This window comes from Acidovorax sp. 107 (genome assembly GCF_003058055.1).
Lineage (GTDB): Bacteria > Pseudomonadota > Gammaproteobacteria > Burkholderiales > Burkholderiaceae_C > Acidovorax.
Window position 1 is genome coordinate 1687134 of sequence record NZ_QBTZ01000001.1, and the last position, 227253, is coordinate 1914386.

The window sequence follows — 227253 nt, forward strand, 5'->3', positions numbered from 1 at the left end:
TCGCCAGCATGCGCAGCCGCCCACCGGCCCATTTGAAGCCGGGCACGCTGGTGCGGTTTTCGATCGGGCTGGAGGCCGTGGAGGATCTGCGGCGCGATCTGCAGCAGGCGATGGAGCGCGCTTTCCCGCCAGCCTGAGTCCGGCGGGGCGCGAATGCGTCGTTGTCCGCTGGCGTTGGAACCCGGGCGTGCATGAGCGGAACGCGGGCGGGATACGGGCTTTCCTCAGTGGCGCTGCGGCGGCGCCGGGCTTAGTGTGGCGGCATGACCGTGACATCGTCCAAGCCCGCCCCTGATGCGCCGAGCGCGCCCGGTTCTTCAGAGTCCCAACACGCCGAGGCCATTGCCAGCCGCGTGAAGGCCCAGACCGCGCAGCCTGTACAACTGCAACCCTTGCGCTTGGCCGACCCATTCCGGTGGTTGCGGCGCGGCTTGGAGGACGTGCGCGCTGCGCCCGGCATCGCTGCGTTCTACGGCGTGTGCTTCTGGATCATGGCCGTAGTGCTGGGCTGGGTATTCCGCACGCGGCCCGAATACACCATGTCGCTGGCCAGCGGCTGTCTGCTGGTGGGCCCGTTTCTGGCCATGGGGCTGTATGACACCAGCCGCCGGCGCGAAGCGGGCCTCCAACCCCAGCTCAGCGAGTCACTCACCTGCTGGGACAGCCACATGGGCAGCATGGGCATGCTGGTGCTGGTGCTGGTGGTGCTGGAGCTGCTATGGGGCCGTGCGTCGCTGGTGGTGTTTGCGGTGTTCTTCAATACGGGCATGCCGTCGACTACCGGCGTGCTTCAGGCAGTGTTCAACCCGCAAAACTGGAGTTTTGTGGCGGTGTACATGGTGGTGGGCGGCGTGTTTGCGGGGCTGGTGTTTTCGACCTCGGTGGTATCCATCCCCATGATCCTGGACCGTGACACCGACGCGCTGACTGCGGGTATCACCAGCATGCGGGTGGTGATCGAAAACACCGGGGTGATGCTGTTGTGGGGAGCATTGATCACCCTCATCGTGGCCGCCTCGCTGTGGTTCTGGGGCGTAGGCCTGGTGCTGGCGGGGCCCGTGCTGGGCTTTGGCAGCTGGCATGCGTACCGGGCGTCCGTCATCCCGCTGCAGCGCCCCCCGGCGGGGGCCTGAAAGCCCCGTGCTGTTACAGTGGGTCTCAACTTCAGGAAGCTACTACCTTGGCAACACCCAACTACGGATACGAAAAACGCCAGCGCGAACTCGCCAAAAAACAAAAAAAGGAAGAGAAGCTGAGGGCCAAAACACAGCGCAGGCCGAACGATCCGCAAGGGGATGACCAGCCCGCTGACGACCAGCCAGCGGGCGATGCAGGTGATCCCGGGCAGCCCTCCGCAGGCGCCTGAGTTCTTGGCTGCGTTTTAGCGCAGCAACTTTTTCAGCTCTGGCCACACGTTGGCCAGCATCTGCGGATGCGCTTCGGCGCGGGGGTGGATGCGGTCAGGCTGGAACAGGCGCGTCGGGTCCGGCCCGTCCGCTACCCCTTTCAAGAAAAACGGCACCGCCGCTGCCTTGTGGGCCTGCGCCACGGTGGTGAACAGGCCCGCAAACTTGTTGGCGTAGTCGGTGCCATAGTTGGGCGGCACCTGCATGCCCACCAGCAAAACCTTGGCTCCGGCCTTTTGCGCCGTCTGGGTCATCCAGGTCAGGTTCTCCTCGGTGTTCTTGAGCGGCAGGCCGCGCAGGGCGTCGTTGCCGCCCAGCTCGATCACTACGTGCGTGGGCTTGTGCTGGGCCAGCAACGCCGCCAAGCGCGAGCGGCCGCCCGAGGTGGTCTCGCCGCTCACGCTGGCATTGACCACGGTGGCCGTGACCTTGTCTTGAGCCAACTGCTTTTCCAGCAGCGCCACCCAGCCCGTGCCGCGCGCCAGGCCGTATTCGGCGCTGAGCGAATCTCCCAGCACCAGGATCACCGGCGTGCGTCCGGCTGCCACCGCCTTGGTGGCGGCTTGCGCGAAGGCCGTGGGCGCACAAAGCCCCACCAACGCGCCGATCGATGCGCTCAGGATAAAGTGGCGCCGTTGCTGCAGATTGCGAATCAAAGTAAAGAGCCTTTCATGTCCGAACCCTCCCCACTGCCCAAGACACCGCTAGCCACCCCCATCATTGCCGTGGAGCATGTGTTCAAGTCGGTGACGGATTCCACCGGAACCCTCGACATTCTGCGGGATATCGATTTCCGCCTGGCTGCCAGGGAAACAGCGGCCATCGTTGGTGCCTCGGGCTCGGGCAAAAGCACGCTGCTGTCCATCATCGCGGGGCTTGATACGCCCACCCGCGGCACGGTGCGGCTGGACGGCCATGACCTGTTCGCCATCGACGAAGACGCGCGGGCCGCGCTGCGTGCCCAGAAGGTGGGCTTTGTGTTCCAGAGCTTCCAGCTCATGGGCAACCTGACGGCGCTGGAGAACGTGATGCTGCCGCTGGAGCTGGCCGACCGCCGCGATGCGCGCAAAGCCGCCACCGAGATGCTGGCACGCGTGGGGCTGGGCCAGCGCCTGTCGCACTACCCCAAGGTGCTGTCGGGCGGCGAGCAGCAGCGCGTGGCCCTGGCCCGGGCGTTTGTGGTCCAACCCGCCGTGCTGCTGGCGGACGAACCCACGGGCAGCCTGGACTTCGCGACGGGCGAAACCATCATGAAGCTCATGTTCGAGCTGAACCGTGAGTTGGGCACGACCCTGGTGCTGGTGACCCACGACCGCGCGATTGCTGCGCAGTGCGAGCGGCGCATCACCATCGACGCAGGGCGCGTGGTGTAAGGGGTTAGCGGGATTATTTGAGCTTTTTAGACCGCAGGCGCTAGTGGAGCATACGCAAGCAGCTATGAAATTGATAGTGCTCTGAGGGAGGGTGTCGCGCCCAGCGGATAATCCCCCCATGTCCAGCCCCAAAGTTCTCTTCGGCTTTCACGCCGTGGGCGTGCGTCTGAAGACCGCGCCGAAATCCATCATCGAGATTTACTACGAAGCCACGCGGCGCGATGCGCGCATGCGCCAGTTTCTCGACCGTGCCCGCGAGGCCGGTGCCCGCCTTATTGAAGCCGACAGCGTGCGCATTGCCAAGCTGGCTGGCAGCCACGGCCACCAGGGCGTGGCCGCGCGGGTAGAGCCCGTGAAGGTAGCCACCTCGCTGGATGAGCTGCTGGAGGATCTGGAAGCCGCTGGCATCGAGCAGCCCCTGCTGCTGGTGCTGGACGGCGTCACCGACCCGCACAACCTCGGCGCCTGCCTGCGAGTGGCTGATGGAGCGGGCGCGCATGCCGTTATCGCCCCAAAGGACCACGCTGTGGGCATCAACGCCACCGTGGCCAAGGTGGCCAGCGGCGCGGCCGAGACCATGCCGTACTTCATGGTCACCAACCTGGCGCGCACCCTGAACGAACTGAAGGAGCGCAACATCTGGTGCATCGGCACCAGCGACGATGCGCCCAAGACCATCTACCAGGTGGACCTGAAAGGCCCCGTGGCCTTGGTGCTGGGCGCCGAGGGCGACGGCATGCGCCAGCTCACGCGCAAGACCTGCGACGAGCTGGTCAGCATCCCCATGAAGGGCGCGGTCGAAAGCCTGAACGTCTCGGTGGCCAGCGGCGTGTGCCTGTACGAAGCGCTGCGCCAGAGGACTTGATCCTCGGCCCTTTGGTTACTTTGGCGCCACAGCCGAAAGCACCATGCTGGACACCGTGAAAGCCTGGGTCCGGCAAAGCCAGCGCATCGCCGTGTTGACGGGCGCCGGGGTCAGCGCCGAGTCGGGCGTGCCCACCTTCCGCGATGCGCAGACGGGGTACTGGGCACAGTTCCGCCCCGAAGACATGGCGACCGAATCAGGCTTTCGCGCCCACCCGCAGCGCGTGTGGGACTGGTACCAGTACCGGCGCGACCTGCTGGCCAGCGTGTCGCCCAACGCCGGGCATCTGGCGCTGGCGGACTTTCAGCGCCGCCACCCCGACCGTATCACCCTCATCACCCAGAACGTGGATGGCCTGCACCAGCGCGCGGGCAGCACTGGCGTGCTCTGCCTGCACGGCGACATCTTCCAGGACCGCTGGCTCGACACCCCGCGCAACTGCTGCGTCATCGACCATGCAGTGGCCGGCCACCCGCCGCACTGCGACCGCTGCGGCAACCTGGTGCGCCCGGGCGTGGTGTGGTTTGGGGAGTCCTTGCCGCTGGCGACATTGGAAGCCGCCGAGCAGGCGGCCACCCAGTGCGACCTGATGCTGGTGGTGGGCACGGCCGGTGCGGTGTACCCCGCCGCGGGCCTGGCCCACCAAGCACGGGCCGCCGGTGCCAGGGTGGTGGTGCTCAACCCCGCGCCCAGTGCGCTGGACGAGGTAGCGCAGGGGGTGCTGTGCGGCACGGCGGCGACGGTGCTGCCGCAATTGCTGGGCGAATGAGGCCGGGCAGGGCATAAGTGCGCTCGGGGGCGCACGAGTAATCACCAAGGGTGTCGCCTGGAAGACCCACGAGGCTCGGTAGAAACCCTGGTTTGTGGTGCTCAAGGTGCCTGTTGTCGCCCAGCGGACAGGCGCGAAGGCGCGGTGGCCGGTAGCCTGCCCCACCTTTGTTTTATCCGCCTTCCACACCATCATGAGCCGTCGCCACTTTCTTTTGCGTGCCACCCAGGCCGTTGCCGCCACTGGTCTTCCCGCATGGGCCCACACCGCGATGGCGGCCGAAGAGGCCCTGACCGCTCGCTCCGTCACCCTCGGCTGCTCCATTGCCCTGACGGGCCCGCTGGGGCAGGCAGGTATCGAGCAGGTGGCGGGCATGAAGGCCGCGTTTGCCGAGGTGAATGCCGCCGGTGGCGTGTTAGGCCGCGAGATCCGCATGGAGGTCAAGGACGACGGCTACGTGGCTGCGCGCACCCTCAAGAACGTGACCGAGATGGTGGAGGCGCAGTCGGTGTTCGCACTGATCTCGCCGCTGGGCACAGCCAACACCGCGTCCATCCTGCCGCTGATTGAGTCCAAGGGCATCCCTACCGTGGGCCCGGTGACGGGCGCCACATCGCTGCGTGCAGCGGCCAACAAGCACGTGTTCTTCCTGCGTCCCAGCTACCGCGAAGAAACCCAGCGCCTGGTCAAGCAGATCGTGGACATGGGCCTCAAGCGCATTGCGGTGGTGTACCTGGACAACCCGTTTGGCAAAGAGGTGCTCAAGGACATGTCCGCCGCGCTGGACGAGATCAAGGTCGAGCGCGGTGGCGAGTTTGCGCTGGCCGTAGACGGCAAGAACGGCGCCGAGCTGGCCGACAAGGTGGCGGCCGAGCGCCCGGGCGCCGTGCTGCTGGCCACCACGGGTACGGCCAATACCGCGTTTGTGCAGGCCTTCCGTGCCAAGGCGCAGGGTGTGCCGCTGGCCGGCTTGTCCGTCACGGTGATCTCGTCGGAGCTGCCCAAGCTGGCGGCCTCCACGCGCGGCTTGGCGCTGGTTCAGGTGTTCCCCGATGCCAATTCGCAAAAATCGGTGGCGGTGCGCAAGTTCCAGGCCACGATGAAGGCCACGGGCGGGGACCCGGCGTTCCTGAACAGCAACAGCGCGCTGGAGGGCTGGCTCAACGCACAGATCATGATCGAAGGCCTGAAGAACGCGGGCAAGGAGCCCACACGCGAGCGCCTGCGCGCCGGGCTGATGGCCATCCGGTCGCTGTCGTTTGGCGACTTTAACGTGGGCTTTGGCAACAAGGCACCTTACATCGGCTCGGATGCCATCTACCTGGCGATCTACGCAGAAAACGGCCGCCGGATCAGTTGATGCGCTGACAGGACGCCGAGTGAGCAGCAAAACCGGCAGACCCTAACCAAAAAGGCCAGCGCATGCGCTGGCCTTTTTTGATATTCGCACCGGAGAGTGCGATGCCGTGCCCAAGGGCTTTGAACAGGGTACTTAGACCAGCCCCAGCGCCCCCAGCAATGCGCCCGCGCCCAGCATCCATAGCAGGTGCAGCTTGGTGCGCCAGACCAGTACCGTGGCCACGGCGGTCAGCAGCCACAGGGGCCAGTCGGTGGTCCATTCGCCATGGGCGCGGGCCAGCACCCAGGACGTGGCCACCAGCAGGCCGATCACGACCGGGGCCATGCCTTGCTTGAACGCGCGCACCCCGCGCCGCTCTCGGTTGCGGTGGCCCCAGCGTGTGGCCGTCCAGGTCAGCAGGCTGCTGGGCAGCATCACGCCCAGCATACACACCGCCATGCCCAGGGCGCCCAGCAGCCAGCCGGTCACGCCCGGGCCGCCGGCGTTGATGCCTACGTTCCAGCCCAGCAGGGCAATGAACAGCACGTTCGGGCCCGGTGCCGCCTGGGCGATGGCGATGGAGGCGTTGAACTGCGGGTCGGTCAGCCACGCCTGGCGCTCGACCAGGAACCGGTGCATGTCGGGCGCGGTGGCAATGGCGCCGCCCACGGCGAGCAGCGACAGCGACAGGTAGTACAGAAAGAGGTTGAGCCAATCGCCGGGGCTCAGGGCCATCAGCGGTGCAGTGAGGGGGGCTGCGGTGCTCATGGTGCGAGCCTTCTCCAGGTCAGCAGGCAGGCGGCCCCGCCGATGACTGGCAGGATCCAGAACAGTGGCCAGCGCAGCCAGGCCATGGCCACGATGGTCAGCCCGGTGATGGCCAGGCACAGGGGACGGCCCAGCGGGTGGTTGCGGATGGAGGCAAACAGCTTGATGCCCACCCCGGCAATCAGGCCCGCCGCCACGGCCCCCATCCCACGCAGCGCCCCGGCCACGGCCGGTTGGGCAGAGAACTGTGCATACACCACCGCCAGTGCCAGCACCAGCATGAGCGGAAAGGTCAGCATGCCCGCCAGCGCCGCAAACGCGCCGCGCAGGCCGAAGTAGCGGTCACCGATCATGATGCTGAGGTTGACCACGTTGGGGCCCGGCATGATCTGCGCCACGGCCCAGTCCTCGACGAACTCCTCGTTCGTCATCCAGCGCTTTTTCTCCACCAGCTCGCGCTGCACCACCGCCAGCACCCCTCCAAAGCCCTGCAGCGCCAGCCAGGTGAAAGACCAGAACAGATCGGCCGGATTGCGGGGCTGCGGGCGCGCAGGCGTTTCGATGTTGGGGGGCGAGGCTGTGGCGGGTGCCATGGGTGAAAAATTGAGTGAAAAGTGGCTGATGCGCCAGTGATTCATGCCTTCATAGCTATCATTGTGATAGCTATCCAGTGATGCGGTGGCCCCCGCGATGTTACGCGCGCGCCAGGCGGTACGCTGGTGCCGGGGCGTCGCCATCGGGCAAGCCTGGGGCGGTCAATGGTGCATGCGCGTACGGTGGTCTGCCGCTATGCTGCCGGGTGGTATGCCTGAGAGCGTGCATCACTTCACAAAGAGACAAGGACACCCCATGAAACTCATTCGCTACGGCCAGCCTGGCGCAGAACGCCCCGGCCTGGTGGACGCCCAGGGCACGCTGCGCGACCTGTCCATGCTGCTGCCAGACATTGGCCCCGCACAGCTCAACCCCCGCACCTTGTCAGCGCTGGCCGCCATCGATGCCAGCCGCTTGCCCGCGGTGTATGGCTCGCCCCGTCTGGGCAGCCCGGTGGGGGGGGTGGGCAAGATCGTGTGCGTGGGCCTGAACTATGCCGACCACGCCAAGGAAGCGGGCATGCAGCCACCCGCCGAGCCGGTCTTGTTCATGAAGGCCGTGACCGCGCTGACCGGCCCCAACGACGATGTACGCATCCCGCCTGGCGCCACTAAGACCGACTGGGAGGTGGAGCTGGGCATCGTCATCGGCACCCGCGCCCGCCATGTGGCCGAGGTCGATGCCTTGAGCCACGTCGCCGGTTATGTACTGGCCAACGATGTGTCCGAACGCGCCTGGCAGATCGAGCGCGGCGGCCAGTGGGACAAGGGCAAGAGCTACGACACCTTCGCGCCCATCGGCCCCTGGCTGGTCACAGCCGACGAGGTGGCCGACCCCCACGCCATCGACCTGTGGCTAGAGGTGAACGGCCAGCGCGTGCAAAACGGCAGCACGCGCAATTTCATTTTTGGTGTGCCCACTGTGGTGTCTTACATCAGCCAGTTCCTGACCCTGGAGCCGGGTGATCTCATCCTGACCGGCACCCCTGCAGGCGTGGGCCTGGGGCAGAAGCCCACACCGTGGTTCCTGAAGACCGGTGACGTGATGCGGCTGGGCGCCACGGGGCTGGGCGAGCAGGTACAAAAATGCGTGGGTGGCTGAGGGGCGGGTGAGAGGCTGAGGAGCTACAGCGGGGCACTGCGCGCAGCAGTGATGCTGCACGGATGTGCAACGGCGGCACGACCAGCCTGACCCGCTGCTTCTCAGCGGGTCAGTCCAGCCGGCCCTTGAGCGCATGCCCCATGTTGCGCCAGCCGGCCTGTTCTCGGTACTTGACTTTGAAGGTCTTGAGGTCCGCCTGGCTTTCATACTTCACCCGGAAGATGCTGAAGGTGGCCTGGGATTCGTATTCCACAAAACACCAGACCGCGTCGCCTTCGGCCTGCTCTGCGTGGGGCATCTCATACCAGCACAGGTCGGCCTGGCTCTCATAAGGCACTTCAAACACCTTTGCGCCGGCTTTGTGGGCCTGCGTTGCCACCAGAATTTTTGCCATGCGCAATCTCCTGTGAGGGGGACAACCGACGGTCGGCACCTTATTGGGCCGAACTCCGCCATGCTGCGCAGCGGTAGATACCCACCCCACTGCGCGGCATGCGGGGCAAGACGCAAACGCAAAACGCAAAATACAAAACGCAGCGATGGCCGTGGCTGCCGCGAGGGCCCGCGACGCAGCAGGGAGGTTATTCTCGGCCACTAGGACGCCCGCTGCCGCTCTCGTGCTGGGCGGTGGCTCTCCCGCCCGCTTGCCCCTACGCTGCCAGTCGGCTCCATTGCATAAGGACCTGCCTATGAACTCCGCCACGCGCCGCCTGCACCTGGAGGGCCACCGTACCGACCGCATTGGCTGGCTGCGTGCCGCCGTGCTGGGCGCCAACGATGGTATCGTTTCCACCGCCAGCTTGGTGGTGGGCGTGGCGGCTGCGCAGTCGAGCCAGTCCACCATCGTGATGACGGCGGTGGCCGGGCTCGTGGCGGGTGCCATGTCAATGGCTGCGGGCGAGTACGTGTCCGTGCACTCGCAGGCCGACACCGAAAAGGCCGACCTCGATCGCGAGCGCGCCGAGCTGGCTGCCGACCCCGCCGCCGAGTTGCGTGAGCTGACAGCCATCTACGTGGGCCGGGGCCTTACCCCCGAACTCGCCCAGCAGGTGTCGCAGCAGCTCATGGCGCACGACGCCCTGGGCGCCCATGCGCGGGACGAGCTGCATGTGTCCACCGCCCTGGCAGCGCGCCCGGTGCAGGCCGCCATCACATCGGCCGCCGCCTTCGCTGTCGGGGCCGCGTTGCCGCTGGCTGTGGCGGCTGTGGCGCCTGCAGGCAGCCTGCTGTATTGGGTAGCGGGCACTGCGTTGGTCTTTTTGGCGCTGCTGGGAGCGGTGGCGGCCCGCACAGGGGGCGCGGGCATGGCAGTGGGTGCCTGGCGCGTGACCTTCTGGGGCGCATTGGCCATGGCCATCACGGCGGGCGTGGGAGCGTGGTTCGGTGCGCCTGTGTGAGGACCACCAACTGGCCCCACAAACCGGTGGCCGTGCGGTCACCCCTTGCGCGAAAATTTGAATCAAATCGACCTGTAGCGCCGGTAATAACTACTCGGCCAGCTATCAAAATAAGAGTATTTCGATATCAGCCCATGGCACGGTGACCGGGGAGCTGGCCCAGCACCGTCATACCGGCCAGTCGTTGCCGTACGGTGGCTTGCACGGCCGGTGGCGCGTCGTGCAGCAGCGCCGGCCAGTCGGCATGGGCCTGTTTCACCACATCGCGCAGCAGCGCCAGGTGCCGGGGCACCCGCAGCAGCCCGGCGGATTTCATCAGGCCTTCCATGTCGTCCCAGGTCAGTGCCCGCAGGGTTTTGTCGATGGCGCGGTTCACCGCGTATTGCTGGTCGGGCGCGCCTTCAAAAAACGCGGCCACGCACACGGGGTCATACACCGGGGCCAGCTGCGGCACACGGCCGTCGGGGTAGACCAGGGCCCAGTTCTTCAGGTGCGCGTCGGTGTTGCCCATCAGGATGAACGCCACCATGCGCGCCAGAAACTCGCGCGTGTCCTGCACCGGTTGGCGGCTCAGGCGGTTGAGCACGCGCAGCATGGTGGCCCAGTCCTGCAGCACGCCTTTGCCGTGCGACTTGCCGTATTTCTGGCGGGGCGTGTAGCCCAGCACCTGATTGAACTCCTCCATATGCACGCGGGCGCCGCCGGGCAGGTGGTCAAAGCGCTGCACGGCCAGGATGTCGTTGAATGGGACGGCGTCGGGCAGGTCGGCCTCGGCGCGGGTGATGACGCGCACATCGGCACAGTGCAGGCCCAGTGCCTTGCACAGCTGGTAGCCCGTGTACTCGTTGGCGACCAGATCGGGGTGTGCGGTGGTGGGCAGCTTCAGGATCACGCTGCCCGCCGCGCCCTGGCGGTGCACGGTGTAGCGGCGGCCGTCCTGCACCGCGCTGAACTTGGTCACCACGCCGGGTAGCGAGGCGGCGTCTTCCACCGGGAACTCCACAAACCCCGGCTCCAGCACGTCGAGCCCCTGGGTGGTGTGCCAGTAGCGCACCACGTCCGGGATGCCATCCTGCGCGGGCACGGGCTCCACCTCCAGTGCGCCCATCAGGTCGTGGCCTGCAGCGGCCAGCAGCTCGAACTCGTCGTCGGGGCTGCAGCCGCGCTCGCGCGCAAGCCGCTCGCGGTTGTGGCCCTCGGGCAGCAGGTTCTGAAAGTACACCGGCCAGCGCCCATCGGTGCGCACCAGCCGCGCATCGCGCGCCGACGCCAGGATCTGCTGCGTGGCCGCCTCGTCCGCGCCCTGGTAGCTGAGCGACAGCGTGGGGCGCTGCGGGTTGCGGATGTAGCCCTCGTCAAACGACACCCGCAGGATGTCGCCGTACTGCGAGAGGTAGCCAATGGCCTCACGACGGCTTGCTGTCGCGCCTGACGCGCCCGCGCTGCCGTCCGCCTGCGGGGGGCGGTGCAGGTACAGGCGCAGGTAGCGGATGGAAGTGCTCATGGGGCTTGGGCCAGGCAGTGCGGTGGGGTGTCGCCAGGGTCAGCGGCGCAGGCTGTCCACGACCGAGGGGGGCGCATCCACCCCTTCGGGCTGGCCCAGAAACTTGCCGCCGGACTGAATGAACGCCTCCAGGCTAGGACGCAGGCTGCTGGGCACGGCAATGATGTCCATGCCGAGCACCCGCGCCATTTCGGCCAGGGTGGAATAACGGGGGTCCAGATCGCCGCCCTCGGTGCGCTGCACGGTCATGCGGGAGAGGCCTGCGTGCTCGGCCAGCCGGGCCTGGGTCATCTGGTGGGCTTTGCGGGCGGCTGCGAGGGTGGGAATAAGATCGGTTGGCATGAGTCTATTTATACTCTTTAATTGATTAAAGAGTAGATAAATATACAAAATATCTGCACCATAGTCGGCTTAGGGCTAAGCCAATGGAGGCAATACCTCGCTGCGCTCTGCGCAAAACCGCTGCGCTTCCTGCACCAGCCACTCCCGCACCAGCTCCATCGCCGGGCTAGGGTGGGTGGTGGTCACAAACGAATACGCCGCGCGCGATGGCACGCTGTGCCCCAGCAGCGGCACCAGGCGCCCGGCCTTCACGTCCTGCAGCACCAGCGCGGCGCGGCCCATGGCAATGCCCTGGCCGGCCAATGCGGCGCCCAGGGCCAGTTGCGACAGGTTGAACTGCTGGCCGCCCGCCCAGGGCGGGGGCGGGGTGCCCCTTTGCGCAAACCAGTGTTGCCATTCCTCATAGGTGTCGGCGCCGTCCCAGGCGCTGCCGTCGTGCAGCAACCAGTCGCCGTGCAGATCCTCGGGCGTGGTAACGGGCGGGTGCCGGGCCAGGAACTCGGGGCTGGCCACCGGGATGAGCCATTCGTCCAGAAACACGGTGGCGTTCAGGTCGCGGTAGCCGCCCAGGTCAAAGCGCACGGCGGCCTCCACGCCGTCGCGCACCATGCGGGTGCGGTCCAGCGTGTGGAACTCGCCAAACACGCGCAGCCCGGTGTGCGGGTGCTGGCGAAAGAAGTCGCCCAGCCGGGGCGTGAGCCAGCTCATGGCGAACGAGGGCGAGCAGCTCAGCGTGGCGGTGGCGGCCTCGGCCGGCTGGCGCATCTGGGCCAGGGTGCTTTCGATGGCGTCAAAACTCTCGCGCAGTACCACGGCCAGCCATTTGCCCTCGGGCGTGGGCACCAGCGCGCGCGGGGCGCGCAAGAAGAGGGGGCGGCGCAGCCAGTCTTCGAGCTGCTTGACCTGCTGGCTCACCGCCCCCTGGGTGATGCACAGCTCGGCCGCCGCCTTGGTAAAGCTGCCGTGGCGCGCCGCTGCATCAAAACTGCGCAGCCAGGCGAGCAAGGAAGGGGAGAGGCGAATGTCCATTATTAATACTAATACTTTGCTCAATATAAATGGCTTGTGACAGGCGCGTGACGGGCGAAGAATGTGGGCAAGACATACCGAGATGAATGCGCCATGACACTTGCCGAACCTTCAACCACTGTGGATGCCCTGCTGGCCACTCGCCTGCGCAACGCCCAGCCTGCCCTGTGGAGCAATCCGGCCCGGCAGGCACGGCCCGCCGCGGCGCTGCCCGCACTAGGGAGAACCATTAGTCTGGATGATACGAAAGCGGCGGCTGAGCGTCTGGCACGTTTTTCAGGACTGCTGGCGGATGTGTTCCCCGAGCTGGCCGCAACAGGTGGTGTGGTGGAGTCCCCCCTGCTGCCCGCCGCCGCGCTGCAGCCCGCATTGGGCATGGCCGAGGGGCAAGGCCGACTGTTCATCAAGGCCGACCACAGCCTGCCCGTCGCCGGCTCCATCAAGGCCCGGGGTGGCATGCACGAGGTGCTGGAGTTTGCGGAGAAACTGGCGCTGCAGCATGGGCTGGTGGAGCCGGGTGGTGACTACCGCGCGCTGGCCACGCCGCGGGCGCGCGAGGTGCTGGGCCGCTACCAGGTGGCGGTGGGCTCCACGGGCAATCTGGGCATGAGTATTGGCGTGGTGGCGTCGGCCCTGGGCTTTCAGGCCACGGTGCACATGTCGGCCGATGCCAAGGAATGGAAGAAAGACCGCTTGCGCCAGCGGGGTGTGCAGGTGGTGGAGCACGCGGGCGACTACGAGCGTGCCGTGGCCGCTGGGCGTGCCGAGGCGGCCAGTAACCCGCTGTGCCACTTTGTGGACGACGAGCAATCCTTCTCGCTGCTGCTGGGCTACAGCGCAGCGGCGCTGCACCTGCAAAAGCAGCTGGTGGAGCAGGGCGTGGCGGTGGATGCCGAGCACCCGCTCATCGTTTACCTGCCCTGCGGCGTGGGCGGTGCGCCCGCAGGCATCACCTTTGGCCTGCGGCAGGTGCTGGGGCCGCATGTGCGCTGCTTTTTTGCCGAGCCGGTGCAGTCGCCGTGCTTCATGGTGCAAATGATGGCCGATGCAACGCAAGGTGTGGGGCAGCATCCCTCGGTGTACGACTGGGGCCTGACCAATCGCACCGAGGCCGACGGCCTGGCCGTGCCGCGTGCATCGCTGCTGGCGGCCGAGCTGATGCGGCCGCTGCTGTCGGGCGTGTTCACTGTCGCTGACGACAACTTGTTCGCGCACTTGGTGCGGGTGCTGGACGCCTTGGGCGAGCGCATCGAGCCCTCGGCCGCCGCAGGCTTCAGCGGCCCGGCGATGTTGACCGGCACTACGGCAGGGCAGGCCTGGCTGCGCAGCACGGGTATCGACGCCGTGCTGCACCAGGCCACCCACCTGGTGTGGACCACGGGCGGCCTGCTGGTGCCCGATGTGCAGTACCAGGGCTTTGTGCAGCGCGGGCGGGCCGTGCTGGCTGCGCAGGCCTGATTGCTGAGCACCTTCTTCTCTCATTTTTCTTTTCACTTTTTTCTGGAGCCATGCCATGAACCGCAAGCAACTGCTTTTGTCTGCCGCCGTCTGTGCCGCCCTGGGGGCCACTGCATGGGCCCCGGCCATGGCGCAGGAGGCCGCCTTCCCCTCTAAGCCGATCACGCTGGTGATTCCGTTCCCGCCCGGTGGCGCCACCGACGTGCTGGGCCGCCTGATTGGCAAAAAGCTGGGTGACAAACTGGGCCAGAGCGTGGTGATCGACAACCGCGCGGGGGCAGGCACGGTGATTGGCGCGACGTCGGTGGCGCGGGCAGCGCCCGATGGCTACACGCTGCTGATGAGTTCGGGCACTACCTTCACCGTCAACCCCGCCGTGCGCGCCAAGCTGCCGTACGACCCGGTCAAGAGCTTTGAGCCCATCGGCATCACGGGCCGCACGGGGTTGATCTTGCTCGCCAACAAGGATGTGCCTGCCAACGACCTGAAGCAGTTTGTGGCCCTGGTGAAGGCGGCTCCCGACAAGTATTCGTATGGCTCGTTCGGCACGGGCACCACGTCGCAGTTTGCGGGCGAGATGTTCTTCCGCGCGGCGGGTCTGAAGATTCAGCATGTGCCCTACAAGGGCAGTGCGCCCGCCATGACCGACCTGCTCGGCGGGCAGATTCCGTTCACTGTCGATACCGTGTCGGCCGCGCTGCCGCAGCTCAAGGACGGCAAGATCAAGGCCGTTGCGGTGACGTCTGGCAAGCGCTCGGCCCTGTTGCCCAAGGTGCCCACGTTGGCAGAGAGCGGCTACCCGGGCCTGGAGATGGACACCTGGCTGGCCATGGTGGCGCCGCGTGGCCTGCCACCGGCCGTGAAGTCGCGGCTGGAACTGGCGCTGGCCCAGGTGGTGTCAGACCCCGAGACGCGTGACAAGATGATCGCGGTGGGGTTCGAGCCGTCCTATGCTTCGTCCAAGGTGTTGGCCGAGCTGATTGACAAGGAGTTGCCGCTGATGCGCGCCATTGCACAGCGTGCCGCCATCACTGCAGACTGAGCCCGTGTGACCAGAACAAGGAGACAAGCCCGAGATGACCACCACAAACCCCCAAGCCCTGGTTGAGCTGACGGCCAACGAACTGCGCCACCGCATTGGCACGCGCGAGATTTCGCCGGTGGAACTGCTCGACGCCTGCATTGCCCGCATCGAGGCCGTGAACCCGCATGTGAATGCCGTCACCGCCACCTGCTACGACCGCGCCCGCACCGAGGCCAAGGCGGCCGAGCAGGCGGTGCTGCGCGGCGAGCCGCTAGGCCTGCTGCATGGCCTGCCCATGGGCGTGAAGGACCTGGAGGCCACGGCGGGCTTGCTGACCACCTACGGATCGCAGATCTACCGCGAGCACATTCCGGCCGAGGACAACGTGCTGGTGGCGCGCCTGCGCGCAGCGGGCGCCATCGTCACGGGCAAGACCAATATCCCCGAGATGGGCGCCGGCGCCAATTCGCGCAACACGGTGTGGGGCGCCACGGGCAATCCGTTCAACCCGAACCTGAACGCCGGGGGCTCGTCGGGCGGCTCGGCCGCTGCGCTGGCGTGCGACATGCTGCCGGTGTGCACGGGCTCGGACACGGGTGGGTCGCTGCGCATTCCGGCGTCCATTTGTGGCGTGGTGGGTTTCAGGCCATCGCCCGGCGTGGTGCCCAGCTCGCGCAAGCTGCTGGGCTGGACGCCTATTTCGGTGGTGGGCCCCATGGGCCGCACGGTGGAAGAAGCCTGCCTGCAGCTGGCTGCATCGGCGGGCATGTCCGCAGGTGATCCGCTGAGCTACCCGCTGGACCCGATGAGTTTCCTCCTGCCCGAATCGGTGGACCTGAGCCGCCTGCGCGTGGCCTACACCGAGGACTTTGGCGCCTGCGCAGTGGACAACGGTATCCGCGCCGTGTTTCGCAACAAGGTGCAGGCCATGAAGCACCTGTTTGCCCGTTGCGATGCCATCGATATCGACCTGGGCGATGTGCACCGCTGCTTTGATGTGCTGCGTGCCGAGGCCTTTGTGGCCAGCACGCGCGAGGCCTACGAGCGCGACCCCGCCAGCCTGGGCCCCAACACCCGCGCCAACTACGAAATGGGCGCCGCCATGACGCTGCTGGACAGCGCCTGGGCGCAGGCCGAGCAGACACGCATCCTGGCGCGGTTCCAGAAGCTGTACGAGGACTACGACATCATCCTCGCGCCCACCACACCCGTGTCGCCGTTCGCCTGGACCGAGCTGTTCGCCAGCCATATCAACGGCGAGCCGCAGGCCAACTACTACCGATGGCTGGCGCTGACCTATGTGACCACACTCACCACCCACCCGGCGCTGAGCCTGCCGTGCGGGCTGGACGACGCTGGCATGCCGTTTGGCCTGCAGATCGTGGGCCGTTTCCGCGCCGACCGGCACACGCTGGGCGTGGGGCATGCGCTGGAGCAGGCGTTCAAGGGCATTGCAGGGCTGGCACGGCCCCGGCCCGACATCGCCAAGCTGACGCAGACGCGCGCCGTACCTGCGCTGACCTCCATCGTGACCTTGGCACCAGACCCCCGCGACGCCCGCACCCTGCCGCGTGACGACCGTGCGGCATCGGCCGCGCAGGTGTCAGCCGTTTGAAAAGGAGTCACCGACCATGCAAACCGTAGACACCATCGTGATTGGCGCGGGCATTGCCGGGGCCTCCGTGGCTTGGCAACTGGTGCAGCCCGGCACCGCAGGGCAGGGCGCCAGCGTGCTGCTGCTGGAGCGTGAATCGCAGCCGGGCTACCACACCACCGGCCGCTCGGCCGCGCTCTACATGGCGACCTATGGCACGCCCAACATCCAGGCGCTGACCCGGGCCAGCCGCGCGTTTTACGATGCGCCGCCGCCTGAGTTTGGCGCAGACCCCATCCTCTCGCCCCGGGGCGTGGTCTACGTGGCCGGGCCGGACCAACTGGACTTGCTGAAGCAGACCTACGAGGAAGCGCATGCCACCTCGCCCAATGTGCAATGGGTGGGGCGGGCCGAGCTGCTGGCGATGCTGCCTTGCCTGAAGCCCGAGGCCGTCGCCGCAGGCATGAGCGAGCCTGAGGCGGCCGACATTGATGTGAACGCCCTGCACCAGGGCTACCTGCGCGGCCTGCGCCAGCGCGGCGGCCAGGTGCTGACCCACGCTGAGGTGACGGCTGTGCGCCGCGAAGGCACTGTGTGGCAGGTGACGCTGGCCGACGGGCGGGTGTTTGCCGCCCCCACCATCGTCAACGCTGCGGGCGCCTGGGCCGATGTGGTGGCGGGCCTGGCGGGTGTGGCGCCCATCGGGCTGGAGCCGCGTCGGCGCACGGCGTTCACCTTCCCCGTGCCAGAGGACATGGACGCCACCCACTGGCCTGCCGTGGTGGGCGTCGACGAGAGCTTTTACTTCAAGCCCGATGCGGGCCAGTTGCTGGGTTCTCCCGCCAATGCCGACCCGACCCATCCACACGATGTGGTGCCTGAAGAGCTGGACGTGGCCACCGGGATCTATCACATCGAGGAAATGACCCGCTTTCAGATCCGCCGCCCGTCGCACACCTGGGCCGGTCTGCGCTCGTTCGTGCCGGATGGCGACATGGTGATCGGTTGGGACAACCATGTGCCCGGCTTCTTCTGGCTAGCCGGGCAGGGCGGGTATGGGATTCAGAGCGCGGCGGGCGCCTCGTTGCTGGCGCGGCAGCTGTTGCGGGGTGAGCCGCTGGCCGAAGAGTTGGTGCGCGAGGGCTTGGAGGTGGAAGGGCTGTCGCCGGCGCGTTTGCGCTGAACTACCGGCGGGGCAGGCGGCCCCGGGCCTTCAGGCGAAGGTGTTGACGTTGGTGCCCAGCGTGCCGCTGGTGGCCAGCGCAGGCTGGGGCATGGACTGCTGCATGGCGTCGATGAGGGTACTGGCCGACACGGCCTGCATGTCGAGCGCCTTTTTCAGCACCACCATGTTCAAGGCGTCCGACGTCTTGGCGCTGGCCAGGTTGGTAGCGGTGTTGACGATGCTGTTGGTCAGGGCGACGTCCATGGTGACTCCTTGGGGCAATGGAGGATTATCGGCACGGCTGCGCGAGGCTTGAGCGCTGTTACATGTGCAGCTATTCCTGGTTGAGACGTTTGCTAGTCCAGTGCGGGGACCCCGAGGGCGGGGCAGGCGGCCAGGTCGGAGACACGGGTATGGGGCAGCTGGCGGGCCGCGTCACGCAAGGCGGTGCGCAGGCCTTCCTCCAAGGTGGGGTGATAGAACGGCATGCCGAGCAGGTCATGCACCGGCAGTTGCTGCTGCACCGCCAGGGCCAGCAGGTGGGCCAGGTGCTCGCCATCGGGGGCATACAGTTCGGCGCCCAGCAGGCGGCCACTGCCATGGTCTGCATACACGCACAGGCGCCCGTGGTTGCGCTGGGCGGTGCGGGCGCGGCCTTGCGTTGCGTAGCTGGCGGTGCCCGTGATGGTGTGGTGTGGGTCCATGTCGGCCACGCGCGGCCCCACGATGGCGATGTTGGGGTCGGTAAAAACGATGGACAACAAGGTGCGGCGCCGGAAGCGCGTGGGGGCGATGGCCAGGGCGTTCATGCCCGCGATATGGCCTTCGTCGGCGGCCTCGTGCAGCAGCGGGGTGTGGGTATTGGCGTCGCCGGCCAGAAACACTGGCAAATTGTCTATTTGCTGGGTTTGCGGGTCTACCGTGGGCAATCCACGCCGGTCCAGAGGCACGCCCAGCGTCTCCAGGCCCAGGTCCTCGACATTGGGCACCCGGCCCATCGCGGCAATGACCTGATCCACGACCACACGGTTGTTGCCGCTGGAGACTTCGATGCCGCCAGGCACTTCGCGCAGTTGCGCTTCGGCTCCCATGTGCAGCACCATGTTCTGCTTCAGCAGCGCCGCCAGTTCGGTGTTGAGCTCCGGTTCGCTCAGGCCCGCCAGCGTGTGCCCTGTGGTGAAGGCGGCCACCTGCAAACCCAGCCGGGCAAGGGCTTGCGAAATCTCCGCACCAATCGGGCCCATGCCGATCACAGCAATGCGCGGGCCCAGGCTGGGCTGCTCGAACAGCGTGTCGGTGGTGAGCATGCGGTCGCCAAACGCCAGCCATTCGTCTGGCACGCGTGGGCGTGACCCGGTGGCGATGATGATGCTGCGAGTCGCGTAGGCCGTGCCGTCGATGTCCACCGAATTCGGCCCCAGCAGTGTTGCGCGCCCTGACATTTGGGCCTTGCCCAGCCCGCTGGTGGCTTGGAGGGCGCCCGCCACAAAGTCGTCGCGCAGGGCGCGCACGCGCTGCAGAACGGCGGGCAGGTCGGCGGCCAATGCGCTGGCGCCCCGCAGGCCAAATTCTTCGAAGGTGTGCCGGCGGTGAAAGGCATTGGCCGCCTCGATCAACGCCTTGGACGGCATGCAGCCCACGCGGGCGCAGGTGGTGCCCCAGGGGCCTTCGTTGACGATGAGGTAGCGGTCGGTGCGCTTGCGCACTTCACGCAGGGCGGCCAGGCCCGCTGTGCCTGCGCCGATGATGATGGTGTCGAGCGGTTGGCTCATGAGGCGCCCTCAGAGTCTGAAAACCCGCAGTGTGAAGTGCGAACCGCCGCTCCGTTGTAGGCGCACAAGCCGTTTTTTGAGGCTGGGTTGGGTGCAGGCTTGCCTTGGGGCCGGGCCCTGAATGCCTTCAGGGCCAAGGTACGGAGGGCAGTCAGGCCTCGGGTTCCGTCCAGCCCACGCGGCCTTGCCCGTGGTCGTTGATGCGCTGTACAAAAGGATCGGCCTGCGTCTGGGGCAGGCGCAGTTGCAGGCTGACCAGGGTGCCATGTTGCACGGCCACCAGTTCGGCGCCTGCTGCCTCGATCTCACGGCGTAGCAACCCCTCCAGTGCATAGGGCACCAGGCATTGCAGCGTGGTCATGCGCTGCAGTGTGACCTTGGGGGCGGTGAGCAGTGCCTGGGCAATGGTGTCGGTGTAGGCACGCACCAGGCCACCCGCGCCGAGCTTGACCCCGCCAAAGTAGCGCACCACCGTGGCCAGCACGCCTTCCAGGTCTTGGTGGCGTAGCACGTCCAGCATAGGGCGGCCGGCGGTGCCGCCAGGCTCGCCGTCGTCCACGGCGGCCGATTGGCCCCCGGCCAGCAGGGCCCAGCAGATGTGGGCGCCGCCGGGGTGCTGCTTCCACAGCGCGTCCACCGCGGCCTGCGCGCTGGCGCGGTCGGCCATGGGTTGTACGCAGCCGATGAAACGGCTTTTCTTGATGAGGAGTTCACTGTGCGCGGGCGCAGCCAGGGTCTGAGGCATGGGGCGGAGAGTGTAAGGCGGCGCCCGTTCAAGTCGGCCCACGGCCGACCGTGAAGAAACTCACAGACTTTGCCTTGGACGGCGGTTGAACACCACGAACGCCGCCCGGAACGTGCGTTCTGTCACACACGCAATGGGCATGCGTTCCTACACTGCGGGCTTGTTGCTGTGGCCTACGCTGTTGCTATGCATTTGAAAGCACCCCGGCCTGCAGAAAAAGGAACCGCCATGTTTGCCCACCCATTTTCCGCCCCCTTGTCTTCTACCCTTGGCGGCCACCTGTTTGGCCGTTTCACGGCTTCTTCGGCCCCCGTGTCCTCCTGCGGTGGCGCAGGGGCGTCGGTGGCGGATGCTGCAGCGGCCAGTCTCGCGGCGGACGAAGGAGATGACGGCGCACCAGACCTTGCGCAGCGCGTGCGCGAAGTGGGTGAGTGGTAAAAGGGCAACCAGCCACCGATTGCAGGCTCGGCGCTGGGGCGACCTCGGTCTGCGGGGGGGCCGCCTCCCGCCTCAGGGCGAGCAGGTACGGCTCACGTCAAAGCTTCAGCTCCCAGGTCTCGCTCACCAACTGTTGGCCAAATCCTTCGTAGGGCTCGGTCTTGACCAGTTCAAAACCTCGCTGCGCATAGATGCCCCGCGCAGCCGTGAGGCAACTGTTGGTCCACAGCACCATTTTTTTGTAACCTTTTGCACGCGCAAAGGCAATGCATTCGTCGGTCAGCCGTGCGCCCAGGCCCAAGCCCCGGGCCTTGGGGCTGAGGATCAGCATGCGCAATTGGGCGGTGGTGGCGGACTTGCGCACCACGAACACCGAGCCCACGCGCTCGCCATCGAGTTCCGCGATCCAGGCTTTCTCCCAGGCGGGTTGGAACTTGCGCAGGAACTGCGCGGCGATGTCCGCCACCAGGGCCTCAAAGCGGCTGTCCCAGCCGTATTCGCGCCAGTAGATCTCGCCATGCTGCTGTACCACCCAGCCGATATCGCCGGGCAGCGGGTCGCGCAACACGGCAACGCGGGTGCCCTCTGCTGGGTTCGGGGTAGGGGACAGCAGGGTTTCAATCCGCTCCATGGCATCCACCACCTCCTGCCGCCGTGCGGGGGGCAGGGGGGCCAGCAGGGCGGCGGCTTCGTCGCGCGAGCGCTGTTGCAGCGGCTCGAACGCTGCGCGCCCGGCGGCGGTGAGCGTGACCAGGCTCTGCCGCGCGTCCTGCGGGCTGGCGCGGCGCTCGATCCAGCCCGCCTGCTCAAAGCGCCGCAATATCCGGCTGATGTACCCGCCGTCCAGCCCCAGCTCGCGCGCGAGTTCGCTGGCCACGGGGGCTTCGCGATGGGCCAGCTCGTAGAGCACGCGCACATCGGTCAGCGACAGCTTGCTGCCCAGGTACGGGTCCAGCACACCAATGCGGCGGGTGATGAAGCGGTTGAACCGCCGCACCGCCTTGACGGCACTGGCGGGCACAGGGGCCGCAGGTGCGGGCGGCTGAGAAGAGTCACGGGATACCGTCATAAGTGCCTTTGTCATGAAATTGATTGACTTTGGCAAGTATATGCGTGGTGGGAGTCAAGACCTCCTTGGTGCAGGGGCAAGGCAGGCACAGCGACAAAAACGGCCTGCCGCCGTAAAATCGCGGGTTACCCACCACAGCCGCGCCCCACGATGCCCCGTTAAACCATGGGGTGGCCGCCCTCCCACTGCATGAACGCCCCCGTTGACGTCTCCTTTTTTGCGCGCGCCGCAAAGCCCTTGACCAGTTACCGTCCGTACTGGGCCAAGCGCTTTGGTACGGCTCCGTTCCTGCCCATGAGCCGTGCGGAGATGGAGAAACTGGGCTGGGACAGCTGCGACATCATCCTGGTCACGGGCGATGCCTACATCGACCATCCGAGCTTCGGCATGGCCGTGATCGGCCGCACGCTGGAGGCCCAGGGCTTTCGTGTCGGCATCATCGCGCAGCCTGACTGGCAGAGCGCCGAACCCTTCAAGGTGCTGGGCAAGCCCAACCTGTTTTGGGGCGTGACGGCGGGCAACATGGATTCGATGATCAACCGGTACACCGCCGACCGGAAGATCCGCAGCGACGACGCCTACACCCCCGGCGACATTGGCGGCAAGCGCCCTGACCGCGCAGCCATCGTCTACAGCCAGCGCTGCCGCGAGGCCCATAAGGACGTGCCCATCGTCCTGGGCGGCATCGAAGGCAGCCTGCGCCGCATCGCTCACTACGACTACTGGAGCGACAAGGTGCGCCGCAGCATCGTGGTGGACAGCAAGTGCGACCTCCTGCTGTACGGCAATGCCGAGCGGGCGCTGGTGGAGGTGGCCCACCGCATTGCAGCGCGTGAGCCGGTAGAAAAAATCACCGACGTGCGCGGCACGGCCTTTGTGCGGCGGCCCGACGACGAAAGTGGCAAGGGCTGGTTCGAGATCGATTCGACCACCGTGGACGAGCCCGGCCCGGTGGAAGCGCACATCAACCCCTACATGACGACCAGCGAGCAGGCTGCAGCCCAAGGCAGCAGCTGCAGCAAGGAGGAGGGTGGTGCTACTGATTCTGTAGCAGTCGGCGCACAATCCACTGGCGCTACCGATCAAAATAGCCCCAATCCAACCATCCAGGCGATCCAGTTCGTCGCCAACCCTGCGCTCAAGACCAGGCTCAAGGTGCCTCCGCGCGAGAAGACGGTGATCCGCTTGCCCAGCTATGAGCAGGTGAAAAGCGACCCCGTGCTCTACGCCCACGCCAACCGTGTGATGCACCTGGAAACCAACCCCGGCAACGCGCGCGCCATGGTGCAGGCGCACGGCGAGGGCGTGACGGCGCGCGACGTGTGGCTCAACCCGCCCCCCATCCCGCTCACCACGGCCGAGATGGACCACGTGTTTGACCTGCCTTACGCACGCGGCCCGCACCCCAGCTATGCCGATGAGAACGGCAGCCACGACCATGGCACCAAGATCCCTGCGTGGGAGATGATCCGCTTCTCGATCAACATCATGCGGGGCTGCTTTGGCGGCTGCACGTTCTGCTCCATCACCGAGCACGAAGGCCGCATCATCCAGAGCCGCAGCGAAGACTCGATCATTCAGGAGATCGAGGACATCCGCGACAAGGTCAAGGGCTTCACCGGCACCATCAGCGACCTGGGTGGCCCCACGGCCAACATGTACCGCCTGGGCTGCCGCAGCCCAGAGATCGAAGCCGCCTGCCGCAAGCCCAGCTGCGTTTTCCCCGGCATTTGCCAGAACCTCACCACCGACCACGGCCCGCTGATCAAGATCTATCGCCGTGGCCGCGCGCTCAAGGGCATCAAGAAGATCCTGATCGGCTCGGGCCTGCGCTACGACCTGGCCGTGAAATCGCCCGAGTACGTGAAGGAGCTGGTGCAGCACCACGTGGGCGGCTACCTCAAGATCGCGCCCGAGCACACCGAGCAGGGGCCGCTGTCCAAGATGATGAAGCCGGGCATCGGTAACTACGACCGCTTCAAGCAGATGTTCGAGAAGTTCAGCGAAGAGGCGGGCAAGAAGCAGTTCCTGATCCCGTACTTCATCGCCGCGCACCCGGGCACCAGCGACGAGGACATGATGAACCTCGCGATCTGGCTCAAGAAGAATGGCTTCCGTGCCGACCAAGTGCAGACCTTCTACCCGAGCCCCATGGCCTCGGCGACGGCCATGTACCACTCGGGCCGCAACCCGCTCACCAAGGTGCGCCGCCAGATGCGCGACGAAGCCGAGGAGTCGGTGGACATCGTGCGCGGTGAAAAGCGCCGACGCCTGCACAAGGCCTTCCTGCGCTACCACGACCCCAACAACTGGCCGCTGCTGCGCGAGGCGCTCAAGGCCATGGGCCGGGCGGACCTGATCGGCAACGGCAAGCACCACCTGATCCCGACCTTCCAACCCCTGACGGACGGTGGCTACCAAAGCGCGCGGCGCAAGAACTCCACGCCTACGGGGGTGAAGAGCGCCACCGCAGCAGCGCCCGCCAACTCCACCAAGCCGGGTCAACCGCAAAAGGGCCGCATTCTGACCCAGCACACCGGCTTGCCGCCGCGCGTCACGGGCAGCGCCAAGCCGTCAGCACGCAAGCCGCGCTGATAGCAGGCCGCAGCCCTGTGCCCTCTTGGTGGGGGCCCGAGGCTGAGGGTGGCGACGCGTGGCAAGCCACTCCTGGAGTGCGTCTAGGCCTGTCGCCAATCACGGCAGGCGCGCGGCTTCACCCACAGTACGTTAGCCCGTTCTCAGCCCTCCGCTGCGTGGGTGCCCACCACCACCGATTGCGGGCCGTCGCCAGCGGGCTGCGTGATCAGATCCTCAATGATGAAGGTGCGGTAATAAAAGGCCGTGACTGCACCCTCGGGCGCAATGGCATTCACCAGGGTGTCGATCTCGTCCTTGTCGGCCATGGCGATCAGCATGCCGTGGTGGCCGGTTCCCGCCAGGTCGGCAATGCGCCGCACCATGTCCCCTTCGGCCCCCACAGAGGGCAATGGCGCATCTGCCGTGCCCAGTGTGTGCACGATCTCTTGCAGGATGACGTCGGGGCTGGCGTAGGCGATGTCGCCCTGGTGGCCAGCGGCCTGCAGCGCAAGGGCGGCCTGGCGTGTGCAGTCCTCGTCGGGGAACAGTGCAAACACCTGGCCGGTGGGGTAGAAAACGCCGCCCATGTTGGTCATAGTGGAATCAAGAACGAGGGGTTTCATGGGCTTCTCCCGAGGTGTTTCAGACCTTCGGGATTGAAACCTGGGCACGCTGGTGCGCGGTGTAGGTCAGCGGGCCATTCGCGCGTCAGCCTGCCTTGCCGTGTCGATTGGTGGTAGCCTGCCGTGCAGGCCCATAGTGCCTGTAGCGTCCATTTTTCATGGACTGATTGCTATCAAATTGATAACAATGTCAAATGTTGCTACCGCAGCCATCCGCCCAGCCAGGCCCCCAGTGCGGCGCAGTGCATCACGACCGTCATCCAGTACACCGCGCGGAACTCCGCCTTGCGGGACTTGTGCCGCAGCCGCTGCTGGGCAAACCACGCGCCCGGCCAGCCGCCTGCCAAGCCCAGCAGGTGCAGGTGGCTTTCCTTGGTGCGCCACCGGCCGTTCTGCGCGGCGCTTTTGTCGATGGCGTAGATCACGAAGGTGAGGAGGTTGATGGCAAGGGCGGCACCTATCACCCACCCCGGGAGACGACCGGCCCAGACACCCCAGGCCAGCAGCGCCGCCCAGCCGAGCATGAGGATGTGTATCAGCATCGATCCGGCGGCGGGCGCGGCGCTGGTCGCCGCAGGCCGTCGGCGGCGCGAGGCCTGTGGCTGCCTCGTCCCCTGCGCCGGTGCGCGCCGCGTCGGTGGCACCGATGCGGGCTGCGCCGGAGTCGGCGGACGGGGTTGAAAGGCCCCTGCGGCACGGGCTGCAGGCTGCACCGCCATGGCCCGGGGCCCTTTGCCGCCCACATGGATTTCTTCGTACACCACGGCAAGTCCCTCGCGCGGTGCTGCGCTGCCCCGGTAGTCGCGCACATGAAAGAACACATCGGCAGATGTGTCTGGGCTGCGTATGAAACCGAACGCGCGGGCGGCATCCCAGCGGATAACGGTGCCTTGTTTCTGCATCGAAAGAAAAAGGCGTTCAGGCCAGGGTGTGCAGAGGGATGTCCTGCGCGACGGCCAGCGCATCAAGCTGCGCCCGGGTCTGGCTGCGCAAGAACGCCGCCACGGCGGCGTGGGTGGCGGGGGCGCGCAGCACCTGCGGGTCGCCCGTGGCAGGCAGGCCGGCGGCGACACACAGGCTGGCGGCAAAGTGCGGCTCCAGCGCGGCCACTGCCACACGTCCATCGGCGCAGGGGTAGATGCGGTAGCCCGCGTGGTGGCCGCCCACGTCGCCGTCGGGGGTGGTCAGGCCCCAGTCCCGCGGCTGGGCCAGCCAGGCGGCGGCGTCGGCCAGCGCCACTTCGATGCACACGCCGCCGCCGGTGTGGGCACGCTCCAGCAGGGCCTGCAGCACGGCCTCGCTGGCCATCAGGGCGCCGCCCATGTCGGCGTAGAGCGTGGGCGGCATGTCGGTGCCCGTCACCAGGCCAGCGTCGGCCAGGTAGGTGAGGTCGTGGCCGGGCTCCTCGGCCCGCTCTGCCGCTGCGCCCACGATGCGCACCAGCGACAGGTGCGGATAGCGAGCCCGCAGCGCATCCCAGGAGAGGCCCAGCTTGGCCAGTGCCGAGGGGCGGAAGGAGGTGATCAGCACATCGGTGCGGGCCAGTTCGTCATGCAGCGTGGCCTGACCTTCGGGCGTCTTGAGGTGGGCGTGCACCACCCGCACGCCCTGGTGCAGCGTGGCATAGGCTGCGGGGCTGTAGATGCCCATGGGGTCGGCGCTGGGGTAGCCCGCTGGCGGTGGCGGCTCGAGCTTGGTGCATTCAGCCCCCATGCGCGCGCAGCGCATCAGGGCGGCAGGGCCCGGCAGGTTGAGCGCGAGGCTCAGGACGCGGACATTGCGCAGGGGCTGGGGCAGGGCGGTCGTCATGGCGTGGGTTGTCTCGGTGTCGTGGTTTTGAATGGAAGGCGTGGCGCCGGAACTTCGTGGCGCGCACGGGCTCACTTCCTGCGTTATACATAATTTGTTACGCTCCCTGACCCATGCAACGCAGAACCTCTTTGGCCGCCATCACCGGCCTGGCCGCCTTTCCGGGAGCTTTCGTGACCTCATCCCTGAGCAGCGCCGCCACGGCGCCCGCGCTGAAGGCGCTCAAGCCCTCGCCCCGCATGCCCGTGCTGTTCGTGGGCCACGGCAGCCCGATGAACGCCATCGAGGACAACGCCTGGCGCCGCAGCTGGCAGGCCGTGGGCGCAGAGCTGGCCGCGCGCGCGGTGCAGCCACAACTCATCCTTTGCGTGTCGGCCCACTGGCTCACGCGCGGTGGCTGGCAGCTGACCGGCATGGCCAACCCCAAGACGATCCACGACTTTGGCGGCTTCCCGCAAGCGCTGTTCGACCAGCAGTACCCCGCGCCCGGTGCGCCGCAGGTGGCGCGCAGCCTGGCCGCCGAACTGAAATCGCCCGCCACCGGAGCGGCCCTGGGGGTGGACGAGGGCGAGTGGGGTCTGGACCACGGTACCTGGTCGGTGCTCAAGCCCATGTTTCCCCAGGCGCAGATCCCGGTGATGCAGCTGAGCATGGACTACAGCCGCGCCCCGGCCGAACACTATGCGCTGGGTCAGCAGCTCAAAGGCCTGCGGGAGCGTGGCGTGCTCATCGTGGGCAGCGGCAACATCGTGCACAACCTGCGTGTCACGCGCCGTGGCACAGCCGCCAACGAGGCGTACGACTGGGCCACCGAGTTCGACACGGTGGTGCAGGAGCAGATCAAGAAGGGTCAGTTGGGTGCCTTGCAGGACTTCCAGAAGCTGGGTGCCGTGGCCCAACAGGCGCATCCCACGCACGAGCACTATCTGCCGCTTCTGTATGCGGCGGGGGCGGTGCTGCCCACCGAAATGCCACGTTTCTTCAACACAGGCTACCAGTCGGCATCGATCTCGATGCGGTCGGTGCTGTGGGGGTGATGGGTATCTGCCATTTACAACAGGTTGTTGTAAGAAGGCGCTTCTTTTTTGATAGCTGTCAGCGCATGTTTGTCTAGCGCTTGAGGCCAAAAACACCTGAAAACCATCGACCGCAGCGATCAGGCGGCCATCAGGCCGTGACGTGACCCGCCTGGATCGTCAGCCACGGCCAGCGTTCGCGGTAGCTCTGTGCCTTGGCTTCGAACAGTGGCAGATGCGGGCAGGCCGGGTTGGGTCGCATCAGCCCGGCATACAGTTCTTCCAGCCCGTAGGGTGCGTACAGCGTAGGTCCTTCGATGCCTGGGTCGGCGGCAGGCTGCAGGCCCACGCAGGTGCAGGGCACCAGAAAGCGCTCGATGCCATTGCGGGCCGATGTGAGGGGCGCATAGGGGTAGCCAAACCAGCGTTCGTACCAGAGGTGCACCCGGGCCTGGTTCTTGGCTTCGACGGTGATCGGCAGGTCGGCAAAGAGGGCCGTGACCCGGTCTTGCTCAGCCTGTTCGGCGGCTTCGGACAGGTCCGAGGCGTCGAAATAGAACAGGTCGTAGTCCCTGATGTTTGCCGTGGGCGCCAAGCCGGAGTGCAGGTTCCACACGGTCTGGAACAGGCATCCCGCCACCAACCAGGCGTCCGGCAGGCCCAGAAGTGGCAAACGCCCCAGAAGGGCCGCGTTGTGCGGGTTCTGGAGCGTTTCGCTCAAGAACCGGCGCCTCAGCGCCGCTTCTTCAGTCAGCTCAGATGACCTTGGCAATGGCTTGGCAGACGTAGTCGATGTTCTTGCTGTTGAGCGCTGCCACGCACATGCGGCCGGTGTCGGTGCCGTACACGCCAAACTCGCTGCGCAGGCGCACCATTTGGTCCTTGGACAGGCCCGAGTAGCTGAACATGCCGATCTGGGTGGTGATGAAGGACATGTCCTTGCTCACGCCAGCAGCCCTCAGGCCATCGACCAGCTTCTGGCGCATGGCCTTGATGCGCACGCGCATTTCGCCCAGTTCCTTTTCCCACAGGGCGCGCAGCTCGGGGTTGCCCAGCACGGCGGCCACGATGGCGCCACCGTGGGTGGGTGGGTTGGAGTAGTTGGTGCGGATGGCGATCTTGAGCTGGCTCAGCACGCGGTCGGTTTCTTCCTTGGTGCTGCCGACCACGCTCAGGGCGCCCACGCGCTCGCCGTAGAGGCTGAAGCTCTTGGAGAAGCTGGTGGAGACAAAGATGTTCAGGCCAGCGGCCACGAACTTGGCGATCACGGCGCCGTCTTCGGCGATGCCGTAGCCAAAGCCTTGGTAGGCCATGTCCAGGAAGGCGGTGAGGTTGCGTTCCTTCACCACGGCAATCACTTGTTCCCACTGAGCGGGAGTGATGTCGTAGCCGGTGGGGTTGTGGCAGCAGGCGTGCAGCAACACGATGGTGCCGGCAGCAGCGGCCTTCAGCTTAGCCAGCATGCCGTCGAAGTTGATGCCGCCCAGGCCGCCGTTGGCGCTCTGGTCAAAGTAGGGGTAGGTATCGACGGGGAAGCCGGCGTTGGTGAACAGCGCGCGGTGGTTTTCCCAGCTGGGGTCGGAGATCAGCACGGTGGCGTTGGGGCTGATCTTCTTGAGGAAGTCGGCGCCGATCTTCAGGCCGCCAGTGCCGCCGATGGCTTGCACGGTGGCCACGCGGCCGCTCTTGACCACGTCGGAGTCAGCGCCAAAAACGAGGCCCTTCACCGCAGCGTCGTAGGCGGCGATACCGTCGATGGGCAGATAGCCGCGGGCGGTGGGCTTTTCCATCATGGTCTTTTCAGCGGCCTGCACGCATTGCAGAAGGGGCAGCTTGCCGTTGTCGTCGAAATAAACACCTACGCCCAAGTTGACCTTGTTGGGGTTGGTGTCGGCGTTGAATTGCTCGTTGAGTCCCAGGATGGGGTCGCGGGGGGCCATTTCGACGGCGGTGAACAGAGACATGAAAATCCTTGAAAGGTTGTCAGTAGCGAAGAATCCGGGCGTGGTGTACTGTGCCGGGTTAAGCCGATTTTAACGGCCCGCCCATCCCACTCGTTGACCGCCCCCATGCCGGATCTCACAGAAGTCATAACTGAAAAGCAAGACGGCGAGTTCGTCAGCTTCCCCCATTCCCCGTTTGAACTGTTCCAGCCTTACCCGCCTGCGGGCGACCAGCCCGAGGCCATCAACAAGTTGGTGGAGGGGCTGAATGACGGCGAGACCTTCCAGACGTTGCTGGGTGTGACGGGCTCGGGCAAGACCTTCACCATGGCCAATGTGATCGCACGCATGGGCCGCCCAGCCATCGTGTTCGCGCCCAACAAGACGCTGGCTGCACAGCTGTACAGCGAGTTCCGCGAGTTCTTCCCCAAGAACGCCGTCGAATACTTCGTGAGCTACTACGACTACTACCAGCCAGAGGCTTATGTGCCCCAGCGGGATCTGTTCATCGAGAAGGACAGCGCGATCAACGAGCACATCGAGCAGATGCGCCTGAGTTGCACCAAGAGCCTGATGGAACGGCAAGACGTGGTCATCGTGGCCACCGTGTCCGCCATCTACGGCATTGGCGAGCCTGAGAGCTACCACCGCATGGTGATGACGCTGCGCACCGGCGACAAGCTGGGCCAGCGGGATGTGATCGCGCAGCTGATCCGCATGCAGTACCAGCGCAACGAGGCAGATTTCAGCCGGGGCAAGTTCCGCGTGCGGGGCGACACCATCGATGTGTTCCCCGCCGAACACTCGGAGCTGGCCATCCGCATCGAGCTGTTTGATGACGAGATCGAGAGCCTGCAGCTGTTCGACCCCCTCACGGGGCGCGTCAAGCAGAAGATTCCGCGCTTTACCGTGTACCCCAGCAGCCACTACGTCACGCCGCGCGACAAGGTGCTGGCGGCGGTGGAGACCATCAAGATCGAACTGGCCGAGCGCCTGAAGCAGCTGGTGGCCGACGGCAAGCTGGTAGAGGCCCAGCGGCTGGAGCAGCGCACGCGGTTCGATCTGGAGATGCTCAGCGAGGTGGGGCACTGCAAGGGCATCGAGAACTACACGCGCCACCTGTCGGGCTCGGCGCCGGGCGACCCGCCCAGCACGCTGACCGACTACATGCCGAAGAACTCGCTGATGTTCCTGGACGAGAGCCACCAGATGATCGGGCAGCTCAGCGCCATGTACAACGGCGACCGAGCGCGCAAGACCACGCTGGTGGAGTATGGATTTCGCCTGCCCTCTGCCCTGGACAACCGGCCGCTCAAATTCGAAGAGTTCGAACAGCGCATGCGGCAGGTGATCTTTGTATCGGCCACACCCGCCGACTATGAAAAGACCCATTCAGGCCAGGTGGTGGACCAGGTGGTGCGCCCGACCGGATTGGTGGACCCCGTGGTAGAGGTGCGACCTGCCACCCATCAGGTGGATGATGTGCTGCAAGAAATACGCATTCGCGTTGAAAAGCATGAACGCGTACTCATTACCACCTTGACGAAGCGCATGGCGGAGCAGTTGACCGACTATCTGACGGACAACGGCGTGAAGGTGCGCTACTTGCATAGCGATGTAGATACCGTGGAGCGGGTGGAGATCATCCGTGACCTGCGCCTGGGGGCTTTCGATGTGCTGGTGGGCATCAACTTACTGCGCGAAGGGCTCGACATCCCTGAGGTGTCGCTCGTGGCCATCCTGGACGCGGACAAGGAGGGCTTTCTGCGCGCCGAGCGCAGCCTGATCCAAACCATAGGCCGCGCCGCGCGCAACCTGAACGGCCAGGCCATTCTGTACGCCGACCGAATGACGGATTCGATGAAAAAGGCCATGGGCGAGACGGAACGTCGGCGCATCAAGCAGATCGCATACAACGAGGCCCACGGAATCACACCGCGCAGCATTGTCAAGCGGGTACGAGACCTGATTGACGGGGTTTACAGCGAAAAGGCCGGCAAAGATGCCGAGCGGCTGGAACAGGAAGCCCTGCGGCGCGCCCAGGTGGAGGACATGTCCGAGAAGGACGTGGCGCGTGAGATCAAACGCCTGGAAAAGCTCATGCTGGAACATGCGCGCAATCTGGAGTTCGAGCAGGCAGCGCGGGTGCGTGACCAGTTGACACGGCTCAAGGACCAGGCGTTTGGCGCGCATGGCAGCGATTCAGTGGCCTTGTGACACAAGGGCGGGAGGACAGTGTGATGAAAAATTACTATCACGTCGATTAATAACCAGTTGGTTTTTTAACCCGACAGAATCGATAGGGATTTGTGTTATACTCACACAAAATACTCAACAAAACAGCCCAGCGATGAAGGGCTCCGTGGCAGACAACTGTTCGGAGTAAGGGGCGGAGACGGTGCCTCGCTGACAAACAGTCAGCGCTGGCGGTTTCTTCAACGAACAAGCCTTAGCACAAGGAGCTTGCGATGCGTCTCACAACCAAAGGCCGTTTTGCGGTCACCGCCATGATTGACCTGGCCCTGCGCCAGAACAACGGCCCCGTCACGCTGGCTGCCATCAGCCAGCGCCAGCAGATTTCGCTTTCGTACCTGGAGCAACTCTTTGGCAAGCTGCGCCGCCACGAGCTGGTGGAGTCCACCCGCGGTCCCGGCGGCGGCTACACCCTGGCCCGCAAGGCCGGTGACATTACCGTGGCGGACATCATTGTGTCGGTGGACGAGCCCATCGACGCCACGCAATGCGGTGGCAAGGAAAACTGCCTGGGTGAAGCTGGCCGCTGCATGACGCACGAGCTGTGGGCCTCGCTCAACCAGCGCATGGTTGAGTTCCTGGATTCGGTCACGCTGCAAAAGCTCGTCGACGAGCAGCTCGCCAAGGGTGTGCAGATCGAGGACAAGCCGGTGGTGCGCCGTGCCATCTCCACGACCCCGGTGGTCAAGCCCATTCGCGTGAATGCTCCGAACTCGGTGTTTGCGCTGGGTAACGTCTTCGCCAAATCCTGATCTACGTTGCGTGGTGCTGACCCTGGGGTCAGCGCTGCCCTGACCGCGTTGTAATCGTTTTCTTGTTTGTTCTGCCTCTTCTGTTTGCCAGCCAGAACCTTTTACTGAGCCAGCCATGGACATGACCCCGCACTTCCCCATCTATCTCGACTATGGCGCCACCACGCCGGTAGACCCCCGCGTGGTGGACGCCATGATCCCGTGGTTGCGTGAGCACTTCGGCAATCCGGCATCGCGTAGCCACGCATGGGGCTGGGAGGCCGAAGAGGCGGTGGAAAAAGCGCGTGTGCAGGTGGCTGACCTGATCGGTGCCGACCCCCGCGAAATCGTCTGGACCAGTGGTGCGACCGAGTCCATCAACCTGGCTTTGAAGGGCGCTGCGCATTTCTACAAAGGCAAGGGCAAGCACCTCATCACGCTCAAGACCGAGCACAAGGCCGTGCTGGACACCATGCGCGAGCTGGAGCGCCAAGGCTTTGAAGCCACCTACCTCGATGTGCAGGAAGACGGCTTGGTCAACATGGATGCCCTGAAGGCCGCCATCCGCCCCGACACCGTGCTGATCAGCATCCTGTTCGTGAACAACGAAATTGGTGTGATCCAGGACATCCCCGCCATCGGCGCGCTGTGCCGCGAAAAGGGCATCCTGCTGCATGTGGATGCCGCACAGGCCACCGGCCGTGTCGAGATTGACATGAATGTTTTGCCCATCGACCTGATGAGCATGACCGCCCACAAGACCTATGGCCCCAAGGGCATTGGTGCTCTGTATGTGCGCCGCAAGCCCCGCGTGCGCCTGGAAGCCCAGATGCACGGTGGCGGCCATGAACGCGGCATGCGTTCGGGCACCTTGCCCACGCACCAGATCGTGGGCATGGGCGAGGCCTTCCGCATCGCCAAGGAAGAAATGGCCGAGAGCAACGCCAAGGCCAAGGCACTGCAGCAGCGCCTGCTGGACGGCCTCAAGGACATCGAACAGGTCTACATCAACGGCAGTCTGGAGCGCCGTGTGCCGCAGAACCTGAACATGAGTTTCAACTTCGTCGAAGGCGAATCGCTCATCATGGGCATCAAGGGCCTGGCGGTGTCGTCGGGTTCGGCCTGTACCTCTGCCAGCCTGGAGCCCAGCTATGTGCTGCGCGCGTTGGGCCGCAGTGACGAGCTGGCGCACAGCAGCCTGCGCATGACCATCGGCCGTTTCACGACCGAAGAAGAGATCGACTACGCCATCTCCACCATCCGCGAGAATGTGGCCCGCCTGCGCGAGCTGAGCCCGCTTTGGGAGATGTACAAGGACGGCATCGACATCAGCACCATCCAGTGGGCTGCTCACTGATTCCGCACAAATTCTGGACGTATTGAAGAGGTACACATCATGGCTTACTCAGACAAAGTGGTTGACCATTACGAAAACCCCCGCAACGTGGGTTCGTTCGACAAGGGCGACGATTCAGTGGGCACCGGCATGGTGGGCGCGCCCGCCTGCGGCGACGTGATGAAGCTGCAGATCAAGGTGAACCCCGAAACCGGCGTGATCGAAGACGCTCGCTTCAAGACCTACGGCTGTGGCTCGGCCATTGCCTCGTCGTCGCTGGTGACCGAGTGGGTCAAGGGCAAGACGCTGGATGAAGCCGCAGCGCTCAAGAACAGCGAGATTGCCGAAGAACTGGCTTTGCCGCCGGTCAAGATCCACTGTTCCATCCTGGCCGAAGACGCCATCAAGGCTGCTGTGCTCGACTACAAGACCAAGCACGCCACCACGGCCACTGCCGCCTGATTGTTTGACAGATAGATCGAGAGACATGGCCATTACGCTGACAGAAGCTGCAGCCCGGCACGTCAACCGGTACCTTGCCCGCCGTGGCAAGGGGTTGGGCGTGCGTCTGGGGGTCAAGACGACCGGCTGCTCGGGGCTTGCCTACAAGCTGGAGTATGTGGACACGAGTGAGCCCGAAGACATCGTGTTTGAGAACCACGGCGTCAAGGTGCTCATCGACCCCAAGAGCCTGGCCTACATTGACGGCACAGAGCTGGACTTCGTGCGTGAAGGCCTGAACGAAGGCTTCAAGTTCAATAACCCCAACGAGCGGGACCGCTGCGGTTGTGGGGAGAGCTTCCGCGTCTGAGCGCCCTTCGTTGATGTCACACCAAACCGCCAACGCGTTCTGTGCTGGCGGTTTTTTCTTGGACTTCCTTCTCGCCACTGCGAATGAACCTGCAATCTGACGACTTCGAACTGTTTGGCCTGGAACGCCGCTTTGCGCAGGAGCGCAGCGCTATCGATGCGCGCTGGAAAGAGCTGCAGCGCGAAGCCCACCCCGACAAGTTCGCTGCGCAAGGCGCCGCGGCGCAGCGCGTGGCCATGCAGTGGTCCGTGCGCATCAATGAAGCCTACCAGCGCCTGAAGGATCCGATGTGCCGTGCGGCCTACTTGTGCGAACTGCACGGTGCGCCCATCCGTGCCGAAGACAATACCGCCATGCCCGCTGCCTTTCTGATGCAGCAAATGGAGTGGCGTGAAGCGCTGGAAGACGCCCGTGCCGACAGCGCGCTGGACGTGCTGGATGATGAGGTAGAGCAAGCCCGCCGTGCCGCCCTGGCGCAGTGCGAGCAACTCATCGACCAGCAGCAGGACTATGCGGGCGCAGCCCGTCAGGTCAGAGCCCTCATGTTCATTGCGCGATTTGCCGACGACATTGAGCGTCGCCGCGAGCAACTGGGACAATAGGGCGGTTTTGCATTCCCCTGGACCCCCTCGCGTGCTGATGCGATGGCGGGCTCCACCACGTAGAGATCCGAAATTCCATGGCGCTTCTGCAGATTTCCGAACCCGGCCAGTCCCCCGACCCGCACCAACGGCGCATCGCGGTGGGCATTGACCTGGGCACCACCCACTCTCTGGTCGCTGCTGTGCGCAATGGCGTGTCCGAATGCCTCCCCGATGCCCAAGGCCGGGTGCTGCTGCCCTCGGTGGTGCGCTATCTGGCCAACGGTGGGCGTCAGATCGGGTATGACGCCGTGGCAGCGCAAGCCCAGGATGCTCGCAACACCATCGCCTCGGCCAAACGCTTCATGGGGCGCGGCCTCAAAGACGTGACGGAAGCGGGCAAGCTGCCTTACGACTTTGTGGCCGCTGCCGATGGCGGCGTGGGCGGTATGGTCAGCCTCGCCACGGTGGATGGCAACAAGTCGCCCGTCGAGATCAGTGCCGAGATTCTGGCCACGTTGCGCTACCGGGCCGAAGACACCTTCAACGACGATCTCTATGGCGCGGTGATCACCGTGCCTGCGTACTTTGACGACGCTCAGCGCCAGGCCACCAAGGACGCGGCCAAGCTTGCCGGCATCAACTTGCTGCGTCTGATCAACGAGCCCACGGCCGCCGCGATTGCCTATGGCCTGGACAACGCCAGCGAGGGCGTCTACGCCGTCTATGACCTGGGTGGGGGCACGTTCGATATTTCCATCCTGCGCTTGACGCAAGGTGTGTTCGAGGTCATTGCCACGGGCGGCGACTCAGCTCTCGGGGGCGACGACTACGACGCAGCGCTGGCGGACTGGGTGCTGCAGCAGGTAGGGCAACAGGCGGTCACGCCGGCCGACAAGTCTGCTGTGCGCATGGCGGCGCGCGCCTGCAAAGAGGCGCTGACTGCTACTGATTTGGTAGCGTTCAAGGCAGAATTGTCTGGCGCTTCAGTGCAATTTGACGTGACACGCTCGGATTTTGATGCGGTGACCGCTGATTTGACGGCCCGCTCCATGGCGGCCGTGCGCCGCGCTCTGCGCGACGCGCATCTGGCGCGCGACGAAGTGCAGGGTGTGGTCATGGTGGGTGGCTCCACCCGCATGCCGCAGGTGCAACGGGCCGTGGCAGAGTTCTTTGGCAAGGAACCGTTGACCAATCTGAACCCGGACGAAGTGGTGGCCCTAGGGGCCGCCATCCAGGCCAACCAGCTGGCGGGTAACAACACGGCGGGCGACCTGCTGCTGCTGGATGTGATTCCGCTGTCCCTGGGCATCGAAACCATGGGGGGGCTGGTGGAGCGGATCGTCGCGCGCAACGAGACCATCCCCACCGCCAAGGCGCAGGACTTCACCACCTACAAGGACGGACAGACTGCGCTTGCCATCCATGTGGTGCAAGGCGAGCGTGATCTGGTGCAGGACTGCCGCAGCCTGGCTCGCTTTGAGTTGCGCGGCATTCCCCCCATGGCGGCAGGTGCTGCGCGCATCCGTGTGACCTTCACCGTCGATGCCGATGGCTTGCTCAGCGTGGCCGCGAAGGAGCAGGGCAGTGGGGTAGAAGCGCGCATTGACGTGAAGCCATCGTATGGCCTCACGGACTACCAGATCGCGCGCATGCTGCAGGACGGCTTTGCTACGGCCGCGCAGGACATGAAAGCCCGCGCCGTGGTCGAGGCCCGCGTGGACGCGGACCGCATGCTGATTGCCACGCAAAGTGCACTGGATGCGGATGGTGACGTGCTGAGCCCCAAGGAGCGGGCCGCCATCGACGCCCTGATGGTGGCCCTTCGCCACCAGCGCGACAGCGACGATGCAGCTGCTATCGAGGCAGCCACGGAAGCCCTGGCCAAGGGCACCGAGGCGTTCGCAGCCCAGCGCATGAACCGCGGTATCCAGCAGGCCCTGGCCGGCAAGAACGTCGCAAGCCTGTGATGCGCCCCTGCGCATCCCTCTGAACAAGAAGAAAACACCCCATGCCCGTCATCAAGATCCTTCCCCATCCCGAATACTGCCCCGCAGGCACCGAAATCACGGCGCCTGCAGGCACCTCGATCTGTGAAGCCCTGCTGGACAACCACATCAACATCGAGCACGCCTGCGACATGAGCTGCGCGTGCACCACCTGCCACGTCATCGTGCGCCAGGGGTTGAATTCGCTGAATGCGGCAGAAGAAGAGGAAGAAGACCTGCTGGACCGTGCCTGGGGCCTGGAGCCGCAGTCACGCCTGTCGTGCCAGGCCATCCTGGCGCAGACCGATCTGGTCGTCGAAATTCCGAAGTACACGATCAACCACGCCAAGGAAAACCACTGATGTCCCGGCAAATTGTTCTGGACACGGAGACCACCGGCCTTTCGGCCGAGGGGGGGGACCGCATCATTGAACTGGGTTGTGTGGAGCTGCTCCACCGCAAGCTCACGGGCAACAACCTGCACCTGTACTTCAACCCTGGCCGCGACAGCCATGAAGACGCGCTCAAGGTGCACGGCATCAGCAACGAGTTCCTGAAGGACAAGCCCAAGTTTGCGGACGTGGTGGACGACATCCTGCAGTACCTGCAGGGCGCCGAGATCATCATCCACAACGCAGCATTCGACGTGGGCTTCCTCAACAAGGAGCTGGAGCTGGTGGGGCGCCCGGCGTTTGGCACCTATGTGCAAAGCGTGACCGACACGCTGGCCATGGCCAAGGAGATGTACCCGGGCAAGCGCAATTCGCTGGACGCCCTGTGCGACCGCCTGGGCGTGGACAACTCGGGCCGTACGCTGCACGGCGCTTTGCTCGACGCCGAGCTGCTGGCCGACGTGTACATCAACCTCACACGCGGGCAGGATGCCTTGCTGATTGCCGATGATGGCCATGATGGCGCCGACGGCGTGAAGGTGGCCGCCATCGATTTGCGTGGCCTTGCGCTGCCCGTGCTGCGGGCGAGCGAGCAGGAGCAGGCGGCGCATGCCGAGGTGCTCACGCAGATTGACAAGGCCAGCGGTGGCAAAACAATTTGGCGGACTCTCCAATCGGCCTAAAAAGCTGTGCCATAATAGAAGGCTGTCGCAGCGACAAGGGTGATTAGCTCAGCGGTAGAGCACTGCCTTCACACGGCAGGGGTCACATGTTCGATCCATGTATCACCCACCATGTTGCTGACAGACTTTTCGCAGCGGTATCTTTCTCCAAGGTGCTTGCGACGGGTGATTAGCTCAGCGGTAGAGCACTGCCTTCACACGGCAGGGGTCACATGTTCGATCCATGTATCACCCACCAATTTGAAAACCCCTGCAGGTTCCTGACCTGCAGGGGTTTTTTCTTGGCCTGCCCACCTCCCCGCAAGCTGCAAAAGTGCGGCCTCCATCCGCCAGAGCTGCGTACAACGCAGGGTTGCGCGTTACATTGGTCGCCCGTACCTGCAGTGCAGCATCCATGATCACCTTCCACAATCCCTCGCACCAGGGGCATGCGCCCGTCCATGAATTCTTCCGAGGCGAACGCGTGCCTTGTTTTGAAAAGCCCGAACGCGTGGACTATGTGGAAGACGCACTGCGCACACGCGGCCACGCCATGATGGCGCCCGACGTGGACTGCAGTGCGGTGCTGGCGCAGGTGCACGCACAACGCTACCTGGCCTTTTTGCAGACCGCCTGGCAGCAGTGGCTGGCGCTGGACCCGGCCAACGCGTTGCTGCAACCCTTTCCATCCGTGTGGCCGGTGCGCACGCTGCGCAGCGACGTGGAGCCAGACAACTTCGTTGCGCGCCTGGGCCTGTATTCGATGGACAACGGTACACCCATGGCAGCGGGTACTTGGGCTGCCGCCAAGGCAGGGGCCGACGCGGCTGCCAGCGCGGCGGCTCGCGTTGCGCAAGGGGCGCGTGCCGCGTTTTGCTGCACTCGCCCACCGGGGCACCATGCGGGCCCGGACTTCATGGGGGGCTATTGTTTTTTGAATAATGCCGCCGTGGCCGCGCAAACCCTGCGCGATCAGGGCGCCCAGCGTGTGGCGCTGCTGGACGTGGACTACCACCATGGCAACGGCACGCAGAGCATCTTCTATGGCCGCAGCGATGTGCTGTTCATCAGCATGCATGGTGACCCGCGCACGGAGTACCCGTTCTACTTGGGCCACGCTGACGAAACGGGGCAGGGGGCTGGCACAGGCTTCAACCTGAACCTGCCCCTGCCTGCGGGCACCAGCGCGGCGACCTGGTTTGATGCGCTGGAGAAAGCCTGCCTGCGCATCGCAGAGTACCGGGCCGACGCGCTCGTGATATCCCTCGGGCTGGATGCCTTTGAGGGCGATCCCATTTCGCGGTTTGCACTGGCCTCGTCAGATTTCACCCGGCTGGGCGAGCGGTTGGCGCGGCTGGGTCTGCCCACGGTGTTTGTGCTGGAGGGCGGCTACGCGGCGGCCGAGCTGGGCACCAATGCCGTCAATGTGCTGGATGGTTTTGAGCAGGTTTGACGCGGTTGTCAGCCGGGGGCGCACGGAGATACACAGATGATCGATAAGGTGGATTGCGTGGTGGTGGGCGCGGGCGTGGTGGGCCTGGCTGTGGCCCGCGCGCTGGCGCTGCAAGGGCGGGAGGTCATGGTGCTGGAGGCTGCGGACGCCATCGGCACCGGCACCAGTTCGCGCAATAGCGAGGTGATTCACGCGGGGCTGTACTACCCCGCAGGGTCGCTCAAGGCCCGTTTGTGTGTGCGGGGTAAGGAACTGCTCTACGCCTACTGCGCGGCGCGCGGCGTGCCCCATCGCCGTTGCGGCAAGCTGTTGGTGGCAACCTCTGCCGCCCAACTGGACAGCCTGGAAGGCATCCAGGCGCGTGCCCGTGCCAACGGAGTGCTGGACCTGCAACGCCTGAGCCGTGAAGACGCCTTGGCGCTGGAGCCCGCCCTGGCCTGCGTGGGCGCCCTGCATTCCCCTAGCACCGGCATCGTTGATAGCCATGTGCTCATGCTGGCACTGCAAGGTGATCTGGAACACGCGGGCGGCCTTGTGGCACTGAATTCGCCGCTGGCGCTAGCATCTATTGGTCTGGATGCTATTGATTTGGAAGCGACGGACGGCACTCGCATCCGCGCGCGCACGGTGGTCAATGCCGCTGGGTTGAACGCCCCCGCATTGGCTGCGCGATTTGCTGGGCTGGCCCCGCAGCATGTGCCCACTGCCCACTACGCCAAGGGCAACTATTTCACTTTGACGGGCAGGGCGCCTTTCAGCCGGCTGATTTACCCGGTGCCAGAGGCTGCCGGCCTAGGGGTACACCTCACGCTTGACCTGGGCGGCCAGGCCAAGTTTGGCCCGGACGTGCAATGGGTGGACTCGCCCGACGATCTGCTGGTGGACCCAGCGCGTGGCGATGCCTTTTATGCCGAGGTGCGCAAATACTGGCCTGCCTTGCAGAACGGTGCATTGGCGCCCGGTTACGCGGGCATGCGCCCCAAGATCCACGGGCCGGACGCGCCGGCTGCCGACTTTGTCATCCAGGGGCCCGCTGTCCACGGCGTGGCAGGGCTCGTCAACCTGTTCGGCATCGAGTCGCCGGGCTTGACGAGTGCTCTCGCGATTGGTGAGCATGTGGCCGCGCTGGTTTGATCTGCGGCAAGCCATTTGCAATCTGTAACCTCTTGCGTCCCCGTCCTACGAGGGGTTTCTGGACAGATGGCTAAGATGAAGTTCAGCCCCGTCGCTCGCGTGCGGGTTCCCTATTATTTTTGGCATTACACAGAAAGGCTTGTATGACTGCTTCTGACACCACGACCACCCAGGGCGAACTGGAAAAGCTGGTTTCCGATCTGCGGGGCCTGCTGGCCAACAAGGACCTAGATGCGGTTCCCGAAATCAAGCTGCTGCGCCAGCGCCTGGACGATGGCATGCACAACGTGCGTGAATCCGCTGTGCGCGCCGCCCAAGACGCCGCCCGCCAGGCCAAGGAAGCCGCACTGGCCGCCGACCGCTACGCCCATGACGAACCGTGGCGTGTGGCAGGTGCCGCGCTGGCGGTGGGCGCATTGGTCGGGTTTCTGCTTGCACGCCGCTGATTGCCGCAGTAGCCCCATGACAGCACGCCACGAAGGCAAACACACATGAACTGGCTCTCGCTGCTGGGGCTGGAGGGGCTAGCCGCCCGTTGGCGCGCTAACCTCATCGAGGGCGCGATTGCCGCCGAAGACCGCATGGACTTGGCCCGCCTGGAGTGGGCCGACCTCAAGCAGCGCCTGCAGCAACTGCTGGTGCTGACCATTGTGGTGGCTGGGCTCACAGTGGTGGCCTTGATCATGGTGTCACTGGCAGTGCTGGTGCACTTTTGGGACTCCCCGCAGCGCACCCTGGTCGCCTGGCTGGTCGCTGGTGTGTGGGCTGTGGGCTGGGCGGCAGCTGTGGTGTCGTTGGTATCGGTGGCGCAGCGCGCTGGCAGCGGGTTCTCCCTGACGCGGCGTGAGCTCGCGCAGGATTGGCGAGAGATCAAGGAGCGCTTGTGACAGCAGCACATCCAACAACCCATGCGCCGCAGCCTGCGTCGGCAGCATGGCCGGCACCCACGCCACAGCAGCAGCGTGTGCTAGACCGCATCGAGTTGCAGCGCGAGCGGTTGCGGGCTCGCCGCGTGGCCCGGGTTCAGGCCCGGGCGCTGGCTGAGCAGGCCGGGGGTGCTGCGGGCGGTGCCGATGCGTCGCTGGCACTGCGCGCCGCCGGGTTTGCCCGCGAACATCCACTGGCCGTGGCGGCCATGGCCGGTGTCGCTCTGGTGGCTGGCCCGCGCAGGCTGATCCGATGGGCGGGCATCGCTCTGCCGATGCTGATGCGTCTGCGGCGCTGACGGCCACGACTAGGTGACAGAGACCTGGGTCCTGTTGCTCATCCATCGCCAAAAACGAAACGGAGCCCTGTTGCCAGAGGCTCCGTTTTTTTATGGTGCTGCGTTCGGACGGGCGTTAACCCAAAGGCTCAAAGAGTTCAGCGCAGGGCCTTGATGGCCTTGGCAGCCTTCACGACCAATGCAGGGCCTTCGTAAATCAGGCCGGTGTAGATCTGCACGACATCGGCCCCCGCGCGAATTTTGCTCACCGCGTCATCAGCGCTCATGACCCCGCCCACGCCAATGATCGGGTACCCGGCGCCAAGGGCTGCGCGCAGTTGCCGAATCACCTGGTTGCTGGCCTCCAGCACAGGCGCACCGCTCAGCCCGCCAGTCTCCGCGGCGTGGCGCATGCCCTGCACCGCTGCACGGCTGATGGTGGTGTTGGTGGCGATGACACCGTCCATGCCATGGCGTTGCAAGGTGGCGGCGATGACCGCCACCTGGGCTTCGTCAAGGTCAGGGGCAATCTTCACAAAGACCGGCACGCGCCGCTGGTGCTGAGTGGCCAGCGCCTCACGCCGCTCGGCGATTGCACCCAGCAGGGCATCGAGGGCTGCATCGCTTTGCAGCGCGCGCAGGTTCTGCGTGTTGGGCGAGCTGATGTTGACCGTTACATAGTCGGCATGCGGGTACACGCCTTCGAGGCAGGTCAGGTAGTCGCTGGTGGCGTTCTCGATGGGCGTGGTGGCGTTCTTGCCGATGTTCAGGCCCAGCAGCATGGGGCGCTGGCGATTCTGTGAGCGAAATTGCGCCTGCTGCACGTTGCGCAAGAAGGCCTCCAGACCTTCGTTGTTGAAGCCCAGGCGGTTGATCAGGGCGCGGGCTTCGGGCAGGCGGAACATGCGCGGCTTGGGGTTGCCTGGCTGCGCCTTGGGGGTTACGGTGCCTACTTCCACAAAACCAAAACCCATGGCGCCCAGCGCGTCAATGCAGCGCGCATTCTTGTCCAGGCCAGCGGCCATGCCTACGCGGTTGGGAAACGTGAGCCCCGCCAGAGTGACGGGGTCGCTCACGGTTTCATTGCACCAGGCCCATTGCAGAGGCGTGCGCTGCCCGCGCGCCAGCATGTCCATGGTGAGTTCGTGGGCGGCCTCGGCATCCATGCCGAAGAGAAAGGGGCGGGTGAGGGCGTAAGGGATCAGGGACATGGGGGGATAATTCAGGATTACCACCGATTTTCTCCCATGACGACCACCACTCCCCTGACCCAAGACGAACTCAAGACCCTGGTAGGCCAAGCCGCGCTGCAATACGTGGTGCCTGGCGAGATTGTGGGGGTGGGCACCGGCTCCACCGTGAACAAGTTCATTGACGCCCTGGCGGGCATGAAGGACCAGATCAAGGGCGCGGTGTCCAGCTCGGTCGCCAGCACCGAACGTCTGAAGGCGCTGGGCATTGCCGTGTTCGATGCCAACGAAGTGCCATCGCTCTCGGTCTATATCGACGGCGCGGATGAGATCGACGGCCAGGGCCACATGGTCAAGGGCGGCGGCGCTGCACTGACCCGCGAGAAGATCGTGGCGGCGCTGGCTGGGCGTTTTGTGTGCATTGCCGATGAGTCCAAGCTGGTGAAAGCCCTGGGCCAGTTTCCGTTGCCGGTGGAAGTGATTCCGATGGCTGCCAATCACATTGCGCGACGTTTTGCGGCCATGGGCGGACAGGCCAGCCTGCGGCTCAAGGATGGACAGCCGCTGGTGACCGACAACGGCCAGCACATTCTGGACGTGAAGGGCCTGTCCATCACTGATCCACTGGCATTCGAGTCAGAGATCAACCAATGGCCGGGTGTGGTGACCGTGGGTGTGTTTGCCCACCAGAAGGCATCCGTATGCCTGCTGGGCACGGCGCAGGGCGTGAAGACGATTACCTATTGATGACGGAATGACATTGGTTGGGACAACCCGCCAACTGTTTCCTACCTGTTGATGGGAGCCAATGCAAAAAGGGCCTGTGAAGGCCCCTTTTGTTTGGTGAATGGATTGGGCGGCTGCCCGGAAGCGGCAGCTACTGCATCACGATGTCAGAACCGGATGCCAGCCGGATTGCTAGGCGTCGGACCATCCTTGACTGGTGGAGGGGGGACTGGCCGTGCAGGCTCTTTCGGTTCTGCGGCGGGTGCAGCCTCCACCGGCTTGGCCGCAACCAGTGGCGCAGGTGCTGGTTGGCGGTAGTTGCCGGGCAACTGGGATTGCTTGGGGTAACCTGCCGCGTCGAGGTACTGGACCCATTCGGCGTCTGAAAAGCCCACCAGTTGCTGCCCGCCGATGGTGCCAAAAGGCAGACTCGTACTGCCACTCAGGCGTTGCAGCGCGGCGATGTCCTCATTGCTGGCCACGGTGCGCTCGGTATAGGGCACGCCGCGTGACGTGAGCAGGTTGCGCAAGCTTCCGCAAGGCGCGCAATCGCTGCCGGTGTAGATGGTCACAGGGTACCGGTTGGCAATCTGCCGTAGCTCATAGGGCAACGCTCCATTGGCTGTGGCAGGGCTTGCTGGCGCTGCACTGCTGCGCACTGGTGGGGCACTGGCCTCAGCGGGGGGGCGGTCCGAAAAAGTCACCTTGCCGTCGGGCCCGACAATGCGATAGACGCCTTGGGCCTGCGCACCCACACAAGCCAGGGCCATCAGCAAGGAGGCAGCGGCAGGGGCGAACGTAGTACGGGACATGCGGGTTCTCCTCATTCTTGTGGACTGTGACTCTCGTGGGGCAATCTGCTATTCGCTATTCGCTATTCGCAGTTAGGCGGGCATTTCTTCCGCCATGCCCTGGTGGCGCAGCAAGGCATCCAGGCTGGGCTCCCGGCCGCGGAAGGCCTTGAAGGACTCCATGGCGGGGCGGCTGCCGCCCGCTTCCAGAATGGTCTCGCGGTAGCGCCGCCCGGTTTCGGTGCTGGGCAGCCCGTCGCTGCCGGCAGTTTCTTCAAAGGCGGCGTAGGCGTCGGCGCTGAGCACCTCGGCCCACTTGTAGCTGTAGTATCCGGCCGCGTAGCCGCCTGCAAAGATGTGGCTGAACGTGTGAGCCGTGCGGCTGAAGGGAGGCGGTTGCAGTACGGCCACTTCCTGACGCACCTGGGTCAGCAGGGGCATGAAATCCTGAGCCGGGTCGTGCTCGGTGTGCAGCAGCATGTCAAACAGTGCAAACTCGATCTGGCGCAGGGTCTGCATGCCGCTCTGAAAGTTCTTGGCCGCGATCATCTTGTCGAACAGCGCGCGTGGCAGCGGCTCGCCGGTGTCGACATGGGCCGTCATGTGCTTGAGCACGTCCCATTCCCAGCAGAAGTTTTCCATGAACTGGCTGGGCAGCTCCACGGCGTCCCATTCCACACCGCCGATCCCGGAGACATCGCGTTCGTTCACCTGGGTGAGCATGTGGTGCAGTCCATGGCCAAATTCATGGAACAGCGTGATCACATCGTCATGCGTCAGCAGCGGCGGCTTGCCATCCACACCGTCTGCAAAGTTGCAGACCAGGTGAGCGATGGGCGTTTGCAACACGCCTGTATCGGGGCGCTGCCAGCGGGTACGCACGTCGTCCATCCAGGCACCACCTCGCTTGCCGGTGCGCGCAGGCTGGTCGAGGTAGAACTGGCCTACCAGTTGACCGTTGCGCTCGATGCGATAGAACTCCACGGCCGGGTGCCACACGGGGGCCGAGTCGCGGCGGATGGACACTTCAAACAGTGTCTCGATGATCTTGAACAGGCCTGCAAGAACCTTGGGCGCCGTGAAGTAGGCCTTGAGTTCCTGTTCGCCGAAGGCGTAGCGGGCTTCCTTGAGCTTTTCAGAAATGTAGGGCCAGTCCCAAGGCTGCGGGTCGCCCAGGCCCAATTGTTCTGCAGCAAAGAGGCGCAGGTCGGCCACGTCCTTTTCGGCATAGGGGCGGGCGCGGCGCGCCAGGTCACGCAGGAAGCGAATGACCTCGGCAGGCGACTTTGCCATCTTGGGCACTACCGACACTTCGCCAAAATTGGCATAGCCCAGCAACTGGGCTTCTTCGCGGCGCAGGGCCAGAATTTCGCCGATCAGCGCCGTGTTGTCGAACTTCAGGCCGTCGCCCACGGCCTGGTCCGAGGCGCGGGTGGCATAGGCACGGTACATCGTGGCGCGCAGGTCGCTGCGGGTGGCAAACTGCATCACCGGCAGGTAGCAAGGCATCTTCAGCGTGAGCTTGTAGCCTGGTTTGCCTTCTGCCTGCGCGGCGGCCAGCGCCGCCTGTTGCACATCGGCAGGCACGCCGTCCAGCTCTCCGGCGGTGGCGTAGTAGGCAAAGGCGTCGGTGGCGTCCAGCGCGTTTTCGCTGAACTTCTGGCTCAGCTCGGCCTGACGTTCCTGAATCTGGGCAAACCGGTCTTTGGCTGCGCCGGTCAACTCGGCGCCACTGAGAACGAAATTGCGCACGGCATTGAGATGCGCCTGACGCTGCTCGGGCGTGAGCGTGGCGGGGTCGATGGCCTTGTACTTGGCGTACAGGCGTTCGTCAGCACCCAGGCGGGTCCAGAACTCGGTCACGCGGGGCAGGGCGGCGTTGTAGGCAGCGCGCAGTTCAGGGGTGTCTGCCACGCTGTTGAGGTGGCTGACGGCTCCCCAGGCACGCCCCAGTTGCTCGGTGGCCACGTCCAGCACCTTGGCAATGGCGTCCCAGCGGGCAGGAAAGTCGGGCGCCGTGACGGTCTCCAGGGCCTGGTTGGCACGCTCCAGCAGCACATCGACCGCAGGGGCTACGTCCTGGGGGGTGATGCGGTCAAAGGCGGGGAGGTCGGAGAAGTCGAGGAGGGCGTTGCTCATGCGGGGTTAGATGGCGCCGGGCGGCGCAGGTTCAAGTTGCAAAGCGGCTGGCGTCTTCCCCGGGCGCGTTCAGCGCGCGGCGGCCCGCTCGGCGGCTTCGAGGGTGTTCACCAACAGCATGGTAATGGTCATGGGGCCAACCCCGCCAGGCACGGGGGTGATCCAGCCCGCGACCTCTTTGACGCCGTCAAAGTCCACGTCGCCGCAGAGCTTGCCGTCGGCCTTGCGGTTGATGCCCACGTCGATCACGATGGCGCCTGGCTTGACCATGTCGGCTGTGAGTGTGTTGGCACGGCCCACCGCTGCCACCACGATGTCGGCCTGTCGGGTGTGGTAACCCAAGTCAGGCGTGCCGCTGTGGGTGACCGTGACGGTGGCGTTGGCCTGCAGCAGCAGCAGGGCCATGGGCTTGCCCACGGTGTTGCTGCGGCCGATCACCACGGCGTGCTTGCCCTTGATCGATTGACCCGTGGACTCGATGAGCTTCATGCTGCCGTAAGGCGTGCAGGGCCGGAAACCCTCCAGCCCAGCCATGAGTTCACCGGCTGACAATACCGAGTAGCCATCCACGTCCTTGGAGGTGGCGATGGCCTCGATGACCTTGTGCGGGTCGATGTGTTTGGGCAGGGGCATCTGCACCAGGATGCCGTGCACTGCGGGGTCGGCGTTGAGGGCCTCGATGCGCGCCAGCAGTGCGGCTTCGCTCAGGTCGGCGTCGTACTTCTCAAAGATGGAGCGCACGCCGCTGTCTTCGCAGGCCTTGACCTTGTTGCGCACATAGACGGCGGAGGCTGGGTCTTCGCCCACCAGAATCACCGCCAGCCCCGGCTGGTGGCCGCGGGCGGTGAGGGCGGCGGCGCGTTGCGCCACCTCGCTGCGAAGTTGGCGGGAAAGTGCGTTGCCGTCGATGAGTTGGGCTGTCATGTCAGAAAATACGAGTCAAAATGGCTGATAGCGCTAGTGAAATATGCGCTGGTAGCTATCAAAATTAGAGCGATCAACCCTTGGGCGCGTTCTGGCCCAGAGCGATCTTGAGCAGGTCGGCCACGGTGTTGGCGCTGAGCTTTTCCATGATGTTGGCGCGGTGCGCTTCCACCGTCTTGATGCTGATACCCAGATCGTCGGCGATCTGCTTGTTCAGGCGCCCGGCCACGATGCGTTCGAGCACCTGGGCCTCGCGGCTGGTGAGCTTGGACAGCAGCGCATCGCGGCTGGCGGCCTGCTGGTAGCCGGCAAAGGCTTCTCGTGCGTGGTCCAGCATGCGTTCGACCAGGCCAACGAGTTCTTCTTCGTCAAAAGGCTTCTGGATGAAGTCCAGCGCGCCCTTCTTCATGGTGTTCACGGCCATGGGCACGTCGCCGTGGCCGGTGATGAAGACGATGGGCAGGGGCGATTTGCGCTCGATGAGGCGGTCCTGCAGCTCCAGGCCGGTCATGCCGCCCATGCGGATGTCGACGATCAGGCAGGCGACTTCGCGCGGGTCGTAGCGTGAGAGAAAGGTCTCGGCCGAATCAAAGCAACGTACCCGGTAGTCCTTGCCTTCCAGCAGCCACTGCAGGGAGTCGCGAACTGCTTCGTCGTCGTCCACAACGTAAACAGTGCCTTTTTTCGGAATCAAGCTCATGCAACAGTCCTTGGGTTTTGTTCGTTTGCTACAGAATTTGTAGTGGCATCAGCAGGCTTGGCGAGCGGCAGCCAGAAGGAGAACCTGCAGCCTGTGACCTCTGGGCCATTGTAGAGGTTCTCCGCCTGCATCCGGCCCTGGTGGGACTCGACGATGCTGCGGCACAGATTGAGGCCCATGCCCATGCCTTCCTGCTTGGTGGAGAAGAAGGCCTCGAACAGGCGCTCCAGCACTTCAGGGGCCAGGCCCTTGCCGGTGTCCTGCACCGAGAACTCGACGACCTGGCGGTCATCGATCTGCTTGGGCACCACGCGCAGCTCCACGCTGCGGTTGGCGGCGGGGCGGTCGGCATGCTGGATGGCTTCGGCGCCGTTCTTCATCAGGTTGACGAGCACCTGCTCGATCAGGATGGTGTCGGCCATCACCTGGGGCAGGCGCGCGGCCACATAGTGCGTCAGGCGCACGTTGTGGCGGCGCAGTTCGATGTCGGCCAGCTCGACGGCCTCGTTCACCATGGAATGCACATCGGCCAGCGTGCGGTTGGGCTCGCTCTTTTTCACAAACGACCGGATGCGCTGGATGATCTGGCCCGCGCGCTGCGCCTGGTGGGCCGTTTTTTGCAGGGCCGTGAGCAGGGCTTCCTCGGTGAGCTGGCCGCTCTGGATGCGCGAGACCATGCCGCTGCAGTAGTTGTTGATGGCCGTGAGTGGCTGGTTGAGTTCGTGCGCCACGCTCGACGCCATCTCGCCCATGGTGATCAGGCGGCTCACCGACTGCGCGCGCTCGGCCTGCCGTTGGGCCTGTTCTTCGGCCAAGCGGCGGGGGGTGATGTCGGTGGCAATCACCATCTGCGCAAGGCGGCCGTCCACCCAGTTCAGGTAGCGCGAACGCACTTCCAGCCACTTGCCCAGATCGGGCAGGTAGATTTCGGCGTTTTCGCTGCGGGCGCTGGTCAGGGTGTCGGTGGGTAGGCCCATGAGGCCGTCCTCATCGTCCATGCCGCTTTGCTCCTTGCCCGCAACCGGCACCACACCCGCCTGCGCCACCAGTTGCAGGTGCCCGCCGGTTTGCGACCCGAACCACTGGCGGTACAGCTTGTTGGCGAACAGGAGTTCTTCGCTGCCCAGCGGGGCCACTGACACCGACGCATCGAGCGACTCCAGCACGATGGTGAAGCGCTCGTGTGAGGCCGACAGCTGTTCACGGATGCGGTTGGGCTCGGTGATGTCGGTCATCGACGTCATCCAGCCCGTCTGCTGGCCGTGGGCGTCGATCAGGGGAGACACATACAGGCGGGCGTCGAACAGCGTGCCGCTCTTGCGCTTGACGCGCACCTGAAAACCGCCCGCCATGGTGTTGCCGCGCAGTTCGTCGCGCAGCTTGGCCTGCAGCGTCTCGTGGTCGGCGTCGGGCCAGTAGGGAAAGGGCGCCTTCAGACCCACCAACTCTTCGGCGCTCCAGCCGGTCATCTGGCAGAAGGCAGCGTTGACGTAGCTGATGCGCCCCTCCAAATCCAGGGCGCGCATGCCGGTGAGGATGGAGTTCTCCATTGCCCGGCGAAAGTTGGTCTCGGCCACCAGCGCCTCCTGCGTCCGCATGCGGCGACGGGTGTGACGCCAGGTGGCAATCAGCATCCAGGCGGTCATCGCGCTCAGGGTGCCCACCAGCCAGAACAGGCCACTGCCCACCACGCCCAGCGAAGTGCGGTAGGCCTGCGCGCGCAGCACCAGGCCATTGCCGACGGGAGAGACCGGCACCTCGTACTCGTTGGCCTTGGGTGTCCAAGGCAGCAACTGCGTGGCCTTGTTGCGCGGGCCCAGTGGTGTGCCCGCCAGCACCTGGTTCTTGCTGTCGAGCAGCGTCACCGCATAGCGCGCCAGCACCTCGGTCGGGGTGCCGTAGCGCAGCAGGCTGTCGATGGAGTATTCGCCCAACACCACGCCGCTGAACTTGCCCTGGTTGTTGAGGGGTACCTGCAACTGCAGCAGGGGGGTTGCATCGCCCGAGGTGGCGGCTGGCTGCGCATACACCGGTTGCTGCAGGTCCCGCGCCAGGCCAAAGGTGTCGGCCGTTTCGCCGGACTTGAGCACCTCGCCCGCAATGCGCAGCTCGCCACTGGCCAGCGTGGGGGCCGCCTGGCTGGCGCGGATGCGCCGGCGGTCGTCGATCCAGGTGATGGCCTGCAGCTCGGGGTACTGGCTGATCAGGGCCTCAGCACGGCTGATGAACTCGGCGCGGCCCAGGTCCTGGTTGGACACATCGCGCGCGATGCGCATGAGCTGCTCCTGCCGCTCCAGCAGCCGCAGACGCACGCGCTGTTGGGCATATTCCACATCGCGCCGCAGGGCTTCTTGCTCGCGCTCGGCTTCCTCGGCGCGCAGGTACCAGAACGCCGCAACGATCGCGGCCAGAAACATCAGCACCGCGGCCAGCGGGGCGAGGGCGGCAAAACGGTCTTGCCGGGTGGGCGACAAACCGCGCCACCACTTGCGCCACCAGCGTATCGGCGCAGCCACGGGCGCGGCCGTGGGGGAGGGGGCGGTGGGCATCGAATCCATGCCTGAAGTGTAGAGGAGCCCCGGCAGCGCCCCTGTCTCTCGGCGAATGTGCGTTTGCAGCAAATTATTGCAATATGAAATGAATAGGCACCATTTGAAATTGAAGAAAAATATGCGAAACTAGAGCCAACGTACTAAATTGCTGCCACACCTACAGGAGACAAAGCATGTCAGCTCAGCCCGACCCTCAGGCCGGTTTCGGCATCGGTTCCGACACCGACCAGCAAGAAACCCGTGAATGGATGGACGCGCTGTCCGCCGTGATCGACAAGGAGGGCCCGGAGCGCGCCCACTTCCTGCTGGAACAGCTTCTTGAACACGCCCGCCAGAGCAGCATCGATCTGCCGTTCTCTGCCAACACGGGTTACGTCAACACCATCGAACCCGAGAAAGAGGCGCACTGCCCCGGCAACATCGCCATCGAAAAGCGCCTGCGCGCTTACATGCGCTGGAACGCCATGGCCATGGTCGTGCGCGCCAATCGCCTGAACCCTGCCGACGGCGGTGACCTGGGCGGCCACATTGGCTCGTTCGCCTCGGTGGCCAGCATGTTTGGCGCGGGCTTCAATCACTTCTGGCATGCAGCCAGCGAAGACCACGGCGGCGATCTGCTCTACATCCAGGGCCACAGCGCGCCCGGCATCTACGCCCGCGCCTACCTCGAAGGCCGCCTGAGCGAAGAACAACTCGACAGCTTCCGCCAGGAAGTGGACGGCAAGGGCCTGTCCAGCTACCCACACCCCAAGCTGATGCCCGAGTTCTGGCAGTTCCCCACGGTGTCCATGGGCCTGGGCCCGCTGATGGCCATCTACCAGGCGCGCTTCCTCAAGTACCTGCATGCCCGTGGCATCGCCAACACCGAAAACCGCAAGGTCTGGGTGTTCTGCGGCGACGGCGAGATGGACGAGCCCGAATCGCTGGGCGCCATCGGCCTGGCCGCGCGCGAGAACTTGGACAACCTGGTGTTCGTCATCAACTGCAACCTGCAGCGCCTGGACGGCCCGGTGCGTGGCAACGGCAAGATCGTGCAAGAGCTTGAAGGTGAGTTCCGTGGCGCAGGCTGGAACGTGATCAAGCTGCTGTGGGGCAATGGCTGGGACGAGTTGCTGCGCCGCGACAAGAGCGGCAAGCTCAAGCAGCTGATGATGGAAACGCTGGACGGCGATTACCAGGCCATGAAGGCCAACGACGGCGCCTTTGTGCGCAAGAATTTCTTCGGCAAATACCCCGAGACGCTCAAGCTCGTCGAGCACATGACCGACGAAGAGGTGTTCGAGCTGCGCCGCGGCGGCCACGAGCCCGCCAAGGTGTACGCCGCCTTCCATGCGGCCAACGAGCACAAGAACCAGCCCAGCGTGCTGCTGGTCAAGACCGTCAAGGGCTACGGCATGGGCAAGGCCGGTGAAGGCAAGAACACCGTGCACCAGACCAAGAAGCTGTCGGACGAAGACATCAAGTACATCCGCGACCGCTTCAATATCCCGATCCCGGACAGCCAGCTGGCCGATATTCCGTACTACAAGCCGGCCGACGACACACCGGAAATGCAGTACCTGCACGAGCGCCGCAAGGCCTTGGGTGGCTATCTGCCCAAGCGCCGTCCCAAGGCCGAAGAGCACTTCACCGTGCCCGCCATCGAAACCTTCAAGGCCATCCTGGAGCCCACGGCCGAAGGCCGCGAAATCTCCACCACGCAAGCCTACGTGCGCTTCATCACGCAACTGCTGCGCGACCAGGCTCTGGGCCCTCGCGTGGTGCCCATCCTGGTGGACGAGGCCCGTACCTTTGGTATGGAAGGCCTGTTCCGCCAGATCGGCATCTACAACCCCAAGGGCCAGCTCTACACACCGGTCGACCGCGACCAGGTGATGTACTACAAGGAAGATAAGGCCGGCCAGATCCTGCAGGAAGGCATCAACGAAGCCGGCGGCATGGCCAGCTGGATCGCTGCGGCCACCAGCTACAGCACCAACAACCGCATCATGGTGCCGTTCTACGTGTACTACTCGATGTTCGGCTTCCAGCGCATTGGCGATCTGGCCTGGGCAGCGGGCGATATGCAGGCGCGCGGCTTCTTGCTGGGCGGCACATCGGGCCGCACCACGCTGAACGGCGAAGGCCTGCAGCACGAAGATGGTCACAGCCACATCCTGGCCAACACCATCCCCAACTGCGTGAGCTATGACCCCACCTTTGCCCACGAAGTCGCAGTGATCATGCACCGCGGCCTCAAGCGCATGGTCGAGCAGCAAGAGAACGTTTTCTACTACATCACGCTGCTCAACGAGAACTACAGCATGCCGGGCCTCACGGCGGGTACCGAAGAGCAGATCATCAAGGGCATGTACCTGTGCAAGCCCGGTGCCGAGGGTGACAAGCGCGTGCAGCTGCTGGGCTCGGGCACCATCCTGCGCGAGTCGCTGGCTGCTCAAACCCTGCTGGCCGCCGACTGGGGCGTGCAGGCCGACGTGTGGAGCTGCCCCAGCTTCAACGAACTCACCCGCGAAGGCCAGGACGCCGACCGCTGGAACCTGCTGCACCCGCTGGAGACACCGCGCGTGCCGTTCGTGGCGCAGCAACTGGGCACCAGCACCGGCCCCGTGGTCGCATCCACCGACTACATGAAGGCCTATGCCGAGCAGATCCGCCCCTTCATGCCCAAGGGCCGCAACTACAAGGTGCTGGGCACCGACGGCTTTGGCCGCAGTGACTTCCGCAGCAAGCTGCGCGAGCACTTCGAGGTGAACCGCCACTACATTGTTGTGGCCGCCCTCAAGGCGCTGAGCGAAGACGGCGTGCTGCCTGCCGCCAAGGTGGCAGAGGCCATTGCCAAGTACAACATCCAGGCCGACAAGATCAACCCGCTCTACGCATAAACCGAACGGAGACAGAACAATGGCATTGGTCAACATTCAAGTCCCGGACATCGGGGACTTTGACGAAGTGGGCGTGATCGAGTTGCTGGTCAAGGTGGGTGACACCGTGAAGGCCGAGCAGTCGCTCATCACGGTCGAATCCGACAAGGCATCGATGGAGATCCCGTCCAGCCACGCGGGCGTGGTCAAGGAACTCAAGATTGCGCTGGGCGACAAGGTCAAGCAAGGCTCGGTGATTGCTGTGGTGGAGTCTGCTGACGCGGGCGCTGCATCAGCCCCGGCGGCTGCACCGGCCCCTGCAGCTGCTGCTCCCGCTTCCGCCCCCGCCCCAGTGGCAGCACCTGCACCGGCTCCTGCAAATGTGGCCCCTGCGGCTGCAGGCCCCGTCGAAGTGCGCGTGCCCGACATTGGCGACTTCAAGGACGTCGCCGTCATCGAGATGTTGGTCAAGGTGGGTGACACCATCAAGGTCGAGCAATCGCTGTTCACCGTCGAGTCCGACAAGGCGTCGATGGAGATCCCATCGCCCGCAGCCGGCGTGCTCAAGGAGCTCAAGGTCAAGATTGGCGACACGGTCAACATCGGTGACCTGGTCGCCATGCTGGAAGGCACGGCGGCTGCACCTGCGCCCGCTGCCGCTCCTGCGCCCGCTGCCGCTCCTGCGCCCGCTGCCGCTCCTGCACCTGTTGCGGCCGCTGCGCCCGTGGCTGCCTCTGTGGCGGCTGCCGCAGCTCCCGTCGCTGCCACGGCCTCCGTGGCCGTACCCGCCCACCAGCCCGGCACCCCCACGGCAGGCCTGCCCCATGCATCGCCCTCCGTGCGCAAGTTTGCCCGCGAACTGGGTGTGCCCATCGACGAAGTCAAGGGCACCGGCCCCAAGGGCCGCATCACCCAGGACGACGTGGCCGCCTTCACCAAGCAGGTGATGGCTGGCGCGGTGCAGACCAAGGCCCAGGCCGCCAAGGCGCCTGCTGCGGCATCCGGCGGCTCCGGCGTGGGTCTGGACCTGCTGCCCTGGCCCAAGGTGGACTTCACCAAGTTCGGCCCGGTGGAGCGCAAGGACCTCTCGCGCATCAAGAAGATCAGCGGTGCCAACCTGCACCGCAACTGGGTCGTCATTCCGCACGTCACCAACCACGACGACGCGGACATCACCGACCTCGAAGCCTTCCGTGTGCAGTTCAACAAGGAGAACGAGAAGAGTGGCGTCAAGGTCACCATGCTCGCCTTCATGATCAAGGCCGCCGTGGCCGCGCTCAAGAAGTTCCCCGAGTTCAACAGCTCGCTCGACGGCGATCAGCTGGTGATGAAGAACTACTTCCACATCGGCTTTGCGGCCGACACGCCCAACGGCCTCGTGGTGCCCGTCATCCGCGACGCCGACAAGAAGGGCATCGTCCAGATCTCGCAAGAGATGGGCGACCTGGCCAAGAAGGCCCGCGACGGAAAGCTCGGCCCGGCCGACATGACGGGCGGTTGCTTCTCCATCAGCTCGCTGGGCGGCATTGGTGGCCGTTACTTCACGCCCATCATCAACGCGCCGGAAGTCGCCATCATGGGCGTGTGCAAGAGCAGCCTGGAGCCCAAGTGGGACGGCAAGCAGTTCGCCCCGCGCCTGATGCTGCCCCTGAGCCTGAGCTGGGACCACCGCGTGATCGACGGTGCCGCCGCAGCACGCTTCAACGTGTACTTTGCCTCGCTGCTGGCGGACTTCCGTCGCATCGTGATGTAACGCGAGGGCAACACACATGGCAATCATCGACATCAAGGTGCCCGACATTGGCGACTTCGCCGAAGTGGCCATCATCGAAGTGCTGGTCAAGCCCGGCGACACCATCAAGGCGGAGCAGAGCCTGATCACCGTGGAGTCCGACAAGGCCTCCATGGAGATCCCCTCCAGCCACGCCGGCGTGGTCAAGGAGCTCAAGGTCAAGCTCGGCGACAAGATCGCCGAAGGCTCGGTAGTGCTGACGCTGGAAACGTCGGATGCGGCCGCCGCACCGGTGCCTGCTGCTCCCGCTCCCGCAGCAGCATCTTCAGAATCAAAACCGGCTGCAGTGCCCGCTGCGCAATCGTCAGCAGCTCCTAAAATAGAAGCATCCAGCTTTGCTGGCACGGCCGACCTGGACTGCGACGTGCTCGTGCTCGGCGGCGGCCCTGGCGGCTACAGCGCCGCCTTCCGCGCGGCCGACCTGGGCCTCAAGGTCGTCATCGTCGAGCGCTACGCCACCCTGGGCGGCGTGTGCCTGAATGTGGGCTGCATCCCTTCCAAGGCGCTGCTGCATGTCGCCGCCGTCATGGACGAGGTCAGCCACATGGCCGACCTGGGCGTGGACTTTGGCGCGCCCGCCGTCAACATCGACAAGCTGCGCGGCCACAAAGAGAAAGTCATCGGCAAGTTGACTGGCGGCTTGGCCGCCATGGCCAAGATGCGCAAGGTGACCACCGTGCGCGGCTACGGTGCCTTTGTCGGCGCCAACCACCTCGAAGTGGAAGAAACCACCGGCACTGGCCAGGAGAAAACGGGCACGAAGAAGGTCATCGCCTTCAAGAAAGCCATCATCGCCGCCGGCAGCCAGGCCGTGCGACTGCCTTTCATGCCCAACGATCCGCGCGTGGTGGATTCCACTGGCGCCCTGGCGCTCAAGGAAGTCCCCAAGCGCATGCTGATTCTGGGCGGCGGCATCATCGGCCTGGAAATGGGCACTGTCTACAGCACGCTGGGCGCACGCCTCGATGTGGTCGAGATGATGGACGGCCTGATGCAAGGCGCTGACCGCGACCTTGTCAAGATCTGGCAAAAGATGAACGCCAAGCGCTTCGACAACATCATGTTGAAGACGAAAACCGTGGGTGCCGAGGCAACGCCTGAAGGCATCAAGGTCACGTTCGCGCCAGCGGAAGAGGGCGGCACCACCCCCGAGCCGCAGGTGTATGACCTGGTCCTCCAGGCCGTGGGCCGCACGCCCAACGGCAAGAAGATCGCTGCCGAGAAGGCCGGCGTGGCCGTCACGGACCGCGGCTTCATCAACGTCGATATCCAGATGCGCACCAACGTGCCGCACATCTTCGCCATCGGCGACATCGTGGGCCAACCCATGCTGGCGCACAAGGCGGTGCATGAGGCGCACGTGGCGGCAGAAGTCATCGCGGGCGAATTGCAGGGCAACAAGGAACTGGCAGCAGCCGCCTTCAACGCCCGCGTGATCCCCAGCGTGGCCTACACCGACCCCGAAGTGGCTTGGGTGGGCCTCACCGAAGACCAGGCCAAGGCCCAGGGCATCAAGGTCAAGAAGGGGCTGTTCCCCTGGACCGCCTCCGGCCGCGCCATCGCCAACGGCCGCGACGAAGGCGTGACCAAGCTGCTGTTCGACGACTCGCCCGAAGCCCATGGCCACGGCAAGATCCTGGGCGGCGGCATGGTCGGCACGCATGCGGGCGACATGATCGGCGAGATTGCGCTGGCCATCGAGATGGGTGCCGACGCCGTGGACATCGGCAAAACCATCCACCCGCATCCCACGCTGGGCGAGAGCATTGGCATGGCGGCGGAGATTGCCCACGGCAGTTGCACCGACGTGCCACCGCAGCGCAAGTAACGCAGCCATCGACAGGAGCCCGGCAACACGGTCTGGAGAAGCGCCATGGCAGTCGTCAAGAAGTTTCCCAAAGCCCCCGCCCACCCCGAGCGGGTGTGCTGGGGTTGCAACCTCTACTGCCCGGCCAAAGACATGCGCTGCGGCAATGGTTCGGACCGAACGCAGCACCCGGCGGAACTGTTTGGCGACGACTGGGACCAGTGGGGGCTGGACGCAGAAGAGGCCCAGACTGTGGCTGAGCCCGCACCCGAGTCAGCAAAGCCCTGAGAACCGCCCGCGCATACCCTATGCCAGTGCTCCAGAAGCCGTACGGTTGTGCAGACCGTGCGGCTTTTACTTTTTGCTCTGGCGCCTGGGATCGGTGGGGCCAACATAGCCAAGGCGCCGTGGGCCCTGGTGGCGGTGCGGAGATGCACGCCTCTTGGCATTGCATCAAAACGGCCGGGGTAAAAAGTGGTGGAAAATATAGGGTTAGCTGCCGCTGTGCTACGAGGGGCAGCACATCCGCCCGGCTTTCCACTTTTTTGCTCCCTTGAGCCTGTCCATGCAAGACGTTCAAAACTCCAAGATCTCTGTCGAGAAGATCGGCGGCACTTCCATGACCGCCTTTGGCGATGTGCTGCGCCACATCGTGCTGCACGACCCCAAGCGCATTAACGGCCGGATCTACGTGGTGTCCGCCTACTCGGGCGTGACGAACCAGCTGCTGGAACACAAGAAGACGGGCGAGCGCGGCATCTACGCGCTGTTTGCCGAAGGCAAGGGTTACCAAGATGCGCTGACCAACCTGGCAGCCAGCCTGAAAAAGATCAACGCCGGCTATGCCGATCTGCGCTTGCCATTGGACGTGGCCGATGCCTTCATCGACCAGCGCATTGCCCAGGCCCGTGAATACCTGAACGCCATGCAGCACGTGCTGGCCAGCGGCTATCTCAGCCGCAAGGACGTGTTGCTCGCGGCGCGTGAAGTGCTGGCCTCGATTGGCGAATCGCACAGCGCGTTCAACTCGGTCGAAATCCTCAAGGCCAACGGCGTCAACGCCATCTTGATGGACCTGGCCGGCTTTGACGATAACGAAGCCTGGACCATTGACGAGCGCATCGCCAACAGCTTCAAGGGCATCGACCTCTCCGACATGGTGGTGGTGGCCACGGGTTACACCAAGGGCACCGAAGGCATCATGCGCGAATTTGACCGGGGCTACTCCGAGGTCACCTTCAGCAAGATCGCCGTGGAAGTGCGCCCCGCCGAGGCCGTGATCCACAAGGAATTCCACCTGTCGTCTGCCGACCCCAACCTGGTGGGCCTGGAAAACGCCATCGTGGTGGGCGCCACCAACTACGACGTGGCCGACCAGCTGGCCGACGTGGGCATGGAAGCCATTCACCCCAAGGCTGCGAAGCCGATGGAACTGGCAGGCATCCCGATCCGCCTGAAGAACACCTTTGAGCCCGACCACCCCGGTACGCTGATCACCAAGGATTTTGTGGGCGAACGCGCGCGCGTGGAGATCGTTACGGGCACCGACAAGGTCACGCTGATCGAGATCCACGACCCCAGCATGGTGGGCACCGTGGGCTTTGATGCGGGCCTGATGAACGTGTTCTGCAAGCACGATGTGAGCTACATCCTCAAGGCGACCAACGCCAACTCCATCGCGCATCTGGTGTGGGATAACCAGGTCACACCCGAGCTGGTGGCCGAGCTGCAGAAGGACTATCAGGTCGTGACGATCAAGCCCAGCGCGATCGTATGCACCATCGGCTCCAACATCGGCATCCCTGGCGTGCTGGCCAAGGCCGCGCAGGCGCTGGCCGATGCGCGGGTCAACGTGAACTGCGTGTCCCAGACCCTGCGCCAGGTGAACATGCAGTTCGTGATCGAACGCGAGGACTACAAGACCGCGATCAAGGCGCTGAACATGGCGCTGTGTGTGAACTCGGGGACCCCGGTTCCGCGCGTGTGATGGGATGGCGGTGGGCGTGCCTGCCGCATTGCTTTTCCCTCAGGCCTTCGCGCAAGGCCTGCTCAGTAGCCCGCCATGTGCGGGCTTTTTATCGCCTGGATATTTCCGTCAGCCCGCGCCCAGCAGTCTTTCGAAAAGGTCCGTTCCGCCCATCTGTCCCCCCTTGAGCATCAGCTCCAGCCCGTGGCGCAAAGGGTCTGTGCTGTGGGCGCGGCTCAGCGTGACCCCGGGGCAGACCGTGGTTTGGTACGACAGCCCCCACAGCTGCAGCGCCTGCACAGCGTGGCTGGAGGTGTCGCCCCCCGCAATGCCAATGCGCCCCAGCGGCGTACCGTTGTCGGCCTGCGCCTGCACCACGCGGGCGACCAGGGCCGCACTGGCGGGGGCGACGGCCGCTGAAGCGCCACTGGACGGAGCAGAAGCGCCGTCCGTGGGACCTGTGTAGGCCAGCACGTGATGGCCCTGCTGCAGCCCGGCGCATATCGCGTGTTGGGTGGCCTGGGCGTAGTCGGTGTCGTGGGTCAGCCGGTGCGCGTCCACCGGGATGCGCTGATAGGACGTTGCGGCCTGGACCTGGGCCGCTGTGATGGGTGACAGGCTGCCCGCCCAGGCGAACACAGGGCCAGGCGATGGTGCCAAGGCAGGGGCGGGTTGGCTGGTCTGGGTGCCCCAGCACGCGATCAGCGCCTGGGCCACGGAGCTGGGCCCCACAGCGAGCAAGCGGGCGCGCTGGGCTTGTTGCCACAGCAGGCGCCCCACGCTGGCCAGCTGGTCTGCACTGGTCAGGTCCAGCAGCGTAGGCACGAATGGAGTGTCGGGCACCTCGGGCACAGCGGTCGCGCCATGGCCCAGCAGGGTGTTCATAGAGCTGGGCAAGGTGTCTGCTTCGTACAGCGGGTAGTGCAGTGCCGTGATGCCTTGCAAACCTTGTTGCGCCAGATGCACCCGTAAGTCGGCCTCGGCCATGGGTGTCACCGGGTGCCGGTGCATCGTCGGGTGCCGGTCAATGCGGTAGACGGCCCCACCTGTGCCGGCTGCGGCAAACAGGTTGCTGAATGCGCAGTACCTGCCCAGGCTGGGCTGGCCGCCGAGGATGGGTACCCAGCGGTTCTCCACGCTGGGGTGCAGCGTCTGGATGGCGCAGGCAATGTTGCCCACATGGGGTGCACTGTCGAAGGTGGAGCACACCTTGTAGTGCAACACGGTGGGCGCGATCTGCCTGAAAAAGCGGCCCACGGGGGCCAGCTCTGCGCGCATGGCTTCGGGCGGCATGGCGCGCGCGGCGCCTGCAATGCCCACGGCGTCCAGCGGACCGGCGGCGGTCAAAGCTTCTGCGCTGGGCACGCCCATGAACAGCATGGACCGCAGGCCCGCCTGGGCCAGCACGGCCAACGTGTCCGTGGCGCCCGTGAAGTCGTCGCCGTACCAGCCAAACCGGGGAGCTGTGGTGGACATGGTTCAGTGCTTCTTGCCAAAGAAGTCGATGGCGTGGCGCAGTTCAACGGCATGTTCCGCGCGCTGGGCCAGCGTTTCGCCGTTCTGCACTGCGTCCCAGGCCTGCTGCAGGCTGGCCACGCCAGCGGCCGCGCCATCGGGGTGGGCCAGGATGCCGCCGCCGGACATGAACAGCAGGTCGTTGCTGTGCACGCTGTCCCAGGTGGCGGGCACCGTGCCGGCCCACTGGCCGTTGGAGAACGCGGGCAGCACGCGGTCGTCCAGGCCTTCGCACAGCGGGGCCAGGGTGTCGTGCGCGGACTCGATCACTTCCTCATCGGTCTGCGAGAACTTGCCTTGCAGGCCGTGTACATGCATGTGGTCCACGCCCGCCAGGCGCCACAGCGTCTGCCAGGCGTTGAACGAAAAGCCCAGCAACGGGTGGCGCGACAGGGCGCCGTAGCCGTTGCGGTGGCCGTGCAGGGCCAGCGGGGTGTGGCGGCGCAGCGTCTGCACGGCGGAGTAGCCGCACCAGTTCAGGCTGACCATCACACAGCTGCCACCCTCGGCGGCAATCAGGTCTGCATGGCGGCGCATGGCATCGGTCTCGTCGGTGATGTTGAACGCCACCATGACGAGCTTGCCGGTCTTGTCCTGGTGGGCGCGCACACGGCGCATCACGGATTTCACGCGGTCGGTCAGCGGGGCGTGCACCGGGTTGGCGCACACCTCGTCATCCTTGATGAAGTCCACCCCAGCGGCGCACAGGCGGCCCGCCAGTTCACCGGTTTCTTCTGCCGATAAACCCACGTTGGGTTTGATGATGGTGCCGATGAGCGGGCGGCCCTGCACGCCGGTCAGCGCGCGTGTGCCTGCAATACCTTGGCGGGGCAGGTCAAACTGCTCGCGGTAGGCGCGCGGCAGCTTCATCGACTCCAGTCGCAAGCCGGTGACCTCGCCCAGGTCGAACAGGTTGCCCGACACCGTGGCGGCCAGCGTCGGCAGGTTGGGGCCGATGTTGCCGCTGGGGAAGCTCACGCGCAGCCGGGCGCGCTGCCAGGTCTGTGGTGTGCCGAACATGCCGCGCCGCTGCATCCAGCCATTGGGCAGCGACGGCGCGGGCGCCACGTCCAGCAGCTCGATGGATTCGACCGTGGCGCGGGCGCGTTCGCGCAGCGCATCGGTCTCGCCCTCCACCCGGGTGAAGGTGCCACACGATTGCTCGCCCGCCAGCACCTCGGCCACGTGGGCGGGGTCCAGCGGGGTTTCGATCAGGTAGGTGGCTTCAAAGCGGTCTGGGAACATGGGCACAGTGCACTATGGTTTTGATAGCTGCTAGCGATTTAAAGATAAGCACTAGAGGGCTATTTGGCTTGAAATCAGATCTTGGAGAGGTCCGGGAAAGGACGTACCGGGTCGGTCTTGCCGTCCCAGGTTTCCGACTCGGCGCGGATCAGGTCGAACATGCGGCCTTTGGGGCCAGCCACTTCCGACAACTCGATCACCGTACCGGGGTGGTATTCGGTGTCGAAGTAGACGAAGCGGCCTTTCTCGCCCACCTCGCCACTCATCACCGCCTTGAAGCCCTGGGCTGTCAGGCGCGCCAGGTCGGCGTCGTAGTCGCTGGTCCAGTAGGCCACGTGCTGCAGCCCGGTGCGCCCGGCCTGCAAAAAGTCGCGGTACATCGATGGCACGTCGTTGCGGGTCTGGATCAGCTCGACCTGCACGTAGCCCGAGTTGGCCAGCGCCACCGAGTTGTGCGGCTCGTGCGACTCGCCCCGGTAGACGTAGTTCTTGATTGGAACCTTGGGGTTGTAGAACCAGGGGCCGACGCCCAGGGTCTTGCTCCAGTAGTCCATGGCGGCTTCGATGTCGTGGACCACATAGCCCAACTGGCGGATGGCGCCGAAATGACGGCTCATAAGAATTCCTTTGGTGGTGATAGGTCGGGGCAGGGCAGCGCTGAACGGGGGCATTGCCCACCGCCCGTCACTCGCCTTTGCCTACGGTGCAGCGCTTACTTGGCGCCGTCGATGATTTCCTTGGGGATCGGCACGCCCGCGTACTTCAGGTGGATGTCGTTGAGCTTGCCGTTGGTCAGGTTGGTCTTGATCCAGCCGTTGACGGCCTTCATCAGCTCGGGTTGGCCCTTGCGCATGGCCATGCCCAGCTGGTAGGACTGCAGGATGAACTTGGTCTCGAACTCGCGGGCGGGGTTCTTCTTGGCAATGGCCGCGATGATGGGCGGCGTGATGGCCACGATGTCGGCCTGGCCCGTGGCGGCGGCAGTGATGGAGGCGGATTCGTCGTCAAAGCGCACCACCTTGGCCTGCGGCGCGCGCTCGGTCACGATCTTGTCCTGTGGGCCGCCGCGCGTCACGGCCACCGTCTTGCCGGCCAGGTCGTCGATGCTGGTGAGTTTGAGGCTCTTGGGCGCGCCCACGGCCGCCTGGATGGCGCCGTAGGGCATGGAGAAGTCCACGGCCTTCTGGCGCTCGGGCGTGATGGAGAGCGACGAGATGATCAGATCCACCTTGTTCGACAGCAGGTTGGGGATGCGCGCGGAGTTAGTGGTGTTCACGATCTCCAGCGTCAGCCCCAGGTCCTTGGCCAGCAACTCGGCCGCTTCCACGTCCGAGCCCACGGGCTTCATCTTCTCGTCCACATAGCCATAAAACGGCGCGCCAAAGTCAATGCCCACGCGCAGTTTGCCGGCGGACTTGATCTCGGCCAGGTCTGCCATGGCGGGCAGGCACAGGGCGGCTGCGGCGGTGGCGAGCAGGGCGCGGCGCAGGATGCAGGTGCGGGAAGCGGTCATGTGAAATGTCTCCTGGTGGTTTTTGGCAAGGGAATCAAAAAAGGAACGGATCACAGCCCGTGCGACAGAAAGTCGCGCAGCTCGGCCGTTTGCGGGTTCTTCAGCATGTCGCCGGGGCCGGTCTCCCAGACCTTGCCCTCGTGCATGTAGATCACGGTGTCGGCCACGCGCGCGGCGAATTCCATTTCGTGGGTGACCAGCACCATGGTCATGCCGCCCTGGGCCAGCGATTCGATGACGCGCAGTACCTCGCCGGTGAGCTGCGGGTCCAGCGCCGAGGTCACTTCGTCGAACAGCATGACCTGCGGCTCCATCGCCAGCGACCGGGCAATGGCCACGCGCTGCTGCTGGCCGCCCGAAAGCTGCTCGGGGTAGGCCTGGGCCTTGTCGGCCAGGCCCACCTGCTGCAGTGTGCGTGCGGCAATGGCACGCGCCTGGGCGGCGGGCAGGTTCTTGACGGCCTTGGGCGCCAGCGTGATGTTCTGTTCCACCGTGAGGTGCGGGAACAGGTTGTAGCTCTGGAACACGATGCCCACGTCCTGGCGCAGCTGGCGCAGGTCGATGGCCGGGTCGTGCACCGCGTGGCCGCACACGTGGATGGCTCCGCTGTCGATGATCTCCAGCCGGTCGATGCAGCGCAGCGCCGTGCTTTTGCCCGAGCCGCTCTTGCCAATGATGGCCACGACCTGGCCTTTGGGAATGGCGAACGACACGCCCTTGAGCACCTGGTTGCTGCCAAAGCTCTTGTGCACATCCTTCAGCTCAACGACGGTGTGCGCAGGCGAAGCCACTGACTGGGAGGGTTGCACGGCAGCGTCTCGGGCGAGGTTCATGGTGTCTTCTCGTTTCATGCGGTGGTCACAGAAGGGGTGGCTGTGCCACGGTTTCCAAACTGCTGGCGCTGCTCCAGCTTGCGGCTCCAGACCGACAGCGGGTAGCACATCGCGAAGTACACGATGGCAATCAGCAGGTACACGGTGAACGGCTGGAAGATGGAGTTGTTGATGAGCTGCCCGGCACGCACCAGCTCGATGAACCCCACGATGGACGCGAGCGATGTGTTCTTGACGATCTGCACCATGAAGCCCACCGTGGGTGGCGTGGCAATGCGCACCGCCTGGGGCAGCACCACCAGCCGCATGCGCTGGGTGCGCGACAGGGCCAGGCATTCAGCCGCCTCCCACTGCGTGCGCGGCACCGATTCGATGCAGCCGCGCCAGATCTCGCCCAGGTAGGCGCTGACGTAAACAACCATCGCGATGCTGGCGGCCACGATGGCGGGCAGCTCCAGCCCCATGATGGACAGCCCGAAGTAGCACAGGAACAGCACCACCAGCAACGGCGTGCCCTGGATGATCTGGATCCACGCAATCGTGGCCCAGCGCACCGCCTTGATGGGGCTGACGCGGCACAGCGCAATCACGCCCCCGGCCAGTCCGCCGCCCACAAAGGCGATCAGCGACAGGCCGATAGTCCACAGCGCGCCGAACAGCAGGTACTGCAGGTGGTAGGCATTCAGTCCACCGTCGATCATTTGGCGCTCCTCAGTTTGCGTTGGCGCGTGAACACGATCTGACCAAACAGCCACAGCCCGGCGCGCATTAGCAGCGACAGCACCAGGTAGGCCACGGCGACCAGGATGTAGGCCTCGAAAGGGCGGAAGGTTTCAGACTGCACGCGGGCCGCGATGGCCGTAAGCTCCTCCACCGAGATCTGCGAGGTGATGGACGAGGCCAGCATCAGCAGCACGAACTGGCTGGTGAGCGTGGGGTAGACCTTCTCCATGGCCGGGCGCAGCACCACATGCCAGTACACCTGCCGCCGCGTCAGGCCCAGGCATTCGGCGGCCTCGATCTGGCCCTTGTGGATGGAGTCCATGCCGGCGCGCATGATTTCGCAGGTGTAGGCCGCCACGTTGATCACCAGCGTCAGCAATGCCGCCGCAAACGCAGGTACCTTCCAGCCCAGGCTGGCGAGGCCAAAGAACACTAGGAACACCTGCACTAGCAGCGGCGTGTTGCGCAGCACCTCCACATAGGCGCCACAGGCCCTGGCCACCCAGCGGGTGTGGCCGCGCCGGCCAATCGCCAGCAGTGTGCCGCCCACAAAACCGATGACCGTGGCCGGGAAGGAAAGCAGGATGGTCATCCAGGCCCCTTCCAGAAACTGGGGCCAGCTGGCCAGCACGCTGGCAAAGTCGAATTCGTATTGCATGGAGCCGCAGCAGCGATCTAGCCCAGGCGGGCGGTGCAGGGCGAGCGTCGGCGGAAGGAAGAAGGGCTATCAGGCATGGACTTGTCTCCTGTGCAGTCGGTCTGTGCCGCCGCAATCTAGGGTTTGTACTGATCGAATTTGATGCCTTTCGGCACCGAAGCTGCAGTGATACTATCCGCAGAATCCATCAAATACCAGCAGATGCAATGATGGATTTTGATTGATTTTTATGTCCAAACACCCCCGCATCCCCGATATCGCTCAGTTGTCTGGTGTCTCTACCGCCACGGTGGACCGGGTGCTCAACCAGCGTGCGGGCGTACGCAGTGCCACCGTGCAGCGCGTGATGCAGGCGGCCATCAGCCTGGGGTATTTGCCGCAGGCAGAGGCGCACGCCACGCTGCAGGCCCAGCCGCAGCCCCTGCGCCTGATGGTGCTGATCCCCGAGGGCAGCAACCGCTTTTTGCAAATGCTGGGCGATGTGATCGGCTACGCGCAGGAACACTGGGCACCGTTCAACGTGCGCTGTCAGGCGGCCTACATCGAGAGCTTCAACCCCGAAGCCCTGGCCCGCGCGCTGCTGCACCACGGCAAGCGCTGCGACGGTATTGCCTTCATGGCGCTGGAGCACCCCGTGGTGCGCGAGGCCGTGGCCCAACTGGCCGAACAGGGTGTGCCCACCGTCACGCTGATCTCGGACCTGTCGAGTTCGCGCCGGGCGGCCTATGTGGGCCTGGACAACCGCGCCGCAGGCCGCACCGCGGGCTACCTCATTGCCCGCTTCATGGGCCCGCTGGCGCACAGCCGCAACGCGCGTGTGGCGATGATCGTGGGCTCGCTGCGCTACCGTGCGCACGAGGAGCGCGAGGCAGGCTTTCTGCACCTGTTTGAAGAGCAGTTTCCGCTGGTGCAGGTGGTGGGCGTGCGCGAGGGCCAGGACGACGCCGAGCGCAACTACCAGCAGGCGCGCAGCCTGCTGGAGCAGCACCCGGACCTGGCTGGCATCTACAACATCGGCGGCGGCGCCGAAGGCATCGGCCGCGCCCTCAAGGAGGCTGGGCTGGAGCACAAGGTGGTCTTCATCGGCCACGGCCTCACGCCGGACACCCGCGCGCTGCTGATCGACGGCACCATGGATGCGGTCATCACCCAGAACCCGCTCGGCGCGGTGATGAACTGCGTGCGCATCTTTGCCAACCTGCGGGACGGGCGGGACGCCACGAGCGGTGTGGAGGCCACCCGCAGCCAGGTCATCTTTCGGGAAAACTTGCCCTAGCAAGTCAGTCCGGCAGACGACTGGCCTACATCGCAGGCTTAGCGGCCTTCGGCAAGGGTGTGGGTGCGCTGCGGCGCCCGATCAGCATCACCCCCGCGAGCACCAGCGCCGCACCACCCATCTGCCACCAGGTCAACGGCTCATCCAGCAGCCAGACTCCAAAGAAGATCGTCAGGATAGGGCCCAGCGTGCCGATCAGTGCCGTCTTGGAGGCGCCAATGCGGCGGATAGCGGCCGAGGTCATGAACACCGGCAACACGGTGGAGAACACGGCCATGCCCAGCGCATGCAGGTAGACCGGCGCGGGCTGCACCAGCGCACCCGCAGGTTGCGACACCACAAAATGCAGCAGCGTGGCGCCCGTGGAGACCAGCATGGCCAGCGCCGTAAAGCGTGCCGCGCCCATGCGGCGTATGGCAGGCTCGCTGCCCGCCTGGTAGAACGCATACGACACGGCCGAGCCAAACACAAACCCTGCGCCCACCAACACGGCGTGCGAATCGCCCGCCACATGCAGGTCGTGCGCAAAGGCCAGGCCAATGCCTGCGTAGGACAACAACAGCGCACTCAACTCGCGCCGGGAGGCCCGCTTGCCCATGAACAGCACGCCGATCACGATGGTGAGCGTGGGGTAGGTGAAAAGGATCAACCGCTCCAGGCTGGCGGTGATGTACTGCAGGCCGATGAAGTCGAGAATGCTCGCGCCGTAGTAGCCCAGCAGGCCCAGCGCCACGATGGCCAGCCAGTCGCGCCCGGTCAGCGGAGCCAGGTTGCGGCTGGCGCGCCAACCCACCCAGGCGAACACGGGCACCGAAAACGCCATGCGCAGGCACAGCAGGGTGACGGAATCCACCGGCACGGCCTGGGGTACGGCATAGGCCAGTTTCACAAAGATGGCTTTGAAGGAGAAGCCCAGCGCTGCGAGGATGGCAAGGGCAAGGCCGAGGCGTTCGGAGGACCAGTTTTTCCAGGGCATGTATCGGGTTAGCACATTTCGTACGGTTATGCCGAACGATTTGCGTACTTTGTATCGGGAAGGCTGGCATCCTGCCTCTGAATGCTGCAAGGCACAATTGCTGATCCAGCAACCGTGCGTTCGTGACTGACGAACGCCAGGGGCCCGCTTTGAACTACGACCTCACCGACCTGCGCCTGTTTGTCGCCATTGCCGAAGAGCGCAACCTCACGCGCGGCGCCGCGCGTGCGTATCTGGCGCCGTCGTCGGCCAGCCACCGGCTGCGGCGGCTGGAGGAGGCGCTGAACACCTCGCTGTTCGAGCGCCAGACGCGGGGCGTGGCGCTGACCCGCGCGGGCGATGCCCTGCTGCGCAACGCCCGCCAGGTGCTGGCCAGCATCGAGCAGATGCATGCCAACCTCTCGCCATTTGCCACCGGCATTCGCGGCCATGTGAGCCTGTGGGCCAACACGCATGCCACCCACACCTTTTTGCCGGATGACCTGGCGGGCTTTCTCAAGCGGCACCCCCAGGTCAGCGTGAGCCTGGAAGAGCGCACCAGCGCCGAAATTGTGGTGGCCGTGGCCAACGGCGAGATCGAGGTGGGCGTGCTGGCAGACAGCGGCACAGGCGCTGGGGTCGAGCTGTCGCCGTACCGGCAGGACCGCCTGGTGCTCATCGTGCCCGCAGGCCATGCACTGGCAGGGCGCGGCCGTGTGGGGTTTGCCGAGGTGCTGGACCAGGCTTTTGTGATGCTGCACGCGGGCTCGGCCATCCACACCTTCACGACCAATGCCGCCGCCGCGCTGGGGCGGCACCTGGACGTGCGCATTCAGGTGCGGAGTTTTGAAGCCGTGTGCCGCATGGTGGGCGCGGGCGTTGGCATTGGCCTGGTGCCCCGGGGCGCGGCCCTGCAGGTGGCGGGCCTGAGCGAGCCGCCGGTGCTGGTGGAGCTGGACGAGCCTTGGGCGCAGCGCGACTTGCAAATCTGCGTGCGCAAGGGCGCGGTGCTGACGGGCTTTGCCGCAGCTCTGGTCGAGCACCTGCGCCAGGGCGGTGGCGCCGCTGCTGCCTGATTGCCTGATCAGCCTGCAGCGATCTCCACCTTGGCGCCGCCGGCCTGCAGCTTTTTGCGCAGCGCCTGCGGCGTGGCGGCGGGCACCACCAGCGCGGCCAGTTCGCGCAAGGGGGCCACGCTGAACGGGGATGCCGTGCCCAGCTTGTCAATTGAGGCCAGCACCACCGTTTCTGCCGCCCGCTGGTGCAGGGCGCGCTTGACGGCGGCTTCCTCAAAGTCTCCCGTGGTCAGGCCGGCCTCGGCATGCACGCCGGTCACACCCATCAGGTACAGGTCGGCCCGCAGCTGGGCGGCGGCCTCGACCACGCTGGCACCCACATTCACCATCGAGTGGCGGAACAAACGCCCCCCCAGCATCAGCACCTCCACCTGCGTGTGCCCAGCCAGCGCCACCGCCACGGTGGGGCTGTGCGTGACCACGGTGGCGCGCAAGTCCAGCGGCAGGTGCTGCACCACCTGCAATGACGTGGTGCCCCCGTCCAGGATCACCACCTGGCCGGGCAACACCAGCGCGGCCCCGGCGCGGCCCAGGGCGCGTTTGTCTTCGGGCGCGAGTTGTTCGCGCGCCTGCAGATTGCCCACAGCGGCCGGGGCGGGCAGGGCGCCGCCGTGCACACGCTGCAGGCGGCCCTCGGCGGCCAGCTCGCGCAGGTCACGCCGCACGGTGTCTTCCGAGATACCCAGCTCTTCGCTGAAGGCCTTGGCCACGATCTGGCCGTCCTGCTGAAGTCGAGCGAGCAGGAGCTGTTTGCGTTGGGTGGTCAGCATGAAGGGTTACGTCCAGTGATTGCACGAATTTTCGTGTTTGTGCATGATATTGCGTAAATCAACGTTGTCAAAAATATGCACAAATCACCAGACCGCACCGCGTCAGCGTTGGCGCCTGCCGTAAGTTGCCACCCAAGCCAGTCCGAAGGGAGCCTTGCATGAGCCGCCCCGTGCCCGATGTCCCCGTCGCCGAGCTGAACGCCCGCACCGAGCATGTGAAGCTGCTGGAGGTGCAGGTGCTCTCCGACAACTGGTATGTGCTGCGCAAGGTCACCTGCTCACTGCGCCGGCGCGACGGCCAATGGCAGACGATGAGCCGCGAGGCCTATGACCGGGGCAACGGCGCCGCGCTGCTGTTGTTCGACCCGCGCCGCAGCACCGTGGTGCTGACGCGCCAGTTCCGGCTGCCCGCCTTTCTCAATGGTTGCGCTGACGGTTTGCTGATCGAGACCTGCGCAGGCCTGCTTGACGGCGACGACCCCGAAACCTGCATCCGCCGCGAGGCCGAGGAAGAAACCGGCTACCGCGTGCGCCAGCCGCGCAAGGTGTTCGAGGCGTACATGAGCCCGGGCTCGGTGACGGAGAAGCTGCACCTCTTCGTGGCCGAATACGAGCCCGGCGACCGCATCCGCAGCGGCGGCGGCCTAGAGGGAGAGGGCGAAGACATCGAGGTGATCGATATGCCGCTGGCCGACGCCCTGGCGGGCATTGCCAACGGCACGATACAGGACGGCAAGACCATCATGCTGCTGCAGCATGTGGCCTTGGGGTTGCTGGGCCACGCCGGCTAAAGGCCTGCGTTACCGGCTCAAGGCCGCACCAGCCGCAGTGGCTCGCCCACGCGCGCCTTCACCACGTCGTCGCGGTGGAAGGGCAGGGTATGCCAGCGCTTGGCCGAGAACTCGCGCATCTGGTCGTTGGCGTGGGGCGATGCGGGGTTGGTGGACTGGCCGTAGGTCAGGATGGCCTGGGCCACCGGGCCCTTGGCGTCGAAGGTCACGGTCTGCACATAGCTGGTGCCGTAGTCGATGCGCAGACCCGCCTTGTTGATGGGCGCGGGCTCTTGGCGGCCCAGGTTGTTGAGCACGCCTTCAAACTCCTCGCCGCCGTGCAGCGCAATCGCTTCTTCGGTGATGGCGGGGCGTTGCACGCTGCCCAGCGTGGCGTCGAGCGTGTAGCCGCTGGTGCGGATGGCCTTGACGGCGCCGTCCAGCGCCTCCCACACCTTGGCAGCGGTGGTGGCGTCGTCCATCTTCAGGCCTGCCGGGGTGGCCACGGGTTGCGCAGGGTCGAAGGGCACGCGGTGCACGCCGGGGATGTTGCGCGCGGTGCGCCAGAACTCGCGGAACACATGGGCGCCGCGGGCATCGACGTTGTTGCGGCGGTCCCAGCCTTTGAGGGCCGTGCAGCCGTCGCGGGATTCGGCCGTGGGGGCCTTGTCGCACGCAGCCAGCAGGTCGGGTACTACCACTTGGGCCATGAAGTTGCGGTTCTCGAACAACTGGCCCTGGATGGCCTGCAGCGTGACCTTGCCCCGGCTGAGCATTTCAGGAATCTCGGCCAGACCGGCGCGGGTGCGTGGCCGGGTCAGGCTGGCGTCGCCCACCAGGGGCGAGATGCCCTCAAACTTCTGGCCGGGGTGGGTGTAGACAAAGCTGTCGTTGCTGTTGTGCACCCAGTCTGTGCGGAAGGCCACCGGCATGCGGCCGATGGGGATGAGTCCTGGCACGGGCGATGCGTTGTCGCGGCGCCAGTCGCAGTCGGCGCGTGATCCGTTCAGCACCACCAAGCCGGCTGCGGCGCGCAGTGCGGCGGCGGGCTGGCTGGGGGCGCAACGGGCGAGCTGGGCGGCGTCCACGTCGGGCACCACGCTCACGTCGGCATACATGGCCTGGCCGCTGCGGTCGGCCGCCAGCGTGTTCACCCAGGGCAGGCCCAGGTTGGCGTGGGCCTTGTGCAGGTCTTGCACCGAGCGTGCACGCGCAAAGGCCAGGGCCGCGTCCATCATGCGGGTGTTGCCGGTGTTGGCGTCGCGCAGGGCGTAGGCGGTCTTGGCGTTCCAGGTCAGGCCCGCGCGGGGCACCACCACCAGCGGGCCCCAGCGGGTGGACCACACGGTGTGCTCCCGCGTCTGCAGCTTGCCGTCCGGGCCGGGGATCTGGGTGTTGACCTTGCGGGCGGTCATCTTCTCGGGCTTGCCGTCCACCAGGTAGGTGGTGGGGTCGCCTTCGGCCAGAGTGACTTCGTAAAAGGTGAAACGCTTGCCGGTGGACACCGTGTGAGACCAGGCCACGTCTTTGTTGAAGCCGATGGAGACCATGGGGTAGGTGCCGATGCCCACGCCCATCACGTCCATCTGGCCGGGCATGGTGAGGTGCATTTCATAGAAGCGATTGGGGCCGCTCCACGGGAAGTGCGGGTTGCCCAGCAGCATGCCGCTGCCGTTGGCCGTCACGTCCTTGCCAAAGGCCCAGGCGTTGGAGCCCAGGGGCGAATCGAGCAGGCCCACATCGCGCAGCGCCTGGGCGGCATCGGCCAGGTTCACGTCAGCAGCGGGTGCCTGCGCCGCCTTGGCGGCGGGCGGCTGGGCGCCCAGCATGCCGTCGGCCAGCGCGGCGATGCCAGCCTGCACGGCCACCACTTCGGCCATGCGGCGGTACTGGGCCATGGTCATGGGTTGCACCCAGGGCTTGCCCCGGCAGGCCTCGGGCAGCGTGGCGGCGTTGTCGACCAGGAATCGGTTGTAGCCCGCCACATAGCCGCGCGCCAGGGCTTGCGTTTCGGCACTGGTCTTGGCCCAGGCGCGCTCCAGCATGGCGTCGTCCATGTGGGCGGCCATGAACAGGTCGATCTGCGCGTTGGGGATATAGCGGCGGCCCAGCAGCCCGATGGTCTGTGCGCCAAAGGTGCTGCTGCGCTGGCCCCGCGCGGTCACAAGCTGGTCAGCAGTCATGCAGACGTTGTCTTGCGCGTAGGCGTACGCCACGCCGTAGGCCAGCGATTCGGCGTCGTTCGCGGTGATGTGCGGAATGCCGTAGGTGGTGCGCTCAATGGTCACGCTGCGGTCTGTGCCTGCAGCGCCTGGCTGGCCGGCGCAGCCCGCCAGGAAGAGGGCGGTGCAGGCCGCTGCCAGGGTGGTCAGGGCCATCGAGAGGCCGCGATGGGTTGAGGGTTCGTGCATGGGTTTGTGTCTCCGTTTGTGTGGGCCCGCAACGCAGAGCAATGGCTGCGGGGTGCTGTCGTCGCACGTTCATGCTACTGCCCAGTAACACTGCAAAGAGGTGGTGGTCTGGCCACGAATGGTGGCAATATCGCCACCATGCCCCTTGCCAAAACTGCCCCGCCGTCTTGCCTGAACGTAGGCATCCTCTGGGGGCACGGCAGCATTGCCAGTACCGCCGCCGCTGCGGTGGACGCTCTGCGCGCCATGAACATGCTGGCGGCGATGCGCCCAGGGGGCGCGCAGCCCGTGGTGCGCTGGTTGTGGCTGCAGATGCCGCAGGAGCGCGATGCCGCCCCGCCGCCGGTGCCCGGCGCAGACGTGGGCCCAGAGGTGCTGGATGTGGTCGTCATCCCCGGCTGGCTGGTCCCCACCGGGCCGCAGTTGCGCGAGATCAGTCAACGCTATAGCCAGCACTTTGGCGCCATGCTGCGGGGCCACCTGCAGCGGGGCGGGCTGGTGGCAGCGCTGTTCAACGGGTCCAGCCTGCTGGCGCACTGTGGCCTGCTGGCGGGGCGCAAGGCGGCGTTGCCCTGGGTGTTTGCGCCGTCCATCGTGCTGCAGTCCAGTGAGAGCGGCGCCAAGACGGTCGATGTGGCTGAAGTGATCTGGCAGCGGGAGCGAACCTGGCAGCGCGATGGCGCCCTATGGACCACGGCCTCGCTGCAAGACACCCTGGCGGCCATGCTGGACTTGCTGGCCCAGACACCGGCGGCCGAGCTGGCGCAGGCCGCATCGCACGCGCTGCTGTTCGATCCCCAGCGCCAGCTGACCGCCACCACCGCCATGGAGACCCCCACGGGCCACCCCCTGGCTGCGGGCGCGCTGGAGCAGGCGCGGCGCTGGCTACAGGACCACCGCAACGAACCCTACAGCCTGCAGGCTACGGCCCGCGCCGCCGCCACCAGCCCGCGCACCTTGCTGCGCTGGTTTGCCCAGGTGCATGGCGAAACACCACAGGACTACCTGCACCGGCTGCGCATTGCCCAGGCCCAGGCGCTGCTGCAGACCACCTACCTCACAGTGGACGATGTGGCGCAGCAATGCGGCTACAACGACACGGGAAGTTTCCGCAAGGTGTTCACCCGCGTGGCGGGGGTGACGCCAGGGGCCTACCGTCAGCGCTTCAAGCTGCGCACGTCGCGCAAGCAGTGGCTGGGGCGGCAGGGGCTGTCTGGCGACGACGGGCCGGTGTAGGCAGGCCGATGGCATTCGCTGTCGCTGGTGGGTGTTTGCGCCAGCGCCGGCGGCGATAATGCTGCGTTGCTATTGAATCAATAGCTGCTCAGGCATGATTTACTAGCGCTTGGTGCTGTTTTGATTCTCAAACTGTTTTTTGTTGTCATTCTTCTCCATGCAAGCCCTGCTCGACGCCATTGCCGCCATGCCCCTGCCCACCGACGCCCAGCGCGTCTTCCACGGCCGGGGTGGGCTGTTTCCGGGCTGCGAGCAGTGGGTGCTGGACGCGTACCCGCCGGTGCTGGTGCTGACGAGCTTTGCCCCAGTCAGCGACGCCGAACTGGAGATCATCGGCGCGGCGCTGCAGGCACGCTGGTCGCAGATTGCGCCCGAAGGCCAGCCGCTGAACTGGGTCTTCCAGCACCGGGGCGAGGCCCTGCGCATTGAGGGCCGCAGCGAAACGCGCCTGATGGCCGGCGCCGTACCTGACCCCCATGTGGTCACCGAAGCGGGCGTGCGCTACCGCGTGCATGTGCTGCGTGGCCAGAACCACGGCCTGTTCCTGGACATGGCCGCAGGCCGCCGCTGGGTGCATGACTACGCCGCCGCGCGCAGCCAGGACCGCTACGGCCTCAAGGTGCTGAACCTGTTTGCCTACACCTGCGCGTTTTCGGTGGTGGCGCTGCAGGCGGGCGCCAAACAGGTGGTCAATGTGGACATGAGCCATGGCGCCATCGGCATCGGGCAGCAGAACCACCAGCTCAACGGCATCACCTCGGGTGCCACCTTCCTGCCGCACGACATCTTCAGCAGCTGGGGCAAGATCAACCGCAGCGGCCCGTATGGCCTGGTCATCGTGGACCCGCCCAGCTACCAGAAAGGCAGCTTTGTCGCCACCAAGGACTACGCCCGCCTGATGCGCCGCCTGCCCGACCTGCTGGCCCCCGGCGGCCAAGCACTGCTGTGCCTCAATGCGCCCGAGCTGGGCCTGGCCTTTTTGCAGGACCAGATGCAGGAGCTGGCGCCAGAACTGCGGTTTGTGGAGCGTGTGGCCAATCCGGCTGTGTTTGCCGATGTGGATCCGCAGCGCGCGCTGAAGGTGCTGGTGTACCAGGCGCCTGAACTGGCGGCGACAGCCTAAAACACCCCCATCCCCAGCCCCGCCGCCATCGCCTCACCCAGTGCGCGGCAGCGCTCCAGGTCGGCCGGTGCAATCTGCTTGGGGGCCAGGATGGCCTCGGGCGTTTGTGCGTGGGTGCAGACGATCAGTGGGTCTGCCACAGGCCGCAGGCGCCAGCCGGTGGCGATGCGTGCGATCTGGCGGGCGGCGTTGGTGCCGTCGCTGCCAGCGCAGACCAGGCTGGCATAGGGGCGGCCATTGATCTGGTCGAGTGCGCCGTAGTAGGTGCGGTCAAAAAAGTCCTTGAGCAGGCCGCTGACAGCCGCCAGGTTTTCGGGCGTGGCAAACAGATAGCCGTCCGCTGCCAACACATCGGCGGCATGGGCCTCAGGGGCGGTCAGGAGCCGTACGGTCACCCCGCTGTCAGCCGCTGCCGCGCCAGCGCAGGCCGCGTCCACCATCTGGTGGGTACCGCCGGTGAGCGAGTGGTAAACGATCAGCAGGTTTTTGGCAGTGTGCATGGTGCCAGCATAGACGGGTGTGTAGACGCGGCGGGTGCCTGCGGGCGTTGCGTCCCGGGGGCATGCGGGTTTTCCCAGCGCCGGTGTGTGCGAATACGCTGCTGAGACCTGGGTTCGCTGCCAGAATGGGGCCCTTTGCAGCACGCACCGTCCGCATCCATGCGCTTGATTTCCTCTGTGTCCCGTTGGCTGCAGACCACACGTTCTCGGCTGACCCTGCTGTTTGGTGGCACGGCGGTGGCCACGGGCCTGGCGGTGGGTCTGTTGGCTGACGAACTGTTGACCCGACAGCTCACGGACCTCAGCGGGCAGTCGCTCATGAACTCCAGCCAGCCCATTGCGTTGGCGCTGGCCCAGGGCATGCAAGAGCGCGAACGCGAAATTTCTCTGCTGAGCCACCTGCCCATGCTGACCCAGGGCTCAGGCTACAACCCGCAATTGCAGGCCCACCTGGAGCAGATCCGGCAGTCCTACCCGTTCTATTCATGGATCGGCGTGACCGACACCCAGGGCGTGGTGGAGGTGGCCACGGGCAATCTGCTGCAGGGCCAGGATGTGTCCCAGCGGCCCTGGTTTAGTGCGGGCCGCCAGGGGCCTTATGTGGGCGACGCGCACGACGCGGTGCTGCTGGACAAGCTGCTGCGCGCGCCAGGCAGTCCGGTGCCTTTGCGTTTCATGGACTATGCGTCGCCCGTGCGCGGGCAGGACTCTGCGCTCAAGGGCGTGGTTGCCGCGCATGTGAACTGGGCGTGGGTACAGGACATCATCCACCGCGCAAGTCCGGCCGCACCTTTGTCCAACGGCCTGGAGGTCATGCTGGTCAACAAGGACGGCGTCATCAACACCGAGGGCGCGGTCGAGCAGCCCCGCGCAGCCTTGCCCATCCTGCCTGAGCCGGGCGCGTTCCGCGTGATGTCCTGGGGCGACACGTCCAGGCAGGCTTACCTCACGGCCGTGGTGTCGGTGCGCGCCCAGACCGCCACCGACCTGGGCTGGTTGCTCGTTACGCGGCAGCCGCTGGAGATGGCCTTGCAGCCCATCAACCGCCTGCACACCCTGCTGGCGCTGTTGTTGGGTCTGATGGCGGCGTTGCTGGCCGGGCTGGCCTACGGGGTGGCCCGGCGCTTCAGCCAGCCGGTGGAGCGCCTGGCCGAGGCCGCGCGCCAGGTGCAGGCCACCGGACAGGTTGCCGCGCTCGACTTCGAGATGAAAACGGTGGAGTTTCAGCACCTGCGCTCGGCGCTGCAGAACATGGCGCAGGGCCTGCTGGAAGGCCGTGCGGCACTGCAAAGCGCCAACGCCGAGTTGGAGCAGCGCGTAGCCGAACGCACCGTGGCCCTGCACCAAAGCGAGCAGCGGTATCTGTCGATCCTGGAGGACCAGACCGAGATCATTTGCCGGTTTGACGCCAGCAACCGCATGACCTTTGTGAACGAGGCGTTCTGCCGGCTGTTCCACCTGCGCCGCGACGAGGTGGAGGGCCAGGTGTGGGCACCCATCGTGCACCCCGACGATCTGCCCCTGGTCACGCAGGCGCTGCAGGGCGTCAGCCCTGCGCAGCCGCTGGCGGTGGTGGAAAACCGCGTCGTGACGGGCGACGGAACCATCCGCTGGTGCCAGTTCAGCAACCGCGCCTTGTTCGACGACAACGGCCAACTGATGGAGTGGCAGTCGGTGGGGCGCGATGTCACCGAGCGCCGCCAGCTCGAAGCCGAGCTGGCGCAGGCCTCCGAGCAGTTTCAGGACCTGTACGACCATGCGCCTTGCGGGTACTACGCGCTGGACGGCCAAGGCAAATATGTGCACCTGAACCTGCTCACCTTGCAGTGGCTGGGCATGCCGCGCGAAGAAGTGATCGGCAAGCTGGGCCCGGCGGATTTCTTTGACGAGGAAGGCCGGGCGCAGTTTGTGGCGAATTTCCCGACCTTTTTGCGGACCGGGAAGATCGGGCCGCTGGAGTTCAACCTGTGCGGCCGTGGCCGCGGGCCGCGGCGGGTGAGCGTGTCGTCCACCGCCATCCTCAACGCGCAGGGCGAGTACGTGATGAGCCGCTCCATCATGTACGACGTGAGCGAGCTGCATGCCGCACGCCAGCAGCTGCACACCCTGAACCTGGAGCAGCACGCGATGCTGGACAACGACCTGATCGGCATCGCCAAGGTCAAGGACCGCGTCATTGTCTGGCGCAACCCGGCGCTGGAGCGCATCTTTGGCTACGCGCCCGGCGCCCTGCAGGGCCGTACGACCGAAGAGAGGTTTGTGGACCGCGAGGACTTCCTGACCTTTGGCCGCGACGCCTATGCGGTGGTGGCCTCGGGCCAGCACTACCGGCAGCAGCGCCGCATGCGCCGGGTGACGGGCGAGGAGGTGTGGATCGACGTCAACGGCGTGATGCTCGGGGCCGAGGGGGAGTCCCTGTGGCTCATGCAGGACATCACGGCCATGAGGCAGTACCAGGAGCAGGTGGAGCACATTGCCTTCCACGACAGCCTGACCGGCCTACCCAACCGGCTGCTGCTGGCCGACCGGCTGGCCCAGGCCTTTGCGCTGTGCGACCGTACCCATACCCAGGCGGCGGTGTGCTATCTCGACCTCAACGGCTTCAAGCCCATCAACGACCGCTATGGCCACGATATGGGCGACGAGGTGCTCAAGATCACTGGCCGCCGCTTGCTGGAGCAGGTGCGTGGCAACGACACGGCGGCCCGCATCGGGGGGGACGAGTTTGTGCTGGTGCTCACCGCCGTAAAGGACCCGGCCGAGGTGAGCGTGGCGCTGCAGCGGGTGATGGCAGCCATCGAGCAACCCATCGACCTGGGCGGAGGCCGCGTGGTGAGTGTGTCGGCCGCGGTCGGCACCGCCCTTTATCCCCGCGATGGCACTACGACGTTCGGTCTGCTGCGTGCAGCCGACCAGGCCATGTACGCCGACAAGGGGCATGTGTCGGCCGAGCGCAGCCTGTGATTGCCTTTTTGTGCAACCGCGGGCCCGATGCGTGGATGGGCGTCAGCCGCCCGACATCAGCACCTCGGTGATATAGGCCCACTCTGACGCCTCTACCGGCGTGATGGACAGGCGGCTGCCCTTTTGCAGCACCCGCATGTCCGCCAGTGTCGGCTGGGCGCGCAGCTCGGCCAAGCTGATCAGCCGCGTCTTGCGCACGGCCTGCACGTCCAGCAACAGCCAGCGAGGGTTGTCTGCCGGGGACTTGGGGTCGTGGTAGGGCGATGCAGGGTCGAACTGCGTGGGGTCGGCGCGGGTGCCGCTGGCCACGCGGGCCAGGCCGGCAATGCCAGGCTCGGGGCAGCTGGAGTGGTAGAACAGCACGCCGTCCCCCACCTGCATTCCATCGCGCATGAAGTTGCGGGCCTGGTAGTTGCGCACGCCGGTCCAGGGCACGGTGGCTTGGGGCGCGACCAGGGCGTCGTCGATGGAGCACTCGTCGGGCTCGGACTTCATGAGCCAAAACCGTGCTGGTTGGTCTGCGGCGGGCGAAGGGTGGGTGGGGTGTGGAGCGGAGGCCATGGGCGCATTCTGTCCAAGATGCAGCGGCTGGTGGTGGGCAGCCTGCGCCACGCAGGATGCTCATCGTTTGCTATGTTGTTAATAGCTATTAAGGCATATTCAACCTGCGCTTGCGGCCAAAAGTACCCCAAATCACCCTGTACATGCTGAAATTGGCCCTCCATCTGTGCTGGCAGATGGCACAACCCGGTTACGTTATCTCGCCGGTCTCCAGCCTGGATTGCCCTGTTATCTGCCCATGAAACGACCTTCTTCACCCTCCACTACTCGGGGCGCACGTAACCCGGCTGCCCGCACCGGCAAGCGCGCAGGTGGCTGGCTGCTGGGCCTGTTTGCCCTGCCATTTGCGGCTGTGGGCGTGGGCATGCTGCTGCTCAGCGTGCTGCCCACGCTGTACGACTGGGCACGCGTGCAATGGTGGCAGCCCGTGCCCGCCACGCTGGTGACGGCACGCCTGGAGACCAGCCGCAGCAGCAAATCCAGCTCCTACACCGTCAAGGCCAGCTACCGCTATCAGGTGGCGGGGCGTGAATACCAGGGGGATCGCGTGGCGATCAGTGGCGGTGGCGACAACGTGGGCGATTTTCAGGAAGCGCTGGGTGCGCGGCTGGAGCAGGCGCTGCGCGATGGCGCGCCCGTACAGGTGTGGGTCAGTCCGACCGACCCTGCGCAAGCAGTCATCGACCGCAGTCTGCGGCCCGGTCTGCTCGCCCTGAAGATGGTGTTTGTGGTGGTGTTTGGTGGCGTGGGTGTGGGGCTGCTGGTGCATGTGCTGCGACCGGCCCGTGCCGCGCAGGGCCTTGTGGGCAGCAACGGCCAGCCGCTGACCGCCGGGATGCCCGGGCGGGTGGAGCGCATACCTGGCGGGGTGACCATGTACTTTCCGGCCGGACGTTGGTGGGGACTCAAGCTGGCGCTGGCATTGTTTGGTGCGGTTTTTCTGGCCGTGGGCGCGTTGGTGCCTTGGGAGCAGGAGGCATCAGCAGATGTGGCGCCGTGGCTGTTGCGCCTGGTATTCGGCGGTGTGGGCGGCATGGTACTGCTTGGCAGTTTCTACGCCCTGGCCAACAGCCTGCGTGTGCGACTGGACCACAACGGCCTGCGTACCGAGCGGCGCCTGCTGGGCCTGATGCTGCAGTGGCACCAAGTGCCCGGCCCCGAAATCGCCCGGCTGCGTGTGGTGGAGAGCTACGCGGTCCAGAGCAACAGCCGCCGCGAGGTCTACTTCCGCATCGTGGCCGAGCTGTGCAGCGGCAAGAAGATCACCGTGGCCCAGGATCTGCAGGGTCGAAAAGACGCAGACCGGATGCTCGCGGCCATCGGCAGCGCCACGGGCTACCCCGTTCGCTGACCTCCATACAAAGGCCATGCAAACGCTGGCCGCGCTGCGTGCACCGCTGGCGTGTCACAGCTTGGGCTTGTTGTCCTTCATGGCGTCCAGTGCCTTTTTCCGAGCGGCTTCTTCCTCATTGTTTTTCTTTTCCAGGACGTCGTAGCGTACCTTGTGGTCAACGATTTGAATGGCCGACCCGACGATCATGTCAGAGGCGTGGTGGCGATTCAGTTTGACATTCAGCTGAATTCCGCATTTGGATTCAAAACCTCCTGGCACGGCCAAGTTGATACCGTCGCCTTTCAGCCGGGACAAATCGGTGCGTGGGGTGGTTACGTTGCCACCGGCCCCAAAGGGGCACATACCAATGGAAGCCTTGTGGGGCATCAAGGCATAATTTCTGTCATATGCCCACAGCAGGGACTGTTCATCGGGCGTAATTTCAGAGGGGGCGCCATACTTCTGCTTCAAAGCAGAAAGAAAAGTCGCTTTGGGAATATAGTCCCCTTCCGGGTATTTTTGTGCACGCCCCAGAAACCATATTTTCCCTGAGTCATCCTGCAGCGCGATCATGTGGTCGTTCACGTTGTTATTCTTGTTTTCGGCAATTCCCTGAATGCCGACCACCTTGCCCTCGCGTGTCTTGATTTCACTGAATTTATAGTCGGCATTCACCTTTTCCATCAACGGTTTTTGCGTGGCCAGCAGTGCCCCGATCTTGACGCCTCCAATGTCTGGAAGCGGTTGTGCAAAAACAGAGGATGCCGCAATGGCAAGGCTTGAAATAATGGTGGTTTTAAGAAATTGCATGGCAAATAAGACGTTGATTTGTATTTAATGCAGGCAGTGTGGATAAAAACGTGCCCGCACATATTGCGTCACCCTGGCCAGAGCTCTCTTGCCTCCAGAGGGCGCACGCATCTTATCGGTGTCTTGTTGCCGGTGGGGAGCACGCAATTTTTAATTTGTTTCAAATAATTTCTTTGGTGTATTTGTGTATTAATTGCCCGCCCTCGTGATTTTCTAACGGGTCGGCTAGGACGGGTTGTGCATTTCTTCGCAAGGAAATCGACTTCCGCGATGAAGCCGTAGGCGCATGGGAGCCGACAGTAGGCCGCTCTCCGGTTTCAGCCCGCCTTGCGAAATGTGAGGTTGATGCGCAGCGCTCCCGTCATCGCATGGGTGGCCTCGGCCAGCGGCCGCACGCCATGAAAACGCAGCCGCGCCGGGCCTCCCCATACCACTACGTCGCCGTGCCACAGGCCCACACGCCGGGCCTTGTCGGCACGCTCTGATCCACCCCACAGGAAGATGGCCGGGATACCGAGGGACACGGACACGATGGGGTGGTCGTAGTTACCCTCATCACGGTCCTGGTGCAGTGACAGCCGCGTGCCGCACTCGTATCGGTTGATGAGGCAGGCGTCGGGCGCAAAACCGGGGTAGCCCGCCGCCTCGGCAGCGTCGTGGGCGAGTTGGCGAAACACCGCAGGCATGGAAGGCCAGGGCAAGCCGGTGGTCGGGTCGGTGGAGCCATAGCGGTAGCCGCCGCGGTCGCTGATCCAGCCCAGCGCGCCGCTGTTGGTCATGGCCACCGACATGCGCTGCCCGCCGGGGGTGATCAGGTGCCTGAAGGGGGCCTGGGCCGTGACGGCATCCACGGCCTGCAGCAGTGCGGCTGCCTGAGGCAAGGCAAGGCCCCGCAGCACCACAGCGCACTCGGGGGCCTGGGGTGTGGCGGGCAGGTCGTCAAACAGGCCGAGGGTCATCGCTACCTATTCAGCGTCATGAAAGATGATGCCCACTGTGTGCCGCTGGCCCGATCGGACGCGGCTTACCCCATGGCGCAGGTTCACGCGGTAGGTGCCGCGCGTGCCCTGCACGGGGCGGTGGTGCACGGCAAACACCACGGCGTCGCCGCGCGAAAGTGGCACCACCTCGGCCCGCGACTGCATGCGCGGGCGCTGTTCGGTCAGCACGAACTCGCCGCCGGTGAAGTCGCGCCCCGGCTCCGACAGCAGGATGGCCACCTGCAGCGGAAACACATGCTCGCCGTACAGATCCTGGTGCAGGCAGTTGTAGTCGCCCGGCCCGTACTGCAGCAGCAGCGGGGTGGGGCGCACCTGGCCGGCGGCGTGGCAACGGGCGATGAAGTCGGCATGCTGCGCGGGGTAGCGCACGTCGATGCCCATCGCGGCGTTCCATTGGTTGGCGATGGGGGCCAGATGCGGGTACAGCGCCTTGCGCAGACCCGCTACCCGATCAGGCAGCGGGTAGCTGAAGTACCGGTATTCACCCTGGCCAAAGCCGTGGCGTTGCATGACCACGCGGCTGCGAAAGGTGCCCTCCGGCGCGTGCCCGTACAGCCGGGTCAGCACGGCGCATTCGGTGGCGTCCAGCAGTTGGGGCAGCACGGCATTGCCCTGCTGGTGCAGGGCTTCGGTGGTGCTTTGCCAGTCGATAGCGGCTGCGCGTTGCTGCCACACGCCGTCCGCTGGCGTGCCGGATGTTGAAAGAGTTGAAAGAGCCGCCAAGCTCATGCCACCTTCTCCGCCGGCAGCGGGGCCGCCTCTACGTCGGACTCGCGCGCCAGCAGGGCGCGTTTGCGCTCCACGCCCCAGCGGTAGCCCGACAGCGCGCCATCGCTCTTCACCACCCGGTGGCACGGGATGGCCACTGCCAGCCCATTGGCCGCGCAGGCCTGGGCCACGGCCCGCACAGCCTTGGGGCTGCCGATGCGCTGCGCCACCTCGGCGTAGCTGGCCGTTTGTCCGGCCGGGATGGCCTGCAGCACCCGCCACACCCGCTGCTGGAACGCGGTGCCGCGCACATCCAGCGGCAGGTTCAGCCCCAGGCCGGGCGCTTCGACAAACGCCACCACCTGCGCCACCAGGGCTTCAAACGCGGCGTCGCCGCCGATCAGGCGGGCCTGCGCAAACCGGTCCTGCAGCTCGCGCAGCAGGGCATCGGGGTCGTCGCCCAGCAAGATCGCGCAGATGCCCCGGTCGCTTTGCGCCACCAAAATGGCGCCCAGCGAACATTGGCCGATGGCAAAGCGGATGTCTTGCGACGCACCCCGCGCACGGTACTGGCTGGGCCGCATGCCCAGCACCTGGGCCGACTGTTCGTAAAACCGGCTGCTGGACTGATAGCCTGCGCCATAGATGGCGTCCGTCACCGAGTCCGTGGTCGGGCTGTCGAGCGCACTGCGCAGCCGCTGCGCACGCTGGGCCACCGCATAGGCCTTGGGGGTGAGGCCCGTGGCCTGCTTGAAGATGCGGTGCAGGTGCGAGGCGCTCAGGCCCACGCGCGCTGCCAGTGCATCGAGCGTGGGGGCATCACCGGGCGCGGCGCTTTCGATGATGCGGCAGGCCTCGGTCACCAATGCCGCGTGGTGCGACAGCGCGGTGGTCTGGCGCGGCTTGCAGCGCTGGCAGGGGCGGAACCCGGCGCGCTCCGCATCGTCGCAACTGGCATGGAACAGCACGTTCTCCGGCCGGGGTGTGCGCGACGCGCAGCTGGGGCGGCAGTACACGCCCGTGGTCTGCACCGAGTACCAGAACGTTCCATCGGCCCCAGTGCTGCGCGCCAACACCGCCGCCCAGCGCGGGTCGGCCTGGGTGGCGGCGGCCTGCGAGGTTTTGGTGTTGGGGCGGTGGCGGGTGGGCATGGGGGCGCTGCGGGGTAGAAGGGTGGACACGTTCATCATGGTGCACGGCTCACTAGGTGGGTTGCAATGCCATGCACTCTAGGGACGGAGGCCGTGGGGCGCACTCCGAAGCTTGCTTTTGAATTCTGCGCTTTTGCGCAAGGCTCTTTGCACGCACCAGATTGCTCATTTATTGATAGCTGCCAGCGCATGATTTACCTGCGCCACAGAGCAAAAATACCCAAAATTACGTTTCAGGTGGCTGCAGCGGCCGGGGCCGCCGTTTGCCTGTGCCGCCCCAGCGCAGCGCGTCTTCGCCGGGGATGCCCAGCGGGTTGTTGGCGGGTTCGCTCAGGGGTGCGAGCAGGGCGTGTAGATCGGCCTCGCTGAATTTGACCGCGCCCTCGGCATCGTGCCCCAGAACGCCCTGGGCCAGCGCGGCTTTGCGGGCCTGCAGCTCCAGCATGCGCTCCTCGATGCTGCCTTCCACCACCAGCTTGTAGACGAACACGGGCTGGTCTTGCCCGATGCGGTGGGCGCGGGCGGTGGCCTGTTCTTCGACGGCGGGGTTCCACCACGGGTCGAGGTGGATCACGGTGTCGGCGGCTGTGAGGTTCAGGCCCAGGCCACCGGCCTTGAGGCTTACCAGCAGGATGGCGGCGCTTACGTCGCCCTGCGCCTGGAACTTCCGCACCACCGCGCCGCGCTGGCGGGGCGGCGTCTGGCCTGTGAGGGTGAGGTAGGGCAGGGCCAGGGTGTCGAGCAGCTCAGCCGCCAGCGCCAGCATTTCGGTGAATTGCGAGAACACCAGCACGCGGCGGCCTTCATCGACCAGGGCGGGCAGCAGGTCGGCCAGCAGTTCGAGCTTGGCGCGCTCCATGGTGTGAGCCGTTTTCGTGGTTCCTTTTACGAGTCGCGGATCACAGCAGACCTGGCGCAGCTTGAGCAACGCGTCCAGGATGGCGATTTGCGAGCCTTCAAAACCCTGGCGCTCCAGTGCACGGCGCACCTGTTTGTCGGCGGTGGTGCGCACGGCCTCGTACAGCTCACGCTGCTTGCCTTGCAGCTGCACGCGCAAGGTGGTTTCGGTGCGCGGCGGCAGTTCGGTGGCCACGTCCTGCTTGCGGCGGCGCAGGATGAAGGGGCGCACGCGCTGCGACAGCAGCTGGGCACGCAGGGTTTCGCCGTTTTCTTCGATGGGCTTGCGCCAGCGGGCGTTGAAGCTGCGCACATCACCCAGAAAGCCGGGCATCAAAAAGTCAAACTGCGCCCACAGCTCGCCCAGGTGGTTCTCCAGCGGCGTGCCCGTCAGGCACAGCAGGTGCGGTGCCTGCAGCTTGCGCAGGGCGCGGGCGCTGCGGCTGCCGGCGTTCTTCACCATCTGGGCTTCGTCCAGGATCAGCAGGTGAAAGGGCTGCGCGGCCAGTGCCTCCACATCACGCCACAGCAGCGGGTAGGTGGTCAGCACCAGGTCATGGTCGGCGATGTGCAGGTAGCGTTTGCCGCGGTCCGCGCCATGCAGGGCCAGCACGCGCAGGCTGGGCGCCATGCGCGCGGCCTCGGCCTGCCAGTTGAAGAGCAGCGAGGTGGGTAGCACCACCAGCGCCGGGCGCTTCAGCCGCCCGGCCTCCTTTTCGGTCAGCACGTGGGCCAGCGCCTGTGCGGTTTTGCCCAGGCCCATGTCGTCGGCCAGGATGCCGCCCAAGCCCTGGGCGCGCAGGTATTGCAGCCAGGCCAAGCCTTCGAGCTGGTACGGGCGCAGTTGTACCTGCAGCCCCTGCGGCGCGGCTACGGGCTGGGGCGTGCCGATGCGGCGCAGGCGCTTGGCGAGTTGTACCAGGCCCGCATCGCCCTGCAATTGCCAATCGTTGTTCCACCCGTTCACCGTGCCCACGCGGTGCGCCTGCACCAGCCCGGCGCGCAGGGCCTCGATGCGGCGGGCCTCCCACGCGCCCAGGCGCAGTGGGTCGCCATCCTTGAGTTGTCTGCGGGTGGGGTCGGTCAGCAAGTCCACCATGGCGCCCACGATGGCTTTGAGCGGCCCGGCGGGCGCCTCTATGCGCTTGCCGCCGGGCGCACGCAGCGAAATGATGGCGATGTCATCGATGGCGACCATCTGCCGCGCATTGAGCCAGCGGGCGTCGCGGCGCAGCAGGTCGGCCAGCATGGGGGCCAGGTCCAGCGTCTGCCCGTCGATCTCGATGCCCAGGCTGAGCAGCCAGGCGCCCTCGCGCTCGGGCAGCATGAGCTTTTGCACCGGGCGCTCGCGCGGGGCCAGGGGGCCGTCCACTTCCTTGCCCAGCATCTCGCCGGTGTCGGGGGCGATCAGCAGCTTCCAGCGCAACACGGGCACGCTTTCGTGCGCAAAGCCGGGGTGCACGACGACGCTCCAGCCTTCGGCGCGCAGCTGGGGCACCACATCGGCCCAGAAGTCGCCAAAGTGCGCCTCCTGCGGCAGCGTCCACACGGGGCCCAGCGTAGCGGCGGCTGCGCGGTGGCGCCACTGCAGGCTTTTGGGGTCCACGGGGGTCAGGCCCAGGTCCCACACGCGGTCCATGGCATCGGCCTCGGCGGCCAGGTTGCGCTGCATGCGCACCACCGGGCCACCGGTGTCGAACAGGTCTTGCACGGGGGACGGGCGTGCGTTGAGGATGGAGGTGGGAGCGGGCGTCTGCCAAGTGGCGCCACCATCGGTGCGATAGGTCCAGTCGATCTGTACCAGCGTCACGCTGTCACCACGCGGGCCCAGCTTGCCCTGGGGCGCCATGCCCAGCAGGCCGTCGCCCCGGCCCAAGGTCATGAGGGTGATGCGCGGGCGAAACTGGCCGGGGACGACGCCATCGGGTGTGTCGGGCGCCGCGCCGTGGCCCGGCCGGTGCCCGCCATCGCCCCGCAGCTGGGCCATGACCTGCGAGGCCTCGGCATCGGTCAGTGGGGGCAGCTGCTGCAGGGCGGCACTGTCAGCCCGGTTGCGCAGTGCCTGGGCCCATTGCGCGACCACATGGGCCCGGCCTGCGGGGGGCATTGGTGGAACGGGTGACGGCGGCAGGCTGGGCATGGGCTGGCATTGTGCCCATGCCCTGAGCGTGGTTGGACGCTAAGCGCTGCGTTGGGTGCCCAGCGCCAGCGCAAACAGCTCGTTACGAAAGTGGATGCCCAAGCGGCTGAATGCGCGGTTGCGGTAGGTTTTGACGGTGGGCAGGCTCAGGCCCAGGTCGCAGGCAATGCCCTCTTGCGTCATGCCTTGCAGCAGGCGGGCGCACACGTCCAGCTCGCGCTCGGTCAGCCCCGCGTGAGCGCGCAGCAGGCGTTCGCGCAGCGCTGGCAGGCTGTGGGACAGCCCGGGGGCTGTGGCCTGTGGCGGGGGCTGCAGCGCGGGTTGCAGCACGCCGGTGCGCTGGGCCAGGGCGATGTGCTTGCGGGTCAGCGCCAGCAGCACCGGGGCCATGCCCTCAAAGTCGCTGATCTGCCGGTCCTGAAACGGCTTTTGGTGCTGGTGGCGGTAGAAGTTGACGGCAAAGACCGAGCCATCGCTCTCGTGTTCCACCACCGACACCCGCTCGGCGACGCCATGGGCTTCGTACACGCGGGCGCGGTGCTCAGCGTCCACCTCGGGCGCGGTCAGGTGGCACAACTGGGTGGGCGCTTCGGTGGGGGCGGCATCGTCCAGCGAGCGGCCCCAGGTGCGGTCGGTGCGGTAGGGGCCCGACAGGTACGCCCACCAGCAGTCCTGCGTGGTGTCTGGAATGCCGTAACTGGCCGACATGAACAAGGTCGGCTTGCAATGGCGCCCGGTGCGGTACACCGACCACGACGCTGCGGGCAGCACGGGTGCCAGCTCCTGCAGCATGCCGCAGGCAAACCCGTCGTCGCCCAGCTGGTGAACCATGGCGCCCAAGGCCGAGCCCGTGAGGTTGGGCGGGGGCGCGATGCCGCCGCCCGAGGTGCTTGCAGGGAGCCAGTGCCTCATGGGTTGCGCGGGGTGTGCCGGGTGGGCGTTGTCATGGCTGTCATCTTCAGGGATGACAGGGGTCAAGCACCACGGGATTTACGCTAGGTGCAACCCGAGCCAGGCCGGGTACACGCCGCCCGGCATGTGCCAGCCCCTTGCCAGACACCCGAAAGATGGAGCCCATGACCGAACCCGTGCCCTTTGTGGAACCCCGTTTGCGATTTTTTGCCGACCTGCGTGTGGAGGTGGGCGCGCCCCAGGAGGTAGGCCGCACCGTGCACGGCCTGCGCCGGCTCATCCCCATCCTGGGTGGGAAGGCCCTGGGCGACGGCTGGCAGGCCAGGGTGATGCCTGGCGGGGCGGATTTTCAGCTCATCGTGAGCGACACCCTGGCCGAGCTGGACGCGCGCTACACGCTGGAGGCCGACGGCGGGGACCTGATCTATGTGCAAAACCGCGCCGTGCGGTCTGGCCCGCCCGAGTTGATGGCCCGCTTGGTGCGTGGCGAGGTGGTGGACCCCGCGCAGATCTACTTTCGCTGCAGCCCCCAGTTCGAGACAGCGTCTCCCGCGCTGCGCTGGATCGGGGAGCGTATGTTCACCGGCACGGGCGCGCGGTTTCCCGATGCCGTGGCCATGCGGTTCTGGGAGCTGATGTAGCCGCACCGCAGTCCCGTATTTCTTTTTTTGATGACCGACAGCACACAACAACACCCTGGAGACCTTGTCATGACCTCTTTTTCCACGTTCACCCGCACCTTGTCCTGTGGACTCTCCCGTCGCCACGCCTTGCGCAGTGTCTGCCTGGCAGCCACGGTGGTGGCGGGCCTGGCCCCTGCCACCGGCGCCCTGGCGCAGACGGCGGGCTACCCCAATAAGCCGGTGCGCATCATCGTGGGCTTTCCAGCAGGCACGGGGCCGGACATCGTCGCGCGGCTGCTGGCGCAGAAGCTGTCTGAAGGCTGGGGCAACCTGGGCGTGATCGTGGACAACAAGCCCGGCGCCGGTGGCCTGATCGCTGCGACCGAGGCCGCACGTGCCACGCCCGATGGCTACACGCTGATGCTGGGCGAAACCGGCCAGCTCAGCATTGCGCCCAGCAGCTACAACAAGCTGCCGTACGACCCGCAAAAGGACTTTGCGCCTGTGAGCCAGGTGGTCACCGCCGACTTTGCGTTGCTGGTCAACCCGCAAAAGGTGCCCTCGCGCAATGTGAAGGACTTTGTGACCTGGACCCAGCAGCAAAAGGGCCTGTTCCTGGCCACCTTTGGCGCGGGTACACCCGGTCACTTCGGTGCCTTCATGTTTGGCGAGGCCGTGAAGCTCAAGCCCGAACCGGTGCATTACAAGAACACCACCGATGCACTGGGCGGCCTGTTCAGCGGTGACGTGCAGGGCGTGTTTGCCAGCGTGGGCCTGGCCGCGCCCAACGTGAAGGCCGGCAAGCTGGTGGCGCTGGGCACCACAGGCGGTACCCGGTCCAACGCACTGCCCGATGTGCCCACCATCAAGGAGCAGGGCTACCCCAGCCTGGAGTTCAACTCCTGGTTTGGCATCGTGGCCCCGGCCAAGACGCCCCCCGAGATCGTCGCCAAGCTGAGCGCCGACATCATCAAGGCCGTGCAGTCGCCCGAGGGCAAGGCCAAGATGGAAGAGGCCGGCTTCCGCGTGACGGGCACCAACCGCGAAGAGTTCGCCCGCATCATCGCGGCCGACACGGTGACCTGGGGCAAGGCCGTGGCCGCCACGGGCTTCAAGGCCGACTGAGTCGGCACTGCCTCGTTATTGCCGGGCGCTACGCATTCCGCTCGCAGGGCGGCGCCAGGCGATAGGGGCAACGCCCTTCAATTTCCAAAAAATCCGCGCACCTCTCTCAGCGACGCCCTGACGGCCGTCGCCGGGCGATCCTGCGCCAATGGTTCACCCCCACAAGACCGATTCACCGAGGAGACCACCATGCCATCCCTGTCATTGGACACCCCCATCGCGCAACGCGTTGCGCTGCCCGCCGCCGTTCTGCTGCCCCTGTTGCTCAGTGCCTGCGGCGGCGGCAACGCCGTGCTGGTGACCGAAAGCGCCAACCCGGCCGCCGCTTGCGCCGCGTTGAGCACCAACGCGCAGCTCAGCAACACCAACTTGTCCACCAGCTATGTGCCACCCGGCACGCGCCGCCCCGGTGGTGCTGCCACGGGCGACTTTTTGCCCGGGCACTGCGTGGTCACGGGCGCCATCAACCCGCGTGTGGGTGTGGATGGCAAGAACTATGCGATCGGTTTTCAGTTGAGCCTGCCCGACCGGTGGAACGGGCGCTTTCTGTTCATCGGCGGGGGCGGCAACGACGGCATCCTGCGCGACACCTCGCTCAGCTCCAGCATCTCGGGAGGCACGCCGTCGCCGCTGGGGCAGGGCTTTGCGGTGGTGTCCACCGATGCGGGCCATACCGGCACCAGCGCCAGCTTTGGCGCTGACCCGCAGGCGCGCATCGACCATGCCTACAACTCCTACGACAAGACGGCCGTGGCCTCCAAGTCGCTCATCAGCACGCGCTACGGCCGCAAGCCGGACTACTCCTACTTCTCGGGCTGCTCAGGCGGTGGGCGCCAGGGCATGATGTTCTCGCAGCGGTTCCCGGACTACTTTGACGGCATCACCGCCGGGGCGCCCGCCATGCGCGTGTCCAGCGGCGCCACCGTGGCCGCCATGTGGAACACCATCCAGTTCAACGCCATTGCGCCGCAGGATGCCAGTGGCAACCGCATTCTCTCCAAGGCCTTCAGCAACAGCGACCTCAAACTGGTGGCCACTGCCGTCAATGCCACCTGCGACGCCGCCGACGGCGTGGTGGACGGCTTGGCCCAGAACGTCAATGCCTGCAAGGCGTTTGACCCCGCTGTGCTGCAATGCACGGGCAGCAAGACCGACAGCTGCCTGTCGTCCGCCCAGGTGGGTGCGCTCAAGAGCGTGTTTGCCGGGCCCCGCAACTCCGCCGGCAAGGCGCTGTACACCGGCCAGCCTTGGGACGCCGGCCTGGCGGCACCGGGCTGGCGGTCGTGGACGCTGGGCAACTCGACCACGGCCACGCCCGATGCGCGCTACATCACGCTGATGGTGGATGCACTGGTCAACGAGTTCTTCACGCCGCCCGATCTCTCGTTCAACCCGCTGGCCTTCAACTTCGACACCGACCCCGCACGCATGGCGGCGTATTCGGCCATCTACGACACCTATGCCGATGACAAACTGGCGGCCTACAAGCAGCGCGGCGGCAAGCTGCTGTTCATCCACGGCATGTCCGACCCGATCTTCTCGGCGTTTGACACAGTGGACTACTACGAACGCCTGGCGGCCAACAACGGCGGCGTGGCGGCAACGCAGAACTTTGCGCGGACCTTCCTGGTGCCGGGCATGAACCACTGCTCGGGCGGCCCGGCCACCGACAACTTCGACTCGGTCCAGACCATGGTGGACTGGGTGGAGAAGGGCATTGCTCCGCAAAGCATTGCGGCGAAGGCACTGCCTGCAAACACCGACTTCCCCAACCGCACGCGGCCGCTCTGCCCATACCCGCAGTTTGCCAAGTACAAGGGCTCGGGCAGTGTGGAAGATGCCAGCAGCTTTGTCTGCTCGGCGAGTTGATGCGCAGCCGGTACGACGTCGCTACGAAGAAAAAAGGGCCCTCGGGCCCTTTTTTCTTGTTGCCATCTGGCTCAGGGAGTCAGCGTTTCACTGCAGAGGTTGACGCCGGTGGCGGCAAGCGCAATTGGGCCTGCTGCACCACACGGATGCAGTCACGCAAATGCTGCTCCCCCAGGTAGCGCAGCGTGGCGTAGCCGATGGTGGCCGCAATGGCCTGGCCGGCCAGGGGCACATACTTGGCCACCTGCTTCGTGCTCAGCCGCAGCCCCACGGTCTGGGTTGCGCGGAGGACCAGTTCGCGGGTGATCAGCTTGCCAATGAGCACAGACCCCACCAAGCCCACCGCCTTTTGCACCTGCTCCCGCTTTTTGGGGTCCAGCTGGTCGATCTGCTCGGCCGACAGGCCGAACTCGGCGTTGATCTGCGGGATCAGGCGCGAGAGCAGGGCGGCGTCCACTGCCCAGTCGAGCCCTGGCACCGGCACCACGCTGGCGGCTGCCGCCACGACGGCGCGGCGGTGCAGCAGCTTGCGCGCACGGCGCACCGTTGCGGCCAGTTCAGGGTCTCCAGCGGCCATCTGTAGCGAAGTGGGCATGGTTGGCAAAGTGTGGGTGACAGCAGTGGAGTGTGATCAGCAAATGATGCACACGCCGTTCAGGATTTGCCCTTGACCAGGCCATACACCACCAGCAAGGCGACGGCCCCGAGCACCGAGGCGATCCAGCCAGCGCTGTCACCCTGGGCGTACCAGCCCATCGCCATGCCCACATAGCTGGCCAGAAACGAACCCGCCACCCCCAGCAGCGCGGTCATGATCCAGCCCAATTTGTCGTCCCCTGGCTTGATGGCGCGGGCGATAAAACCCACCACCAAACCAATCAGCAGCATCCCCAGCAGTGACAGCACGTTGTTCCCCTTAATAGTTGGTCCAGACGATGGAGTCACTTTACAGATAAGGCAGTCAAACCGCTGTCGGACAATGCCCCCTGTCAACGTCCCGCAGGCAGGGACGTGCTGGGAGATTGGAGTGCCAGGGGTCGCAACGGGCGTTCGAAAAGGCAGCGCTCAAACCGGTGCGCCTGCAGATCCATGCCCGAGATCTGGTGCTCGGTGCGGGCACAGACATAACGACCGGCAGGCAGGCTGGCCCAGGCCGCCTGCGTGAGCAGAATTTCGTTGGCCATGGCGATGTCTTCGCCCAGCTTGCAGGCGCAGTTCATCTCCGGGCCAAACAGGTCTTCACGCGCAATCACCAGGGTTGGGCCAAAGCCGATGCCTGCGCTCACGTTCAGCGTGCGCTCCGGGGGCAACACGGTGTTCATGGCGCCCAAGGCGCGCAGGGTGTCCAGCGCGGCCTCCAGGGCTTGTTCGGGGGTGGCGAACACGGCAAACAGGTTGTCCGCCTCCTGCTTGATGACCTCACCGCCATTGCCCTCGATAGCAGGGCGGGCGGCCTGCTCCATCTGGTGGATCATGGCCAGAAAATGAATGATGCCGTGGCTCTGGGTGATCCGGGAAAAGCCGCACATGTCGAGCACCAGGATCGCGACATTGCGGACAAAGGCTTCCTCGATGGCCGCGTCAATCGCCCCGGCGTCGTGGGTGGGGGTCTGGTTGCGTTCTGACAGCAGGCGCCTCAGATAACCTTTGTCGTGCGCTGTGGCGGCATCTGGAGGCTGTGCGGGGGTGTGGTGCATGGCAACGCCCTGTGGGTGGTGTCCGACATGGTAGCGCGGCCGGTGCTGGCGCTGTGGGGTGGGGCGCGGGGCTACAGTGGGGCATCCGGCGGCGTGGCCCGATGCCCTCCTTGGCCTCCCAAATCGCCGCAGCCACCCATGCCATCCCTGATCGACAGAAAGGTGTAACCCCTATGTTCACAGCTTCAACCGTTCCTTCGTTGCCTCTTACTGCACAAGCAGCGCGCCGCCCGTATCCGCACGGGTTGCTCCGGCTGTGGAAACGGCCAGCCGCCTTGCTGGTCGTTGCATGCAGTCTGGGTGGCGCTCTGGCGCTGCCCACCGTCGCACAGGCGCAGGGCGACGAGGCATCGCTGTCCCGTGGTGCGGTGCCAGACGCCACGCCGCAGCAACGTTACCAGTCGGCCATCCGGGAGGCGGGGGGCGGGCTGAAGGTGAGTCTGGAAGAGTGCCGGGCCATGCCGGTGGCGGAGCGCAAGGGTTGCGAGTCCGAGGCCCGGGCACGTTATCAAGCCGACATGGCGGCCGCCAAGGCGTTGTTGCGGGGTGATCCGTCCGCAGGCCCGGTCAACATCACCGGCGGCCCGATCCGCAGCACCGAGACGGTCTACGTAGTCAAGCCATGACGCTCCACGGCGCCTAAACCCGCAGGCCTGCTTATCGCTGTGTCTGCGGGGCTTGGGCGCTTTCCACGCCTTCAGCCGGTGTCACGCGGCGTGCGCCATTGAAGCGGCGGGCCCAATAGGCGATGCCCATGTCTTCGACCCGAATTTCGGAACCGCTGCGGGGCGAGTGGATGAACTTGCCGTCGCCCACATAAATGCCCACATGGCTGAAATTGCGGCGCATGGTGTTGAAGAACACCAGGTCGCCGGGTTGAAGTTCTTTCTTGTCGATGACCTGGGTAGCGGCTGCCTGCTGGTCTGCACGGCGAGGCAGCATCAGGCCCACCGTCTGTTCATAGATGGCGCGCACGAAGCCGCTGCAGTCAAACCCGGTTTCGGCACTGTTGCCGCCGCGCTTGTAGGGCACCCCCAAAAAACCCATGGCGTTGACTACCAGGTCGCCCGCGCGGCCTGCCACGTTCTGGGCCTTGTCGGCCACCTTGTGGCTCACGTCTTCAAGTCGGGTGAACAGCCCTTTGTCCGCGAGCAAGCGGTCCATATCGTCAGAATTGGTGCCCTGGGGCGCGGCGTGCGCAGCGGTGGCGCAGGCGAGGATGAGGATGCAAAACCATCTGGACATGGGGGCGAAGGGTAACACGGTATGGTTATTTATCAAAAATAAGCGTTTTCGCAAGCTGTTGATTTGATTCAGATAAATGGAGTTGCCCTGCGTTTTCACTGATGGAGGCAGCCTGCAGGATGCGCGCCAGTCAGGCTTTGCACTGCCGCAGGCACCATGGGAGGCGAGGTCACGCACCAAGAGGAGCTTGATAGCATGGGTTGGACACCAAATTGGCGCAAGGTGCAAGTGCACAAAGCGCGAGCAGCTATGTTTTTGATAGTGGCAGGCGTACACATGGGCGCTGAGGCCCAAACTGCGCCAACGCCCGCCGTATCGCTGGTACCCATAGCCACTGGCCTGGCCCATCCGTGGGCCGTGGCCTTTTTGCCCGGCGGGCAGTTTTTGGTAACCGAGCGGCCCGGGCGCCTGCGCGTGGTCAGCGCGGCCGGGCAGGTGGGCCCTGCGCTGGCGGGGGTGCCGCCGGTGGCAGCGGGTGGGCAGGGCGGCCTGCTGGACGTGGTGACGGACAGCGACTTTGCCCGCAACCGCCGCATCTACTTTTGCTTTGCAGAGCCCGCAGCGGGTGGCGCGGCAGGCAACAGCACGGCGGTGGCGCGCGCCACCCTGTCGCCAGATGCCGGCAGCCTGCAGGACGTGCGCGTCATCTTCAGCCAGCGGCCCAAGGTAGAGAGCGCGCTGCACTTCGGCTGCCGCATTGCCCAGGCCGGTGACGGCAACCTGTTTGTGGCGCTGGGCGAGCGCTACCACCGCAAGGACGACGCCCAAAAGCTCGACAACCACCATGGCAAGATCATCCGCATCACGCCCGACGGAGCAGCGCCGCCCGACAACCCTTATGTGAGGCAGCCCGGCGCCTTGCCCGAGATCTGGAGCTACGGCCACCGCAACCCCCAGGGCGCCACCATGGGCCCCGACGGCAAGCTGTGGATGCACGAACATGGCCCACAGGGCGGTGACGAGATCAATCTGCCCCAGCCCGGACGCAATTACGGCTGGCCTGTGATCACCTATGGCGAGAACTATGGCGGCGGCAAGATCGGCGAGGGCACGGTCAAGGCGGGGATGGAGCAGCCGCTGCATTACTGGGTGCCTTCCATTGCACCGTCGGGCATGGCGTTTATGACCAGTACGCGCTACGGCGCGGCGTGGCAAGGCAGCCTGTTTGTCGGGTCGCTCAAGTTTGGCACCCTGCACCGGCTGGAGGTGGCGGGTGGCAAGGTGCAGAAGGAAGAACGGCTGCTGCAAGGCAACGGTGAGCGCATTCGCGACGTGCGCCAGGGGCCAGACGGCCTGCTGTACCTGCTGACCGACAGCCCGCAGGGGCGATTGTTGAGGCTGCAGCCCGCCGCGGCCCCATGACCGGTGTTGCTTGATGCAGGTCAAGCAGGCCCGGAGATGGGGGCCCGAACCCGCTGACCCGGGGTGATCCCGCAGCCGGGGCGGGCATTTTCGGTATAGGCTGGTGCGATGCACGCTGAGTCCACTACCTCTTCCCCTGCCGCTTCCTCCGTCCCTCTGGTGCCGGCGGCCAACGCAGGCACCGCCCCCGCCGACCCGGCGGGCTCGCCACCTCGCTCCCCGCTGGCCTTGCGCCGCGTGGCCATCGACACCTGGCGCGAGAACGTCGCCTACCTGCACCGCGACTGCGCCGTGTACCGGGCCGAGGGCTTCCAGGCCCTGTCCAAGATCGAGGTGCGCGCCAACGGACGCCGCATTCTGGCCACGGTCAATGTGGTGGATGATCTCGCCATCGTGGGCTGCAATGAACTGGGTCTGTCGGAAGACGCGTTTGCCCAGCTGGGCGTGGACAACGGCCACACCGTGTCGGTGGCCCAGGCCGAGCCGCCTGAGTCAATGGGCGCGCTGTTCCGCAAGATCGCCAGCGAGCGCCTCACGCGCGAGGACTTTGGCGCCATCGTGCGCGACATTGCCGACCACCGGTATTCCAAGATCGAACTCACCGCCTTTGTGGTGGCCTGCCACCGCAGCGAGCTGGACCGGGAAGAGGTCTTCTTTCTGACCGACGCCATGGTGAACAGCGGCCGGCGCCTGGACTGGCACGAACCGCTGGTGGTGGACAAGCACTGCATCGGCGGCATCCCCGGCAACCGCACCACCATGCTGGTCGTGCCCATCGTGGCGGCGCACGGCATGTTGTGCCCCAAGACCTCGTCGCGCGCCATCACCTCGCCCGCAGGCACGGCCGACACCATGGAGGTGCTGGCCAAGGTAGAGCTGCCGCTGGAGCAGCTGGCCGACATCGTGCGTGACTACCGGGGCTGCCTGGCCTGGGGTGGCACCGCCAACCTGTCGCCCGCCGACGATGTGCTGATCTCGGTGGAGCGGCCGCTGTCCATCGACTCGGCCGGGCAGATGGTGGCGTCCATCCTGTCCAAAAAGGTGGCAGCGGGGGCCACGCACCTGGTGCTCGACATTCCCATCGGCCCCACGGCCAAGGTGCGGTCTATGCCCGACGCGCAACGCCTGCGCCGCCTGTTTGAATATGTGGCACGGCGCATGGGCCTGTCGCTGGACGTGGTGATCACCGACGGCCGCCAGCCCGTGGGCAAAGGCGTGGGCCCGGTGCTGGAGGCCCGCGACGTGATGCGCGTGCTACAAAACGACCCGCGCGCGCCCGACGACCTGCGGCAAAAGGCGCTGCGCCTGGCCGGGCGCCTGATCGAATGCGACCCCGATGTGCGCGGCGGCGACGGTTATGCGATTGCGCGCGACATCCTCGACTCGGGCCGGGCGCTGGCGCGCATGAACGCCATCATCGCCGCCCAGGGCGCCACAGGGTTTGACCACAACCACCCGGCGCTGGGTGCGCTGACGCTCGACGTGGTGGCACCCGCCAGCGGGGTGGTGGCCGGCATCGACAACTACCAGATCGCCCGCGTGGCCCGCCTGGCCGGCGCCCCCAAGGTGCCTGGCGCCGGCGTGGACCTGATGCACAAGCTGGGCGACACCGTGGCCGCCGGCGACCTGCTGTACCGCGTGCACGCCAGCTACCCAGCCGACCTGGAGTTCGCGCGCCACGCGTGCGAGCGCGACAGCGGGTACCGCTTGGGCACGGCCGACGAGGTGCCGCGCGTGTTTGTGGAGTTCTGACCATGGCGTTGCCAGAAGCCGCTTGTGTGCTGTATTTCGACGACGAAGCCGCGCCTGCGCTGCGCCTGTCACAGGCTGCGGGTTTGAAGGCCTGTGCCATTGAGCGCCACCGCTTCCCCGATGGCGAACTCAAGCTGCGCCTGCCCGTGGATGCTGCAGGCCAGTTGCCACGCCAAGCCGTGCTGCTGCGCAGCCTGCACCAGCCCAATGAAAAGCTGGTGGAGCTGCTGCTGGCCGCCCGCACGGCCCGCAGCCTGGGCGTGCAGCACCTCACGCTGGTGGCGCCGTACCTGGCCTATATGCGGCAGGACATCGCTTTCCACCCCGGCGAGGCCGTGAGCCAGCAGGTGGTGGGCGGCTTTCTGGCCGGTCTGTTCGATGCCGTCATCACCGTGGACCCGCACCTGCACCGCATCGACCGGCTGGAGCAGGCCATCCCCGTGCCGCAGGCTGTGGTGCTCAGCGGCGCCGAGCCGCTGGCCGACCTGATTGCTGAGCGCCGACCGAATGCGCTGCTGGTGGGGCCCGACGGTGAATCCGCCCAATGGATTGCCCAGGCCGCCACCCGCCATGGTTTTGACCATGCCGTGTGCACCAAGGTGCGCCATGGTGACCGCCAGGTGGCCATCGAGCTGCCCCCGCTCAACGCCCAGGGCCGAGCCGTGGTGCTGCTGGACGACATGGCCAGCACCGGCCGCACGCTGGCGCTGGCTGCCCGGCTGCTGTTGCAGGCGGGCGCCGCCTCGGTGGATGTGGCCGTGACGCATGCGTTGTTTGCGGGCGATGCACTGCAGGCGATGCGCGAATCCGGGGTAGGGGAGGTGTGGAGCACGGACTGCATTCCGCATCCGAGCAACGCAGTGGCCATGGCCGGGCCGCTGGCCACGGCGCTGCAGGCGGTCCTTCGCGCCTGAAAACCCCGGGCACGGGCTGCGACAATGCGCCATTGCCTTCTTCGCTGTGCCCACACAGCGATTCAACGAACACAGAAACGGTCCCACCATGCTCCTTGACGCCACCGAATCCCAACTCGTCCTGATTGATTACCAGGAGCGCCTGATGCCTGCCATCTTTGAGGGCCCCGCCGTGCTGGCCAACGCCCGCCGTTTGGCCGAGATCGCCCGCATGCTGGACGTGCCCGTGTGGGGCACCGAGCAAAACCCCTCGCGCCTGGGCGCCAACGACGCCGCGCTGCGCGCCGCCTGCCAGAAGACCCTGGCCAAGATGCACTTCAGCGCCGCCGAAGAAGGCCTGGGCGAATGGCTGCGGCCACCGGCCAAGCCCCAGGGCAGCAACGCACGCAGCCTGCCAAAGCACCTGCAAAAGCCCGCACCGCTGGCAACAGAGCGCGGCACCATCGTCATTGCCGGGTGCGAGGCCCACGTCTGCCTGCTGCAGACCGCGCTGGACCTGATCGATGACGAGTTTGAAGTGTGGGTGGTGACCGACGCCTGCGGCTCGCGCACCGAACGCAACCGCGACGCCGCCTTCGACCGTCTGGCCGGCGCAGGCGCCGAGCTGGTGACCACCGAAATGGTGGCGTTTGAATGGCTGGGCAGCTGCGAGCACCCGGCGTTCAAGGACGTGCTCGGGCTGATCAAATAATCAGGTTTGAGCCAAATCGGCTGCTAGCGCTTGATATTCATGCGCTATCAGCTATCAAAATCATAGTGATTGGAGTGAGTTTCGGTCAGGCGAAGTAGGGCACGGCCACCTTGACCAGCAACCCCACCACCGCACAGCCGCCCAGCAGCGGCATCACGCCCAGCTTGAAGCGGAACAGCGCCACCAGCGCCCCCACCGCGATGACGGCCGACACGGCATCAAAGCGGCCGTCAAAGCCCTGCGGCCACAGCAGGTGGTAGGCAAAAAACAGCGCCAGGTTCAGGATCACGCCCACCACAGCAGCCGTGATGGCTGACAGCGGTGCGGTAAAGCCCAGTTTGCCGTGGGTGGCCTCCACTAGTGGGCCGCCCGCCAGGATGAAGATGAACGAGGGCAAAAATGTCACAAAGGTCACGACCGTGGCCGCCGCCACGGCGCCTGCAAAGAGGGCGTCCGACCCCCACACCTGCTGCAGCCAGCCGCCCACAAAACCCACAAACGCCACCACCATGATCAGCGGGCCGGGCGTGGTCTCGCCCAGGGCCAGCCCATCGATCATTTGCGGACCGCTGAGCCACTGGTAGTGCTCCACCGCGCCCTGGTACACATAAGGCAACACAGCATATGCGCCGCCAAAGGTGAGCATGGCCGCCTTGGTGAAGAACCAGCCCATCTGCGTGAGCGTGCCTTGCCAGCCCTCCGTGGCCACCAGCAGGCCCATGGCCGCCAGCCACAGCCCCAGCCCTGCCAACAATACCTTGACCAGGTGGACGCGAGAAAAGCGCGCATGGGCAGGCGTTGGCGTGTCGTCATCGATCAGCGCCGGGCCATAGCCCTTGTGGGCGTTGGCATGGCCGCCCCCCAGCGCAAACACGGCGGGCCAGCGCTGCGCGCCAAAGTAGCCGATCAACCCGGCCGCCAGCACGATGGCGGGGAAGGGCGTGTCGAACGCAAAGATGGCCACAAACGACGCGGCAGCAATGCCCCACATCCAGCCGTTCTTGAGCGCGCGGGTGCCGATGCGGTGCGCGGCATGCAGCACCAGTGCCGTCACGGCGGGCTTGATGCCATAGAAGATGCCCGCCACCACGGGCACATCGCCAAAGCGCAGGTACACCCATGACAGTCCGATCAGGATGAACAGCGAGGGCAGCACAAACAGTGCCCCGGCCACGATGCCGCCCCAGGTGCGGTGCATGAGCCAGCCGATGTAGGTGGCCAGCTGCTGCGCCTCGGGGCCGGGCAGCAGCATGCAGTAGTTGAGGGCGTGCAAGAAGCGGTTTTCGCTGATCCAGCGGCGCCGCTCCACCAGCTCGGCGTGCATGATGGCGATCTGGCCCGCCGGCCCGCCAAAGCTGATGAACCCGAGCTTGAGCCAGAACAAAAAGGCTTCGCGGAAAGGGACGGAGGTGGGGGCAGGGGGCTGCGCTGTTTGCATGGCCCCGGAGTGTGACAGGCCTGTGTGACGCTTGCCGACATATCCATATGCCAGCGCACTTCGAACCTGTGGGCAGGGAACAAGGCCCGCCACGTCAGTTTGCCGCAAGCCCGTCATGAATAATTATGAATTCAAAACCTGCTGTCCTAGCAGGGCGAGAGAGATGCCGAGGAGACACCCACAATGACCGCACACAGCACCTACGCCGACTTCTACCGCCAGTCCATCGACCACCGCGACACCTTCTGGAGCGAGCAGGCGAAGCTGATCGACTGGAAGACGCCGCCCCAGCAGGTGTGCGACTACAGCAACCCGCCGTTTGCCAAATGGTTTGTGGGCGGCACCACCAACCTGTGCCACAACGCGGTAGACCGGCACCTGGCCACGCGCGCCAGCCAGGCCGCGCTGGTGGCCATTTCCACCGAAACCGACACCGAGCGCAGCTACAGCTTTGCCGAGCTGCATGCCGAGGTGCAGCGCATGGCGGCCGTGCTGCTGTCGCTGGGCGTGAAGAAGGGCGACCGTGTGCTCATCTACATGCCCATGATTGCCGAGGCCGCGTTTGCCATGTTGGCCTGTGTGCGCATCGGGGCGCTGCATTCGGTGGTGTTTGGCGGCTTTGCCTCGGGCTCGCTGGCCTCGCGCATCGAAGACGCCGAGCCCGTGGCCGTGGTCAGTGCCGATGCCGGGTCGCGCGGCGGCAAGGTGGTGCCGTACAAGCCGCTGCTGGACGAAGCCATTGCCCTCTCCAAACACAAGCCCACTGCCGTGCTGATGGTGAACCGGGGCCTGGCGCCCATGCACTTGCAGTCTGGCCGCGACCACGAATGGGCGCCGCTGCGCGAGCAGCACCTGAACACCGTCGTGCCCTGCGAATGGGTCGAATCCACCCACCCCAGCTACACGCTGTACACCAGCGGCACCACCGGCAAGCCCAAGGGCGTGCAGCGCGACACGGGCGGCTACACCGTGGCGCTGGCGGCGAGCATGAAGCACATCTTTGACGCCAAGGCGGGCGATGTGTACTTTGCCACCAGCGACATCGGCTGGGTGGTGGGCCACAGCTACATCGTTTACGGTCCGCTGATCGCGGGCATGACCACCATCATGTACGAAGGCCTGCCCACGCGGCCCGATGCGGGCGTGTGGTGGAGCATTGTCGAGAAGTACCAGGTCACGCACATGTTCTCGGCCCCCACGGCGGTGCGGGTGCTCAAGAAGCAGGACCCGGCCTACCTCGCCAAATACAACGTGAAAAGCCTCAAGGCCCTGTGGCTGGCGGGCGAGCCGCTGGACGAGCCTACCGCCCAGTGGATCAGCGACGCCCTGCAAGTGCCCATCATCGACAACTACTGGCAGACCGAAACCGGCTGGCCCATCCTGACCTTGGCCAATGGCGTGGAGAAGCAAACCACACGCTTCGGCAGCCCAGGCAAAGCCATGTACGGCTACGGTGTGAAGCTGATCGACGAGGCCACGGGCGAAGAGCTGACCGGGCCCAACCAGAAAGGCGTGGTCGCCATCGAAGGCCCGCTGCCCCCCGGCTGCATGCAGACGGTGTGGCGCGACGACGCCCGCTTTGTGAACACCTACTGGAAGAGCATCCCTGGCCGCCTGATCTACAGCACGTTTGACTGGGGCATCCGCGATGCAGATGGCTACCACTTCATCCTGGGCCGTACCGACGACGTGATCAACGTGGCCGGCCACCGCCTGGGCACGCGCGAGATCGAGGAGAGCATTGCCTCCCATCCCAACATCGCCGAAGTGGCCGTGGTGGGCGTGGCCGACAGCCTGAAGGGGCAGGTGGCCATGGCGTTTGCCGTGGCGCGCGATGCCTCGGGCCTGACCGACGATGCCGCGCGCCTCAAGCTCGAAGGCGAGGTGATGAAGCAGGTGGACCACCAGCTCGGCGCCGTGGCGCGGCCATCGCGCGTGTACTTTGTGACCGTGCTGCCCAAAACCCGCAGCGGCAAGCTGCTGCGCCGCGCGTTGCAGGCTGTGGCCGAGCGGCGGGACCCGGGCGATTTGACGACGATGGAAGACCCGGCGGCGCTGCAGCAGGTGAAGGACCTGGTGGGCTGAATCGGCAGCCTTGTATGGTGCGCAGAGCGTCGTGCAGAACTCGCTATTAGAAAATTAGCTGCCCGGGTATATCGCCCTGGCACCAGGGCAGGATTTCGGTGATTTTCAAATCGGCCGGTTCCGTTGCCAACCCGCAGGCGGCTGCCAGGTGGAGGTCCAGCCGATGAAAGCCTCCAGCGGCATGGGCCGGGCAATGCAGTAGCCCTGCGCCTGCAGGCAGCCTAGCTGCAGCAGCATCTGCCCTTGTTCGACGGTTTCCACCCCCTCGGCGATCACCCGGTAGCCGAACGAGCGGGCCAGGCCGATGACGCCCTGCACGATGGCCAGGTCACCGGGGTCGCCCATCATGCCGTGCACAAAGCTCTGGTCGATCTTGAGCGTGTCCATGGGCAGGCGGCGCAGGTAGGTCAGCGACGAGTAGCCGGTGCCAAAGTCGTCCAGCGCCACGGACACCCCCATGGCACGCAAGGCGTTCAGCGTGTCGGCCACGGCGCTCAGGTCGTACAGGGCCGCGCTTTCGGTGATCTCGATCTCGACCAGGTGGGCAGGCACCCCGGGGTGGCGCGCCAGGCAGCCCGCCACCCAGTCGGAAAAACCCGGTTGCTGCAGGTGCTGGGCGGCAATGTTGATGCTCAGCGGCATGGGCAGGCCCCGGTCCTGCAACTGCTCCAGCACCGTGAGCGCGGCCTCGGCCACCCATTCGCCAAAGCCGATCTCCAGGTCGGTACCCTCGAGCAGCGGCAAGAACTCCCCCGGTGGCACCAGGCCCCGTTCGGGATGTAGCCAGCGCGAGAGCACTTCGGCGCCCACCACCGTACCGCTGCGCATGTCCACCTTGGGCTGGAGGTACAGCGTGAACTGGGATTGGGCGAGGGCCTCGCGCAGGTAGTGCCCCTGGGCACGCAGCAGCTGCACGGCGCGCTCCTGGGCTGCGTCGAACTGGTGAAAACGGTTGCGCCCGGCCTGTTTGGCGGCGTACATGGCCTGATCGGCATGGCGCAGCAGGGTGTCTGCATCCGCATCGTCCTGCGGAAAGATGGTGCAGCCGATGCTGGCCGTGACAACCACGCGCTCGGTGTCGAGCGTGTAGGGGGCCGAGACGCTTTCCATCACGCGCTCCAGCACGCGTTCGCAGTCGTTCACAGAGGCCAGGCCGGGCATGAGGATCACGAACTCGTCCCCCCCCAGGCGGGCCACCGTGTCCTGGGGCTGAAGCGCGCGGGTGAGCCGCCCGGCCACCACCACCAGCAGGCGGTCGCCTGCGCCATGGCCCAGGCGGTCGTTCACGGGCTTGAAGCCGTCCAGGTCCAGGTAGGCGACACCCAGCTGTTTACCGGTGTCGCGGGCCTGGGTCATGCCCTCCTGCAGCTTGCGTGCCAGCAGCACCCGGTTGGGCAGGCCGGTGAGCGCGTCGTACAGCGCCAGGCGCTGCAGCATCACCTCCTGTTCGCGCTGCGGGGTCACGTCAATGGCCACGCCCAGCATGCGGGCCGGGCGTCCTTGCTCGTCAAAGCCGACGATCTTGCCCAGGTTGCGCACCCAGCGCACGGGCTCGTTGGGCTGGTTCAGCCGCCAGGTGGCGTCAAACGGAGTGCTCAGGTGGGCCGTGTGGCGTGCCAGCTCCGCGGTGATGCGGTCGACGTCGTCGGGTGCGATGGCGGTGGTCCACGGCACGGCCGCTGCGTCGTCACCGGGCTCGGGCAGGCCCCGCATGGCGTGCCAGCGCTGGTCGCCCGTCACCAGGCCGGTTTGCAGGTCCCAGTCCCACAGGCCCAGCGATGCGGCGGAGATGGTGAGCGACAGCAGGGCCTCGCGCTCGCGCACCTGGACCTCGTTGCGCTTGCGGTCGGTGATGTCGTGCACCGAGAACAGCCAGCAGGGCTCGCCGTCGAACTCGGTGGCGCGCATGGATTGCAGCACGGTGCGCCGGGGGCCGTTCCGTACGTTCAGGGTCACTTCGTAATCGCTGAGCTGACCGGTCTGGCTGACCTGGTCCATGAGCCGCTGGCGGTCTTCGGCCGAGAAGATGCCCATCTCCACCGCGGTACGGCCAATGGCCTCTTCGCGGGGGATGCCCAGCATCTCGACCCAGGCGGGGTTGATGTCCACATAGCGGCCGTCGTTGCGGCTCGACAGGCCCATGGGGTAGGGCATGAGCTGGAAGATGCGCGAGAAACGCTCCTCGGACTGGCGCAGGCGCTGCTCGGCGCGCTTGGCCTCGTCGATGTCCTGCATCACGCCGCGCACCTTGACCACGCGGCCGTTTTCGATCACCGGCTCCCCCCGCGCACGCACCCACAGCAGGTGGCCGTCGGCGTGATAGACCTCCAGCTCCATGCTCCACTCGGTGCGCGAACGGATGCTCTGGCGGAATTTCTCGCGCAGCGGCTCGCGGTACTGCGGGGCCACATGGCGGTCGATGTAGTCGCTGGGCGGCGGCTGGTTGGGGGACAGGCCGTGGATGTCAAAACACACGTCCGACCAGTACACCAGGCCCTTGCCGCGCTCGTCTTCCCATGCGCCCAGCCGTGCCAGCCGGCCGGCCTGCTGCAGCTGGTTGTACAGCGCTCGAAGCTCGTCGCTGGTGCGCTGGGCCTCGGTGATGTCGTGGAACACAAAAACAAAGCAGTTCTCGCCGTTCACCGGCACAGAGCGGGCCGACATCAGGCCCGGAATACGCACGCCCTTGCTCTGTGCCACCAGGGGCAGCCGGTCCACCTTGCCATCGCGTTGGTAGGTGTCCAGCAGCCGCTTGCGCTCCTGCTCGTCGGCCCAGATGCGCAGCTCGGACGAGGTGCGGCCCAGCACTTCGTCCCGCGTAAAGCCCAGCAGATCGCAGAACGCCGGGTTCACGTCGATATAGCGCCCATCGACAATGCGGGTGATTCCCGCTGGGTCGGGCAGCGTCTGGTAGAAGGTGGTGTATTTGGCTTCGGCCGACTGCAGGGCTTCCTCGGCCTCGCGGTGGGCCGTGATGTCCACGTCCATGCCGATCAGGCTGGCAGGGCGGCCCTGGGCATCGCGCCGCGCCACGGTGCCGCGCGACATCAGCCATCGCCACTGGCCCTGTGTGTCCATCACGCGGAACTCGGCCTCGTAGCTTTCCTCCAGCCCGTCCATGGCGCGCGCCAGCTTGGCGGCATTGCGCTCGGCATCCAGCGGGTGGCGCCGGGCGTACCAGCGTTGCCACAGGTCGGGAGACTGCGCATCAGCGCTGGTGATGCCATAGGCCTCGTAAAAACGGCCATCGCAGGTAAACCGGCGCGTGTCCACCGCCCATTCCCAGCGGCCGCCGCCCAGGGCGTCGAGCGCCAGGCGCAGGTGGCGCTCCTGCTGGCCCAGTGTCTGCTGGATGTCACTGCGCGCCAGTTCGGCGCGGGCCCGGCCGGCAATCATCAGCCAGCCGATACCCAGCATCAGCACCCCCGCGCCATGGTGCCAGTGCAGATAGCTGCCGGCGCCCGACCGCGAGCTGGTAGCCCACATGGCCAGCGAGACCGCCAGCGGCAAGGTGATGGTCAGGCCCACCAGCGGAGCCCATTCGGGCCAGCGCCAGCGCGCCCCCAGTGTTCGCCAGCCCCAGCCCGACGCGAGCGCACTGCCCAGCACGGTGGTGGCAGGCCAGGCCGCCGACGTGTCCGCCCACAGCGTTGCCTGCAAGGTCAGCAAGGCGGTGATGGCTGCAGCCGGTACCCCGAAGAACAACGCCAAAAAGGCTGTGGCGGTGGGGTAGGCCACGATGTTCAGCTCCGGCGCGTTCCAGCGCAGGGCCTCGAACGCGGCAATGGAGGCCACGCCCCCCGCCACGCCCAGCAGGATCAGTGTGCGCCGCGACGGCTTCAGAGACTCCTGCGGCGAGAGCCAGACCAGCACCAGCAGCAGCAGCATGACGGCGGTGCCTGCCAGCAGCGTGTTGTTACCCATGGCGGTTTCCTTGGGCGGCCTGGGGTCGCGAACACGCCTTGAAGGAGGCTGGAGGGGTGCTAAAGACTGGCGGGCGGCCCCGCGGGAGGAGCGGGGGCATGTCGCGACCTGTGCCGCATGGGGCCTTCCTCAGAAAGCATGCACCCGATAAAAAAACCATGTGTCAAGTTTAGGCCTGTTCTGAGGCGGGCCGGGCGGGCCACAGCGTCCTGATAAGTCCGGTTGACAACAAGGTGCCACACACGATCACCAGCGCGCAGCCCACCATCCACGGCGTGATGGTCTCGCCCAGGAAGAGTGTTCCATACAGCACGGCAAATACGGGGGTGATGAAAGTCACGGCCAGCGCGCGGCTGGGACCTGCGTGCTCAATCAGGCGAAAGTACAGGATGTAGGCGATGCCGGTGCACAGCACCGCAATGGCCACGATGGCGGCCCAGGCACGCGGGCCCGGCATCTGGGCCGGCCACAGCCACAACGTGGGCAGGGCCAGCCCGAGCGCGGCCCCCAGCTGGCTGCCCGCAGCCGTGGCCAGCGGCGGCAGCCCCGTGAGGTGGCGCCGCGCGAAACTGGCCGACACGCCGTAGAACGCCGACGCCAGCAGGCACGCCGCAATGGCCCATTGAGCGTGGTCGGTCTTGAACCCGGTGCCGGCTGGTGCGCGCCAGGCCAGCAGGGCCACGCCCACAAAACCCAGTGCCAGCCCCACCCAGCGCAGGCGGTTGATGCGGTCGCCCAACCACACCCAGGCGATCAGGGCACCAAACAGCGGCACGGTGGCGTTGAGGATCGAGGTCAAGCCCGTGGCAATGTGCAGCACCGCCCAGGAGAACAGCGAGAACGGAATCGCCGAATTGATGACGCCCGCAAACAGGATGGGCCGCCAGTGCTGGCGCAGCGCGGGCCAGTGCCCCTGGCGCAGCATGATGGGCCACAGGAACACCGTAGCCAGCGTCACCCGCAGTCCGGCGGTTGGCAGGGGGCCAAAGTCGGACGCGCCCAGGCGCATGAACAGGAACGACGCGCCCCACAGTGCGGCCAGCAGGATGAATTCTCCGATCCAGGTCGAGACGGGCCGGGTGGCGGGGCTGTTCATGCGAAGGCCTTCATGGGGTGGGTTGGGGTAGCAAAAAGGGTTGCATTCTCCAGCGTCAGCAAAGCCCTCTTGCGATCGAGGCCGCCTGCATACCCCGTGAGGCTGCCATCGGTACCCAGCACGCGGTGGCAGGGCACCACCACGCTCACCGGGTTGCGGCCCACCGCCGCACCCACGGCCCGCACAGCGCTGGGGTTGCCCAGCTGGCGGCCCAGCGCGCCATAGCTGGTGGTCTGGCCCCGGGCAATCTGCAGCAGCGCATGCCACACCGATTGCTGAAAGGCCGTGCCACCCGACAGGTCCAGCGGCAAGTCGAAGTGCGGGCATTGCCCGTCCAGATACTGCTGCAGCTGGCGCGCAGCCTCTTGCAGCACGGGGTGATTGCCTGGAGCGAAGGCCCAGGCACCGGGGCCATGCAACTGGGCGGTGGGCTCGTGGCGCTGGCCTTCAAACCAGACGCCCGACAGGCCCGTGGGCGAGGCGGCCAGCCGCACAGGGCCCAGCGGGGTATCTGCCCGTGCCTGCACGGTGAGGGGGTGAAACTGCATGCCGGAAGGTCTCCAGAGAGGTGGTGTGTCGGTTTTTTGAGTGAAATCCGTGCCAGGCGCTAGTGTTGATTGCCTGCTTTGCTATTGTTTTTGAAGTGACTGTGTTTCGTTGGGCTGGGCAGATGCCGTTCCGGTGCCCCCGGCAGCCCAGGCACGCAGCACCGCGTAGCTGCGCCAGGGGCGCCAGGCTTGCGAAGCCTCTTGCGCTGCGCGTGCCGGGTTCTTGTGCTGCTGCACCCCCAGCGCCTTGTGCAGCGCCACGTCGCCGGCCGGGAAGGCGTCGGGCCAGCGCAGTACCCGCATGGCGATGTACTGCGCCGTCCAGTCGCCAATGCCGGGCAGGGTGCACAAGGCGGCGGTGGTGCTGGGCACGTCGGCGCCCGCATGCAGGGCCAGGGCGCCGCTGTCTACCGCGCGCGCCAGCGCCACGATGGCCGCCTGCCGCTGGCGCACGATGCCCAGCTGGCCCAAGGTGTCGCCATCGGCGCGGGCCAGGGTGGCAGCAGTAGGGAACAGCCGGTGCAGCTCGGGCCAAGGCGTGGCGATGGGCTCGCCCAGCCGCTCCACCAGCCGCTGGCCCAGCGTGCGCGCGGCCGCCACGGTGATCTGCTGGCCCAGCACGGCGCGCACTGCCAGCTCGAACCCGTCGAACGCCCCCGGTACGCGCAGGCCGTCTCCGTCCGGGAAGTCCGGGTGCAGCACGGCGTTGATGGCGGCGGGGTCGGCGTCCAGGTCCAGCATGGCACGCACGCGGCGGATGACCAGCGGCAGCACGGGGTACAGGCTGTCGCTCGTCTGCAGCAGCACCTGGCGGCGCGCCACGTCAAAGCGGGCGTTCAGCCAGCCGGTGGTTTCTTGCGGCATGCCAGCGCAAGCCGCTACGGAATGCCGCAGCCGCACCGTGCGGCGCAGGCCGGGGCCGTCCGCGCCCTGCACCACGCACTCCACGCCGTGGAACTGCCGCTTCTCAAAAAACGCCAGCAGCGCCGCTACGTCCAGTGGTGGGCGCCACGCCAGGCGCACGGCGCCGGTGCGCCCGGTGCCCGCTGCGGCGCTGCCCGCGCCGTTGCGCCGCAACTGGGTGGGGTTGAGGCCGTAGTGGCCTACAAAGGCTGCATTGAACCGCCGTACGCTGGCAAACCCGCTGGCCAGTGCCACCTGCGTCACGGGCATGGTGGTGTCGGTGAGCAGCTGCTTGGCCGTGAGCAGCCGCCGCGTCTGCAGATATTGCAGGGGCGATACGCCCAGGGCTGCCTCAAAAATGCGGCGCAGATGCCGGTCGCTCACGCCCAGCCGCTCGGCCAGACGGGCCACGGTGGCGCTGCCCTCGCCGGGAGCCTCCGGTGTGGGCCAGAGGTCGGGTGCATCCAGCAGACGCACGGCTTGCTGCACCAGAATGCCGCTGGCGTCCTGCACCGACCACACCATCGCCTGGGGGGCCAGCTCGGGCCGGCAGCGCAGGCAGGGGCGAAACCCGGCGCTTTCGGCCTGGGCCGCCAGCGCAAAAAACCGGCAGTTCTCGCGCCGGGGCGTGCGCACGGCGCATACAGGGCGGCAGTAGATGCCGGTGGAGGTCACTCCGGTGAAAAAATGCCCGTCAAACCGCGCATCCCGCGCCTGCAGTGCCAGGTAGCGGCCTTCGTCGGAGGCCGCATCGGCGGTGGGGGTGGGGTGGGGGGCGTTCAGGGTCATGGGCCAGATCATAGGAGTCTGGCCCCGCGCTACTGGCTGTTTTCGGACCTATGCCTTCGGCCGCGACCGGAGGCCAGGCCGGGCATGCCGCACGGGCTGGAAAAAGCCCCAAAGGCGGCGCCTACAATGCAGCGGACTTTTCAACCCCACTGCGAAAGGCCCCCCTGCGTGCAACCGACACCCGCCATCTTCAAAGCCTATGACATCCGCGGCATCGTGCCGTCCACCCTGAACGAAGACGTGGCCCTGGGCCTGGGCCGGGCCTTTGGCACGGCGGCACGCGCCGAAGGGCAGACCACCGTGGCGGTGGGGCGTGATGGGCGCCTGTCAGGCCCCGCCATGTCGGCGGCGCTGATCCAGGGGCTGGTGGAGGCGGGCATCGAGGTGATCGACGTGGGCCTGGTCACCACACCCCTTCTGTACTTTGCGGCCAGCACGCTGTGCAACAGTGGCATCCAGGTCACGGGCAGCCACAACCCCAAGGACTACAACGGCTTCAAGATGGTGCTGAACGGTCGCGCCATCTATGGTGACGAAATCCAGGCCCTGCGCCGCACCATGGAGCAAGAAAGCTGGCAGCTGCTGCCTGGCGGCTCGGTGCGGCATGTGGATGTGCTGCCCACCTACCGCGAGCGCATCGTGGGGGATGTGAAGCTGGCCCGCCCCCTCAAGATCGTGGTGGATTGCGGCAACGGCATTGCCGGCGCGTCGGCGCCCGCCATCTTCCGTGCGCTGGGCTGCGAGGTGACCGAACTGTTCTCGGAGGTGGACGGCAACTTTCCCAACCACCATCCCGACCCGAGCAAGCCCGAAAACCTGCGCGACCTGATCGAAGCCCTGAAGACCAGCGACGCTGAGCTGGGCCTGGCCTTTGACGGCGATGGCGACCGCCTGGGCATCGTGACACGGGACGGCACCAACATCTTCCCCGACCGCCAGATGATGCTGTTTGCCCAGGACGTTCTGTCGCGTGTACCCGGCGGCGAGATCATCTTTGACGTGAAGTGCACCCAGCGCCTGGCCCCCGCCATTGCGGCGGCCGGTGGCGTGCCCGTGATGTTCAAGACTGGCCACTCGCTCATCAAGGCGCGCATGAAGGAGACGAACTCTCCCCTCGGCGGCGAGATGAGCGGCCACATCTTCTTCAAGGAGCGCTGGTATGGCTTTGACGACGGCACCTATGCGGGTTGCCGCCTGCTGGAAATTTTGAGCCGCAGCAGTGATCCAAGCGCGGTGCTGAACGCGTTGCCCACCAGCTTCTCCACGCCCGAACTCAACGTGTCGTGTGCCGAGGGAGAACCACACCGCCTCACGGCCGAACTGCAAGCCCTGGCCGCAGAGGCCTTTGCTGCGCCTGCCGCCATCAGCACCATTGACGGCCTTCGCGTGGACTGGCCGGACGGTTTCGGCCTGATCCGCGCCAGCAACACCACGCCGGTGCTGGTGCTGCGCTTTGAAGGCCACACGCCCGAGGCGCTGGCCCGTATCGAGGCTGCCATGCTGGCGTTGCTGCACCGGGTCAAGCCGGATGCCCATGTGGGCGCGGCCAGCCACTGATTGCCAGCCCCCTGCACGATGCTTTCGCTCTCCACCCCTTTGTGCGTAGCTGCCGCCCAGACGCCGTCGGCGCCCGGAGACGTGCAGCGCAACCTGCAAACGCACCTGGCCTGCGTGCGGGCCGCTGCCCACCAGGGCGTGCAACTGCTGCAGTTCCCGGAGCTGTCGCTCATTGGGTATGAACCGGCGTTGATCGCCGACCATGTGCTGACGGCGGACCACCCCGCGTTGGTTGCGCTGAGGCAGGCCGCGCAAAGCCACCATGTGGCCCTGGTGGTGGGCGCCCCGGCCGTACCCGAGGGGGAAGGCGCGCTGCCCGCCATCGGCGCCTGGCTGCTGGGGCCCGACGGCAGTGTGGCGCTGTACCGCAAGCGCCATCTGCACAGCAGCGAAGAGACATTTGCCAGCGCGGGCACGCAGGACGCTCAGGTGCAACTGATAGCGGGCGAGCCCACGGCACTGGCCGTGTGCGCTGACATCACCCACCCCGAGCACGCACAGGCCGCCCGTGGCGCTGGCGCGGCGCTGTATGCGGCGGGCGTGCTGATTTCTGAGAAGGCCTACGCAGTGGAATCGACCATGCTGCAAGGCTATGCGCGCGACCACGACATGGCCGTGCTTGCGGCCAACTACAGCGGCACCTCGGGCGGCTACGTCAGTGCGGGCCGCAGTGCGTTCTGGGCGCCGGGTGGCCGTTGTGTGGCGGCCGCACCCGAAGACGCGCCCTGCATCGTCTGGGCGGCGCGCAGCGACAGCGGCTGGGCGGGTGGTGTGCTCAGCCTGCCCGTGCCCGCATGAACGCCGCGCGGGCCCTGTATTCGCTGCTGACCTGGGGTGCCCAGCCGCTGCTGCGCCGCAAGCTGCGCCGCCGTGCGGTGGCGGAGCCCGGTTATGCCTATGCGGTGGGCGAGCGTTTTGGCCGGTACCCGACTCCCATTGACAGCCTGATGCCTCACAGCAGCAGCGACCCGCTCGGCCGGTTTGTGTGGGTGCATGCCGTGTCGCTGGGCGAAACCCGGGCGGCCGCCATCTTGCTGGCCCAGTTGCGCGAACAGTTGCCGGGCATGCGTCTGCTGCTCACCCACGGCACTGCCACGGGGCGGGCCGAGGGCGAAAAGCTGCTGCTGCCGGGCGACGTGCAGGTGTGGCAGCCCTGGGACACACCGGGCGCCGTGGGACGGTTCCTGCGCAAGTTCCGTCCGGCCATCGGCGTCCTGATGGAAACCGAGGTGTGGCCCAACCTGGTGGCGGGTTGCCGGCAACGGCGCATTCCTCTGGTGCTGGCGAATGCGCGCTTCAACGAGATCTCACTGCGCAAGGCCGAGCGCCTGTCGGCCCTGGCGCGGCCTGCCTATGGCGGTTTGACTGCCGTCTGGGCGCAGACCCAGGAGGACGCCACGCGGCTCGCGGCCATCGGCGCGCCGGTGCGGGGTGTGCTGGGCAATCTCAAGTTCGATGTGGTGCCCGATGCGCAGCTGCTGGAGCGCGGTCACCAGTGGCGCGCTCGCACCGGCCGCCCGGTGGTCTTGCTGGCCAGCAGCCGCGAGGGCGAAGAGGCCATGTGGCTGGAGCAGATCCAGAAAATACGGCAAAACCCGCCTCAAGCGCTAGTGGAAAAAGCCGAAGTTGCTATCAATAGTGAAGCAACCGGTGCGGAACAGTCTGCGGTTCAATGGCTGATCGTGCCGCGCCATCCGCAGCGGTTTGACGAGGTCCATCAGTTGCTGCAGCGCGCAGGCCTCTCGGTGTCGCGCCGCAGCACCTGGGCGGCAGCGCCTGTGGCTGCCGACGTGTGGCTGGGGGACTCGATCGGCGAAATGGCGCTGTACTACGGCCTCGCCGATGTGGCCTTGCTGGGCGGGAGTTTTGCCCCGCTGGGCGGCCAGAACCTGATCGAAGCCGCCGCCTGCGGTTGCCCCGTGGTGCTGGGCCCGCACACCTTCAACTTTGCCGAGGCGGCAGAACTGGCGTGCGCGGCAGGTGCCGCACAGCGGGTGCCCGACCTGGCGCAAGGGATGGCGCAGGCCACGGCACTGGCGCAGGATGCCCAAGCCCATCACGAGGCCAGCGAGCGCGCCACCCGGTTTGCGGCCACACACCGGGGTGCTGCACAGGCCACGGCCCGCGAGATTGTGGCGATGGTGCAGCCCGAGGGGGGCCTGCACTAGGCTTCAGCGGTTCAACAACCGGATGCACCCAGGCGTGGGGTGCAGGGCTAAAGCTATTTGACCAGCAGCGCGTTGACCGCTTCGACGTCCTGCTGCGACAGCGTGCCGGCTGCCTGGCGCAGCTTGAGCCCGCCCAGCAGCACGTTGTAGCGGGCCTGGGCCAGGTCACGCTTGGTCTGGTAGAGCTGGCTTTGGGCGTTGAGCACGTCGATGTTGATGCGCACACCCACCTGGTAGCCCAGCTTGTTCGCGTCCAGCGCGCTCTGGCTGGAGGCTTCGGCCGCTTCGAGGGCCTGTACCTGGCCCTGGCCGGACTGCACGCCGTAGAACGCGGCGCGCGTGGCCTGCGCCACATTGCGGCGGGCGGTCTCCAAGTCGGCCTCGGCCTTGGTTTCGAGGGCCAGGGTTTCCTTCACGCGGTTTTGCACGGCAAAGCCTGCAAACAGCGGCAGGTTCAAGGCCACGCCCACGCTGGCCGCGTTGCTGCGGGAGGTGACGCCGGGCGAGGTGATGGTGCCGTGCAGGTTGCGCGTGACGTTGTAGCCCGCCTGCAGGTCCACCGTGGGCAGGTGGCCGGTTTCGGCCTTCTTGGTCTCCAGGCGCGCAATGTCCAGCGCGATGGCGGCCTGGCGCACGCCGGGCTGCTGGTCGCGGGCGGTGTCCACCCAGGTGGCCAGGTTGTCGGGCAACACGCTGGGCAGTTGCACGGGCAGGGCCAGCGGCTGGGGCTTGGTGCCGGTGATGCCGACCAGTTGGTCCAGTGCCAGGCGTTTCACGCGCAGGTCGTTTTCGGCGGCAATCTCTTGGGCAATCACCAGGTCGTAGCGGGCCTGGGCTTCGCGCGAATCGGTCACCGTGGTGGTGCCGACCTCAAAATTGCGCTTGGCGGCGGCCAGTTGCTCGGACACAGCCGCCTTCTGGGCTTGCACAGAGGCCAGGGTGTCTTGTGCCGCCAGCACATCGAAGTAGGCCTGGCTCACCCGCACGAGCAGGTCTTGCGTGGCCGCATCGAGCTGGGCCTGGGCCACGTCCACACCGCGCTGGCCTTGCTCCAGCGTGATGCGATTGGCAGGGCGGTACAGCGGCTGCGACGCGTTGATGCCCACCGTCTGCGCCGTACCGGTGTTCTCGATCCTGGGTTTGCTCAGCTCCACGTTGGAGCGGTTGAGGCCGCCCGTCAGTGCGGCCGACGGCAGCAGTCCTGCACGCGCCTGGTCGGCACGGCGAGCTGCGGCGTCGAGTTGCGCACGCGCCGACTGCCAGGCCGTGTCGTAGCTGCGGGCCGATTCCATCAGCTGTAGCAGACTTTGGGCCTGGGCGGGCGCGCACAGTGCCGCACCCAGCGCCAGGGACAGGATGGACAGGGACAAGGGCCTAAACGGTGTCATCGGGGGGTCCTTCGGAAGAGTCTGCGAATCGAATCGGAGCGAGCATCAGCGGGCAGCACGGGGGCCACAGCGCGACAAGTGCGGTCCATCCACACCATGCGCGTCAGTAGCGCGGCACCGCCGGGTCGCTTTCGTGCGACCAGGCGTCGATGCCACCGGTGATATTGGCCAGATGCTCGAACCCGTGGTGCTGCAAGAACGAGGCCACGCGCAGGCTGCGGGCGCCGTGGTGACACAGGCAGGCAATAGGACGCTGTGCCTGGCGAGCGGGCTCCAGCTCGGCCAACCGCGCGGGCAGCTCGCCCATGGGAATGGCCACCAGCTCAAACCCGTCGGCGCGCACGCTGGCGGTCTGCAGCTCCCAGGGTTCACGCACGTCCAGCACCAGGGGTTGGCTGCCTTCCGGGGCGGCGGCAAACCAGGCAGACAGCTGGGCGGGGCGGACGTGATCGATCATGCAAAACTCCGAAGACAACCGAAGGGCAGGGGTCAGAACGTGAAGCCAGAAGGCTCGGGGAAGTTCACCAGGCGCGGCGCGATGGTGTCCCATGGCGCCGTGGTCTCAAAGCGGTCGCCGGTGCGGCGGGTCAGGGTGAAACGCATCACGGGCTCGCCGCCCACAATGGCGCCCAGGCGGCCACCGTCGCGCAGCAGGGCCAGCAGGTGGCTGGGCACCTCGGCCACGGAGCCGCTGAGAACGATCACGTCGAACGGACCGTCCGGGATCGCATCGCGGGCACCGTCACCCTGGCGCACATCGGCGTTCTGGACGCCGGCATCGCGCAGGTTCTCACGGGCCATTTCGGCCAGTTCTGCGTTGATTTCGAGCGACACCACGCGCTCTGCGCGTGCGGCCAGCAGGGCGGCCATGTAGCCCGAGCCTGCGCCGATCTCGAGCACGCGGTCGGTGGGCTTGATTTGCAGGTCTTGCAGGATGCGCGCTTCCACGCGGGGTTGCAGCATGCTGTGGCCCAGGCGCACGGCCTCTTCGGCGTCATCGCCCAGCAGGGGCACTTCGATGTCCATGAAGGCCAGGCTGCGGTAGGCCGGGGGCACAAAGTCTTCGCGGCGCACCACGGCCAGCAGGTCTAGCACGTCGGCGTCGAGCACGTTCCAGGGACGGATCTGCTGCTCGATCATGTTGTAGCGGGCCTGTGCGACAGGGTCGCTGATGTTGGCGGACGTGTTCAGGGGCAGGTTCATGGGATTTCTCCGTGGGGCAGATGCAAGGCCGATCGGGGCGATCAGGACAAACCTTCGATTTTAGGCGCTGCCGGGGCGCGTCCCATCTTGCGAAGGGCCCACTGGGCCAAGTCGTCCATATAGCAATACACCACAGGCACCACCACCAGGGTCAACAGGGAAGAGGTAATGACCCCACCGATCACCGCCTGGCCCATGGGCGCGCGCTGTTCCGCGCCTTCGGACAACGCGAACGCCAGCGGCACCATGCCGAAGATCATGGCCAGCGTGGTCATGAGGATGGGGCGCAGCCGCACCCGGGCCGCCAGCAGCAGCGCGTCGGCGCGGGGCAGGCCGGGCACGGTCTGGCCCTGGTCGTTCACATGCTCCTCACGGGCGCGGATCGCAAAGTCCACCAGCAAGATGGCGTTCTTGGTCACCAGACCCATGAGCATCACCACGCCGATGATCGAGAACATCGACAGCGTGGAGCGAAACATCATGAGCGCCAGTACCACGCCGATCAGCGTGAGCGGCAGCGAGGTCATGAGCGCCAGCGGCTGCAGGAAGCTCTTGAACTGGCTGGCCAGAATCATGTAAATGAAGATGATGGCCATGGCCAGCGCCGAGATGGCGTAGCCAAACGACTCGGCCATGTTCTTGGTGGAGCCGCCAAACTGGTACCGGTAGCCGGGTGGGAAGGTCACGGTGTCGAGCGCCTTCTTGATGTCGTTCGACACTTCACCCGCCGAGCGCTGGGATACGTTGGCGTTCACCGCCACTTCGCGGGTCAGGTCGCGCCGGTTGATTTGGTTGGCGCCGGTGGACTCGGTGACGCTGGCGACCTGGTTCAGGCGCACGATGCGGGTCGTGCCATCGGTGGCCGTCAGTGCGAAGGACAGGCGCTCCAGATCAGCCGGGGCGGTGCGCGCCTCAGGGGCCAGGCGCACATTCACGTCATAGGTCTGGTCGTCGGGCGCGCGCCAGTTACCCACGGTGGTGCCTGCCACCAGCGTGCGCAGCGATGCGGCCATGGGCGCCACCGACAGGCCAAGGTCGGACGCCACTTCGCGCTTCACGTCCAGCGCAATCACGGGCTTGTCGGGCTTGGCGCTGGTGTCCAGGTCCACCAGGCCAGGGATGTCGCGGATCTTCTCGGTGACGATTTTGGTCAGGCGCTCCAGCTCGCGCAGATCGGGCCCCTGCAGCGAAAACTCAACCTGTTTCTGGCCACCCACGGCGTCCAGCAGCCCCACATGGGTCACGGTGATGCCGGGCACGGTCTTGAGGCGCTCGCGCAGCACGTCGGACATCTGATCCACGCTGCGGCTGCGGTCCTTGCGGTCCACCAGCCGCACATAGATGCTCGCGTACATCTTGCCCTGGGCGTTGCCGGTGTTGAGGGTGGACAGCGTGTAGCGCACTTCGGGCATCTCGCGCAGGATGGCCTCGACCTGCCTGGCCTTGGCCTCGGTGGCTTCGAGCGAAGAACCCACAGGGGTGTAGAAGTTCAGCGTAGTTTCAGAAAAGTCTGCCTTGGGCACGAACTCTGTGCCGAGCAGCGGCACCATGGCCACGCTCAGCACGAACACCGCCAGGGCAATCGCCATGGTGGCCAGCTTGTGCACCAGCGACCAGCGCAGGATGTGCTGATAGCCCTCGGCCAGCGCATCGGTGGCGCGGTCAAACCAGCTAGTGACGCGGCCAATGGTCTTGTCGTAGAAGGTGACAGGCGCCGTCTTGTGGCCGTGCGCATGAATGCTGGGGTCGTGCCAGATGCTCGACAGCATGGGGTCGAGCGTGAAGCTCACGAACATCGAGATCATCACCGCCGCGACGATGGTGATGCCAAATTCGTGGAAGAACTTGCCGATGATGCCGCCCATGAACCCGATGGGCATGAACACCGCCACGATGGACAGCGTGGTGGCCAGCACAGCCAGGCCGATCTCCTGCGTGCCGTCCATGGCGGCGGCGTAGGCGCCTTTGCCCATCTGCACATGGCGCACGATGTTTTCGCGTACCACGATCGCGTCGTCGATCAACAGGCCCACGCACAGTGACAACGCCATCAGCGTGATCATGTTGATGGTGAAGCCGAACATGTTCATGAACAAGAACGTGCCGATCAGCGCGATGGGCAGCGTCAGCCCGGTGATGACAGTGGAGCGCCAGGAGTTCAGGAACAGGAACACGATGAGCACCGTGAGGATGGCCCCCTCGATCAGCGTCTGGCGCACGTTGTTCACCGCCACGCGGATGGGGCGGGCGCTGTCGCCGATGGTCTCCAGCCGCACGCCAGGCGGCAGCTGGTTCTTCAGTTCCAGCACCGCAGCATTCAGGCCGTCCACCACCTCGATGGTGTTCTCGCCCTGCGACTTTTGCACCGACAGCAGCAGCGTGCGCTGGCCGTTGTAAAGCGCCAGGCTTTCCACCTCTTGCGCGCCGTCGTTCACGCGGGCGACCTGGTCCAGGCGCACCGGCGCACCGTTTTTGCGGGCGACGATGATCTTGCCGAAGTCCTCGGGCCGCTCCATGCGCGCGTCGATCTGCACCACGCGCTCCTGCGCCAGCGACCGGATCGCGCCCACGGGCAGGTCCTGGTTCTCATTGCGCACGGCATTGGCCACCTGGTCGGGCGTCACGCCAAAGGCCTCCAGGGCCTGCGGATTCAGGTAGATATTGATCTCGCGCTTGGTGGCACCCACCAGGTTCACCGCGCCCACGCCACGCACGTTTTCCAAGCGTTTTTTCAGGATCTGCTCGGCCCAGGTGGTCAGTTCCACCGCGCTGCGATTTGATTTTTCGTCGGGCAGCACGGCCAGCGACCAGACGGCGCGGCTGGCGGGGTCAAAGCGCAACACGCGCGGCTCCTTGACCTCGGTGCGGAGCAGGGGGCGCACGGTGGCCACCTTTTCGCGCACGTCTTCGGCCGCCTTGCGCCCGTCGATGTGGAGCTGGAACTCGATGATGACCACCGCAGTGCCTTCATAGCTGCGGGAGGTGAGGGCGTTGATGCCCGCAATCGAGTTGACGCCTTCCTCGATCTTCTTGGTGACTTCGCTCTCGACAATTTCAGGCGATGCGCCCGGGTAGTCCACGGTGACCACCACCACCGGGAAGTCGATGTTGGGGAACTGATCGACCTTGAGGCGCTGGTACGAGAACAGGCCCAGCACGACGATGGCGAGCATCACCATCGTGGCGAACACGGGGTTTTTGAGGCTGACTTTGGTGAACCACATGGCGCGTCAGCCCGCTCAGGGTGTCGTGCGCGAGGCAGCTTGCGCGGGCGCAGGCGCAGGCGCGGAGGTCTGGGGCACGACAGCGGCCTGCGCTGCGGTCACGCGCGTGCCTTCGCGCAGCGAGCCCATGCGGCCCGCAATGACGGTGGTGCCCACAGGCACGCCATCCACAGCCACCAGGGTCTGCCCGTTGACCACCGCGCGGGCTCCGGTCTGCACCGGTGCATAGGCCACGCGGCCGTCCTTGATGGTCTGCAAGTACGGGGCGGGCTTGTCGGTGCGCACGGCGTCCAGCGGCACGGTCAGCACCTGGGCGCTGCCGGTGGTCAGCAGGCCTTGCACGAACAGGCCCTGGCGCAGGCTGGCGGTTTGGGAGGGCTGCTCCACCCGCAGATAGACCGGCACCGTGCGGCTGCCCGCCTGAGCACTGGGGTTGATGCGCACCACCGTCGCTTGCACCGGGGCCGCAGCGCCTTCGACCGTCAGTTGCGCCTTCTGGCCCACGCGCACGGCCAGCGAATCGGCGGGGGTGAGCAGGGCTTCGAGTTCTAGGCGGGACAGGTCCACCACTTCAATGATGCGGGCGTCCACAGGCACCCGCTCGCCGGGCTGGGCGAGGCGCTGCGCGACCAAGCCGCTGATCGGGCTCTTGAGCACGGTGTCTTCCAGCGCCTTGCGGGCCACGTCGGCAGCCGACACAGCGGCCTGGTAGCTGGACTGGGCAGCCTCCAGGCTGGCCTGCGAAGTGACCAGTGCTGTGGCAGAGATGAAGCCCTGGTCCACCAGCGCGCGGTTGTTGTTGTACTGGCGCTGGTTGATGTCCACCTGCGACTTCGCGGCATCGGCCTGCTGCTGGGCCTGGCGCAGTCGTGCGCGGGCTTCGGTGGGGTCAATCCGGGCCATTTCCTGGCCCGCTTTGACGGTATCGCCCTCGCGCAAGGTCAGGCCCTGCAGCTCGCCAGCCACACGGGCCTTCACCATGGCCGAGTCCACCGCCCGCAAGGAGCCTGATACCGGCACACCCAGCTGTAGTTGGGACGATTGCACGGTGACGACCTCATCGACCGCCAGTTGCAGCGGTGCCTCGGCGCGCTGGGTGGATGCCTCGGCCAAGGCCTTTTGCTGCGCCTGCCGCGCCGCCATGGCCCGCCACACGCCACCACCGAGCAGCACAACAACGACGGCCGCAGCCATCCAGGGAATCCAGCGTTTCATGGTCAGGATGTGCGCGAGCGCTTGGAGGAGGGGGGGGGAGAAGAGGGGGGGGACTGAGTGCCAGCCAGCGGATCGTGACTGGCGCTCGTACTTGCGGACGCCTCGGGGCGCACGCACAGGCCGTGGAGGATGTTGTCGGCCTGGGTCTCGATGTACTGCTCGGGTGTCATGTCCAGCGAGTCGGGCACGCAGGCGCCGAGCGAGTGCTTCCACAACATCAGAAAGATCATGGGCGCCAGCACCAGGTACACGGCGTAGTCCAGGTTCACGGTGCGGAACTCGCCGCGTGCAATGCCGCGCTCCAGGATACGGCGCACCAGCGCCTGGCCCGGCAGAATGACTTCGTGCTGATAGAACTGGGCGATTTCGGGGAAGTTTTGCGCCTCGCTCAGCATCAGCTTGGTGATGCCGGACGCCTTGGTAGCGCCAATGCGCTCCCACCATACCTGGTAGCAATACCGCAGCACCTCACTGGTGGTGCCCACAAAGCTTTCCAGCTCGTCGTTCCACTCGGCAAAGCGCCCGCCGATGTTCTCGCGCACCACCGCCTTGAAGAGTTCTTCCTTGCTGGGGAAATATAGGAAAAGCGTGCCCTTGGACACTCCGGCCCGCGCTGCCACCTCGTCCACCCGTGTGGCGGCAAACCCCTTCTCGACGAACAGGTCGAGCGCGGCCTCCAGCAGTTCTCCTGGGCGGGCTTCCTTGCGGCGCTCGCGTTTGGTGCTGGTGGCGGCTGTGGAGGGCGAAGGGGTAGGGGTCAAACCAGGGATTTTTAATGACTGACTGGTTAGTAATATAGCCAATGCCCGTTACAGCGTCAATGCGGCCTTGTCACACACATTGAAAAAGAGGGTTGGGTTCACCTCAGGGCATTGCCTACCCATCGACGCTGGCACGGTGGTTGCGTGCGTCCGGTGCCGCGCACCGGCGCCACAAATGTCCGCACGATGGCCGATTTGAGAGTTAAATGTCTTATTGACAGGACATTAGAACTATTCCTAATATGACCCCCATGCCCTCCAACAACCTGCCTTTGCCCAAGTACCACCAGATCTATCTGGTGCTGCGCGAGCAGTTGCAGGAGGGCCGGTTTGCCGATGGCCTTCCGGGTGAAATGGCGTTGATGCGGCAGTTCGCCGTGGCGCGGGTGACGGTGCGCCGTGCACTGGAGCTGCTGGAAGGCGAGGGCATGATCTCCCGCGAACCCGGCCGGGGCACCCGCCCGGTACCACCCGCTCCAGCCAGCACCGGTGGCGCGGAGGGCGATAGCGATGTCAGCCGTGCGCACCTCACCGGTTTGCTGGAGAACCTGGTCAGCATGGGCCTGCGCACCTCGGTCAAGGTGCTGGATGTGGATACGGTCACGGCGTCCCGTGCCGTGGCCGGTGCGCTGAACATCGCGGTGGGCGACGCCGTGCAAAAAGCGGTGCGTGTGCGCAGCACCAAAGAGGGCCCGCTGTCCCATATCACCACTTATGTGCCCGCCGACATCGCCCGCCAGTTCGGACGGCGCGAGCTGGCGCGCAAACCCATTCTGGTGCTGCTCGAAGAATCCGGCGTGAAGGTGGGCCGTGCCCACCAGACCATTTCCGCCAAGCTGGCCGATGCCGTGGTGGCCCGGCACCTCGATGTGTCGGTGGGCTCGGCCCTGCTGGCCGTGCGCCGCCTCATTTATGACGACCAGGAGCGCCCGGTGCAATGGTTGCACGGGTTGTACCGGCCAGACCGCTACGAATACGAAATGCAGCTGTCCCGCGTGGGCAGCATCGATGCCAAGGTCTGGGTCAGCAAAGAGCTGTCGGCCCAGTTCCACTGACCCGATCCTCATCCCCCCACTAAAACCACCTGCCAGGAGAATGCCCATGAGTACTCGCCGCCATTTCATGTCCCAGTCGGCCGCCGCCGCGTCGGCGCTGGCCTTCCCCCTGGTGGGAGGGGCACAGGCCAAGGCCGTCAAGGTGGGGGTGCTGCACCCCGTGACTGGTGCACTGGCCTATTCGGGCCAGCAATGCCGTGAAGGCGCGATGATGGCCATCGAGGACATCAACAAGGCCGGCGGCCTCAAGGCCCTGGGCGGCGCCAAGCTCGAAGCCCTGCTGGGCGATGCCCAGTCGCAGCCCCAGGCCGGTGCAGCCGAAGTGGAGAAGATGAACGAAGCGGGCGTTTCGGCCGTGGTGGGGGCATTTGCCTCGGCCATCTGCCTGGCCACCACGCAGGCCGCCGCCAAGTACAACCTGCCCCACATCGTGGATGTGGGCGTGGCGGACCAGATCGTGGAACGCGGCCTCAAGAACACCTTCCGCTTTGGCCCCGGCTACAAGAAGTGCGCCGAGACGGCCGTGGCCAACCTGCATGTGCTGAACACCGCCGCAGGCAAGCCTGCCAAGACGGTGATGATCATCCACGAGGAATCGCTCTTTGGAACCGGCACCGCGCAGTTGCTGGCGCGCGAGCTGCCCGGCTATGGCTACGAGGTCAAGGAGATCGTCAAACACGCGAACCCCACGCGTGACTTCAACAACATCGTGTTGCGCATGAAGGCGATCAACCCCGACATCGTCATCCCCGCCAACTACTACAACGAGTACGCGCTGCTGGTGCGCACCATGCAGCAGCAAAAGGTCACGCCCAAGGCCATCTATTCGGTGCTCGGCGGAGCGGCGTCGAGCTACAAGTTCGTCAAGGAGTTTCCGGACGCAGCCAACGGAATCATTGACTGCAACCACTGGTTCAACCCCAAGGACAAGCGCGCGCAGGACCTGAAGAAGCGTGTCGAAGCCAAGGGCCTGTTCTTCAGCTACGAGCTGTTCATGACCTACACCTCGATGTGGCTGCTGGCCGATGCGCTGGAGCGCGCCAAGTCGATGGACCGCGCGGCCCTCATCGACGCGCTGGAGAAGAGCACCTTTGCCGATCACATCATGCCGTACGGGCCCACCAAGTTCGTGGCCGGGCAGAACCAGGGCGCCCAGCCGCTGATGACCCAGGTGTTGAACAAAGACATCAAGGTAATCATCCCGCGCGACTACCGCGAAGCGGACCCGCTCTTCCCGCTGAAGGCCTGACACCCACCACTTTTCAGCCCTGATCGCAGGGGCTGCGGGGCGCCTCGCACCGAGGCGCCAGGCCGCGCCTTTGTCTGATTAGCGCCCATTCCCTCCATGTTCGACCTCAGCATCCTCTTTCCGTCGGTCCTCAACGGCCTGACCACGGGCGCGGTGTATGCCCTCATCGCGCTCGGGCTCACGTTGATCTACGGCGTGCTGCACATCATCAACTTCGCGCACGGTGCGTCGCTGATGCTGGCGCTGTACGCGGTGTACCTGCTCAAGCAGCACTTCGGGCTCGACCCCTATCTGGCGCTGCCCATCCTGGTCCCTGGCATGTTCGCCCTGGGTTATGCGCTGCAGCGCCTGGTCATCAACCGCGCCAGCCACGGCAAGGACGAAAACATCCTGCTCGTCACGCTGGGCATTTCCATCGTGATGGAAAACCTCGCGCTGCTGTTCTTCAAATCCGATACGCGCACCATCGAGACGGCCTACACCCTCACCACCGTGGCGGTGGGGCCCGCCATGATCGCCTTGCCCAAGCTGGTCGCTTTTGCTGGTGCGCTGGTGGTGTCGGCCGTGCTGCTGTGGATCGTGGGCCGCACCGACTTGGGCCGCGCCATCCGCGCGGTGGCCAAGGAGAAGCACGGTGCCAAGCTCATGGGCATCAATGTGGACCATGTGTATGCCATGAGCTTTGGGATTGGTCTGGCCTGCCTGGGTGCTGCCGCCTGCTTTCTGCTGCCAGCGTATTACGTGAACCCGCAGGTGGGTAGCGGCTTTGTGCTGGTGGCGTTCACCATCGTGGTGCTGGGCGGCATGGGCAGCTTTACCGGCGCGCTGGTGGGTGGTCTGCTGATCGGCGTGGTGGAGTCGCTGGGCGGCCTGTACCTGGGTGAATCGCTGGGCCAAATCGGCATTTTTGCCATCTTTATCGCCGTGTTGCTGTTCCGCCCGCAGGGCTTGTTTGGAGCCAAGGCATGAAGCAGCTTGCAAGCATTGGATTGTTTGCCGTCGTCGTGGCGGCCATCGCGGCGTTTTCCGACTCCGGCGTGTTGCTCAACTTCGTGATGATGTCGCTCTACGCGGCGCTGCTGGCGCAGGCGTGGAACATCCTCGGGGGCTTTGGCGGTCAGTTCTCGTTCGGGCACGCACTGTTCTTCGGAACGGGCGCCTACATACAGGCCATTGCCCAGATGCAAGGGGGCATCAATCCCTGGATTGCATTGCCCATGGCGGTGGCTGGCAGCGCGCTGGTGGGGCTGTTCGTGGGCGGGCTGTCGTTCCGTTACGGACTCAAGGGCTCGTACTTTGCGCTGGTCACGCTGGCTTTTGCCGAGGTGTTTCGCATCCTGGCGCTGTCGGTGCCGTTCACCGGCGCAGGTGTGGGGCTGATGCTGCCGCTCAAGGAGTCGCTCTCCAACATGCAGTTCGGATCGCGCAAGGGTTTTGTCTTCCTGATCCTGGCGCTGGTCACACTGGCGCTGCTGGTCAGCTGGTGGCTCAAGAACTCGCGCTTTGGTGCCTGGCTGCAGGCCGTGCGCGACAACGAAGACGCAGCGCGCGCCATCGGCGTCAATCCCTTCGGCGTGAAGATGGGCGCCATTGCCCTGTCGGGCGGCTTCATGGGGGCAGCCGGGGCGTTCTATGTGCAGGTGTTCCAGTACATCGACCCAGGCATTGCCTACGGTTCGGTCACGTCGGTGGAGGCCCTGGTGGCGGCCATCGTGGGTGGCATTGGCACCGTCTGGGGCCCTGTGCTGGGTGCGCTGGTGCTGCACATCCTGGCCGACGTCACGCGCAACCTGTTTGGCCAGTTGCCCGGCATCAACATGGTGATTTACGGCGTGGTGCTGGTGCTCATCGTGATGTTCCTGCCCCGTGGCATTGCGGGCATCGGGCAGTCGGTGGTGGCGGTGTGGAAACGTTCGGGAGGCCGCCATGGCGAATGACCTGTTGCAGCTCAACGGGCTGAGCAAATCCTTCGGCGGCCTGAAAGCCGTGCAAAACGTGAGCCTGTCGGTGCCAGAAGGTTCGCTGACCGCCCTGATCGGTCCCAACGGCGCGGGCAAGACGACGCTCTTTGCACTGATGTCAGGTTTTGTACGGCCCGACACAGGCACCGTGCGCTTTGCGGGCCAGGACATCACGGGCCAGGCCCCGCACCTCAACGCCCGGCTGGGCATGACGCGCACCTTCCAGATCGTGCAGCCTTTCGCAGCGCAGACCGTGCGCGAAAACATTGCCGTGGGCGCGCACCTCAAAGAGCCCAGCCGCCGTGCCGCGCTGGGGCTGGCGAGCGACGTGGCGGCCCGCGTAGGCCTGGCCCCGCAGCTGGACAAACCTGCGGCCGACCTCACGGTGGCCGGCCGCAAGCGCCTGGAGCTGGCGCGCGCCCTGGCCACCCGGCCGCGCCTGCTGCTGCTCGATGAAGTGCTGGCTGGCCTCAACCCCCAGGAGATTGCCGAGATGATTCCCGTGGTGCGCGGCATTGCCGATGGTGGCGTGACCGTGTTGATGATCGAACACGTCATGCAGGCGGTGATGAACTTGGCCGAGCATGTGTGGGTGCTGGCCCAGGGCCAGCTCATTGCGCAGGGCAACCCCGCGCAGGTCACCTCGGACGAGCGGGTGATCGAGGCCTACCTCGGCCACGGCACCGCCGCCCGTTTGCGCGCCGCCGCACCGCAGGAGGCCGCATGAGCACCGCCCCTTTGCTGGAGATCACCGGCCTGCGCGGCGGCTACGGCCGGGTGGAAGTGCTGCGGGGCGTGGACCTGCAGGTGCAGCCCGGCGAGACTGTGGCGCTGCTGGGCAGCAACGGCGCGGGCAAGTCCACGCTCAACAACGTGGTCTGCGGCATCTACAAGGCCTGGGCGGGCAAGGTGGCGTTTGATGGGGCCGACCTCAGCGGCGCCCACTACACCGAGGTCGTCAAGGCGGGTCTGATTCAGGTGCCCGAAGGCCGCAAGATATTCCCCAACCTGAGCGTGATGGAGAACCTGGCGCTCGGCAGCTTCACCCGGGCGCGCGAGCGCCGCGCCGAGAACATCGACAAGGTGTTTGCCATCTTTCCGCGCCTGAAGGAGCGCACCCTGCAGCTCGCCGGCACCATGAGCGGTGGCGAACAGCAGATGCTGGCCATTGGCCGCGGAATGATGGCCGAGCCGCGCCTGCTCATCCTCGACGAGCCCTCGCTGGGCCTGTCGCCACTGCTGGTCGAAGAGATGTTTGGTCTGATCCGGCAGCTGCGCTCCACCGGTCTCGCGGTGATGCTGGTGGAGCAGAACGTGGGCCAGTCCCTCGAAATCGCCGACCGCGCCTACGTGATGGAGAACGGAAGCATCCGCTTCTCGGGTGCCCCCGCCGACTTGCTGCGCAGCGACGACCTGCGCCGCGCCTACCTGGGGCTGTGATGCCGGCACTTGCCCCGTAAGCCACCACCCCACAAGTCACAGAACTACAGGATTGGAGACACACCCCATGACTTCACGCCGTCATCTCTTGGTTGCCCTGGGCGCCACGCCCGCCCTGTGGCAGGGCCCGCTGGCGCTGGCCCAAGGTAACACCCCCATCCGCATCCTGGTGGGTGCCCCGGCCGGTGGATCCACCGACACGCTGGCGCGCACCCTGGCCATTGAAATGGGCCGCCTGCTGGGCCGCACCGTCATTGTCGAGAACCGACCTGGCGCGGGCGGCAACATCGCGGCCGACGCAGTGGCCAAGGCCGCGCCCGATGGCAATACCCTGCTGATGAGCTTCACCAGCCATGCCATCAACGCCAGTCTGTACAAGACGCCGCCGTTCGACCCCATCAAGGACTTCACGCCGCTGACCTGTGTGGCGACCTCGCCCTCGGTGCTGGTGGCCAACCCCGCCGTGCCTGCCAAGGATGTGCGCGAACTGATCGCCCTTGCCAAGGCCAAGCCCGGCAAGCTCAACTTTGCGATCGGCGCCGTGGGCTCGTCCCTGCACTTGGCGGGGGACGCGTTCAAGATGCAGTCGGGCGCCTATATCGTGAACATTCCGTATCGGGGTACTGCGCCCGCGTTGCAGGATGTGCTGGCCGGGCAGGTGGAGCTGATGTTTGCCGCCGTGGGCAATGCCCAGGCGCAGATCCGCGCAGGCAAGCTCAAGGCGCTGGGGGTGACCAGTGCACAGCGCCTGCCTGCGTTTCCCGATGTGCCCGCGATTGCCGAGGTGCTGCCCGGCTATGAATCCAGTGCCTGGTTCGGGCTTTTCGGCCCGGGGCAGATGAACCCGGAGCTGGCCAAGCGCATCAGCGACGCTGCGCGCCAAGCCATCGCCTCGCCCGATGTGAAGCGGCGCCTGGAGCACGAAGGTGCCGTGCCCGTGGGCAACAGCCCCGAAGAGTTTGCGCGCTTTGTGCAGGCCGAGATCCCGCGCTGGGCCAAGGTGGTGCAGTTTTCTGGAGCCAAGCCCGAATGAGCCTCCCATCCAGCCCCCCGAGCACGCTGGCGCAGAAGCTCGTGGCCCGCGCCAGTGGCCGCGACCGCGTCACGCCCGGCGAGATCGTCAATTGCCGTGTCGATCTGGCCATGTTCCACGACTCGTCCGGCCCGCGTCGGCTCAAGCCCATGCTGGAAGAGCTGGGCGCCCAGATCTGGGACAAGCGCCGCGTGGTCCTGGTGATGGACCACTACCTGCCCGAGCGCGACGACGAATCGCGCCGCATCGTGCGCATCGCCCGCGACTGGGCGCGCGAGCAGGACCTGCCCCATGTGTACGACGGCCAGGGTATCTGCCATGTGGTGGTGCCCCAGCACGGCCACATCCGCCCCGGCATGTTCTGTGTGGGCGGCGACTCGCATTCGCCCACGGGCGGCGCGTTTGGCGCCTACATGTTCGGCATTGGCAGCACCGAGATGCTGGGCGTGGTCGTGACCGGTGAAATCTGGCTGCGCGTGCCGCACACCCTGCAGATGCACTGGAGCGGCCAGTTGGCTGCAGGCGTGACCGCCAAGGACATGATGCTGCACATGATCGGCCGCTTTGGCATGAACGGCGGCCAGTATCAGGCCGTGGAATTTGCCGGTCCCGCCGTACAGGCGCTGGGCATGCAAGAGCGCATGACCCTGTCCAACATGAGCGCCGAGCTGGGTGCCCAGGCCGGGCTGATTGCCCCCGACGCCACGACAAGCGACTGGCTCCGGGCTGCAGGAGTGCCCGATGCAGACCTGCAGGGGCTGGATGCCTGGCGCACGGACGAAGGCGCTGACTTGACGCGCCACACTTTCGACGCCACCACACTCACGCCCCAGGTCGCCGCCCCGCACAGCCCCGCCAACGCCGCGCCCGTGGCGCAGCATGCAGGGCAGGGCATTGACGTGGCCTATATCGGCGCCTGTACTGGCGCCAAGTTGGACGACCTGCGCGCCGCCGCCAGCGTGTTGCGTGGCCAGCGAGTGGCCGCCAGCGTGCGCCTGATGGTCGCGCCGGCCAGCCAGCGCGACCAAGCCGCTGCCCAGGCCGAAGGCGTGCTGCAGGTGCTGCAGGACGCAGGGGCTGAACTGTTCCCCACCACCTGTGGGGCCTGCGCGGGCTATGGCGACACGGTGGGCGACGCCACCAACGTCATCTCCAGCACGGCGCGCAATTTCAAGGGCCGCATGGGCTCGCCCACGGCGCAGGTGTATCTGGCCTCGCCCTACACGGTGGCAGCTTCGGCCCTGCGTGGCTGCATTACTGATCCCCGAGAGGTGTTGGCATGACGAGTATCCACCGCGTCTGGAAGTTGGGTGCCGACGTCGACACCGACGTGCTGGCCCCCGGCCACGCCATGAAGCACGGCATCGACGTGCTGGCACGCCACTGCCTTGAATCCGTGCGCCCCGACTTTGTGCAGGGTGTACGAAAAGGTGATGTGATCGTGGCCGGGCCCAACTTCGGCATTGGCTCGTCGCGCGAGCAGGCGGCTGCCGTGCTGGTGCGCCTGGGCGTGGCGGCGGTAATTGCGCCGTCGTTCAGTGGCCTTTACTTTCGCAACGCGTTCAACCTGGGCCTGCTGCTGCTGACCTGCCCCGAGGCCGACGCCATCGGGGAGGAGGAGGGCATCACCCTGAACGAACAAACACCTTCGGTCACCACCGCCCTGGGGCGTGTGCTGGCCTGCGACCCGATTCCCCCGTTTCTTTTGGACATGGTGCGCGCCGGTGGGCTGATGAACCAGCTGCGCGCCCGCTTTGGCAAGGAGCCCCTGCATGGCTGAACACACCCCCAACCCGCCGCCCATGGACCCAGTCATGGACCCGGTCACCTTGGCCGTGCTGCGCGGGCGGCTGGAGCAGATCGCTGACGAGATGGACGCCACGCTGTACCGCAGCGCGTTCAATCCCATCATTGCCGAGGCGCATGACGCCTGCCACGGCCTGTACGACGCCACCACGGGCGACACGCTGGTGCAAGGCAAGTCCGGCCTGCCGGTCTTCGTGGGTGCCATGGCCTTTGCCGTGCGCGCGGCCATGCGGGCGGCGGGCGAGCGCGGCGGCATCACGGCGGGCGATACCTGGCTGTTCAACGACCCCTACGAGGGCGGCACCCACGCCAACGACTTCAAGCTGGTGCGCCCATTCTTCCGCAACGGGCAGCTGTTCTGCTTCTTGGCATCGGCCGCGCACTGGCACGACGTGGGCGGCAACGTGCCCGGCAACTACAACCCGGCCGCCACCGAGTGCTGGCAAGAAGCGGTGCAGATTCCGCCGGTGCGCATCGTGCGCGGCGGGGTGTTCGACGACGACGTGCTCGCCATCCTCAAGGCCAACACCCGCCTGCCCGACAGCCTGTGGGGCGACCTGAATGGCCAGCTGGCCGCGCTGGACCTGGGCGAGCGCCGCCTGCACGACTTGCTGGACCAATACGGCGATGCCCAGGTGCAGCAGGCCATGGGTGAGCTGCGCACGCGCGCCGTCAAGCTCATGCAGTCGCACATCGCGGCGCTGCCCGACGGGCGCTACAGCTTCAGCGACATCCTGGACAACGACGGCGTGAAGGACGAGCCACTGACCATCGCGCTCGACATGACGGTGCAGGGCGACCGCCTCACGCTGGACTTCTCGCGCACCTCGCCGCAGTGCGCGGGGCCGGTCAATATCTCGCGCGCCACGGCCATTGCGGCGTGCTACGTCGCCCTTAAGCACTTGTTCCCCGATGTGCCCGCCAATGCGGGTGTGCTCGATGCCGTGGACTTTGTGCTGCCCGAGGGGCTGGTCATCAGCGCCGCGCGCCCGCGCCCCGTGGGTGGCTACACCGAAACCATCCTGCGCATGATCGATGTGATCTTCAGCGCCACCGCGCAGGCCGACCCCAAACGCGCCATGGCCCAGGCCTACGGCACCATCAACGCGCTGTCCATCGCCGGGCTGCGCACCGATGCCGCCCGCAAGGGCCAACGCTGGGTGATGTTTAGCTTCTTCGGCGGCGGCCACGGCGGGCACAGCGATGGCGATGGCCTGAGCCACGGCAACGCGCCTATCTCCACCGCCACCATCCCGCCGCTCGAAATTCTGGAGGCGGCGTACCCCGTGCGCTTCACGCAGTGGGCGTTGCGGCCCGATTCGGGCGGCAACGGCCAGCAACGGGGCGGCCTGGGCGCTATCTACGAAATTGAGCTGCTGGAGCAGGATGCCGAGGTCTTCATCTTTGGCGAGCGTGGCAAGGCCGCACCTCAAGGCATTTCGGGCGGTAGCGCCGGTTCCATGAACGTTTTCAGCTATGAAAACAATAGTGAATGGAAGCAGCCACCCATGCGCTCCAAGATGATTGGCATCCGCCTGAAGCAGGGCGAGCGCGTCCGCCTGGAGACCCCCGGTGGCGGTGGCTACGGTGCCCCAGCCGCGCGGGATGCGGCAGCGCGTGAGAAGGATCTGGCGATGGGCTATGTGAGCGTCCCTAACGCACTGAAAGCATTGAAAGGCAAGGCATGAGTAGCGGCAAGGTTTCGGACAAGGCTTTGAGCGAGGCGTCCTATGTGGTGGGCGTGGACGTGGGCGGCACCTTCACCGACCTGTTCGTGCTGGACGAGCGCGACGGCAGCGCCCGCATCGTCAAGGTGCCCAGCACCCGGGGCGAGGAGGCGCGCGGCTTCATGAATGGCGTGGCGCGCGTGGCCGACTCGGCCGGGCAGATCGCCACCATCGTGCACGGCACCACCGTGGGCACCAATGCGCTGCTGGAGCGCAAGGTGGCGCGCACCGGCATCATCACCACCCGCGGCTTTCGCGATGTGCTGGAGATGCGCCGCCGCGACCGGCCGCAGACCTGGGGCCTGCGTGGCAGCTTCGAGCCCATCGTGCCGCGCGACTTGCGGCTGGAGGTGGACGAGCGCGTGTTGGCCGACGGCACGGTGCACACACCGGTGGATGTGGAGCAGGTCAAGGCCCAGGCCTGTGCGCTGCTTCATGCTGGCTGCGAGGCCGTCTGCGTATTCTTCATCAACACCTATGCCAACCCCGCCAACGAACAGGCCGCCGTAGCCGCCGTGCGCAGCGTGTGGCCCAACCCGCATGTGACGGCCGCGAGCGAGGTGCTGCCCGAAATCCGTGAGTTCGAGCGCTGCTCCACCGCCACGCTCAACGCCGCCCTGCAGCCCGTGGTGGGCAGCTACCTGGAACGGCTGGAAGGCGACCTGCGCACACAAGGCTTTGGCGGTGAACTGCTCATCGTGCAGAGCAACGGCGGCGTGATGTCGCGCCAGACGGCGTGCGATGTGCCGGTGCGCACCGCGCTGTCGGGCCCGGCGGCGGGCGTGATTGCCTGCGCGGCGATTGCGCGTGCTGCGGGCTTTCCCGATGTAATCACGGGCGACATGGGTGGTACCTCGTTCGACGTGTCGCTGGTGGCTAAGGGCGAAGCGGCGCTGGCTGCACAAACGGCCATTGAGTTCGGCATGGTGGTCCGCTCGCCCATGATCCAGATCGAGACCATCGGCGCGGGTGGCGGCTCCATCGCCTCGGTAGACGCTAGCGGCATGCTGCAGGTGGGCCCCGAGTCGGCGGGCAGCATCCCCGGCCCGGCCTGCTATGGCCGGGGCAACACGCGCCCCACGGTGACCGATGCCAACGTGCTGCTGGGCCGCATTGCCGCCGACCGCCCCCTGGGCGGTGGTCTGCTGGCCGCCATGGACGCACAAAAGTCGCGCGATGCCATCGAGACCCATGTCGCCAAGCCCCTGGGCCTGGACGTGATGGCTGCTGCCGAAGCCATCCTCACAGTGGCCAACGCCAAGATGGCGGGCGCCGTGCGCGTGGTGTCCATCGAGCGCGGGCACGACCCGCGCCAGTTTGCCTATATGCCGTTTGGCGGCGGCGGCGCGCTGCATGTGTGCGCCATGATGCGCGAGGTGGGCGTGGGCACGGGCATCGTGCCGCGCTACCCCGGCGTGACCTCGGCCCTGGGCTGCGTGATGGCCGACATGCGCCACGATGCGGTGCAGACGCTGAACAAGCCCCTGGCCGACCTGGACGTGGCCGACCTGCGCCAGCGCGTGGCCACACTGGCCGCCACCTGCCAGCAACGGCTCGATTCAGCGGGCGTGAAGTTTGTGGAAGTGCAGGAGGTCATTGCGCTCGACATGCTCTACGCCGGGCAGACGCACACCGTGCAGGTGCCTGTGGCTGCCGATGCGCTGAGCCACGAGGGCATCCCCGCCGCATTCGAGGCCGCCTACCGCGCCGCCTTCGGCCGCGTGCTTGACGGTATTGCCGTGCGGGTGATGAACCTGCGCTACGCCCGTGTCGGCGTGCGCCCCAAGTTCGACCTGACGGTGCTGGCCCCGCAGACCACCACGGTGAACCCCTCGCTGGGTGTGCAGCGTGTGTTCCACGCCGGCCGCTGGTGGGACGCCGCGCGCCACGCACGCCTGGACCTGCCGGTGGGCACCTGTATCGATGGCCCGGCCATCCTGGAGCAGCCCGACACCACGGTCTGGCTGGAGCCTGGCTTCAGCGCCACGGTGGACCCGCTGGGCAATCTGCTGGTGCGGGCCGACGCGGGGGGCGCGGCATGAGTCACGCTGCTATTGAACCGCGCCACACCGCGCTGGTCATCATCGACCTGCAAAACGACTTTCTGGCGCCGGATGGCGCCTATGCACGCGGTGGCGCCGTGAGCGCTGCCGCCCAGGCCTTGCCGCCCCGGGTGGCAGCGGTGGCCCAAGCGCTCAAGGCGGTGGGTGGCATGGTGGTGGGGAGCCAGTTCACCCTGTGGCCCGACGCGCAGGGCGAGCCCATGGTGTCGCCCCATCTCAAGGCCTTGCGCCCGTTTCTGCGCCGTGGCGACTTTGCACCCGGCAGCACCGGCCAGGCCCATGTGGCCGAGATCGCACCGTGGGTGGACGTGTCGGTGTGCAAGGTGGCGTATTCGGCCTTCTTCAACACCCAGCTCGACTGGGTGCTGCGCCGCGCGGGCATCACCACCGTGGCCGTGTGCGGCATCGTCACCAACGGAGGCGTGGCCAGCACGGTGCGCGATGCGCACATGCGCGACTACCAGACGCTGGTGCTGTCCGACGGATGCGCGGCCTTCAAGCAAGCAGTGCACGACACCTCGCTGGCCGACATGGCCAACGTGGCCCAGGTGCTGGCCTGCGCCGACTTTGCTGCCGCTGTGGCGGCTCGTTCCGCATGAATGCGCCCATGAGCACGCCCCGCATCTGCCATGCCGAGTATCTACCCGGCACCGTGGCGCAAGACGCCCATGTGCCGGTGCTCATCGTGGGTGGCGGCGCTTGTGGCCTCACAGCCGCGCTGATGCTGCACGACGCCGGTGTGGACTGCGCCGTGCTGGAGCGCGACGCCACGCCACTGGGCTCCTCGGCCCTGTCATCCGGCTTTATCCCTGCGCCCGGCACGCAGGCGCAGCGCGCGGCGGGCATTGACGACAGCCCGGAGCGGTTTGCCACCGACATCAGCGCCAAGGCCAAGGGCAGGGCGGCGCCGCACCTGGTGCAGGTCTACGCCCAGGCCATTGGCCCGGCGCTGGATGCACTGCAAGTACGCCACGGCCTGCAGTGGCAGGTGCTGGATGGATTTCTGTACCCCGGCCACAGCTTGCGGCGCATGCACGCCACGCCCGAGAAAACTGGCGTGGGCCTGATGGGCCGTTTGGCCAACGCTGTGACGGCGGCGGACATTCCGCTGATCACCGAAGCCACGGTGCGCGAGCTGTGGGTCAACGCCCAGCAGCGCGTGATCGGCGTGGGCTACGAGCGGCCCGACGGCACGCTGGAGCACCTGGCCTGCGACGCACTCATCCTGGCCTGCAACGGCTTTGGCGGTAACCCGGCCATGGTGCGCGAGTTGCTGCCCGAGATGCGCGATGCGCTGTTCTCCGGCCACACCGGCAATGACGGCAGCGCCATTGCCTGGGGCCAGGCGCTGGGTGCCCGGCTGGCCGACCTGGGTGGCTACCAGGGCCACGGCTCCTGGGCCATTCCGCAGGGCGCGCTGATCTCGTGGGCGCTGATGATGGAAGGCGGCATCCAGGTCAATGCGCTGGGCGAGCGCTTTCACGACGAGACACAGGGCTACTCCGAGGCCTCGGTGCATGTGCTGGCGCAACCGGGCGGCGTGGCTTGGAATGTGTTCGATGCACCCATCCTCGCGCTGGCCCGTGGCTTCCCGGACTTTGTGGATGCCGAGGCGGCGGGTGCCGTCAAGCACTGCGACAGCGTGCAGGCGCTGGCGGCTGTGATTGGCTGTGAAGAGTCAAAATTGATAGCTACTCTCGCAAGCCATACGGGCGGTAGTGGCCAAAATGATGCAAATCACCGCACTTTTACCCGTCCACTGCAGGCGCCGTTCTGCGCCGTCAAGGTGACCGGCGCGCTGTTCCACACCCAGGGCGGGCTGGACATTGACGCCCAGTGCCGCGTGCTCGGGCAGCACGGCCAGCCGTTTCCCAATCTGCTGGCCGCAGGCGGCGCCGCGCGGGGCGTGTCGGGCGACGCGGTCTGGGGCTATCTCTCCGGCAACGGCCTGCTCAGCGCCGTGGCCGGTGGCTACATCGCTGCGCACACGGCGGCAGAACTGACCCGCCAGAAAGTCTGAAGACATGACCACCTCATCGTTGAAAGAACGCCTGCACGAACCCCGCGCCATGCTGGCCCCCGGCGTGTACGACGCCCTGAGCGCCCTGGTGGCCGAACAGGTGGGCTTCGAGGCGCTGTACCTCTCGGGCGCCTCCATTGCCTACACGCGCCTGGGCCGCTCGGACGTGGGCCTGACCACCTACACCGAGGTGGAAGACACCCTGGCCCGCATCACCGAGCGCGTGCGCACGCCCGTTATCGTCGATGCCGACACCGGCTTCGGCAACGCACTTAACACCCAGCGCACCGTGCGCGGCTTTGAGCGCGCAGGCGCGGCCATGGTGCAGATCGAGGACCAGGGCTTTCCCAAGCGCTGCGGGCATCTGGACGGCAAGACAGTGGTGCCCGTGGCCGAGATGTGCGGCAAGCTCAAGGCCGCGCTGGATGCGCGCCGCAGCGCCCACACCCTAATCCTGGCCCGCACCGACGCGCTGGCCGTCGAGGGTATCGACGCAGCCTTCGACCGCGCCGAGGCGTACTTGGAGTGTGGTGTGGACGCGCTCTTCATCGAGGCCCTGCGCACCCCCGAGCAGATGGACGCAGCCTGCCAGCGCTTTGCCCACCGTATCCCGCTGCTGGCCAACATGGTCGAAGGTGGCAAGACACCGATCCAGAGTGCGGCCGAGCTGCAGCAGCGCGGCTTTCGCATCGTGATCTTCCCCGGCGGCACGGCCCGTGCGGTGGCGCACACGCTGCAGGGCTACTACGCCAGCCTGCACACGCACCAGACCACAGCGCCCTTCAAGGACCGGATGATGGACTTTGACGGCTTGAATGCGCTGATCGGCACGCCCGAGCTTATGGCCCAAGGCCGCCAGTACGAGTAAATTCCGCTTCTAAATCATCCGTGTCGTTGTTGCTTCGCCTTGCCGTGCTACAGCACTGTCTGCAGCTTCGCGCCTAGACACGAATGACTTGGAAACGGAATAGCCGCCAAGCCGCACAGAGCCAATGCCCCCGCCCGCACTGCGGCGGGTGAGGGCGCGTACCATGCCGGCAAAGTTCTTCCCCCGAACTGCATGGAGACCCACATGGCCCACAACCCACAAACCATCACCCTCGGCGGCGGCTGCTTCTGGTGCACCGAAGCCGTGTTCGACCGCGTGCGCGGCATCACCGACGTGGAAAGCGGCTACACCAACGGCCACACCATCAACCCCAGCTACGAGCAGATCTGCCAGGGCGACACCGGCCACGCCGAGGTGGTGCGCCTCACGTTCGACGCCGACGAAATCAGCCTGGAAGAAATTCTGGAAATCTTCTTCCACACCCACGACCCGACCACCCTCAACCGCCAGGGCAACGACGTGGGCACGCAGTACCGCAGCGGCATCTACTACGACAACCCCGAGCACGGCGAGAACGCCAACGCCATGATCCGCCAGATGTCGCAAGACAAGCTGTTTGGCGCGCCCATCACCACCGAGGTGAAGCCGCTCTCGAACTACAGCACGGCCGAGGCCTACCACCAGGACTACTTTGCTAAGCACCCCAACGCGGGCTACTGCGCGTTTGTGGTGGGGCCTAAGGTTGAGAAGTTTCGCAAGACGTTTGCACGGTATTTGAAGGGCTGACGCTGCGACGCAGATGACCATCAAGGGGGCGGCATCTGCATCTTGCTCTGTGGGTTCACCGAAGGGAGGGTGAGCAAATTCCTCGGGGTGACGCTTTGTGCGGGCATAATGCAACCCGATTGCGTTATGCGCAGTTCATCCGCACCACCCATGCCCTTACCGTCCCCTCAACGTCTCCAGTCCTGGTCGCTTCCTTCCGGCATGCGCGCCACCCGCGCCACCAGGGCGTTGGCGGCGGTGTACGAAGCACGGCCGGACGCGGCCCTGTCAGAGCCCGAGGTTGAAGCGGCCCTGGCCGAAGCAGGTGTTGCCGTCAACAAGGTCACGGTCTACCGCATGCTCGACCGTTTTGCCGCTGCCGGGCTGCTGCACAAGCAGGTGGATGCCGCCCGCGTGACGCGGTATGCGCTGGCCCCGCGAGGGGAAGAGGGTGCTGCACCGCGCTTTGAATGCGACGACTGCCATCGCCAGTTCCGCCTGTCGCAGGGTTCGGCCAAGGTGCAAAAGGCCCTCCGGCAGGTGCTGCAGGCGCTGGCCACTGCAGGGCATGAGAGCCTGGCGGTGGACGTTGCCGTGCACGGACGCTGTGCCGACTGTGCGCACTCGGCAGAGGGTGCCGCCGCATGATCCGTACCCGGGGGCTTTCCTACACCTATGCCACGGCTGGCGCGGCGCCGCTGCGCTTTCCGGATGTTGACCTCCGCCAGGGCGGCACGCTGCTGCTGCGTGGGCGCTCGGGCACCGGCAAATCGACCTGGCTGGCGCTGATGGCGGGGCTGCGCGGTGCCAGCGGAGGTGACCTGTTTGTGGCGGGCACCCAACTGGGCACTCAGCGTGGGGCCGAGATTGATGCCTGGCGCGCCCGCAACATCGGCTTTTTGCCGCAGAAGCTGTACCTCAGCAGCGCACTCACCGTGGCGGACAACCTGGCACTGGCTTACTTTGCAGCAGGGCTGCCGCGCGACGCTGCGGCCATCCACCGTGCACTCAACCAAGTGGGAGTGGCCGAACTGGCCGCGCGCAAACCGCACCAGCTCTCCGGCGGGCAGGCGCAGCGTGTGGCGCTGGCGCGGGCCGTCCTTTTAGCGCCGCAGGTGCTGCTGGCCGATGAGCCCACGGCCAGCCTGGACGACGAGGCGGCTGCGGATGCTCTGGCGCTGCTGCAGCACAGCGCCGCGGCCTGCGATGCCAGCCTGGTGATTGCCACGCATGACCAGCGTGTGGTGCAGGCCTTGGCCGGTGCGCAGACGCTGGATTTGAATGAAATTGCGGCCTACTGCTCAACGGACGGGCGCGAGTAGCTATGAAAAACATAGTAATTCTTGCCCGCCTATCCTGGCACTACCTGTGGTCGCGCCCGCTGGCGGCCGTGCTCAACCTGCTGGTGCTCACGCTGGGCCTCGCCGCCATCACGCTGGTGCTGCTGGTGGCCACGCAGCTCGACAAGGCGTTCGAGCGCGACCTGAGCGGCATCGACCTCGTGGTGGGCGCCAAGGGCAGCCCGCTGCAGCTCATCCTGGCGGGCGTGTTCCACATCGATGTGCCCACGGGCAATATCCCGCTGCAAGAGGTGCAGACGCTGCAGAAGAACCCGCTGGTGGCGCAGGTCATCCCGCTCAGCCTTGGCGACAGCTACCAGGGCTTTCGCATTGTGGGCACCACGCGGGACTACATCACGCACTACGGGGCCACGCTGGCCGAAGGCGCGCTGTGGCAGCAGCCGATGGACGCGGTGCTGGGCGCCAGCGTGGCGCGGGGCATTGTCAAAGCCAGCCACCAAGGCGCGCCGCTGGTCGGCGCCACCTTCATCGGCAGCCACGGCCTGGGTGGAGGAGGGCATGCGCACGGCGACCACCCCTACCGCGTGAGCGGCGTGCTGGCGCCCTGCGGCTGTGTGCTGGACCGCCTGATCCTGACCAGCACCGAATCCGTCTGGATGGTGCACGAGACCGCCACGGCCAACGATGCCGAAGACCTGGAAATCCTGAAGGAAGAGCGCGAGGTGACCGTGGCCCTGGTGCGCTACCGCACGCCCATGGCGGCCATCACGTTGCCGCGCCTGATCAACGGCGGCACATCAATGCAGGCGGCGGCGCCTGCTATCGAAGTTACACGCCTGCTGCGCCTGCTGGGCGTGGGCGCCGACGTGTTGCGCGCCTTTGGGGGCGTGCTGCTGGCCGTGGCCGCGCTCAGTGTGTTCATCGCCTTGTGGAATGCCGTGCGCGAGCGCCGCGCTGACCTGGCCATGCTTCGCATGCTGGGAGCGCCGCCGGGCCGCGTGGCAGGGCTGGTGCTGTGGGAGGCCCTTTGGCTGGCCGCGCTCGCGTCCATGCTGGGGTTGCTGCTGGGCCACGGCCTGGCGCAGGCCCTGGGCTGGGCATTGCAGGCGCAGGGCTTGCTACCGGTGACGGGCTGGATCTGGCTGCCCGCCGAAGCGGGGGTGCCACTGCTGGCCGCAGGCGTGGCGGCGGTGGCCGCGCTGCTGCCGGCGATGCAGGCCTACCGGACCGATGTGGCCGATCTGCTCAGCCAGCCATGACCGCCCCGTTGAACACCCCCGTTTTTGTTTGACCCAGTTCTCTGAATCACCTGGAAGGACCCTTCATGAAGCACCTCATCTCCGCGCTCGCCCTGGCCCCCATGCTCCTCGTTGGGGCACTGGTCCACGCGCAAGCCCACAACGACAAGGACACCCAGGAAGACATCGCCCGCCACCGTGCGATGGCCGCGGCGCACGAGGCGGCTGCCAAGTGCCTGGAATCCGGCAAGGGCCACGACCAGTGCCAGAAAGACCTGCAGGCTGCGTGCCGGAACCTGGCCATCGGAAAATACTGCGGCATGAAACACGCGCACTGAGCGCCTGTTTGTTTTGAAGCTTGTTCGCCCGGAGTCCCCGCCATGTCCTGCACCTTGAACCCCTTGCCCGTCACCGGCCGGATGGCTCGCCTGGCTTGTATTGCCGCCGCGATGGCTCTGGCAGGCGGTGCACATGCGCAGCAAGGCGGTGCCACCAAACCCGCGCCGGGCGCTTTTGAGCGCGCCAAAGAAGGCGCGGCCGCTGCGCCGGTGCTGTCCTCGCCGCTGCCTGCGGGCGCGGGCACTGCGGTGCCTGCGGGGTCGGGCGCGGGGTATCACAGCCCCAACAGCCCGATTGCGCCGCTGCCGCAGCGCAACGATGTGGTGCCCTGGTCGGTGCTGACAGACCTGAGCAAGAAAACCACCAAGGACGGCATCCTGCCCGTGTTCAACGACGCCCAGAAGGGCATGGACAAGACCACGCAGCGCATCCAGGGCTTCATGGTGCCGCTGGACGCCAAGCCGACGCAGACGCACTTCATCCTTACCTCCGTGCCGCTGACCTGCTCGTTCTGCACACCGGGCGGGCCGGAGAGCATGGTCGAGGTCAAGGCCAAGACGCCCGTGCGCTATTCGCTGGAGCCCGTGGTGGTGGAGGGCAAGTTCACCGTGCTGCCCAATGACCCCTATGGCCTGTACTACCGCGTGGTGGACGCGGTGCCGGTGAAATGATCCACGGCTTTTGGCGCTGCCGCTTCTGCCGCAATCCTTTTCCCTTTCGTTCCTGACGTGACCCGCTCGCTTCTTCGTCCCCCGTACCTGCCGTCCGCCGCCCTGCGCAGCGCGGTGGTGCGGCGCGTGGCGTTGGCGTGGCTGCTGCTGGCCCTGGTGGTTGTGCCCACGCTGGGGCGGCTGCACCAGGTGGTGCACGGGGGCGCGCTGGACCAGGCCCATGCCGGGCTACTGGCCGCGCCGTCGTCGCTGCCCGGGCAAACGGCGTGGGACCCGGCCCCCACTGCGCGGCCCGCTGCCACACCTGGCCACAGTCTGTGGCTGCCGTATCTGCTGGCCCACCACGCGCCGGTGGACTGCCTGTTGCTCGACCAGCTGGCGCTGGGCGACGCATTGCATGCCGCCCCGCTGGCGCTGCCTGCGGCCGATGCGCCACTGCCGCCCACGGTGCACGTGGCAGGGCGGTCGAGCACACCCCACATTGCGCTGTTCCACGCGCGCGGCCCGCCGGTCGCCTGACGCGCAGCGCACCTCTAGGAACCCTCTACACGAATCAAGCGGCAAGTGGGCGCAGCGGATCGGGAAGGGCTGCAAGGCGCAAAACGCAGCAATAGCGGTAGCTATTGCGAGTATTTGCAACGCGGCAGACCGCCCGGGCCCGCTGATGCACACGGCGCGCTGATTTGTGCAGAGGGTCCCTAGCCCCACCTTCTCAGTCGGCGTACCCGCTGTGTGCCTTGCAGGGCAACGCGGCGGTGTTGTGCCTGCTGGCGAGGGGCGCGGTCTGCAGGCCGCAATACGCAGGTTGAGCTGGCGGCTGCCAGCGGCCGTACCACGGCGCGTCCATCATTACTCCTGTTTTCATAGCTGCTTGCGCATATTTCACTAGCGCTTGCAGCGGTTTTATTCATCAACTCGCGCCCGGGGCGCGGGTCGGCATGCGCAGGCGCGTTGGCACCGCCAGCGCCGCGCATGCCTTGTTGCAGGCCACCACCATGACCCACACCTTTTCTAACCACCGCTTTATTTCCCGCCGCGCCCGTCCGGCCCTCCACCCCGTGGCTCTGGCAACTCTGCTGGCGCTGTCCAGCACCAGCGTTGCCACCCAGGCGCAGACTGCGCCCGCGCCCGCGCCCGTGCCCGCGCCCGCTGCGGCGGCGGATGCCGCACCCAGCCTGCCCGCTGTCACCGTGTCGGCCAGCGGCCTGCAACTGGGCGCCAGCGACATGACCACCCCCGCCACCGTGCTGGAAGGCGATGAACTGGTGCGGCGCCGCGAGGCCACGCTGGGCGAAACGCTGAACAGCGAACCCGGCATCACCAGCAGCCACTTTGGCGCCGGTGCCAGCCGCCCCATCATCCGCGGCATGGACGGCCCGCGCGTCAAGGTGCTGAGCGATGGCGCCGAGCTGCACGACGCCTCCACCATCAGCCCCGACCACGCCGTGGTGTCCGAGCCGCTGCTGGCCACGCAGATCGAGGTGCTGCGCGGTCCCTCGGCCCTGGTCTATGGCAATGGCGCCGTGGGCGGCGTGGTCAACGTGCTCGACGGCAAGGTGCCCACCGCCATTCCGCAAAAGGGCTACGAAGGCAGTGCCGAGCTGCGCGCCAACTCGGGGGCGGGTGAGGGCGCCGGGGCCTTTTCGCTGACGGGTGGGGCGGGCAACCTGGCTGTGCATGTGGAAGGCGTGGCGCGGGACGCGGGCGACTACCGCGTGGGCAAGGGCTGGTCGGGCGGCAGCAAGGTGCTGGGCAGCTTCAACCGCACCGACGCTGGCAGCGTGGGCCTGTCTTGGGTGGGCGACCAGGGCTACCTGGGGGCGGCCTACACCCGCCAGACCGCCAAATACGGCCTGCCTGGCCACAACCACAGCTTTGACGGCTGCCACACCCATGGCGACCACCTGCACTGCAGCGCCCATGCGGACGACGAAGCCGACGGCCATGACCACGACCATGACGCTGCGGCAGGCGATGTGCCGGTGGTGGACCTGCGCAGCGAACGCTTTGACGTGCGGGGCGAGCTGCGCAACCCGTTTGCGGGCTTCTCGGCACTGCGTCTGCGCGCGGGCGTCACCGACTACAAACATGATGAGGTCGAAGACGGTGCCATCAGCACCACTTTCAAGAACAAGGCCTACGACACGCGCGTGGAACTGCAGCACGAGCCCATCGGTGGCTTCAAGGGCGTGATCGGCCTGCAGACCTCGCAGCGCAAGTTCAGCGCCGAGGGCGAGGAGGCCTATGTGCAGCCCACCGTGACCCGCAAGACGGGCCTCTTCGTGCTGGAGGAGTACCGCTGGAACGACTGGCGCTTTGAAGCGGCCCTGCGCCACGACCGCCAGACGGCCGAGGCCCAGACCAGCGGCATCGAGCGCAGCCACAACGGCACTTCGGCATCGCTGGGCGCGGTGTGGAAGTTCACGCCCGGCTACCAGGTGGGCACCTCGTTCACCCGCGCCAGCCGCGCCCCGTCGGCCGAAGAGCTGTACGCCCAGGGCCTGCACATGGCCACCAGCACGTACGAACGCGGCAATGCCGACCTGCGCTCCGAAATCTCGCAGAACATCGATGTCAGCCTGAAGAAGACCAGTGGCGACACCACCTTTGGCGTGAGCGTGTTCCGCAACCGCATCAACAACTACATCTACGGCCGCACGCTGGACGAGCTGGATGGGCTGCAGCTGCTGCAGTACAGCCAGGCCGACGCCACCTTCACCGGCATTGAAGGTCAGGTGCGCCAGCGCCTCACGCGCAATTTGGGCATCACGCTGTTTGGCGACACCGTGCGCGCCAAGCTGGACGGCGGTGGCCTGCTGCCGCGCATCCCGGCCACCCGCGCCGGTGTACGGCTGGACGCCAACTGGCAGGCGTGGGAAGGCCAGGTGGAATGGGTGCAGGTGGCCCGCCAGAACCGCGTGGCCGACTTTGAAACCGCCACGCCCGGCTACGGCATGCTGAACCTGGGCGTGAGCTACAACGGTCAGTTCAGCAGCAGCGGCACCCCTTGGCAGGTGTACCTGAAGGCCAACAACCTGACGGACCGCCTGGCGTACGCGCACACCTCGTTCATCAAGACCGCTGCGCCGCTGATGGGCCGCAACATCACGCTGGGGGTGAAGGTGGCGTTCTGAACGTTAACGCCGTCGTGACGTGAGTGAGCCAGCGCCGAGGAAGAGGATTGCCCGCTCACGTATCTCCAGGTCCCAAACTACCCAAGCCAAGAGCGGCCTGGATTCACACCATCCTCGGTTTGACACAGTTGATCTTTCGCTCCGTGAACGCGATGCTGCCTCGGTCATCGTGATCGCGCACGCCCGATTCTGGAATAGGATTGGCACCGCAGCGGGCAACCCAATGCCGGGCTGCGCGACACACCAAGGACTTGCTCAACGCGGCCCTGCATGTATCTGACCCGTTTTGCGATATCCCTGCATGCCCACCACCCCAACGCCATCCGCGAACCTGCTGCAACTGCTCCCTGAGGCGGTGGTGCAGACCGATGCGCTGTGGGAGATCACGTATCTGAACCCGGCGTGGCACAAGCTCACCGGCCATCCAGTGGAGACTGCGCTCGGCCGGTCTTTGCTGGAGTTCGTGCATCCCGACGACATCGGCACCATGCGTTCGGGTATGCCGGTGTTCCGCCTGCGCTTTGCCGACGCGGACTACCGCTGGGTGCGGCTGCAGTTCCACCCCGAGACAGATGCGGCGGAGCGGGTGATCAGCCGCCAGGGTGTCCTGATCGAGATCACCGAGGTCACCGAGCAGGTGCTGGTGGAGGTTCGCCAGCGCTTTCTGCGCTTGCTGGAAACCATTGACGGTGTGGTGTGGGAAGCTGAAATCGGCGTGGGCAACACCTTTCTGAGCCCGCAGGTCGAACGCTTGTTCGGCTATTCCGTCGAGGAGTGGCGGGCCGACCCGGGCTTCTGGCGGGCGCATGTGCATCCCGATGATCTGGAGGAGGCCCTGCGCATCGACGATGCCGCTTACAACGCCACGCACAGCCACGCCTACGAGATGAGCTACCGGCTGATTGCCAAGTCGGGCAAGGTCGTGTGGGTGCGTGACCTGTGCCGCGCGGTGGTCGAACCCGGCCGGCCGAACCGCATGATCGGCCTGATGATCGACGTTACCCAGGAGAAGAACACCGAGCTTGAATTGCTGCGCTCCGAAAACCGCTATTCGCTGGCGACCCGCGGGTCCAATGACGGCATCTGGTATTGGGACTTGCGCACGGACACCCTGCATGTGTCGGGGCGCTTTCTCCAGATCGTCGGGCTGGGTAACCGCGATCATGTGTATGAGGGCGGCTGGCGCTTTCTGGAGCAACTCATCGACCGCGAGGATCGCGCCCGCGTACAGGAGGCCTACCGCAGGCACCTGTCCGGAAGCAGCGCGAATTTTTCGGTGGACTTCCGCGCGTTCCACGGAGCGGGACGGCTGGTATGGGTCAATTGGCGCGGACTCGCCGAGTTCGAAGAGGGCGTTGCGGTGCGCATGGCAGGCTCGTTGAGCGATCTGGCCGAGCGCGGCAGCTCCTACGACGCGCTGACCAACTTGCCCGGCCGGCCGCTGTTCCACGACCGCCTTGCGCAACTGATCGCGCTGCACCAGATTGAGGCGGAGAACGGTGATGGCGTACCGACGCGCGGTGGAGCCACGATGTTCGCCGTGCTGCTGCTGGACCTCAACGGGTTCAAGGCGGTCAACGACTGCTACGGACACCATGTGGGAGACCAGCTACTGCAGCAGGTGGCGCGGCGGCTCGAATCCTGCGTGCGAGCGGTGGATCTGGTCGCGCGCATGAGTGGCGACGAGTTCAATGTGCTGTTGGAGTCGATTGATCTCGCTGAAGCCAGCCAACGCGCCCAGCAGATCGCGGCCGCGCTTGCTGCGCCCTATGTGATTGGCGAACACACCGTGATCAGTGGCGCGAGTATCGGGTTGGTCAGCAGCGCATCCAGGCTTGCAACCGTCGACGACTACCTGCGCGCGGCAGACACTGCCATGTACCGGGCCAAAAGTCAGTCATTGGGCGTGTGCGTGACCCAATAAGGCGTCGTGGCCACGCCTGGCGAGGGCGTGCTGATTCGGGCTGCAGGGCCGCAAGCGGCTGGCTCAAGGAACAATCGCCACCGATTTGACCTGGGCCCACACCGTGCTGCCGGGTGCCACGCCCAGCGCGTGCAGGGACCGGTGGGTGACCCGCGCCAGCAAAAATGACTCGCCACAGCGCAGCCGCACCAGCGCCTGCGAAGGGTGTGCGTCGGGCGCTATGGAGTCGATCACGCAGGGCAGGTGGTTCTGGATGCTGGTCTGCATGGGCTCCTGCACCGTCAGGCTCACATCGCGGGCCAGCACCCGCAGCCGCACCGACTGGCCCACGGGCAGGCCGCTGTCGCGCAACCACATGGCGCCACCTGCAAAGCCCACGCGCGCCAGATGCCAGGCCGTGTCCCGCTCCAGCACCTGGCCGCGCAGCAGTGCGCCCGCGTCGTCGCCCAGCACCACCGGCAGTTGTACGGACGACAGCACCTGGTCCACCGGCCCGGCGGCCTTCACCCGGCCTCCGCCCAGCACTACCAGGTGGTCGGCCAGCCGCGCCAGTTCGTCGGCAGAGTGCGTGACATACAGCATGGGAATGTGCAGCTCATCGCGCAGGCGCTCCAGCCAGGGCATGATTTCCTGGCGCCGCGCCAGGTCAAGGGCGGCCATGGGTTCGTCCAGCAGCAGCAGGCGGGGCGAGGTTGCCAGGGCGCGGGCAATGGCCACCCGCTGGCGCTCGCCGCCCGACAGCTGGCCCGGCCGGCGCTGCAGCAGGCGGCCGATGCCCAGCAGCTCGATGGCGGCCTGCAGCGTGGCCTCGGCCTGCGCAGACCGGGCGCGATTCAGGCCATACCGCAGGTTGCCCAGCACGTTGAGGTGCTCGAACAAGCTGGCCTCCTGGAACACATAGCCCAGCGCCCGCTGGTGCGTGGGCAGAAACACCTGGGCAGCATCGTCTTGCCACACCTCGCCGGCCACGGCCACCAGGCCAGGGCGTGCGCGCTCCAGCCCCGCCACACAGCGCAGCACGCTGGTTTTGCCCGAGCCCGATGTGCCGAACAACACCGTGATACCGCTACCGGGCAGGTGCAAGTCCACATTCAGTTCAAAGTCGGCACGCGGCAGCGCGAGCCGGATGCGCAGGTCGCCGGGCGCACTCATGGCAGCACCCGCGAGCCACGGTTCTTGAGCAGCGCCAGGCACAGCAGCACCACGAACGAGAACAGCACCATGCCGCCCGCCAGCCAGTGCGCCTGGGCGTATTCCATGGCCTCGACATGGCCGTAGATCTGGGTCGAGACCACCCGTGTCTTGCCCGGGATATTGCCGCCAATCATCAGCACCACGCCAAACTCGCCCACCGTGTGGGCAAAACTCAGGATGGCTGCGGTGAGCAGGCCAGTGCGGGCCTGCGGGAGGGCCACGGTAAAAAACGCATCCAGCGGGCTGGCCCGCAGGGTGGCGGCCACCTCCATCGGGCGGCGACCCATGGACTCGAAAGCGTGCTGCAGCGGCTGCACCGCAAACGGCATCGAAAACACCACCGAGCCAATCACCAACCCGGTAAAAGTGAACGACAGCAGGCCCCAGCCCATGGCCTGCGTGAACTGCCCCAGCGGCCCGGCGGGCCCCATGGCCACCAGCAGGTAAAAGCCAAGCACCGAGGGCGGCAGCACCAGCGGCAGGGTCACGAAGGCGCCCACCGGCCCCTTCCACCACGACTCGGTTTGCGACAGCCACCAGGCCAGCGGCGTGGCGATCAACAGCAGCACGAGGGTGGTGAGGGTGGCAAGCTGCAGGGTCAGCCAGACGGCTTGCAGTGCTTCAGGGCCCAGGGGCATGGAGGAAAAAGGCGGTGGCAGAGATGGTGTGTAAGTATCTCAGTGCTCGTAGCCATAGCCACGGATCACCGCCCGCGCCTTGTCACCCTTGAGGTATTGCAGCAACGCGGCCGCTGCGGTGTTGCCCTGGCCCTTGCTCAGCAGCACGGCGTCCTGGCGCAAAGGGGAGTAGAGCGTTGCAGGGACGGCCCACACCGAGCCCTCCACCAGGCGGCCTTCGGCCATCACCTGCGACAGGGCGACAAAACCGAGCTGGGCATTCTGGGTGGCGACAAACTGATGGGTCTGGGCAATGTTCTCACCCTGCACAAACTTGGGCCGCAGGGTGTTCAGCACGCCCAATTGGGTCATCACTTCGACTGCGGCGGCTCCGTAGGGCGCAAGCTTGGGGTCGGCCACCGCGATCTTGTCGAAGGTGCCGGATTTAAGCACCTGGCCCTGTGCATCCACCAGACCGGGCTGCTTGCTCCACAGGGCCAGCTTGCCAATGGCGTAGGTGAAGCGGCTGGCATCGACCGCCAGGCCTTCCTTGGCCAACTTGGCCGGGGTTTCGTCGTCGGCGGACAGCAGCAGGTCAAACGGCGCGCCGTTCTTGATCTGCGCATAGAACCGCCCGGTAGAGCCAAAAGCCAGCGTGGCTTTGTGGCCGGTGTCCTGCTCGAACAGGCGGGCAATCTTTTGCATCGGGGCCGTGAAGTTCGCCGCCACGGCCACTGACACCTCGCCCGCATGGGCCGAAACCGCCACCGTTAAGCATGCAGCCAGTGACAACAGGAAACGCTTCACAACGACCTCGCTATTCTTCATTGGAATAGCGGGACTGTAGCATGGCCGCTGCTTCGCTATTCCGCTGATGAACAGCGGTGCCGCAAATGTCCGCACCACGCAGTTAACATGCCCGGATGAGCAATTCTTCCCTGCCCCTGGCCGATGTGCTGGGCCACGAGGTCACGGACAAACGCATCGACATCCTGCGCCGCATCGGCGAGGTGGGCTCCATTTCCGAGGCGGCGCGGGGCGCCGGGGTGAGCTACAAGGCCGCCTGGCAGGCGCTGGAGACGCTGACCAACCTGGCCGGGGTGCCACTGGTGGAGAAAGTAGTGGGCGGCACCGGCGGCGGCGGGGCTGCACTGACCTCGGCAGGCCAGCGGGTGCTGCAGGCTGCCCATGCGCTGGCCGCTGCGCGCCAGCAGGTGCTGGGCCGATTGAGGAGCGACGACGACGCAGCGACCGGCCGGGCCGCACTGGCTTTGCGCACCAGCATGCGCAACCAGTTTCCTTGCACCGTGGGCAAGGTGCGGTCCGGGGGCGGGCAGGTGCGTGTGCAGCTGCTGCTGGCGGATGAGCAGGCGCTGCACGCATCCATCACCCGGGTCAGCGCACAGTTGCTGGGTTTGAAGGCCGGGCTGGGTGTGCTGGCGCTGTGCAAGGCGACAGCGGTTCAGGTGGTCCCAGACCCGTCCAGTCCCACAGGCAATGCCATGGCCGGGGTGGTACGGAGCGTGGCCCGGGGCGCTGCCCCGGAGGTGGTACTGCAGCTGCCCAGCGGCATCCAGCTGGTGGGCTTTGCTGCTGCAGGAGTCAAGGTTCGAACGGGCCAGCAGGCCACGGCGGTTTTTGACGAATCCAGCATCGTCATCGCTGCGACTTCTTGAGGGTTGACCGCCCTCCAGCGCATTGAAGAACCTGTTCAAACAGCTAGGAGGGCCAGCGGCCCCCCACTACCGGCTGCGGTCGCCGTCGCGCACGGATTCGATGGCGCCGTTGTAGATGCGAACCACCCCCAGGAAGGTGCCTGGCCCCCGGTCGTACGTCCACTCTTCCATGGGCACGCACTGATTGGCCAGCACCGCTGCGGGGCTACCGGGGCGGTAGGGTGTCACCACCCAACCCAGCTGCAACATGGAAACGCACACGCCCTGGCGGTAGATGGGGTCACCACACTTCTGGAGCAGGGTCACCGGAGAGTCTCCCTTGCCCACCAGCGAACCATTGCAGCGCAAGGACTGCGAGGCCTGGGTGGGCAGCACCGTGCACAGGGCCAGTGCGGCTGCCAGCAGTTGCAAGGTTTTTCGGCAAGTGCCTGACAGCGCGGGCTGGGTCAAAAGTGATCTCATGGCGGCGGATTCCAGAAGGCTGGGCCTCACTGTACAGCGGCCCGCCGCAGAAGGACGAACCCGCCTTTCGCTTCCCTTTCATCGCCCGTCCGTAGAAGCACAGTGGCCCGGGCCTGCCGCAGGCGGCATGATCGGGGGATGAAACTGCTGTTGGTCGAGGACGACTTTGATCTGGCCGGGGCCTTGAGCCGCAGCCTGGTGGCGCGTGGGTTCGAGGTGTTGTGCTGTGCCGATGGCAAGGAGGCCCTGGTGGCCGCGCGGCGCACCGCGTTTGACGTGATCACGCTCGACCTGTCGCTGCCGGGCCTGGATGGGCTGGAGGTGCTGCGGCGCCTGCGCGATGGTGGCAGCACCACGCCAGTGCTGGCGTTGACCGCCCGCGCGGCGGTCACAGACCGGGTGGCAGGACTGGAGGCCGGAGCCGACGACTACCTGGCCAAGCCGTTTGACCTGGACGAACTGGTGGCGCGGCTGCGAGCCCTCACGCGGCGCGTGGGGCGCGACGGGCAGTTGCGCTGCGGGGCGCTGTACCGCGAGCCGGGCAGCGGCGTGTTCTACAACGATGCCTTGCCGCTGGAGCTGTCGCAGCGGGAGTCCGAATTGCTGCGACTGCTGATGTCGCGCGTGGACCGGGTGGTCAGCAAGGAAGAGCTGCGCACCCAGGTGTTTGCCAACACGGACGAGCAGGTGCAAGCCGACGCGGTGGAAGTGGTGGTGCACCGGCTGCGCAAGAAGCTGGTGGGCACTAACGCCGAGATCGTGACCTTGCGCGGCGTGGGTTACCTGCTGTGCGACGCCGACAGCATGGCCGCCCACAAGACGGACAAAGCCGAAAAATCCGACAAAGGCGGGGTGGCCCGGTGACGCTGCGGTGGTGGCAGCAGCGGCCCTGGAGGCCGCGTGGCGGCTCGTTGCAGCGGTGGCTGCTGGTGGGCTGGCTGGTGCCGCTGTGGGCGCTGGTGGCCGTGATCTGCGCGGTGCAATGGGCCTATCAGGCGCAGCATGACGCCGCCGCGCAGGACGAGGCCCTGCGCCAGGCGCTGGCGCACTGGCCTGCAGGTTGGTCCGAAGACCCGGCCCCATCTTTGTCTGCCCAGCCAGCGCCCGGCGTCTGGTACCGCGAGAGCAATCTGGACGGCGAACGCCTGGCGGGCAGCGCTGACCTGCCGCGTGTGCCCCCTACCGAGGCAGTACGTGACCCGGGTGCCGTGCACTTCTACCTGGCGCAGGTGGGCGACCGGCTGGTGCGGGTGGCCGTGACCCTGTACCAGCCCACCGTAGTGAAGGAGCGGCAAACCGTGGCTGCGCCCGTGGTGCGCCAGGTGGCACGCCCGCTGGGCGAGCGCCTGCCCGGCGCGCGCAGCCTGCTGGGCGGTGGCTCGGGCCTGTGGTGGGTGCTTCTGCTGGCACTGGCCATGACCGCCGTGGCGGTGCTGCTGGCGCGGGCGGCATCGGTCTGGCTGCAACATGCCGATGTGTCGCTGATGCGGCCGCTGAGCAACGACGCTGCGGGCACGGCAGACCGCATCTACGAAGGCCCGTTAGAACTCGCGCCCGCCGTGCAGCATTTTGCCGAGCTGCAACACAGCCAGAGCCGCTGGATCGAGGAACAGCGGCGCTTTCTGGCCGATGCCACCCACCAGCTGCGCACCCCCATGGCCGTGCTGCGCACCCAGCTGCAGGCCGCCATGGCGGGTGACATGCTGGTGGGCGATGCGCTGCAGCAGATGCTGCATACCGTGGACCGCGCCTCGGGCCTGGCCAACCAGTTGCTCAGCCTGAGCAAGGTGGAGCAGCTCAAGCGCATGGGCGAGTTGTCCAGCGTGGACCTGAACGCGATTGCCCGCGAGGCCGTGATGGAACTGGCACCGCTGATTGCGGCCAAACGGCTCGACTTTGCGCTGGAGGGCCCTGACACGCTGTGGGCACCCGGCGACGCAGCGCTGCTGGGCGAACTGATGCGCAACCTGCTGGCCAACGCCATCCACCACACGCCCACCCATGGGCGGCTGGGTGTGCTGCTGCGCGACAGCACTGGGCGGCGCGAGGTGCTGGTGTGGGACGAGGGCCCCGGCATCGACGACGCCGTGCGGCAGCGACTGTTCCAGCCGTTTTCCGCCGGGCAGGGTGGGGTGGGGCTGGGGTTATCCATCTGCCGGCAGATTGCAGAGGCGATGGGCGCGCAGGTCACGCTGTTCAACCGCATGGATGCGGGGCAGGTCATCGGCGTGGATGCCGTCGTGGCCTGGGAAGAATGAGATGCCCGTGACAGCCCGCTCCGAGACACCAGCCGCGCATGGCATCGAGTTCCGGGATGTCAGCAAGCGGTACGGCTCATCGCCCGACGCTCCGCTGGTGGTGGACCACATCAGCTTCAGCGTGCCGCGTGGCACGCTCACCACCATCCTCGGGCCATCGGGCTGCGGCAAGACGACCACGCTGCGCCTGATTGCCGGGCTCGAATCGCCCACATCGGGCCGCATCTTCATCGACGGGCAGGATGTCACCCCCCTCGGCCCGGCGCAGCGCAATGTGAGCCTGGTGTTCCAGAACTACGCGCTGTTTCCGCACATGAACGTCATCGACAACGTGGTCTACGGCCTGCATTTGGCGGGCCTGGGCAAGCAGCAGGTGCGCGACAAGGCCCGCGCCATGCTCGACACCGTGGGCCTGCAAGGGCTGGACCAGCGCAGGCCGCACGAGCTGTCGGGCGGGCAGCAGCAGCGCGTGGCGCTGGCGCGGGCGCTGGCGCTGGAGCCCGCGGTGCTGCTGTTTGACGAACCTCTGTCCAGCCTGGACGCCCGCCTGCGCCGCGCCATGCGAGAGGAGATTCGCGCCCTGCAGCAGCGCCTGAAGCTCACCGTGGCCTATGTCACCCACGACCAGTCCGAGGCCCTCGCCGTCAGCGACCAGATCGTGGTGATGGACCGGGGCGCCATCGCCCAGCGTGGTGCCCCCAGCGCGCTGTACGAGCAACCGACCTCCGAGTTTGTGGCCGGCTTCATGGGCGAAGCCATGCTGTTTGCGGCCCAGAACCACGCGCCCAGCCCGGGCAACATCGCAGACACCGGGTATGCGCAACTGGGCCCGCTGCGCGTGCCGTCACCCGCCGCACTGCCCACCGGCCCGGTCAAGATCGCCGTGCGCCCGGAGGCCTGGGTGATTGGCCCGGCCACATCGGCAGGCCTGGCCGCGCGGGTCATCCGCTGCACCTACCTGGGCAGCGTCATGGAATACACCTTTGCCAGCGCCCTGGGCGCCATTTTTGTGGTGTCGCCCCTGGTGGAATTGCCGCTGGATGTGGGCGCCCCGGTCAGCCTAACGCTGGCAGACCACGGCGTATCCGTGGTGGCCGGATAAGGTGCGCGGCTTTTGCCCGGTATGCGCCTGCCATGCGCCACGCCGTTTTGTTAACCCCCCTTTTTGATGAGCCATGCCTCTGGACTACACCGTCGCTGTTTTTGACCTGGACAACTGCCTGATGGATGCGCGGGCGGTGGGCCCCTTGTTCGAGCCCGCTTTCGAGGCCGTGCGGCAAGCCAACCAGGGCGCGCTGAGCCCGCAGGCCCTGGACCAGGCGCTGCAGGCCTGCTGGTTCACTGCGTTCGACCTGGTGGCCCAGCGCCACCATTTCACGCCGGCCATGCGCGCGGCCGGGTGGCAACAGTTCAGCCAGATGGAAGCCAGGGCGCCGCTGCATGGCTATGCCGACATCGGCCTGCTGCCCTGCATTCCGTTGCGGCGCTACCTGGTCACCAGCGGCTTTCGGCGCCTGCAGGACAGCAAGATCGATGCGCTGGGAATCCGCCCCTGGTTCGAGCAAGTCCTCATCGACGCGATTGACGCACCGCCCACCGCTGCGGTGCATGGCAAGCGGGCATTTTTTGAACAGATCCTGGCCCGCGAAGGTTGCACGCCCCGCCAGATGCTGGTGGTGGGCGATAACCCCTTGTCCGAGCTGGCGGCCGGGCGCGCGCTGGGGGCCACCACCGTCCAGACCGTGCGGCCGGGTGTCGAACCCTGGCCCCTGGCCGACCACCGGGTAGACGGCCTGCAAGGGCTGCTGGCCCTGCTGTCGGCGGACACACGTGCGCCGCAGCAGATACGCTCCTAGCGCGTGCAGACCAGGGGATTTTAAAGAAATCGGCGCCAAGCGCCAGGGCAATATGCGCTGATAGCTATGAAAAATATAGCAATTTATCGGTGTGCGCCAGACACACCACGCCAAGTCGGAAGAGATCATGGGAGACAATCGGCGCCCACCCTTGCCGACCTGGCGCGCTTTTCTCCGTGAACTCTCCTGTCTTCACCTCGCTGATCCCCGTCATCCTGTTCATTGCCATCGGCTTTTATGTGGGGCGGCGCGGCTGGATACGTGCCGAATCCGTCAAGGACTTGGCCAACCTCGTGTTCATGGTGCTCACGCCCGCGCTGCTGTTTCGCACCATGAGCACGGTGCACCTGGAAGACCTCAACTTCGGCCCCGTGGGCATCTACTTTGTGGCGTTTGGTGTGGTCTATGCGGCCTCATTGGCGGTGCAGGGCTTCAACACGCTGGGCGCCGCGCGGGCGTTGGCCAACACCTTCAGCAACACACTGATGATCGGCGTGCCGCTGGTGGGCCTGGTGTTTGGCGAGGCAGGGCTGGTCACGCTGTTCACCCTGATCTCGGTGCACTCGCTCATCCTGCTGACTGCGGCCACGGTGGTTTTCGAGCTGGCGGCCGCGCGCGAACATGCCGGGCGCCCGGGCGGGGTGCAGCAGCCCATGTGGCGCACCGTGCTGCAGGCCATTCGCAACGGCATCGTGCACCCCGTGCCGCTGCCCATCATTGCGGGCCTGCTGTTTGCGCAGACCGGGCTGGTGGTGCCCGAGGTGGTGGGCAAGCCCCTGCAACTGCTGGGCCAGGCGCTGGGGCCGATTGCGCTGCTACTAGTGGGGGTGACGCTGGCATTCACCAAGGTCGGCCACCAGTTCAAGGCCGCGCTGCGCATTGCGCTGGTGAAATGTGTGGTGCACCCGCTGGTGCTGGCCAGCATGGGCTGGGCGCTGGGCCTGTCGGGCATGCCGCTGGCCGTGATGATCGTGGCGGCATCGCTGCCCGTCGGGGCCAACGTGTTTTTGTTCTCGCAGCGCTACCGCGTGGCAGAAGAAGAGGTGACGGCCAGCGTGGCGGTGTCCACCGCCATGGGGTTGGTGACCATGCCGGTGGTGATTTTGGCGGTCACCCGCTGGGTAGCGGGCTGATCCAGCCGCCCCGATTCAGGGCGCCAGCCGCTCCCGCACCCATTCGCCCGCGTCCAGCCGGTAGCGCAGCCGGTCGTGCAGACGGCTCTTGCGCCCCTGCCAGAACTCCCACTGGTCGGGCTTGAGGCGGTAGCCGCCCCAGTGCGGCGGGCGGGGCGGTTTCAGCATGAATTGCGCACCGTACTTGGCCGCGTTGGCCACCAGCACACCCCGGCCTGAAATCACCTGGCTTTGCGGGCTGGCCCAGGCGCCGATGCGCGAATCCAGTGGACGGCTGTGGAAGTATTCGTCGCTTTCTTCGTCGCTGACCTTCTCCACCACGCCTTCGATGCGCACCACACGCTCCAGCTCCACCCAGTGAAACTGCAGCGCTGCAAACGGGTTGCCCGCAATCTGGCGGCCCTTGCGGCTGTCGTAGTTGGTAAACCAGACGATGCCGCGCTCGTCATAGCCCTTGATGAGCACGATGCGGGTGCTGGGTCGCAGGTCGCTGCCCACGGTGGCCAGGGTCATGGCGTTGGGCTCGGGCACTTCGGCGCTGATGGCTTCCTTGAGCCACTGGTCAAACTGCTGCAGGGGGGCAGCGTGCGAGGCGTCTTCGTTGAGTTCGGCGCGCTCGTAGCTCTTGCGGAGGTCGGCGATGGAGTTCGTGGTCATGGCCACGATTGTGCATCCCTCGTACGATGGCGCTTTGCGCAAGGGCAGGGCGCTGTAGTCATGCGCATAGGCTTTGGTAGTGGTCGAATTTATGTTCGTTTATATTCCTGGTTCCGATGAAACCCAAAGACGACGAAAAACAGCGCGCCATTGCCCAGGCCACCTTTGAACTGGTGGCCCAGCGGGGCCTGAGCGGCCTGACCCTGGCCGACATTGCCCGGGCAGCGGGCGTGGCCACGAGCACGCTGTACGTGTACTACCCGTCCAAGGACGAACTCATCAGCCAGCTGTACCAGGACGCCAAGACCGTCACGGCCGCGCGCATCATGGACGGCATCGAACCTGGCATGCCCTACCGCGCACGGGTGCGCCGCGCCTGGGGCAACCTGCTGCGCCATCGGCTGGATCAGTACGCCGAAGTGGTGTTCCAGGAGCAGTACTACAACTCGCCCTGGTTCACCCAGGGCAACCGCGAATTTTCGACCCGGCTGATGGCGGGTTTTTTTGCGCTGATGGAGGAAGGCCAGCAGCAGGAGATCCTGAAGGCCGTGCCCATTCCGCTGCTCACGGCCAGCCTGGTGGGCTCGGTGCGCGAGACCGGCAACCTGATCCGCACCCAGGTGCTGCCCGACGATGAGGCCGTGCACCAGATGGCGTTTGGGCTTTGCTGGGACGCCATCAAGGCCTGAACCGGGTCGCTGCAAAAACTTGGCTTTTGCGGTTTAATCGAATGGTTATTCTCTTAAAACAACAAAGCGGCTCAACCTCTGCCCACGCCGCCCTATCGATTGCGCTGTGCTTTTGAGCGCTGACCTTCACCCCAAGGAGTCCCCCGATGCCCACCCTGAATATCAACGGCAAAGACACGGCCGTGGATGCCGACGAATCCACCCCCATCCTTTGGGCCCTGCGCGACACGCTGGGCATGACCGGCACCAAGTTTGGCTGCGGCCAGGCGTTGTGCGGGGCGTGCACCGTGCACCTGAACGGCGCGCCGGTGCGGTCCTGCATCACGCCCATCTCGGCGGCAGCGGGCCAGAAGATCACCACCATTGAAGCCATCGCCGCCGACGACAAGGTGGGCAAGGCCGTGCATGCTGCCTGGGTGAAGCACGACGTGGCCCAGTGCGGCTACTGCCAGAGCGGCCAGATCATGAGTGCCACCGCGCTGCTCAAGGGCAAGAAGAAGCCCACCGATGCCGACATCGACGCTGCCATGGCCGGCAACGTGTGCCGCTGCGGCACCTACGTGCGCATCCGCGCCGCCATCCACGACGCTGCCAAGACCCTGGCCTGATTGAAGGAGACCACCATGCACTTCGAACCCCATGCCCTGCAGGGCCAGGCACAGCATTTCATGCCAAAACACCTCCAGGCGCTCGTGGATAAAGCGCAAGGCGCTATCACTTCGGAAGCATTGGACGCACCGGACGGCGTGGCGCGCCGCACCTTCCTCAAGGTGTCTGCGGCCTCGGGCTTTGCGCTGGGCGCGTTTCCGCTGGTGTCTGCTGCGCAGGGCGCAGCCTCTGCGGCCCCAGCTGGCCTCAAGCCGCACGAGCAGCCCTCGGCCTTTGTGCGCATCGATGCCGATGGCACCGTCACCGTCACCATCAACCGGCTGGATTTTGGCCAGGGCGTGCAAACCGGCCTGCCCATGATCCTGGCCGAGGAGCTGGATGCTGACTGGAGCAAGGTGCGCAGCGTGCACGGCGACGCCAACCCCGCCTATGCCGACCCTGCGTTCGGCATGCACCTCACGGGCGGCTCCAACTCCATCAAGAACTCATACACGCAGTACCGCGAGCTGGGCGCGCGCACCCGGGCCATGCTGGTCGGGGCGGCTGCCGCACAGTGGGGTGTGGACGCGTCGGCCCTGCGCACCAGCAACGGCTTTGTGGTCGGCCCCGGCGGCAAGAAACTGGGCTATGGCCAGTTGGCCGAAGCTGCCATGAAGCAGCCCGTGCCCGAAAAGGTCACGTTGAAGGACCCCAAGCAGTTCCGCCTGATCGGCAAGCCCACCGGGCGCCTGGATGCCAAGGCCAAGTCGAGCGGCCAGCAGGACTACGGCATTGACGTACGCCTGCCCGGCATGCTGACGGCCGTGGTGGCCCGCCCACCCGTGTTTGGCGGCAAGGTGAAGTCGCTGGATGACAGCGCCGCCAAGGCTATCAAGGGCGTAAAGGCCGTGCTGCGTGTGCCCACCGACCGGGGCGGCGAGGGCATTGCCATCGTGGCCGACGGCTACTGGCCTGCCAAGCAAGGGCGCGACGCCCTCAAGGTGGAATGGGACACCAGCGCGGTAACCAAGCCCGACACCACCGCGCTGCTGGCGCAGTACCGCGAACTGGCTGCCAAGCCGGGCAACGTGGCCATGCAGGCCGACATGGCGCCGCTGGCGGGTGCACCCCACAAGATCAGTGCCGAGTTTGTGTTCCCGTACCTGGCGCACGCGCCCATGGAACCACTCAACTGCACCGTGAAGCTGGACGGCGACAAGGCGGAGCTGTGGATGGGCACCCAAATGCCCGGCCTGGACGCGATGGCCGCCGCCAAGACGTTGGGCCTGCAGCCGCAGAACGTCAAGGTCAACACGCAGATGGCCGGTGGCGGCTTTGGCCGCCGTGCCATCCCCACCAGCGACTACGTGGTGGAGGCCTGCGGCGTGGCCAAGGCCGCGCGCACTGCCGGCATCACCGCGCCGGTGCGCACGCTGTGGAGCCGCGAGGACGACATCAAGGGCGGCTACTACCGCCCCATGCACGTGCACCGCGCCGAGATCGGTTTTGATGCCAAGGGCAAGATCCTGGCGTGGGACCACACCATCGTCGGCCAGTCCATCACCAAGGGCTCGCCGTTCGAGGCCTTCATGATCAAGAACGGCATTGACGCCACGGCCATCGAAGGCATGAAAGAGCCCTACGACGTGCCCATGAAGCTGTCGGTGCACCACCCGGACGTGAACGTGCCGGTGCTGTGGTGGCGCAGCGTGGGCTCCACCCACACGGCCTACGCCATGGAGACGCTGATCGACGAAGTGGCCCGCACCACCAAGCAAGACCCGGTGGCCTACCGTCTGGCCCTGATGGGCGACAAGCACCCGCGCCACAAGGCAGCGCTGCAACTGGCTGTCGCCCAGTCCGGCTACGGCAAGAAGAAGCTGGCCGCCGGCCGCGCCTGGGGCGTGGCAGTGCACGAATCGTTCGAGTCGGTGGTGGCCTATGTGGTCGAGGCGTCCGTCAAAAACGGCACGCCCAAGCTGCACAGCATCACCGCCGGCGTTCACTGCAACCTGGTGGTCAACCCCAAGAGCGTGGAAGCCCAGGTGCAAGGCGCCGCGCTGATGGGCCTGGGCACCTGCCTGCCCGGCGCAGCCATCACGCTCAAGGACGGTGTGGTGGAGCAGAGCAACTTCGGCGACTACGCCGTGCCCCGCATCACCGACATGCCACAGGTGACCGTGCACATCGTGCCCAGCGCCGATCCGCCGAAGGGCATGGGTGAGCCCGGCCTGCCGCCGCTGGCACCGGCGTTTGCCAATGCCATTGCGCAGATCACGGGCAAGACGCCGCGCGAGCTGCCGTTCAAGTTGGCTTGACAAAGTTTGCTGGAATGAGAGCGCCGGGTTTGGGAAAGCCCGGCGCTTTTTTATGGCCCATCCATCTGCTTCAGTTCGGTGTCCACCATGGCACTGCTCTGGCTGTGTTTTGGCGCGCAGCTTTCGGCCTAGTTCAAGCGGCAGAGAAATGACTGCCATGCAGCGATCTCGGTCGGTCCGCGCCGTGGCTCGTATGACGGGTCCTCAGTGAATTTCGGTCATCGAGCCAATAGCCGACACAAGGTTCGACCGACCGGTCTGGGGGCTGAACCGGTCGGTCGTTGCGTGCATGCTTGCGAGCCCACTTCAACATCAGCGGATGTCTGCTTACCGCTGCAGGTCAACCGCTGCCAAACGCTGGCGACGCAAAGTTCGAGACGGACAGGCCCCACGATGCGCTGGTCCGCAACCTGTTTCCTGGGCGGCTGAATGAGCCGTCGTGACCTCGCGCCCGCAGCTTTGAATCCTGTTCTTCGGGTTGGGGCCTATGTTGCTTCGAACTCCAGTACCGCGCGACGCCCAAGCTCCTGGGGCGTGCGCGCGTAACGAAAGGTTATTGCATACTGTTCGGTGGAAAACCGACCGCCGTCGGCTCGGCATTACGGGTCATCTCAACCCGCGACGCCCCGACAGCTTCCGATTTCCGGCTCAACTTGCGACTTAGTTATGCGAGGGGGCATTCCCCTGAAACGAGAGGGGGGTGTTCGCATGACCAACGGAAAACAACGATGTACACACGAGAACCTGACGCGGCCGTAGAGGCCCTCGATGACCGCGCCTTGCTGGCCAGGCTGGCGCGTACAGACTGGGAGCACGACCCACTGTTCATCCCTGATGAGCAGGTCTTTCGCATGTTCAGGCGCGTTCGGGATGCTGGAAACACCAGCCGGGCGGGGATTCTTTCAAGGGTGCTGTCGCGGCGCCTGCTGGGCCTCGCCAAGGGCTTCGCAGTGCGCAGCGGCATCTACCCCGGGAACATCGGAAACATCGACCAGGCCGCGGAAGAGCTGTCGCAGTACGTCTGGGAGTGCCTCGTTACGCGGCCAGGCGACGCAGCGCATGCTGAAAAACTGTTTGGGCAGTTGTTTAAACGCCGCGCGTTCGATTTTCAGCGCCGTCTGCTGGCCAAGAAGCGCAACCTCCAGGACAGCCTGGATGCCATGGAACGCTCAGACGAGGACGATGACCCCGACAAGACCATTCGCAAGGTCTCTGCGCTGCGCCAGCACGATACGCCGGCTGACGCCCTGGACGCCCGGCAACGGCACGCGGAAGTTGCTAAGCGGCTGCAAGCTGTGCTGACTAAGCAAGAGCATTTCGTCTATACGATGCTTTTCGTCGAAGACATGCCGGTTAAAGACATTGCAGCTGCGCTTGGGGTCACCCCTCGAACCATCAACACCTATAAGAACACTGCCATTGACAAAGTCGCAGAGATGCGGAAGGAGTTCATGCAATGACATCGCCCACCCGCAGGCTATCGCTCGAGGAGGTTCTGGACGAGTTCTTCTTCTCCGCCGACAAGCCATCGCCCGCCATGGTTCTTCGCGCCTGCGAAGCCCATCCTCAATATCGCGAGGACATCCTTGAGTTTGCAGCCCTTTGGTCAGCCCACGACGCCTCACCCGAGACTCCAGCTGCAGAGATTGCCAACATCTCTGAGGAGTCTGTCTCGCGCCTGCAGAGCTTTGTACTCAACCGTCTCCATGAACTGGACAACGGGGCTGGGGCGAACTCACAAGCTGAAGCTGCACGCAAAGCCATCGAGTCGCTCGCTGGGAAACGCCTCAAGCAAGCCGCCGCTGCCGCAGGCCTGGGCGCTTCTGCGCTGCTGTTAACGAAGGTCCTCACCAAAAGCATCGTCGACGTACCTATCAAGGTGCTGCGCGACTTGGCGGTGCATCTCGATGTCGCGCCTGGCGGTCTTCAAAGATGCTTGGGACCAGAGCTGGCAGGGACGAAGAGCTATCGGTCGAAAGCGGCGCCAAACGCTTCGTCTCAAGAAACATGGAAAGCCGCGGTCCAGTCCCTGTCGGTCAGCGACGAAGAGAAGCGACGATTGCTCGCGCTACAGCAAGTCAGGGAGTGCGACTCTTGACCCCCTTCCATAGAGCTAGAGAGGCTGCGACGCTGCTAAGGCATCAGCTGTTCGGCAACGAGGCGTCGTCCGGAATCTCATCGAAGCAAGTCATCGAAGCCACCGAAGACGCTGAGGACTTCGATATCTCGGATGCGGCACCTGACGACGAGGCTCTAGGAACCGCAGATGCTGTGTTGGTTCGCAAATTCCGGCAAATTGTCGTGCGCAACGACGTGCAGACCCGGGAACGGGCGTTCCTCGTCGCGCACGAATTCGGACATTGGAAGCTTCATGCCGAAGGCCACGAGGGTTGCCACAAGGTCGTGGATTCGACCTTGAATCCAGAGGACGGCGACACGTTCGGTGCTCAGAAAGTTGAGGCCTACGGCGCTCGAGAACGCGCCGAACTGCAGGCGAACATCTTCGCAAGAGAGCTACTGCTTCCGCGCACCGTGGCACGCGGCCTGTTCCTGACCGGGAAGAACGCAACGCAGCTGGCGCAGGAGCTGGACCTCCCCTTGGAGCTTGTTCGACAACAACTGCTCGACGGATTGCTTCTTCCTGAACCCGCCGCCGCCGTTGAAGAGCAGTCCGAGCCCATCACGCCGACCCAAGAACAGGTCACCGCTGCCACGTCATCTGCCACTACGTCATTGGTCGTAGCCGGGCCCGGGACTGGAAAGACGGCCACACTTCTGATGAGGGTGCAGCACCTGCTCGCCAAAGGAGCAAAGCCCGAGGAACTGCTGCTCCTCACGTTTTCAAATCGAGCCGCCCGAGAGCTCGTTGACCGATTGCAGCAGTTGGGCGTGCCGAACGCACATGACGTCTGGGTCGGCACGTTTCACGCTTTCGGGCTGGAGTTCCTGCGCAAGAACCACGAGCAGTTCGGTCTCCAAGCCCGCTTTGGCGTCGCCGACACAATGGTGTTGATTTCCACGCAGAAGTGACCCACTAACCCCCGGGATTTCCATCCAAACCTGACCCACGTACTAACCCTAACCTGCTGCTTTGCTGAGCAGCAGGAGACCAGGAGTGATAGACGTGGCAACACTGAGTGTCATCAGGCGCTGGGCCCTGCGAGAGCAGCTGTCCATCCGGGAGATCGCCCGCCGCACGGGCCTCTCGCGCAACACCATCCGCAAGTACCTGCGCGTAGGCGAGGCCGAGCCGCACTATGCCAAGCGGGTCAGTCCATCCAAGCTCGATCCCTTCGCCTTGAAGCTCGCCGGCTGGCTCAAGACGGAAGCTGGCCGATCCCGCAAGCAGCGGCGCACCATCAAGCAGATGTACGTGGATCTGCAGGCGCTCGGTTATGGCGGCTCCTACAACCGTGTGGCGGCCTTTGCGCGCCTCTGGCACGAGCAGCGCCTTGTGGCACAGCAGACCACTGGCCGTGGCACCTTCGTTCCCCTGACCTTCGGTCCGGGTGAGGCCTTCCAGTTCGACTGGAGCGAGGACTGGGCTGTTCTCGCTGGCGTGCGCACCAAGCTGCAGGTAGCCCACTTCAAGCTCAGCCACAGCCGAGCGTTCTACCTGCGCGCCTACCCCCTGCAGACGCACGAGATGCTGTTCGATGCCCACAACCATGCATTCGTAGTCCTGGGTGGCGTGCCCCGCCGTGGCATCTACGACAACATGCGCACCGCTGTAGACCGGGTGCGCCGTGGCAAGGAGCGCGACGTCAATGCGCGCTTTGCGGCCATGGTCAGCCACTTCCTGTTCGAGGCCGAGTTCTGCAATCCCGCGTCGGGCTGGGAGAAGGGCCAGGTGGAGAAGAACGTGCGCGATGCCCGCCATCGCCTGTGGCAGGTGGTGCCGCCATTCCAAAGCCTGCCCGATCTCAATGCCTGGCTTGAAGAGCGCTGCGTGGCGCTGTGGCACGAGATCGAGCACGGCAAGCTGCCGGGCACCGTCGCGGATGTCTGGGCTCAAGAGAAGGCAACCTTGATGCCGATGCCCCGGCCCTTCGATGGCTTTGTGGAGCACACCAAGCGCATCTCACCCACCTGCTTGGTCCACTTCGAGCGCAATCGCTACAGCGTGCCGGCGCCGTATGCCAATCGGCCGGTGAGCCTGCGGGTCTACGCCGATCGCCTGGTGGTCGCCGCCGAAGGCCAGATCGTGTGCGAGCATCAGCGCCTGATCGAGCGTAACCACCACGGTACGGGTCAGACCGTGTACGACTGGCGCCACTACTTGGCGGTGCTGCAGCGCAAACCAGGAGCTTTGCGCAACGGCGCCCCATTCCTGGAGCTACCAGCGGCCTTCAAGCGACTGCAGGCCACCTTGCTCAAGCAACCCGGCGGCGACCGGGAGATGGTGGAGGTACTGGCACTGGTGCTGCACCACGATGAACAAGCTGTGCTCGCTGCAGTGGAGTTGGCACTGGAGTCAGGGGCTGCCAGCAAGACCCACATCCTGAACGTGCTCCACCGCCTGCTGGACGGTAAGCCCGCCCCAGCACCGGTCACATCGCCGCAGGCCCTCAAGCTGGCGGTGGAACCCCAAGCCAATGTGCTTCGTTACGACCAATTGAGGGAGGTGCGCTATGCGTCATGACCCTGCCATCGCTTCCATCGTGATCATGCTGCGCGAGCTCAAGATGCACGGCATGGCCCAGGCAGTTGCAGAACTGGCTGAGCAAGGTGCACCGGCCTTCGATGCGGCGCAGCCCATCCTGTCCCAACTGCTCAAGGCCGAGACCGCCGAGCGAGAGGTGCGCTCGGTGGCCTACCAATTGAAGGTGGCCAGGTTCCCGGCGTACCGGGACCTGGCTGGGTTTGACTTCGGCCACAGTGAGGTGAACGAGGCACTGGTACGCCAGCTGCACCGCTGCGAATTCTTGGAGAACGCCAACAACGTGGTGTTGGTGGGTGGCCCGGGTACGGGCAAGACCCACATCGCCACAGCCCTCGGGGTGCAAGCCATTGAGCACCATCACCGCAGGGTGCGGTTCTTCTCCACGGTGGAGCTGGTCAATGCACTGGAAGAGGAGAAGGCCCAGGGCAAGCCGGGGCAGATCGCGCACCGCCTAGCCTATGCCGATCTGGTGATCCTGGATGAACTGGGCTACCTGCCATTCAGCACGTCAGGAGGAGCCTTGCTGTTCCACCTGCTGTCCAAGCTGTACGAGCGCACCAGCGTTGTGATCACCACCAACCTGAGCTTCAGCGAATGGGCCAGTGTGTTCGGGGATGCCAAGATGACCACGGCACTGCTGGACCGACTCACGCATCACTGCCATATTCTGGAAACGGGTAACGACAGCTACAGGTTCAAGAACAGCTCCGCACAGCAACCACCACAGACCACCAAGAAGGAGAAGGCGACCAAGAACTTATCCACAACGTGAGCGTGAAGCTCACGAACCAGGGTGGGTCAAGATTCGATGGAAATGGTGGGTCAGCTTTGCGTGGAAATCAACACTTCCCAAATCTGGAGGGCTGAGTCCACCGTGCAAGCCGCGCCCGAGCTGAACGATACCTACAAAAGGCTCGCCGACGAACGCAAAGACATCTGCGGGATGACGCTGCTGGCTTCCCGCGCCGTGGCCACGCCGTTCGTTGGCGCGCTGGCGGCGGTGCTGGCCCTGGCCGAGGTGATGCGCCCGCTACACGGCGGCTTGGTCTACGCGGTCCTGGACGTGCAGATGAGAACCCTGCGCCATCGCACCGGCGCAGCGCCCAGCACCTATCAAGGCCTCCAGACCGCATTCGTTCAAGCGGAGAAGCGGCCGGTCAGCTCGACGCGGGAGGCTGCGTGAGCAGGCGCGGCTACAAGCGCCACGGCCGCGGCGACCTTTCCACTGCGGTGGACGACACCGCGCACCTCGCCGCTTCGTTCGGCCCAGTCGGTGCCTTTTGCACGGGCACGATTGGCTTTGCCGTCTTCTACACAGTGTTGCCGCTTTGCATGATGGCCTGGACCGCCGAGCGCAAGGCCAGCCTCAAGGGCTCGGCCGCAGCGACCTTCGCGATCTTGTTGGACCAGGTCATGTGGCAGCGCCTCATCTCGCCTTGCCAATGCGCCGGCATCTCCATCCTGCTGGTGTGCTCGGCCATCGCTGCCTGGAAGCTCATCGACCGAGCCGATCTCAATGATGAAGACGTGACCTTCCTGAGTTGCGTCTCTAAAGGCATCGGCCGACTGATGGGGAACTGAGATGCATCCTTCAGAGCTTGTCGACCACTTCAACTGACGCCACAAATTCGTCCGCGTTGGCCACCTGCCCAGCCACCGCAAACAGCTGTCGAGCGTCCTCGTCCCACTGACGGTGCATTTGCTTCTCCAGTTTGTATTCGTCAAAGCGGCGGTAGACGAAAGGCAGTACTTCTTGATGCCAAATCAGCTGCGGAACCGATGGATGGCTTCTCTCAAGACCAGAGTTGTGCCGATTGCCGAAACACACGATACGGATGACCAAGGTCTCGTCTTGCCACACACCATGACCGTAGAGGGCCCTAGCAATCTCCTCTACCTGGTGGGCTGGTCGGAATCCACCGGCGCAGAGCACCTTCTGCATGTTCTGACACTCCGGGTCAGTCCATGGCCCATTCAAGCCGCACTGCCCCGTCTTCACTTCAGAAAGCACCACCATCGGTCTGCGACGTTCAGCCATGAACAGCCGGTAGTCTGGCATGGGCCGCCGTCGGTTCTCCGCACGAAACGGGAACCTCACCCCCAGCACATCAACGTCAGTCTGCTGCGGATAGGCGCCGTCGTCCCGAGGCCCCTCGGGATGCACGATGAAGTTCGGGATAGTGAGAAAGCCGTTGAGCCGCAAGAACCAGAAGGCGAGGCGTTCGGAGGGGATGCGCATATGTCACAGCATCCATGCCGTTGTTCGGTGTGTCAACACGCCTCGTACGCCACATTGTCCGGCGAGCATCCTTTGCGTGACAACAGGCGGGCCAACTTGGCGTCAGCGATTCGAGCCAGCCAGCCTGGCGGCCACGATCGGAATGCACCGCGGGACTGTCTCTACTGGCGATCACTCAAAATGCCCAACCGCCTCCACACACGCCGGACGGCCGCTTCCTTCGGCGAAGCTGCCGGAGAGGCCACGTCAGGTCGAGGGACCGCCTCTGGAACCAGCTGCCGCTTAGGTCCCCACCGACGAGCGACCGAGATCAGCCTATAGCGGTTTCCCATCTCTCTCAACACCTTTGTAGTCCGAAAAATAAAGACGCTTCAACTGCCGTGCTTTGAAAACATGCAAATCGGGGCAGGACCCATGACCGATTCTGTTTTCAGATTCCGGAGATGATTTTGATGAACAGGGTCCGTTTTGCGCGGTCGCCAATGGTGGGTGTTACGCCATGGGCTTGGCGGCGCTCAATACTTGAGTACCACTCCCAGTTCGCCCAGCTTTTTCGCAAAAGAGTCCCTGCGTTTTGCCGCCTTTGCCGCTGTTTCTGTGGCGGCTTGTATTGCCTTCGGACCCTTATTCGCCGCCGCTTGGATCAGCCCGAATTTGTGAGCGGCATCTGCCTCAGCCCGCTTGAACGTGGCGATGAGTTCAGTATGTGCAATGGGTGGATTCACGGTAGACCCTTTATCAATCAGCGTCGTGATTATTCAATTTTGACGTTGGTGCGTAGCAAGGCAGTTCTCAACTCGCGAGTGGCCGGTTTGGAAATATCCACCTTCTGCACCGCTAGGTCGAACGAAGAGCCGGGCTTGATGCTGGTGGGCAGTATCTTTTTGGCTGGCAGTTTGGCAGGGTAGGTGCCTTTACCCGGACACATGCGAACGGAAAACCCGAATTCTTCGAGCAGGCCTTTTGCATACAGCTCCGCCAATTGGTGAAACGATACGAAGGTGGAGCGTTTCACGTCTTTGAGTCCGGGCTGGCTGACGTCGCGAACGAGCTCGAATTTACCCAGTGAATCGCGCTGCGTATCGGTAAACGGGTGCAGGAAGAAAGTCTGGCGAACGCCATCCTTTTTGGACACCAAAGTGTGCTCGACGGTTATATCGGTTAGCAGCATATTTTTTCTATCTCCGCGAGTTGCGGTTTGCACGGCCACATCCGCTGGCGAGCCTCACCCAAAATCGCAGATTTTGTTGTCAAACCCCGTCACCGGGAAGCACGATGCGGTCAAAAATCGCCCGCGGGGCGGGGACTTTAACTGAAGGGCCGTCCATGGCAGTTCCATAGTGCACGGCAAACAAACCGGTTCGGGCCAAAACTGCCTGCCAATGGTGGTCGAGTGAAAGTTCGAAATCAGCCTGAGGCCGTCAGCGGCGCTGCAGACCATTTCTAGTGAGTGAAAAGTGCTACTAGCGCTTTTCTGATAAGCGCTGACAGCTATCAATATTGAAGTGATCGACAGGATTTTTGCCGGCGCTGCCATCACTTCATTTCAAACTACGCTGATTGCACTTTGCGCCCTAGGGACCCTCCGAGAAGCGTGCGCCGGAGTCCCTCAGCGTGTCCGCCGGTCCATGAGATGCTCTGGCCCCAGCGCTGCACAGGTGGTGGCGCCCAGCATGGCCAGGTTGCGATCCACCTCGGCGCGCAATAGATCGATGGCCGCTGTCACGCCTGCCTCGCCATCGACTGCAGCGGCGTAGTTGAAGGGCCGCCCTACAAACACCGCTTGCGCGCCCAGTGCCAGGGCTTTGATCACGTCGGTGCCCCGGCGAATGCCGCCGTCCAGCATCACCGTCATGCCGCTGCCCGCCTGCTCGACAATCGCGGGCAGCACGCGCAGCGGGGCCACGGCTCCGTCGAGCTGGCGGCCGCCGTGGTTGCTGACGATGATGCCGTCCACCCCATGCTGGCGGGCCAGGGCGGCGTCCTGCGGGCTGAGAATGCCCTTGACCACCAGCGGGCCGCGCCACTGGCGGCGGATGTGGGCGATGTGGCTCCAGTCAAAGTGGTCGCGTGCGGCAAAGTCGCGCTGCACGCGCGACGACAGGATGGGTGCGCCGCGCTCGGCAAATGAGTTTTCAAAATGCGGCATGCCGTGACGTGCCAGCGTGCGCAGCAGCGTGCCCGCCAGCCAGCGCGGGCGCACCAGGCCGTCCCACGCCAGGCGCAGGCTGGGGCGCAGCGGGGTGGAGAAGCCCGCGCGGATGTTGTTCTCGCGGTTGCCGGCCACGGGGATGTCCACCGTCACCACCAGGGTCTGTACGCCTGCAGCAATCACGCGCCACAGCAAGGCGTCGATGCGTTCGGGCGTGCCGGGCAAATAGGCCTGGAACCAGGTGCCGGGGGCGGCGGCCATCACTTCTTCCAGCCGGATGAGAGAGCTGCCGCTTTGCACGGCCGGAATACCCGCCGCGGCCGCCGCACGAGCCAGCACGATGTCGCCCCGGTAGGCCGACAGCGCCGCGATGCCCATGGGCGCGATCCCGAAGGGGCTGGCGTAGCGCTGGCCGAACAGCGTCACGCCCTGGTCGCGCTCGGCCACGTTGCGCAGCACGCGGGGAACGAGGGCGATCTCGCGGAACGCTTGGCGGTTGTCGTCCGATGCCAGGCTGTCCTCGGCCGCACCGGCCACGTAGCCAAAGATGGGGCGCGGCAGCACGCGGCGGGCGGCGGCTTCGAAGTCGTCCAGCGAGAGCAGGCGGGCCGTGCGGCCGCTGCGGCGCGTGCCGTTGAAAGCGCCCCAGGCGTTGGGGGAGGGCGGTTGGGGTGTAGAGGAGGGGGTAGACATGGCGTGGTTCCAGGCAAAAGCAAACGGGGGGCTGGAAAGCAGTGTCCTGAAACCGCAATAATCAAGAAAGCGAATTTATTGTGAATAATTTGTTCGCCTAATTGAAAAATTAGTCCACAACATGACCCTCAAGCAGCTCGAAGCCTTCTACTGGGCCGCCACCTGCAGCAGCTTTGCCATGGCGGCCGAGCGGGTGCATCTGTCGGTGTCGTCCCTGTCCAAGCGGATTGCCGAGCTGGAGGCCTCGCTGGGCCAGGCGCTGTTTGACCGCGCCGGTCACCGCGCCGCGTTGACGGAGGCGGGCACACGGTTGCTGCCGCTGGCGGGTGGGTTGCTGCAGCAGGCAGACCGTTTGCAGCAAGAGATGGGTAGCACCACCGGCCTGCGCGGCCCCTGCCGGCTGGGGGTGGGCGAACTGACGGCAATCACCTGGCTGCCTCGTTTGGTCTCGGCCCTGGCGGCGGCGCACCCGGCCCTGGAAGTGTCTGTGCATGTGGATGTGGGCGCGGCTCTGGCGGAGCGGCTGGACAAGGGCGAGCTAGACGTGGCCGTGATTGCAGGCCCCGCCAGCCGCAGCGCGCTGACGTCAGTGCCGCTGACGTATGCGCGCTTTGCCTGGTGCGCAGGCCCTGGCGTGGCGCGCGGCCTGCATCAGATGGACGCCGACGCTGTGCAGTCGCACCCGCTGGTGACGCTGCCGCAGAGCTCGGGGGTGACCCACCTCATCGACGACTGGTTGCGACAGGCCGATGCCCGCCCCGCGCGCCGACTGGTGTGCAACTACTGGGGCGCCATCGTGGGCTTGCTGGCACAGGGCAGCGGCATTGGCTTGCTGCCCGAGGGCTGGGCGCAAGCCCTGTGCGAACGGGGCGTGCTGCAGCAGCTGGCCAGCCCGGTGCCCCTGGGCTCGCTTGGCTACGCGCTCCACAGCCGGCGGGACGACCTGCGGCCCCTGGTGGGTATGCTGCACGGAATGGCGACGCAGCACGCGGATTTCACGGTGGGGAGCGGAGCGTTCTGACGACCTGATAGATGCGTAGCGCCGCCCTAGAATCGCGCCGACTGCACGCCGCAGCCGCCGGCCCGTGGAACCTGTTCAAGCGCAACCCCATGCTCAAACCAACCTCCCTTCCCGTCATTCTGGTGCTGGCCTCGGGCCGGGGAGCGCGTTTTGCCGCATCCGGCGGTGCGGTGCACAAGCTGCGCGCGCCCCTGGGGGCAAAAACCGTGTTGGAGCACACCCTGGATGCCGTGCGCGCCAGCGGTTTGCCCTGGCACCTGGAAGATGCAGGCCACCCCGGCATGGGAGATTCGATCGCTGCGGCTGTGCGCGCCACGGCCCAGGCGCCCGGCTGGCTGGTTTTGCCTGGGGATTTGCCACTGATCCGCCCCGCCACCTTGCGCACCATGGCCGCCGCGCTGGCAGACCCGGGCTGCGCCGTGGTCATGCCGGTGTACCGGGGCGAGCGCGGTCACCCCGTGGGGTTTGCGGCCGCATGTTTGCACAGCCTGCTGGCGCTGACCGGCGAGCAGGGCGCCGCCAGTGTGGTGCGCGAGCAGGCGCAGCAGGTCAGGGTGCGGCAGGTGGAGGTGGATGACGAAGGCACGGTGACCGACATAGACACCGTGCAAGACCTGGAGCGGGCCGCACGGTTGCTGGCGGCGCACGGATAGCGGCGGCAAAGGCCGCTTTCGCTTTATTTGGAAGCGATCACCGCGCAGGCGAGGCGTGGGCCTGCGTTGCCGGTGGGCTGCGTTTGGTAATCGTCGGGGTCACGGTGAACGATCAGGCCTTTGCCGACGATGTCGGTGGTCGGACCGCCCACACTGATGGATTTCGACACAAAGCTGAAGGCGGCCACGCCGTACTTGTCGGCCTTGAGGCTGGGCAGGTCGCCGGTGTGGTGCTCGGCCGCGCTGTGGGCCCCGTGGGGTTTGGCCGTGGGGTTGAAATGTCCGCCCGTGCTCATCCCGTCGCCACTGCTGCAGTCACCCTTTTCGTGCACATGAAAGCCGTGTTCCGCACCCGGCTTGAGTCCACGAATTTCACCCGACACCTGAACACCCTCATCGGTCTGCACAAACGTGACCGTGCCGTTGGCGGTATTGCCCCGGGTGGGCTCCAGCTTGGCCATGGCGCGGTTACCGGACAGATGGGAGGCGCAGCCCACCAGCGCCACAGCAGCCAGGGAAGACAGGGCAAAAGCAAAACGAATCTTCATGACTCAAACTCCTCGGTGCGAATGAATGAACGCGGGATCGAACCCGATACAAAGGCGCAGTCTCGCAAGCCACCGCGTGCGAGTCCAGAAAAATGTGCACTATGACTCTTTTTGGGCCAGTGCGATCAACCGGGCCAGCGCCCGGTCATGGATGCCGTGCCTGCGCAACTCGTCATAAGTGGCCTGGGCGTAGTCGCGCGTGGTGCCGTAGCGGCCGCAGGCTTCGTCAAAGATGCGCCGGTACTCATGGTCGGGCAGCTCGCCTGTGTGGTTGGGGCTTTTGCGTGACAGGGTAAAGGCCAGCGCACTCACCGGGCCGTGGGGAGTGTGGCAGGTCAGCCAGCGGGGGTCGTACACGCCGGTGGGCATTTCGCGCTGCCACAGGTTGATCATGACCTGCCGGGCGTGCGCCTTGTCCACGCGGAACACCATGCCCCGGCAGCTGCCGCCCGAGAGCATGCCAAACACCAGACCCGGGCACTCGGGCGTGCCCCGGTTGATGCGGCTCCACATCTTCAGCGCCCGGTGCCAACCGTGGACCTTGGCCGCGCGGCGCTCGGCATAGTCAAAATCCGGTCGCCAGATGAGCGACGCGTAGCCAAAGATCCACAGGTCCTGATGGCCGCCCCATTCCTGGAGGGCACGCTCCAGCATGGGCGCCGGGTCTCGCAGTGGGGCGGGCAGATTCGTCATGGCTTCACTCTACAATCGAAAGCTTTGCTGCAATCGGCCAGGGCCTTGTTTTCGCACCTTCTGCAGGGCCGGCCAACCACTTTTTTTATCACTACAGGGATCCTTCATGTCCAGCTCTGACGGCGATAGCCAAGAACGTTTTGCCCTCGGTTTTCTCTTTGCACTGATTGCGTTGGTGATCTCCGTGGTGGTGGGCACCGTGGTAGTCAAGCGCCTGGGCGCCAAGGCCCCGGCCCAGCCCGCTGCAGTGGTTGTGGACGCTGCCCCGGCCGCCCCGGTTGCCGTGGAAGAAGACGTGGCCAGCGTTCGCGTTGAAAACGGTGTGGTGAAGTTCTACTTTGCCACCGCCAAGGCCGAACTGGCCGCAGGCGCCAACGAAGCCCTGGCCGATGTGGTCAAGGGTGTGGCCGAAGGCAAGAAGGCCGTTGTTTCGGGCTTCCACGACGCGACGGGCGACGCGGCACTGAACGCAGAACTGGCCAAGCAACGCGCAGTGGCCGTGGCCGAAGCGCTCAAGGCCCTGGGCGTGGCCGAAGACAAGGTCGAGCTGAAAAAGCCCGAAGAAACCACCGCGACCGGCAGCAACGCCGAAGCACGCCGTGTGGAAGTGACGCTGGGCGCCCTGTAAGCGCTGCCAGCTTCCCCAACAAAAAAACCCGGCAAGGCCGGGTTTTTTTGTGGTCAAAATGGCCGCTTGCGCTAGTAGAACATGCGCAAACAGCTATTTATTTGATAGTAGAAGTTACCGCAGACCTTGGCCGCCTGCGCCCTCGGCGCGCTGGATCAACTCGATCTTGTAGCCATCGGGGTCGGTCACAAACGCAATCACTGTGGTGCCGCCCTTGACCGGGCCGGGTTCGCGCGTCACGTTGCCGCCCGAGGCCTTGATCTTCTCGCACGCCGCGTATGCATCGGGCACACCCAGGGCGATGTGGCCGTAGGCCGTGCCCATGTCGTAGCTCTCTGTGCCCCAGTTGTAGGTCAGCTCGATCTCGGCCTGGCCGGGGTTGCCGCCCTCAAAGCCCAGAAAGGCCAGCGAGTATTTGTACTCGGGGTTCTCGGACTGGCGCAGCAGCTGCATGCCCAGAACCTTGGTGTAGAAATCAATCGAGCGTTGAAGGTTGCCAACGCGCAGCATCGTGTGGAGGAATTTCATCCCTTCGATTGTGCAGGCAGATCGAAAACCAGGCAGGTGGTGGTGGCGTGGGCGTACAGCGTGCCGTCCGGCCCCACCAAGCGCGCCTCGGCCGTGGCGAGCTGGCGCCCGCTGTGGATCACCCGGCCCTCGGCGCGCACGCGCTGCACCTTGGGCGTGATGGCCTTGACCAGGTTGATACCCAGCTCGGCCGTGGTGTAGCCGCGCCCTGGCTCCATGCGGGTGTGGATGGAGCAGCCCAGGGCGGAGTCGAGCAGGGTGGCAAACCAGCCGCCGTGTACCGTGCCCATGGGGTTCAGGTGCTCCAGGCGTGGAGTGCCTTGGAAGATCGCCGTGCCTTCGCCCACTTCGACGATCAAGAAGTCCAGCGTCTTGGCAATGGCCGCGTAGGGCAACTCGCCGCGCAGCATGGCCTGCATCTGCTGCAGGCCATTCAGGTGGGCGATCTGCTCGCGGGTGGCTACGCCCGGGCCGGGGCCTGCATCCAGCGTGGCCAGAATGTCGCGCTCCTGCGCCAGCCAGTGTTCGAGGTGGTTGTGTTGGGTCATGGGGTGTCCGGTTTGGGGGTAGGGTCGAAACGTATATATTGCATATGCAATTATTGCAGATACAATCAAATCCATGCAAGCCGAACCATCCAACCTGGCCCCTGTGCTACCGCAGGGTTGCACCAACTTCAAGCTGCGTCAGTTGATGCGCCGCGTGGCCAACCACTACGACGCCGAAATGGCGAAGTGCGGGCTCAAGACCACGCAGTATTCGCTGCTGTCGCATGTGCTCAAGCTGGGCCCGATCCGCCCCGGCGACCTCGCCACGGAAATGAAGATGGATGCCTCCACGCTGACACGCAACCTGCGACCGCTCGTCGATGCAGGTTGGGTGACGCTGAAGGCAGGCACGGACGCACGCAGCCGCCTGGTGCACATCACCGATGCGGGCCGCGACAAACGCGCAGAGGCGCAGCGCCACTGGAAGGCCGCGCAACTGGCGCTGAACGAGGCACTGGGTGTGGAACGCGTGATGGCGCTGCATGCGCTGGTGGACGACTCGCTCGATTTGCTGGCTGCACTTCCAGTGCAGGAGGCTGTGCATGACGAATAACCACACTCCGCTGGCGACGGTACCCAAGTCCGCCACGCCACTGGCCCTGTGGCTGGTGCTGCTGGCCGCCGCTGGCGCCTTTGCGCTGACCATGGGCACGCGCCAGACCATGGGCCTGTTCCTGTCCGCACTCAATACCTCCACAGGCTTGGGCATTGGCAGCATCAGCCTGGCGTTTGCATTTGGCCAGCTGTGGTGGGGCCTGACCCAGCCATTTGCCGGGGCGGTGGCCGACCGCATCGGCACGGGCCGCGTCATCCTGTTGGGCGTAGCGCTGGTGGCGCTGGGCACGTTCATCACGCCGTATATGACCACCACGGCTGGGCTGATCTTTGCGATTGGCGTGTTGGCTGCAGGTGGTGCGGGCATGGCGGGGCCGTCCGTGCTGATGGCGGCCACTGCGCGGCTGGTGCCGCTGCAAAAGCGCGGGCTGGCCAGCGGCATCGTCAACGCGGGCGGCTCGTTCGGGCAGTTTGTGATGGCGCCCATCGCCATCAGCCTGACGGCCGCCGTGGGCTGGGCCAGCGCCATGCAGTGGCTGGGCGTACTGGTGCTGCTGGCTCTGCCGGCGGTGTGGGTGCTCAAGGGCAACTCCAACGCGCTGGCAGCGCAGGCCGCTGCCGCCTCTGGCCAGAAGGCGCTGACCGCGCGCGAGGCCATTGCCCAGGCGTTGGCCACGCCCAGCTATCGGTACCTGGCAGCGGGTTTTCTGGTGTGCGGTTTTCACGTGGCGTTTTTGGCCACGCACTTGCCCGGCGTGATAGCGGCCTGCGGGCTGGCGCCCGAGGTGGGAGGCTGGGCGCTGGCGGTGATTGGGCTGTTCAATATTGTGGGCAGCCTGGCCATGGGCTGGGCGGTGGGGCGCTGGCGCATGAAGTCGCTGCTGTCGCTGCTGTATGCCACGCGCGGTCTGGCGGTGCTGATTTTCCTGTTCGCGCCCAAGACGCCCGCCGTGGTGCTGGTCTTTGCCGCCGTGATGGGTGTGACGTTCCTTTCCACCGTGCCGCCCACGGTCGGGCTGGTGGCCAAGATGTTTGGCACGGCCAACATGGCCATGTTGTTCGGCATCGTGATGTTGTCGCACCAGATGGGCGGGTTCCTCGGCGCCTACCTGGGCGGCACTGTGTTCCAGGCCACCGGCAGCTACGACTGGGTCTGGTACATCGACATCGTGCTAGCCGTGGGCGCAGCGCTGGTGAATCTGCCGATCCGAGAAGCACGCCTGGCGCGGCCTGCCGCCACTGCCGCCTGAACCAACACCCTCTCTCCAGAAAGCCATCGACATGACGCAGACCCCGGCCAGCCATGCCTCGACAACCACAAAGCCCCCGATCTACCTGGACGACCTGTCGGTGGGCGACCAGTTCAAAAGCGGCGAACACGCCATGGACGAGGCACAGATCACCAGCTTTGCCGCGCAGTTCGACCCGCAGCCCTTTCACCTGGACGACGCCGCAGCCCGTGACACGCTGTTTGGCGGCCTGGCCGCCAGCGGCTGGCATACGGCGGCCGTGACCATGCGCTTGCAGGTGACGAGCGGTCTGCCGATTGCGGGCGGCATCATCGGCGCAGGCGGCGAACTGGCCTGGCCCCGGCCCACCCGCGCTACCGATGTGCTGCATGTGGTGAGCGAGGTGATGCAGATCCAGCCCTCCAAGTCCAAGCCCGACCGGGGCATGGTCACCGTGCGCAGCGAAACCCGCAACCAGCACGGCGACGTGCTGCAGCTGTCTACCGTGCGCATCGTGGTGCCACGCAAGCCTGCGGCCGGTGGGGCAGGGGCCTGACGTGACCGAAGCCCTGAACCCGCGCACCCGCATGCTGCTGGAGGCGCCCATCGCGCCCACCTTGCTGCGGCTGGCCGCGCCCAACGTGCTGGTGATGCTGGCGCAGGCGGGCGTCGGACTCATCGAGACCTACTTTGTCGGCAAGCTGGGCACGGACGCGCTGGCAGGCATGGCGCTGGTATTCCCCGTGGTCATGCTGATGCAGATGACATCGGCAGGCGCCATGGGCGGCGGCATCGCATCGGCCATTGCCCGCGCCCTGGGCGCGCGGCGGCGGGAAGATGCCGACGCGCTGGTGCTGCATGCGCTGGCCATTGCGGCGGTGTTTTCGCTGGTCTTTACCGTGGGCGTGGTGGGAGGAGGGCGCTGGCTCTACACCCGCATGGGCGGCACCGGCGGCGCGCTGGATGCGGCGTTGGTCTATTCCAACTGGGTGTTTGCGGGCGCGTTTCTGGTCTGGCTGTTCAACACGCTGTCGGCCGTGATCCGGGGCACGGGCAACATGGCCGTGCCGGCGTATGTCACGGTGCTGGGGGCGTTTGTGCTGGTGCCGCTGTCGCCGCTGTTCATCTTTGGCTGGGGCCCCATGCCCGGCCTGGGCATTGCCGGGGGCGCCATTGCGTTGATGGCGTATTACCTGATCGGCAGCGTGGTGCTGGCCGCCTATCTGTGGTCGCCGCGCAGCCTGCTGCGGCCTTCGCTGGCGCACATCCGGTTTCGCTGGGTGCTGTTCAAGGACATCCTGCGGGTGGGCCTGGTGGGCACGGTGTCTACCGTTGCCACCAACCTGGCGATTGGCGTGACCACCGCGCTGGTAGGTGGTTTTGGCACAGCGGCCATTGCGGGTTACGGCACGGCGTCGCGGCTGGAGTACCTGCTGGTTCCGTTGGTGTTTGGCCTGGGCGCGCCGCTGGTGGCCATGGTCGGCACATGCATCGGCGCTGGCCAGCGCGAGCGTGCCTTGCGCGCCACCTGGATCGGCGCGGCCATGGCGTTTGTGATGGCTGAGGCGATTGGTCTGTGGGCGGCGGCGTTTCCCAACGCGTGGCTGTCGCTGTTCAACAGCGACCCCGCCATGCTGGAAGCGGGGGCGCTGTATCTGCGCACCGTCGGCCCGGTGTACGGGTTTTTTGGCCTGGGTCTTGTGCTGTACTTTGCCTCGCAAGGGGCAGGGCGCCTGCTTTGGCCCGTGATCGGCAACATCGTGCGCCTTGCGGTGGCCGTCACCGGCGGCTGGCTGGCGCTGCGCTGGGGCGGTGGACTGGCTGCCGTGTTTGCCGCGCAGGGGGCGGCGCTAGTGCTGTACGGCCTGGTCAACGCCTGGGCGATTGCTGGCGGCGCCTGGTTCGGCCCGGTCGGCTGGCCGCGCAGCACCGCAGGGCTACTACAGCGCATGCCACAGGTCTGAAAGTCATAAAAATAGCCGCTAGCGCTAGTGAATCATGCGCTGGCAGCTATCAAAACATGAGTGGTCGAAAGTGCGTCAGACCGGCACGGTGTAGTTGAGCGTCATGCGCCCGCCGTCCACAGTCACGATCTCTCCCGTCACGTAGCTGGCCGCATCGCTGGCCAGCCAGGCCACCACATCGGCAATCTCCGACGGCTCACCCAGCCGCTTCATGGGCGTGCGGCTCATGATCTTGTTCTTGGCCTCATCACTCGTCAGCACCGCCTTGGCGGCCAGTTCGGTGGCAATGGTGCCCGGGGCCACGGCGTTCACGCGGATGTTCTTGTCGGCCAGCGCCAGGGCCATCACGCGCGTAAGCTGGTTCACGCCGCCTTTGCTCACGTTGTAGCTGGAGATGTTGGGGATGGTCAGCACACCGTTGACCGAACTCATATTGACGATGGCGCCGCCACCCGAATTGACCATCGCCAGCGCCACCGCCTGACCGACGAGGAACGAGCCCTTGAGGTTGACCCGCAGCACGGCGTCAAAGTCTGCTTCGGTCACCTCCAGAAAATCTGCCGCCCTGAAGATGCCGGCATTGTTCACCAACACGTCGATGCGTCCATGGGCCGCCAGGGTCTGGGCCACCAGCGCATCTACCTGCGATTTATCGCCCACATCGCAGCGGACGTAGAGCGCACCCAGCTCCTGCGCCAGCGCTTGGCCGCGCGCATCGTCCACATCGACGATCACCGGCTTGGCACCTTCGGCCGCAAAACGGCGGACACACGCCTCGCCAATGCCTTGGGCGCCCCCGGTGACGATGCAGACGCGATCACGAAGGCCGAAGTGGATGTGGGATGTGGAAGAGGCTTGGGTGGGAAGTGTCATGGGCGGTGATGGTAGCGGCACTGGCGGATGACAGAGGCCAGAGAGTCCAGATTGAGCGATGAGATACAGTCGTGGGACTCACTATATAGTAGATACGATGTATATTATGTTAAATATAAAATCTACTTCTCTTTAAAGCTCTCTGCGGATCAGGACGTCCGTTCGACGCCCCATCGGTCAATGTCAATGGCTAGATAGCCGCCGCCGGATCACCGTACCGACCCACCATGCTGCCAGCCCGCCTTGCGTATTCAAACGCAGCATGGGTGCTCAAAAAGATCCGTCCATTCAGCCGCGTGCCAAGTTCTGTGCCCTGCAAACGATCGAGTACTGGGCCTTTCACCTCAGACAGCAGCAGTGCCGCCCCTCGCTGGGCCAGGCTGCGCTCCAGATCCGTGAGTACCCCCAAGGCGGTTGTGTCGATCTGGTTGATGGCTGAGCACACCAGAAGCACGTGGCGCGTATCCGGTTGGGCGGCTACCAATTCCTCCACACGGTCCAGCAATGCGTCCGAATTGGCGAAATACAGGCTTTCATCCACCCGCACGGCAATCAGGCCGGGCTCTGTGGTCACCGTGTGGCGGGTCACGTTGCGAAAGTGCTCAGTGCCTGGCACTCGACCCACCACCGCAATGTGCGGATGGCTGCTGCGCCACACCAATGTGCCCAGCGACAACGCCACCCCCATCAGGATGCCGACTTCCACGCCAAAAGCGATCACGCCCCCTGCAGTGGCCAGCAGGGCCATGGCGTCAGCCTTGTCGTAGTGCCAGGCCTCGCGCAGTGTCTCCACGTCGATCAGGGACACCACCGCCACGATGATGGTGGCTGCCAGCACGGCGTGGGGCAAATAGTGAAACAGCCCCGTCAGCGCGGCAATCACCACACCCATCAGCACGGCAGAAATGACACCTGCCAGGGGCGTGTTGGCCCCGGCCGCAAAATTGACGACCGAGCGCGCAAAACCGCCCGTGACGGGAAAACCACCCGACAGCGCACTGGCAACGTTGGCAGCCCCCAAGCCCAACAGTTCCCGGTTCGGTTGAATGCGCTGCTGCCGCTTGAGCGCCAGCGATTGCGCCACCGACACGCTTTCGACAAAGCCCACCAGCGAGATCAGCAGCGCAGGCAGCCACAGCGAGCCCACGGACGCCATCGAAACCGCCGGCAACCCGATCTGCGGCAGGCCTTGGGGCACCGTGCCCACAATACTGACGCTTGCCGTCTGATCCCAGCGCATGGCGGCCACCAAGGCGGTGGACACCATCACGGCCAGCATCGGCGCCAGCTTGGATGCGATATCTGCCAGGCGCGGACTGGCGCCCAGGCGGACCAGCCACGGAGACAGAGACTTGCGCGCCAGCACCAGAAACAACACGCTACCCGCACCGATGCCCAGCGTGACCAGATTGGTTGCGGGCGCTGCGTGGGCCAGTTGCACCAAGGTGTCAAAGACATCGGTGCCGCCCGCCTTCACGCCCAGCAAGTGCTTGACCTGACCCACAGCAATGAGCACAGCCGAGCCAGAGATAAAGCCGCTGATCACCGGATGGCTCAGAAAATGGGCCAAAAAACCCAGCCGCAACACCCCAAACAGCAGCAACATGCCCCCTGAGAGCAGCGACAGCAGCATGGCCAGCGCCACGTAGTCGGGCGAGCCAGCGGCAGCCAGCGGCTGCAGGGCGCTCGCCGTCATGAGCGAAGCAACTGCCACCGGGCCTACGGCCAGCGTCATGCTGGACCCCAGCGCGGCATACGCAATGATCGGCAGGATGCTGGCGTACAAGCCCACTTCGGGCGGCAAGCCCGCCAGCAGCGCGTAGGCCAGGCTCTGCGGTATCAACATCACCGTCACGATCACGCCGGCGACCATGTCGCCGGAGAGCCAGGACTTCTGGTAGTTGCGGACCCAGCCGGGGATGAAGTTCATGATGGTTCCCGGGTGATCAGGACGCGTCGGCGTCCAAGTTCTGCGTCAGCCCAAATAACTGTGCAGACCTGGCGCCCGAACGGCAAAACGCCAACGTGGGCTTGGGGGCCGAGAGCAAGATCTTGTGCATGGTCTGCACCTGTTCCGGCGTGATGGAGCCGCTCACCACGGGCAGGTATACGTAGTGCAGCCCGGCCACTGTGGCAGCGCGCTCCATTTCAGGGCTGGTGGGCTGTGCGCCACCGCCCTCCCCGTCTGGCCGGTTGTTGATGATGGTCTTGAAGCCCTGCTGGGCCAAAGAGGCAAAGTCGGTGGTGGCCAGCTGGGGCGACACTGCGAAGTCCGGGGTCAGGGCAATGATTTGCAGCGGCATGTCAGCGGGTTCCGGTCTGGGTAGATGGGGTGCGATGGGGCATGCGTTCGGCCAGTTCAAACAGCCACATACCCGCCAGCATGGCGATCACAAACACGATGGCCTTGGGCTGGCCTGCACCCGCCGAAACAATGGCTGGCCCGGGGCAAAACCCGGCAATGCCCCAGCCCGCGCCAAAGATGAGGCTTCCGACCACCAGACGGCGATCAATGTCACTAGACGTGGGCAAGTGCATGGCGCCGCCCAGGAAACTGGTAGTCCGCTTCTTGGCCACGGCGAAGGCAAAGACGCCCACCGCAATGGCTCCGCCCATCACGAACGCCAGCGAGGGGTCCCACAAGCCAGCCAGGTCCAGAAAACCCAGCACCTTGCCAGGGTCGGTCATGCCCGAGACGATCAAGCCCAGTCCAAAGATCAGGCCCACCACAAACTCCGAAATACGATTTTTCATAGCGATCAATGCTCCGATGGATGGTGGTGCGTTCAGGCCAGCGCGTGCCGGATGAGGAAGACGGTGACGAACCCTGCCCCCATGAAGGCCAGCGTCGCAACCAGAGACCGGGGCGACATGCGCGAGAGTCCGCACACGCCATGGCCGCTGGTGCAGCCCGATCCGTAGCGGGTGCCGACACCCACCAGCAGGCCGGCGATCACCACCATGCCCCAGTTCGCATCAATGCGCGGCTGCGTGGGGCCGACCACCAGCCAGTAAAGGCCAGGCGCCACCAACATGCCCAGAACAAAAGCCAAGCGCCAGCCAATGTCGCCAGCGCGAGGGCGGAGCAGCCCTCCCACAATGCCGCTGATGCCCAGGATGCGCCCGTTGAGGAGCACAAAAAGCGCCGAAGCGAGGCCCAGCAGAACGCCGCCAGCGAGGGCGGCCCAAGGGGTGAAATGGGTCCAATCGATCAGCATGGTTTGCTCTCCTGGGCGGGGCCACAAAATTGTTCAAACAGCACGTTCATCACCGCCAGGGCCTGGGGGCTGGCGATCTCGTAATAGATGTTTTTGCCGTCGCGGCGGGTGTTGACGAGGCCCTCCTCGCGCAATACGCCCAGCTGCTGCGACAAGGTGGGCTGGGAGATGCCCACCAGCTCTTCCAGCTCGCCCACCCGCTTTTCACCTTGCGTCAGCTGGCACAGCAGCAGCAGGCGATCGGGGTTGGACAAAACTTTCATCAAGCGGCAAGCGCTGTCGGCGGACCTGCGCAAGGCTTCCAGGTCCATTTGTGCTTCTGCGTGCATGGTGGGGCGCTCCTTTTCAAATTCAATGTTGATATTCTATTGACTAACAATCTATCTGTCAATAAACTATCAGCATCGAAATTAAATACGGAGCCCTTCGATGAAACCCCAGATAGAAGCCTTCTTCGACGACGCCACTTGGACGGTGAGCTATGTGGTGTTCGATCAACCTGGCGGCCACTGCGCGGTGGTGGATTCGGTGCTGGACTACGACCCGAAGTCGGGCCGCACCCGGACGCGGTCTGCCGACAAGATCGTGGCGTTTGTGCAAGGCCAGGGGCTGACGGTGCAATGGATTCTGGAAACCCATGCCCATGCCGACCATTTGTCGGCCGCGCACTACCTTCGCGACAAGCTGGGCGGAAAAATCGCCATTGGCGCGTCCATTACGCAGGTGCAGGATGTGTTCAAGAAGGTCTTTCATCTGGAGCCCGAGTTCCGCCCGGATGGCAGCCAGTTCGACCAACTGCTGCACGACAACGAGGCCTTCCGCATCGGCCAGCTGAAGGCCCAGGCCCTGGCAGTGCCCGGCCATACACCCGCCTGCATGGCCTACCAAGTCGGTGATGCCGTGTTTGTGGGCGACACCATGTTCATGCCTGACGTGGGTACAGCGCGCTGCGACTTCCCCGGCGGCAATGCCCACGCGCTGTACCAATCGGTGCGCAAATTGCTCAGCCTGCCGGATGAAACCCGCCTGTTCATGTGCCACGACTACCCACCTGCAGGGCGCGCCGTGGCGTGGCAAACCACCGTTGCCGACCAGCGGGCCAAGAACATCCATGTGCACGACGGAGTGACCGAAGAGGCCTTTGTGGCGCTGCGCACCCAGCGCGACGCGACGCTGGAGATGCCCGTGCTCATCCTGCCCTCGGTGCAGGTCAACATCCGCGCGGGGGAAATGCCGCCACCGGAAGCCAATGGCGTGACCTATCTCAAGATTCCCGTCAACGCGCTGTGACGCGCAGCCGCATCCGTACCACCCAACGCAGGAACGCCATCATGAAAACAGCCCACGATCTCGTCATCGCTGCCAAAGCCCTGGTGCAAGAGGTACCGCTGGACCAGGCAGACGAAGCCATCCGCACCGCCGACGTGCTGATCGATGTGCGAGAGGCCGACGAATACCAAGCAGGACACATCCCCGGCGCGATTCACGCCTCCCGCGGAGTGCTGGAGTTCCGCCTCAGCAGCACGCCCGAACTCAGCGCGCGCGACCTCAAGGTGGTGCTGTACTGCAAGACCAGCGGCCGTGCCGCGCTGGCCGCACGCGCCATGCAGGACATGGGCTACCTGCAGGTGCAATCCATTGCAGGCGGCTTTGACGCCTGGGTGGCTGCGGGCAAGCCTGTCGCAGCGCCCGCGTCCCCCTCATTCGATTGACCAGGCAGCGAACGCATTTCGCGTTCGCTGCGCTTGTGCAAGCAGGGCCCATCCCGGGCCACAACCTCAGAGCAAGGAAATCATCATGAACATCAACGTAGGAACCGTGGACCGTGTGCTGCGCGTCTTGGCAGGCCTGGTCCTGATTGCACTGGCCGCCACCGGCACGGTGGGCTGGTGGGGATGGCTGGGCGTGGTGCCACTGGCCACCGGCCTGTTTCGCTTCTGCCCGGCTTACGCGCTGCTTGGCATGAACACCTGTCCCATGAAGAAATAAACCGCCGGTAGGCGCGCATACGCACAGATAGACAGTGCGCGGCGCCCTACCCACCTCCAACAAGGAACGATTCCATGAGTACGTTTGACCACACCAGCCTGATCCAGGGCATCAACGAAAACCTGGCCACCTTTCGCAAGGCACAGCCCGACGCCATGCGGGGCTTTGCGCAACTCGCGCAGGCCTCCATGGCAGAAGGCGCGCTGACCAGCAAACACAAGGAGCTGATTGCCCTGGCCATTGGCGTCACCCAGCGCTGCTCAGGGTGCATCGGCTTTCACGTGAAGGCGCTGCAAAAACTCGGCGCCACCCGTGCAGAGCTGGAAGAGATGCTGGCCGTGTGCGTTTACATGGGCGGGGGCCCCGCACTCATGTACACGGCGGAGGCCCTCAAGGCCTGGGATACCATGGCCGCCGCCGGCGCCCCAGCCGCAACCTGAAGCAGCAGCCCGACCCCCCCGTCCGCTGCCGTCGCACGCTCGACACCGCGGCGGGCGATCCGCCCCACCAGCGGCGATAAATCGGTTTACATTTTGGGCATCTATCCGCGAGACTGTTACCAAAACAGGAGGGGGTGTCCATGCAATCTCATCGTCGTTATGGGTATGAGCGGGTGTTGTCCAAGGCATGGGCGGCATGGGTCATCGGCGCGGCGTTGCTGGCCGCGAGCAACGTGCAGGCGCTGGAGCCTCCCACCGGCCCCGTCGTCCTGACCATCGACGGCGCCATCACGCAGACCAACCGGGGCCCGCAGGCGCAGTTCGACATGAAAATGTTGGAGAAGCTGCCGCAGCACAGCTTCTCTACCCAAACTCCCTGGTACCCCAGCGCCGTCACCTTCACAGGCCCTCTGCTGCGCGATGTGCTCGCCGCGGTGGGGGCCAAGGGCACCAAGATCACGGCAGTCGCCTTGAACGACTACAAAACCGAGATCCCCGCGGACGATGCCACGCGCCATGACGTGATCGTGGCGCGCCTGATGAACAACCGGCCCATGCCCATCCGCGAAAAGGGCCCGCTGTTCATCGTGTACCCGTTTGATACCAAGGCCGAGCTGCGCAGCGAGCTGTACTACAACCGGGCAGCCTGGCAGCTCAACGCCTTGCACATCCGGTAACCGCCCTCCCCGCTCCAAACCCTCCGTATGCTGCGCAGCCAACACATCCTGCGGCTCATCATTGCGGGGCTGGTGCTGGCCTATGTGGCCATTGCCGCTGTGCAGTACAGCCAGTACCGCAGCGTGGAGGCCGTGATGCGGCGCGGTGACGTCAACGCGCTGTGGTCGTTCTTGCAGCTCAATGTCGAGTACGAAAAGCTGGACCACGCCCTGCACCAGTTCGAGCTGGACCCCACCAGCATCACCATGGACAGGCTGGAGCTGCGGTACGACCTGTTTCTGAGCCGTTTCAGCGCGCTGGAAAGCGGCACCTCCCGCACGCTGATGCAGGAGGAGCCCATCTACGGCAAGGCGCTGGCGGCTCTGCAGCAGTTTGTGGCAGCGGGCGACAGCTACTTTGGCGCCAGCGTGGATGCGACCTCCAGCCACACCAATATGCGGCGGCTGCGCACCGAATTGGACGGCCTGCGCGAGACCGTGCAAGAGCTCTCGCTCAGCGCCTCGCGTGTGTCTGCCTTGCTGGGCGACTCGCGCAATGCCGAGGTCAAGTACCAGACATTGCTGACCACCGGGCTCACCGCGTTCCAGGCGCTGCTGACGTTCTTGCTGGCCTTTGCCATGGCGCGGCAGTTCCTGCAACGCGAAAAGGCCACATCCCAGGCCATGGCAGCCCAGAACGAGCTGGTCGAAGCCCTCAAGCGCAACGAAGAGGCCCTGGAGGCGCGCGTGGCCGAGCGCACCGTCGAACTGCAAAAAGTCAACGCATCCCTGAGAGAGCATGAGGACGAGCTGGAGATCGCCCGCGCCCGCGCGGAGGACGCGTCGCAGATGAAGTCGGACTTTCTGGCCAACATGAGCCACGAGATCCGCACCCCCATGAACGCAGTGATCGGCATGAGCCACCTGGCCCTGGGCACCGACCTCACACCGCGCCAGCGCGACTATGTAGAGAAGATCCAGCGCTCCGGCCAGCACTTGCTGGGCCTGATCAACGACATCCTGGACTTCAGCAAGATCGAAGCCGGCAAGCTCGAAGTGGAGGTAGTGGACTTCGACCTGCGCGGCGTGCTGGACAACGTGGCCAACCTGGTCAGCGACAAATGCGCCCACAAGGGCCTGGAACTGCTCTTCGATGTGGACCCTGCCCTGCCCGACGACCTGCGCGGCGACCCGCTGCGCTTGGGGCAGATCCTGGTGAACTACGCCAACAATGCGGTCAAGTTCACCGACGCGGGCGAAATCATCGTGCGGGTGACCGAAACAGAGCGCGACGGCGGCGGCGTGCTGCTGCGCTTTGAGGTGCAGGACACGGGCATTGGCCTCACGCCCGAGCAGCAGTCGCGGCTGTTTCGCTCGTTCGAGCAGGCCGATACCTCCACCACGCGTAAATATGGCGGCACAGGCCTGGGGCTGGCCATCTCCAAGAAGCTGGCGGAGCTGATGGGCGGCGAGGTGGGGGTGCAAAGCCAACCCGGGGCGGGCAGCACCTTCTGGTTTACCGCACGTCTGGGTCTGGGTGCCCCGAGCCACGCCCCACTCCTGCCCACCCCCGACCTGCGCGGGCGGCATGTGCTGGTGGTGGACGACAGCGAGCAGGCACGACATATCCTGAGCGAAATGTTGACCCGCATGAGCTTTGCCGTCACCACGGCTTCCTCAGGACAGGATGCAGAGGCCCAGGCGCGCGCTGCCGAACAGGCTGGCCGCCCCTGCGAGATTGCGTTCGTGGACTGGAAAATGCCCGGTATGGACGGGTTTGACACGCACCGCGCTCTGGCCCGCCTGCAGCGCCCGCCCCACACGGTCATCGTGACCGCCGCGGGCCGCGACGACGTGCAGCACGAACTGGAACGCGCCGGACTCTCGCTGATGCTGTCCAAGCCCGTCAGCCCCTCTCAACTGTTTGATGCCGCCATGCAGGCGCTGGGCGGGCAGGCCCGGTCATCTGATGGGCGTGGCTCACAAACACCCCGGCGTGGCGCGCACCTGTCCGCCATTGCCGGCGCGCGGGTGCTGCTGGTCGACGACAACGACCTGAACCAGCAGGTGGGTGCCGAGTTGCTGACCGGCGCGGGCCTGGTGGTGGATGTCGCCCAGAACGGACAGGTGGCGCTGGACATGCTGGCGCAGGCCCCCTACGACCTGGTGCTGATGGACATGCAAATGCCCGTGATGGACGGTCTGACCGCCACCCGGCACCTGCGCCAGAACCCTGCCTGGGCGCAGCTGCCCGTGCTGGCCATGACGGCCAACGCCATGAGCCGCGACCGGGACCTGTGCCTGGAAGCGGGCATGAACGGCCACCTGGCCAAACCCATCGACCCGGACGAACTGTTTGCCTCCCTGCTGCAGTGGATTGCGCCGCGGGCCACGGGTGCGGCCGAGGCACACAATGCAGGCACCGGCCTTCAGGGGCAAGCAGCGGGCAACTCCTCCAATCCACAGGCATCGCCCCCTCCCGCCCCCGTGCCCTCCACCGATGACGCGCTGCGCCACATCCAAGGGCTCGACGTGACAGCCGGCCTGCGGCGCGTACTGGACAAACGCCCCGCCTACGAGGGCCTGCTGCGCAAGTTTGTGGCAGGGCAAGCCCACGCGGTGCAAGCCACCCGTTCCGCCCTGGCCGCCGGGCAGCACGACGAGGCCCAGCGCGCCATGCACACACTCAAAGGCACGGCCGGCACCATTGGTGCCACGGCCCTGGCGGCCCTGGCGCAAAGGGTGGAGGAAGCCATCGCGAACCAAGCCGCACCCGATGCGGTGGATTCGCTGCTGCAGCCGGTAGAAGCCACTTGCCAGGCGCTGGTCGCAGCGTTACAACAGGCGGTGCCCGCAGAGGACCTTGCCAGTGCGGGCGCCGCCGAAGGTCAGCCGATCGACACCGCAGCCGCACGCCAGCTGGTGACGCAACTGGATGCCCTGCTGTCTGATGACGACTCCGATGCCATCGAGGTCTTCAAGCAATCGGCCACCACCCTGCAGGCCCTGCTAGGGCCGGTGTACGGCCAGATGAAGCGGGCGCTGGACAGCTACGACTTTGTGGGGGCGCTGGCTGCACTGCGCCAGGTCCCCATGGCACCCAATGACCACAAGGAGGACCCGGTTCATGAATAGCCCATTCGCGCCCAGCGGCAAATGCACGGTGCTGGTCGTAGACGACACGCCCGACAACCTGTCGCTGATGAGCGACCTCCTGCGCACCGACTACAAGGTCAAACTGGCACCCAGTGGCGAGCGCGCCCTGCAGATCGTGGCGGGCGAGAGCAAGCCCGACCTGATCCTGCTCGACATCATGATGCCGGACATGGACGGCTATGAGGTATTGCGCCGCCTGCAGTTCAACCCTGACACCGAAGACATCCCCGTCATCTTCCTGACGGCCATGAGTGCGGCCGACGACGAGAGCATTGGTCTGGAGCTGGGCGCGGTGGACTACATCACCAAGCCCATCAACCCCGCCATCGTGATGGCCCGGGTGCGCAACCACCTGCAGCTCAAGCGCGCGCGCGATTTTCTGGCCCAGCACAATCATTTTCTGGAGCAAGAGGTGGCCAACCGCACCCGGGCCATGGCCGAGCTGCAGGACGCCACCATCCGTGCCATGGCCTCACTGGCCGAAACGCGCGACAACGAGACCGGCAACCACATCCGGCGCACGCAGCACTACATGGAAACGCTGGCCCGCCACCTGCAGAACCATCCGCGTTTCAAGGACGAGCTGACCGACGCCGCCATCGAGACCATCTTCAAGTCCGCGCCGCTGCACGACATTGGCAAAGTGGGCATCCCGGACCGCATCCTGCTCAAGCCCGGCAAGCTCACGCCGGAAGAGTTCGAGATCATGAAGACGCACACCACCCTGGGACGTGACGCCATCATTGCCGCCGAGACGGGCACCACCCACGACAACCCGTTCTTCCAGTATGCCAAGGAGATCGCCTACAGCCACCAGGAGAAATGGGACGGCTCGGGCTACCCCGAAGGCCTGGTGGGCAACACCATCCCGCTGTCAGCGCGGCTGATGGCCGTGGCCGATGTGTATGACGCCCTGATTTCCGAACGTGTCTACAAACCCGCGTACTCCCACGAGCAGGCGGTAGACATCATCCGCGATGGCCGGGGCAGCCACTTTGACCCCGACATGGTCGATGCCTTCCTGACCCTGTCCGAGGAGTTCCGGCGCATCGCCCAGAAGTTTGCCGATGCCGAGCCCGCGCGGCTGGCCGAGGTGGACCGCCTGGCTGCCGATCTGCCCATGGAACGCATCGAACTGACTTCGCGCGAAGAGCCGCTCTGAATGGCAGTGCCCCGCGCTCTGCCATAGCGCAGCGCTGCGGCGCGGTGTTCAGGGTCACGGCAGCCTCCAGCACCAGCACGCCGCCGCAGTCAAAGCATCAAACGCTGTGGCTGTGCCCGTCCAGAGTGGTGGTGGTTGTGCGGTGCCCGTTCAGCCCCAGCTTGGCCAGCAGTTGCACATCGGCCTCCACGTCGGGGTTGCCCGTCACCAGCAGCTTGTCGCCGTAAAAAATCGAGTTGGCCCCGGCCAGAAAGCACAGCGCCTGCACGGCCTCCCCCAGCTGCTGGCGCCCGGCCGACAGCCGCACGCGCGCCTTGGGCATGGTGATACGGGCCACCGCAATCACGCGCACAAAATCGAACGGATCGATGGGCTCGCTGTCGGCCAGCGGCGTGCCCGGCACGCGCACCAGGCTGTTGATGGGCACCGACTCGGGGTACGGCTGCAGGTTGGCCAGCTGTGCAATCAAGCCCGCACGGTGCACCGGCGCCTCGCCCATGCCCACAATGCCGCCGCAGCACACGCTGATGCCTGCATTGCGCACGTTCTGCAGTGTGTCCAGCCGGTCCTGGTAAGCCCGGGTGCTCACCACGTCGGTGTAGTACTCGGGGGCGGTGTCCAGGTTGTGGTTGTAGTAGTCCAGCCCAGCGTCTTTGAGTGCCTGCGCCTGGTGCGACTCGAGCATGCCGAGAGTGGCGCAGGTCTGCAGGCCCAGGCCCTTCACCGCACCGATCAGCGCGCTGACTTTTTCGATGTCGCGGTCCTTGGGCGCACGCCAGGCCGCACCCATGCAAAAACGGGTGGCGCCAGCGTCCTTGGCGGCCTGGGCGGCGCGCACCACCTCGTCCACTTCCATGAGTTTTTCGGCTTTCACGCCCGTGTCGAACTCGGCCGCCTGCGGGCAGTAGCCGCAGTTTTCCGGGCAACCGCCGGTCTTGACCGACAGCAGCGTGGCCAGCTCGATGTCGCCCGCAGGCCAATGCTGGCGGTGCACGGTTTGTGCCTCAAACAGCAAGTCCATCAGGGGCTTGTCGAGCAGCGTCTGTATGGCCTCCACCGACCATTTTCCCTGCACGGCCGGCGCAGGGACGGGGCGATGGACCTGGATGGGCTGCGGGGCGGAGAGGGTTGCGTTGGCCATGGGTGGGGTCCTTTCAAGAGCCTGCTGCTGCAAGCACCAGGCATTGCGTCAGTGATCACACAAGGCGCCACTTCAGAGTCTTCTGAAGCACCGCCCTGCATCGCTATCACCATGATTTTGAAGGAGATTTCGGCACAACTGCCCTCAACATGGTCACAAAAGGTGCCACTATTTCCAGGTGCTCAACAGCCGGCATCTCACTGTGCGAGAACGGCAAAAAAGCCGACTGTTGACCACTTTAGAGAGCATGTTGAAATCACCGCCAAAACCGCCGAAGCAACGCGCTGGCAACCGGCGGCTTCGGCCTCTATCTTGCAGCCCGTGCCACCTTGCACGCTCCGACGTTCATGAAAGTTAGCCGCTCGTTGCACCCCGGCCAGACCAGGTCAAGGCCCCAGCGCTCGCCACCAAGCACACCAGGGCCAGGCCATCAGCCACCACCACGCGCTGCAAATGCGCATTGAAGCCGCCGGTGAACCATGCAAGCAGCAGGAAAGAAAGGATGCTGACCGTGCCAACGAACAGGCCCAACCACTGGTAGGCGGGCTTGAACGCCGCCATCAGGCAGAGCCCACCCACGATGCCGAACAGCACGGCGCGGTGCCGTAGCAGGATGAGCATGTTCGGATCGGAAGGGGTCACGCCGTAGAGTCTGGCCAAGTGCTCTGCGCTGGGCACGCCGATCAAGGGAATCAGGTGGATGGCACCTGCTAACAGCAAGGCCAGAGAAGCGATTTTTTGCATAGGCAGGCGACACCAAAGGCAAGGTGCCGCCGTTGTAGGCCCCGCCGGGCCCGGTGACCATGACGCCCGAGGTCATGGACGCCGAGCTGTTCAGCGCCCCAGCATCTGCTCCAGCGCCTCGCGGATGGCGCGGGGCTTGTTGTCTGCATCGTCGATGGTGGAGCAGCTGGGGCTGTGCTCCACCTCCGGCCCGCTGTTGCCGACCCGGGCGAACAGACGCTCACAGTCACAACGCAGGGAGGCCAGCGTCTTACGAGACCGCAGGTGCTTCACTTCGGCCATCCAGCAGCGGTCCGCGCACCCACAGGACCGGTACTGCAGGGTTTCTCCCGCCCGGCCCCAGTCGAGCGGATAGGCACCGGTGCCGCCTGCTGCCTCACCGCCCTGCCCTGCCAGCGCGAGGACCAGCAGGGCGCTCACCTTGGTGCCTGCCAGCAATGCGCGCTGGAGCGAAACCATGGGTGCCAGGGCAGGCTGCGGATGCCCGCTCAGCCCAGCGCAGCGATCACATCAGCCGGGGCCTGCACCAGCTCGATCAGCACACCCTCGCCCGCAATGGGAAATTCGTCATTGCTCTTGGGGTGCAAAAACGTGATGTCGTAGCCCGCAGCGCCTTTGCGAATGCCACCAGGGGCAAAGCGCACGCCCTTGGCGGTGAGCCATTCCACGGCCTTGGGCAGGTCGTCGATCCACAGGCCAATGTGATTGAGCGGTGTGGTGTGCACGGCGGGTTTCTTGTCGATGTCCAGAGGCTGCATGATGTCCACCTCCACCTTGAACGCGCCTTGGCCCATGGCAAGGATGTCCTCGTCCACGTTCTCTCGCTCGCTCTGGAAGGTGCCAGTCTGCTCCAGGCCCAGCATGTCCACCCACAGGGTTTTCATGCGCTGCTTGTCGGTGCCGCCAATGGCGACCTGTTGAATCCCCAGGACCTTGAACGGACGATTGCTGCTGGCTGTCATGGAAGTCACTCTCCGCGCTCTACACACGCATCACTATTAATTTGATAGCAGCAGGCGTATATATCGCCTGCACTATCGGCCAAAAACACGAAAAAAAGCTCCACGGGAGCTCAAGAAAGGGGCGGCAGTGCCCGCTGCGGCACCGCTTCGCCCCTCCTTGCAAGGCACGTGCGTCAGACGAACTCCAGGATCACCTGGTCCACCGCCAGCGACTCGCCCTTGCCCGCCGTGATCTTGCCCACCACGCCATCCTGCGCGGCAAAGAGGATGTTCTCCATCTTCATGGCTTCGATCACCGCCAGCTTCTCACCGGCCTGCACCTTCTGGCCGGGCTGCACCGCCACATCGACCAGCAAACCGGGCATGGGCGAGAGCAGGAATTTGGACAAGTCTGGCGGCGCCTTGAAGGGCATCAGCTTGTGCAGCCGTGCGCCCAGCGGCGACAGCACCAGTGCGTCGATCTGCGTACCGTTGTGCGCAATGCGCAGCGCCAGCGGGTTCTTGCCCACACCGCGTTCCACCTGGGCGGTAAAGCCCTGGCCGTTGCACGCGCCCTGCACCCGGATCTGGCCCAGCGTGGCGTTGCTACTGATCTGATAGCTATTACCGCCTACAGATACTGCACTAGAGCCCGATTTGTCTTCAAAATCAGACACCGTCACCTCGTGGTGCTGGTTCTGCCCTTCGGCACCCAGCGTGACGACGACAAACTGCTCACCCACCTTCACCTCGTGCCCCGCCAATTGGCCGCTGATGCCCGAGGCGCGGGCGCGGTAGCGGCGGTTCATGAACGCAGCCAGCGCCACCAGGAACAGCGGATCGCTGTGCGGCACGTCTTCGGCGTGGAAGCCCTTGCCGTAGTTCTCGGCGATGAAGCCGGTGTTGAAGTCGCCCGTCACAAACTTGGGGTGCGCCAGCAGCGCAGCCTGGAACGGGATGTTGCTGCTGATGCCGCGGATCACAAAGCCGTTGAGCGCGGCACGCATCTTGGCAATCGCGTCGTTGCGATCGGTGCCGTGCACGATGAGCTTGGCGATCATCGAGTCGTAGTACATGGGAATCTCGCCGCCTTCGTACACGCCCGTATCCACCCGCACGCCCAGCTTCTTGCTGGTGTCGGACTGGAACATGGATTCCTCTGGCGGCTGAAAGCGCACCAGACGGCCGGTGGATGGCAGAAAGTTGCGGAACGGGTCTTCGGCATTGATGCGGCACTCGATGGCCCAGCCGTCGCGTTTCACATCCGCTTGCGTCAGCGGCAGCTTCTCGCCTGCGGCCACGCGGATCATCAGCTCCACCAGGTCCAGGCCGGTGATGCATTCCGTTACCGGGTGCTCCACCTGCAGGCGGGTGTTCATTTCGAGGAAGTAGAAATCCTGGTCCTTGCCGACCACAAATTCCACCGTACCAGCAGACTGGTACTTCACGGCCTTGGCCAGCGCCACGGCCTGCTCGCCCATGGCCTTGCGGGTGGCGTCGCTGATGAAGGGCGATGGCGCCTCTTCGATCACCTTCTGGTGGCGGCGCTGGATGGAACATTCGCGCTCATTCAGATAGATCACGTTGCCGTGGCTGTCGCCCAGCACCTGGATCTCGATGTGGCGCGGCTCCTGCACAAACTTCTCGATGAAGATACGGTCGTCGCCAAAGCTGTTGCGGGCTTCGTTCTGACAGCTGGCAAAACCTTCAAACGCTTCCTTGTCGTTGAACGCCACGCGCAGGCCCTTGCCGCCGCCACCGGCCGAGGCCTTGATCATCACGGGGTAGCCAATGCCCTTGGCAATCTCCACCGCCTGCTCCGGGCCGCTGATGGCGTCGTTGTAGCCGGGGATGGTGTTGACCTTGGCTTCGTTGGCCAGCTTCTTGGACGCGATCTTGTCGCCCATGGCCGCAATCGAGTGCGCCTTGGGGCCGATGAAGGCAATGCCTTCGTCTTCGCAACGCTTGGCAAAGGCTTCGTTTTCGCTCAGAAAACCGTAGCCAGGGTGGATGGCCTGCGCGCCGGTCTGCTTGCAGGCGGCAATGATCTTGTCGGCCAGAAGGTACGACTCGCGCGAGGGCGCGGCGCCGATGTGCACAGCCTCGTCGGCCAGCTTGACGTGGCGGGCTTCCTTGTCGGCGTCGGAATAGACGGCCACCGTTTTGATGCCCATCTTGCGGGCAGTAGCGATGACGCGGCAGGCGATTTCGCCACGGTTGGCGATCAGGATTTTCGTAAACATGTTCTTATGCTCCTTGTCCGCTCACAGTGGGATGTTGCCGTGTTTGCGCCATGGGTTTTCCAGCTTCTTGTCGCGCAGCATCACCAGCGACCGGCAGATGCGCTTGCGCGTCTCATGCGGCAGGATCACGTCGTCGATGAAGCCGCGTGCACCGGCCACAAACGGGTTGGCAAAGCGCTGCTTGTATTCGGCCTCACGCGCGGCCAGCTTCACAGGGTCATTCTTGTCTTCGCGGAAGATGATTTCCACCGCGCCCTTGGCGCCCATCACCGCAATCTCGGCGTTGGGCCAGGCCAGGTTCACGTCGCCGCGCAGGTGCTTGGAGCTCATCACGTCGTATGCGCCGCCGTAGGCCTTGCGGGTGATAACGGTGATCTTGGGCACGGTGCACTCGGCGTATGCGTACAGCAGCTTGGCGCCGTGCTTGATGATGCCGCCGTATTCCTGGCTGGTACCGGGCATGAAGCCGGGCACGTCCACAAACGTGACCACGGGGATGTTGAACGCATCGCAGAAGCGCACAAAACGCGCGGCCTTGATGCTCGACTTGATGTCCAGGCAACCGGCCAGCACCAGCGGCTGGTTGGCCACGATGCCCACGGTCTGGCCTTCCATGCGGGCAAAGCCAATGATGATGTTCTTGGCGTACTCGGGCTGCAGCTCAAAGAAGTCCCCATCATCCACCGTCTTGAGGATCAGCTCCTTCATGTCGTACGGCTTGTTGGGATTCTCGGGCACCAGGGTGTCCAGGCTCAGGTCCATGCGGTCGGCCGGGTCATTGCTGGGGCGCACCGGGGCTTTTTCGCGGTTGTTGAGCGGCAGGTAGTTGTACAGGCGGCGCAGCATCATCAGCGCCTCCACGTCGTTCTCGAACGCCATGTCGGCCACACCGCTCTTGGTGGTGTGGGTCACGGCGCCGCCCAGTTCCTCGGCCGTCACTTCTTCGTGCGTCACGGTCTTCACGACTTCTGGGCCGGTCACGAACATGTACGAGCTGTCCTTCACCATGAAGATGAAGTCCGTCATGGCGGGCGAGTACACGGCACCACCGGCGCTCGGGCCCATGATCATGCTGATCTGCGGAATCACGCCGCTGGCCAGCACGTTCTTCTGGAACACGTCGGCATAGCCGCCGAGGGACGCCACGCCTTCCTGGATGCGCGCGCCGCCCGAATCGTTGAGGCCGATGACCGGCGCACCGACCTTCATGGCCTGGTCCATCACCTTGCAGATCTTTTCGGCGTGCGTTTCGCTCAAAGCACCACCGAACACCGTGAAATCCTGGCTGAACACAAACACCAGGCGGCCGTTGATCATGCCGTAGCCCGTCACCACACCGTCGCCGGGGATCTTGTTGTCCTCCATGCCGAAGTCTGTGCAGCGGTGCTCGACGAACATGTCCCATTCTTCGAACGTGCCATCGTCCAGCAGCAGCTCGATGCGCTCCCGCGCTGTGAGCTTGCCCTTGGCGTGCTGCGCATCAATGCGCTTTTGCCCGCCGCCCAGGCGTGCCAGCGCACGCTTTTTCTCCAGTTGATCCAGGATGTCTTGCATGGTCGTCCTTTGGTGAATGGGTTGGTGTCTACTATTTATTTGATAGCTGCCAGCGCATGATTGGATTGCGCTTGGAGCAGATTTCGTGCTGCAGTCGATGCCGCAATGCGCCCGGCGGCCACGTCAGCCTGCATCTGGGGCAGCAGCTCTTTGACCTGGGGGTGCTGGCGAAACGCGAGCTTGAGGCCTGCGTCGATGCGCTCCCACATCCAGGCCAGCGCCTGCTTTTCGCGCCGCGTGGCCAGGCGGCCGTTGGCGGTTTGCAGCTGGCGGAACTGCGTGACGGCGACCCAGAAGCTGTCCACGCCCTGCCCCAGCAGCGCGCTGATCTGCACGACCTTGGGGTGCCACAGCGTTTCGTTGTGGTGCGCGTTCTCTGGATTGCCGTGCTGGCTCAGCAGGCGCAGGCTCGACGTGATCTGCGCCTCGGCGCGCGTAGCAGCGTTCTTGTCGATGTCGGCCTTGTTGATGACCACCAGATCGGCAATCTCCATCACGCCCTTCTTGATGGCCTGCAGGTCGTCGCCCGCGTTGGGCAGCTGCATGAGTACAAACATGTCCGTCATGCCCGCCACCGCAATCTCGCTCTGGCCCACACCCACGGTTTCGATGATGACCACGTCGTAGCCTGCGGCTTCGCAGACCAGCATGGCCTCGCGCGTCTTCTCGGCCACACCGCCCAGAGTGCCGCTGGAGGGACTGGGACGGATGTAGGCTTTTTCATGCACCGACAGGTGTTCCATGCGCGTCTTGTCGCCCAGGATCGAGCCGCCCGAGACGGTGCTGGAGGGGTCGATGGTAAGCACGGCTACGCGGTGGCCCTGGCTGATGAGGTACAGGCCCAGCGCCTCGATGAAGGTGGATTTGCCGACACCGGGCACGCCGCTGATGCCGAGGCGGAAGGCCTTGCCGGTGTGGGGGAGCAGCGCGGTGAGCAGCTCATCGGCCTGGGCGCGGTGATCCACCCGCGTCGATTCGAGCAGCGTGATGGCTTTGGACATGGCGCGGCGTTGCACCGCCGCCGTGCCCTGCACCACCCCCTCCAAAAGCGCCGCAGGGGTCACGCCACCGCCTTGCGAATCTGCTCCAGCACATCCTTCGCGCTGGCCGGAATGGGGGTGCCTGGGCCATATACGCCCTTCACGCCCGACTCGTACAAAAAGTCATAGTCCTGCGCAGGGATCACCCCGCCCACAAACACGATGATGTCGTCGGCGCCCTGGTCTTTGAGGGACTGGATGATGGCGGGCACCAGCGTCTTATGGCCGGCGGCCAGCGTGCTCACGCCCACGGCGTGCACGTCGTTTTCGATGGCCTGGCGGGCGCATTCCTCGGGCGTCTGGAACAGCGGACCCATGTCCACGTCAAAGCCCAGGTCGGCAAACGCGGTGGCCACCACCTTGGCGCCACGGTCGTGGCCGTCCTGACCCAGCTTAGCGATCATCACGCGGGGGCGGCGGCCCTGCTCTTCGGCAAAGGCGTTGATTTCGGTCTTGAGTTTGTCCCAGCCCTCGGCCGAGTCATAGGCTGCTGCGTACACACCAGTCACCTTTTGCGTATCGGCGCGGTGGCGCCCAAAAACCTTCTCCAGCGCGTCGGACACCTCGCCCACGGTGGCGCGCAGGCGCACGGCGTTGATGGACAACTCCAGCAGGTTGCCTTCGCCGCTTTCGGCGGCGGCAGTCAGTGCATCCAGCGCGGCCTGCACCTTGGCGGCGTCGCGGGTGGCGCGGATCTTTTGCAGACGGGCAATCTGCCCGTCGCGCACCTTCATGTTGTCGATCTGCAGGATGTCGACCGGGTCTTCCTTGGCCAGCTTGTACTTGTTCACCCCCACGATCACGTCCTTGCCGCTGTCGATGCGCGCCTGCTTCTCGGCGGCGGCGGCCTCGATCTTGAGCTTGGCCCAGCCGCTGTCCACGGCCTGGGTCATGCCGCCCATGGCCTCGACCTCTTCGATGATCTTCCAGGCGGCGTCCATCATGTCCTGGGTCAGCTTCTCCATCATGTAGCTGCCAGCCCAGGGGTCGATCACGTTGGTGATGTGGGTTTCTTCCTGGATGATGAGCTGCGTGTTGCGCGCGATGCGGGCGCTGAACTCGGTGGGCAGCGCGATGGCTTCGTCCAGCGCATTGGTGTGCAGGCTCTGCGTGCCGCCAAACACGGCCGCCATGGCCTCGATGGTCGTGCGCACCACGTTGTTGTAGGGGTCCTGCTCGGTGAGCGACCAGCCGGACGTCTGGCAGTGCGTGCGCAGCATCAGGCTCTTGGGGTTCTTGGCGCCGGTCTCCTTCATGATGCGGCACCACAAGAGGCGCGCGGCGCGCATCTTGGCGACTTCGAGGTAGAAGTTCATGCCGATGGCCCAGAAGAAGCTCAGGCGCCCGGCGAAATCGTCCACGTCCAAGCCCGAGGCCATGGCGGTCTTCACGTATTCTTTGCCGTCGGCCAGGGTGAAAGCCAGCTCCAGCGCCTGATTCGCCCCGGCTTCCTGCATGTGGTAACCCGAGATCGAGATCGAGTTGAACTTGGGCATGTTCTTGGCTGTGTAGCCAATGATGTCGCCAATGATCCGCATCGAGGGCTTGGGCGGGTAGATGTAGGTGTTGCGCACCATGAACTCTTTCAGAATGTCGTTCTGAATGGTTCCGCTGAGCTTGTCCTGGCTCACACCCTGCTCTTCTGCCGCCACCACATAGCCCGCCAGCACGGGCAGCACGGCACCGTTCATGGTCATCGACACGGACACCTTGTCGAGCGGGATCTGGTCAAACAGGATCTTCATGTCCTCGACCGAATCAATCGCCACCCCAGCCTTGCCCACGTCGCCCGTCACGCGGGGGTGGTCGCTGTCATAGCCCCGGTGGGTGGCCAGGTCGAACGCCACACTCACGCCCTGCCCGCCTGCGGCCAGGGCCTTGCGGTAGAAGGCGTTGGATTCTTCAGCGGTCGAAAAACCGGCGTACTGGCGAATCGTCCACGGTCGCACGGCATACATGGTGGCCTGGGGGCCACGCAGGTAGGGCTCAAAACCCGGCAGCGTGTTGGCGTACGGCAGGCTGGCGGTGTCTTCGGCGGTGTACAGCGGCTTGACGGTGATGCCATCGGGCGTGACCCAGTTGAGGGCGCTGACATCGCCCCCCGGTGCCGACTTGGCTGCGGCCTTGGCCCAGGCTTCCAGCGAAGACGCGGCGAACTCTGGGGCGTTGTTGGTGGGTTTGTCACTCATGGCGAAAGCTACTCCGAAGATGGCATGGGGGCGTCCAACACGGCGCACAGGCGGTGACCGCACAGGTGCTGTGGTGTGGCGGCGAGTTTACATCATTCATAATTATTGATTCAAAATATTCCGTGCAGCTTACAATCCGTCCCATGTCTGCCCTCACACTCACTCCCCGCGCGCTCTACGAAGAAGTGGCCGAGCAATTGCGCCAGCGCATCTTCCGCCGCGAGCTGGAGCCCGGCAGCTGGATCGACGAGCTCAAGATTGCCGAGGAGTTCGGCATCAGCCGCACGCCGCTGCGCGAGGCGCTGAAGGTGCTGGCCGCCGAAGGCCTGGTCACGATGAAGGTGCGCCGTGGCGCCTATGTGACGGAGATGAGCGAAAAAGACCTGCGCGACGTGTACCACCTGCTCAGCCTGCTGGAGAGCGACGCCGCGGGCGTGGTGGCCGAGCGCGCCACCGAGGCCCAGCTGAAAACGCTGCAAGACCTGCACGCCGAGCTGGAAGCCGCCGTGGCAGACCGCGAAAAATTCTTTGCCATCAACGAGCGCTTTCACATGCACCTGCTGGAGATGGCCGACAACCGCTGGCGCAGCCAGATGGTGGCCGACCTGCGCAAGGTGATGAAGCTCAACCGCCACAACTCGCTGTTCAAGCAAGGGCGCATCGAAGACTCGCTGAGCGAGCACCGCGCCATCCTGGCTGCGATGCTGGCGCGCGACGCCAAGGCCACGGCCAAGGCCATGCAGGCGCACTTCGCACAGGGGCTGGAAGCGGCGACCTGAAGCGGCTACGCGCTGACGCGTGCAGGCCTGCGTCGTCAGGCGGCCGACTCCACCCGATTGCGCCCACCGGCCTTTGCGGCGTACAGCGCTTCGTCCGCACGCCTGAGAACGTCGTGAAAGCTGCTGTCTCGTGCCCCGACGGCCGCGACACCCATGGATACCGTCATCGAGACCGTCTTGCCATCGACATGCAACACCTCGCGCGCCACCAGCGCGCGCAGCCGCTCTGCGGCCGTGACGGCGGCGTCGATATCCAGGCCATCCCAGAGCACCACAAATTCTTCGCCGCCGTGCCGGGCAGCCAGATCCGCGCCGCGGCATGCGGCCCTCAGATGCTCTGCCACATGCCGCAGCGCCACATCCCCTACCTCATGGCCGTGTGTGTCGTTGATGGACTTGAAGTGGTCGATGTCGATGACGGCCAAAGCCAAAGTTTGCCCCGGCAGGCGGGTCGCTTCGCCAAAGCGTCGCTCACCCACGGTAACGAGGGTTCTTCGGTTGGGCAGCCCCGTGAGGTAGTCGGTGGATGCCGCCAGTTGCCACTGCCGGCCGACACTTTCGGAACACATCAGCAGAAAGGCGGTGGTGCCCACCACCGGCAGCAGGGCCGTGACCATGGGGCTGGCGATGTTGATCCACGCCCCCTCGCCCGTGACGTCAAAAGAGGGGCTGGCGCCACGCGCAGCCAGATAGGCGGCGCGGAACACCAGAAACACCGCGACCAGCGCAAACAAGCTGGCCATCACGCGACGGCTGTGCCGCCCTTCCGACGTCTTTTGCGACAACAGCAATTCAAAACTGGCGAGCAGCAAGAACGTGCAGCTTGCGGTCAGGATGAGCACCCGCATGCGGGTGTCGGGCTGAAACACGGCAAACCAAATAACGCCCAAGGTGCCGACCACCGCAGGCGCCAGCAGCCAGCGTGGGTCAGGCAGGCCATAGAACTGCCGCAGGGCGCGCCAGTAGCCGGTGCACCCCAGCATGACGAGGCCATTGGCCAGCGGAGACGCCACCCCCAGAGGCAAGTGGTACTGAAACGCATACAGCAGCGAGCTGCCGGCCAACATCAGCGTGGCAATACGCCAGGTCTCCGCGCTGGGGCGCAGCGTCACCGGGAAGTCCCTGCGCATCAACCCCAGTACCCATCCATTGGCCAGCATCATCAGTGTGGCAACAACAAAGATGGTGACGGGATCCATGGGAGGTGCAAAGAAGGGGATTGGCGCCAAGGCGCAAAACGGCATTCTCCCTGCAAAGTTCGGCCAAGCCTTGCAGAGGCGCCCGTTCACCCCTGCTAGCCGGATTGGCGCCCGCGATCATTCCAACAAGTGGAACACACCATTTACAACCCGCGTGGCCTACGACGGGGTTTTGCAAGTTTCCCTCGCTATGATCCTGCGGGTTTCCACTGAGGCAACCGCCGGCCCGCCGGCTCAGCGCCCGCATGAATCCCCGGCACACGCTTCCCGGCCGGGCCCGCCCGGCCGCCCTGGCGCGGCTGCCTCCACCGTACAGTTCCATGCTCGCCACTCCTTCCGATATTGCCAGCGTGCAAACGCTGCCCCAGCTCTTGGCCTACCGCGCCACCCGCACCCCCCAGGCCGAGGCCTACCGGGCGTTTGATCCGTCCCGCCAGGCATGGGCCAGCCTCACCTGGGCGCAGACCGCAGAGCGTGTGAACACCTGGGCCCAGGCCCTCGCCGCCATGCAGCTGCCACCGGCCGCCCGCGTGGCCATCTTGCTGCCCAACGGCCTCAATGCCATGTGCGCAGACCAGGCCACGCTGGCCATCGGCGGCGTGCCCGTGCCGCTGCACGCCATCGACAACCCGGGCAGCATCGCCTATATCCTGGCGGACTGCGAGGCCTCGATGCTGATCGTGAGTCAGGCCGAGCAGTGGGAGAAGATCCGCGCCGTGGGCACGCCGTTCCCGGCCCTGCGCGCCGTGGTGATCACCGATGACGACGAGGCGTTCAAGCCCAGTCCCGCGTCGGGCGACAGCCCAGCCGTGGGCTCGCTGGCGCAATGGCTGACGGGCGCGGCGCAAACAGGCGCCTCCGTTGCGGCCATAGGCCCGCAGGCTGATGACCTGGCCGCCATCGTCTACACCTCCGGCACCACGGGCAAGCCCAAGGGCGTGATGCTGACCCACCGCAACGTGGTGAGCGACGTGAAGGCCGTGCTGGAGCGCATTGCACCCACGGTGGACGACGTGTTCCTGTCGTTCCTGCCGCTGTCGCACACCTTCGAACGCACGGGCGGCTACTACCTGCCGATCGCGGCGGGCAGTTGCGTGGCATACGCCCGCTCAGTGGCCCAGCTGGCGGAAGACCTGAAAACCATACGCCCCACCGTGCTGGTGTCGGTGCCGCGCATTTACGAGCGCATCCACGCCAAGCTGATCGAAAAGCTCTCGCCCACACCCTGGAAGATGCAGCTGTACGAAGCCGCGCAGAACAAGGGCTGGGCCCGGTTTTGTGCCGCGCAGCGCCTGCCGGCCCCGACGCCGGACGCCAGCAGCCAGGCGGCAGGCTGGATGACTGCCCTGCCCTGGCCGGTGCTGCAGGCCCTGGTGGCCAAGCCTTTGCTGGCCCAGTTTGGTGGCCGCGTGCGCGTGGCAGTGAGTGGCGGCGCGCCGCTGTCGCCCACCATTGCCAAGTGTTTTCTGGGCCTGGGGCTGCCGCTCATTCAGGGCTACGGCATGACCGAGACCGCGCCCGTGGTGTCGGTCAACGCACTGGACGACAACGACCCCGCCTGCGTGGGCAAGGCCCTGCCCGGTGTGGAGGTGCGCATTGGCGACAACCACGAGCTGCAGGTGCGCGGCCCCATCGTGATGAAGGGCTACTGGAAACGCCCCGAAGACACGGCCAAGATACTGAGCCCCGACGGCTGGCTGGGCACGGGCGACCAGGCCGACATCATCAATGGACGCATCTACATCAAGGGCCGCATCAAGGAAATCATCGTCACCTCGACCGGCGAGAAGGTCCCCCCAGGCGACCTGGAACTGGCCCTGCTGGCCGACCCGCTGCTGGAACAGGCTTTTGTGGTGGGCGAAAACCGCCCCTTCATTGCCTGCGTGGCCGTGCTGAACGCGGGCGAGTGGCAGCGCCTGGCGGCCGACCTGGGCATCAACCCCCAGGCGGCGGACAGCCTGAACCACCCCAGCGTGCACCGCGCCGTGCTGGCACGCATCGAAAAGAACACCGCCAGTTTTGCCCGCTATGCCGTACCGCGCACGGTGCACCTGACGCTGGAGCCGTGGACGATTGAAAACACCTTCATGACCCCCACGCTCAAGCTCAAGCGCAACAACCTGATGGCGCACTTTGCCGAGGCCATTGAGGGCATGTACCAGAAGCCGGGGCGCTGAGCCAGTCAAGACGGGCTCAGTGCACCAGCTCGCCCTCCCGGGCGTAGGCGGAGCCAAAACGGTTGGACAGAACGTCCGCAAGCGCCACAGACTCCTGCCCGACAAAACCCTGCTGCGGCAGCCGCCCCTGCGCCACCAGATCCAGCGCCGTGCAGATGCCTGCCGCCGTGGTGAGCTGGATGGCGCTGAGCCGGTGCCCCGCCACCTCGGCGCCCACGATGTGCGCCGAATAAGAGTCCTGCACCAATCGCCCGCCCTTGAGGCCTGATGCGGTGGCAAACACCACGATCACGTCCTGATCGGTGGTGGGGATGGCGGTTTCGAGAATGTCCTTGAGCAGATCGCGCCGGTCGCGCAGGCGCAAGTCATTCAGCAGCAACTTGAGGATGGCGTTGTGGCCCGGGTAGCGGATGGACTGGTAGTCCACCTGCCGCGCCTTGCCCGCCAAGGTTTCCGTCAGCGTGCCCAGCCCGCCCGAGGTATTGAAGGCCTCGTATTCCACACCGTCGAGCGCAAAAGTCTCCAGCCCCTCCAGCGCGGGCACCGTGGTGCGCACGCCGTCCACAATGGCTTCGCAGGGGTTGCAGTACTCGTTGATGAGGCCCTCGGTGCTCCAGGTCAGGTTGTAGCGCAGGGCGCCCTGCGGGTAGCGGGGCAGCGCCCCTACCCGCATGCGCAGCGAGTGCAGGGTGTCAAAGCGCCGGGCCAGGTCGTTGCCCACGATGCCGATGAAGCCCGGCGCCAGGCCGCACTGCGGCATGAGCACGCTGCGGGCATTGGCGGCCAGGGTGCGGATGGCCTGGGTGCTGGCCACGTCCTCGGTCAGGTCAAAGTAATGCACGCCTGCGCTCGCGCACAACGTGGCTACAGGCACAGCGCGATGGAATGGCAGTGCGTTCAACACGGCAAAGCGGCCGTCGATGGCGGCTTGCAAGCTCACGTCATCTGTGGTCAACCGGGTGGAGATGCCTAGCGTCGCCACTTCGGCCAGGCGGGCCGGGTCGCGGTCTGCCACCAGGATGTTGTAGTCGCCGGACTGCTGCAGCAAGAGCGCCATGGCAAAGCCGATGTGGCCCGCCCCCAGGATGGTGATGGCGCGGCGGGCGGCGGAGTTCGAGGTTGTGGCAAAGGTGGTCATGGCAGCGCTCCCGGTAGTGCTCGCCGCATGCAGCGGCGAGGTGTTGGTGATGCCTTGATGCTAGGCAGCAGTTCTGTCAATGTGTAGCTCTCAAAACGTCGAAAGCAGATGTTTGTTTTGCCATAACGACGAATATGATGGGCGTTATGACTTTTTGGACGGAGCACGCATGACCCAGCCCCTGGATGACACCGACCGGCAACTGCTCAGCCTGTTGCAGGCCAACGCACGCGAGGGCACAGCCCAGCTCGCCCGCAAGCTGGGGCTGGCCCGAACCACGGTGGTGGCGCGCATTGCGCGGCTGGAGCGATCCGGTGTGGTCGCGGGCTATGGGGTGCGGCTGGGTCAGCGGCTAGACGCCACCACCGTGCGGGCGTGGTGCAGCATCTGCGTGCTGCCCAAGACTGCGCCCGCCGTGCTGCGCGCGCTGGAGGCCATGGCTGAGGTCGAAGAGGTGTCTGCCGTGAGCGGGCCGTTTGATTACCTGGTGTTCTTGCGCTGCACCAGCCACGAGCAGCTTGACGCCCTGCTCGACAAGGTAGGCCAACTGGACGGCGTGCACCAGACGCAGACCAGCATCGTGCTCAGCCGCAAGATCGACCGGCGAAGCGTGGGAGCCTGAACGCAGCCCATCGCATCAACTACCTTTTTGATAGCAGCTACCGCTTTCCCCATAAGCGCCAGCAGCCCAATTCATTCAATAACCAAAAAAATCAGGCCTCGAACTGCGTCGGGTTCTTGCCCCGGATCGGCGCATAGAACGCCTTGATGCTCGCCATATCCCGCTCCACATCGCCCGTGGGCTCGAACACCGGGCCCAGGCCGCCGACCTTGCGGCCGTAGTCCACAAACGCCAGCACGATGGGCACGCCCGCTTGCTGGGCGATGAAGTAAAAGCCCGTCTTCCAATGCCGCGTCTTGCCGCGCGTGCCTTCGGGCGGCACGATGAGTTGCATGGGGCCGTCGGCATCGCGCATGGCCTGGGCCGAGCTGGCGACCAGGTTGTTGGCCTGGCTGCGGTCCACCGGGATGCCGCCCAGCCAGCGCATCACCCCGCCGAACGGCGCCTTGAACAGGCTGTGCTTGCCCATCCAGTACACCCGCAGCCGCAGCGAAAACGCCAGCATCAGCGTGTACGGCAGGTCCCAGTTGCTGGTGTGCGGCGCGGCGATCAGAACGCTTTTGGCGGCGTGGGCAGGCAAGGCGCCTTCCACCTTCCAGCCGGTGATGCGCAGGGTGAAGCGCGAAATGGCGCGCAGGAGCGTGTTGACAACCGGTGTGTCAAAAATGGTGTGGTGCATGGGAAACGGGGTGACAGAACGGAGCCTGGAGCGCTGAAGCGGGCGGCGAACCCGAGGCCTTGCAGGCGTCGAAAGCGCCGCGAGTATCGCTGATAGGGCCAATGTCCCGCCTTGACGCAAGGCAAAGTACAGCCAACGCAGCCTGTATGCAGCGCTTGCAATGGCACTCACCATTTGATAGCAATCCAGGCAATCAACACCGGCACTATCGAGTGTTTTGGTTCAATTTTTTGTGACAACAACGGAATGCCAAATAAAACTGGCGTTTGCGCCCCGCCGGTACAGAATTCACCAGTAGCAGGCCCGTGTTCTTACCGCCGCCCCATGCTGCAAGCCCAGCGCCCCACCACACCACCCTACCGCGATCGCAAGCGGTACGCATGGCTGCTGTCGCTGGTGGTGCCCTGCACCGTGGGCGTGGGCCCGGCCTTGATGGTCTGGACGGGGGATCCGCTGGCGCTGTGGGCGCCGGTGGCCTTTTTCTACCTCGTCGCCCCGTTGCTCGACTGGATGCTGGGCGTGGACCAGAGCAACCCGCCCGAATCCGCAGTGCCTGCGCTGGAGCACGACCGCTACTACCGCCGCATCACCTTTCTGCTGGTGCCGGTGCTGTGGGCGGCCTTCATCTTCAGCGCCTGGTGGGTAGCCACGCAGCCCCTGCCCTGGCACGGCGTGCTGGCAATGGTGCTGACCACGGGCACAGTGGGCGGGTTCTGCATCAACCTGGGGCATGAGCTGGGCCACAAGAACACGGCGCTGGAGCGCTGGTTGGCCAAGCTGGTGCTGTCGCCCACGGCCTATGGGCACTTCTTCATCGAACACAACCGGGGCCACCACCGCGACGTGGCCACCCCGGCCGACCCGGCCTCGTCGCGCATGGGCGAGTCCATCTACCGCTTTGTGCTGCGCGAGATGCCTGGGGCTGCGCGCCGCGCCTGGGCGCTGGAGAAGGACCGTCTGGCCCGCCAGCACCTGCCGCTGCTGTCCTGGCACAACGAGATTCTGCAGCCAGCGCTCGTCACGGCGCTGCTGTGGGCCGGGCTGGCACTGTGGCTGGGCCTGGCAATCCTGCCGTTTTTGCTGGTGGCGTCCTTCTGGGCCAACTTTCAGCTCACCTCGGCCAACTATGTCGAGCACTATGGCCTACTGAGGCGGCAAGACGCCAGCGGCCGCTTCGAACCTTGCCGCCCCCAGCATTCGTGGAACAGCAACCACGTGTTCTCCAACTGGGCCTTGTTCCATCTGCAGCGGCACTCCGACCACCACGCGCACCCGCTGCGCCGCTACCAGTCGCTGCGCCACTTTGACGACGTGCCGCAGTTGCCCATCGGCTACTTCGGCATGTTCACGCTGGCCTATGTGCCGCCCCTGTGGCGCCGCGTGATGGACCCGCGCCTGCTGGCCCAGGTGGGCCGCGACGCCACCCACATCAACATCGACCCGCGCCAGCGGACCGAGATCGTGCGGAAATACAGGCTGCAAGACCTGGGGCAGAACGCGCGTTGATGCGCTGACGACCAGGCACAGGCCTCTGTGCGCCCAGACACACAAGCCCTTGAACTTCGTTTTTGATAGCATCCAGCGCAATCAACATGAGCGCCTGCGCCCGTGTTGAGCCAAAACCCTCCTGCGACACCTCGCGCGCAGCCAGTGGGATAATCCGGGTTTCGCACCTGCAGCCCCGCAGCGGCCCCGACCAGAGGGGCCGCTCTGCTGCAGAACATCCCCCTCTCCGCCCTCGCTGTTTGCCCGTGGAACCCACCTTGAGCCCCTGGCGCATGTCCGTCGCCCCCATGATGGACTGGACCGACCGCCACTGCCGTTACTTTCACCGGCTGCTGACCCGCCAGACCCTGCTGTACACCGAGATGGTGAATGCGGGCGCCATCATCCATGGCGGCACCGAGCGCCACCTGCGTTTCAATGCCGAAGAACACCCTGTGGCCTTGCAACTGGGCGGCAATGAGCCCGACAAGCTGGCAGAGGCAGCGCGCCTGGGCGCGCAGTGGGGCTATGGCGAAATCAACCTCAACTGCGGCTGCCCCAGCGACCGCGTGCAGCGGGGCGCGTTCGGCGCCAGCCTGATGAAGTCGCCCCAGCTGGTGGCCGACTGCGTCAAGGCCATGAAGGACGTGGTGAGCGTGCCCGTCACCGTCAAGCACCGCATCGGCATCGACAAGGTGGAGGACTACGGCTTTGTGCGCGACTTCATCGGCACCGTGGCCGAGGCCGGGTGCACCGTGTTCATCGTGCACGCGCGCAATGCTTGGCTGCAGGGCCTGAGCCCAAAGGAAAACCGCGACGTGCCACCGCTGCGCTACGAGGTGGTGCACCAGCTCAAGGCCGAGTTTCCGCAGTTCACCATCGCCATCAACGGCGGCATCAACACCGACGCGGTGGTGCAGGAGCAGCTGGAACACCTGGACGGCGTGATGATCGGCCGCGAGGCGTATCACAACCCCTGGTGGCTGGCCCGCTGGGACCAGCTGTACTACGGGGGCGCCCCCTGCCCCCTGACCCGCGAAGAGGTGGAGCTGGCCATGGTCGAATACATGGAGCGCGAGGCCGCCCAGTACGGCACCCCCTGGCCCCACATCGCCCGCCACATGCTGGGCCTGCGCCACAGCCTGCCCGGCGCCCGCATCTGGCGCCAGGTGTGGAGCAACCATCTGCTCAAGGACCGCCCCGCGCGGGAGGTGCATGCGCTGGCAATGCTGTCGTATGCGAGCGCTGCGCCCGAGCAGCCAGCAGAGCCGGGCGCGCTGGCAGCAGCAGCGGCTAGGTAACCAGCCGCCCCACCCACGCCGCCAAGGGCTCTGGCCGCCCGAACAGGTAGCCCTGCAAGCACTCGCACTGGCTCCCCACCAGAAAATCCGCTTGGGCGCGTGTCTCCACGCCCTCGGCCACCACACGCAGGTTGAGGTGGCGGGCCACCGAGATGATGGATTGAACAATGGCCGTGTCGTTGGGGTCGTCCGGGGTGTCTTGCACAAAGCTCTTGTCGATCTTCAGCTCGTACAGCGGCAGCCGCTTGAGGTAGGCCAGGCTCGAATAGCCGGTGCCAAAGTCGTCGATGGAGAAACGCACGCCGAACTGCACGATTTCGGTCATGCGGGCGATGGTGTCGTCCAGGTCTTCGATCAGCAGGCTCTCTGTCACCTCCAGGATCAGGTGGGCCGGGTTGGCGCCGGTGTGGGCCAATATGTGGCGCACGCGGTCCACAAAGTCGTCCTGGCGGAACTGCCGTTCGCTCACGTTGACGGACAACGACAGCTCGCGCCCCGCTGCCTGCAGGCGCGCCAGGGTCTCGCAGGCCTGCTGGATCATCCAGTCGCCCATGCGCAGGATGAGGCCCGACGCCTCGGCAATGGGGATGAAGCGGCTGGGTGGCACGTTGCCCCGCACGGGGTGGGTCCAGCGCATCAAGAATTCGCCCCCCACCACATTGCCCGCAGCATCCACTTGGTTTTGCACAAAGGCGGCCAGCTCGCCCAGCGTCTGCGCCTTTTTCAGGTCCTGCTCCAGTGCCAGGCGCTCCTGCACGTCGGCCTGCATGGCGGCCTCGTAAAAGCGGATGCGGTTGCGCCCCAGGTCCTTGGCGCGGTACATGGCGGTATCGGCCTCGCGCAGCAGGTCTTCGACGCCCTCGCCCCGCTTGGGAAACAGCGTGATGCCGATGCTGCCCGTGGTGCTGTAGAGGTGGGTGTCGATGGTGTAGGGCACTTCGAGCGCCGCGCGCATCTCCTCGGCCACCAGCAGCGCCGCCCGTCCGGCGGATTCCATGTCCGACGCCACGTTGTGCACCAGCACCACAAACTCGTCCCCGCCCAGGCGCGCCACGGTGTCGCCCGGGCGCTGCAGCTGCGTGAGCCGCTGGGCCACCTGCATGAGCAGCGTATCGCCCACGGTGTGCCCCCGTGCGTCGTTGATCTGCTTGAAGTCGTCGAGGTCGATATAAAGCACGGCCCCCACCTGCGCTGCCTTCTGGGCATTGGCCAGGGCGTGCTCCATGCGGTCCAGCAGCATGCGCCGATTGGGCAGGCCGGTGAGCGCATCAAAATACGCCAGCTGGTGCGAACGGGCCTCGGCCTGCTTGCGCTCGGTGATGTCGCGCGAGAGCGCGATGAAGCGGGGTTCGTCGCCAGGCGCCGCACTCTCCTTGCGCGCAATCGACAGCTCGAACCAGTGGGTGACACCGCCCAGCTCCAGCCGGAACTGGTGGCCCGAGGAATACCCGGCGTGGTGCGCAGCTTCCAGCGCGGCATGGCAGCCTGCGGCGGCTTCGGGGGGCACCACATCGCGCAGCAGGCGGCCCAGAAACATCTCGGGGGGCACGGCCAGTTCGCCCGACCGGGCCGATCGGTAGTGGTGGATGCACCCGTCCAGTCCCAGCTCGAACAACAGGTCAGGGATGGCGCTGAGGGTGCTCTCCAGGTCGTCGCGGGTGGCGCACAGTTCGGCCGTCATGTCGCGCGCCAGCGCCACCGCACGCTCACGGCCCGTGGCCAGCAGCCAGGTGAACCACGCGAGAATCAGGCTGAGCGCCGTGCCCAGCAGCGCGACGGGGTGGTGCCCATCTTCCTGGAAGCGCTGGACAAAGCCCGGTCGGGGGGCCATCTGCAGCGTCCAGCGGCGACCGCCCAGCTCCAGTTCGCGCCGCGCCTGCAAAACCTGAGCACCTGCCCCCAGGGCAGAGACCTCCAGGTTCCTGAACAGCAGCGCGCCCGCAGCGGCTGGCTCCGCAGCGGCGCCCGGGGTGCTGTCGGTGATCTGGAGGCCAATGTCGGCGTCGAATTCGCGGGACATGCCGTGGATCACCTCCTCCATGCGAAACGGCGCGGACACCCATCCCGCCAGCCCCAGCCGCCGCCCTTCGACCGTGCTGACATCTGCGCTGGCGCCATACAAAGGCATGTACATCACCAACCCCGGGACGCCGTTCTGCATCAGTGTCAGCTGCCCCGACAACGCCAGCGCCCCTGTGTCGCGGGCCCGGTCCAGGGCTTCCTTGGCGGGAGGAATGGTCAGCACATCAAGGCCCAGCGCCTTGAGGTTGGGACCCTCCAGTGGCTCGATGTGGGTGATGGGGGCCAGCAGCTCACGCTCACCCGGCGGACGCACGGCGTACTGGTCAAAGCCGCGCTCGCGCATGTCTTCCAGGTGGGCGGCCAGCGCCTTGCCGGGGAACTGCAAGATCAGCGACACCCCCTGCAGTCCGGGCCGGGTGGCCTGCAATTGCAGCGCACTCACGTAGGCCTGGAACTCGGTGCGGTCAATGCGTTCCGACCCTTCAAAGTAGCCCTTGACGCCGCGCAACACCACCTCGTAGGTCGCCATGCGGTCCTTGAGGTTGTAGGCGATCTGGTCGGCCGCCACCTCGAAGTTCTGCTCGCGCCGGGTCCGCGTGTTCGTCTCTTCGCTTTGCCAGTACAGAAAAGTCAAACCCAGGGTCAGCAGCGCAATCAAAGGCGGCAACACCACCGGCAGCCACCGCTGGTCGCGGCTGCCCGCCACGTCGTCAGACACGCGCGCGCCCTGCCCTGGCGCGGCGGATGCGTCGATGTGCAGGTCTGGGGTAGGTGTCATGAATCCTGGTGGAAGGCGCGCGCCGGATCGGCAGGGGCATCGTGCACCGGCGGTGCTACACCATTATGAGCATCTGTCCTGCGAGGCAAAGGGGCATTTGCGCGCAAACTGCACAGGAATGTCGTGAATCGTCCACGCGGGCCGGATATGCTGGCAACCGCTGCGCGGCGAGCACATTGCGCTTGCGCCCACTTTCTGCATCAACCCTGGCAATACCCACCACAAAGGCCTGGCATGGCATCGCTTGATTTCGACCTGGAGGCATCCCAATTTCGCACCTGGTACGCCGGGCAGGCGGTGGCGCTGGAAGACGCCTGCGCCGCACTCACCGCGCTGGTGGCCGCCGTGGTGACCCAGGCGGGCGGCGTGGACATCACCAAGGTCGAGGGGCGCGTGAAGGACGTGGACGAATGCATTCGCAAGTTTGTGCGCAAATACCGGCCGGCGCTGGAAGAGAGCAATACGCCCTATGACATCCAGACCTACATCACCGACCTCATCGGCGTGCGGGTGGTGTGTCTGTATGAAGACGAGCTGGAGAAGATCGCCCAGATCGTGCGCTCACATTTCGCGGTGATCGAAGTGACCGACAAGGTATCGGCGGTGGAAAGCACCGAGGCCTCGTTTGGCTACAAGGGGCTGCACCTGGACCTGAAGCTGAGCGCGGCCGACCGCGATTTGCCAGAGCACGCGGCCTATGCGCACTGGCCCTTTGAGCTGCAGGTGCGCACCATCATCCAGGACTCCTGGAGCGTGCTGGACCACAAGATCAAGTACAAAAAGTCGATCCCGGGCCAGCTCAAGCGACGCATCAATGTGCTGTCGGCCCTGTTTGAGTTGGCCGACCGCGAGTTTCGCCAGATCCGCGATGCAACGGCCGCCGAACTGCTGCAGGCCCCGGACGAGACCGCCGAACCCGTGCAGGATGTCGCCGCCGATCTGCAGACCCCCACCCGCGCAGCAGCCACCAGCAGCGAACTCAATGCCTTCACCTTTCTGAAGATTGCCACGCATTTCTTCAAGGACTTTGAGTTCGAGCCGTCCAAGGTCGATGGGTTCGTGGACGACATCCAGGCCTGGTCGCCCGGTATGACGCGTGCGCGCTTCAACAGCCTGATGCGCGAGACGATCGGAGTGGTCAAGCGCTACAAGCAGCACTTTGAGGACCAGAACCCGCAAGGCAGCTTCAACCCTTACACGGTGATCCGGCACTGCCTGTACCTGAGTAACAAGACCGCCTTTCGCCCGGCGCTGCGCAACTCAGCCCGCGAGTCGTTCGAGGCGTGGCTGAGCGACAACGCAGAGCCCAAACCGCAGGGATAAAGCAAAAATGGGTGCAAGCGCGAGTGCTTCTTGCCTTAAATGCTATCATTTTTGATGATTGAAGCGCTCTTGCCAACGGCCCCCCGACCTGCGGCCAAGCCCTGAGCGATTTGTCGCAAAGGCGACTTGGCATTGGTGGTTTTACTCCATGCGCTTGTTACCAAGTGCTGCTATATTGCACTGCAACAAAACGGAGTTTCGCCCCATGCTGTACCACCTCTACGAAACCCAGCGCTCCCTGATGGAGCCCTTTACAGATTTTGCGCAGGCGGCTTCCAAGTTGTTCAGCAACCCGGTGTCGCCGCTGAGCCAGAGCTCGATGGCCCAGCGCATGGCCGCCGGCTACGACCTGCTCTATCGCCTGGGCAAGGACTACGAAAAGCCCGCGTTCGACATCCACACGGTGGATGTGAATGGCATCGGTGTCGCCATCCATGAGCGCATCGAGGTGGACAAGCCGTTTTGCGAGCTGCGCCGCTTCAAGCGCTTCTCGGACGATCCAGCGACATTGACCAAGCTCAAGGGCCAACCCGTGGTGCTCATCGTGGCGCCGCTGTCGGGCCACTACGCCACGCTGCTGCGCGACACCGTGCGCACCATGCTCAAGGACCACAAGGTCTACATCACCGACTGGAAAAACGCCCGCTTGGTGCCCCTGTCGGAGGGCGAGTTTCATTTGGACGACTACGTCAACTACGTGCAGGACTTCATTCGCCACCTGCAAGGCATCTACGGCAACTGCCACGTGATCAGCGTGTGCCAGCCCACGGTGCCCGTGCTGGCAGCCGTGTCGCTGATGGCCAGCCGGGGCGAGAAAACCCCGCTGACCATGACCATGATGGGCGGCCCCATCGACGCCCGCAAGTCGCCCACGGCGGTGAACAACCTGGCCACCAACCGCAGCTACGAGTGGTTTGAGAACAACGTGATCTACCGCGTGCCGGAGAAATTCCCAGGCGCCGGTCGCCGCGTGTACCCAGGCTTTTTGCAATACACCGGGTTTGTGGCCATGAACCCGGACCGCCATGCGTCCAGCCACTACGATTACTTCAAGGACCTGATCAAGGGAGACGACGCCAGCGCCGAAGCCCACCGCAAGTTCTACGACGAGTACAACGCCGTGCTGGACATGGATGCGGATTACTACCTCGAAACCATCCAGACCGTATTCCAGGACTACAAGCTGGTGAACGGCACCTGGGACGTACGGTCGCCCGCCGGCAAGATCGAGCGCGTGCGCCCGCAAGACATCAAGACCACCGCCCTGTTCACCGTGGAAGGAGAGCTGGACGATATCTCCGGCTCGGGCCAGACCGAAGCTGCCCACGACCTGTGCAGCGGCATCGTGCGCAAGGAGCAGCGCCACCTTGAAGCCAAGGGCGCGGGCCACTATGGCATCTTCAGTGGCCGCCGCTGGCGCGACATCGTGTACCCCAAGGTACGCGCGTTCATCCTGGAGCATGAGCTGCCGGCCAAGCCAGTGGCCGCGCCCGCAGCGACGCCTGCACCCCGGCTTGCCAGCCCCGCTCCCACACCTGCCAAGGCTGCCAGCAAGCCCGCACCGGCGGCAGCCAAGACCGCTGCAACCAAGCCTCCCAAAGCCACCGCCGCCCAGCCTGCACCGGCCCGTGCTGCGGCCAAGGCCGAGGCAGCCACCGCCGTGGCCACACGCTGGGTGCAGCCGGCTGCCGCACCGACAGGTGCCGCACAGGCCCCTTCCGCGGATCTGAGCGCAGCCAAGACGAGTGCCACAGCGGCCCCGTCCACCCGCAGCAGCAAGAGCAAGGCGCGCAAGGCTTGAGCGACCCCGCTTCCGGCCACCCGCCCCTGGCCCAGGCAGCAGTCCAGGACCTCGCGGCGCGGATTGACGCCGCGCTGCCCCAGACGCAGTGCACGCGCTGCGGCTATCCCGACTGCGCCAGCTATGCGCAGGCCATCGCGCAGGCAGAGGCCGCCATCAACCAGTGCCCCCCCGGGGGCGCAGAGGGGGTCGCCCGCCTGGCCGCCATCACGGGTCATGCGGTGGTTCCCTTGAGCGCAGACCACGGTGTGGAGGCGCCGCGCAGCGTGGCCTTCATCGACGAGGCCTGGTGCATTGGCTGCACGCTGTGCATCAAGGCGTGCCCCACTGATGCCATCGTGGGCTCCAACAAGAAGATGCACACCGTCATCGAGCCGTACTGCACGGGGTGCGAGCTGTGCATCCCCGCCTGCCCGGTGGACTGCATCCATCTCGACAACGCCAGCGGCAATGCAACCGGCTGGGCCGCATGGTCGGCTCCGCTTGCGCAGCAGGCCTTGCAGCGCTACCAACAACACCGCCAGCGCGTGCCGCTGGAAGATGAAGGTTTAGACGACGAGGCCACGAGCGCCCTCAGCATGAGCGCGCCCAGCGGGCAAACACCAGCACCGTCCGGCACAGCGGCAGCCGCCGTCGCGGCCGAGGGTATGGAGGCACGCAAGGCCGCCATTGCTGCCGCGATGGAGCGGGCTCGCCAGCTTCGGGAACAGGGCCCGCGCTAATTCCTCTTTGTGTGTGGGGCCGGCGCGCTGCTACGGCACGCGCGTTTTATATGGCCACGGGCACTGCGCCTTGCCCAGCGCCTATCGGGCGGCGAGCGACTTGTAGACCCCGCAGCCCACGTACCAGTCCCCCACGCGGCTCACGTAGGACATCTTGGTTTGCACCGCTCCGGTGGACGGGTTGTTGATGTCGTACTCCACCCAGCCGGGTGCCTGGTCGGCCTGGCTGACGATATCGCTCACCAACCGGTCGCCCGCAATGCCGGGGATGTCCTGCACGCGGGTCCCGACCTTGGCCGGGTTGCCGCCGAAGGCCAGGTAGGTGCCCGCCGGATCCAGCACAAACACGTACATGTCGCGGTCATGGTAGGGCTGGGTCTTGTCGGTGATGCTGCGCAGAAACTGGTCGCGCGAACTGGTCTTGTGCAGGGCCACGGCCTTGTTCACCAGGGCCACCGCCTCATCGGCCGTACCCTGCTGCAGGCGAAACGCCGCCACCGCCTGTGACAGGGTGGAAGCGCGGTGCTCCAGCGCCTCGGCCTGCGAAACGGCATGGCCCACCATCTGGGCGTTGTGCTGCGTGATCTGGTCCAGCTGCTGCACTGCCGTGCTCACCTCGCTCAAACCCGTGCTCTGCTCGGCACTGGAACCGGAAATCTCGGTCATGCTGGCCGCCACGCTGCGGATGCCGCTGGCCATGTTGGCAATGCCTTCGCCGGCCGACCGGATCAACCCTGCGCTGGCCTCGACCTGGCTCACCGAAGCGCCAATCAGTTCGCGGATCTCCCGCGCGGCGTCGCCCGAGCGCTTGGCCAGGGTGCGCACCTCGCCCGCCACCACGGCAAACCCACGGCCCTGTTCACCGGCGCGGGCGGCCTCCACGGCGGCATTGAGCGCCAGGATGTTGGTCTGGAAAGCAATGCTGTCGATCACGCCGATGATCTCGGTCATGCGGCGCGCGCTTTGCTGAATCGCCTCCACCGACTGCACCGCGCGAGCCATGGCTTCGGCCCCGGTGTCGGCGGCCTTGCGCACGTCGGCAGCGCGGGCATCGGCGCTGCGCGCGGTCTGTGCGTTGTTCTGGACAGCCGAAGACAGTTGCTCCACGCTGGCGGCTGTCTGCTCTAGGTTGGCCGCCTGCTGCTCAGTGCGATCGGCCAGCGACCGGTTGCCTTGCGCCAGGCTTTGCCCCGCATGGGCTACCAGCGCCGCGTTGCTGCGGATATCGGCTACCATCGACGACAGCGTCAGCACCATGCGGTCGAGCGACTGTGCCATTGCCCCGACCTCGTCGTGCCCATAGACACCCGCCCGGGCACACAGGTCGCCGCGTGTGGTCTGCTCCATCGCATGCGCCAACCCTTGCAGGTCGGACGCTAGGCCGGCATGCAACGCACACAGGGCATACAGAACCACGGCGCCAGCCAATGCCACACTCCACCACGGGGCATCCAGGGCGGCCAATGCCAGCGCGCCCCCCATCAACACGCCCAGCGTCACCAATTTGCCCGGCAGGTGCCACCTGCGCATCCACCAGAGTCCGGGGCGCAGCGGTAGGAATCCAGACATCTTGTCTCCGTTATCGTTCTTGAAAAGGGGCGATGCTAGGTGTCTGCTCTTACGTCGGATTGACAACACCACAGGGCGCCTGCCCACCCCTTGCAACCCCATTTGCCCCGAGGACGCAGTGCGCGGTGCACAGCCCGTGCGCCCACGCCCTTCGCCCATAATGTCGCTCCATGAATCCCCTGCTCTCCCAACTCCAGCCTTACCCCTTTGAGCGGCTGCGGCAACTCTTCGCGGGAGTCACTCCCCCGGCGGCCTACAGCCCCATCAGCCTGGGCATGGGTGAGCCACGCCATCCTACACCGCAGTTCATCAAAGATGCACTCAGTAACAACCTGGGCGGACTGGCCAGTTACCCCGCCACGGCCGGTGAACCCAAGCTGCGCGAGGCCTTCACCCACTGGCTGCAACAACGCTATGCGCTGACCCTCGACCCCGGCACCCAGGTGCTGCCTGTCAATGGCTCACGCGAAGCGCTGTTTGCCTTTGCGCAGACCATCATCGACCCCTCTCAAGGCCAACCTCTGGTCGTCTGCCCCAACCCGTTCTACCAAATTTACGAAGGCGCCGCCTTGCTGGCCGGCGCCCAGCCGTACTACGCGGCCAGCGACCCCAGCCGCAACTTTGCCGTGAACTGGGATGCCGTGCCCGACGCCGTGTGGCAGCGCACGCAGTTGCTGTTTGTCTGCTCCCCCGGCAACCCCACGGGCGCCGTGATGCCGCTGAGCGAATGGAAGAAGCTGTTCGAGCTGAGCGACCGCTACGGCTTTGTGATTGCCTCGGACGAGTGCTATAGCGAGATCTATTTCCGCGACGAGCCACCCCTGGGTGGCCTTCAGGCTGCGGCGCAGCTGGGACGCGGCGACTTCAAGAACCTGATCTCCTTCACCAGCCTGTCCAAGCGCAGCAACGTGCCCGGCATGCGCAGCGGCTTTGTGGCGGGCGACGCGGCCCTGATCAAGTCATTTCTGCTCTATCGTACTTACCATGGCAGCGCCATGAGCCCCATCGTGCAGGCCGCCAGCGTTGCTGCCTGGAGCGATGAGCAGCATGTGGTGGAAAACCGCGCGCTGTACCGCAAGAAATTCGCCCAGGTCACACCACTGCTGGCGGGCGTGATGGAAGTCGCCCTGCCGGATGCCGGTTTCTACCTGTGGGCCAAGGTGCCTGAAGCCCTGGGCATGGACGACGCCGAGTTCGCGCGCGCCCTCCTGGCTCAATACAATGTCACGGTGCTGCCCGGCAGCTACCTGGCCCGCGAGGCCCAGGGCAGCAACCCCGGCGCCCAGCGCGTGCGCATGGCCCTGGTGGCCGAGACCGAAGAATGCGTGGAAGCCGCGCTGCGCATCGTGCAATTCATCCAATCCCGTACTGCCTGATCTGATCGACAACAACATGACCCAACAACTCCAAACCCTCATCGACAACGCCTGGGACAACCGCGCCAGCCTCTCGCCCGCCGCCGCTCCCAAGGAGATCCAGGACGCTGTCGAGCATGTGATCGCCGAGCTGAACAATGGCAAGCTGCGCGTAGCCACCCGCGAAGGCGTGGGCCAGTGGACCGTGCACCAGTGGATCAAGAAGGCCGTGCTGCTGTCGTTCCGCCTCAAGGACAACGAAGTCGTCAAGGCCGGCGACCTGGGCTTTTACGACAAGGTGCAGACCAAATTTGCCCACCTGTCCGAAGAAGAAATGAAGGCCACCGGCGTGCGCGTGGTGCCCCCCGCTGTGGCCCGCCGCGGCAGCTTCATCGCCAAGGGCGCGATCCTGATGCCGTCGTACGTGAACATTGGCGCCTACGTGGGCGAAGGCACCATGGTCGACACCTGGGCCACCGTGGGTTCGTGCGCACAGATCGGCGCCAACGTGCACCTGTCCGGCGGCGTGGGCATTGGCGGTGTGCTGGAGCCTCTGCAGGCCGGCCCCACCATCATTGAAGACAACTGCTTCATCGGCGCCCGTTCCGAGGTCGTCGAAGGTGTGGTGGTCGAAGAGAACTCCGTGTTGGGCATGGGCGTGTACCTGGGCCAGAGCACCCCCATCTTCAATCGTGCCACCGGCGAAATCAGCTACGGCCGCGTGCCTTCGGGCTCGGTGGTGGTCAGCGGCAATCTGCCCAAGACGGCCGCCAACGGCGCGCCCTACAGCATGTACGCTGCCATCATCGTCAAGCAGGTGGACGCGCAAACCCGCTCCAAGACCAGCATCAACGACCTGCTGCGCGACTGATTGCCGTGAACCCGCGGACGGCCCTGGCCGTTCGCCCACCGACAGAGACAGACAACAAGAGGGAAACACCATGAGCACGATGGAACGAATTCTTCGCCTGATGGCAGAGAAAAAGGCCTCCGACGTCTATCTGTCGGCCAACGCACCTGCGCTGATCAAGATCAACGGCGAGTGCGTGCCGATCAACAACCAGATCCTGCCCCCCGACGCGCCGCGCAATCTTCTGTCCGAAGTGGTCACGCCAGACCGCATCGAGGAGCTGGAAGAAACCGGCGAGCTCAACATGGGCGTGCCGCTCAGCGGCGTGGGCCGGTTCCGGGTCAGCGCCATGCGCCAGCGCGGCAGCTACGCGGTGGTGATCCGCTTCATCTCGCAGCAGATCCCGGAGTTCGACACGCTGGGCCTGCCCCCTGTGATGCGCGAACTCATCATGGAAAAACGCGGGCTGATCCTGATGGTGGGTGCTACCGGCTCGGGCAAGAGCACCTCGCTGGCGTCGATGATCGACACGCGCAACGAAGCGCTGACAGGCCACATCCTCACCATCGAGGACCCGGTCGAGTATCAGTTCAAGAACAAGAAATCCATCGTCAACCAGCGCGAGATCGGCAGCGACACCCAGTCGTTGCAGACCGCCCTGAAAAACGCGCTGCGCCAGGCGCCCGACGTGATCCTGATCGGCGAAATTCGCGACCGCGAGACCATGTCTGCCGCCATTGCCTATGCGCAGTCGGGCCACCTGTGCCTGGCCACACTGCACGGCAACAACAGCTACCACGCGCTCAATCGCATCTTGTCGTTCTACCCCGTCGAGGTGCGCCCCACCATGCTGGGCGACCTGGCATCGGCCCTCAAGGCCGTGGTGTCCCAGCGCCTGGTGCGCAAGACCGACGGCGGCCGGGTGCCAGCCGTGGAGGTCATGCTCAACTCCAAGCTGGTGTCGGAGCTGATCGAAAAGGGAGATTTCTCCGGCGTGAAGGAGGCCATGGAAAAATCCATGGCCGAAGGCTCGCAGACCTTCGAGGAGGCTCTGGCCCGCCTCATCATGGAGTCCAAGATCGAACGTAAGGAAGGCCTTGCGTACGCTGACTCGCCCACCAACCTCATGTGGCGCCTGCAAAACGACTTCTCCCTTGCTGCCAATGCTGCCAAGGCCCAGAAGGAAGCGCGCGACACGCCGGATGACACCCCGTCATTCACCGAGATCGTGCTGGACGTCAAGCCGGCGGCATGATGTGCCTCTTTCGTACCCGGGCCCCTGTCGCACGGACCGTGCGATGCAGAAGCACCGCCCCGTGACCACAGCTTCCCCCCACTGATCGCAGCCCCACTGCCTGCCTCCATTCCCTGATCCCATGTCCCGCACCCTCCACCTGGCCGAACAGCTCATCTCCCTGCCCTCCATCACCCCGGAGGATGCCGGCTGCCTGGACCTGCTGGCTGCACGGCTGGCCCCGCTGGGTTTTGTGTGCGAGCGGTTGGACAGCGGCCCGGCAGACTTCCGCGTCAGCAACTTATGGGCAAAGCGGCCCGTAGCGCAGGCAGAACAAACCTCTTCCGCTATCAAAACCGTAGTCTTTGCAGGCCACACCGATGTCGTCCCGACCGGCCCACTTGCGCAGTGGAGCAGCGACCCCTTCGTGCCCACCCACAAGGACGGCAAGCTCTATGGCCGCGGCGCCAGCGACATGAAGACCTCGATCGCGGCCTTTGTCGTGGCGGTGGAAGAGTTTCTGGCCGCCACGCCCGCCCCGCAGGTGGAGCTGGCTTTTTTGCTGACCAGCGATGAAGAGGGTCCCTCGGTCGATGGCACCAAGGTCGTGGTCGAGCAGCTCAAGGCGCGCGGCGAACGGCTCGACTACTGCATCGTGGGCGAGCCCACTTCGGTCGAGAAAACCGGCGACATGATTAAGAACGGACGGCGCGGCACCCTGAGCGGCAAGCTCAGCGTGCGCGGCATCCAGGGCCACATTGCCTACCCCCAGCTGGCTCGCAATCCCATCCACCAGGCCTTGCCCGCCCTGACGGAACTGGCCGCCACGGTGTGGGACAACGGCAACGCGTTCTTTCCGCCCACGAGCTGGCAAATCAGCAACATGCATGGTGGCACAGGCGCCACCAATGTGATTCCGGGTGAGGTGGTGATCGACTTCAACTTCCGTTTCTCCACCGAGTCCACCGCCGAAGGCCTGCAGCAGCGTGTGCATGCCTTGCTGGACCGCCATGGGCTCGACTACGACCTGCGCTGGACCTTGGGCGGACAACCCTTCCTCACCACACCCGGCGAGCTGGTGGATGCCGTGCAGCAGGCCATTGCCGCTGAAACCGGCCTGACCACCGAGCTGTCCACCACCGGCGGCACCAGCGATGGCCGCTTCATCGCCCAGGTCTGCCCCCAGGTGATCGAACTGGGGCCGCCCAACGCCAGCATCCACAAGATTGACGAGCATGTGGTGGTGGCCGATATCGAACCCCTCAAGAACATCTACCGCCGCACCCTCGAGAACCTGCAGGCACAGGCCACAGCAGCCCAGGCAATGACCACATCATGACCAGCAACCCACAAGAAACGCCCGCGTCCAATGCAGTGACGGTAGGCACCCTGGTCGAATGGGGCGCCCAGCAGCTGGCATCGGCAGGCGTGTCGTTCGGCCACGGCACCACCAATGCCCACGATGAAGCCGTATGGCTGGTGCTATGGCGCCTGGGGCTGCCCCTGGACAGCGACCTCTCCGACGCGCCAGAATCCATTAAGAACAAACCTGTAGCGCCCGCAGATCAAGCCTTGGTTGCTACTCTTTTTGAAGAACGGATCGCTACGCGAAAACCCGCCGCTTACCTCACGCGTGAAGCGTGGCTTCAGGGCATACCGTTCTACGTGGACGAGCGCGCCATCGTGCCGCGCAGTTTCATCGCAGAGCTGCTGGTGGACGGCGGGGCAGATGAATTCCTTAGCGACCATACCCATCGCGTGCTGGACCTGTGCACCGGCAATGGCAGCCTGGCAGTGCTGGCCGCCATGGCGTGGCCGGAGGTCTCGGTCACCGGCTCCGACATTTCGCCCGACGCGCTGGCCGTGGCGCGCATCAATGTGGACAAGCATGGATTGCAGGACCGCGTCGCCCTGCAGTTGTCAGACGGACTGAGCACCCTGCCTGGCCCCTGGGACCTGATCCTGTGCAACCCGCCCTATGTGAACGCCGCCAGCATGGCCACGCTGCCCAGCGAGTACCGCGCCGAGCCCGCACTGGCCCTGGCGGGCGGTGACGACGGCATGGACTTTGTGCGCCAGCTCTTCGCAGCCGCTCCGGCCTGCATGAGCGAAGACGCTGTGCTCATTCTGGAGATCGGCAACGAGCGCAGCCACTTCGAGGCGGCATTTCCCCAACTACCAGTTTTTTGGCTCGATACCAGTGCGGGCGAAGACCAGGTTTTGCTGGTTACCCGGCAGGCGCTGGCCGCCAAAACCCGGCTCACGGCACAATAGAGCCCTTTGCGCCACCTTGGCAGCTGCAGCGGCTGGGCCGCTGACAACTGTGCAGGCCCCCAGAGTTTTGTACGCCACCCGCCTCGTGCGGGTGTGCTTTTTTCTGATTCCCGGATGATCACCCTCAAGAACGTTACCCTGCGCCGAGGCACGAAAGTCGTGCTCGACAGCGTGTCCACCACCATCAACCCCGGCGAAAGCGTAGGGCTTGTGGGCCGCAATGGCGCAGGCAAGTCCAGCCTGTTCGCCCTGCTCAGCGGCAAGCTGCATGAAGACGGCGGAGACTTTCACATACCGTCGAGCTGGCGAATGGCCGAGGTCGCGCAGAACATGCCCGAAACCGACGAGTCAGCCACAGAGTTTGTGCTGGAAGGCGACACGCGCCTGGCCGAGGTGCAGCGCCAGTTGGCAGAGGCCGAGGCCAGCGACGATGGCATGGCCATCGCCCACGCCTATTCCGACCTGCACGACGCTGGCGCACACGATGCCGTGGCCCGTGCGCAGGCACTCATCCTGGGCCTGGGCTTTCGCGTGAGCGAGCTGGATCAGCCGGTCAACAGCTTTTCGGGCGGCTGGCGCATGCGCTTGCAACTGGCGCGTGCGCTGATGTGTCCGAGTGACCTGCTGCTGCTGGACGAGCCCACCAACCACTTGGATCTGGACGCCCTCGTCTGGCTGGAGGCATGGCTCAAGCGCTACGCAGGCACCATGATCGTGATCAGCCACGACCGCGAATTCCTGGACGCCATCACCAACGTCACCCTGCAAATCCAGCAAGGTGAGCTGAACCGTTACGGCGGCAACTACAGCAAGTTCGAAGAGCTGCGCGCCCAACAGCTCGAACTGCAGCAAGCCAGCTTTGCCAAGCAGCAGGAAAAGATGGCCCACCTGCAGAAGTTCATCGACCGCTTCAAGGCCAAGGCCAGCAAGGCCAAGCAGGCGCAAAGCCGGGTCAAGCAACTCGAACGCATGGAGAAGATCGGACCGGTGCTCGCCGAGGCGGACTTCACGTTCGAGTTCAAGGAACCGGCCAACCTGCCCAATCCCATGCTGGCCATCAGCGACGCGTCGTTCGGCTATGTGGACGACGAGGGCACGCCCACCACCATCCTCACCGGCGTCAACCGCTCGGTGCTGGCGGGGCAGCGCATCGGTATCCTGGGTGCCAACGGCCAGGGCAAGTCCACCCTGGTCAAGACCATTGCGCGCACCATGAAGGCGCTGGGCGGCAGCATCACCGAAGGCAAGGGCCTGAACATCGGGTACTTTGCCCAGCAGGAGCTGGACGTTCTGCGTCCCGCAGAGAACCCGCTGGAGCACATGATCCGCCTGGCCAAGGACCTGGGGCCGGATGCCAAGCAACCCAGCCGCGAGCAGGATCTGCGCAGCTACCTGGGCAGCTTCAATTTCACGGGTGACATGGTCAAGCAGGCCGTGGGCACCATGAGCGGCGGCGAAAAGGCCCGCCTGGTGCTGGCCATGATCGTCTGGCAACGCCCCAACCTGCTGCTGCTGGACGAGCCCACCAACCACCTGGACCTGGCTACCCGCGAGGCGCTGGCCATGGCGCTCAACGACTTCGATGGCACCGTCATGCTGGTCAGCCACGACCGTGCGCTGCTGCGCTCGGTCTGCGAAGATTTCTGGATGGTCGGCCGGGGCGTGGTCGGCCCCTTCGATGGCGACCTGGACGACTACCAGCGCTACCTGCTTGAAGAGTCCAAGCGCCTGCGCGAAGAGGCGCGTCTGGCCGAACAGGCCCAGGCGTCACAGGCCCAGGCAAGTGCACCAGCCCCCACCACCGCACCTGCGGCCGTTGCCGTCGCTTCTGCCACGCCCGCACCGGCCCCCTCCCCCGCGCCTTCGCGTGACGGGCGCGAGCAACGCAAGCTCGACGCCCAAACACGCCAGCAGCTGGCCGAAAAGACCCGGCCGCTCAAAAAGGAGCTGGAACAGATCGACAAGCGCCTGGCGGCTTTGGGCGCGGAACGCACCCAATTGGAGCACCAACTGACGCAGGCCTTGCCTCCCGCAGAGATCGCCGAGTGCGGTCGCCGCTTGAAAGCCGGGAATGAAGAAACGGGAAAACTCGAAGAACGCTGGCTGGAAATTTCGTCAGAACTCGAAGAAATGTCGGGTGCCTCGGTCAGCTGAAGATGTAAAGTCCTGTAAATTTTTCCCTCAATTTTCAGGAATTTTCCTTGATTGGCATTGTTTCGTTGCTGCTAAATTTATAGCAAATTTTCGTGTAAACCTACAGGCTATTGCCGTTGCATTTTTTTGCGAAAGCTTGTCAACGGACTGCAGACTGACCGCGTTGTTGGTACATCACAGGAGTTTTCCACATGAATACCACCGCTATCTTGTCCGCCTGGCCCGAAGACGAACGCGACCGCAAGCGCGCCCCGGCCCGCTTCTGAAGGCGCTGCAGCCAAGCCACTGTTGTGCAGGTCGATGACATTGCCGCACCGCACAACAAGCACAAAACATACCAATGCATGGGAGATATAGGAACTTCAGGCCAATATTTTCCAGGCGCACCGTAGCAAGGCCAGAGTTAATCTCTCGCAACCCTTGCAGGTCCCAACAAAAAACCCCGCATCTGCGGGGTTTTTTGTTGGGACCTTTTGTTGCTCCTGTGGCGACCAAAAAGGCCGCGCAAGCCTTAGCCCATGTGCAGGCCACCGTTGACCGAGAAGTCGGCGCCTGTGGCGTAACCGCCCTCTTCCGATGCCAGCCAGGCAATGATCGAGGCGATCTCGCTGGGCTCGCCCAGACGCTTGACGGGCACCGTCGCCACGATCTTTTCCAGCACGTCCGGGCGGATCGCCTTGACCATGTCCGTGCCGATGTAGCCTGGGCTGACCGTGTTGACCGTAACGCCCTTGGTGGCCAGCTCTTGCGCCAGGGCCATCGAGAAGCCGTGCATCCCTGCCTTGGCGGCGGAATAGTTGGTCTGCCCTGCCTGGCCTTTTTCGCCGTTGACCGAGCTGATGTTGATGATGCGGCCCCAGCCCTTTTCCACCATGTCAGACACCACTTGCTTCGTGACATTGAACATGCTGTTGAGGTTGGTTTCGATAACGGCGTCCCAGTCTTCGCGCGACATCTTGAGGAACATGCGGTCCCGCGTGATGCCGGCGTTGTTCACCAGCACGTCGATGGTGCCGTGTTCCGCCTTGGTCTTGCCGAAGGCTTCCACGGTGGAATCCCAATCACCCACGTTACCGACCGACGCATAAAACGTGTAGCCCAGGGCCTTTTGCTCGGCCAGCCACTTGGCGTGGTCCCGTGTCGGGCCGCAGCCAGCGATGACCTTGAAACCTTCCTTGTGCAGGCGCTGGCAAATGGCGGTACCGATGCCTCCCATGCCACCGGTGACATACGCGACTTTTTGGCTCATGTGATTTCTCCTTGTTAGTGATTGGCTCAGGACCCACTCTACCGAAGAAATTGGGCACTGCCGTGAAGGAAAACACTGAAGCCCTTTCCTTTTTGACATATCCGCATGCGTCACACCATTGACGCCAGTCAAGCCTAGCGGCGCGTCACCAATGTGGTGCCTGGGGGCTCAACAAATTCAGGCAGCCGCCCGGCGATTGAGAGCTGAAGAGCCTCGCAAGGGCAGCCCTTGGACTGCAGGCCGCTGCGGGCTAGACGTGCCGCGGCGCCAGTGGCAAAGACTCCCATCCCGGCTTGGCAAACAGATAGCCTTGCTGGTAGCAAACGCCCACCGATTGCAGATAGGCGGACTCAGCCGAGGTTTCAATGCCCTCGGCCACAATGTCGATGGACAAGCGCTGACACACCAACACGATGCCGCACACAATCGCCTGACGCACGGGGTCTTGGTCAATGTTGCGAATCAGCTCCATGTCGATCTTGAGCACATGGGGCTGGAATTGAACCAGCATGTTCAGCCCTGCATAGCCCGCACCAAAGTCGTCGATGGCCGTGATGAGACCCTGGCGCCGGTATTCATTGAAGATGGACTTGAGGTGGGCACCGTTGGTGACCTGCTCACCCTCGGTCACCTCGAACATGATGCGGTCGTGCGGGAAATCGAATTCCTCAGCCGCCTCCATCGTGGCGCGGATGCAGGTCTCGGGCC

The 227253-nt window shown here is 65.5% G+C and carries 211 protein-coding genes and 2 tRNA genes (2 of these 213 running past the window's edge); 124 read left to right on the top strand and 89 right to left on the bottom strand.

Annotation, left to right across the window (positions count from 1 at the left end; genetic code table 11):
* The 3 genes from C8C99_RS08020 to C8C99_RS08030 all read left to right on the top strand — a co-directional run.
* On the top strand, positions 1–137 hold the 3' end of the coding sequence (locus tag C8C99_RS08020; RefSeq protein ID WP_056644252.1) for a PLP-dependent transferase. It extends 1102 nt beyond the left edge of the window; only the last 137 of its 1239 coding nucleotides appear in the window; the start codon falls outside the window, past its left edge; the stop codon is at positions 135–137.
* 126 nt (positions 138–263) lie between these two features.
* The gene (locus C8C99_RS08025; protein ID WP_233247176.1) at positions 264–1133 is read left to right on the top strand and encodes a DUF2189 domain-containing protein; all 870 of its coding nucleotides are present in this window, start codon (positions 264–266) and stop codon (positions 1131–1133) included.
* 47 nt (positions 1134–1180) lie between these two features.
* Complete coding sequence (locus C8C99_RS08030) at positions 1181–1366, top strand: hypothetical protein (protein WP_082576891.1); 186 nt, start codon at positions 1181–1183, stop codon at positions 1364–1366.
* Positions 1367–1381: 15 nt separating this feature from the next.
* On the opposite strand, the gene C8C99_RS08035 is transcribed toward C8C99_RS08030, so the two are convergent.
* Positions 1382–2062: an arylesterase gene (locus tag C8C99_RS08035; RefSeq protein ID WP_108625419.1), complete on the bottom strand. Its 681-nt coding sequence runs from the start codon at positions 2060–2062 to the stop codon at positions 1382–1384.
* A gap of 15 nt (positions 2063–2077) precedes the next feature.
* Here C8C99_RS08035 and C8C99_RS08040 point away from each other — a divergent pair, with 15 nt between their 5' ends.
* The 4 genes from C8C99_RS08040 to C8C99_RS08055 all read left to right on the top strand — a co-directional run bounded on the left by C8C99_RS08040 (position 2078) and on the right by C8C99_RS08055 (position 5773).
* Positions 2078–2779, top strand: a complete 702-nt coding sequence (locus C8C99_RS08040; RefSeq protein ID WP_108625420.1) for an ABC transporter ATP-binding protein — start codon at positions 2078–2080, stop codon at positions 2777–2779.
* 118 nt (positions 2780–2897) lie between these two features.
* Positions 2898–3644 (top strand): 23S rRNA (guanosine(2251)-2'-O)-methyltransferase RlmB, encoded by a 747-nt coding sequence (rlmB, locus tag C8C99_RS08045; protein WP_056644258.1) that lies wholly within the window; start codon positions 2898–2900, stop codon positions 3642–3644.
* Between the two features lie 43 nt (positions 3645–3687).
* Positions 3688–4413 carry an NAD-dependent deacylase gene (locus tag C8C99_RS08050; RefSeq protein WP_056644260.1) on the top strand — a complete coding sequence of 242 codons (726 nt, stop codon included), beginning with the start codon at positions 3688–3690 and terminating at the stop codon, positions 4411–4413.
* Positions 4414–4606: 193 nt separating this feature from the next.
* Positions 4607–5773, top strand: a complete 1167-nt coding sequence (locus C8C99_RS08055) for an ABC transporter substrate-binding protein (RefSeq protein WP_056644261.1) — start codon at positions 4607–4609, stop codon at positions 5771–5773.
* Positions 5774–5905: 132 nt separating this feature from the next.
* Here the strand turns inward: C8C99_RS08055 and C8C99_RS08060 are convergent, their stop codons facing one another.
* Positions 5906–6520 carry a chromate transporter gene (locus C8C99_RS08060; RefSeq protein ID WP_056644263.1) on the bottom strand — a complete coding sequence of 205 codons (615 nt, stop codon included), beginning with the start codon at positions 6518–6520 and terminating at the stop codon, positions 5906–5908.
* Positions 6517–7113 (bottom strand): chromate transporter, encoded by a 597-nt coding sequence (locus tag C8C99_RS08065; RefSeq protein WP_108627082.1) that lies wholly within the window; start codon positions 7111–7113, stop codon positions 6517–6519. Before C8C99_RS08065 ends, C8C99_RS08060 begins: the two co-directional genes overlap by 4 nt.
* A gap of 256 nt (positions 7114–7369) precedes the next feature.
* Between C8C99_RS08065 and C8C99_RS08070 the strand changes: the two genes are divergently transcribed.
* Positions 7370–8215 (top strand): fumarylacetoacetate hydrolase family protein, encoded by an 846-nt coding sequence (locus tag C8C99_RS08070; RefSeq protein ID WP_108625421.1) that lies wholly within the window; start codon positions 7370–7372, stop codon positions 8213–8215.
* 109 nt (positions 8216–8324) lie between these two features.
* Here the strand turns inward: C8C99_RS08070 and C8C99_RS08075 are convergent, their stop codons facing one another.
* Positions 8325–8609 (bottom strand): DUF6150 family protein, encoded by a 285-nt coding sequence (locus tag C8C99_RS08075; protein ID WP_108625422.1) that lies wholly within the window; start codon positions 8607–8609, stop codon positions 8325–8327.
* A 295-nt stretch (positions 8610–8904) separates the two neighbouring features.
* On the opposite strand from C8C99_RS08075, the gene C8C99_RS08080 reads away from it, so the two are divergent.
* A complete protein-coding gene (locus tag C8C99_RS08080; protein ID WP_108625423.1) occupies positions 8905–9612 on the top strand; it encodes a VIT family protein in 708 nt (235 codons plus the stop codon).
* Positions 9613–9739: 127 nt separating this feature from the next.
* Here C8C99_RS08080 and C8C99_RS08085 read toward each other — a convergent pair whose 3' ends face one another.
* From C8C99_RS08085 to C8C99_RS08095, 3 genes are all read right to left on the bottom strand, one after another.
* Positions 9740–11116 (bottom strand): type II toxin-antitoxin system HipA family toxin, encoded by a 1377-nt coding sequence (locus tag C8C99_RS08085; RefSeq protein ID WP_108625424.1) that lies wholly within the window; start codon positions 11114–11116, stop codon positions 9740–9742.
* 39 nt (positions 11117–11155) lie between these two features.
* Positions 11156–11458 (bottom strand): helix-turn-helix transcriptional regulator, encoded by a 303-nt coding sequence (locus C8C99_RS08090; RefSeq protein ID WP_108625425.1) that lies wholly within the window; start codon positions 11456–11458, stop codon positions 11156–11158.
* A 75-nt stretch (positions 11459–11533) separates the two neighbouring features.
* Positions 11534–12487, bottom strand: coding sequence for a LysR substrate-binding domain-containing protein (locus C8C99_RS08095; RefSeq protein WP_108625426.1), 954 nt, complete (start codon positions 12485–12487; stop codon positions 11534–11536).
* Positions 12488–12580: 93 nt separating this feature from the next.
* On the opposite strand from C8C99_RS08095, the gene C8C99_RS08100 reads away from it, so the two are divergent.
* The 4 genes from C8C99_RS08100 to C8C99_RS08115 are packed head-to-tail and all read left to right on the top strand — an operon-like array spanning position 12581 to position 17746.
* Positions 12581–13945: a D-serine ammonia-lyase gene (locus C8C99_RS08100; protein ID WP_108625427.1), complete on the top strand. Its 1365-nt coding sequence runs from the start codon at positions 12581–12583 to the stop codon at positions 13943–13945.
* Positions 13946–14000: 55 nt separating this feature from the next.
* The gene (locus tag C8C99_RS08105; RefSeq protein WP_108625428.1) at positions 14001–14987 is read left to right on the top strand and encodes a tripartite tricarboxylate transporter substrate binding protein; all 987 of its coding nucleotides are present in this window, start codon (positions 14001–14003) and stop codon (positions 14985–14987) included.
* A gap of 34 nt (positions 14988–15021) precedes the next feature.
* Positions 15022–16584, top strand: coding sequence for an amidase (locus tag C8C99_RS08110; protein WP_108625429.1), 1563 nt, complete (start codon positions 15022–15024; stop codon positions 16582–16584).
* A 16-nt stretch (positions 16585–16600) separates the two neighbouring features.
* Positions 16601–17746: an FAD-binding oxidoreductase gene (locus tag C8C99_RS08115; RefSeq protein WP_108625430.1), complete on the top strand. Its 1146-nt coding sequence runs from the start codon at positions 16601–16603 to the stop codon at positions 17744–17746.
* Between the two features lie 30 nt (positions 17747–17776).
* Here C8C99_RS08115 and C8C99_RS08120 read toward each other — a convergent pair whose 3' ends face one another.
* The 3 genes from C8C99_RS08120 to C8C99_RS08130 all read right to left on the bottom strand — a co-directional run bounded on the left by C8C99_RS08120 (position 17777) and on the right by C8C99_RS08130 (position 20245).
* On the bottom strand, positions 17777–17992 hold the full coding sequence (locus C8C99_RS08120; protein ID WP_108625431.1) for a YjfB family protein: 216 nt from the start codon (positions 17990–17992) through the stop codon (positions 17777–17779).
* Positions 17993–18084: 92 nt separating this feature from the next.
* A complete protein-coding gene (locus C8C99_RS08125; RefSeq protein ID WP_108625432.1) occupies positions 18085–19500 on the bottom strand; it encodes a dihydrolipoyl dehydrogenase in 1416 nt (471 codons plus the stop codon).
* 151 nt (positions 19501–19651) lie between these two features.
* On the bottom strand, positions 19652–20245 hold the full coding sequence (locus C8C99_RS08130) for a YigZ family protein (protein WP_108625433.1): 594 nt from the start codon (positions 20243–20245) through the stop codon (positions 19652–19654).
* A 255-nt stretch (positions 20246–20500) separates the two neighbouring features.
* On the opposite strand from C8C99_RS08130, the gene C8C99_RS08135 reads away from it, so the two are divergent.
* Complete coding sequence (locus C8C99_RS08135; protein ID WP_233247177.1) at positions 20501–20683, top strand: hypothetical protein; 183 nt, start codon at positions 20501–20503, stop codon at positions 20681–20683.
* A gap of 97 nt (positions 20684–20780) precedes the next feature.
* Here C8C99_RS08135 and C8C99_RS08140 read toward each other — a convergent pair whose 3' ends face one another.
* Complete coding sequence (locus tag C8C99_RS08140; RefSeq protein WP_108625435.1) at positions 20781–21752, bottom strand: bifunctional helix-turn-helix transcriptional regulator/GNAT family N-acetyltransferase; 972 nt, start codon at positions 21750–21752, stop codon at positions 20781–20783.
* A gap of 189 nt (positions 21753–21941) precedes the next feature.
* Between C8C99_RS08140 and C8C99_RS08145 the strand changes: the two genes are divergently transcribed.
* Positions 21942–24347: a YgiQ family radical SAM protein gene (locus tag C8C99_RS08145; protein ID WP_108625436.1), complete on the top strand. Its 2406-nt coding sequence runs from the start codon at positions 21942–21944 to the stop codon at positions 24345–24347.
* A gap of 143 nt (positions 24348–24490) precedes the next feature.
* Here C8C99_RS08145 and C8C99_RS08150 read toward each other — a convergent pair whose 3' ends face one another.
* The 3 genes from C8C99_RS08150 to C8C99_RS08160 form a co-directional block, all read right to left on the bottom strand.
* Positions 24491–24952 carry a hypothetical protein gene (locus C8C99_RS08150; protein ID WP_108625437.1) on the bottom strand — a complete coding sequence of 154 codons (462 nt, stop codon included), beginning with the start codon at positions 24950–24952 and terminating at the stop codon, positions 24491–24493.
* Positions 24953–25152: 200 nt separating this feature from the next.
* The gene (locus tag C8C99_RS08155) at positions 25153–25854 is read right to left on the bottom strand and encodes a cold shock and DUF1294 domain-containing protein (protein WP_108625438.1); all 702 of its coding nucleotides are present in this window, start codon (positions 25852–25854) and stop codon (positions 25153–25155) included.
* A gap of 16 nt (positions 25855–25870) precedes the next feature.
* Entirely contained in the window at positions 25871–26761 is an 891-nt protein-coding gene (locus tag C8C99_RS08160; protein WP_108625439.1) for a CoA transferase, read from the bottom strand.
* A gap of 131 nt (positions 26762–26892) precedes the next feature.
* Between C8C99_RS08160 and ygiD the strand changes: the two genes are divergently transcribed.
* A complete protein-coding gene (ygiD, locus tag C8C99_RS08165; protein ID WP_108625440.1) occupies positions 26893–27798 on the top strand; it encodes a 4,5-DOPA dioxygenase extradiol in 906 nt (301 codons plus the stop codon).
* A gap of 130 nt (positions 27799–27928) precedes the next feature.
* On the opposite strand, the gene C8C99_RS08170 is transcribed toward ygiD, so the two are convergent.
* Positions 27929–28498, bottom strand: a complete 570-nt coding sequence (locus tag C8C99_RS08170) for a nucleotidyltransferase family protein (RefSeq protein WP_233247178.1) — start codon at positions 28496–28498, stop codon at positions 27929–27931.
* A gap of 34 nt (positions 28499–28532) precedes the next feature.
* Complete coding sequence (locus C8C99_RS08175) at positions 28533–29741, bottom strand: amino acid aminotransferase (RefSeq protein ID WP_108625441.1); 1209 nt, start codon at positions 29739–29741, stop codon at positions 28533–28535.
* A gap of 105 nt (positions 29742–29846) precedes the next feature.
* Between C8C99_RS08175 and uvrB the strand changes: the two genes are divergently transcribed.
* The 16 genes from uvrB to C8C99_RS08255 all read left to right on the top strand — a co-directional run bounded on the left by uvrB (position 29847) and on the right by C8C99_RS08255 (position 42286).
* Positions 29847–31937, top strand: a complete 2091-nt coding sequence (gene uvrB / locus C8C99_RS08180) for an excinuclease ABC subunit UvrB (RefSeq protein ID WP_108625442.1) — start codon at positions 29847–29849, stop codon at positions 31935–31937.
* A gap of 251 nt (positions 31938–32188) precedes the next feature.
* On the top strand, positions 32189–32725 hold the full coding sequence (gene iscR / locus C8C99_RS08185; RefSeq protein WP_015013980.1) for a Fe-S cluster assembly transcriptional regulator IscR: 537 nt from the start codon (positions 32189–32191) through the stop codon (positions 32723–32725).
* A gap of 115 nt (positions 32726–32840) precedes the next feature.
* Entirely contained in the window at positions 32841–34061 is a 1221-nt protein-coding gene (locus tag C8C99_RS08190) for an IscS subfamily cysteine desulfurase (protein ID WP_056063047.1), read from the top strand.
* A gap of 39 nt (positions 34062–34100) precedes the next feature.
* Positions 34101–34502 carry a Fe-S cluster assembly scaffold IscU gene (gene iscU, locus C8C99_RS08195; RefSeq protein WP_056063045.1) on the top strand — a complete coding sequence of 134 codons (402 nt, stop codon included), beginning with the start codon at positions 34101–34103 and terminating at the stop codon, positions 34500–34502.
* Positions 34503–34527: 25 nt separating this feature from the next.
* Positions 34528–34851, top strand: coding sequence for an iron-sulfur cluster assembly protein IscA (gene iscA, locus C8C99_RS08200; protein WP_056644311.1), 324 nt, complete (start codon positions 34528–34530; stop codon positions 34849–34851).
* Between the two features lie 83 nt (positions 34852–34934).
* Entirely contained in the window at positions 34935–35453 is a 519-nt protein-coding gene (gene hscB / locus C8C99_RS08205) for a Fe-S protein assembly co-chaperone HscB (protein WP_108625443.1), read from the top strand.
* Between the two features lie 77 nt (positions 35454–35530).
* On the top strand, positions 35531–37402 hold the full coding sequence (gene hscA, locus C8C99_RS08210; RefSeq protein ID WP_108625444.1) for a Fe-S protein assembly chaperone HscA: 1872 nt from the start codon (positions 35531–35533) through the stop codon (positions 37400–37402).
* 41 nt (positions 37403–37443) lie between these two features.
* Positions 37444–37782 carry an ISC system 2Fe-2S type ferredoxin gene (gene fdx, locus C8C99_RS08215; protein WP_015013986.1) on the top strand — a complete coding sequence of 113 codons (339 nt, stop codon included), beginning with the start codon at positions 37444–37446 and terminating at the stop codon, positions 37780–37782.
* A complete protein-coding gene (gene dnaQ / locus C8C99_RS08220; protein ID WP_108625445.1) occupies positions 37782–38495 on the top strand; it encodes a DNA polymerase III subunit epsilon in 714 nt (237 codons plus the stop codon). The genes fdx and dnaQ overlap by 1 nt, the downstream gene beginning before the upstream one ends.
* Before the next feature lie 37 nt (positions 38496–38532).
* Positions 38533–38607, top strand: a tRNA-Val gene (locus C8C99_RS08225).
* Positions 38608–38658: 51 nt separating this feature from the next.
* Positions 38659–38733, top strand: a tRNA-Val gene (locus tag C8C99_RS08230).
* A 156-nt stretch (positions 38734–38889) separates the two neighbouring features.
* Positions 38890–39927 carry a histone deacetylase family protein gene (locus C8C99_RS08235; RefSeq protein WP_056644320.1) on the top strand — a complete coding sequence of 346 codons (1038 nt, stop codon included), beginning with the start codon at positions 38890–38892 and terminating at the stop codon, positions 39925–39927.
* Positions 39928–39963: 36 nt separating this feature from the next.
* The gene (locus C8C99_RS08240) at positions 39964–41061 is read left to right on the top strand and encodes an NAD(P)/FAD-dependent oxidoreductase (protein WP_056644322.1); all 1098 of its coding nucleotides are present in this window, start codon (positions 39964–39966) and stop codon (positions 41059–41061) included.
* 143 nt (positions 41062–41204) lie between these two features.
* Positions 41205–41507, top strand: coding sequence for a DUF883 family protein (locus tag C8C99_RS08245; protein WP_008904788.1), 303 nt, complete (start codon positions 41205–41207; stop codon positions 41505–41507).
* A gap of 45 nt (positions 41508–41552) precedes the next feature.
* Positions 41553–41948: a phage holin family protein gene (locus tag C8C99_RS08250; RefSeq protein ID WP_056644324.1), complete on the top strand. Its 396-nt coding sequence runs from the start codon at positions 41553–41555 to the stop codon at positions 41946–41948.
* Positions 41945–42286, top strand: coding sequence for a hypothetical protein (locus C8C99_RS08255; protein ID WP_056644327.1), 342 nt, complete (start codon positions 41945–41947; stop codon positions 42284–42286). Before C8C99_RS08250 ends, C8C99_RS08255 begins: the two co-directional genes overlap by 4 nt.
* Before the next feature lie 137 nt (positions 42287–42423).
* Here the strand turns inward: C8C99_RS08255 and C8C99_RS08260 are convergent, their stop codons facing one another.
* On the bottom strand, positions 42424–43476 hold the full coding sequence (locus C8C99_RS08260; protein ID WP_056644329.1) for a quinone-dependent dihydroorotate dehydrogenase: 1053 nt from the start codon (positions 43474–43476) through the stop codon (positions 42424–42426).
* A 36-nt stretch (positions 43477–43512) separates the two neighbouring features.
* On the opposite strand from C8C99_RS08260, the gene rpiA reads away from it, so the two are divergent.
* Complete coding sequence (rpiA, locus tag C8C99_RS08265) at positions 43513–44202, top strand: ribose-5-phosphate isomerase RpiA (protein WP_056644330.1); 690 nt, start codon at positions 43513–43515, stop codon at positions 44200–44202.
* A gap of 146 nt (positions 44203–44348) precedes the next feature.
* Here rpiA and C8C99_RS08270 read toward each other — a convergent pair whose 3' ends face one another.
* From C8C99_RS08270 to C8C99_RS08290, 5 genes are all read right to left on the bottom strand, one after another.
* On the bottom strand, positions 44349–44993 hold the full coding sequence (locus tag C8C99_RS08270) for a glutaredoxin family protein (RefSeq protein ID WP_056644332.1): 645 nt from the start codon (positions 44991–44993) through the stop codon (positions 44349–44351).
* 72 nt (positions 44994–45065) lie between these two features.
* The gene (locus tag C8C99_RS08275; protein WP_056644334.1) at positions 45066–47111 is read right to left on the bottom strand and encodes a M3 family metallopeptidase; all 2046 of its coding nucleotides are present in this window, start codon (positions 47109–47111) and stop codon (positions 45066–45068) included.
* 69 nt (positions 47112–47180) lie between these two features.
* Positions 47181–48035 (bottom strand): bifunctional methylenetetrahydrofolate dehydrogenase/methenyltetrahydrofolate cyclohydrolase FolD, encoded by an 855-nt coding sequence (gene folD, locus C8C99_RS08280; RefSeq protein ID WP_056644336.1) that lies wholly within the window; start codon positions 48033–48035, stop codon positions 47181–47183.
* 73 nt (positions 48036–48108) lie between these two features.
* Complete coding sequence (locus C8C99_RS08285; RefSeq protein WP_056644338.1) at positions 48109–48735, bottom strand: response regulator transcription factor; 627 nt, start codon at positions 48733–48735, stop codon at positions 48109–48111.
* On the bottom strand, positions 48732–51293 hold the full coding sequence (locus tag C8C99_RS08290) for a PAS domain S-box protein (protein WP_056644340.1): 2562 nt from the start codon (positions 51291–51293) through the stop codon (positions 48732–48734). The genes C8C99_RS08285 and C8C99_RS08290 overlap by 4 nt, the downstream gene beginning before the upstream one ends.
* A 167-nt stretch (positions 51294–51460) precedes the next feature.
* Between C8C99_RS08290 and aceE the strand changes: the two genes are divergently transcribed.
* The 5 genes from aceE to C8C99_RS08315 all read left to right on the top strand — a co-directional run bounded on the left by aceE (position 51461) and on the right by C8C99_RS08315 (position 59734).
* Entirely contained in the window at positions 51461–54169 is a 2709-nt protein-coding gene (gene aceE / locus C8C99_RS08295) for a pyruvate dehydrogenase (acetyl-transferring), homodimeric type (protein WP_056644341.1), read from the top strand.
* A 19-nt stretch (positions 54170–54188) separates the two neighbouring features.
* Entirely contained in the window at positions 54189–55901 is a 1713-nt protein-coding gene (gene aceF, locus C8C99_RS08300; RefSeq protein ID WP_108625446.1) for a dihydrolipoyllysine-residue acetyltransferase, read from the top strand.
* A gap of 16 nt (positions 55902–55917) precedes the next feature.
* Positions 55918–57768 carry a dihydrolipoyl dehydrogenase gene (gene lpdA / locus C8C99_RS08305; protein WP_108625447.1) on the top strand — a complete coding sequence of 617 codons (1851 nt, stop codon included), beginning with the start codon at positions 55918–55920 and terminating at the stop codon, positions 57766–57768.
* Between the two features lie 45 nt (positions 57769–57813).
* Positions 57814–58035 (top strand): DUF3079 domain-containing protein, encoded by a 222-nt coding sequence (locus C8C99_RS08310; RefSeq protein ID WP_108625448.1) that lies wholly within the window; start codon positions 57814–57816, stop codon positions 58033–58035.
* 277 nt (positions 58036–58312) lie between these two features.
* Positions 58313–59734: an aspartate kinase gene (locus tag C8C99_RS08315; protein WP_108625449.1), complete on the top strand. Its 1422-nt coding sequence runs from the start codon at positions 58313–58315 to the stop codon at positions 59732–59734.
* 108 nt (positions 59735–59842) lie between these two features.
* Here C8C99_RS08315 and C8C99_RS08320 read toward each other — a convergent pair whose 3' ends face one another.
* The 7 genes from C8C99_RS08320 to C8C99_RS08350 all read right to left on the bottom strand — a co-directional run bounded on the left by C8C99_RS08320 (position 59843) and on the right by C8C99_RS08350 (position 66200).
* Entirely contained in the window at positions 59843–61189 is a 1347-nt protein-coding gene (locus tag C8C99_RS08320; protein WP_108625450.1) for a four-carbon acid sugar kinase family protein, read from the bottom strand.
* Positions 61190–61192: 3 nt separating this feature from the next.
* On the bottom strand, positions 61193–62473 hold the full coding sequence (locus C8C99_RS08325; RefSeq protein WP_108625451.1) for a ribulose-bisphosphate carboxylase large subunit family protein: 1281 nt from the start codon (positions 62471–62473) through the stop codon (positions 61193–61195).
* Positions 62474–62547: 74 nt separating this feature from the next.
* Positions 62548–63090: a VOC family protein gene (locus C8C99_RS08330; RefSeq protein WP_056644354.1), complete on the bottom strand. Its 543-nt coding sequence runs from the start codon at positions 63088–63090 to the stop codon at positions 62548–62550.
* Positions 63091–63185: 95 nt separating this feature from the next.
* Entirely contained in the window at positions 63186–63986 is an 801-nt protein-coding gene (locus tag C8C99_RS08335) for a transporter substrate-binding domain-containing protein (protein ID WP_108625452.1), read from the bottom strand.
* Between the two features lie 50 nt (positions 63987–64036).
* Positions 64037–64819, bottom strand: a complete 783-nt coding sequence (locus C8C99_RS08340; RefSeq protein WP_056645036.1) for an amino acid ABC transporter ATP-binding protein — start codon at positions 64817–64819, stop codon at positions 64037–64039.
* Between the two features lie 14 nt (positions 64820–64833).
* The gene (locus tag C8C99_RS08345) at positions 64834–65520 is read right to left on the bottom strand and encodes an amino acid ABC transporter permease (RefSeq protein ID WP_056644358.1); all 687 of its coding nucleotides are present in this window, start codon (positions 65518–65520) and stop codon (positions 64834–64836) included.
* Positions 65517–66200 carry an amino acid ABC transporter permease gene (locus tag C8C99_RS08350; protein ID WP_108625453.1) on the bottom strand — a complete coding sequence of 228 codons (684 nt, stop codon included), beginning with the start codon at positions 66198–66200 and terminating at the stop codon, positions 65517–65519. The genes C8C99_RS08345 and C8C99_RS08350 overlap by 4 nt, the downstream gene beginning before the upstream one ends.
* A gap of 229 nt (positions 66201–66429) precedes the next feature.
* On the opposite strand from C8C99_RS08350, the gene C8C99_RS08355 reads away from it, so the two are divergent.
* Positions 66430–67476 (top strand): LacI family DNA-binding transcriptional regulator, encoded by a 1047-nt coding sequence (locus C8C99_RS08355; RefSeq protein ID WP_108625454.1) that lies wholly within the window; start codon positions 66430–66432, stop codon positions 67474–67476.
* Between the two features lie 25 nt (positions 67477–67501).
* On the opposite strand, the gene C8C99_RS08360 is transcribed toward C8C99_RS08355, so the two are convergent.
* Positions 67502–68452 (bottom strand): DMT family transporter, encoded by a 951-nt coding sequence (locus C8C99_RS08360; RefSeq protein WP_108625455.1) that lies wholly within the window; start codon positions 68450–68452, stop codon positions 67502–67504.
* Between the two features lie 122 nt (positions 68453–68574).
* Between C8C99_RS08360 and C8C99_RS08365 the strand changes: the two genes are divergently transcribed.
* The gene (locus C8C99_RS08365; protein WP_233247179.1) at positions 68575–69507 is read left to right on the top strand and encodes a LysR family transcriptional regulator; all 933 of its coding nucleotides are present in this window, start codon (positions 68575–68577) and stop codon (positions 69505–69507) included.
* 8 nt (positions 69508–69515) lie between these two features.
* On the opposite strand, the gene C8C99_RS08370 is transcribed toward C8C99_RS08365, so the two are convergent.
* Positions 69516–70277 carry a DeoR/GlpR family DNA-binding transcription regulator gene (locus C8C99_RS08370; protein ID WP_056644366.1) on the bottom strand — a complete coding sequence of 254 codons (762 nt, stop codon included), beginning with the start codon at positions 70275–70277 and terminating at the stop codon, positions 69516–69518.
* Positions 70278–70435: 158 nt separating this feature from the next.
* Here C8C99_RS08370 and C8C99_RS08375 point away from each other — a divergent pair, with 158 nt between their 5' ends.
* Positions 70436–71068, top strand: a complete 633-nt coding sequence (locus tag C8C99_RS08375) for an NUDIX domain-containing protein (protein ID WP_056644369.1) — start codon at positions 70436–70438, stop codon at positions 71066–71068.
* A 17-nt stretch (positions 71069–71085) separates the two neighbouring features.
* Here the strand turns inward: C8C99_RS08375 and C8C99_RS08380 are convergent, their stop codons facing one another.
* Positions 71086–73458, bottom strand: coding sequence for a penicillin acylase family protein (locus C8C99_RS08380; protein WP_056644372.1), 2373 nt, complete (start codon positions 73456–73458; stop codon positions 71086–71088).
* A 138-nt stretch (positions 73459–73596) separates the two neighbouring features.
* Here C8C99_RS08380 and C8C99_RS08385 point away from each other — a divergent pair, with 138 nt between their 5' ends.
* Both C8C99_RS08385 and C8C99_RS08390 read left to right on the top strand, forming a co-directional pair.
* A complete protein-coding gene (locus tag C8C99_RS08385) occupies positions 73597–74694 on the top strand; it encodes a GlxA family transcriptional regulator (protein ID WP_233247180.1) in 1098 nt (365 codons plus the stop codon).
* A 157-nt stretch (positions 74695–74851) separates the two neighbouring features.
* Positions 74852–75817: a class I SAM-dependent methyltransferase gene (locus C8C99_RS08390; RefSeq protein WP_056644376.1), complete on the top strand. Its 966-nt coding sequence runs from the start codon at positions 74852–74854 to the stop codon at positions 75815–75817.
* Here C8C99_RS08390 and C8C99_RS08395 read toward each other — a convergent pair.
* Positions 75814–76317 carry a flavodoxin family protein gene (locus C8C99_RS08395; RefSeq protein ID WP_056644379.1) on the bottom strand — a complete coding sequence of 168 codons (504 nt, stop codon included), beginning with the start codon at positions 76315–76317 and terminating at the stop codon, positions 75814–75816. The genes C8C99_RS08390 and C8C99_RS08395 overlap by 4 nt on opposite strands.
* 159 nt (positions 76318–76476) lie before the next feature.
* Between C8C99_RS08395 and C8C99_RS08400 the strand changes: the two genes are divergently transcribed.
* Entirely contained in the window at positions 76477–79281 is a 2805-nt protein-coding gene (locus C8C99_RS08400; protein WP_108625456.1) for a diguanylate cyclase domain-containing protein, read from the top strand.
* A 42-nt stretch (positions 79282–79323) separates the two neighbouring features.
* Here C8C99_RS08400 and C8C99_RS08405 read toward each other — a convergent pair whose 3' ends face one another.
* A complete protein-coding gene (locus C8C99_RS08405) occupies positions 79324–79842 on the bottom strand; it encodes an EVE domain-containing protein (protein WP_056645042.1) in 519 nt (172 codons plus the stop codon).
* A 238-nt stretch (positions 79843–80080) separates the two neighbouring features.
* Between C8C99_RS08405 and C8C99_RS08410 the strand changes: the two genes are divergently transcribed.
* Positions 80081–81193 (top strand): DUF3592 domain-containing protein, encoded by a 1113-nt coding sequence (locus tag C8C99_RS08410; RefSeq protein ID WP_108625457.1) that lies wholly within the window; start codon positions 80081–80083, stop codon positions 81191–81193.
* Between the two features lie 54 nt (positions 81194–81247).
* Here C8C99_RS08410 and C8C99_RS08415 read toward each other — a convergent pair whose 3' ends face one another.
* The 6 genes from C8C99_RS08415 to C8C99_RS08440 all read right to left on the bottom strand — a co-directional run bounded on the left by C8C99_RS08415 (position 81248) and on the right by C8C99_RS08440 (position 88794).
* On the bottom strand, positions 81248–81985 hold the full coding sequence (locus C8C99_RS08415; protein WP_146186021.1) for a hypothetical protein: 738 nt from the start codon (positions 81983–81985) through the stop codon (positions 81248–81250).
* A 317-nt stretch (positions 81986–82302) separates the two neighbouring features.
* Entirely contained in the window at positions 82303–82944 is a 642-nt protein-coding gene (gene alkB / locus C8C99_RS08420) for a DNA oxidative demethylase AlkB (RefSeq protein ID WP_108625459.1), read from the bottom strand.
* Positions 82945–82950: 6 nt separating this feature from the next.
* Complete coding sequence (locus C8C99_RS08425) at positions 82951–83715, bottom strand: 2OG-Fe(II) oxygenase (protein WP_233247181.1); 765 nt, start codon at positions 83713–83715, stop codon at positions 82951–82953.
* Positions 83712–84845 carry a bifunctional DNA-binding transcriptional regulator/O6-methylguanine-DNA methyltransferase Ada gene (gene ada, locus C8C99_RS08430; protein WP_108625461.1) on the bottom strand — a complete coding sequence of 378 codons (1134 nt, stop codon included), beginning with the start codon at positions 84843–84845 and terminating at the stop codon, positions 83712–83714. The genes C8C99_RS08425 and ada overlap by 4 nt, the downstream gene beginning before the upstream one ends.
* 226 nt (positions 84846–85071) lie before the next feature.
* Positions 85072–87882, bottom strand: coding sequence for a DEAD/DEAH box helicase (locus C8C99_RS08435; RefSeq protein ID WP_108625462.1), 2811 nt, complete (start codon positions 87880–87882; stop codon positions 85072–85074).
* Between the two features lie 39 nt (positions 87883–87921).
* Entirely contained in the window at positions 87922–88794 is an 873-nt protein-coding gene (locus tag C8C99_RS08440) for a LuxR family transcriptional regulator (protein ID WP_233247182.1), read from the bottom strand.
* Positions 88795–88958: 164 nt separating this feature from the next.
* Here C8C99_RS08440 and C8C99_RS08445 point away from each other — a divergent pair, with 164 nt between their 5' ends.
* The 3 genes from C8C99_RS08445 to C8C99_RS08455 all read left to right on the top strand — a co-directional run bounded on the left by C8C99_RS08445 (position 88959) and on the right by C8C99_RS08455 (position 92411).
* Positions 88959–89435, top strand: coding sequence for a DUF3237 domain-containing protein (locus C8C99_RS08445; protein ID WP_108625463.1), 477 nt, complete (start codon positions 88959–88961; stop codon positions 89433–89435).
* A 69-nt stretch (positions 89436–89504) separates the two neighbouring features.
* Complete coding sequence (locus C8C99_RS08450) at positions 89505–90542, top strand: tripartite tricarboxylate transporter substrate binding protein (RefSeq protein WP_199226360.1); 1038 nt, start codon at positions 89505–89507, stop codon at positions 90540–90542.
* A gap of 189 nt (positions 90543–90731) precedes the next feature.
* Positions 90732–92411, top strand: coding sequence for a DUF6351 family protein (locus C8C99_RS08455; protein ID WP_108625464.1), 1680 nt, complete (start codon positions 90732–90734; stop codon positions 92409–92411).
* A gap of 79 nt (positions 92412–92490) precedes the next feature.
* On the opposite strand, the gene C8C99_RS08460 is transcribed toward C8C99_RS08455, so the two are convergent.
* From C8C99_RS08460 to C8C99_RS08470, 3 genes are all read right to left on the bottom strand, one after another.
* On the bottom strand, positions 92491–93006 hold the full coding sequence (locus C8C99_RS08460) for a hypothetical protein (RefSeq protein ID WP_108625465.1): 516 nt from the start codon (positions 93004–93006) through the stop codon (positions 92491–92493).
* Between the two features lie 59 nt (positions 93007–93065).
* The gene (locus tag C8C99_RS08465; RefSeq protein WP_056644397.1) at positions 93066–93317 is read right to left on the bottom strand and encodes a GlsB/YeaQ/YmgE family stress response membrane protein; all 252 of its coding nucleotides are present in this window, start codon (positions 93315–93317) and stop codon (positions 93066–93068) included.
* A gap of 83 nt (positions 93318–93400) precedes the next feature.
* Entirely contained in the window at positions 93401–94108 is a 708-nt protein-coding gene (locus C8C99_RS08470) for an adenylate/guanylate cyclase domain-containing protein (protein WP_108625466.1), read from the bottom strand.
* 275 nt (positions 94109–94383) lie between these two features.
* On the opposite strand from C8C99_RS08470, the gene C8C99_RS08475 reads away from it, so the two are divergent.
* Positions 94384–94734 carry a hypothetical protein gene (locus C8C99_RS08475; protein ID WP_233247183.1) on the top strand — a complete coding sequence of 117 codons (351 nt, stop codon included), beginning with the start codon at positions 94384–94386 and terminating at the stop codon, positions 94732–94734.
* Positions 94735–94765: 31 nt separating this feature from the next.
* Here the strand turns inward: C8C99_RS08475 and C8C99_RS08480 are convergent, their stop codons facing one another.
* Positions 94766–95353 (bottom strand): C40 family peptidase, encoded by a 588-nt coding sequence (locus C8C99_RS08480; RefSeq protein WP_056644405.1) that lies wholly within the window; start codon positions 95351–95353, stop codon positions 94766–94768.
* 276 nt (positions 95354–95629) lie between these two features.
* On the opposite strand from C8C99_RS08480, the gene C8C99_RS08485 reads away from it, so the two are divergent.
* From C8C99_RS08485 to C8C99_RS08500, 4 genes are all read left to right on the top strand, one after another.
* Positions 95630–96715: a PQQ-dependent sugar dehydrogenase gene (locus C8C99_RS08485; RefSeq protein WP_108627087.1), complete on the top strand. Its 1086-nt coding sequence runs from the start codon at positions 95630–95632 to the stop codon at positions 96713–96715.
* Positions 96716–96937: 222 nt separating this feature from the next.
* Positions 96938–98467 carry a thymidine phosphorylase family protein gene (locus C8C99_RS08490; RefSeq protein WP_056645059.1) on the top strand — a complete coding sequence of 510 codons (1530 nt, stop codon included), beginning with the start codon at positions 96938–96940 and terminating at the stop codon, positions 98465–98467.
* Between the two features lie 2 nt (positions 98468–98469).
* On the top strand, positions 98470–99381 hold the full coding sequence (locus C8C99_RS08495) for a ribose-phosphate diphosphokinase (protein WP_108625467.1): 912 nt from the start codon (positions 98470–98472) through the stop codon (positions 99379–99381).
* 88 nt (positions 99382–99469) lie between these two features.
* Entirely contained in the window at positions 99470–100072 is a 603-nt protein-coding gene (locus tag C8C99_RS08500; RefSeq protein WP_108625468.1) for an isochorismatase family protein, read from the top strand.
* A gap of 85 nt (positions 100073–100157) precedes the next feature.
* Here C8C99_RS08500 and chrA read toward each other — a convergent pair whose 3' ends face one another.
* Positions 100158–101510, bottom strand: coding sequence for a chromate efflux transporter (gene chrA / locus C8C99_RS08505; RefSeq protein WP_108625469.1), 1353 nt, complete (start codon positions 101508–101510; stop codon positions 100158–100160).
* 183 nt (positions 101511–101693) lie between these two features.
* On the opposite strand from chrA, the gene C8C99_RS08510 reads away from it, so the two are divergent.
* Entirely contained in the window at positions 101694–103595 is a 1902-nt protein-coding gene (locus C8C99_RS08510) for a propionate--CoA ligase (protein ID WP_108625470.1), read from the top strand.
* 105 nt (positions 103596–103700) lie between these two features.
* Here the strand turns inward: C8C99_RS08510 and C8C99_RS08515 are convergent, their stop codons facing one another.
* From C8C99_RS08515 to C8C99_RS08530, 4 genes are all read right to left on the bottom strand, one after another.
* The gene (locus tag C8C99_RS08515) at positions 103701–107519 is read right to left on the bottom strand and encodes an EAL domain-containing protein (RefSeq protein ID WP_108625471.1); all 3819 of its coding nucleotides are present in this window, start codon (positions 107517–107519) and stop codon (positions 103701–103703) included.
* Between the two features lie 169 nt (positions 107520–107688).
* Positions 107689–108615, bottom strand: coding sequence for a DMT family transporter (locus tag C8C99_RS08520; RefSeq protein ID WP_108625472.1), 927 nt, complete (start codon positions 108613–108615; stop codon positions 107689–107691).
* Positions 108612–109163, bottom strand: a complete 552-nt coding sequence (locus tag C8C99_RS08525) for a methylated-DNA--[protein]-cysteine S-methyltransferase (protein ID WP_108625473.1) — start codon at positions 109161–109163, stop codon at positions 108612–108614. Before C8C99_RS08525 ends, C8C99_RS08520 begins: the two co-directional genes overlap by 4 nt.
* An 81-nt stretch (positions 109164–109244) precedes the next feature.
* The gene (locus C8C99_RS08530) at positions 109245–110855 is read right to left on the bottom strand and encodes a DNA-3-methyladenine glycosylase 2 family protein (protein ID WP_108625474.1); all 1611 of its coding nucleotides are present in this window, start codon (positions 110853–110855) and stop codon (positions 109245–109247) included.
* A gap of 168 nt (positions 110856–111023) precedes the next feature.
* Between C8C99_RS08530 and C8C99_RS08535 the strand changes: the two genes are divergently transcribed.
* From C8C99_RS08535 to C8C99_RS08545, 3 genes are read left to right on the top strand one after another with little or no spacing between them, the layout of a single operon-like run.
* Positions 111024–112412, top strand: a complete 1389-nt coding sequence (locus C8C99_RS08535; RefSeq protein WP_056644430.1) for a phosphomannomutase/phosphoglucomutase — start codon at positions 111024–111026, stop codon at positions 112410–112412.
* 18 nt (positions 112413–112430) lie between these two features.
* The gene (locus C8C99_RS08540) at positions 112431–113210 is read left to right on the top strand and encodes a carbon-nitrogen hydrolase family protein (RefSeq protein WP_108625475.1); all 780 of its coding nucleotides are present in this window, start codon (positions 112431–112433) and stop codon (positions 113208–113210) included.
* The gene (locus tag C8C99_RS08545) at positions 113207–114580 is read left to right on the top strand and encodes a 3-deoxy-D-manno-octulosonic acid transferase (RefSeq protein ID WP_108625476.1); all 1374 of its coding nucleotides are present in this window, start codon (positions 113207–113209) and stop codon (positions 114578–114580) included. The genes C8C99_RS08540 and C8C99_RS08545 overlap by 4 nt, the downstream gene beginning before the upstream one ends.
* A gap of 53 nt (positions 114581–114633) precedes the next feature.
* Here C8C99_RS08545 and C8C99_RS08550 read toward each other — a convergent pair whose 3' ends face one another.
* The 6 genes from C8C99_RS08550 to C8C99_RS08575 all read right to left on the bottom strand — a co-directional run bounded on the left by C8C99_RS08550 (position 114634) and on the right by C8C99_RS08575 (position 122371).
* Entirely contained in the window at positions 114634–115968 is a 1335-nt protein-coding gene (locus C8C99_RS08550; RefSeq protein ID WP_108625477.1) for a TolC family outer membrane protein, read from the bottom strand.
* A gap of 103 nt (positions 115969–116071) precedes the next feature.
* On the bottom strand, positions 116072–116425 hold the full coding sequence (locus C8C99_RS08555) for a rhodanese-like domain-containing protein (protein WP_055401749.1): 354 nt from the start codon (positions 116423–116425) through the stop codon (positions 116072–116074).
* Positions 116426–116457: 32 nt separating this feature from the next.
* On the bottom strand, positions 116458–117171 hold the full coding sequence (locus tag C8C99_RS08560; protein WP_108625478.1) for a protein-L-isoaspartate O-methyltransferase: 714 nt from the start codon (positions 117169–117171) through the stop codon (positions 116458–116460).
* A gap of 41 nt (positions 117172–117212) precedes the next feature.
* Complete coding sequence (locus tag C8C99_RS08565) at positions 117213–120395, bottom strand: efflux RND transporter permease subunit (protein ID WP_108625479.1); 3183 nt, start codon at positions 120393–120395, stop codon at positions 117213–117215.
* 15 nt (positions 120396–120410) lie between these two features.
* Positions 120411–121610 carry an efflux RND transporter periplasmic adaptor subunit gene (locus C8C99_RS08570; protein ID WP_108625480.1) on the bottom strand — a complete coding sequence of 400 codons (1200 nt, stop codon included), beginning with the start codon at positions 121608–121610 and terminating at the stop codon, positions 120411–120413.
* 2 nt (positions 121611–121612) lie between these two features.
* The gene (locus C8C99_RS08575) at positions 121613–122371 is read right to left on the bottom strand and encodes a TetR/AcrR family transcriptional regulator (RefSeq protein ID WP_108625481.1); all 759 of its coding nucleotides are present in this window, start codon (positions 122369–122371) and stop codon (positions 121613–121615) included.
* Positions 122372–122613: 242 nt separating this feature from the next.
* Here C8C99_RS08575 and C8C99_RS08580 point away from each other — a divergent pair, with 242 nt between their 5' ends.
* From C8C99_RS08580 to C8C99_RS08690, 23 genes are all read left to right on the top strand, one after another.
* The gene (locus C8C99_RS08580; RefSeq protein ID WP_199226362.1) at positions 122614–123426 is read left to right on the top strand and encodes a GntR family transcriptional regulator; all 813 of its coding nucleotides are present in this window, start codon (positions 122614–122616) and stop codon (positions 123424–123426) included.
* A 46-nt stretch (positions 123427–123472) separates the two neighbouring features.
* Positions 123473–124675, top strand: coding sequence for an ABC transporter substrate-binding protein (locus C8C99_RS08585; RefSeq protein WP_108625482.1), 1203 nt, complete (start codon positions 123473–123475; stop codon positions 124673–124675).
* Positions 124676–124771: 96 nt separating this feature from the next.
* Entirely contained in the window at positions 124772–125644 is an 873-nt protein-coding gene (locus tag C8C99_RS08590; protein ID WP_056644455.1) for a branched-chain amino acid ABC transporter permease, read from the top strand.
* Positions 125641–126612, top strand: coding sequence for a branched-chain amino acid ABC transporter permease (locus tag C8C99_RS08595; RefSeq protein WP_056644457.1), 972 nt, complete (start codon positions 125641–125643; stop codon positions 126610–126612). The genes C8C99_RS08590 and C8C99_RS08595 overlap by 4 nt, the downstream gene beginning before the upstream one ends.
* Positions 126602–127363, top strand: coding sequence for an ABC transporter ATP-binding protein (locus C8C99_RS08600; protein ID WP_056644460.1), 762 nt, complete (start codon positions 126602–126604; stop codon positions 127361–127363). Before C8C99_RS08595 ends, C8C99_RS08600 begins: the two co-directional genes overlap by 11 nt.
* On the top strand, positions 127360–128076 hold the full coding sequence (locus C8C99_RS08605) for an ABC transporter ATP-binding protein (protein WP_108625483.1): 717 nt from the start codon (positions 127360–127362) through the stop codon (positions 128074–128076). Before C8C99_RS08600 ends, C8C99_RS08605 begins: the two co-directional genes overlap by 4 nt.
* Positions 128077–128143: 67 nt before the next feature.
* On the top strand, positions 128144–129109 hold the full coding sequence (locus tag C8C99_RS08610) for a tripartite tricarboxylate transporter substrate binding protein (RefSeq protein WP_108625484.1): 966 nt from the start codon (positions 128144–128146) through the stop codon (positions 129107–129109).
* Entirely contained in the window at positions 129106–130392 is a 1287-nt protein-coding gene (locus C8C99_RS08615; RefSeq protein ID WP_108625485.1) for a 3-isopropylmalate dehydratase large subunit, read from the top strand. Before C8C99_RS08610 ends, C8C99_RS08615 begins: the two co-directional genes overlap by 4 nt.
* Positions 130389–130889 (top strand): 3-isopropylmalate dehydratase, encoded by a 501-nt coding sequence (locus C8C99_RS08620; RefSeq protein WP_056644472.1) that lies wholly within the window; start codon positions 130389–130391, stop codon positions 130887–130889. Before C8C99_RS08615 ends, C8C99_RS08620 begins: the two co-directional genes overlap by 4 nt.
* Positions 130882–132603: a hydantoinase B/oxoprolinase family protein gene (locus tag C8C99_RS08625; RefSeq protein WP_233247184.1), complete on the top strand. Its 1722-nt coding sequence runs from the start codon at positions 130882–130884 to the stop codon at positions 132601–132603. Before C8C99_RS08620 ends, C8C99_RS08625 begins: the two co-directional genes overlap by 8 nt.
* Complete coding sequence (locus tag C8C99_RS08630) at positions 132600–134684, top strand: hydantoinase/oxoprolinase family protein (protein ID WP_108625486.1); 2085 nt, start codon at positions 132600–132602, stop codon at positions 134682–134684. The genes C8C99_RS08625 and C8C99_RS08630 overlap by 4 nt, the downstream gene beginning before the upstream one ends.
* Positions 134681–135304 (top strand): cysteine hydrolase family protein, encoded by a 624-nt coding sequence (locus C8C99_RS08635; RefSeq protein WP_108625487.1) that lies wholly within the window; start codon positions 134681–134683, stop codon positions 135302–135304. Before C8C99_RS08630 ends, C8C99_RS08635 begins: the two co-directional genes overlap by 4 nt.
* A gap of 8 nt (positions 135305–135312) precedes the next feature.
* Positions 135313–136725: an FAD-dependent oxidoreductase gene (locus C8C99_RS08640; RefSeq protein WP_108625488.1), complete on the top strand. Its 1413-nt coding sequence runs from the start codon at positions 135313–135315 to the stop codon at positions 136723–136725.
* A gap of 4 nt (positions 136726–136729) precedes the next feature.
* A complete protein-coding gene (locus C8C99_RS08645) occupies positions 136730–137593 on the top strand; it encodes an oxaloacetate decarboxylase (RefSeq protein ID WP_108625489.1) in 864 nt (287 codons plus the stop codon).
* A gap of 204 nt (positions 137594–137797) precedes the next feature.
* The gene (msrA, locus tag C8C99_RS08650; RefSeq protein ID WP_108625490.1) at positions 137798–138340 is read left to right on the top strand and encodes a peptide-methionine (S)-S-oxide reductase MsrA; all 543 of its coding nucleotides are present in this window, start codon (positions 137798–137800) and stop codon (positions 138338–138340) included.
* Positions 138341–138541: 201 nt separating this feature from the next.
* Positions 138542–138967: a transcriptional repressor gene (locus C8C99_RS08655; protein WP_108625491.1), complete on the top strand. Its 426-nt coding sequence runs from the start codon at positions 138542–138544 to the stop codon at positions 138965–138967.
* Positions 138964–139641: an ATP-binding cassette domain-containing protein gene (locus C8C99_RS08660; RefSeq protein WP_108625492.1), complete on the top strand. Its 678-nt coding sequence runs from the start codon at positions 138964–138966 to the stop codon at positions 139639–139641. Before C8C99_RS08655 ends, C8C99_RS08660 begins: the two co-directional genes overlap by 4 nt.
* 2 nt (positions 139642–139643) lie before the next feature.
* Entirely contained in the window at positions 139644–140879 is a 1236-nt protein-coding gene (locus C8C99_RS08665) for an FtsX-like permease family protein (RefSeq protein ID WP_108625493.1), read from the top strand.
* A 65-nt stretch (positions 140880–140944) separates the two neighbouring features.
* Positions 140945–141196: a hypothetical protein gene (locus C8C99_RS08670; RefSeq protein WP_108625494.1), complete on the top strand. Its 252-nt coding sequence runs from the start codon at positions 140945–140947 to the stop codon at positions 141194–141196.
* A 42-nt stretch (positions 141197–141238) separates the two neighbouring features.
* Positions 141239–141868 carry a DUF3299 domain-containing protein gene (locus C8C99_RS08675; RefSeq protein ID WP_108625495.1) on the top strand — a complete coding sequence of 210 codons (630 nt, stop codon included), beginning with the start codon at positions 141239–141241 and terminating at the stop codon, positions 141866–141868.
* Between the two features lie 57 nt (positions 141869–141925).
* Positions 141926–142387, top strand: coding sequence for a hypothetical protein (locus C8C99_RS08680; protein WP_233247185.1), 462 nt, complete (start codon positions 141926–141928; stop codon positions 142385–142387).
* A gap of 476 nt (positions 142388–142863) precedes the next feature.
* Entirely contained in the window at positions 142864–145002 is a 2139-nt protein-coding gene (locus tag C8C99_RS08685) for a TonB-dependent receptor domain-containing protein (protein WP_108627091.1), read from the top strand.
* A gap of 301 nt (positions 145003–145303) precedes the next feature.
* A complete protein-coding gene (locus tag C8C99_RS08690; protein ID WP_108625496.1) occupies positions 145304–146926 on the top strand; it encodes a sensor domain-containing diguanylate cyclase in 1623 nt (540 codons plus the stop codon).
* Between the two features lie 63 nt (positions 146927–146989).
* Here the strand turns inward: C8C99_RS08690 and modC are convergent, their stop codons facing one another.
* From modC to modA, 3 genes are read right to left on the bottom strand one after another with little or no spacing between them, the layout of a single operon-like run.
* Positions 146990–148078, bottom strand: a complete 1089-nt coding sequence (modC, locus tag C8C99_RS08695; RefSeq protein WP_108625497.1) for a molybdenum ABC transporter ATP-binding protein — start codon at positions 148076–148078, stop codon at positions 146990–146992.
* Positions 148075–148758, bottom strand: coding sequence for a molybdate ABC transporter permease subunit (modB, locus tag C8C99_RS08700; RefSeq protein ID WP_108625498.1), 684 nt, complete (start codon positions 148756–148758; stop codon positions 148075–148077). Before modB ends, modC begins: the two co-directional genes overlap by 4 nt.
* A 39-nt stretch (positions 148759–148797) precedes the next feature.
* Complete coding sequence (modA, locus tag C8C99_RS08705; protein WP_199226365.1) at positions 148798–149565, bottom strand: molybdate ABC transporter substrate-binding protein; 768 nt, start codon at positions 149563–149565, stop codon at positions 148798–148800.
* 95 nt (positions 149566–149660) lie between these two features.
* Here modA and C8C99_RS08710 point away from each other — a divergent pair, with 95 nt between their 5' ends.
* Positions 149661–150413: a TOBE domain-containing protein gene (locus C8C99_RS08710; protein ID WP_108625499.1), complete on the top strand. Its 753-nt coding sequence runs from the start codon at positions 149661–149663 to the stop codon at positions 150411–150413.
* A 66-nt stretch (positions 150414–150479) separates the two neighbouring features.
* Here C8C99_RS08710 and C8C99_RS08715 read toward each other — a convergent pair whose 3' ends face one another.
* Positions 150480–150875, bottom strand: a complete 396-nt coding sequence (locus C8C99_RS08715; RefSeq protein WP_233247186.1) for a DUF2845 domain-containing protein — start codon at positions 150873–150875, stop codon at positions 150480–150482.
* Between the two features lie 138 nt (positions 150876–151013).
* Here C8C99_RS08715 and C8C99_RS08720 point away from each other — a divergent pair, with 138 nt between their 5' ends.
* The 5 genes from C8C99_RS08720 to C8C99_RS08740 all read left to right on the top strand — a co-directional run bounded on the left by C8C99_RS08720 (position 151014) and on the right by C8C99_RS08740 (position 156122).
* A complete protein-coding gene (locus C8C99_RS08720) occupies positions 151014–151739 on the top strand; it encodes a response regulator transcription factor (protein WP_108625500.1) in 726 nt (241 codons plus the stop codon).
* Complete coding sequence (locus C8C99_RS08725; protein ID WP_108625501.1) at positions 151736–153133, top strand: ATP-binding protein; 1398 nt, start codon at positions 151736–151738, stop codon at positions 153131–153133. Before C8C99_RS08720 ends, C8C99_RS08725 begins: the two co-directional genes overlap by 4 nt.
* A gap of 1 nt (position 153134) precedes the next feature.
* Positions 153135–154235, top strand: coding sequence for an ABC transporter ATP-binding protein (locus C8C99_RS08730; protein WP_108625502.1), 1101 nt, complete (start codon positions 153135–153137; stop codon positions 154233–154235).
* A 73-nt stretch (positions 154236–154308) separates the two neighbouring features.
* Positions 154309–154989, top strand: coding sequence for an HAD family hydrolase (locus tag C8C99_RS08735; RefSeq protein WP_233247187.1), 681 nt, complete (start codon positions 154309–154311; stop codon positions 154987–154989).
* Between the two features lie 176 nt (positions 154990–155165).
* Entirely contained in the window at positions 155166–156122 is a 957-nt protein-coding gene (locus C8C99_RS08740) for an AEC family transporter (RefSeq protein ID WP_056644526.1), read from the top strand.
* Positions 156123–156137: 15 nt separating this feature from the next.
* On the opposite strand, the gene pdxH is transcribed toward C8C99_RS08740, so the two are convergent.
* Entirely contained in the window at positions 156138–156779 is a 642-nt protein-coding gene (pdxH, locus tag C8C99_RS08745) for a pyridoxamine 5'-phosphate oxidase (protein ID WP_108625503.1), read from the bottom strand.
* A 116-nt stretch (positions 156780–156895) separates the two neighbouring features.
* Between pdxH and C8C99_RS08750 the strand changes: the two genes are divergently transcribed.
* From C8C99_RS08750 to C8C99_RS08795, 10 genes are all read left to right on the top strand, one after another.
* Positions 156896–157468: a TetR/AcrR family transcriptional regulator gene (locus C8C99_RS08750; protein WP_015014099.1), complete on the top strand. Its 573-nt coding sequence runs from the start codon at positions 156896–156898 to the stop codon at positions 157466–157468.
* A 146-nt stretch (positions 157469–157614) separates the two neighbouring features.
* On the top strand, positions 157615–158076 hold the full coding sequence (locus C8C99_RS08755) for a (2Fe-2S)-binding protein (RefSeq protein ID WP_015014100.1): 462 nt from the start codon (positions 157615–157617) through the stop codon (positions 158074–158076).
* 15 nt (positions 158077–158091) lie between these two features.
* On the top strand, positions 158092–160374 hold the full coding sequence (locus C8C99_RS08760; protein WP_108625504.1) for a xanthine dehydrogenase family protein molybdopterin-binding subunit: 2283 nt from the start codon (positions 158092–158094) through the stop codon (positions 160372–160374).
* Between the two features lie 728 nt (positions 160375–161102).
* Positions 161103–161834, top strand: coding sequence for an RNA polymerase sigma factor (locus tag C8C99_RS08765; protein WP_108625505.1), 732 nt, complete (start codon positions 161103–161105; stop codon positions 161832–161834).
* Positions 161831–162472 (top strand): hypothetical protein, encoded by a 642-nt coding sequence (locus C8C99_RS08770; RefSeq protein ID WP_108625506.1) that lies wholly within the window; start codon positions 161831–161833, stop codon positions 162470–162472. Before C8C99_RS08765 ends, C8C99_RS08770 begins: the two co-directional genes overlap by 4 nt.
* The gene (locus C8C99_RS08775; protein ID WP_108627095.1) at positions 162469–163404 is read left to right on the top strand and encodes an ImmA/IrrE family metallo-endopeptidase; all 936 of its coding nucleotides are present in this window, start codon (positions 162469–162471) and stop codon (positions 163402–163404) included. The genes C8C99_RS08770 and C8C99_RS08775 overlap by 4 nt, the downstream gene beginning before the upstream one ends.
* A gap of 85 nt (positions 163405–163489) precedes the next feature.
* Positions 163490–165016, top strand: coding sequence for an IS21 family transposase (gene istA, locus C8C99_RS08780; protein WP_108625393.1), 1527 nt, complete (start codon positions 163490–163492; stop codon positions 165014–165016).
* Positions 165006–165809 carry an IS21-like element ISThsp10 family helper ATPase IstB gene (istB, locus tag C8C99_RS08785; RefSeq protein ID WP_108625308.1) on the top strand — a complete coding sequence of 268 codons (804 nt, stop codon included), beginning with the start codon at positions 165006–165008 and terminating at the stop codon, positions 165807–165809. The genes istA and istB overlap by 11 nt, the downstream gene beginning before the upstream one ends.
* Before the next feature lie 102 nt (positions 165810–165911).
* The gene (locus tag C8C99_RS08790; protein ID WP_108625507.1) at positions 165912–166220 is read left to right on the top strand and encodes a hypothetical protein; all 309 of its coding nucleotides are present in this window, start codon (positions 165912–165914) and stop codon (positions 166218–166220) included.
* Positions 166217–166618, top strand: coding sequence for a hypothetical protein (locus C8C99_RS08795; RefSeq protein ID WP_108625508.1), 402 nt, complete (start codon positions 166217–166219; stop codon positions 166616–166618). Before C8C99_RS08790 ends, C8C99_RS08795 begins: the two co-directional genes overlap by 4 nt.
* Positions 166619–166628: 10 nt before the next feature.
* Here C8C99_RS08795 and C8C99_RS08800 read toward each other — a convergent pair whose 3' ends face one another.
* From C8C99_RS08800 to C8C99_RS08815, 4 genes are all read right to left on the bottom strand, one after another.
* Complete coding sequence (locus tag C8C99_RS08800) at positions 166629–167276, bottom strand: hypothetical protein (protein ID WP_108625509.1); 648 nt, start codon at positions 167274–167276, stop codon at positions 166629–166631.
* A 515-nt stretch (positions 167277–167791) separates the two neighbouring features.
* Positions 167792–168001, bottom strand: a complete 210-nt coding sequence (locus C8C99_RS08805) for a hypothetical protein (RefSeq protein ID WP_082576896.1) — start codon at positions 167999–168001, stop codon at positions 167792–167794.
* 29 nt (positions 168002–168030) lie between these two features.
* Positions 168031–168447 (bottom strand): hypothetical protein, encoded by a 417-nt coding sequence (locus C8C99_RS08810; protein ID WP_056644542.1) that lies wholly within the window; start codon positions 168445–168447, stop codon positions 168031–168033.
* A 438-nt stretch (positions 168448–168885) separates the two neighbouring features.
* A complete protein-coding gene (locus C8C99_RS08815; protein ID WP_108625510.1) occupies positions 168886–170121 on the bottom strand; it encodes an alpha-hydroxy acid oxidase in 1236 nt (411 codons plus the stop codon).
* 121 nt (positions 170122–170242) lie between these two features.
* Here C8C99_RS08815 and C8C99_RS08820 point away from each other — a divergent pair, with 121 nt between their 5' ends.
* Positions 170243–171142: a LysR family transcriptional regulator gene (locus tag C8C99_RS08820; protein WP_108625511.1), complete on the top strand. Its 900-nt coding sequence runs from the start codon at positions 170243–170245 to the stop codon at positions 171140–171142.
* 89 nt (positions 171143–171231) lie between these two features.
* The gene (locus C8C99_RS08825) at positions 171232–171795 is read left to right on the top strand and encodes an NTP transferase domain-containing protein (protein WP_108627096.1); all 564 of its coding nucleotides are present in this window, start codon (positions 171232–171234) and stop codon (positions 171793–171795) included.
* Positions 171796–171818: 23 nt separating this feature from the next.
* Here C8C99_RS08825 and C8C99_RS08830 read toward each other — a convergent pair whose 3' ends face one another.
* Positions 171819–172343 carry a superoxide dismutase family protein gene (locus C8C99_RS08830; RefSeq protein ID WP_108625512.1) on the bottom strand — a complete coding sequence of 175 codons (525 nt, stop codon included), beginning with the start codon at positions 172341–172343 and terminating at the stop codon, positions 171819–171821.
* A gap of 99 nt (positions 172344–172442) precedes the next feature.
* Positions 172443–173036: a gamma-glutamylcyclotransferase gene (locus tag C8C99_RS08835; protein ID WP_056644553.1), complete on the bottom strand. Its 594-nt coding sequence runs from the start codon at positions 173034–173036 to the stop codon at positions 172443–172445.
* 106 nt (positions 173037–173142) lie between these two features.
* Between C8C99_RS08835 and C8C99_RS08840 the strand changes: the two genes are divergently transcribed.
* Positions 173143–173664 (top strand): OmpA family protein, encoded by a 522-nt coding sequence (locus C8C99_RS08840; protein WP_108625513.1) that lies wholly within the window; start codon positions 173143–173145, stop codon positions 173662–173664.
* Positions 173665–173778: 114 nt separating this feature from the next.
* Here the strand turns inward: C8C99_RS08840 and gloA are convergent, their stop codons facing one another.
* Both gloA and C8C99_RS08850 read right to left on the bottom strand, forming a co-directional pair.
* Positions 173779–174192 carry a lactoylglutathione lyase gene (gloA, locus tag C8C99_RS08845; RefSeq protein WP_108625514.1) on the bottom strand — a complete coding sequence of 138 codons (414 nt, stop codon included), beginning with the start codon at positions 174190–174192 and terminating at the stop codon, positions 173779–173781.
* The gene (locus C8C99_RS08850) at positions 174189–174740 is read right to left on the bottom strand and encodes a PaaI family thioesterase (RefSeq protein ID WP_108625515.1); all 552 of its coding nucleotides are present in this window, start codon (positions 174738–174740) and stop codon (positions 174189–174191) included. The genes gloA and C8C99_RS08850 overlap by 4 nt, the downstream gene beginning before the upstream one ends.
* Positions 174741–174813: 73 nt before the next feature.
* Between C8C99_RS08850 and C8C99_RS08855 the strand changes: the two genes are divergently transcribed.
* From C8C99_RS08855 to C8C99_RS08870, 4 genes are read left to right on the top strand one after another with little or no spacing between them, the layout of a single operon-like run.
* A complete protein-coding gene (locus C8C99_RS08855) occupies positions 174814–175293 on the top strand; it encodes a MarR family winged helix-turn-helix transcriptional regulator (protein ID WP_108625516.1) in 480 nt (159 codons plus the stop codon).
* Complete coding sequence (locus tag C8C99_RS08860; protein ID WP_108625517.1) at positions 175283–176545, top strand: MFS transporter; 1263 nt, start codon at positions 175283–175285, stop codon at positions 176543–176545. The genes C8C99_RS08855 and C8C99_RS08860 overlap by 11 nt, the downstream gene beginning before the upstream one ends.
* Before the next feature lie 31 nt (positions 176546–176576).
* Complete coding sequence (locus C8C99_RS08865) at positions 176577–177080, top strand: MaoC family dehydratase (RefSeq protein WP_108625518.1); 504 nt, start codon at positions 176577–176579, stop codon at positions 177078–177080.
* Between the two features lie 31 nt (positions 177081–177111).
* Positions 177112–178488 carry an MATE family efflux transporter gene (locus C8C99_RS08870; protein WP_108627097.1) on the top strand — a complete coding sequence of 459 codons (1377 nt, stop codon included), beginning with the start codon at positions 177112–177114 and terminating at the stop codon, positions 178486–178488.
* Between the two features lie 75 nt (positions 178489–178563).
* Here the strand turns inward: C8C99_RS08870 and C8C99_RS08875 are convergent, their stop codons facing one another.
* The 6 genes from C8C99_RS08875 to C8C99_RS08900 all read right to left on the bottom strand — a co-directional run bounded on the left by C8C99_RS08875 (position 178564) and on the right by C8C99_RS08900 (position 182908).
* Positions 178564–179361, bottom strand: a complete 798-nt coding sequence (locus tag C8C99_RS08875; protein WP_108625519.1) for an SDR family NAD(P)-dependent oxidoreductase — start codon at positions 179359–179361, stop codon at positions 178564–178566.
* 190 nt (positions 179362–179551) lie between these two features.
* The gene (locus C8C99_RS08880) at positions 179552–181291 is read right to left on the bottom strand and encodes a SulP family inorganic anion transporter (protein ID WP_108625520.1); all 1740 of its coding nucleotides are present in this window, start codon (positions 181289–181291) and stop codon (positions 179552–179554) included.
* Between the two features lie 16 nt (positions 181292–181307).
* Positions 181308–181664 carry a TIGR01244 family sulfur transferase gene (locus tag C8C99_RS08885; RefSeq protein ID WP_108625521.1) on the bottom strand — a complete coding sequence of 119 codons (357 nt, stop codon included), beginning with the start codon at positions 181662–181664 and terminating at the stop codon, positions 181308–181310.
* Between the two features lies 1 nt (position 181665).
* Entirely contained in the window at positions 181666–182115 is a 450-nt protein-coding gene (locus C8C99_RS08890; RefSeq protein ID WP_108625522.1) for a YeeE/YedE family protein, read from the bottom strand.
* Between the two features lie 32 nt (positions 182116–182147).
* Positions 182148–182579, bottom strand: a complete 432-nt coding sequence (locus tag C8C99_RS08895) for a YeeE/YedE family protein (protein WP_108625523.1) — start codon at positions 182577–182579, stop codon at positions 182148–182150.
* Positions 182573–182908, bottom strand: a complete 336-nt coding sequence (locus C8C99_RS08900; protein ID WP_056644589.1) for a helix-turn-helix transcriptional regulator — start codon at positions 182906–182908, stop codon at positions 182573–182575. Before C8C99_RS08900 ends, C8C99_RS08895 begins: the two co-directional genes overlap by 7 nt.
* A gap of 100 nt (positions 182909–183008) precedes the next feature.
* On the opposite strand from C8C99_RS08900, the gene C8C99_RS08905 reads away from it, so the two are divergent.
* The 7 genes from C8C99_RS08905 to C8C99_RS08935 all read left to right on the top strand — a co-directional run bounded on the left by C8C99_RS08905 (position 183009) and on the right by C8C99_RS08935 (position 189982).
* Positions 183009–183869: an MBL fold metallo-hydrolase gene (locus tag C8C99_RS08905; RefSeq protein ID WP_108625524.1), complete on the top strand. Its 861-nt coding sequence runs from the start codon at positions 183009–183011 to the stop codon at positions 183867–183869.
* A 41-nt stretch (positions 183870–183910) separates the two neighbouring features.
* Complete coding sequence (locus C8C99_RS08910; protein WP_108625525.1) at positions 183911–184291, top strand: rhodanese-like domain-containing protein; 381 nt, start codon at positions 183911–183913, stop codon at positions 184289–184291.
* Between the two features lie 85 nt (positions 184292–184376).
* A complete protein-coding gene (locus tag C8C99_RS08915) occupies positions 184377–184568 on the top strand; it encodes a DUF2892 domain-containing protein (RefSeq protein ID WP_108625526.1) in 192 nt (63 codons plus the stop codon).
* A 74-nt stretch (positions 184569–184642) separates the two neighbouring features.
* Entirely contained in the window at positions 184643–185008 is a 366-nt protein-coding gene (locus C8C99_RS08920; protein ID WP_108625527.1) for a carboxymuconolactone decarboxylase family protein, read from the top strand.
* A 140-nt stretch (positions 185009–185148) separates the two neighbouring features.
* Positions 185149–185685: a molybdopterin-dependent oxidoreductase gene (locus tag C8C99_RS08925; RefSeq protein WP_108625528.1), complete on the top strand. Its 537-nt coding sequence runs from the start codon at positions 185149–185151 to the stop codon at positions 185683–185685.
* A gap of 27 nt (positions 185686–185712) precedes the next feature.
* Positions 185713–188799, top strand: a complete 3087-nt coding sequence (locus C8C99_RS08930; RefSeq protein WP_108625529.1) for a response regulator — start codon at positions 185713–185715, stop codon at positions 188797–188799.
* Positions 188792–189982 (top strand): two-component system response regulator, encoded by a 1191-nt coding sequence (locus tag C8C99_RS08935; protein ID WP_108625530.1) that lies wholly within the window; start codon positions 188792–188794, stop codon positions 189980–189982. The genes C8C99_RS08930 and C8C99_RS08935 overlap by 8 nt, the downstream gene beginning before the upstream one ends.
* A gap of 97 nt (positions 189983–190079) precedes the next feature.
* Here the strand turns inward: C8C99_RS08935 and bioB are convergent, their stop codons facing one another.
* The 8 genes from bioB to scpA form a co-directional block, all read right to left on the bottom strand.
* Positions 190080–191123, bottom strand: coding sequence for a biotin synthase BioB (gene bioB / locus C8C99_RS08940; protein WP_108625531.1), 1044 nt, complete (start codon positions 191121–191123; stop codon positions 190080–190082).
* A gap of 354 nt (positions 191124–191477) precedes the next feature.
* A complete protein-coding gene (locus C8C99_RS08945) occupies positions 191478–191867 on the bottom strand; it encodes a phosphopantetheine adenylyltransferase (protein ID WP_108625532.1) in 390 nt (129 codons plus the stop codon).
* Between the two features lie 90 nt (positions 191868–191957).
* Positions 191958–192326 carry a hypothetical protein gene (locus C8C99_RS08950; RefSeq protein WP_056644616.1) on the bottom strand — a complete coding sequence of 123 codons (369 nt, stop codon included), beginning with the start codon at positions 192324–192326 and terminating at the stop codon, positions 191958–191960.
* A gap of 29 nt (positions 192327–192355) precedes the next feature.
* The gene (locus tag C8C99_RS08955; RefSeq protein WP_056644619.1) at positions 192356–192829 is read right to left on the bottom strand and encodes a VOC family protein; all 474 of its coding nucleotides are present in this window, start codon (positions 192827–192829) and stop codon (positions 192356–192358) included.
* Between the two features lie 173 nt (positions 192830–193002).
* Positions 193003–195051, bottom strand: a complete 2049-nt coding sequence (locus tag C8C99_RS08960; protein WP_108625534.1) for an acetyl/propionyl/methylcrotonyl-CoA carboxylase subunit alpha — start codon at positions 195049–195051, stop codon at positions 193003–193005.
* Positions 195052–195072: 21 nt separating this feature from the next.
* Entirely contained in the window at positions 195073–196605 is a 1533-nt protein-coding gene (locus C8C99_RS08965) for an acyl-CoA carboxylase subunit beta (RefSeq protein ID WP_015014134.1), read from the bottom strand.
* A 35-nt stretch (positions 196606–196640) separates the two neighbouring features.
* The gene (meaB, locus tag C8C99_RS08970; RefSeq protein ID WP_108625535.1) at positions 196641–197669 is read right to left on the bottom strand and encodes a methylmalonyl Co-A mutase-associated GTPase MeaB; all 1029 of its coding nucleotides are present in this window, start codon (positions 197667–197669) and stop codon (positions 196641–196643) included.
* Positions 197666–199834 (bottom strand): methylmalonyl-CoA mutase, encoded by a 2169-nt coding sequence (gene scpA / locus C8C99_RS08975; RefSeq protein ID WP_108625536.1) that lies wholly within the window; start codon positions 199832–199834, stop codon positions 197666–197668. The genes meaB and scpA overlap by 4 nt, the downstream gene beginning before the upstream one ends.
* Before the next feature lie 143 nt (positions 199835–199977).
* On the opposite strand from scpA, the gene C8C99_RS08980 reads away from it, so the two are divergent.
* Positions 199978–200613, top strand: coding sequence for a GntR family transcriptional regulator (locus C8C99_RS08980; RefSeq protein WP_056644630.1), 636 nt, complete (start codon positions 199978–199980; stop codon positions 200611–200613).
* 35 nt (positions 200614–200648) lie between these two features.
* Here the strand turns inward: C8C99_RS08980 and C8C99_RS08985 are convergent, their stop codons facing one another.
* Complete coding sequence (locus C8C99_RS08985; RefSeq protein WP_108625537.1) at positions 200649–201812, bottom strand: diguanylate cyclase; 1164 nt, start codon at positions 201810–201812, stop codon at positions 200649–200651.
* Positions 201813–202132: 320 nt separating this feature from the next.
* On the opposite strand from C8C99_RS08985, the gene C8C99_RS08990 reads away from it, so the two are divergent.
* Positions 202133–203989, top strand: a complete 1857-nt coding sequence (locus C8C99_RS08990) for a long-chain fatty acid--CoA ligase (RefSeq protein ID WP_108625538.1) — start codon at positions 202133–202135, stop codon at positions 203987–203989.
* Between the two features lie 16 nt (positions 203990–204005).
* Here the strand turns inward: C8C99_RS08990 and C8C99_RS08995 are convergent, their stop codons facing one another.
* Positions 204006–205127 carry a saccharopine dehydrogenase family protein gene (locus C8C99_RS08995; protein WP_108625539.1) on the bottom strand — a complete coding sequence of 374 codons (1122 nt, stop codon included), beginning with the start codon at positions 205125–205127 and terminating at the stop codon, positions 204006–204008.
* 169 nt (positions 205128–205296) lie between these two features.
* On the opposite strand from C8C99_RS08995, the gene C8C99_RS09000 reads away from it, so the two are divergent.
* Complete coding sequence (locus tag C8C99_RS09000; protein ID WP_108625540.1) at positions 205297–205749, top strand: Lrp/AsnC family transcriptional regulator; 453 nt, start codon at positions 205297–205299, stop codon at positions 205747–205749.
* Between the two features lie 91 nt (positions 205750–205840).
* Here the strand turns inward: C8C99_RS09000 and C8C99_RS09005 are convergent, their stop codons facing one another.
* A complete protein-coding gene (locus C8C99_RS09005; protein WP_108625541.1) occupies positions 205841–206428 on the bottom strand; it encodes a lysophospholipid acyltransferase family protein in 588 nt (195 codons plus the stop codon).
* Between the two features lie 324 nt (positions 206429–206752).
* On the opposite strand from C8C99_RS09005, the gene C8C99_RS09010 reads away from it, so the two are divergent.
* Together C8C99_RS09010 and dusA are read left to right on the top strand one after the other, a co-directional pair.
* Positions 206753–207934, top strand: a complete 1182-nt coding sequence (locus tag C8C99_RS09010; RefSeq protein ID WP_108625542.1) for an alkane 1-monooxygenase — start codon at positions 206753–206755, stop codon at positions 207932–207934.
* A 239-nt stretch (positions 207935–208173) separates the two neighbouring features.
* The gene (gene dusA, locus C8C99_RS09015; RefSeq protein WP_108625543.1) at positions 208174–209214 is read left to right on the top strand and encodes a tRNA dihydrouridine(20/20a) synthase DusA; all 1041 of its coding nucleotides are present in this window, start codon (positions 208174–208176) and stop codon (positions 209212–209214) included.
* Here dusA and C8C99_RS24355 read toward each other — a convergent pair.
* Complete coding sequence (locus tag C8C99_RS24355; protein WP_108625544.1) at positions 209207–212014, bottom strand: EAL domain-containing protein; 2808 nt, start codon at positions 212012–212014, stop codon at positions 209207–209209. The two genes, dusA and C8C99_RS24355, sit on opposite strands and share 8 nt — an antisense overlap.
* 234 nt (positions 212015–212248) lie before the next feature.
* Between C8C99_RS24355 and C8C99_RS09025 the strand changes: the two genes are divergently transcribed.
* From C8C99_RS09025 to rsxB, 3 genes are all read left to right on the top strand, one after another.
* Complete coding sequence (locus C8C99_RS09025; protein ID WP_108625545.1) at positions 212249–213337, top strand: GTP pyrophosphokinase family protein; 1089 nt, start codon at positions 212249–212251, stop codon at positions 213335–213337.
* 205 nt (positions 213338–213542) lie between these two features.
* The gene (locus tag C8C99_RS09030) at positions 213543–215138 is read left to right on the top strand and encodes a polyhydroxyalkanoate depolymerase (protein ID WP_108625546.1); all 1596 of its coding nucleotides are present in this window, start codon (positions 213543–213545) and stop codon (positions 215136–215138) included.
* Positions 215135–215860 (top strand): electron transport complex subunit RsxB, encoded by a 726-nt coding sequence (gene rsxB, locus C8C99_RS09035; protein ID WP_233247189.1) that lies wholly within the window; start codon positions 215135–215137, stop codon positions 215858–215860. The genes C8C99_RS09030 and rsxB overlap by 4 nt, the downstream gene beginning before the upstream one ends.
* A gap of 81 nt (positions 215861–215941) precedes the next feature.
* Here the strand turns inward: rsxB and C8C99_RS09040 are convergent, their stop codons facing one another.
* Complete coding sequence (locus tag C8C99_RS09040; protein ID WP_108625547.1) at positions 215942–217429, bottom strand: methyl-accepting chemotaxis protein; 1488 nt, start codon at positions 217427–217429, stop codon at positions 215942–215944.
* 170 nt (positions 217430–217599) lie between these two features.
* On the opposite strand from C8C99_RS09040, the gene dapC reads away from it, so the two are divergent.
* From dapC to C8C99_RS09070, 6 genes are all read left to right on the top strand, one after another.
* Positions 217600–218805: a succinyldiaminopimelate transaminase gene (gene dapC / locus C8C99_RS09045; RefSeq protein WP_056644656.1), complete on the top strand. Its 1206-nt coding sequence runs from the start codon at positions 217600–217602 to the stop codon at positions 218803–218805.
* Between the two features lie 16 nt (positions 218806–218821).
* Positions 218822–219655, top strand: coding sequence for a 2,3,4,5-tetrahydropyridine-2,6-dicarboxylate N-succinyltransferase (gene dapD, locus C8C99_RS09050; RefSeq protein WP_108625548.1), 834 nt, complete (start codon positions 218822–218824; stop codon positions 219653–219655).
* Positions 219656–219725: 70 nt separating this feature from the next.
* Positions 219726–220889, top strand: coding sequence for a PilT/PilU family type 4a pilus ATPase (locus C8C99_RS09055; protein WP_056644660.1), 1164 nt, complete (start codon positions 219726–219728; stop codon positions 220887–220889).
* A 121-nt stretch (positions 220890–221010) separates the two neighbouring features.
* Complete coding sequence (gene dapE / locus C8C99_RS09060; protein ID WP_108625549.1) at positions 221011–222207, top strand: succinyl-diaminopimelate desuccinylase; 1197 nt, start codon at positions 221011–221013, stop codon at positions 222205–222207.
* Positions 222204–223142 (top strand): 50S ribosomal protein L3 N(5)-glutamine methyltransferase, encoded by a 939-nt coding sequence (gene prmB / locus C8C99_RS09065; RefSeq protein WP_108625550.1) that lies wholly within the window; start codon positions 222204–222206, stop codon positions 223140–223142. Before dapE ends, prmB begins: the two co-directional genes overlap by 4 nt.
* Positions 223143–223256: 114 nt before the next feature.
* Positions 223257–225296, top strand: coding sequence for an ABC-F family ATP-binding cassette domain-containing protein (locus tag C8C99_RS09070; RefSeq protein ID WP_108625551.1), 2040 nt, complete (start codon positions 223257–223259; stop codon positions 225294–225296).
* A 511-nt stretch (positions 225297–225807) separates the two neighbouring features.
* Here C8C99_RS09070 and phbB read toward each other — a convergent pair.
* Both phbB and C8C99_RS09080 read right to left on the bottom strand, forming a co-directional pair.
* A complete protein-coding gene (gene phbB, locus C8C99_RS09075; RefSeq protein ID WP_056062618.1) occupies positions 225808–226545 on the bottom strand; it encodes an acetoacetyl-CoA reductase in 738 nt (245 codons plus the stop codon).
* Positions 226546–226795: 250 nt separating this feature from the next.
* On the bottom strand, positions 226796–227253 hold the 3' portion of the coding sequence (locus tag C8C99_RS09080; RefSeq protein WP_056644669.1) for an EAL domain-containing protein. It continues 325 nt past the right edge of the window; 458 of the gene's 783 nt are visible here — the last part of the coding sequence; its start codon lies off the right edge, out of view; it ends in the stop codon at positions 226796–226798.

Coding starts and splice junctions, on each gene's coding strand:
- C8C99_RS08025 (WP_233247176.1), top strand. CDS start 264: ATGACCGTGACATCGTCCAAGCCCGCCCCTGATGCGCCGAGCGCGCCC.
- C8C99_RS08040 (WP_108625420.1), top strand. CDS start 2,078: ATGTCCGAACCCTCCCCACTGCCCAAGACACCGCTAGCCACCCCCATC.
- rlmB (WP_056644258.1), top strand. CDS start 2,898: ATGTCCAGCCCCAAAGTTCTCTTCGGCTTTCACGCCGTGGGCGTGCGT.
- C8C99_RS08050 (WP_056644260.1), top strand. CDS start 3,688: ATGCTGGACACCGTGAAAGCCTGGGTCCGGCAAAGCCAGCGCATCGCC.
- C8C99_RS08055 (WP_056644261.1), top strand. CDS start 4,607: ATGAGCCGTCGCCACTTTCTTTTGCGTGCCACCCAGGCCGTTGCCGCC.
- C8C99_RS08060 (WP_056644263.1), bottom strand. CDS start 6,520: ATGAGCACCGCAGCCCCCCTCACTGCACCGCTGATGGCCCTGAGCCCC.
- C8C99_RS08065 (WP_108627082.1), bottom strand. CDS start 7,113: ATGGCACCCGCCACAGCCTCGCCCCCCAACATCGAAACGCCTGCGCGC.
- C8C99_RS08070 (WP_108625421.1), top strand. CDS start 7,370: ATGAAACTCATTCGCTACGGCCAGCCTGGCGCAGAACGCCCCGGCCTG.
- C8C99_RS08075 (WP_108625422.1), bottom strand. CDS start 8,609: ATGGCAAAAATTCTGGTGGCAACGCAGGCCCACAAAGCCGGCGCAAAG.
- C8C99_RS08080 (WP_108625423.1), top strand. CDS start 8,905: ATGAACTCCGCCACGCGCCGCCTGCACCTGGAGGGCCACCGTACCGAC.
- C8C99_RS08085 (WP_108625424.1), bottom strand. CDS start 11,116: ATGAGCACTTCCATCCGCTACCTGCGCCTGTACCTGCACCGCCCCCCG.
- C8C99_RS08090 (WP_108625425.1), bottom strand. CDS start 11,458: ATGCCAACCGATCTTATTCCCACCCTCGCAGCCGCCCGCAAAGCCCAC.
- C8C99_RS08095 (WP_108625426.1), bottom strand. CDS start 12,487: ATGGACATTCGCCTCTCCCCTTCCTTGCTCGCCTGGCTGCGCAGTTTT.
- C8C99_RS08100 (WP_108625427.1), top strand. CDS start 12,581: ATGACACTTGCCGAACCTTCAACCACTGTGGATGCCCTGCTGGCCACT.
- C8C99_RS08105 (WP_108625428.1), top strand. CDS start 14,001: ATGAACCGCAAGCAACTGCTTTTGTCTGCCGCCGTCTGTGCCGCCCTG.
- C8C99_RS08110 (WP_108625429.1), top strand. CDS start 15,022: ATGACCACCACAAACCCCCAAGCCCTGGTTGAGCTGACGGCCAACGAA.
- C8C99_RS08115 (WP_108625430.1), top strand. CDS start 16,601: ATGCAAACCGTAGACACCATCGTGATTGGCGCGGGCATTGCCGGGGCC.
- C8C99_RS08120 (WP_108625431.1), bottom strand. CDS start 17,992: ATGGACGTCGCCCTGACCAACAGCATCGTCAACACCGCTACCAACCTG.
- C8C99_RS08125 (WP_108625432.1), bottom strand. CDS start 19,500: ATGAGCCAACCGCTCGACACCATCATCATCGGCGCAGGCACAGCGGGC.
- C8C99_RS08130 (WP_108625433.1), bottom strand. CDS start 20,245: ATGCCTCAGACCCTGGCTGCGCCCGCGCACAGTGAACTCCTCATCAAG.
- C8C99_RS08140 (WP_108625435.1), bottom strand. CDS start 21,752: ATGACGGTATCCCGTGACTCTTCTCAGCCGCCCGCACCTGCGGCCCCT.
- C8C99_RS08145 (WP_108625436.1), top strand. CDS start 21,942: ATGAACGCCCCCGTTGACGTCTCCTTTTTTGCGCGCGCCGCAAAGCCC.
- C8C99_RS08150 (WP_108625437.1), bottom strand. CDS start 24,952: ATGAAACCCCTCGTTCTTGATTCCACTATGACCAACATGGGCGGCGTT.
- C8C99_RS08155 (WP_108625438.1), bottom strand. CDS start 25,854: ATGCAGAAACAAGGCACCGTTATCCGCTGGGATGCCGCCCGCGCGTTC.
- C8C99_RS08160 (WP_108625439.1), bottom strand. CDS start 26,761: ATGACGACCGCCCTGCCCCAGCCCCTGCGCAATGTCCGCGTCCTGAGC.
- C8C99_RS08175 (WP_108625441.1), bottom strand. CDS start 29,741: ATGTCTCTGTTCACCGCCGTCGAAATGGCCCCCCGCGACCCCATCCTG.
- uvrB (WP_108625442.1), top strand. CDS start 29,847: ATGCCGGATCTCACAGAAGTCATAACTGAAAAGCAAGACGGCGAGTTC.
- iscR (WP_015013980.1), top strand. CDS start 32,189: ATGCGTCTCACAACCAAAGGCCGTTTTGCGGTCACCGCCATGATTGAC.
- C8C99_RS08190 (WP_056063047.1), top strand. CDS start 32,841: ATGGACATGACCCCGCACTTCCCCATCTATCTCGACTATGGCGCCACC.
- iscU (WP_056063045.1), top strand. CDS start 34,101: ATGGCTTACTCAGACAAAGTGGTTGACCATTACGAAAACCCCCGCAAC.
- iscA (WP_056644311.1), top strand. CDS start 34,528: ATGGCCATTACGCTGACAGAAGCTGCAGCCCGGCACGTCAACCGGTAC.
- hscB (WP_108625443.1), top strand. CDS start 34,935: ATGAACCTGCAATCTGACGACTTCGAACTGTTTGGCCTGGAACGCCGC.
- hscA (WP_108625444.1), top strand. CDS start 35,531: ATGGCGCTTCTGCAGATTTCCGAACCCGGCCAGTCCCCCGACCCGCAC.
- fdx (WP_015013986.1), top strand. CDS start 37,444: ATGCCCGTCATCAAGATCCTTCCCCATCCCGAATACTGCCCCGCAGGC.
- dnaQ (WP_108625445.1), top strand. CDS start 37,782: ATGTCCCGGCAAATTGTTCTGGACACGGAGACCACCGGCCTTTCGGCC.
- C8C99_RS08235 (WP_056644320.1), top strand. CDS start 38,890: ATGATCACCTTCCACAATCCCTCGCACCAGGGGCATGCGCCCGTCCAT.
- C8C99_RS08240 (WP_056644322.1), top strand. CDS start 39,964: ATGATCGATAAGGTGGATTGCGTGGTGGTGGGCGCGGGCGTGGTGGGC.
- C8C99_RS08245 (WP_008904788.1), top strand. CDS start 41,205: ATGACTGCTTCTGACACCACGACCACCCAGGGCGAACTGGAAAAGCTG.
- C8C99_RS08250 (WP_056644324.1), top strand. CDS start 41,553: ATGAACTGGCTCTCGCTGCTGGGGCTGGAGGGGCTAGCCGCCCGTTGG.
- C8C99_RS08260 (WP_056644329.1), bottom strand. CDS start 43,476: ATGTCCCTGATCCCTTACGCCCTCACCCGCCCCTTTCTCTTCGGCATG.
- rpiA (WP_056644330.1), top strand. CDS start 43,513: ATGACGACCACCACTCCCCTGACCCAAGACGAACTCAAGACCCTGGTA.
- C8C99_RS08270 (WP_056644332.1), bottom strand. CDS start 44,993: ATGTCCCGTACTACGTTCGCCCCTGCCGCTGCCTCCTTGCTGATGGCC.
- C8C99_RS08275 (WP_056644334.1), bottom strand. CDS start 47,111: ATGAGCAACGCCCTCCTCGACTTCTCCGACCTCCCCGCCTTTGACCGC.
- folD (WP_056644336.1), bottom strand. CDS start 48,035: ATGACAGCCCAACTCATCGACGGCAACGCACTTTCCCGCCAACTTCGC.
- C8C99_RS08285 (WP_056644338.1), bottom strand. CDS start 48,735: ATGAGCTTGATTCCGAAAAAAGGCACTGTTTACGTTGTGGACGACGAC.
- C8C99_RS08290 (WP_056644340.1), bottom strand. CDS start 51,293: ATGGATTCGATGCCCACCGCCCCCTCCCCCACGGCCGCGCCCGTGGCT.
- aceE (WP_056644341.1), top strand. CDS start 51,461: ATGTCAGCTCAGCCCGACCCTCAGGCCGGTTTCGGCATCGGTTCCGAC.
- aceF (WP_108625446.1), top strand. CDS start 54,189: ATGGCATTGGTCAACATTCAAGTCCCGGACATCGGGGACTTTGACGAA.
- lpdA (WP_108625447.1), top strand. CDS start 55,918: ATGGCAATCATCGACATCAAGGTGCCCGACATTGGCGACTTCGCCGAA.
- C8C99_RS08310 (WP_108625448.1), top strand. CDS start 57,814: ATGGCAGTCGTCAAGAAGTTTCCCAAAGCCCCCGCCCACCCCGAGCGG.
- C8C99_RS08315 (WP_108625449.1), top strand. CDS start 58,313: ATGCAAGACGTTCAAAACTCCAAGATCTCTGTCGAGAAGATCGGCGGC.
- C8C99_RS08320 (WP_108625450.1), bottom strand. CDS start 61,189: ATGTCCACCACAGCTCCCCGGTTTGGCTGGTACGGCGACGACTTCACG.
- C8C99_RS08325 (WP_108625451.1), bottom strand. CDS start 62,473: ATGTTCCCAGACCGCTTTGAAGCCACCTACCTGATCGAAACCCCGCTG.
- C8C99_RS08330 (WP_056644354.1), bottom strand. CDS start 63,090: ATGAGCCGTCATTTCGGCGCCATCCGCCAGTTGGGCTATGTGGTCCAC.
- C8C99_RS08335 (WP_108625452.1), bottom strand. CDS start 63,986: ATGACCGCTTCCCGCACCTGCATCCTGCGCCGCGCCCTGCTCGCCACC.
- C8C99_RS08340 (WP_056645036.1), bottom strand. CDS start 64,819: ATGAACCTCGCCCGAGACGCTGCCGTGCAACCCTCCCAGTCAGTGGCT.
- C8C99_RS08345 (WP_056644358.1), bottom strand. CDS start 65,520: ATGATCGACGGTGGACTGAATGCCTACCACCTGCAGTACCTGCTGTTC.
- C8C99_RS08350 (WP_108625453.1), bottom strand. CDS start 66,200: ATGCAATACGAATTCGACTTTGCCAGCGTGCTGGCCAGCTGGCCCCAG.
- C8C99_RS08355 (WP_108625454.1), top strand. CDS start 66,430: ATGTCCAAACACCCCCGCATCCCCGATATCGCTCAGTTGTCTGGTGTC.
- C8C99_RS08360 (WP_108625455.1), bottom strand. CDS start 68,452: ATGCCCTGGAAAAACTGGTCCTCCGAACGCCTCGGCCTTGCCCTTGCC.
- C8C99_RS08370 (WP_056644366.1), bottom strand. CDS start 70,277: ATGCTGACCACCCAACGCAAACAGCTCCTGCTCGCTCGACTTCAGCAG.
- C8C99_RS08375 (WP_056644369.1), top strand. CDS start 70,436: ATGAGCCGCCCCGTGCCCGATGTCCCCGTCGCCGAGCTGAACGCCCGC.
- C8C99_RS08380 (WP_056644372.1), bottom strand. CDS start 73,458: ATGCACGAACCCTCAACCCATCGCGGCCTCTCGATGGCCCTGACCACC.
- C8C99_RS08385 (WP_233247180.1), top strand. CDS start 73,597: ATGCCCCTTGCCAAAACTGCCCCGCCGTCTTGCCTGAACGTAGGCATC.
- C8C99_RS08390 (WP_056644376.1), top strand. CDS start 74,852: ATGCAAGCCCTGCTCGACGCCATTGCCGCCATGCCCCTGCCCACCGAC.
- C8C99_RS08395 (WP_056644379.1), bottom strand. CDS start 76,317: ATGCACACTGCCAAAAACCTGCTGATCGTTTACCACTCGCTCACCGGC.
- C8C99_RS08400 (WP_108625456.1), top strand. CDS start 76,477: ATGCGCTTGATTTCCTCTGTGTCCCGTTGGCTGCAGACCACACGTTCT.
- C8C99_RS08405 (WP_056645042.1), bottom strand. CDS start 79,842: ATGGCCTCCGCTCCACACCCCACCCACCCTTCGCCCGCCGCAGACCAA.
- C8C99_RS08410 (WP_108625457.1), top strand. CDS start 80,081: ATGAAACGACCTTCTTCACCCTCCACTACTCGGGGCGCACGTAACCCG.
- C8C99_RS08415 (WP_146186021.1), bottom strand. CDS start 81,985: ATGCAATTTCTTAAAACCACCATTATTTCAAGCCTTGCCATTGCGGCA.
- alkB (WP_108625459.1), bottom strand. CDS start 82,944: ATGACCCTCGGCCTGTTTGACGACCTGCCCGCCACACCCCAGGCCCCC.
- C8C99_RS08425 (WP_233247181.1), bottom strand. CDS start 83,715: ATGAGCTTGGCGGCTCTTTCAACTCTTTCAACATCCGGCACGCCAGCG.
- ada (WP_108625461.1), bottom strand. CDS start 84,845: ATGCCCACCCGCCACCGCCCCAACACCAAAACCTCGCAGGCCGCCGCC.
- C8C99_RS08435 (WP_108625462.1), bottom strand. CDS start 87,882: ATGCCCAGCCTGCCGCCGTCACCCGTTCCACCAATGCCCCCCGCAGGC.
- C8C99_RS08440 (WP_233247182.1), bottom strand. CDS start 88,794: ATGAGGCACTGGCTCCCTGCAAGCACCTCGGGCGGCGGCATCGCGCCC.
- C8C99_RS08445 (WP_108625463.1), top strand. CDS start 88,959: ATGACCGAACCCGTGCCCTTTGTGGAACCCCGTTTGCGATTTTTTGCC.
- C8C99_RS08450 (WP_199226360.1), top strand. CDS start 89,505: ATGACCTCTTTTTCCACGTTCACCCGCACCTTGTCCTGTGGACTCTCC.
- C8C99_RS08455 (WP_108625464.1), top strand. CDS start 90,732: ATGCCATCCCTGTCATTGGACACCCCCATCGCGCAACGCGTTGCGCTG.
- C8C99_RS08460 (WP_108625465.1), bottom strand. CDS start 93,006: ATGCCCACTTCGCTACAGATGGCCGCTGGAGACCCTGAACTGGCCGCA.
- C8C99_RS08470 (WP_108625466.1), bottom strand. CDS start 94,108: ATGCACCACACCCCCGCACAGCCTCCAGATGCCGCCACAGCGCACGAC.
- C8C99_RS08480 (WP_056644405.1), bottom strand. CDS start 95,353: ATGTCCAGATGGTTTTGCATCCTCATCCTCGCCTGCGCCACCGCTGCG.
- C8C99_RS08485 (WP_108627087.1), top strand. CDS start 95,630: ATGGGCGCTGAGGCCCAAACTGCGCCAACGCCCGCCGTATCGCTGGTA.
- C8C99_RS08495 (WP_108625467.1), top strand. CDS start 98,470: ATGGCGTTGCCAGAAGCCGCTTGTGTGCTGTATTTCGACGACGAAGCC.
- C8C99_RS08500 (WP_108625468.1), top strand. CDS start 99,470: ATGCTCCTTGACGCCACCGAATCCCAACTCGTCCTGATTGATTACCAG.
- chrA (WP_108625469.1), bottom strand. CDS start 101,510: ATGCAAACAGCGCAGCCCCCTGCCCCCACCTCCGTCCCTTTCCGCGAA.
- C8C99_RS08510 (WP_108625470.1), top strand. CDS start 101,694: ATGACCGCACACAGCACCTACGCCGACTTCTACCGCCAGTCCATCGAC.
- C8C99_RS08515 (WP_108625471.1), bottom strand. CDS start 107,519: ATGGGTAACAACACGCTGCTGGCAGGCACCGCCGTCATGCTGCTGCTG.
- C8C99_RS08520 (WP_108625472.1), bottom strand. CDS start 108,615: ATGAACAGCCCCGCCACCCGGCCCGTCTCGACCTGGATCGGAGAATTC.
- C8C99_RS08525 (WP_108625473.1), bottom strand. CDS start 109,163: ATGCAGTTTCACCCCCTCACCGTGCAGGCACGGGCAGATACCCCGCTG.
- C8C99_RS08530 (WP_108625474.1), bottom strand. CDS start 110,855: ATGACCCTGAACGCCCCCCACCCCACCCCCACCGCCGATGCGGCCTCC.
- C8C99_RS08540 (WP_108625475.1), top strand. CDS start 112,431: ATGCTTTCGCTCTCCACCCCTTTGTGCGTAGCTGCCGCCCAGACGCCG.
- C8C99_RS08545 (WP_108625476.1), top strand. CDS start 113,207: ATGAACGCCGCGCGGGCCCTGTATTCGCTGCTGACCTGGGGTGCCCAG.
- C8C99_RS08550 (WP_108625477.1), bottom strand. CDS start 115,968: ATGACACCGTTTAGGCCCTTGTCCCTGTCCATCCTGTCCCTGGCGCTG.
- C8C99_RS08555 (WP_055401749.1), bottom strand. CDS start 116,425: ATGATCGATCACGTCCGCCCCGCCCAGCTGTCTGCCTGGTTTGCCGCC.
- C8C99_RS08560 (WP_108625478.1), bottom strand. CDS start 117,171: ATGAACCTGCCCCTGAACACGTCCGCCAACATCAGCGACCCTGTCGCA.
- C8C99_RS08565 (WP_108625479.1), bottom strand. CDS start 120,395: ATGTGGTTCACCAAAGTCAGCCTCAAAAACCCCGTGTTCGCCACGATG.
- C8C99_RS08570 (WP_108625480.1), bottom strand. CDS start 121,610: ATGAAACGCTGGATTCCCTGGATGGCTGCGGCCGTCGTTGTTGTGCTG.
- C8C99_RS08580 (WP_199226362.1), top strand. CDS start 122,614: ATGACCCCCATGCCCTCCAACAACCTGCCTTTGCCCAAGTACCACCAG.
- C8C99_RS08585 (WP_108625482.1), top strand. CDS start 123,473: ATGAGTACTCGCCGCCATTTCATGTCCCAGTCGGCCGCCGCCGCGTCG.
- C8C99_RS08590 (WP_056644455.1), top strand. CDS start 124,772: ATGTTCGACCTCAGCATCCTCTTTCCGTCGGTCCTCAACGGCCTGACC.
- C8C99_RS08595 (WP_056644457.1), top strand. CDS start 125,641: ATGAAGCAGCTTGCAAGCATTGGATTGTTTGCCGTCGTCGTGGCGGCC.
- C8C99_RS08600 (WP_056644460.1), top strand. CDS start 126,602: ATGGCGAATGACCTGTTGCAGCTCAACGGGCTGAGCAAATCCTTCGGC.
- C8C99_RS08605 (WP_108625483.1), top strand. CDS start 127,360: ATGAGCACCGCCCCTTTGCTGGAGATCACCGGCCTGCGCGGCGGCTAC.
- C8C99_RS08610 (WP_108625484.1), top strand. CDS start 128,144: ATGACTTCACGCCGTCATCTCTTGGTTGCCCTGGGCGCCACGCCCGCC.
- C8C99_RS08615 (WP_108625485.1), top strand. CDS start 129,106: ATGAGCCTCCCATCCAGCCCCCCGAGCACGCTGGCGCAGAAGCTCGTG.
- C8C99_RS08620 (WP_056644472.1), top strand. CDS start 130,389: ATGACGAGTATCCACCGCGTCTGGAAGTTGGGTGCCGACGTCGACACC.
- C8C99_RS08625 (WP_233247184.1), top strand. CDS start 130,882: ATGGCTGAACACACCCCCAACCCGCCGCCCATGGACCCAGTCATGGAC.
- C8C99_RS08630 (WP_108625486.1), top strand. CDS start 132,600: ATGAGTAGCGGCAAGGTTTCGGACAAGGCTTTGAGCGAGGCGTCCTAT.
- C8C99_RS08635 (WP_108625487.1), top strand. CDS start 134,681: ATGAGTCACGCTGCTATTGAACCGCGCCACACCGCGCTGGTCATCATC.
- C8C99_RS08640 (WP_108625488.1), top strand. CDS start 135,313: ATGAGCACGCCCCGCATCTGCCATGCCGAGTATCTACCCGGCACCGTG.
- C8C99_RS08645 (WP_108625489.1), top strand. CDS start 136,730: ATGACCACCTCATCGTTGAAAGAACGCCTGCACGAACCCCGCGCCATG.
- msrA (WP_108625490.1), top strand. CDS start 137,798: ATGGCCCACAACCCACAAACCATCACCCTCGGCGGCGGCTGCTTCTGG.
- C8C99_RS08655 (WP_108625491.1), top strand. CDS start 138,542: ATGCGCGCCACCCGCGCCACCAGGGCGTTGGCGGCGGTGTACGAAGCA.
- C8C99_RS08660 (WP_108625492.1), top strand. CDS start 138,964: ATGATCCGTACCCGGGGGCTTTCCTACACCTATGCCACGGCTGGCGCG.
- C8C99_RS08665 (WP_108625493.1), top strand. CDS start 139,644: ATGAAAAACATAGTAATTCTTGCCCGCCTATCCTGGCACTACCTGTGG.
- C8C99_RS08670 (WP_108625494.1), top strand. CDS start 140,945: ATGAAGCACCTCATCTCCGCGCTCGCCCTGGCCCCCATGCTCCTCGTT.
- C8C99_RS08675 (WP_108625495.1), top strand. CDS start 141,239: ATGTCCTGCACCTTGAACCCCTTGCCCGTCACCGGCCGGATGGCTCGC.
- C8C99_RS08685 (WP_108627091.1), top strand. CDS start 142,864: ATGACCCACACCTTTTCTAACCACCGCTTTATTTCCCGCCGCGCCCGT.
- C8C99_RS08690 (WP_108625496.1), top strand. CDS start 145,304: ATGCCCACCACCCCAACGCCATCCGCGAACCTGCTGCAACTGCTCCCT.
- modC (WP_108625497.1), bottom strand. CDS start 148,078: ATGAGTGCGCCCGGCGACCTGCGCATCCGGCTCGCGCTGCCGCGTGCC.
- modB (WP_108625498.1), bottom strand. CDS start 148,758: ATGCCCCTGGGCCCTGAAGCACTGCAAGCCGTCTGGCTGACCCTGCAG.
- modA (WP_199226365.1), bottom strand. CDS start 149,565: ATGAAGAATAGCGAGGTCGTTGTGAAGCGTTTCCTGTTGTCACTGGCT.
- C8C99_RS08710 (WP_108625499.1), top strand. CDS start 149,661: ATGAGCAATTCTTCCCTGCCCCTGGCCGATGTGCTGGGCCACGAGGTC.
- C8C99_RS08715 (WP_233247186.1), bottom strand. CDS start 150,875: ATGAGATCACTTTTGACCCAGCCCGCGCTGTCAGGCACTTGCCGAAAA.
- C8C99_RS08720 (WP_108625500.1), top strand. CDS start 151,014: ATGAAACTGCTGTTGGTCGAGGACGACTTTGATCTGGCCGGGGCCTTG.
- C8C99_RS08730 (WP_108625502.1), top strand. CDS start 153,135: ATGCCCGTGACAGCCCGCTCCGAGACACCAGCCGCGCATGGCATCGAG.
- C8C99_RS08735 (WP_233247187.1), top strand. CDS start 154,309: ATGCCTCTGGACTACACCGTCGCTGTTTTTGACCTGGACAACTGCCTG.
- pdxH (WP_108625503.1), bottom strand. CDS start 156,779: ATGACCACGAACTCCATCGCCGACCTCCGCAAGAGCTACGAGCGCGCC.
- C8C99_RS08750 (WP_015014099.1), top strand. CDS start 156,896: ATGAAACCCAAAGACGACGAAAAACAGCGCGCCATTGCCCAGGCCACC.
- C8C99_RS08755 (WP_015014100.1), top strand. CDS start 157,615: ATGCCCACCCTGAATATCAACGGCAAAGACACGGCCGTGGATGCCGAC.
- C8C99_RS08760 (WP_108625504.1), top strand. CDS start 158,092: ATGCACTTCGAACCCCATGCCCTGCAGGGCCAGGCACAGCATTTCATG.
- C8C99_RS08765 (WP_108625505.1), top strand. CDS start 161,103: ATGTACACACGAGAACCTGACGCGGCCGTAGAGGCCCTCGATGACCGC.
- C8C99_RS08770 (WP_108625506.1), top strand. CDS start 161,831: ATGACATCGCCCACCCGCAGGCTATCGCTCGAGGAGGTTCTGGACGAG.
- istB (WP_108625308.1), top strand. CDS start 165,006: ATGCGTCATGACCCTGCCATCGCTTCCATCGTGATCATGCTGCGCGAG.
- C8C99_RS08800 (WP_108625509.1), bottom strand. CDS start 167,276: ATGCGCATCCCCTCCGAACGCCTCGCCTTCTGGTTCTTGCGGCTCAAC.
- C8C99_RS08810 (WP_056644542.1), bottom strand. CDS start 168,447: ATGCTGCTAACCGATATAACCGTCGAGCACACTTTGGTGTCCAAAAAG.
- C8C99_RS08815 (WP_108625510.1), bottom strand. CDS start 170,121: ATGTCTACCCCCTCCTCTACACCCCAACCGCCCTCCCCCAACGCCTGG.
- C8C99_RS08820 (WP_108625511.1), top strand. CDS start 170,243: ATGACCCTCAAGCAGCTCGAAGCCTTCTACTGGGCCGCCACCTGCAGC.
- C8C99_RS08825 (WP_108627096.1), top strand. CDS start 171,232: ATGCTCAAACCAACCTCCCTTCCCGTCATTCTGGTGCTGGCCTCGGGC.
- C8C99_RS08830 (WP_108625512.1), bottom strand. CDS start 172,343: ATGAAGATTCGTTTTGCTTTTGCCCTGTCTTCCCTGGCTGCTGTGGCG.
- C8C99_RS08835 (WP_056644553.1), bottom strand. CDS start 173,036: ATGACGAATCTGCCCGCCCCACTGCGAGACCCGGCGCCCATGCTGGAG.
- C8C99_RS08840 (WP_108625513.1), top strand. CDS start 173,143: ATGTCCAGCTCTGACGGCGATAGCCAAGAACGTTTTGCCCTCGGTTTT.
- gloA (WP_108625514.1), bottom strand. CDS start 174,192: ATGAAATTCCTCCACACGATGCTGCGCGTTGGCAACCTTCAACGCTCG.
- C8C99_RS08850 (WP_108625515.1), bottom strand. CDS start 174,740: ATGACCCAACACAACCACCTCGAACACTGGCTGGCGCAGGAGCGCGAC.
- C8C99_RS08855 (WP_108625516.1), top strand. CDS start 174,814: ATGCAAGCCGAACCATCCAACCTGGCCCCTGTGCTACCGCAGGGTTGC.
- C8C99_RS08860 (WP_108625517.1), top strand. CDS start 175,283: ATGACGAATAACCACACTCCGCTGGCGACGGTACCCAAGTCCGCCACG.
- C8C99_RS08865 (WP_108625518.1), top strand. CDS start 176,577: ATGACGCAGACCCCGGCCAGCCATGCCTCGACAACCACAAAGCCCCCG.
- C8C99_RS08870 (WP_108627097.1), top strand. CDS start 177,112: ATGCTGCTGGAGGCGCCCATCGCGCCCACCTTGCTGCGGCTGGCCGCG.
- C8C99_RS08875 (WP_108625519.1), bottom strand. CDS start 179,361: ATGACACTTCCCACCCAAGCCTCTTCCACATCCCACATCCACTTCGGC.
- C8C99_RS08880 (WP_108625520.1), bottom strand. CDS start 181,291: ATGAACTTCATCCCCGGCTGGGTCCGCAACTACCAGAAGTCCTGGCTC.
- C8C99_RS08885 (WP_108625521.1), bottom strand. CDS start 181,664: ATGCCGCTGCAAATCATTGCCCTGACCCCGGACTTCGCAGTGTCGCCC.
- C8C99_RS08890 (WP_108625522.1), bottom strand. CDS start 182,115: ATGAAAAATCGTATTTCGGAGTTTGTGGTGGGCCTGATCTTTGGACTG.
- C8C99_RS08895 (WP_108625523.1), bottom strand. CDS start 182,579: ATGCTGATCGATTGGACCCATTTCACCCCTTGGGCCGCCCTCGCTGGC.
- C8C99_RS08900 (WP_056644589.1), bottom strand. CDS start 182,908: ATGCACGCAGAAGCACAAATGGACCTGGAAGCCTTGCGCAGGTCCGCC.
- C8C99_RS08905 (WP_108625524.1), top strand. CDS start 183,009: ATGAAACCCCAGATAGAAGCCTTCTTCGACGACGCCACTTGGACGGTG.
- C8C99_RS08910 (WP_108625525.1), top strand. CDS start 183,911: ATGAAAACAGCCCACGATCTCGTCATCGCTGCCAAAGCCCTGGTGCAA.
- C8C99_RS08915 (WP_108625526.1), top strand. CDS start 184,377: ATGAACATCAACGTAGGAACCGTGGACCGTGTGCTGCGCGTCTTGGCA.
- C8C99_RS08920 (WP_108625527.1), top strand. CDS start 184,643: ATGAGTACGTTTGACCACACCAGCCTGATCCAGGGCATCAACGAAAAC.
- C8C99_RS08925 (WP_108625528.1), top strand. CDS start 185,149: ATGCAATCTCATCGTCGTTATGGGTATGAGCGGGTGTTGTCCAAGGCA.
- C8C99_RS08930 (WP_108625529.1), top strand. CDS start 185,713: ATGCTGCGCAGCCAACACATCCTGCGGCTCATCATTGCGGGGCTGGTG.
- C8C99_RS08935 (WP_108625530.1), top strand. CDS start 188,792: ATGAATAGCCCATTCGCGCCCAGCGGCAAATGCACGGTGCTGGTCGTA.
- bioB (WP_108625531.1), bottom strand. CDS start 191,123: ATGGCCAACGCAACCCTCTCCGCCCCGCAGCCCATCCAGGTCCATCGC.
- C8C99_RS08945 (WP_108625532.1), bottom strand. CDS start 191,867: ATGCAAAAAATCGCTTCTCTGGCCTTGCTGTTAGCAGGTGCCATCCAC.
- C8C99_RS08950 (WP_056644616.1), bottom strand. CDS start 192,326: ATGGTTTCGCTCCAGCGCGCATTGCTGGCAGGCACCAAGGTGAGCGCC.
- C8C99_RS08955 (WP_056644619.1), bottom strand. CDS start 192,829: ATGACAGCCAGCAGCAATCGTCCGTTCAAGGTCCTGGGGATTCAACAG.
- C8C99_RS08960 (WP_108625534.1), bottom strand. CDS start 195,051: ATGTTTACGAAAATCCTGATCGCCAACCGTGGCGAAATCGCCTGCCGC.
- C8C99_RS08965 (WP_015014134.1), bottom strand. CDS start 196,605: ATGCAAGACATCCTGGATCAACTGGAGAAAAAGCGTGCGCTGGCACGC.
- scpA (WP_108625536.1), bottom strand. CDS start 199,834: ATGAGTGACAAACCCACCAACAACGCCCCAGAGTTCGCCGCGTCTTCG.
- C8C99_RS08980 (WP_056644630.1), top strand. CDS start 199,978: ATGTCTGCCCTCACACTCACTCCCCGCGCGCTCTACGAAGAAGTGGCC.
- C8C99_RS08985 (WP_108625537.1), bottom strand. CDS start 201,812: ATGGATCCCGTCACCATCTTTGTTGTTGCCACACTGATGATGCTGGCC.
- C8C99_RS08990 (WP_108625538.1), top strand. CDS start 202,133: ATGCTCGCCACTCCTTCCGATATTGCCAGCGTGCAAACGCTGCCCCAG.
- C8C99_RS08995 (WP_108625539.1), bottom strand. CDS start 205,127: ATGACCACCTTTGCCACAACCTCGAACTCCGCCGCCCGCCGCGCCATC.
- C8C99_RS09000 (WP_108625540.1), top strand. CDS start 205,297: ATGACCCAGCCCCTGGATGACACCGACCGGCAACTGCTCAGCCTGTTG.
- C8C99_RS09005 (WP_108625541.1), bottom strand. CDS start 206,428: ATGCACCACACCATTTTTGACACACCGGTTGTCAACACGCTCCTGCGC.
- C8C99_RS09010 (WP_108625542.1), top strand. CDS start 206,753: ATGCTGCAAGCCCAGCGCCCCACCACACCACCCTACCGCGATCGCAAG.
- C8C99_RS24355 (WP_108625544.1), bottom strand. CDS start 212,014: ATGACACCTACCCCAGACCTGCACATCGACGCATCCGCCGCGCCAGGG.
- C8C99_RS09025 (WP_108625545.1), top strand. CDS start 212,249: ATGGCATCGCTTGATTTCGACCTGGAGGCATCCCAATTTCGCACCTGG.
- C8C99_RS09030 (WP_108625546.1), top strand. CDS start 213,543: ATGCTGTACCACCTCTACGAAACCCAGCGCTCCCTGATGGAGCCCTTT.
- C8C99_RS09040 (WP_108625547.1), bottom strand. CDS start 217,429: ATGTCTGGATTCCTACCGCTGCGCCCCGGACTCTGGTGGATGCGCAGG.
- dapC (WP_056644656.1), top strand. CDS start 217,600: ATGAATCCCCTGCTCTCCCAACTCCAGCCTTACCCCTTTGAGCGGCTG.
- dapD (WP_108625548.1), top strand. CDS start 218,822: ATGACCCAACAACTCCAAACCCTCATCGACAACGCCTGGGACAACCGC.
- C8C99_RS09055 (WP_056644660.1), top strand. CDS start 219,726: ATGAGCACGATGGAACGAATTCTTCGCCTGATGGCAGAGAAAAAGGCC.
- dapE (WP_108625549.1), top strand. CDS start 221,011: ATGTCCCGCACCCTCCACCTGGCCGAACAGCTCATCTCCCTGCCCTCC.
- prmB (WP_108625550.1), top strand. CDS start 222,204: ATGACCAGCAACCCACAAGAAACGCCCGCGTCCAATGCAGTGACGGTA.
- C8C99_RS09070 (WP_108625551.1), top strand. CDS start 223,257: ATGATCACCCTCAAGAACGTTACCCTGCGCCGAGGCACGAAAGTCGTG.
- phbB (WP_056062618.1), bottom strand. CDS start 226,545: ATGAGCCAAAAAGTCGCGTATGTCACCGGTGGCATGGGAGGCATCGGT.